This window comes from Paenarthrobacter nitroguajacolicus (assembly GCF_031455195.1).
Taxonomy (GTDB): domain Bacteria; phylum Actinomycetota; class Actinomycetes; order Actinomycetales; family Micrococcaceae; genus Arthrobacter; species Arthrobacter nitroguajacolicus_D.
On the sequence record NZ_JAVDSH010000007.1, the window covers coordinates 1 to 230,686 of the forward strand.

Annotated in this window: 196 protein-coding genes and 2 pseudogenes (1 of these 198 cut by a window edge); 105 read left to right on the plus strand and 93 right to left on the minus strand. The window is 60.5% G+C overall.

Annotation, left to right across the window (positions count from 1 at the left end; all coding sequences use genetic code 11):
• Nucleotides 1-1,745 precede the first annotated feature (1,745 nt).
• Both J2Y68_RS15085 and J2Y68_RS15090 read right to left on the minus strand, forming a co-directional pair.
• Entirely contained in the window at nucleotides 1,746-3,587 is a 1,842-nt protein-coding gene (locus J2Y68_RS15085; RefSeq protein WP_397335160.1) for a MarR family transcriptional regulator, read from the minus strand.
• Between the two features lie 210 nt (nucleotides 3,588-3,797).
• Nucleotides 3,798-4,028, minus strand: a complete 231-nt coding sequence (locus J2Y68_RS15090) for a hypothetical protein (RefSeq protein ID WP_309994586.1) — start codon at nucleotides 4,026-4,028, stop codon at nucleotides 3,798-3,800.
• 620 nt (nucleotides 4,029-4,648) lie between these two features.
• Here J2Y68_RS15090 and J2Y68_RS15095 point away from each other — a divergent pair.
• Genes J2Y68_RS15095 through J2Y68_RS15105 form a run of 3 tightly spaced genes read left to right on the plus strand, consistent with a single transcriptional unit; the run spans nucleotide 4,649 to nucleotide 6,462 of the window.
• Nucleotides 4,649-5,098, plus strand: a complete 450-nt coding sequence (locus J2Y68_RS15095) for a hypothetical protein (RefSeq protein WP_253469480.1) — start codon at nucleotides 4,649-4,651, stop codon at nucleotides 5,096-5,098.
• Nucleotides 5,095-5,541, plus strand: a complete 447-nt coding sequence (locus tag J2Y68_RS15100) for a hypothetical protein (protein ID WP_309994587.1) — start codon at nucleotides 5,095-5,097, stop codon at nucleotides 5,539-5,541. Before J2Y68_RS15095 ends, J2Y68_RS15100 begins: the two co-directional genes overlap by 4 nt.
• 6 nt (nucleotides 5,542-5,547) lie before the next feature.
• Entirely contained in the window at nucleotides 5,548-6,462 is a 915-nt protein-coding gene (locus J2Y68_RS15105) for a hypothetical protein (RefSeq protein WP_309994588.1), read from the plus strand.
• Here J2Y68_RS15105 and J2Y68_RS15110 read toward each other — a convergent pair.
• Together J2Y68_RS15110 and J2Y68_RS15115 are read right to left on the minus strand one after the other, a co-directional pair.
• On the minus strand, nucleotides 6,459-7,628 hold the full coding sequence (locus J2Y68_RS15110) for an alpha/beta hydrolase family protein (RefSeq protein ID WP_309994589.1): 1,170 nt from the start codon (nucleotides 7,626-7,628) through the stop codon (nucleotides 6,459-6,461). The genes J2Y68_RS15105 and J2Y68_RS15110 overlap by 4 nt on opposite strands.
• A gap of 169 nt (nucleotides 7,629-7,797) precedes the next feature.
• Nucleotides 7,798-8,133 (minus strand): winged helix-turn-helix domain-containing protein, encoded by a 336-nt coding sequence (locus J2Y68_RS15115; RefSeq protein ID WP_309994590.1) that lies wholly within the window; start codon nucleotides 8,131-8,133, stop codon nucleotides 7,798-7,800.
• A gap of 366 nt (nucleotides 8,134-8,499) precedes the next feature.
• Between J2Y68_RS15115 and J2Y68_RS15120 the strand changes: the two genes are divergently transcribed.
• From J2Y68_RS15120 to J2Y68_RS15165, 10 genes are read left to right on the plus strand one after another with little or no spacing between them, the layout of a single operon-like run.
• On the plus strand, nucleotides 8,500-9,573 hold the full coding sequence (locus J2Y68_RS15120) for a M23 family metallopeptidase (RefSeq protein WP_309994592.1): 1,074 nt from the start codon (nucleotides 8,500-8,502) through the stop codon (nucleotides 9,571-9,573).
• Nucleotides 9,573-10,106 (plus strand): hypothetical protein, encoded by a 534-nt coding sequence (locus tag J2Y68_RS15125; RefSeq protein ID WP_309994594.1) that lies wholly within the window; start codon nucleotides 9,573-9,575, stop codon nucleotides 10,104-10,106. Before J2Y68_RS15120 ends, J2Y68_RS15125 begins: the two co-directional genes overlap by 1 nt.
• Nucleotides 10,107-10,147: 41 nt before the next feature.
• Nucleotides 10,148-11,335 (plus strand): MinD/ParA family ATP-binding protein, encoded by a 1,188-nt coding sequence (locus J2Y68_RS15130; RefSeq protein WP_309994595.1) that lies wholly within the window; start codon nucleotides 10,148-10,150, stop codon nucleotides 11,333-11,335.
• A gap of 14 nt (nucleotides 11,336-11,349) precedes the next feature.
• Nucleotides 11,350-11,694 (plus strand): hypothetical protein, encoded by a 345-nt coding sequence (locus J2Y68_RS15135; protein WP_309994597.1) that lies wholly within the window; start codon nucleotides 11,350-11,352, stop codon nucleotides 11,692-11,694.
• Between the two features lie 3 nt (nucleotides 11,695-11,697).
• Nucleotides 11,698-12,480: a hypothetical protein gene (locus J2Y68_RS15140; RefSeq protein ID WP_309994598.1), complete on the plus strand. Its 783-nt coding sequence runs from the start codon at nucleotides 11,698-11,700 to the stop codon at nucleotides 12,478-12,480.
• Complete coding sequence (locus J2Y68_RS15145) at nucleotides 12,461-14,362, plus strand: hypothetical protein (RefSeq protein WP_309994600.1); 1,902 nt, start codon at nucleotides 12,461-12,463, stop codon at nucleotides 14,360-14,362. Before J2Y68_RS15140 ends, J2Y68_RS15145 begins: the two co-directional genes overlap by 20 nt.
• Before the next feature lie 24 nt (nucleotides 14,363-14,386).
• A complete protein-coding gene (locus J2Y68_RS15150) occupies nucleotides 14,387-15,949 on the plus strand; it encodes a hypothetical protein (RefSeq protein ID WP_309994601.1) in 1,563 nt (520 codons plus the stop codon).
• Nucleotides 15,946-17,583, plus strand: coding sequence for an ATP-binding protein (locus J2Y68_RS15155; RefSeq protein WP_309994603.1), 1,638 nt, complete (start codon nucleotides 15,946-15,948; stop codon nucleotides 17,581-17,583). Before J2Y68_RS15150 ends, J2Y68_RS15155 begins: the two co-directional genes overlap by 4 nt.
• A complete protein-coding gene (locus J2Y68_RS15160) occupies nucleotides 17,580-19,271 on the plus strand; it encodes a type IV secretory system conjugative DNA transfer family protein (RefSeq protein ID WP_309994604.1) in 1,692 nt (563 codons plus the stop codon). Before J2Y68_RS15155 ends, J2Y68_RS15160 begins: the two co-directional genes overlap by 4 nt.
• Nucleotides 19,268-19,912: a hypothetical protein gene (locus J2Y68_RS15165; RefSeq protein ID WP_309994606.1), complete on the plus strand. Its 645-nt coding sequence runs from the start codon at nucleotides 19,268-19,270 to the stop codon at nucleotides 19,910-19,912. The genes J2Y68_RS15160 and J2Y68_RS15165 overlap by 4 nt, the downstream gene beginning before the upstream one ends.
• Before the next feature lie 247 nt (nucleotides 19,913-20,159).
• Here the strand turns inward: J2Y68_RS15165 and J2Y68_RS15170 are convergent, their stop codons facing one another.
• From J2Y68_RS15170 to J2Y68_RS15190, 5 genes are all read right to left on the minus strand, one after another.
• Complete coding sequence (locus J2Y68_RS15170; protein WP_309994608.1) at nucleotides 20,160-21,011, minus strand: hypothetical protein; 852 nt, start codon at nucleotides 21,009-21,011, stop codon at nucleotides 20,160-20,162.
• 532 nt (nucleotides 21,012-21,543) lie between these two features.
• Nucleotides 21,544-22,326 (minus strand): DUF6602 domain-containing protein, encoded by a 783-nt coding sequence (locus J2Y68_RS15175; protein ID WP_309994610.1) that lies wholly within the window; start codon nucleotides 22,324-22,326, stop codon nucleotides 21,544-21,546.
• Nucleotides 22,327-22,362: 36 nt separating this feature from the next.
• Complete coding sequence (locus J2Y68_RS15180; protein ID WP_309994611.1) at nucleotides 22,363-24,156, minus strand: SAVED domain-containing protein; 1,794 nt, start codon at nucleotides 24,154-24,156, stop codon at nucleotides 22,363-22,365.
• A complete protein-coding gene (locus tag J2Y68_RS15185; RefSeq protein WP_309994613.1) occupies nucleotides 24,153-25,628 on the minus strand; it encodes a ThiF family adenylyltransferase in 1,476 nt (491 codons plus the stop codon). Before J2Y68_RS15185 ends, J2Y68_RS15180 begins: the two co-directional genes overlap by 4 nt.
• Entirely contained in the window at nucleotides 25,625-26,635 is a 1,011-nt protein-coding gene (locus J2Y68_RS15190; protein WP_309994614.1) for a nucleotidyltransferase, read from the minus strand. Before J2Y68_RS15190 ends, J2Y68_RS15185 begins: the two co-directional genes overlap by 4 nt.
• Before the next feature lie 401 nt (nucleotides 26,636-27,036).
• Here J2Y68_RS15190 and J2Y68_RS15195 point away from each other — a divergent pair, with 401 nt between their 5' ends.
• Nucleotides 27,037-27,594 carry a hypothetical protein gene (locus tag J2Y68_RS15195; protein WP_309994615.1) on the plus strand — a complete coding sequence of 186 codons (558 nt, stop codon included), beginning with the start codon at nucleotides 27,037-27,039 and terminating at the stop codon, nucleotides 27,592-27,594.
• 198 nt (nucleotides 27,595-27,792) lie between these two features.
• On the opposite strand, the gene J2Y68_RS15200 is transcribed toward J2Y68_RS15195, so the two are convergent.
• On the minus strand, nucleotides 27,793-28,839 hold the full coding sequence (locus tag J2Y68_RS15200) for a YhcG family protein (protein WP_397335209.1): 1,047 nt from the start codon (nucleotides 28,837-28,839) through the stop codon (nucleotides 27,793-27,795).
• 1,126 nt (nucleotides 28,840-29,965) lie between these two features.
• Nucleotides 29,966-31,444 carry a GntR family transcriptional regulator gene (locus tag J2Y68_RS15205; protein ID WP_209754682.1) on the minus strand — a complete coding sequence of 493 codons (1,479 nt, stop codon included), beginning with the start codon at nucleotides 31,442-31,444 and terminating at the stop codon, nucleotides 29,966-29,968.
• A 439-nt stretch (nucleotides 31,445-31,883) separates the two neighbouring features.
• On the opposite strand from J2Y68_RS15205, the gene J2Y68_RS15210 reads away from it, so the two are divergent.
• The 3 genes from J2Y68_RS15210 (at nucleotide 31,884) to J2Y68_RS15220 (ending at nucleotide 34,426) form a co-directional block, all read left to right on the plus strand.
• Nucleotides 31,884-32,369 (plus strand): flavin reductase family protein, encoded by a 486-nt coding sequence (locus J2Y68_RS15210; RefSeq protein WP_209754680.1) that lies wholly within the window; start codon nucleotides 31,884-31,886, stop codon nucleotides 32,367-32,369.
• 762 nt (nucleotides 32,370-33,131) lie between these two features.
• Nucleotides 33,132-33,452: an MFS transporter gene (locus tag J2Y68_RS15215; RefSeq protein ID WP_309994617.1), complete on the plus strand. Its 321-nt coding sequence runs from the start codon at nucleotides 33,132-33,134 to the stop codon at nucleotides 33,450-33,452.
• Nucleotides 33,401-34,426 carry an MFS transporter gene (locus J2Y68_RS15220; RefSeq protein ID WP_309994618.1) on the plus strand — a complete coding sequence of 342 codons (1,026 nt, stop codon included), beginning with the start codon at nucleotides 33,401-33,403 and terminating at the stop codon, nucleotides 34,424-34,426. Before J2Y68_RS15215 ends, J2Y68_RS15220 begins: the two co-directional genes overlap by 52 nt.
• Here J2Y68_RS15220 and J2Y68_RS15225 read toward each other — a convergent pair.
• The 5 genes and pseudogenes from J2Y68_RS15225 to J2Y68_RS15245 all read right to left on the minus strand — a co-directional run bounded on the left by J2Y68_RS15225 (nucleotide 34,406) and on the right by J2Y68_RS15245 (nucleotide 41,056).
• Nucleotides 34,406-35,047 (minus strand): FadR/GntR family transcriptional regulator, encoded by a 642-nt coding sequence (locus tag J2Y68_RS15225; RefSeq protein ID WP_209754674.1) that lies wholly within the window; start codon nucleotides 35,045-35,047, stop codon nucleotides 34,406-34,408. The genes J2Y68_RS15220 and J2Y68_RS15225 overlap by 21 nt on opposite strands.
• 158 nt (nucleotides 35,048-35,205) lie before the next feature.
• Nucleotides 35,206-36,528 (minus strand): aspartate aminotransferase family protein, encoded by a 1,323-nt coding sequence (locus J2Y68_RS15230; protein WP_309994620.1) that lies wholly within the window; start codon nucleotides 36,526-36,528, stop codon nucleotides 35,206-35,208.
• Between the two features lie 261 nt (nucleotides 36,529-36,789).
• Nucleotides 36,790-37,832, minus strand: a pseudogene (locus J2Y68_RS15235) (IS110 family RNA-guided transposase).
• A gap of 1,001 nt (nucleotides 37,833-38,833) precedes the next feature.
• Nucleotides 38,834-39,778: an aminotransferase class IV gene (locus J2Y68_RS15240; protein ID WP_209754666.1), complete on the minus strand. Its 945-nt coding sequence runs from the start codon at nucleotides 39,776-39,778 to the stop codon at nucleotides 38,834-38,836.
• Between the two features lie 159 nt (nucleotides 39,779-39,937).
• A complete protein-coding gene (locus J2Y68_RS15245; protein ID WP_209754664.1) occupies nucleotides 39,938-41,056 on the minus strand; it encodes an LLM class flavin-dependent oxidoreductase in 1,119 nt (372 codons plus the stop codon).
• A 191-nt stretch (nucleotides 41,057-41,247) separates the two neighbouring features.
• On the opposite strand from J2Y68_RS15245, the gene J2Y68_RS15250 reads away from it, so the two are divergent.
• On the plus strand, nucleotides 41,248-41,925 hold the full coding sequence (locus J2Y68_RS15250) for a GntR family transcriptional regulator (protein WP_309994621.1): 678 nt from the start codon (nucleotides 41,248-41,250) through the stop codon (nucleotides 41,923-41,925).
• Nucleotides 41,926-42,391: 466 nt separating this feature from the next.
• Here J2Y68_RS15250 and J2Y68_RS15255 read toward each other — a convergent pair whose 3' ends face one another.
• A complete protein-coding gene (locus J2Y68_RS15255) occupies nucleotides 42,392-43,057 on the minus strand; it encodes an integrase catalytic domain-containing protein (RefSeq protein ID WP_309994622.1) in 666 nt (221 codons plus the stop codon).
• A 369-nt stretch (nucleotides 43,058-43,426) separates the two neighbouring features.
• Here J2Y68_RS15255 and J2Y68_RS15260 point away from each other — a divergent pair, with 369 nt between their 5' ends.
• The 6 genes from J2Y68_RS15260 to J2Y68_RS22045 all read left to right on the plus strand — a co-directional run bounded on the left by J2Y68_RS15260 (nucleotide 43,427) and on the right by J2Y68_RS22045 (nucleotide 47,922).
• The gene (locus J2Y68_RS15260) at nucleotides 43,427-44,464 is read left to right on the plus strand and encodes an alcohol dehydrogenase catalytic domain-containing protein (protein WP_309994623.1); all 1,038 of its coding nucleotides are present in this window, start codon (nucleotides 43,427-43,429) and stop codon (nucleotides 44,462-44,464) included.
• A 70-nt stretch (nucleotides 44,465-44,534) separates the two neighbouring features.
• Nucleotides 44,535-44,873: a cupin domain-containing protein gene (locus J2Y68_RS15265; protein ID WP_209754657.1), complete on the plus strand. Its 339-nt coding sequence runs from the start codon at nucleotides 44,535-44,537 to the stop codon at nucleotides 44,871-44,873.
• A gap of 93 nt (nucleotides 44,874-44,966) precedes the next feature.
• Complete coding sequence (locus J2Y68_RS15270; protein ID WP_209754655.1) at nucleotides 44,967-46,439, plus strand: benzaldehyde dehydrogenase; 1,473 nt, start codon at nucleotides 44,967-44,969, stop codon at nucleotides 46,437-46,439.
• A gap of 213 nt (nucleotides 46,440-46,652) precedes the next feature.
• Complete coding sequence (locus J2Y68_RS22040) at nucleotides 46,653-46,877, plus strand: four-carbon acid sugar kinase family protein (protein ID WP_397335169.1); 225 nt, start codon at nucleotides 46,653-46,655, stop codon at nucleotides 46,875-46,877.
• Nucleotides 46,801-47,289 (plus strand): four-carbon acid sugar kinase family protein, encoded by a 489-nt coding sequence (locus tag J2Y68_RS15275; RefSeq protein WP_309994627.1) that lies wholly within the window; start codon nucleotides 46,801-46,803, stop codon nucleotides 47,287-47,289. The genes J2Y68_RS22040 and J2Y68_RS15275 overlap by 77 nt, the downstream gene beginning before the upstream one ends.
• A 111-nt stretch (nucleotides 47,290-47,400) precedes the next feature.
• On the plus strand, nucleotides 47,401-47,922 hold the full coding sequence (locus J2Y68_RS22045) for a nucleotide-binding domain containing protein (protein ID WP_397335170.1): 522 nt from the start codon (nucleotides 47,401-47,403) through the stop codon (nucleotides 47,920-47,922).
• 193 nt (nucleotides 47,923-48,115) lie between these two features.
• On the opposite strand, the gene J2Y68_RS15285 is transcribed toward J2Y68_RS22045, so the two are convergent.
• Complete coding sequence (locus J2Y68_RS15285) at nucleotides 48,116-49,186, minus strand: alcohol dehydrogenase catalytic domain-containing protein (protein WP_309994629.1); 1,071 nt, start codon at nucleotides 49,184-49,186, stop codon at nucleotides 48,116-48,118.
• 74 nt (nucleotides 49,187-49,260) lie between these two features.
• On the minus strand, nucleotides 49,261-50,742 hold the full coding sequence (locus J2Y68_RS15290) for an APC family permease (protein ID WP_209754646.1): 1,482 nt from the start codon (nucleotides 50,740-50,742) through the stop codon (nucleotides 49,261-49,263).
• Nucleotides 50,743-51,281: 539 nt separating this feature from the next.
• Here J2Y68_RS15290 and J2Y68_RS15295 point away from each other — a divergent pair.
• Nucleotides 51,282-51,887, plus strand: a complete 606-nt coding sequence (locus J2Y68_RS15295; RefSeq protein WP_309994631.1) for a hypothetical protein — start codon at nucleotides 51,282-51,284, stop codon at nucleotides 51,885-51,887.
• 217 nt (nucleotides 51,888-52,104) lie between these two features.
• Here the strand turns inward: J2Y68_RS15295 and J2Y68_RS15300 are convergent, their stop codons facing one another.
• Nucleotides 52,105-52,965: a hypothetical protein gene (locus tag J2Y68_RS15300; protein WP_309994633.1), complete on the minus strand. Its 861-nt coding sequence runs from the start codon at nucleotides 52,963-52,965 to the stop codon at nucleotides 52,105-52,107.
• Between the two features lie 543 nt (nucleotides 52,966-53,508).
• On the opposite strand from J2Y68_RS15300, the gene J2Y68_RS15305 reads away from it, so the two are divergent.
• Nucleotides 53,509-54,309, plus strand: a complete 801-nt coding sequence (locus J2Y68_RS15305) for a hypothetical protein (RefSeq protein ID WP_309994634.1) — start codon at nucleotides 53,509-53,511, stop codon at nucleotides 54,307-54,309.
• A 681-nt stretch (nucleotides 54,310-54,990) separates the two neighbouring features.
• Here J2Y68_RS15305 and J2Y68_RS15310 read toward each other — a convergent pair.
• From J2Y68_RS15310 to J2Y68_RS15320, 3 genes are all read right to left on the minus strand, one after another.
• The gene (locus J2Y68_RS15310) at nucleotides 54,991-55,833 is read right to left on the minus strand and encodes a carbohydrate ABC transporter permease (protein ID WP_309994635.1); all 843 of its coding nucleotides are present in this window, start codon (nucleotides 55,831-55,833) and stop codon (nucleotides 54,991-54,993) included.
• 2 nt (nucleotides 55,834-55,835) lie between these two features.
• Complete coding sequence (locus tag J2Y68_RS15315) at nucleotides 55,836-56,783, minus strand: carbohydrate ABC transporter permease (RefSeq protein WP_309994637.1); 948 nt, start codon at nucleotides 56,781-56,783, stop codon at nucleotides 55,836-55,838.
• 76 nt (nucleotides 56,784-56,859) lie between these two features.
• Nucleotides 56,860-58,158 (minus strand): ABC transporter substrate-binding protein, encoded by a 1,299-nt coding sequence (locus J2Y68_RS15320; protein WP_309994638.1) that lies wholly within the window; start codon nucleotides 58,156-58,158, stop codon nucleotides 56,860-56,862.
• A gap of 412 nt (nucleotides 58,159-58,570) precedes the next feature.
• On the opposite strand from J2Y68_RS15320, the gene J2Y68_RS15325 reads away from it, so the two are divergent.
• Nucleotides 58,571-60,775, plus strand: a complete 2,205-nt coding sequence (locus J2Y68_RS15325; RefSeq protein WP_309994639.1) for a cytochrome P450/oxidoreductase — start codon at nucleotides 58,571-58,573, stop codon at nucleotides 60,773-60,775.
• A gap of 233 nt (nucleotides 60,776-61,008) precedes the next feature.
• A complete protein-coding gene (locus J2Y68_RS15330) occupies nucleotides 61,009-64,368 on the plus strand; it encodes a glycosyl hydrolase (RefSeq protein WP_309994641.1) in 3,360 nt (1,119 codons plus the stop codon).
• Between the two features lie 69 nt (nucleotides 64,369-64,437).
• On the opposite strand, the gene J2Y68_RS15335 is transcribed toward J2Y68_RS15330, so the two are convergent.
• Nucleotides 64,438-65,913, minus strand: a complete 1,476-nt coding sequence (locus J2Y68_RS15335) for an MFS transporter (protein WP_309994643.1) — start codon at nucleotides 65,911-65,913, stop codon at nucleotides 64,438-64,440.
• Nucleotides 65,914-66,255: 342 nt separating this feature from the next.
• Here J2Y68_RS15335 and J2Y68_RS15340 point away from each other — a divergent pair, with 342 nt between their 5' ends.
• From J2Y68_RS15340 to J2Y68_RS15380, 9 genes are all read left to right on the plus strand, one after another.
• Nucleotides 66,256-67,458: a flavin reductase gene (locus J2Y68_RS15340; protein ID WP_309994644.1), complete on the plus strand. Its 1,203-nt coding sequence runs from the start codon at nucleotides 66,256-66,258 to the stop codon at nucleotides 67,456-67,458.
• Nucleotides 67,459-67,564: 106 nt separating this feature from the next.
• The gene (locus tag J2Y68_RS15345) at nucleotides 67,565-68,542 is read left to right on the plus strand and encodes a LysR family transcriptional regulator (protein ID WP_309994646.1); all 978 of its coding nucleotides are present in this window, start codon (nucleotides 67,565-67,567) and stop codon (nucleotides 68,540-68,542) included.
• Between the two features lie 46 nt (nucleotides 68,543-68,588).
• Complete coding sequence (locus J2Y68_RS15350) at nucleotides 68,589-69,725, plus strand: LLM class flavin-dependent oxidoreductase (protein ID WP_309994647.1); 1,137 nt, start codon at nucleotides 68,589-68,591, stop codon at nucleotides 69,723-69,725.
• Complete coding sequence (locus tag J2Y68_RS15355) at nucleotides 69,725-72,193, plus strand: beta-glucosidase (protein WP_309994649.1); 2,469 nt, start codon at nucleotides 69,725-69,727, stop codon at nucleotides 72,191-72,193. Before J2Y68_RS15350 ends, J2Y68_RS15355 begins: the two co-directional genes overlap by 1 nt.
• On the plus strand, nucleotides 72,190-72,843 hold the full coding sequence (locus tag J2Y68_RS15360) for a TetR/AcrR family transcriptional regulator (RefSeq protein WP_309994651.1): 654 nt from the start codon (nucleotides 72,190-72,192) through the stop codon (nucleotides 72,841-72,843). The genes J2Y68_RS15355 and J2Y68_RS15360 overlap by 4 nt, the downstream gene beginning before the upstream one ends.
• 116 nt (nucleotides 72,844-72,959) lie before the next feature.
• Entirely contained in the window at nucleotides 72,960-73,262 is a 303-nt protein-coding gene (locus J2Y68_RS15365) for a hypothetical protein (RefSeq protein WP_309994652.1), read from the plus strand.
• A gap of 143 nt (nucleotides 73,263-73,405) precedes the next feature.
• The gene (locus tag J2Y68_RS15370) at nucleotides 73,406-73,645 is read left to right on the plus strand and encodes a hypothetical protein (RefSeq protein ID WP_309994653.1); all 240 of its coding nucleotides are present in this window, start codon (nucleotides 73,406-73,408) and stop codon (nucleotides 73,643-73,645) included.
• The gene (locus J2Y68_RS15375; RefSeq protein WP_309994814.1) at nucleotides 73,606-73,710 is read left to right on the plus strand and encodes a hypothetical protein; all 105 of its coding nucleotides are present in this window, start codon (nucleotides 73,606-73,608) and stop codon (nucleotides 73,708-73,710) included. The genes J2Y68_RS15370 and J2Y68_RS15375 overlap by 40 nt, the downstream gene beginning before the upstream one ends.
• Nucleotides 73,711-74,178: 468 nt before the next feature.
• Nucleotides 74,179-74,307, plus strand: a complete 129-nt coding sequence (locus J2Y68_RS15380) for a nucleoside triphosphate pyrophosphohydrolase family protein (protein WP_309994654.1) — start codon at nucleotides 74,179-74,181, stop codon at nucleotides 74,305-74,307.
• 119 nt (nucleotides 74,308-74,426) lie between these two features.
• On the opposite strand, the gene J2Y68_RS15385 is transcribed toward J2Y68_RS15380, so the two are convergent.
• Nucleotides 74,427-75,407 carry an alpha/beta hydrolase gene (locus tag J2Y68_RS15385; RefSeq protein ID WP_309994655.1) on the minus strand — a complete coding sequence of 327 codons (981 nt, stop codon included), beginning with the start codon at nucleotides 75,405-75,407 and terminating at the stop codon, nucleotides 74,427-74,429.
• 690 nt (nucleotides 75,408-76,097) lie between these two features.
• The gene (locus J2Y68_RS15390; RefSeq protein ID WP_309994656.1) at nucleotides 76,098-76,661 is read right to left on the minus strand and encodes a GntR family transcriptional regulator; all 564 of its coding nucleotides are present in this window, start codon (nucleotides 76,659-76,661) and stop codon (nucleotides 76,098-76,100) included.
• A gap of 364 nt (nucleotides 76,662-77,025) precedes the next feature.
• Here J2Y68_RS15390 and J2Y68_RS15395 point away from each other — a divergent pair, with 364 nt between their 5' ends.
• From J2Y68_RS15395 to J2Y68_RS15405, 3 genes are read left to right on the plus strand one after another with little or no spacing between them, the layout of a single operon-like run.
• Nucleotides 77,026-78,213, plus strand: coding sequence for a 4-hydroxybenzoate 3-monooxygenase (locus tag J2Y68_RS15395; protein WP_309994657.1), 1,188 nt, complete (start codon nucleotides 77,026-77,028; stop codon nucleotides 78,211-78,213).
• Between the two features lie 52 nt (nucleotides 78,214-78,265).
• Nucleotides 78,266-79,279 (plus strand): aldo/keto reductase, encoded by a 1,014-nt coding sequence (locus J2Y68_RS15400; protein WP_309994658.1) that lies wholly within the window; start codon nucleotides 78,266-78,268, stop codon nucleotides 79,277-79,279.
• The gene (locus J2Y68_RS15405; protein WP_309994659.1) at nucleotides 79,276-80,070 is read left to right on the plus strand and encodes a hypothetical protein; all 795 of its coding nucleotides are present in this window, start codon (nucleotides 79,276-79,278) and stop codon (nucleotides 80,068-80,070) included. Before J2Y68_RS15400 ends, J2Y68_RS15405 begins: the two co-directional genes overlap by 4 nt.
• Before the next feature lie 15 nt (nucleotides 80,071-80,085).
• On the opposite strand, the gene J2Y68_RS15410 is transcribed toward J2Y68_RS15405, so the two are convergent.
• From J2Y68_RS15410 to J2Y68_RS15440, 7 genes are read right to left on the minus strand one after another with little or no spacing between them, the layout of a single operon-like run.
• Nucleotides 80,086-81,036, minus strand: a complete 951-nt coding sequence (locus J2Y68_RS15410) for a Gfo/Idh/MocA family oxidoreductase (RefSeq protein ID WP_309994660.1) — start codon at nucleotides 81,034-81,036, stop codon at nucleotides 80,086-80,088.
• Complete coding sequence (locus tag J2Y68_RS15415) at nucleotides 81,033-81,881, minus strand: class III extradiol dioxygenase subunit beta (RefSeq protein ID WP_309994661.1); 849 nt, start codon at nucleotides 81,879-81,881, stop codon at nucleotides 81,033-81,035. Before J2Y68_RS15415 ends, J2Y68_RS15410 begins: the two co-directional genes overlap by 4 nt.
• Nucleotides 81,881-82,279, minus strand: a complete 399-nt coding sequence (gene ligA, locus J2Y68_RS15420; RefSeq protein ID WP_309994664.1) for a protocatechuate 4,5-dioxygenase subunit alpha — start codon at nucleotides 82,277-82,279, stop codon at nucleotides 81,881-81,883. Before ligA ends, J2Y68_RS15415 begins: the two co-directional genes overlap by 1 nt.
• Before the next feature lies 1 nt (nucleotide 82,280).
• Nucleotides 82,281-83,174, minus strand: coding sequence for an amidohydrolase family protein (locus J2Y68_RS15425; protein WP_309994665.1), 894 nt, complete (start codon nucleotides 83,172-83,174; stop codon nucleotides 82,281-82,283).
• On the minus strand, nucleotides 83,171-84,184 hold the full coding sequence (locus J2Y68_RS15430) for an amidohydrolase family protein (RefSeq protein ID WP_309994666.1): 1,014 nt from the start codon (nucleotides 84,182-84,184) through the stop codon (nucleotides 83,171-83,173). Before J2Y68_RS15430 ends, J2Y68_RS15425 begins: the two co-directional genes overlap by 4 nt.
• Nucleotides 84,181-85,293, minus strand: coding sequence for a 4-oxalomesaconate tautomerase (locus J2Y68_RS15435; protein ID WP_309994667.1), 1,113 nt, complete (start codon nucleotides 85,291-85,293; stop codon nucleotides 84,181-84,183). Before J2Y68_RS15435 ends, J2Y68_RS15430 begins: the two co-directional genes overlap by 4 nt.
• Nucleotides 85,290-85,970: a 4-carboxy-4-hydroxy-2-oxoadipate aldolase/oxaloacetate decarboxylase gene (locus tag J2Y68_RS15440; protein WP_309994668.1), complete on the minus strand. Its 681-nt coding sequence runs from the start codon at nucleotides 85,968-85,970 to the stop codon at nucleotides 85,290-85,292. The genes J2Y68_RS15435 and J2Y68_RS15440 overlap by 4 nt, the downstream gene beginning before the upstream one ends.
• A gap of 722 nt (nucleotides 85,971-86,692) precedes the next feature.
• On the opposite strand from J2Y68_RS15440, the gene J2Y68_RS15445 reads away from it, so the two are divergent.
• The 4 genes from J2Y68_RS15445 to J2Y68_RS15460 all read left to right on the plus strand — a co-directional run bounded on the left by J2Y68_RS15445 (nucleotide 86,693) and on the right by J2Y68_RS15460 (nucleotide 92,908).
• Nucleotides 86,693-88,078, plus strand: a complete 1,386-nt coding sequence (locus tag J2Y68_RS15445; protein WP_309994669.1) for an MFS transporter — start codon at nucleotides 86,693-86,695, stop codon at nucleotides 88,076-88,078.
• A gap of 89 nt (nucleotides 88,079-88,167) precedes the next feature.
• Nucleotides 88,168-89,580 (plus strand): NAD(P)/FAD-dependent oxidoreductase, encoded by a 1,413-nt coding sequence (locus tag J2Y68_RS15450; RefSeq protein ID WP_309994671.1) that lies wholly within the window; start codon nucleotides 88,168-88,170, stop codon nucleotides 89,578-89,580.
• A gap of 67 nt (nucleotides 89,581-89,647) precedes the next feature.
• Complete coding sequence (locus tag J2Y68_RS15455; protein WP_309994673.1) at nucleotides 89,648-91,060, plus strand: NAD-dependent succinate-semialdehyde dehydrogenase; 1,413 nt, start codon at nucleotides 89,648-89,650, stop codon at nucleotides 91,058-91,060.
• Between the two features lie 306 nt (nucleotides 91,061-91,366).
• Complete coding sequence (locus J2Y68_RS15460) at nucleotides 91,367-92,908, plus strand: PucR family transcriptional regulator (RefSeq protein ID WP_309994674.1); 1,542 nt, start codon at nucleotides 91,367-91,369, stop codon at nucleotides 92,906-92,908.
• A gap of 119 nt (nucleotides 92,909-93,027) precedes the next feature.
• On the opposite strand, the gene J2Y68_RS15465 is transcribed toward J2Y68_RS15460, so the two are convergent.
• From J2Y68_RS15465 to J2Y68_RS15485, 5 genes are all read right to left on the minus strand, one after another.
• Entirely contained in the window at nucleotides 93,028-93,393 is a 366-nt protein-coding gene (locus J2Y68_RS15465; protein ID WP_309994676.1) for a cupin domain-containing protein, read from the minus strand.
• A gap of 107 nt (nucleotides 93,394-93,500) precedes the next feature.
• Nucleotides 93,501-94,889 carry a flavin reductase family protein gene (locus J2Y68_RS15470; protein ID WP_309994677.1) on the minus strand — a complete coding sequence of 463 codons (1,389 nt, stop codon included), beginning with the start codon at nucleotides 94,887-94,889 and terminating at the stop codon, nucleotides 93,501-93,503.
• Nucleotides 94,882-95,691: an MOSC domain-containing protein gene (locus tag J2Y68_RS15475; RefSeq protein ID WP_309994679.1), complete on the minus strand. Its 810-nt coding sequence runs from the start codon at nucleotides 95,689-95,691 to the stop codon at nucleotides 94,882-94,884. Before J2Y68_RS15475 ends, J2Y68_RS15470 begins: the two co-directional genes overlap by 8 nt.
• 35 nt (nucleotides 95,692-95,726) lie before the next feature.
• Nucleotides 95,727-97,160, minus strand: coding sequence for an amidase (locus J2Y68_RS15480; protein WP_309994681.1), 1,434 nt, complete (start codon nucleotides 97,158-97,160; stop codon nucleotides 95,727-95,729).
• Complete coding sequence (locus tag J2Y68_RS15485; protein ID WP_309994682.1) at nucleotides 97,157-97,630, minus strand: hotdog family protein; 474 nt, start codon at nucleotides 97,628-97,630, stop codon at nucleotides 97,157-97,159. Before J2Y68_RS15485 ends, J2Y68_RS15480 begins: the two co-directional genes overlap by 4 nt.
• A gap of 165 nt (nucleotides 97,631-97,795) precedes the next feature.
• On the opposite strand from J2Y68_RS15485, the gene J2Y68_RS15490 reads away from it, so the two are divergent.
• A complete protein-coding gene (locus tag J2Y68_RS15490; protein ID WP_309994683.1) occupies nucleotides 97,796-98,419 on the plus strand; it encodes a TetR/AcrR family transcriptional regulator in 624 nt (207 codons plus the stop codon).
• Between the two features lie 58 nt (nucleotides 98,420-98,477).
• On the opposite strand, the gene J2Y68_RS15495 is transcribed toward J2Y68_RS15490, so the two are convergent.
• A complete protein-coding gene (locus J2Y68_RS15495; protein ID WP_309994684.1) occupies nucleotides 98,478-100,613 on the minus strand; it encodes an acetate--CoA ligase family protein in 2,136 nt (711 codons plus the stop codon).
• 165 nt (nucleotides 100,614-100,778) lie between these two features.
• On the opposite strand from J2Y68_RS15495, the gene J2Y68_RS15500 reads away from it, so the two are divergent.
• The 6 genes from J2Y68_RS15500 to J2Y68_RS15525 all read left to right on the plus strand — a co-directional run bounded on the left by J2Y68_RS15500 (nucleotide 100,779) and on the right by J2Y68_RS15525 (nucleotide 106,939).
• Nucleotides 100,779-102,446: an ABC transporter substrate-binding protein gene (locus J2Y68_RS15500; protein ID WP_309994686.1), complete on the plus strand. Its 1,668-nt coding sequence runs from the start codon at nucleotides 100,779-100,781 to the stop codon at nucleotides 102,444-102,446.
• Entirely contained in the window at nucleotides 102,443-103,459 is a 1,017-nt protein-coding gene (locus tag J2Y68_RS15505; protein WP_309994687.1) for an ABC transporter permease, read from the plus strand. The genes J2Y68_RS15500 and J2Y68_RS15505 overlap by 4 nt, the downstream gene beginning before the upstream one ends.
• Nucleotides 103,456-104,310, plus strand: coding sequence for an ABC transporter permease (locus J2Y68_RS15510; protein WP_309994688.1), 855 nt, complete (start codon nucleotides 103,456-103,458; stop codon nucleotides 104,308-104,310). The genes J2Y68_RS15505 and J2Y68_RS15510 overlap by 4 nt, the downstream gene beginning before the upstream one ends.
• Nucleotides 104,307-105,317: an ABC transporter ATP-binding protein gene (locus tag J2Y68_RS15515; RefSeq protein ID WP_309994690.1), complete on the plus strand. Its 1,011-nt coding sequence runs from the start codon at nucleotides 104,307-104,309 to the stop codon at nucleotides 105,315-105,317. Before J2Y68_RS15510 ends, J2Y68_RS15515 begins: the two co-directional genes overlap by 4 nt.
• On the plus strand, nucleotides 105,314-106,168 hold the full coding sequence (locus J2Y68_RS15520; protein ID WP_309994691.1) for an ATP-binding cassette domain-containing protein: 855 nt from the start codon (nucleotides 105,314-105,316) through the stop codon (nucleotides 106,166-106,168). The genes J2Y68_RS15515 and J2Y68_RS15520 overlap by 4 nt, the downstream gene beginning before the upstream one ends.
• Before the next feature lie 138 nt (nucleotides 106,169-106,306).
• Entirely contained in the window at nucleotides 106,307-106,939 is a 633-nt protein-coding gene (locus J2Y68_RS15525; protein ID WP_309994692.1) for a dihydrodipicolinate synthase family protein, read from the plus strand.
• Between the two features lie 580 nt (nucleotides 106,940-107,519).
• Here the strand turns inward: J2Y68_RS15525 and J2Y68_RS15530 are convergent.
• Entirely contained in the window at nucleotides 107,520-108,521 is a 1,002-nt protein-coding gene (locus tag J2Y68_RS15530) for a LacI family DNA-binding transcriptional regulator (protein ID WP_209754616.1), read from the minus strand.
• A gap of 129 nt (nucleotides 108,522-108,650) precedes the next feature.
• On the opposite strand from J2Y68_RS15530, the gene J2Y68_RS15535 reads away from it, so the two are divergent.
• Genes J2Y68_RS15535 through J2Y68_RS15550 form a run of 4 tightly spaced genes read left to right on the plus strand, consistent with a single transcriptional unit; the run spans nucleotide 108,651 to nucleotide 116,256 of the window.
• On the plus strand, nucleotides 108,651-109,994 hold the full coding sequence (locus J2Y68_RS15535) for an MFS transporter (protein ID WP_309994694.1): 1,344 nt from the start codon (nucleotides 108,651-108,653) through the stop codon (nucleotides 109,992-109,994).
• A gap of 18 nt (nucleotides 109,995-110,012) precedes the next feature.
• Nucleotides 110,013-112,529, plus strand: coding sequence for a glycoside hydrolase family 78 protein (locus J2Y68_RS15540; protein ID WP_309994695.1), 2,517 nt, complete (start codon nucleotides 110,013-110,015; stop codon nucleotides 112,527-112,529).
• The gene (locus J2Y68_RS15545; protein WP_209754610.1) at nucleotides 112,526-114,811 is read left to right on the plus strand and encodes a glycoside hydrolase family 3 C-terminal domain-containing protein; all 2,286 of its coding nucleotides are present in this window, start codon (nucleotides 112,526-112,528) and stop codon (nucleotides 114,809-114,811) included. The genes J2Y68_RS15540 and J2Y68_RS15545 overlap by 4 nt, the downstream gene beginning before the upstream one ends.
• Nucleotides 114,812-114,819: 8 nt before the next feature.
• Nucleotides 114,820-116,256: an NAD-dependent epimerase/dehydratase family protein gene (locus J2Y68_RS15550; protein ID WP_309994697.1), complete on the plus strand. Its 1,437-nt coding sequence runs from the start codon at nucleotides 114,820-114,822 to the stop codon at nucleotides 116,254-116,256.
• A gap of 491 nt (nucleotides 116,257-116,747) precedes the next feature.
• Here J2Y68_RS15550 and J2Y68_RS15555 read toward each other — a convergent pair whose 3' ends face one another.
• The 4 genes from J2Y68_RS15555 to J2Y68_RS15570 all read right to left on the minus strand — a co-directional run bounded on the left by J2Y68_RS15555 (nucleotide 116,748) and on the right by J2Y68_RS15570 (nucleotide 121,359).
• On the minus strand, nucleotides 116,748-117,026 hold the full coding sequence (locus J2Y68_RS15555; protein ID WP_309994698.1) for an HPr family phosphocarrier protein: 279 nt from the start codon (nucleotides 117,024-117,026) through the stop codon (nucleotides 116,748-116,750).
• Between the two features lie 34 nt (nucleotides 117,027-117,060).
• A complete protein-coding gene (locus J2Y68_RS15560; RefSeq protein WP_209754599.1) occupies nucleotides 117,061-117,906 on the minus strand; it encodes a PRD domain-containing protein in 846 nt (281 codons plus the stop codon).
• Between the two features lie 95 nt (nucleotides 117,907-118,001).
• Nucleotides 118,002-119,426 (minus strand): glycoside hydrolase family 1 protein, encoded by a 1,425-nt coding sequence (locus J2Y68_RS15565; protein ID WP_309994699.1) that lies wholly within the window; start codon nucleotides 119,424-119,426, stop codon nucleotides 118,002-118,004.
• 52 nt (nucleotides 119,427-119,478) lie between these two features.
• Entirely contained in the window at nucleotides 119,479-121,359 is a 1,881-nt protein-coding gene (locus tag J2Y68_RS15570; protein WP_209754595.1) for a beta-glucoside-specific PTS transporter subunit IIABC, read from the minus strand.
• A 299-nt stretch (nucleotides 121,360-121,658) separates the two neighbouring features.
• On the opposite strand from J2Y68_RS15570, the gene mdlC reads away from it, so the two are divergent.
• The 7 genes from mdlC to J2Y68_RS15605 all read left to right on the plus strand — a co-directional run bounded on the left by mdlC (nucleotide 121,659) and on the right by J2Y68_RS15605 (nucleotide 131,627).
• Nucleotides 121,659-123,269: a benzoylformate decarboxylase gene (gene mdlC / locus J2Y68_RS15575; RefSeq protein ID WP_309994701.1), complete on the plus strand. Its 1,611-nt coding sequence runs from the start codon at nucleotides 121,659-121,661 to the stop codon at nucleotides 123,267-123,269.
• 58 nt (nucleotides 123,270-123,327) lie between these two features.
• Nucleotides 123,328-124,821, plus strand: a complete 1,494-nt coding sequence (locus J2Y68_RS15580; protein WP_309994702.1) for an aldehyde dehydrogenase family protein — start codon at nucleotides 123,328-123,330, stop codon at nucleotides 124,819-124,821.
• Nucleotides 124,822-124,854: 33 nt separating this feature from the next.
• Nucleotides 124,855-126,267, plus strand: a complete 1,413-nt coding sequence (locus J2Y68_RS15585; RefSeq protein WP_309994704.1) for an amidase family protein — start codon at nucleotides 124,855-124,857, stop codon at nucleotides 126,265-126,267.
• Between the two features lie 156 nt (nucleotides 126,268-126,423).
• Nucleotides 126,424-127,428 carry a lactate/malate family dehydrogenase gene (locus J2Y68_RS15590; RefSeq protein ID WP_309994706.1) on the plus strand — a complete coding sequence of 335 codons (1,005 nt, stop codon included), beginning with the start codon at nucleotides 126,424-126,426 and terminating at the stop codon, nucleotides 127,426-127,428.
• Between the two features lie 226 nt (nucleotides 127,429-127,654).
• A complete protein-coding gene (locus J2Y68_RS15595) occupies nucleotides 127,655-128,542 on the plus strand; it encodes a LysR family transcriptional regulator (protein ID WP_209754588.1) in 888 nt (295 codons plus the stop codon).
• A gap of 358 nt (nucleotides 128,543-128,900) precedes the next feature.
• Nucleotides 128,901-129,926 (plus strand): carbon-nitrogen hydrolase family protein, encoded by a 1,026-nt coding sequence (locus tag J2Y68_RS15600; RefSeq protein ID WP_309994708.1) that lies wholly within the window; start codon nucleotides 128,901-128,903, stop codon nucleotides 129,924-129,926.
• Nucleotides 129,927-130,280: 354 nt separating this feature from the next.
• On the plus strand, nucleotides 130,281-131,627 hold the full coding sequence (locus J2Y68_RS15605) for an MFS transporter (protein ID WP_309994709.1): 1,347 nt from the start codon (nucleotides 130,281-130,283) through the stop codon (nucleotides 131,625-131,627).
• Nucleotides 131,628-131,992: 365 nt separating this feature from the next.
• Here the strand turns inward: J2Y68_RS15605 and J2Y68_RS15610 are convergent, their stop codons facing one another.
• Both J2Y68_RS15610 and J2Y68_RS15615 read right to left on the minus strand, forming a co-directional pair.
• Nucleotides 131,993-132,742 (minus strand): SDR family NAD(P)-dependent oxidoreductase, encoded by a 750-nt coding sequence (locus J2Y68_RS15610; protein WP_309994710.1) that lies wholly within the window; start codon nucleotides 132,740-132,742, stop codon nucleotides 131,993-131,995.
• Entirely contained in the window at nucleotides 132,742-133,665 is a 924-nt protein-coding gene (locus J2Y68_RS15615) for a fumarylacetoacetate hydrolase family protein (RefSeq protein ID WP_309994712.1), read from the minus strand. The genes J2Y68_RS15610 and J2Y68_RS15615 overlap by 1 nt, the downstream gene beginning before the upstream one ends.
• Before the next feature lie 216 nt (nucleotides 133,666-133,881).
• Here J2Y68_RS15615 and J2Y68_RS15620 point away from each other — a divergent pair, with 216 nt between their 5' ends.
• The 3 genes from J2Y68_RS15620 (at nucleotide 133,882) to J2Y68_RS15630 (ending at nucleotide 136,655) form a co-directional block, all read left to right on the plus strand.
• Complete coding sequence (locus J2Y68_RS15620) at nucleotides 133,882-135,213, plus strand: L-fuconate dehydratase (protein ID WP_309994713.1); 1,332 nt, start codon at nucleotides 133,882-133,884, stop codon at nucleotides 135,211-135,213.
• A 168-nt stretch (nucleotides 135,214-135,381) separates the two neighbouring features.
• Nucleotides 135,382-135,705, plus strand: a complete 324-nt coding sequence (locus J2Y68_RS15625; RefSeq protein ID WP_309994714.1) for an L-rhamnose mutarotase — start codon at nucleotides 135,382-135,384, stop codon at nucleotides 135,703-135,705.
• Nucleotides 135,702-136,655, plus strand: a complete 954-nt coding sequence (locus J2Y68_RS15630; protein WP_309994716.1) for an aldo/keto reductase — start codon at nucleotides 135,702-135,704, stop codon at nucleotides 136,653-136,655. Before J2Y68_RS15625 ends, J2Y68_RS15630 begins: the two co-directional genes overlap by 4 nt.
• Before the next feature lie 729 nt (nucleotides 136,656-137,384).
• Here J2Y68_RS15630 and J2Y68_RS15635 read toward each other — a convergent pair.
• Both J2Y68_RS15635 and J2Y68_RS15640 read right to left on the minus strand, forming a co-directional pair.
• Nucleotides 137,385-139,913: an alginate lyase family protein gene (locus J2Y68_RS15635; protein ID WP_309994718.1), complete on the minus strand. Its 2,529-nt coding sequence runs from the start codon at nucleotides 139,911-139,913 to the stop codon at nucleotides 137,385-137,387.
• 807 nt (nucleotides 139,914-140,720) lie between these two features.
• Entirely contained in the window at nucleotides 140,721-142,259 is a 1,539-nt protein-coding gene (locus tag J2Y68_RS15640) for an alpha-L-fucosidase (protein WP_309994719.1), read from the minus strand.
• 186 nt (nucleotides 142,260-142,445) lie between these two features.
• Between J2Y68_RS15640 and J2Y68_RS15645 the strand changes: the two genes are divergently transcribed.
• From J2Y68_RS15645 to J2Y68_RS15695, 11 genes are all read left to right on the plus strand, one after another.
• Nucleotides 142,446-144,848, plus strand: a complete 2,403-nt coding sequence (locus J2Y68_RS15645) for a carbohydrate binding domain-containing protein (RefSeq protein WP_309994720.1) — start codon at nucleotides 142,446-142,448, stop codon at nucleotides 144,846-144,848.
• A gap of 151 nt (nucleotides 144,849-144,999) precedes the next feature.
• Complete coding sequence (locus J2Y68_RS15650; protein WP_309994722.1) at nucleotides 145,000-146,013, plus strand: LacI family DNA-binding transcriptional regulator; 1,014 nt, start codon at nucleotides 145,000-145,002, stop codon at nucleotides 146,011-146,013.
• A 533-nt stretch (nucleotides 146,014-146,546) separates the two neighbouring features.
• A complete protein-coding gene (locus J2Y68_RS15655; RefSeq protein WP_309994723.1) occupies nucleotides 146,547-147,779 on the plus strand; it encodes an ABC transporter substrate-binding protein in 1,233 nt (410 codons plus the stop codon).
• Between the two features lie 69 nt (nucleotides 147,780-147,848).
• On the plus strand, nucleotides 147,849-148,724 hold the full coding sequence (locus J2Y68_RS15660) for a carbohydrate ABC transporter permease (protein WP_309994724.1): 876 nt from the start codon (nucleotides 147,849-147,851) through the stop codon (nucleotides 148,722-148,724).
• A 121-nt stretch (nucleotides 148,725-148,845) separates the two neighbouring features.
• On the plus strand, nucleotides 148,846-149,637 hold the full coding sequence (locus tag J2Y68_RS15665; RefSeq protein WP_309994725.1) for a carbohydrate ABC transporter permease: 792 nt from the start codon (nucleotides 148,846-148,848) through the stop codon (nucleotides 149,635-149,637).
• A 2-nt stretch (nucleotides 149,638-149,639) separates the two neighbouring features.
• Nucleotides 149,640-150,599 (plus strand): glycoside hydrolase family 43 protein, encoded by a 960-nt coding sequence (locus J2Y68_RS15670; RefSeq protein ID WP_309994726.1) that lies wholly within the window; start codon nucleotides 149,640-149,642, stop codon nucleotides 150,597-150,599.
• 73 nt (nucleotides 150,600-150,672) lie between these two features.
• Entirely contained in the window at nucleotides 150,673-152,580 is a 1,908-nt protein-coding gene (locus J2Y68_RS15675) for a beta-L-arabinofuranosidase domain-containing protein (protein WP_309994727.1), read from the plus strand.
• On the plus strand, nucleotides 152,573-153,367 hold the full coding sequence (locus J2Y68_RS15680) for a ThuA domain-containing protein (protein WP_309994729.1): 795 nt from the start codon (nucleotides 152,573-152,575) through the stop codon (nucleotides 153,365-153,367). The genes J2Y68_RS15675 and J2Y68_RS15680 overlap by 8 nt, the downstream gene beginning before the upstream one ends.
• Nucleotides 153,364-154,629, plus strand: coding sequence for a Gfo/Idh/MocA family protein (locus J2Y68_RS15685; RefSeq protein WP_209754555.1), 1,266 nt, complete (start codon nucleotides 153,364-153,366; stop codon nucleotides 154,627-154,629). Before J2Y68_RS15680 ends, J2Y68_RS15685 begins: the two co-directional genes overlap by 4 nt.
• A gap of 80 nt (nucleotides 154,630-154,709) precedes the next feature.
• Entirely contained in the window at nucleotides 154,710-155,729 is a 1,020-nt protein-coding gene (locus J2Y68_RS15690; protein ID WP_209754553.1) for an acetylxylan esterase, read from the plus strand.
• 139 nt (nucleotides 155,730-155,868) lie between these two features.
• Nucleotides 155,869-156,072: a hypothetical protein gene (locus J2Y68_RS15695; RefSeq protein WP_309994730.1), complete on the plus strand. Its 204-nt coding sequence runs from the start codon at nucleotides 155,869-155,871 to the stop codon at nucleotides 156,070-156,072.
• Nucleotides 156,073-156,182: 110 nt separating this feature from the next.
• Here the strand turns inward: J2Y68_RS15695 and J2Y68_RS15700 are convergent, their stop codons facing one another.
• The 6 genes from J2Y68_RS15700 to J2Y68_RS15725 all read right to left on the minus strand — a co-directional run bounded on the left by J2Y68_RS15700 (nucleotide 156,183) and on the right by J2Y68_RS15725 (nucleotide 162,486).
• Nucleotides 156,183-156,770: a DUF1349 domain-containing protein gene (locus J2Y68_RS15700; RefSeq protein ID WP_209754549.1), complete on the minus strand. Its 588-nt coding sequence runs from the start codon at nucleotides 156,768-156,770 to the stop codon at nucleotides 156,183-156,185.
• A gap of 437 nt (nucleotides 156,771-157,207) precedes the next feature.
• Complete coding sequence (locus J2Y68_RS15705; RefSeq protein ID WP_209754547.1) at nucleotides 157,208-157,663, minus strand: cupin domain-containing protein; 456 nt, start codon at nucleotides 157,661-157,663, stop codon at nucleotides 157,208-157,210.
• The gene (locus J2Y68_RS15710) at nucleotides 157,660-158,427 is read right to left on the minus strand and encodes an alpha/beta hydrolase family protein (protein ID WP_209754545.1); all 768 of its coding nucleotides are present in this window, start codon (nucleotides 158,425-158,427) and stop codon (nucleotides 157,660-157,662) included. Before J2Y68_RS15710 ends, J2Y68_RS15705 begins: the two co-directional genes overlap by 4 nt.
• Nucleotides 158,427-159,449: a zinc-dependent alcohol dehydrogenase gene (locus J2Y68_RS15715; RefSeq protein WP_209754543.1), complete on the minus strand. Its 1,023-nt coding sequence runs from the start codon at nucleotides 159,447-159,449 to the stop codon at nucleotides 158,427-158,429. The genes J2Y68_RS15710 and J2Y68_RS15715 overlap by 1 nt, the downstream gene beginning before the upstream one ends.
• Entirely contained in the window at nucleotides 159,446-160,945 is a 1,500-nt protein-coding gene (locus J2Y68_RS15720) for an FAD-binding oxidoreductase (RefSeq protein ID WP_209754541.1), read from the minus strand. The genes J2Y68_RS15715 and J2Y68_RS15720 overlap by 4 nt, the downstream gene beginning before the upstream one ends.
• Nucleotides 160,946-161,130: 185 nt before the next feature.
• On the minus strand, nucleotides 161,131-162,486 hold the full coding sequence (locus J2Y68_RS15725; protein WP_309994733.1) for an MFS transporter: 1,356 nt from the start codon (nucleotides 162,484-162,486) through the stop codon (nucleotides 161,131-161,133).
• Nucleotides 162,487-163,318: 832 nt separating this feature from the next.
• Between J2Y68_RS15725 and J2Y68_RS15730 the strand changes: the two genes are divergently transcribed.
• The gene (locus J2Y68_RS15730) at nucleotides 163,319-164,197 is read left to right on the plus strand and encodes a PaaX family transcriptional regulator (protein ID WP_309994734.1); all 879 of its coding nucleotides are present in this window, start codon (nucleotides 163,319-163,321) and stop codon (nucleotides 164,195-164,197) included.
• A 134-nt stretch (nucleotides 164,198-164,331) separates the two neighbouring features.
• Here J2Y68_RS15730 and J2Y68_RS15735 read toward each other — a convergent pair whose 3' ends face one another.
• From J2Y68_RS15735 to J2Y68_RS15750, 4 genes are all read right to left on the minus strand, one after another.
• Nucleotides 164,332-165,834, minus strand: a complete 1,503-nt coding sequence (locus J2Y68_RS15735; RefSeq protein ID WP_209754536.1) for an aldehyde dehydrogenase family protein — start codon at nucleotides 165,832-165,834, stop codon at nucleotides 164,332-164,334.
• 49 nt (nucleotides 165,835-165,883) lie between these two features.
• Entirely contained in the window at nucleotides 165,884-167,485 is a 1,602-nt protein-coding gene (locus tag J2Y68_RS15740) for a GMC family oxidoreductase (protein ID WP_209754534.1), read from the minus strand.
• A 27-nt stretch (nucleotides 167,486-167,512) separates the two neighbouring features.
• Nucleotides 167,513-168,973, minus strand: coding sequence for an MFS transporter (locus J2Y68_RS15745; protein ID WP_309994735.1), 1,461 nt, complete (start codon nucleotides 168,971-168,973; stop codon nucleotides 167,513-167,515).
• Nucleotides 168,974-169,302: 329 nt separating this feature from the next.
• Nucleotides 169,303-170,082, minus strand: coding sequence for an SDR family NAD(P)-dependent oxidoreductase (locus J2Y68_RS15750; protein WP_309994736.1), 780 nt, complete (start codon nucleotides 170,080-170,082; stop codon nucleotides 169,303-169,305).
• An 80-nt stretch (nucleotides 170,083-170,162) separates the two neighbouring features.
• Here J2Y68_RS15750 and J2Y68_RS15755 point away from each other — a divergent pair, with 80 nt between their 5' ends.
• From J2Y68_RS15755 to J2Y68_RS15795, 9 genes are all read left to right on the plus strand, one after another.
• Entirely contained in the window at nucleotides 170,163-170,759 is a 597-nt protein-coding gene (locus tag J2Y68_RS15755) for a TetR/AcrR family transcriptional regulator (protein ID WP_309994737.1), read from the plus strand.
• A 1,111-nt stretch (nucleotides 170,760-171,870) separates the two neighbouring features.
• Complete coding sequence (locus tag J2Y68_RS15760; RefSeq protein WP_309994738.1) at nucleotides 171,871-172,842, plus strand: alpha/beta hydrolase fold domain-containing protein; 972 nt, start codon at nucleotides 171,871-171,873, stop codon at nucleotides 172,840-172,842.
• Between the two features lie 306 nt (nucleotides 172,843-173,148).
• A complete protein-coding gene (locus J2Y68_RS15765; protein ID WP_309994739.1) occupies nucleotides 173,149-175,629 on the plus strand; it encodes a glycoside hydrolase family 2 TIM barrel-domain containing protein in 2,481 nt (826 codons plus the stop codon).
• A gap of 78 nt (nucleotides 175,630-175,707) precedes the next feature.
• Nucleotides 175,708-177,054 carry an MFS transporter gene (locus J2Y68_RS15770; RefSeq protein ID WP_309994741.1) on the plus strand — a complete coding sequence of 449 codons (1,347 nt, stop codon included), beginning with the start codon at nucleotides 175,708-175,710 and terminating at the stop codon, nucleotides 177,052-177,054.
• Between the two features lie 69 nt (nucleotides 177,055-177,123).
• On the plus strand, nucleotides 177,124-179,391 hold the full coding sequence (locus tag J2Y68_RS15775; RefSeq protein ID WP_309994742.1) for a glycoside hydrolase family 3 C-terminal domain-containing protein: 2,268 nt from the start codon (nucleotides 177,124-177,126) through the stop codon (nucleotides 179,389-179,391).
• A 32-nt stretch (nucleotides 179,392-179,423) separates the two neighbouring features.
• Nucleotides 179,424-179,603 (plus strand): hypothetical protein, encoded by a 180-nt coding sequence (locus tag J2Y68_RS15780; RefSeq protein WP_209754522.1) that lies wholly within the window; start codon nucleotides 179,424-179,426, stop codon nucleotides 179,601-179,603.
• A 25-nt stretch (nucleotides 179,604-179,628) separates the two neighbouring features.
• Complete coding sequence (locus J2Y68_RS15785; protein ID WP_209754520.1) at nucleotides 179,629-180,852, plus strand: glycoside hydrolase family 1 protein; 1,224 nt, start codon at nucleotides 179,629-179,631, stop codon at nucleotides 180,850-180,852.
• Nucleotides 180,853-181,304: 452 nt separating this feature from the next.
• Complete coding sequence (locus J2Y68_RS15790; RefSeq protein WP_209754517.1) at nucleotides 181,305-182,258, plus strand: LacI family DNA-binding transcriptional regulator; 954 nt, start codon at nucleotides 181,305-181,307, stop codon at nucleotides 182,256-182,258.
• Nucleotides 182,259-183,325: 1,067 nt separating this feature from the next.
• On the plus strand, nucleotides 183,326-184,420 hold the full coding sequence (locus J2Y68_RS15795) for an ATP-binding protein (protein ID WP_309994744.1): 1,095 nt from the start codon (nucleotides 183,326-183,328) through the stop codon (nucleotides 184,418-184,420).
• 680 nt (nucleotides 184,421-185,100) lie between these two features.
• On the opposite strand, the gene mobF is transcribed toward J2Y68_RS15795, so the two are convergent.
• Nucleotides 185,101-189,705, minus strand: coding sequence for a MobF family relaxase (gene mobF, locus J2Y68_RS15805; RefSeq protein ID WP_309994815.1), 4,605 nt, complete (start codon nucleotides 189,703-189,705; stop codon nucleotides 185,101-185,103).
• A gap of 437 nt (nucleotides 189,706-190,142) precedes the next feature.
• On the opposite strand from mobF, the gene J2Y68_RS15810 reads away from it, so the two are divergent.
• A complete protein-coding gene (locus tag J2Y68_RS15810; protein WP_309994746.1) occupies nucleotides 190,143-190,556 on the plus strand; it encodes a hypothetical protein in 414 nt (137 codons plus the stop codon).
• Nucleotides 190,557-190,614: 58 nt separating this feature from the next.
• Here J2Y68_RS15810 and J2Y68_RS15815 read toward each other — a convergent pair whose 3' ends face one another.
• From J2Y68_RS15815 to J2Y68_RS15900, 18 genes are all read right to left on the minus strand, one after another.
• Nucleotides 190,615-191,100, minus strand: a complete 486-nt coding sequence (locus J2Y68_RS15815) for a hypothetical protein (RefSeq protein WP_309994747.1) — start codon at nucleotides 191,098-191,100, stop codon at nucleotides 190,615-190,617.
• Nucleotides 191,101-191,107: 7 nt separating this feature from the next.
• Nucleotides 191,108-191,368, minus strand: a complete 261-nt coding sequence (locus J2Y68_RS15820) for a chemotaxis protein (protein ID WP_309994749.1) — start codon at nucleotides 191,366-191,368, stop codon at nucleotides 191,108-191,110.
• Nucleotides 191,369-191,408: 40 nt separating this feature from the next.
• Nucleotides 191,409-191,999 carry a thermonuclease family protein gene (locus J2Y68_RS15825; protein ID WP_309994750.1) on the minus strand — a complete coding sequence of 197 codons (591 nt, stop codon included), beginning with the start codon at nucleotides 191,997-191,999 and terminating at the stop codon, nucleotides 191,409-191,411.
• Nucleotides 191,996-192,253, minus strand: a complete 258-nt coding sequence (locus J2Y68_RS15830) for a ParB family protein (protein WP_309994751.1) — start codon at nucleotides 192,251-192,253, stop codon at nucleotides 191,996-191,998. The genes J2Y68_RS15825 and J2Y68_RS15830 overlap by 4 nt, the downstream gene beginning before the upstream one ends.
• 5 nt (nucleotides 192,254-192,258) lie before the next feature.
• A complete protein-coding gene (locus tag J2Y68_RS15835) occupies nucleotides 192,259-193,116 on the minus strand; it encodes a single-stranded DNA-binding protein (RefSeq protein ID WP_309994752.1) in 858 nt (285 codons plus the stop codon).
• Between the two features lie 5 nt (nucleotides 193,117-193,121).
• Nucleotides 193,122-193,430: a hypothetical protein gene (locus J2Y68_RS15840; RefSeq protein WP_309994754.1), complete on the minus strand. Its 309-nt coding sequence runs from the start codon at nucleotides 193,428-193,430 to the stop codon at nucleotides 193,122-193,124.
• Nucleotides 193,427-193,711, minus strand: coding sequence for a glutaredoxin family protein (locus J2Y68_RS15845; RefSeq protein WP_309994755.1), 285 nt, complete (start codon nucleotides 193,709-193,711; stop codon nucleotides 193,427-193,429). Before J2Y68_RS15845 ends, J2Y68_RS15840 begins: the two co-directional genes overlap by 4 nt.
• A 462-nt stretch (nucleotides 193,712-194,173) precedes the next feature.
• On the minus strand, nucleotides 194,174-194,545 hold the full coding sequence (locus J2Y68_RS15850) for a hypothetical protein (protein ID WP_309994756.1): 372 nt from the start codon (nucleotides 194,543-194,545) through the stop codon (nucleotides 194,174-194,176).
• 250 nt (nucleotides 194,546-194,795) lie between these two features.
• A complete protein-coding gene (locus J2Y68_RS15855) occupies nucleotides 194,796-196,136 on the minus strand; it encodes a ParB/RepB/Spo0J family partition protein (RefSeq protein ID WP_309994757.1) in 1,341 nt (446 codons plus the stop codon).
• A gap of 588 nt (nucleotides 196,137-196,724) precedes the next feature.
• Nucleotides 196,725-197,117 carry a hypothetical protein gene (locus J2Y68_RS15860; RefSeq protein WP_309994759.1) on the minus strand — a complete coding sequence of 131 codons (393 nt, stop codon included), beginning with the start codon at nucleotides 197,115-197,117 and terminating at the stop codon, nucleotides 196,725-196,727.
• A 61-nt stretch (nucleotides 197,118-197,178) separates the two neighbouring features.
• Complete coding sequence (dprA, locus tag J2Y68_RS15865) at nucleotides 197,179-198,087, minus strand: DNA-processing protein DprA (protein ID WP_309994760.1); 909 nt, start codon at nucleotides 198,085-198,087, stop codon at nucleotides 197,179-197,181.
• A gap of 486 nt (nucleotides 198,088-198,573) precedes the next feature.
• Nucleotides 198,574-198,723, minus strand: a complete 150-nt coding sequence (locus J2Y68_RS15870; RefSeq protein ID WP_309994761.1) for a hypothetical protein — start codon at nucleotides 198,721-198,723, stop codon at nucleotides 198,574-198,576.
• A 182-nt stretch (nucleotides 198,724-198,905) separates the two neighbouring features.
• Complete coding sequence (locus J2Y68_RS15875; RefSeq protein ID WP_309994762.1) at nucleotides 198,906-199,889, minus strand: DUF4192 family protein; 984 nt, start codon at nucleotides 199,887-199,889, stop codon at nucleotides 198,906-198,908.
• A 78-nt stretch (nucleotides 199,890-199,967) separates the two neighbouring features.
• Entirely contained in the window at nucleotides 199,968-200,318 is a 351-nt protein-coding gene (locus J2Y68_RS15880) for a hypothetical protein (RefSeq protein ID WP_309994763.1), read from the minus strand.
• 591 nt (nucleotides 200,319-200,909) lie between these two features.
• A complete protein-coding gene (locus J2Y68_RS15885) occupies nucleotides 200,910-201,251 on the minus strand; it encodes a hypothetical protein (protein WP_309994764.1) in 342 nt (113 codons plus the stop codon).
• 582 nt (nucleotides 201,252-201,833) lie between these two features.
• On the minus strand, nucleotides 201,834-202,145 hold the full coding sequence (locus J2Y68_RS15890) for a hypothetical protein (protein WP_309994766.1): 312 nt from the start codon (nucleotides 202,143-202,145) through the stop codon (nucleotides 201,834-201,836).
• Between the two features lie 64 nt (nucleotides 202,146-202,209).
• Entirely contained in the window at nucleotides 202,210-202,485 is a 276-nt protein-coding gene (locus J2Y68_RS15895) for a hypothetical protein (RefSeq protein WP_309994767.1), read from the minus strand.
• Nucleotides 202,486-202,564: 79 nt separating this feature from the next.
• Entirely contained in the window at nucleotides 202,565-203,002 is a 438-nt protein-coding gene (locus J2Y68_RS15900; protein ID WP_309994768.1) for a hypothetical protein, read from the minus strand.
• 509 nt (nucleotides 203,003-203,511) lie between these two features.
• On the opposite strand from J2Y68_RS15900, the gene J2Y68_RS15905 reads away from it, so the two are divergent.
• From J2Y68_RS15905 to J2Y68_RS15945, 9 genes are all read left to right on the plus strand, one after another.
• Nucleotides 203,512-203,805, plus strand: coding sequence for a hypothetical protein (locus J2Y68_RS15905; protein ID WP_309994770.1), 294 nt, complete (start codon nucleotides 203,512-203,514; stop codon nucleotides 203,803-203,805).
• A 191-nt stretch (nucleotides 203,806-203,996) separates the two neighbouring features.
• Entirely contained in the window at nucleotides 203,997-204,197 is a 201-nt protein-coding gene (locus J2Y68_RS15910; RefSeq protein ID WP_309994771.1) for a hypothetical protein, read from the plus strand.
• 275 nt (nucleotides 204,198-204,472) lie between these two features.
• On the plus strand, nucleotides 204,473-204,667 hold the full coding sequence (locus J2Y68_RS15915; RefSeq protein ID WP_309994773.1) for a hypothetical protein: 195 nt from the start codon (nucleotides 204,473-204,475) through the stop codon (nucleotides 204,665-204,667).
• Between the two features lie 25 nt (nucleotides 204,668-204,692).
• A complete protein-coding gene (locus J2Y68_RS15920; RefSeq protein ID WP_309994774.1) occupies nucleotides 204,693-205,016 on the plus strand; it encodes a hypothetical protein in 324 nt (107 codons plus the stop codon).
• Nucleotides 205,017-205,073: 57 nt separating this feature from the next.
• Nucleotides 205,074-206,087, plus strand: a complete 1,014-nt coding sequence (locus J2Y68_RS15925; RefSeq protein WP_309994775.1) for an ATP-dependent DNA ligase — start codon at nucleotides 205,074-205,076, stop codon at nucleotides 206,085-206,087.
• Between the two features lie 177 nt (nucleotides 206,088-206,264).
• Nucleotides 206,265-206,696, plus strand: a complete 432-nt coding sequence (locus tag J2Y68_RS15930) for a LexA family protein (protein ID WP_309994777.1) — start codon at nucleotides 206,265-206,267, stop codon at nucleotides 206,694-206,696.
• The gene (locus tag J2Y68_RS15935; RefSeq protein WP_309994778.1) at nucleotides 206,689-207,987 is read left to right on the plus strand and encodes a Y-family DNA polymerase; all 1,299 of its coding nucleotides are present in this window, start codon (nucleotides 206,689-206,691) and stop codon (nucleotides 207,985-207,987) included. The genes J2Y68_RS15930 and J2Y68_RS15935 overlap by 8 nt, the downstream gene beginning before the upstream one ends.
• 29 nt (nucleotides 207,988-208,016) lie before the next feature.
• Nucleotides 208,017-208,331 (plus strand): hypothetical protein, encoded by a 315-nt coding sequence (locus J2Y68_RS15940; RefSeq protein ID WP_309994779.1) that lies wholly within the window; start codon nucleotides 208,017-208,019, stop codon nucleotides 208,329-208,331.
• On the plus strand, nucleotides 208,331-208,729 hold the full coding sequence (locus tag J2Y68_RS15945) for a hypothetical protein (protein ID WP_309994780.1): 399 nt from the start codon (nucleotides 208,331-208,333) through the stop codon (nucleotides 208,727-208,729). The genes J2Y68_RS15940 and J2Y68_RS15945 overlap by 1 nt, the downstream gene beginning before the upstream one ends.
• Nucleotides 208,730-208,778: 49 nt before the next feature.
• On the opposite strand, the gene J2Y68_RS15950 is transcribed toward J2Y68_RS15945, so the two are convergent.
• Nucleotides 208,779-209,072, minus strand: coding sequence for a hypothetical protein (locus J2Y68_RS15950; RefSeq protein ID WP_309994782.1), 294 nt, complete (start codon nucleotides 209,070-209,072; stop codon nucleotides 208,779-208,781).
• A 75-nt stretch (nucleotides 209,073-209,147) separates the two neighbouring features.
• Here J2Y68_RS15950 and J2Y68_RS15955 point away from each other — a divergent pair, with 75 nt between their 5' ends.
• On the plus strand, nucleotides 209,148-209,291 hold the full coding sequence (locus J2Y68_RS15955; RefSeq protein WP_309994783.1) for a hypothetical protein: 144 nt from the start codon (nucleotides 209,148-209,150) through the stop codon (nucleotides 209,289-209,291).
• Nucleotides 209,292-209,303: 12 nt separating this feature from the next.
• Nucleotides 209,304-210,140, plus strand: coding sequence for a helicase associated domain-containing protein (locus J2Y68_RS15960; RefSeq protein ID WP_309994785.1), 837 nt, complete (start codon nucleotides 209,304-209,306; stop codon nucleotides 210,138-210,140).
• A gap of 57 nt (nucleotides 210,141-210,197) precedes the next feature.
• Here the strand turns inward: J2Y68_RS15960 and J2Y68_RS15965 are convergent, their stop codons facing one another.
• The 9 genes from J2Y68_RS15965 to J2Y68_RS16005 form a co-directional block, all read right to left on the minus strand.
• On the minus strand, nucleotides 210,198-210,725 hold the full coding sequence (locus J2Y68_RS15965) for a hypothetical protein (RefSeq protein WP_172324910.1): 528 nt from the start codon (nucleotides 210,723-210,725) through the stop codon (nucleotides 210,198-210,200).
• Nucleotides 210,726-210,840: 115 nt separating this feature from the next.
• Nucleotides 210,841-211,098 carry a DUF2188 domain-containing protein gene (locus tag J2Y68_RS15970; protein ID WP_309994787.1) on the minus strand — a complete coding sequence of 86 codons (258 nt, stop codon included), beginning with the start codon at nucleotides 211,096-211,098 and terminating at the stop codon, nucleotides 210,841-210,843.
• Nucleotides 211,099-211,236: 138 nt separating this feature from the next.
• Nucleotides 211,237-211,941 carry an SOS response-associated peptidase gene (locus J2Y68_RS15975; RefSeq protein ID WP_309994788.1) on the minus strand — a complete coding sequence of 235 codons (705 nt, stop codon included), beginning with the start codon at nucleotides 211,939-211,941 and terminating at the stop codon, nucleotides 211,237-211,239.
• Between the two features lie 122 nt (nucleotides 211,942-212,063).
• Nucleotides 212,064-212,897 carry a hypothetical protein gene (locus J2Y68_RS15980; RefSeq protein WP_309994789.1) on the minus strand — a complete coding sequence of 278 codons (834 nt, stop codon included), beginning with the start codon at nucleotides 212,895-212,897 and terminating at the stop codon, nucleotides 212,064-212,066.
• 464 nt (nucleotides 212,898-213,361) lie between these two features.
• Entirely contained in the window at nucleotides 213,362-214,138 is a 777-nt protein-coding gene (locus tag J2Y68_RS15985) for a DUF4145 domain-containing protein (protein ID WP_309994790.1), read from the minus strand.
• Between the two features lie 212 nt (nucleotides 214,139-214,350).
• Complete coding sequence (locus tag J2Y68_RS15990; RefSeq protein WP_309994791.1) at nucleotides 214,351-214,623, minus strand: hypothetical protein; 273 nt, start codon at nucleotides 214,621-214,623, stop codon at nucleotides 214,351-214,353.
• Nucleotides 214,624-215,364: 741 nt separating this feature from the next.
• Entirely contained in the window at nucleotides 215,365-215,892 is a 528-nt protein-coding gene (locus J2Y68_RS15995) for a hypothetical protein (protein WP_309994792.1), read from the minus strand.
• Between the two features lie 389 nt (nucleotides 215,893-216,281).
• Nucleotides 216,282-216,791 carry a barstar family protein gene (locus tag J2Y68_RS16000; protein WP_309994793.1) on the minus strand — a complete coding sequence of 170 codons (510 nt, stop codon included), beginning with the start codon at nucleotides 216,789-216,791 and terminating at the stop codon, nucleotides 216,282-216,284.
• Nucleotides 216,792-216,801: 10 nt separating this feature from the next.
• The gene (locus J2Y68_RS16005) at nucleotides 216,802-218,535 is read right to left on the minus strand and encodes an IS30 family transposase (RefSeq protein WP_309994794.1); all 1,734 of its coding nucleotides are present in this window, start codon (nucleotides 218,533-218,535) and stop codon (nucleotides 216,802-216,804) included.
• A 443-nt stretch (nucleotides 218,536-218,978) separates the two neighbouring features.
• Here J2Y68_RS16005 and J2Y68_RS16010 point away from each other — a divergent pair, with 443 nt between their 5' ends.
• Nucleotides 218,979-219,110 (plus strand): hypothetical protein, encoded by a 132-nt coding sequence (locus tag J2Y68_RS16010; protein ID WP_309994795.1) that lies wholly within the window; start codon nucleotides 218,979-218,981, stop codon nucleotides 219,108-219,110.
• Nucleotides 219,111-219,691: 581 nt separating this feature from the next.
• Entirely contained in the window at nucleotides 219,692-220,867 is a 1,176-nt protein-coding gene (locus tag J2Y68_RS16015) for a DUF4062 domain-containing protein (RefSeq protein WP_309994796.1), read from the plus strand.
• 418 nt (nucleotides 220,868-221,285) lie between these two features.
• Here the strand turns inward: J2Y68_RS16015 and J2Y68_RS16020 are convergent, their stop codons facing one another.
• The gene (locus J2Y68_RS16020) at nucleotides 221,286-222,245 is read right to left on the minus strand and encodes a hypothetical protein (protein ID WP_309994797.1); all 960 of its coding nucleotides are present in this window, start codon (nucleotides 222,243-222,245) and stop codon (nucleotides 221,286-221,288) included.
• A 141-nt stretch (nucleotides 222,246-222,386) separates the two neighbouring features.
• Nucleotides 222,387-223,199 (minus strand): DUF6338 family protein, encoded by an 813-nt coding sequence (locus J2Y68_RS16025; RefSeq protein WP_309994798.1) that lies wholly within the window; start codon nucleotides 223,197-223,199, stop codon nucleotides 222,387-222,389.
• 959 nt (nucleotides 223,200-224,158) lie between these two features.
• On the opposite strand from J2Y68_RS16025, the gene J2Y68_RS16030 reads away from it, so the two are divergent.
• From J2Y68_RS16030 to J2Y68_RS16040, 3 genes are all read left to right on the plus strand, one after another.
• Nucleotides 224,159-224,455, plus strand: coding sequence for a hypothetical protein (locus J2Y68_RS16030; protein ID WP_309994799.1), 297 nt, complete (start codon nucleotides 224,159-224,161; stop codon nucleotides 224,453-224,455).
• A gap of 1,019 nt (nucleotides 224,456-225,474) precedes the next feature.
• Nucleotides 225,475-226,299 carry a hypothetical protein gene (locus J2Y68_RS16035; RefSeq protein ID WP_309994800.1) on the plus strand — a complete coding sequence of 275 codons (825 nt, stop codon included), beginning with the start codon at nucleotides 225,475-225,477 and terminating at the stop codon, nucleotides 226,297-226,299.
• A gap of 86 nt (nucleotides 226,300-226,385) precedes the next feature.
• On the plus strand, nucleotides 226,386-226,577 hold the full coding sequence (locus J2Y68_RS16040; RefSeq protein ID WP_309994801.1) for a hypothetical protein: 192 nt from the start codon (nucleotides 226,386-226,388) through the stop codon (nucleotides 226,575-226,577).
• Nucleotides 226,578-226,713: 136 nt separating this feature from the next.
• Here the strand turns inward: J2Y68_RS16040 and J2Y68_RS16045 are convergent, their stop codons facing one another.
• From J2Y68_RS16045 to J2Y68_RS16060, 4 genes and pseudogenes are all read right to left on the minus strand, one after another.
• Entirely contained in the window at nucleotides 226,714-227,343 is a 630-nt protein-coding gene (locus J2Y68_RS16045; RefSeq protein WP_309994802.1) for a GNAT family N-acetyltransferase, read from the minus strand.
• Between the two features lie 135 nt (nucleotides 227,344-227,478).
• Complete coding sequence (locus J2Y68_RS16050) at nucleotides 227,479-228,057, minus strand: recombinase family protein (RefSeq protein WP_309994803.1); 579 nt, start codon at nucleotides 228,055-228,057, stop codon at nucleotides 227,479-227,481.
• Nucleotides 228,058-228,182: 125 nt separating this feature from the next.
• Nucleotides 228,183-228,338: pseudogene (locus tag J2Y68_RS16055) on the minus strand (AAA family ATPase); the annotation flags it as partial.
• A 402-nt stretch (nucleotides 228,339-228,740) separates the two neighbouring features.
• Complete coding sequence (locus J2Y68_RS16060) at nucleotides 228,741-229,235, minus strand: Lrp/AsnC family transcriptional regulator (RefSeq protein ID WP_309994804.1); 495 nt, start codon at nucleotides 229,233-229,235, stop codon at nucleotides 228,741-228,743.
• A gap of 150 nt (nucleotides 229,236-229,385) precedes the next feature.
• Between J2Y68_RS16060 and hisC the strand changes: the two genes are divergently transcribed.
• Nucleotides 229,386-230,519 carry a histidinol-phosphate transaminase gene (gene hisC, locus J2Y68_RS16065; RefSeq protein ID WP_309994805.1) on the plus strand — a complete coding sequence of 378 codons (1,134 nt, stop codon included), beginning with the start codon at nucleotides 229,386-229,388 and terminating at the stop codon, nucleotides 230,517-230,519.
• A gap of 10 nt (nucleotides 230,520-230,529) precedes the next feature.
• On the plus strand, nucleotides 230,530-230,686 hold the beginning of the coding sequence (locus tag J2Y68_RS16070) for an amino acid permease (protein ID WP_309994806.1). The gene runs 1,271 nt beyond the window's last position; only the first 157 of its 1,428 coding nucleotides appear in the window; the start codon lies at nucleotides 230,530-230,532; the stop codon falls past the right edge of the window.

Consider the following 230,686-nt stretch of genomic DNA (forward strand, 5'->3'; position numbering starts at 1 on the left):
AGTATCAAACCGATATCAGATCGGGATCGCGGGACCTCCTCCCGTCGCCCCGAACTGGCCGACCTTGGTATAGAACAGCTAGCACTTTGAAAGTGCTATCAAAGCACTATCGAAAAGCTAGTAGTTCAGTACTCCTCCGATGGGCCCCACACCAAGGAAACACCAGGAAGAGCGGTATCAAACCAATACCAACGCGATAGCATTTCGATATCACTTTCGAACTACTATCAGGTTGGGGCCAGTAGTCGACGTGGCCAGGACCTCGTTCTGCACAAGCAAAGGTAGCGATGGGGGAGAGGGGCATGTACCTGCACCGACCTGATATCACTTCACTATTGAATTACCAAACTGCTACCCGGTGGTGGGCCTTCAGTCCACAACTCCCGTTGAAGGTCCAGAAGCGGGTCCACGGCCGGCAAGTACCCGGCTACACCGACCGAATAATTGCCCAACCCAAGACAGCCCTAAGAGCTGCTGCAGTATTCTGACGTCAGGATTTCCTGACATCATCTGAAGCAGACTCAAGCCGAAACCACGCCGGAACATAGAGGGGCGCAGACGTATGAACTGGGATATGCAGGATGGGATTCACGAAGGATGGCCAGGCGCCGTTGCTCCCGACGGACGCATCACAGGAGACATCAGAACGGGCAGCCCTTCGGTTCAAGGTATCTCGGGCAGTTTCCCACGACATCCAGTTCACGCTGACCAGGAGGTTATCTCAGATGACCGAGTTGTAGGCTGGCGTTCACTATGTGCCTGCGGCTGGTTCGGTCCCTTCTGGAAACGAGTTCCGACATCCTCGGAAGCTAGCCTTTCAAAGCGCCGTGCTTTTGTACCCCTTCTTGGTGTGGCAGTGCCATCCGTCACTGTTGAGGACACCATGCGCCTTGAGTGGACAGCCCATGCAATTCCCGCTTCTGCAATTTCCGAACTGCAGGCCGCATTCCGAGTGTTGAAGAACGCAGAGACACGCGTGAGCAGGGGAGTACAGTCAGCGCGATCTGCGGGCGTCTCATGGGCCCGAATCGGACACGCGCTAGAAGTCAGCAGACAATCAGCTCATGAGCGGTGGAAATCCTAACACCAGGCTCCTGAAAAACGGACCACGGCTAGAGCCATAGCTGTGCAGCGTGCCGAAACACGACGTACCTACTTGATACTGCCCAGTGTTCCTCTCCCTGCACATAAAAAGTCTGCGTGATTGTCGAGGGCAGCCAGCGTTCTTCCACTTCAGAGTCGCAAATGCCGGCTTCATCGACCTGCACCTGCAAGAACCGGTCCAGATAAGCGTGCCAGGCTCGGCCTTCGCGACGGTTACGGCAGATCTAGCAAAGGTAGTCATCAAGAACTCCTGGACAGTCGGCTAAAAACTGGAGGATGTCACTCGCGACCCTCCATGCGCAGACTTTCCAGCTCCACCCAAGCAATAGAGCACGCGCTGAGGCTACTGCCGGTGTCCGAGCAGTACCGGCGGGGTGGGGGAGTGCTTGCCCCTTCGGTGGCGTCATCGGCAACGCCGACTCAGTCACCCGTGGCCGGGAAGTCGTACGGATGACGGGTGCCTTACTTCTACGCCAGGTGAGTTCGCAGGTCAGCTACTCGTATTCCCGGAAACCTGGACCGAGCGATTCATAGCAGCATTCCAATATGGCTTATGGCGCTATCTATGGCATGAAACTTGACGACTACGATGCCTTAGGAAGCCCCGTCTTTCTCAGTTGCCAGGATCATCCGGCAGCTGCTTACACCCCTCTAGTGAAGGCCATATCAGCTAGGGTCCACTCATCAGGAGGCCCCTCGAAGGCTTCCCAAGGGTAATCATCTGTGGGGGAGAGGAGCTCCGCTACTGTGTTCACATTCTTTGAAAGCCACTCCCGCCACACTATTCGTTCAATGCGGTATCTCTGGAGTTGGGCAGCTACAGCTTCCACCACACCAAAGCATTCTGCGAGCTCCTGCAGGGAGGTCGTAGCTACGATCACCCAGGACCGGGCGCCATTCCTTGAGATCATGTTCCATGCTGCCAGGACCTCGAGGCTTTCGCCAACGGCGGTTCTGGACAATCTTGTCTGAGCGACCAATTCCGTCGTTGTGAGCCCTGGCGTGCTCTCCAAGGCTTCGTAAACGAACGCCGCCGGCAAACCCAGCTCCCTGAAAACCGGCCTGAGCGAGTGAATCTTTCCCTTACGCCAGGTTAGATCCTCTGCTGCTGAGCGAAGTCCTTCGGGGATCGTCAGCATGTAGAGATCACCCTTAGTTCCCCGGCCACGTTCTACCAACGTCACCAGCGGGTCATTCTCAGCACGCAAAGCCCGCAAGTGAGCGCCCACAGTTGTGTGATCCAGTCCAGTCGCCACGGCGATTGATCGATCACCAAACTCAACAAATCGAGACGCTGTCATGTGGGCGGCCGCGCCCAACGCTCTTAACACCATCCGACGTGCCAGGCCGCTGCGGGAGCTGGCGTATGCAGGCTCTCTCAGGAACAGGGCGTTTCTCCAGGAGCGCAGGTAACGATGCTCGCTGCTCGAATCTAGGTTCGAGGGTGTTCCTAGTAGGGGCTGTGTATTTGGCTGGCTTGTGGGGGATTTACGGGCATTGTTACTCCCCGTTCTTGAGCCATGGTTTTTCCGTAGGTAGTCGATCGCGTTGTTCCAGTCCCGCTTCAGGGAGGGGAGCCGGTGATGGGAGGCGTAGCGGGCGTAGAACGATGCGAGTCCGGGCCAGACACCCTGGAGGAACCGTCGTTGAACCTCGACAAGTTTCATTCCAGCGGCGGCCGCTGCGGTCAGGACTGCCTGACGGGCTTCCGAGTCCGAGGCGTACCGGTTCGCGTCGTACAGACCCGACAGCGCCATCTGCTGCATTGGCCTGGACATCCGTCCGATCGTCTGCGGTGCGTCCGGGTCTCCGTTTTCCCAGGAAAGCGGCTGTTCCAGCCTCAGGGCCCGTACACTGGCGATTTCATCGCTCAACTCTTGGCGTATTGAGTCCCAGACCCGAACCGTGTTTGGGCGTTTTGCAATGTCGTACGCCATGCTGAGGCTCATGGCGAGTACCTGGTGGCCGCCGCGCTTGTGGGGAGATCCTGGTGTGCGCATGCAACCGTGTAGAAGGTTTTGGTGTGGAGATTTATCCAATGTCCGGTATCGAGTGCCGAGTGCCTCGACAACGTCGCGTGCCTCGGAAAAGGAAACCCTTGTCGCCAGTGGTATGTAAACGTGCCGACCACCATTGGGGGAGTGATCTTCAATCCACCGGGCGCCACAGCTGTGCAGCCACGATTGGAGGGACTTCACGTCCGCATCCACCCAATCGATACCTGCAATAGAGGAGTCGAAGTCGAGGAAGATGGCCGAGCAGCTACCGTCTTTCCCGAAGATCCGGACCGCCGCAGGAAAAGTGGGTAGCGTCTCAGTCAGAGCGCGTTCGTGCTTTTGGGGATAGGTCTTACCGCCGTCTCGGGACAGGCGAACACGGGGTTGACCTGCGAGAAGAGGCGCTAGCGAGGCCCAAGCTTGCGCAGCATCAGCGGTCGGGGAATGGTCGCGAGACACGCCAGCGGGTACGACTGCTGGCAGCACGCGAGCGTGCTGTTGTACGATGAGAGCAATCCTTTCGAGGAGGTCCTGTCAGAGGGACAACAAAGGGCCGGCCCGCCAAGACCGGTTTTATAGCAAGACAAAGGTGAATCTGAAGAGATCAACCTTCACGACTTACAGTCTGAGCGCCGGGAAGCAATCCAGAATGTAAGTCACTAGCTTCGAAGGCCCGCCTAGTGCGGGCCTTCCTCGTTATGAGGCTAAGCGCCCAAGCGGGAACTCCTCCTGCTGGGGAACTGCGTGCAGCTTGGTATTGGCCAGGCGTTCTTCAACCAAATCTGACAGCCAGTCGCTTACGTACTGGTAGCCCTCTGCCTTTGCAATTTGGTCCATTGCATCCGCTTTAGGTGTTGCGATGCGGAATCCGACGAATTTGCGGTCGCCTTTGGAGCGTCTGCCTGCACGTGTAACTGGAGCCATCATCCCTGTCCTTTGAACTCGGCCGCGGAAGCCGCCGCTACTTCAATAGATTGGTCGAACCAAGTGCCACCTGGCCCTAAGTAGGCGGCTGCTATACAACCAACCTTCTCTGAAACTGAAACTACCATCGCGCGCCTTCCGGCAGTGGCATTGAAACAGAAACACCCTCCGGCGTGTTGAAACAGAAACAGGGTCGAATGGCGGAACCATCTGCATGGAGGTCTGCCATGACGCCACAGCGTCAGCGCGCCCGATTATGGACAACATGCGATATGGGCCCACATTGGGCGTGTCGCCGCGGAGCCCCTCGGACAGAAAAGGGGCTGAGCGTGGCATATCTAATTGCAAGCGTCCGCAAACGCATTGATAGGTCCATCTACGCATCACCCTAACCCGGCTTCAGACAGTTGCAGACGTTCACATCCCGCTGCATGTGGCGACTTGATTCCCCCAAGAAATCAAGTATGCGACAGCCTACCTACGGGCTTCGCACATGTACAACCCAGTTCTAACTCATGGCCTATACGCTACGAATGTCATCAGGTAAAATCTGATGTCGGCTGTCCGCCTGCTCTGTAGCGGTCGCATCATAAGCAGCTGACCTTGGCTGAAGGAGCTTTGAGATGGCAAATGGGGGTCGTAGCGTGTTTCTTACGCAACAGCAGAAGAAAGAGCGCCTGGCGGATCGCATGGGCATCCTGGTGGATATCTGGGAGTCCGACAACAACGCGGTGCTTACGTACAATCACGTCGAGGAAGCACTCTCTTCCAACGGGATCCATCTGTCGCGGACACGATGGTCATATTTAGTCAATGGCACGGGCAGCCTGGTGACCGATCAGGAACTGCTGAAGGGCATCGCAGAGTTCGTTTTTGGTGTGCCGGCCAGCTATCTCGTTGATCTCAACAGTGAAACTCCTCCCGAGGTAGAAGCGCGCATGGAGTTCCTTGTGCAGATGCGCAAGCTCAAGGTGAAGAACTTCGCTGCTAGAAACCTGGGCGCGACGTCACCGGAAACACTGAGGATGATCACGAGGATTATCGACTCGTCAATGAATGGCGAGGATGAATGACTCTCCCACCTGTTCAGGACAAGGTTCGGGAATTGTGCGGTGACGGCACGACGTCGATGAAGGAAGTCGTCGAACGCTTGACCGTGATCTGCGCCAAGCCGATCAATCTGATCGAGTACAACGAATCCTGGGGTTCCCTGACGGCATTCAAGGCCGAATTTGAAGATCGCATCAACGTCTATTTCCCCCCGCAGAAGTCCCAGCAGTACAAGCTCCACTGCATCTACCACGAGCTCGGACACATCTACCTGGAGAGCCTTCAGGTAGCCCTTGCCCTGCCGGATCTCTCCGGCGAGATGCTGAGAGAAACCGCGGACGCGATTAGTATCACCTGCCGGTCGGTTCCGAACCACCCTGTCGAGCGGTGGGTGGAGGACTTTGCATTCGAGATGTCCAAGAAGACGCGTTCACGCAGCTCGTCCGATCTTGATCCTTTCCTCTGATAAACCATGAAACTGTTGCTCTTCGCGCTGCTGAGCGCCCTATGCCTCCTTCGAATCCCCTCGGTGGTCAAGGTCGCGGAATCCCGCGCCTCGTGGGCGGCATCGATCTTCGGGCTCGCGGCACTCTATGTTCTGGGGACGGTTACCGCGCTGGAGGATATTGATCGCTATCTCGGTGGCATCAATGTGACGAACCTGCTCCAGGCCGTCTTCGCGCTCCTGGCAATCTTCTTCTTTAACGACAGTGTGCGGCGTCTGGCGAACGTACCCATAGTGAGATGGACCTACTACGCGCCGTTGCTGAGCATTCCCATCATGATTGCCAGCTTCACCCTAATTCAGGACAAAGCTCCAACGGCCGCGGACTTCATCGATACCCGCATGGACCAGCTCGCTACCGCCGCGTACAGCGGCATATACATGCTCGCGCTATTGTTCACCGTCCTCAGGATCATCTACATGCTTCGGCACAAAGCCAAGGGACTGTACGCCACATTCTCAGCGGGCCTGCTGGTGGTTGCGGTCGCCGTTTCGTGCCACATCACCTACGTGGTGCTGTTCTACTTCTCACCCTGGGACGCCCTCGCCCGGGACATCGGTGCCTGGTTTGACCGCCTTTTCTATGTAGGCCTTTCAGTGACCGCCGCAGGATGGCTGATTCTCTTCCTGTCGAAGCAGCTGCCCAGATTGCGTCTCTGGATGATCGATGCACTGTGGCTGACCGCTTTGAGGATGCGCGTCCGTGCCGATCGGTCACGAGTCAGTCCGGCCTGGGACCTCTTCAACGAAACGCTCGAAAACGGCGTTTACAAAAGCCTCATTGTTCTGCACAACTACGAGCGGGTGAACTTGACGGACTTCCCGGACTCTGTCCAAGGCAGGATCAGCCACATCGAAGCCAAGCTGGACGCTCGGACCTAGCTCTGTTCGGTCAAGATCGTCTTGCTGACCCACCTGGTCAGTTCGTTGGTGAAGGTAGAAGGCGAGGCGTTCCACTCCTGGGTGTGGTGAGCCTCGGGTAGTGATATCAAGGTGACGGTGGCCGGATTCGCGCGTTGGAACGCGACCGAGATCTCCCAGGGAACCTCTTGATCAGCGGTCGAGTGCAAGACCAGGGTCGGGACATCCACCCTGTTGGCTACGTCCACCCAATCGAGCGCATCGAAATCAATCGGTTCTTCCAGCCCGAGCATCCTCGCGAACAAGGGGGCGCCCAACAGGCGTATAACAAGGCCGGCACCAACCGCCGGCACCCGGGCCCGCACTGCTCCTGCTGTAATGGCTTTCCGCCAGCTGGTGACGGGACCTACCAGCACGAGCCCGACGATCCTGTCCCGGTGGGCGCTGCGCTCTGCCGTGAGCAGGGCCATGGTCCCACCCATGGACCAGCCGGAGAGGATGACGCGCTTGGCTCCCTGAGCAACGGCATAGGACACTGCACTTTCCACGTCACGCCATTCCGTTTGCCCCAGGTGACTCGATTCCGCCTGGGGCGGGCGGACCTCGACGTCACTGCGAAAAGTGGGAACCAGAGATGTCAAGCCTAAGGAGCTGAATGCATGGACGTCTCGGAACATGATCGAGCGGTCCGTCCAGCTGCCATGGATATGGATCACCCACACGTCCTGATTTGCGGCCTCAAATAGCCATGCCGGCGCCGCACCGTACTCGGTGGGGACATCCACCTCTTGATAATGACCGCGGACGGCAGCGGGCTCGAAGAAAACGTCGGGGGTCCAATCGACGATTGGGCCCAAACTTCCCGGCGTAGAGCTTGACTGATCGAGCAGCCTTTCTACGAAGTTTTGTTCCTCGTCGATCAGGGTAACCTCACCGACTCGCGTGTATTTGGCCGTCACGGAGTCGAACACGCCGAATTCACCTGGGGCTTTTGTGTAGTCGTCCAAATCAATGCGGACGCGACGTCCGCCGTCCACCATCTCTGCCCGGCGGTAGTCCTTTGGGCCTCGCTTGACGATTTTCCGAGCCATGACCACGGCGAACCCGGATAGCCCCGCGGCCGGCACAAGGAACGCCATGCAGCACAAGATGCGCCGTTTCGTCAGCATTGGGTCTTCGTCCTCCAAGGCGGATCAAGGGGAAATGGGACCCAGACATCGTAACGTCCCTTACTGCCTAATGACGTCGGAGATCATGCTCACTACAAGCGTTGCACATGTTCACTACAGGCATGTAACGTGCTTAGTGAAACAAGAAGGTATTGCTATTTGACAAGGCTTGTTATGACTGCGGCGTTCATCTACCGCGGAGGTAGTTGATATAGGCAGGAAGCATCTCGAACTCCACAGCATCAATGTTGGCTTCGTACTTCACGCGCTTGCCATGTCGTTGACCTGCAGGAAAGTCGGCCGTGACGGCACCGGAAGCTTCGAGGGCTTCCAGATGGTGCTGAAGACTGGGTCGAGTCAGCTTCCTGTTGTCGTCCAGGACAATCCCCTTGAGGATTTCGCCGGTGGTGCAGGGGCCGTTCTGATGCAGGTACCGCAGTATGGCCGCGTGGGCTCGATTTCCGAGAACTTCGATGGCTGCCTCAACCTCCTGCGGATGATTGGGCTGGATGAGGCGCGGCATGCGTCTATCTTGCCCGATTATTCGGATAGCTCTTAGTCGCAGATTCAAGTGTATCGCTAAATGATCAACTTTGAGCTACAGTCAAATTGTAGGCCTTATTCGAAAGAAGGAGGCGCAACGACCTTCTGAAGGAGATCCTGCCGAAGGTGGAAATGCGTCTCATGCTGACGATGTGACAAGCATCTTGGTTGGATCCAGAGAAGAATGGCACGCCAGCGTGGACTTGATTGTCAGTAGCTGGCAGTAGACAAGAAGCGATGCCCATGGGGGAGGGACAGGTTTTGAAGAACATGCTGCCGCTCGGTACACAGCGGCCCTTGAACGCGTCGCTGCCTAACTGCCGCAGGCACGTTCGGTGGTGAAACGATGACCGCCCGCAAAGTCATCACCGGCGCCTCGATCGTTGCGCTGCTGACCGTTGGCCTTGTCACTGTCGTCCTGGACGACAGCGATCCGGCGCAGGCAGCATCATCGTGTGCTGCACCTGCCAGTGTGGCTGCTGGTCCTGCCCCTGCCGGGGGAGTGGCCGGGTTTGATGCCGAACAGATGAAGAACGCCCAGGCGATCATGAACGCTGCCAAGTCCCTGAAGCTGCCGGTCGCGGCGCAGCTGATCGGGATCCAAACCGCAATCGGTGAATCTACACTCCGCGTCGTTGACTACGGTGACGGGGCAGGGCCGGACTCTCGTGGCTTGTTCCAGCAGCGCGACAACGGTGCGTGGGGATCGTATGCGGACCGGATGAACCCCACCATTTCGGCGACGAATTTCTTCAAAGCCCTCCAGCGTGTGGAGGGTTGGGAAACCCTCGAGCCGACCATCGCCATCCACCGGGCGCAACGGAACGCGGACCCGAACCACTACACGAAGTTCCGGGCACAGGCCACGGAAGTCTTCAAAGCCTTGGGTGGGGAGTCCGGCGCGGCGGTGGACCCGTCCGGCGTCTGCCCGGCTGAAGGCAACCAAGTCGTCGGGGACTTGGCCGGTAAGTGGGTCGCTCCCATGGAAGGGGCGATCAACAGCAGCGGTTACGGGCCCCGTGCGGCACCGCCCGGCACTGCCGGGGGAGTGCTGGCCAACTTCCACTACGGCATTGACTTCTTTCATCCCGGAGGGCCGGGAACGATCGTGGCCCTGACGGATATGAAGATCGTCAAGGTCCGCAATCTTGATGGCCTGTTCGGCACCGGCGTGACCGGTCAAACAGTGGATGGGAAGCTCACGATCGGCATGTACCACATGGCAGCCGGCTCGGTGAAGGTCAAGGAAGGCGACACCGTGGCCGCCGGAACGCCGTTGGGCACCGAAGGTGCAACGGGCAACGTCACCGGCCGCCACCTCCACATGGAGTTCTTCGCCGGTGCCTTGCCCAACCCTATGGTTCCGATCAATCCCACCATCGACCCGACTCCGATCATGAAAGAGAAAGGCATTCTCTGATGCGCAAGCACCTCGCACTTACAGCCGCCCTGGCCGCCGCGCTCTCGCTGAGTGCCTGCGCCGGAAACACAGTCACCGAACCGGCGGCCGATTCGACCCTCTCGGTGAACACCGGACAGGCCGGCCGGGAGAGCCACCAGGCCGGCGACGGCCACGACCATACAGCCGATGAGTACTACGGCGTCCCTGAAGTGACGTGGGATGCCGCCGCGGAGAAGTCGGTCAAGGACACCGCGGCCAAGGTCATGGGCTTGTTCGCCCGTCCCGATGTTCCGGAGACAACCTGGTTCGCTGATCTCGCCCCGCATCTCGCACCGGAATATGCCGAGGATGCGAAGTACATTGACCCGGCTCGGGTGCCCATCCGGAAGGTCACGGACGGGCCAGCGATCAGCCGGGATGCCGGCAACCCGATGACCGTCACCGCTTCGTTCTCCACGGATGCGGGCCGCTGGACGATGCTCCTGCATCGTCCCGGGCAGCAGCAGCCCTGGCTGGTCACAGCGATCTCCCCGCAAGACCCGACCTCATGAACCCAAAGACAGAACCTGAAATGAGCGAGAGGAACCATCCGATGAGCACGAACTGGCAAGGGAGCGAACGGAAGAGCCGCGCACCCATCAGCCTGACCGACACCGAACCCGATGCAATTGCAACGGATCCGGCCACGATCATCCACGCCGTACCTGATGCCGAACCGGCCTCAGTAGCAAAGGCTGAAACGCCTGTGGTGGAGGACCTGCACCGGGAGGCTCCGCTGGTCAGCGGCCGCCGTAGCGCCGCTGTGCTCCGAAAGGAGAACGTGAACGACCAGCTGCCGCCGGCCACCGGTTGGCAGGCATTCCTGCGGGCGGTCAGTTTCGGTCTAATCAGCCCGAAGGTGGGCGCGGCCGAGCTTGCGCGCCGGGCGGATCTGTCCGCGATCCAGAGGGTGTACTCCCGTCCGATGCAGATCATGGTCGCCCAGCCCCTGGGCGGGGTGGGCAAGACGATGTGCAGCGTCGGCCTGGGCTCCACGTTCGGGATCCACTCCGGCCAGCAGACACTGGTGTGGGACAACAACGAGATGATGGGCACCGCCGGCGTGCGGACCAACGCGAACGACTCGACCCGGACTGTCTGGGACTTGCTGAACGTCCTGGAGTCCTTCGAGACCGTCACCGCCCGCAAGGGTGAACTGTCCTACTACACCCGCCACCAGGGGAACAACCAGTTCTCCGTCCTGGTCGCGGACGAGGACGCGGACCGGATGAAATCCATTGGCGCCGACGAGTTCAACCGCATCCACACCGTGGTGAGCCGTTTCTACGACACCATCATTGTGGACACCGGGAACAACACCCGCTCAGCGAACTGGCTCGCCTCCATCGAGGTCACCGATCAGCTGGTGATCCCCACGACGCTCAAGCGCAACGCTGTCGTCTCCGCCCTGCGGATGATCGAACAGCTCGAATCCATGTCCGAGCGCACCGGCAACCCGCACTACAAAGACCTGGTGTCCAATGCTGTCGTCCTGGTCACCCAGGGCGGCGGAGCGAAAGTTTCCGCGGCCGAGCAGGCGGAGCTTCGCGAGAACCTTGCCTCCGCTGTCCGGGTCCTGATCGACATCCCGTACGACGGTGCGCTGGATACCGGCTCGATCATCGACTGGCAGCTCGTCGGTGACCCTGCCCGCCGCGCGTTCGAACGTGCATCCGCGGAAATCGCCGAAGGCCTCCTGGCCGTTGACCGCGCCACCTCCACCAAAACCACCAACCGATAAGGAACCCAATAATCATGTTCAAGACCATTGGCAACGAAATTAATATCCGGACCGCCGTTCCCACCATCGACAACCCGCTGGACGGCGTAACACCCAGCATCGATGTGTTCGGCGTGAAGTTCACCGGCGCGATCCAAATGATCCTTGGCGGTGTTTGGGCTCTTGCTCTGATTCTTCTGGCCGGGGCGTTCATTTGGAACCTCATGAAGTGGGGCATCGCCCGCAACCGCGGCCACTCCGACGACATCGAAGACGGCGCAGCAGGGGCCAAGAAGACCGGCATCGCCTTCGGCGCGGCAGCAGGAGCAAGTGTCATCATTGGCGGCATCCTGGCCCTGGCCACGGCTGCAGGAGCCTAACCCATGCGGAAGCACTGGAAACTCCTCACAGCTTTGGGGGCGGTGATCCTGGTTATCGCTGTTGCCGTTGTCCTGCTGAACCCACCGGCGCCGGCGGCCAAGCCGGATGACCCCAGCTCTCTGCAGGCGTCCGGGAAGTTCGGATTCCCCGTCTCCGGGATCAAGATCGGCGAAGGCGGCACCAAAACCGCCAGCGACGGCAAGACCATCATCGGCTACAACGGCAGCTGCGACTCAGCCGCCCAAGCAGCCGCCAACTACACACCCCTCGTCAAAGACGTAAATGTTGCGACTTGGGCACAGCAGAAAAAGACACTGGTGGAGGTTGGCAAGCAGGGGCCCTGGGTGGAGCGAGCCACCATCAACGGGGATCTGATGGCCAATGCCAAGGACCTTCCCCCGGGAGCTTTCGATGGTGGCTGGTACTCCCGCTCCGACGTAGCCGCGGGCGGCCTGTACCGGGTTGCCAGCTGTGATGCGAAAAAGAAGGCAGTGGTGCAAATCTTCAGTGGTGGCACGACCGCAGTAGTGAACAAGGCACCGAGTGCCTTCTTCCAAACAGTCACCTTCGAACTGAGTTGGGCAGGTGACTGGAAGGTCTACGACTTCGCCATCGTTCAGAGCGGACAGGATTTCAATGGTCGAGTCAAAGACGCTGGACCCACCAGTCTGGGGACCACTTACGACGACGAGACCGCCCCTGCTCTAAAGGATGAGTTGGTGAACGACTTCTTCGCCGATGTCAGCCGTGAGGGGTGGGTTGAGTATGCAAACGCTAAGCGCTAGCAGGACGGTCCGCCTGGTCGCGATCGTTCTGGCCCTGTTCCTCAGCTTCGGGATCATCACCGCCGGCCCTGCCCAAGCAGCGGAAGACGTAAGCAAGTCCGAAAAGCTGAACGCCGACCAACTCAAGCGCCTTGCTGGACTTCCCGCAGACCAGCGCGACAAGATCAGGGACCGGCTAAACCAGGAACTGGGTAAGTCGGCCTGCGCGGACATGCTTTTTTTCGGGGCAATGGGCGGCAGCGACTGTGAAAACGTTGCGGCCAAAGCGTTCGGCACCTTCCTGACCACGCCAGAAAAGGTGCTGGACTACGACACAAAACAGACCGTCCCGTTCTGTGCTGCTCTCCCCGGTGCTGGTGCACCGGCTACTGCCACCACTTGGTGCGCCGGAGGGGCTGCCTTCCAAAAGTTCCTCCCAATTGCTGGGGTGGTGATGCGTACGGTCATCTCCACGATGCCGGGCGGTCAGGTCGTCCTGGGCACGGTCGATACCGTGGCGTTCATTGCTAACGCTAAGGACGGGTTCGAGAAGTTCGCGAACACAGTGAAGGCAGAGGGTGTGAAGTCCACCAACGAGGTGTTGAACAACCTGTTGAAGGTCTCGGTGTTTGAGGTTGATGACGGTTTCCGGGCGACGTGGGCTGTGTTCGCCGGGATCGGGATCTTGATCATGGGGCTGGTGTATTTCAAGCTCTGGAAAGACGTTTCGAACGAAGAGATCGACATGGACTCCGCCCGAACATCGCTGCTCTGGTACGGGCCGTTGTCCATGGTCTTGGTACTGTTCGGGCCGGCTATCGGCTACGTGGTCAACGGCTGGATGAGCGGCCTCACTGAAGGGATCACGTTCTGGACTTCCAGCAGAGTCACGGACTTCGGGGTCGCCATTTCCCGGTTCGCGTCCTATGAATCCAGCGGCGCGTTCGGTCCCTTGGCGGCGGTCTTGCTGTTCGGCCTGCTGTTCATCGCTGCCTGGGCCATGCTCGGGTTGCTCGCGTTGCAGCCGTTGGCCCTGTACCTGCTGGGGTTGGGCATCGCCATGATGATCGGCTTCTTGATCCACCCGAAGTACCGCGAACGCGTGGGCAAGGTCGGCGCTCTGTGGCTCGGGATTTCCCTGTCAAAGCCGTTGCTGCTGCTTCTCATGGGAGCGGTGTTCAGCTATATCGCCTCACGTCCGGCGTTCGTCGGCGAAGGCGTGGACGATGGCATGGTGAACGCCACGTCGGTGTTCCTGGCCGCGGCCGCGATGTGCCTGTTGGCTTTCGCGCTGCCGATGCTTTACAAGTACGTCCCGATCCTGCCGTCATCCTCGACCAGCCTGGGTGAGGGCCGTCAGTCGATCGCCGCGCCGGCCATGGTCGCCGGCGCGGGCGCTGCGATCTCTTCCGCGATCAGGCAGCGCCGGACCGCGCAAGTACAGTCCGGCACCACCGGCGGACGTCCTCATGGCGGTGCGCCTGCCACGAACGGCCCCTCTTCAATGACAGCCCAATCAGAGGGCCATGGCAGCTCAGGACTGGGATCGAACGGTTCGGGAGTCTCAGGACGCCGCAGTGCGGCCTCCAAGGTTCCTACCGAGCAGGGCGCACCTGCGGGTCAGGACCGCCAAGGCGGTCAGGCGCAAGGCCAGGGACAGCCGGAGACCCGAACGATCGGGGAGCTGCAAAAGGCCGATCGTTCCGGAACCGGCGGAGCGAAGGCAGCACAGGCTTTGAAGACCGGGGCCGGGGCAGTTGGACGGGGATCGGCGAAGGTCGCAGCCGGTGGCGCGACGGCGTTCCTGCTGGCGGGCCGGGAAGCGGCGCGTCAGGCCTCCATGCGCGGGCAGCGCTCTGCCCGTTCGATGGCGCCGGATACCGACCACATCAGTGGCCGGTAAGAGAAGTACAAGGAGTAGGTAGTCATGGGAAGAATGGTTGTTGTTGGCGGTGAGGTCCAGAGCCGTGGCTTGTTCGGTGGGAACCGCACGGCACCGGAATGGATCGGCCTGTCAGTGGCCGTCGGTACCGCATTGTTGATCGTGCTCGCCGGTGGCAGCAATGTCGTGGCGTGGATCAGCGCCGTGGTGCTGGTTCTGGCAGGGGTCATCCTGACCACACCCAACAAGTTCTCCGGTCACCGCTCCCTGGGTGCTCTCTTCGTTGAACTCCGGCACAAGAAGGTCCGGGCCAAGAACAAGTCCCTGGTCTACGTTCCGGTCAAGGACCGTCCGCAAACACGGATGATCAAAGCCGGGAAGAAAGACCGGAAGCGTGCCGACGAGAACGGCATGATCGAGGTACCGATCCGGCATAAGGACAATGCCCCGCTCATGGTCGGCACCGTCCGCCATTTCGCTATCGACACCCCGGAAGGGCCGCTGGTCATCTTCCGGCACCAGGGCAAGGTCAAAAAGCCGTACTACACGGCCACGATGGAGGTCATGGGTTCGTCCTCCGGGATCCGGGAGGAATACCGGAAGGAATCAGGTCATGTCGCCCGGGGCCAGTACCTCGCCCGGTTGGCCCGCCGGCAATCCCTCGTCACCCATATCCAGACCCTCGCACGGGCCGTGCCGATGGATTCGGCCGACCACCTGCTGTGGGTCAAAAAGCGCGTCGCGCAGAATGTTCCGCGGATCCTGTTGGAGTCCTACGGTGACCTGTGCGAGACGACCCGTTCCCGGTCCGAACAGCACCGCACCTATGAGACGTTCCGGATCCCCGGCTCCGCTGCCCTGTACCGCCGCGCGGAAGCCTACGGGTCAGGGGACGACGGCATTGGTCAGGCGATATATCAGGAAATCCGCTCCGCCATGGCCCAGGCCTCAATGATGGGTTCGATCACGAACTCCCGGCCCCTTGGCCCACAGGCCATGGCCGCGCTCCTGCGTCACCTGCAGGACCCGGACTTCGACATCGACGACTACGACGGCGCCGACCTGATGGACTGCTGGCAGCACCTGGACGGCGCAACCTCTCCCATCTCCCTGGTAGTCAACGACCACTGGCACATCCGCACCGGCTACGTGCCGGCCTCGGCCTTCAGCCCCGCACCGATTCCGGTGGAAGCGCTGGAAGCGATCATCAGCGGCATCCAACCGGCCGTAGTGCACTCGGTGTCCATGGTCATGGAACTCGAAGATGCACGCAGCGCCCGCTCCAAAGCCCGGACGGATGCTGCCATGGACAGGGCCACGAGCAACAAGGTCAGCAAGTCCGGTGTCGTCACCGATGGCACCGAAGAAGTGTTGATGGGCGCCTCTCACCAGCGCCTCCTGGATCTGAAGCCCGGCTCCGGCCACCACGGCGCGGCCTACGGTCTGTATATCTCTTTCGCCGTGGAAGACGCGAACGAGATCCTGTCCACCACCGACATTGTTGAGGCAGCTGCCTCCGATGCCGGCATCGAGTTCATTGACTGGTTGGACCACCGCAACGACCTTGCCCTGATCACCACCATGCCGTTCACGAGGGGAATCCGATGAGCACCACGAACGACGTCAAGCGTTTCAGCCTGCCATGGGCTCTTGCCAGCAAATCCAAGCGGACCATCAGAGCGCAGGCCCGCGCCGGGAAGCTGGAGCTGGAAGCAGCTGCAGCCGATACCGCGGCCGAAGGTTTGCGCCGGAACAAGCCGTTGAGCAAGCGTGCGGTGAAGAAGGCTGAGAAGAAGGAAGCCAAGGACCGTGAGCTGGTCGAGGCCAAAGCGAACGCCAAGACCCGCTGGCATCACGAACGGAAATGGGCTTTCGCGTCGAAACTGGGCTTCTATGACCCGGCAGCCCCGGGTGTGGCGTCATCAACACGGCAGATGGAGTTCTCGCATATGGCGATTGCTTCCCCGCCGACGTCGCACCGCGGCCTGGTGTTCGGCGTCGATGCCGGGTCCGGGTGGATGATCGTCCATGACCCGTTCACCGCCTACGGTGACACCCTCGAATCCCCGAACGTCTGCTACATCGGTGACCTTGGCCAGGGGAAGTCCTCGGCCATGAAAACCTGGGGCGTGCTCCGACAGCTGATCCTCGGCCGCCGCGTCGTGGTGATCGATAAGAAGTACCAAAAGGACGTCGGCGGCGGCGAATACACCCCTCTTGCACGGAAGCTCGGCGTCGCTCCGGTACGGTTCAGCATCGGTGGCGGCGGATCCCGGATCAACATCCTCGATCCCCGTATCGCTGCCCGCCTGAACGAGGAAACCCACGACAGCGCCGAAGCGTTCCGCACCCCGGCCGGCCAGTCCATGCTGGTCCGTGCTGTCATGGAAGAAGCTCTCCGCCGGCCGATGACGCCCAAGGAGGGCAAAGCCGTCCGGATGGCCCACCGGCAGGCGTTGACGGACGCGAAGAAGGCGAGGGAAGTCGCGCACATCGGGCATGTCCTCAAAGCCCTCTACGCCCCCAATGAAGACGCCGCAAGGGCCACGAACCTGACAGTGGAAGAGCTGCGCGAATGGGGTCAGGATCCGGCCTTCGAGCTGGAACGCATGATCGAAGACGACCTCGCCGGCCTGATCGACGGAGAAACCAGCGCCGACATCCAGCTCAACGCAGGCCTGACCGTCTTTGACGTCTCGCTCCTGCCCGAAGACGGCCCGGCGCTGCCGATCGTCATGACGATCATCAACACCTGGCTGGCCAACACCCTCTACCGGCAGGAAGAAGCAGTCCCAACGGTCCTGCTAGTTGAAGAAGCCTGGCACACCGTCCAAGGCTCGGTGGCCACAGTGACCCGCCGCAACACCAAACTCTCCCGCGCCCTGTCCCTCTCGTGCCAGTTCGCGTTCCACCACATCTCCGACATCCCGGCAGACAGCCCCGCGATCTCCATGCTCAAGGAATGCGGCACGGTCCTTTTGTACAAGCAGCAAAAGAGCGCCGACGCTCTGGCTTGCGAGGAGATGTTCACCCTCCCCGTCGGGACGGCCGAAGTGATCACCAAACTGGTCAAGGGCACCTGCCTGTTCAAAATCGATCAGTACGACCCCTTCGAAGCCATTCACGTCCGCAGCCCCCTCGAGGTCGAACTGACCGACACGGACGGTGCCATGAAATCCACCTCCACCATCGCTTTCACCGAAGAATCCACCGTCGAAGCCATGGAGGTCATCCCGGCATGAGCAAACAAACCTCAACAGACACCCTGATGAAGATGGGACTCGCCGGTGTCGTTGTCGTGCTGGCGGGCCTCGCCTGGGTATCCGCATTCTTCGGTGAGATGCTGACACCCACGGGGATGCCCTGGACGAACTTCACGGAGTTGGTGGCCCGGTTCAAAGACGGCACCTTCGCATGGCCGCAAGCGGCAACGTACATACTGATCGTTCTCGCCCTGATCACTTTCCTGGGCATCGCGTTCCTGACCATCGTGCTCGGCGGCAGCAAGCCGAAAGATGACGGCCTGCCCCGGTATAAGGACCTCGAACCGCGGATGGGCAAGAAGGCGGCCTTGGCCAAAGCCCGGCAGTCACTTCACCTGCCCGAAGATGCGACCGAAGCGGACATCATCGTCCCCGCGTTCAAACTCGACGGCAAAGTCCTCTACGTCCAGCACGAAGACTCCATGTGGGTGTACGCGCCGCAGCGTTCAGGAAAGACGCTTTATATTGCTGTCGGAATCGTGTTGGATGCCCCGGGCCCGGTGCTGGCGACGTCCACGAAAAACGACCTGCTGATGTACACGGCGGTGTCGCGCAAGCGGCGTGGCCGCGCGCAGGTCTTTGATTTGCAGGACATTTCCGGTTGGCCTGACACGATCAGCTGGAGCCCTGTGGCCGGGTGTGAAGACCCTGACGAGGCCCTTGCCCGTGGCAAAGCCTGGGCCGGTGCCCAGCCGATGGGGAACGTGAAGAACGGGGACTGGTTCAACTCCAAGGCCGCCGCCATTCTTGGCCGGTTCCTGCACGCCGCGGCGCTCGATGGCGGCACCATCGAGGACGTCGTGCGCTGGTCCAACAACTTCGCGGATCCCGAACCTTTGGAAATCCTCCGCGAACATGGCGCACCGGCCGCGTTCGCAGAACGCCTGCAGGCGCTGACTTCCTCCCGTGCAGGCGAAACGGTGGACTCGATCCAGGAGACCCTTGCCGGGCTGCTGGAGCCTCTGTCCTCGCCTAAGGCCTTGAAGTTCCTCACCCCTGGTGGAGGCCAGGGCTTCAATGTTGACGACTTCCTGACCGGGGCAAATACCCTGTACCTGCTCACGGACGGGGAAGATTCCCCGGTCGCTCCACTGGTGACGATGTTCGCGGACCACGTCTTCCGTAAAGCCCAGAAGATCTCCCAGACCCGCGCCGGCGGCCGTTTGTGGCCGGTGTTCACGATGGTTCTGGATGAAGCACCCAACGTTGCAGCGTTCCCGAAAATGGCCGGCGCCCTTTCGGACTCCGGAGGCCGCGGCATCCGCATTATCGGGTTCAGCCAGTCATTCGCCCAGAACCGTGCCCGGTGGGGAGACGATGGGGCCAAAGCGATCCGCGGGACATCGTCCCTTCGCCTGTTTCTTCCCGGTCTGGAAGAATTGGCCGAACTCGAAACCATCGCCAAAGCCGCCGGACCGACCACGCATCAGCGTGTTTCCACATCGCGGGGCAAGGGCGGTTCGTCGAAGACGACCAGCGAAGAGGAACGCCCTGCTATCCGTGCCCACAAGATCCAGCAGCTGGACCAGGGCAAGGCCTTCATGCATTACACCAACGTCCGCCCGGCCGTCGTGGAACTGACCCCGTACTGGGAACGCGATGACGTTGAGCAGATCAAGAAGGACAAACAGGCCGCCGAGGCCCTGACCTGCCGGATCACCGCATGAGCGAAGACCCCTACGCACGCATCCCGTTGCCGGACGAGGAACCTGCACCGGAAGACGCCGGTGCAAGCAGCGAGGCCGGGGAACCCGGCATCGCCCCGGCCGGCGTTGACGGCGACGGCGTACTGCCCTCCGTCGAGGAACTGGTACTGGACCACGACGGCCAGCTAGGACAGCTGCGCGCAGACGTTGACGGACTAGCTGGATTGGTCGGGGATCTTCTCCAGAAGCCGCCCGCCGAGAAGCCTGCACCCTGGAACTGGAAGGAACTGAACGGCTCCGGCAGGGCAGCCCTTCTCACGGAACTGCGTCAATGGGTTGACTGGTACAACGGCCGCTACGGTGTCACGACCGATTCCAGGATCCTGGGGTGCTGGTACCGCCACGGGCCTGTGGTGGAGGAACTTATCGGCGTGTGGATCGCCTGGCGGGCCGCCTACTACGGCGACAAGACCCTGAACGATGCCCCGGCCTACTGGCACGAACGGATCCTATGGCCCGCCATCGCGCGCATTACCAAGAGCAACTGGGGTCTTTCCGCATGCATCCCCGCACACAAAGACCCCCGGCCCAAGTCTGAGCCTTCCACCGATGATGAGTTCACGTCGTTCATTTCCACCCTGGACGGCCGAGCGGGGACTTAAGTCCGCCCGACAGCGGGAAGATCTTCTCCGCCGGCCGCACCACCAACCACCGATACCCCCGATGACGAACCGCGCACGTGGAACTTCCCCGTTGTCTGCATTCGACCAGACTAAACTTAGGGACTCTTTTGCTTGGCCCGGATCCTCCTGTTTAGCTGGTGGAGTGGGAAGCTTAATGAACTAAAGGAAGCTAAGCCCGGGTATTGAAAATTCGGGTTTTTGTGCAGGCGGTCTGGGAGCTCGACTATCAGGAGGCATCTACTATTCGCATGTCAAAATAGATATATCCCGCATACTTATAGCCTGGTCTAATTGTTCCATCCAAAGCCTGGTAACCAATTTTCATCCCACTGGCCGAACGGAGTTGATCAAAGTTAAGTAGGTAACCACCGGTTCTTGAACTATTTGCGTTGTTGTAAAGACGAGAAGAGCCAGCTTCATACGACAACTTGAAGAGACGCTCGGAGTGTAGCGCAACACCATCCCAAATGCTGGCACTGTTGTCCGCTTTTAACGTCATCACTATTGTCGCACTAAGAGAAGGTTTTGTTTCGTAAGATAGTAGAGCCGTTGCACCCTGAATCCAAGAAGGAGACGAGGCGTCAAAGTTGTCCGCCGCGGAGTTTTCATAGAAGACTCTGAAAGTGAGCAAATCGCCAGGGGCTACCTTGACAGCATTTTTAAAGGAATGTCCTGCTACCTTTAGATCGCTATTTGGAATTACAGTAAAGAAATCGCGCTCATCACCATAATTGGGATTGTTCGTAATGCTGTTTAATACAGCGTACTGTGCCGGAGACTCGATGGTATACAGTTTCCGGCTTGGGCCCCAACCAGCGTCAGTAGAAGTGGGAGTCGGAATTGTCGCTTCAGGATTGGGTGGTATTGGCGAGGACCGAACTTCGGGCGCCCCGTCGAAAGTGATACCGAATACCTGCATAGCGTCCGACGTGACAGCTAGACCGCCGATCAAGATAGCAAGTGCAAATGACGGTATCCAAACGAAAGGGTGTCCTCGCACCACCTGAATCACGTGTTTTACACGTGACCCCCAAACAGGTCTACTATGCCGGCCGGAAGGCGGCGTTGGTACCGTCATGACTTTTCTTCCCTACATCGAACCGCCCTTGGTAGAAGGATAGCTCTCCCCGGGCCCTAGCCAGGCTTTATCCGGCGCAGTTCAAGCTGTGCCGTTGGTGAAAAGGGCCGAAGGTCGCCACTACGTCGCCGACCTAAGGGTACTGAGGCGACCCTGTAAAGGGCATGCGCTAACCCAAGCCCACATTAACTTGGTGTGGGAACGGGTCCGACGGGACAGGTAGCACTGCGAGGGGCCCTACCAGTATCAGAGAGCCAAGTCTGACGAACTGGAGGGGACAGAGGCTCGTACCCACACGACGCATCACCACGGAGTAACGCGGGGTAGTCAGCTCAGAAAGAGGCCGCCAAACAGCAAGATGAACGTGCCGCGGCGCAGGCCAGCCAAAAACAGCAAAACCAAGGCCGCGAACTTTAGCCCCATGCCTATCTTGCTGCGCTCAGCTTGAGGTATCCGTGGTGATCGGCTGCAGCCGTCGTGGTGATCGCTGGCTTTATGGTGCCTCCACGCCTGTGCGTCGATTCCCTACTGGTTAGTCTTGGCGAACATCGTCGATGTAGTGTCCGTATGCATCAAGGTCGAGTGCAAGTACCGTACCAAGCCGGGAGAGCCTCTTGTATAGGCGCATTGCGAACCATATGAGTTGCTGGTCTGATGGCGCGTAGATCAGTTCGTCGTCTACCCTTTCCACCGCGCCGTCTTTTACAGCTATGGCGAAGTCCAGCCGGTCTGTTATGCCGCCGCCGAGTAGGGCCTTACGAGCGGCTTTCCCTTGAATGTCCTTCCAAGTCGTGTCGGTGGCGAGGATCCCTCCGAGTATGGGCTTACTGGCTGGCTCCTGAGGTGGGTAAGTTCCTCCTGCATGACGGATACCTACTGACGTTCGATGCAGTTTTCGGACACTGGCGATCTTGTCCCGTGCATATTCAACGTAGCCCTTGCTCAGCTCCGGTTTGGCCTCGAATATCGCATAGATGCTTTCAACAGGGACAAATGTAAGGTCTCCTTGCTTGAAGAAGAGGGGTGAGTACTGTCGGTCATAGATGGCTACATCTATTTGCTGGCTTTGTTTACCAAATGAATCGATCGCGAAAACGCTGCCCACCCCGTACCGCTGGGGGAGGAAGTCGCTGAGCATGTGTATCCAGCGTTCTTCAGTGGCGTCACCTTTTGCGGTTGGATGGTTGGTGAACGTGGGCATGAGCCCGAGGCCTGAAAGCATGTGTTTTTGCTTGGCCGCAAAGGCCTTTCTCAGGTTAAACGAGGTGCTTTGGCAGGCTTCGGTTCCTAGGCTTTCCGTAGTTTGTTGGTCCATGGTGCACTTTCTGGCCTGGTCGCGGATTGCCAGGTCCTAGTCGTTTTTTGAATGGTCAGGGCCGAGCAGAACTTCGGCTATTGGGCCGCCAGCTCTCCCGGGGTCAAGGATTAGGGTCGGATGGTACCGAGGTCCTTCTTCGGCGTGGTCTTCCCATTCGTAAACCACTGTTCGGAGGGTGTTTAGAAGGCGGCCAATCAGCACGGCCATGGGGTAAGGGCCATGGAATGCCAGGTGGACCTCGGCGCGCCCGTTGGAGGCTGCGAGCTCTTTAATCTGCTGGGCGATGGAGGAGCTAAGCCGCCCGGCCTCACGAGCATCAATCCGACTTGTGGTTGAGGTCACTATTACTGCTTTGGAGAACGCTTGATCGGATGAGTTGAGCAGCCGGTCGAAGGCTGTGCGGTCTGCTGCCGGGGTGAGGGTTACAAAGACTGCGACCCTCTCGCGCGTATCCTCGGCTTGTCGCGTTGAGAGGTTGATATCTTCAATGCTGATGATGTTGTCAACTGGGTCGTCGGGACTTGCTCCCGAGCTCCAGGCGACGTTGGCCGTGTCTGTGGCTTCGACTCTTCCAAATTTGGTTTCAGGGAGTGCTGTTCCAAGCGCGAGTGCAATGGAGAGATGGGCGCCGCCAAGGATCCCCACGTGAGATGCCCGAGCTGCATATACGGCGTCACTGATGAGGGGGAGCGTCTTCTGAAAGAGTCGCAGTCCTTCGTGTGACGGAAGGCGGCCTTGGTCTCCTGCGCTGAGACGGATGTGTAGGTCCTCGTCATCCGCATCGATGGCATACGGTGTTGGCCGGCTTTGTATCCTGATGGTAAACGCTCGGTTGGTTGCTCGGAGCGTGGGCTTCCGTTGCTCGACCCGGTGCATGAGCAAATCCCGGGCGATTTCGAGTTCACCGGTTCCGTCAAGCATGTTGCTTTGCTTCTTGTCGGCGAGGATGCGCGCGGGCGAAAGGCGAAGGAGCCGATCGGGGGCGTCGTAGTCACAGGCGGAGGAACTGCCAGGCCGGGATACCGCGTTCGCGATGCTGAGGCTGAAGGCAGGGTTGTTATCGAGTTGGAGAAGCCGTGGAAGTTCACGCTCCCTGACGATCTCGCTATGAACGATATCGGGGGTTACGACGAGCACTGCCGCTGAGAGTCCTTGGGTCAGAGCTTGCTCGAGCCGGTCTGTGGTGGTGCCGGCCCGCAGATCACGATAGTCGCGCCACACCACGAGGCCGGTTGCTCTCAGTAAGTGTTCCAATCGTGCGGCCTGATGCGTACCGTCCGATTGGCGGTACGAGATGAAGACTGGCCCGTCGCCACGAACAGAAGTTTCAGGAAGGGGACCGAGTGGCTGGAACCTATGTTCGGGGGATATTACTTGGACTTGGCTGCTGCCGATACGGCCAAACCGTTGACGCCGCGCAATGACGCCGTGAAATGGTGCTGTGTCAGACGTGGCGCGTACGATCATCGCGACGGGTCCCTGGCTGGTCTTAGCGATTGCGCGTAGCGCATTGATATCAATTAGGCTCGGCCCGACAGAGGCTGGGTGGCTGTGCCATTCGCCGACGTATCCGACGAGGTCGTCTTTGGCACGGTCCTTGAGGAATTCTTTAAGGATTGCATTGGCTTTGACGTCATCGCGCACATAGCGGTTTGTTGACGCGAGGGCGCTGCTTACGGTCAATGCGTGAGTGACCACGATGGTGGCTGATTCGTGGTAGCCAAGAAGGATACCGCCCGCCTCGGTCGGCAGGTTTTTCGCTGATTCGGCGGAGATCGTTTGGCTCGCCTCAGGGCGTAGTTCGATGCGGGCCGGGTCCCGGGTCAATTGTTCTTCCTTTCCGGGACACGGATGAGGTCGCGTGCTTCTCCAGCGGGGTGGACGGCACGCTCCGTGAGCAGTCCGATGCTGTGTCTTACCGCTGCGGCTGCTGCCTCTACCACGGCGTGGGGCGGTGTGGGGGAGATCGGGCTTCCGCATCCAGCCTCAAACAGCATTGGGGCTTTAGTTCTTTCGTTAAATGCCGTTTCAAGTCGGGGGACGGAAGAAGCCCCATCAATAGGGGGCAAAATATCGACTCGATAGGCTGTGCCGTCATCGTGGAGTGAAGCCGAGAGGATGTGGGTGTCCAGGGACTCGGCCACAGTGTGCAGCAGGGCGGCCGTTGAGAAGTCGGCGGTGGCGTTCACAACCAGGTTGTGGCTGCTGATGAGACGCGCGGCTTTCGCAGGGTTAGTCAGGTCATTGTCGTCGACCTGGATGTCTTCATGAGTGATTTCGTTCCGTGCGACAAGGTAGCGTTTCACAGCCTCACCTTTCGATAAGCCCACGGCATCCGGTCCCACGAGATGTCGAACGATATTTCCCGGCAGGACCAGGTCTCCGTCCATGAACGTTAGGCGGCCGATTCCTGCGCGTGCCAACATGTCGGCAATGAAGGAGCCGAGGGCTCCCAACCCGATGATTGCAACGCTTTTATTGCTCAGTTCGCTACGGTGAACACCAGCGCGGGCGGTTCGGGCCGCAGAAGTATCTGCTGCAGATTTTAGACGCCGTGCCGCGATTTCACCGCTGACCGTGGGCCAAACTTCCAGCAGAATGGCACCATCTTGCTCGTCCCGTCGGTACCTTAACAGCACCACAGAGACTTCATGGCGCCTGATCCTTGCATCGAGCTTGTTTCCAGGCTGGACCAGGGCGCTGATGTCCGCCCAGGTCCGCGGCGGTATGTCGACTTCCCCGACGTCCGCTACGTATGCCGCGCGGTCATTGCCGAGATTCGCGCGCTTCTTCGGGAGTGCGCCCTTGCCTGCCCGCATGGTGTTGTTCTTGGCAGGGCGAAATCGAAAGGGGCCATCGCCCAACAAAGCAGGCTCTTCATAAAGGTAGGTCCTCGTGTCCTTTTCTGACGGGCGAAAGTACCGGTCCAGATCCAGATCAGGGCGGTCATCCGGCCAGCCAGTTGTTGCTTGCGAAAGCCAGTCTGCAACATGCTCGAGGAAGACTGGCGCTGCAGTCCACCAGAGCCCGTCGTGATCATCTTCGGCGATCAGGCAGAGGGCTCCGTCTAATTCGCGGTGCCACGACCATGGCACGGCATCCGGTAAGACGGGTGTCACTCTGGGCGGCTTGAAGGGAAACCGCGCAGGAAAGGAAATCAGGACTTGGGTTGAGTTCGTGGGCGCACCGGCCAGCCCTATCCACCCCTGCTGTGTCTCCTTGAAGCCGGCTCTGATGAGCCCTTCCTCAAACTGTTGACGGACGTGCGCTACGGCATCGGTATAAGAATCCAGACTCACCCAAAGGTCCTCGGTCCTGCTGGAACCGTTCGTGCTCCTGCCGAAATCGCGGTTGCGCGTTTGCTGCCGTCTTCGTTGAACCCTGGAGGCATTTTGAAAACAGTCTCGTCGTTGCCGTTCTTGCCGAACAGCTTTTGGAATGACAAGGCAGACTTGCCCATGTCCTCTTCCTCGAGCGCGGCACGGGCTGAAATAGCTGCATCGGCGAACCGCCGCCTCGCCGTCTCGAGTTCGTCCTCAGTGGCACGAATACTGATGGCCTTTCCCGGAAGCGTTGGGTCTTTAAGGCCGATACCGTACACAACGAAGTTGTTGATGATCTTGGCGACTTCTTCCAAGGCGGACACGTAGTACTCCGCGTGATCGGTTCCTGACACGAGACCGGACTTGAAAGCCTGATAGGTTGCCACCTCGATGAAGAATCCCCCAGGCTTTGCGCCACTGCGAAGCAGTGCTCGGCGGGTTTGGCGCAGCAATTTGACAGTGGGGACGTAGTAGCCGTTGTGGCCCGCATTCATTTCACTGGAGAGACTAGTCAAGCCTTCGGGGTTGGTTTGAACCCACTTGTCTTCCTCCCCTTTCTGAGGAATTTCCCACGTCGTTCCGTCCCAGTGCGGCCGCGCTGGCACAGCGTCCACGTCAAGGTCGTATTCCGGGAACGCAATCTTCAGGCTCCGGTCCTGACGCACCGTGCGACGTCGACCCTGAGCATCCACACCGAATTCAGCGTGAAGCACCTTAAAGAAGTGATCGAGGATGTCTTTGGATGTCACATCGCCCGGCAACTTTTGCATACGGACAAGCACGTCGACATCCTTGACGCGCTTGATGGACACGCTTCGTTTGTACGAGCCAATCAGGACAGGGTCGACGCCGTACTCAGCCAGCTTGGCGTCAGCACTCAGGGCTTGGCGTACGAGTTGATGAGCTTCCGGCGCATTTTCTTTGTCGTCACCCGGCTCGATTGAGCTCAACGCCTCTTTGAACTGCTGAATAAGGTGAGCCAAACGAGGCCCTCCGATCCTTGGTGTGGAAATGGAAATGGTTCGAGTCCTTCACTCGCGAAGTACCACTACTGATACTACATGTAGCAAAAAACTTCGTAGCAACCACAATATGTTGTGTTACATGTCTGTATTTTCTTCGATCATGCTGGCAACCCTTTCTCAAGAATCGTCTACCTTCAGCTCAAGATTTGCTCAAGAACTTGCGTCGCAGCTGATGTCTCCCAAGCACGCGAACTGATGAGCAAGTCAGACTCGGCCTGCATGGCGTGGCTGGCCTGTTGGAGACATCCCTGCCGGGGACGCAGCCAAACAGGCGCCGAGATCCGTTGGCCCTACAGCGATTAGACCCGCGCTGGATGGGGTTGCCGGATTGGCGGGGGCTTCGAATGTACGCTGGGGATATGGCCGATGGGGAACCTACCGCACAGACGAACAAGCCAAAGAACAAGGGCACCTGGAAGCGCAAAAGCCTGGCCAAGCGGCAGCGGGACGCCCGGGAATGGCTTGAACGCATCGTCCCGCCCGAACGGATCACCGACGACCGCGTGGACGAGCTGGCAGACGTTGTCGACAGGTACCGGCCCGGGACCAAGTATCAGCTCATTGCCGACGCCATGGTCAGAAACAATGAAGTTCCTACCATCGAGAAAGTCGCCGCACGCTACGAATCCCGCAAAAACGCCTGGCTGCGCCGCAACGCAAGAACCTCTTTCATGGAGCTTCCCCCGGCCGCTGTTGACCAGCTCACCGGGATGATCCGTGCCTCCTGGACACGTCGCGGCCATGGACCCACATGGTCAGAGATCCGCGCCGTGATGAACTGGGACCGCGCCCAAACCCGATACGCCCTTACCAGGCTCCGCGACGACGGCCTCATTTCTTTCACAACCGACAGCGGTTCCCTCACTCTGGCTGGCAAAGCTGTGCGTGGCACGACCGATGCCAGGAAGTCGGCGTAAACGCTGCCTAGTTGCCATACCTAGGGAGAATCAACCAGATTACGCGACACGATCCGCGGCAAAGCGACCCTGCAGCAGCTGATCCGCCGGCGCCGCATATCCCAGGCTTTCGGACCAATTGTCCAAAGCGCCCTGGACAATTGGCGCAGTGACCAGTGCCGGAGAACTGGATTCGTCGTTGAAGCCGCGATCTGAAACTTACTCGTCCGTGATTCCAGGGTCACCCACGGTTCCTTGCTCCAGTGCAGCGGTGATGGCTGCGGGGGAGGGGAGTGCTTCGCGTTCCTTGGCCGGGAGCGTTTCGTAGGTGTAAGAGGTGACGGCGATGGGCTGGGAGGAACCGTCCAGGGCGTAACGGACGGTTGGTTCGTGCTTCGACCCGCACACCAGGATCCCAACGGCGGGCGCCATGCCGGGAAACTTCACAAGGTCATTGACTGCGGCAACGTAGAAGTTCAATTGCCCTAGATGCTCTGGCCGGAACTTGCCGGCCTTTAGTTCCACAACCACGAACCGGTTTGTGGGCACGTGCACCAGCAGTAGGTCGATGTAGAAGTCCTCACCCTCGACGTCCAGATGATACTGGCGGCCATAGAACGCGAAGCCTCGGCCGAACTCAGCCAAGGTTTGGGTCATGCGTTGGGTCATGGCCTCTTCTATGGCCAGTTCCTCGGCCTCACTGGTCAGCCCGAGGAAGTCCAGAACCAACGGGTCTTTGGCGACGTTCTGGGCCAATTCGGCGCCATCGGCTGGAAGACGAGCCTCAAGGTTGTTTGGTGCGGCTCCTATCCTTCGGTGCAGGCCTGTGGCGATCTGGTGTTCGAGGACGGTGAGTTTCCAGTTCTGCTCAATGGCCATGCAGGCGTACCAGTCACGGACTTCTGGGTCCTTGAGCTTGAGCAGCTCGATGATGTGTCCCCAGGCCAACGCGCCGATCCGGTCCCGTGTGTCCGGATCAGTAAAGTCCCAAGTGGCCGCGAAGGAGCGCATGTAGAACAGATTGGATCGGGAGAACCCGCGCATATTGGGAAACGAAGCCTTCATGTCCGAGGCGAGGCGTTGCAGGATCTTCGAACCCCACGGTTCTTGGGCTTGGCGCTGAAGGATCGTAGCTCCGATGGCCCAGTACATTTCCACCATCGCCGTGCTGGCTGCTTGCTGGGCGCGCAGCTGAGCTGTTGTCACCAGTTCTTTCAATGAGGCCAGTGTTCCGCTGTATCCGTTGGGCAGCTCCGGTTCGATCATCGACACGCAACAACACTACCGGGAACCCTGAAAACGGCCGACAGCTCAATTGTCCAAACCACTTTGGACAATTGCGACGTTGACCAGCGACAGCGTCCGCTCGGGACTCAGACCGACGGCGGCTATGCTGCACGTTCCACTGGACGCCGGGGAACTTGTGTAACGGAGAGTCTCCCATGTCAGGCGACGGTTGGGCGAGCGATTGTGCAACGATGCAATAATCGCTGGTTTACTTTACATAAGGTCCGTTATCGGCCTTTCAATCAGGGGACTCGGCCCCGGGGAGTGGCAGCACTACGAGTTCTGTTGCCGCTTCGGCTGGTGTCGACGTTGGGGCTGGCGGGTCACTGCTGCGGACCACTGGGGGGCTTCCGTGACTGCTTCTTTTGTCTACTCTGGAACCGGGCGACCGCAAAGGGAATGCATTCCCCACCGTGGCAGGTTCCGCGCGTCGGCCGTTATGCGTACTTGATGGGCAGACAGCACATGAAGCGTTGATGGGCGGATGGGCGGCAAGCACAATGTTGGATCTTCAGATGCCTGAGGCATTCGCATCAGACTTCTCGAGCCGTGGAGCTTTCGCTGGGCGGACTGCTAGAAGTTCAACGACTTGTCTCCGAGATGATCAGCCAGTCCGGAACATCCTCAGAGCTGCTGGGTCCCGCGCGGAAGGTATTTCAGTCTGTCTCGAACTCCGGCCATGCACACGATGGTTCTTCCGCAATCGTTCTTCATTACCTCGGGGAGGAGGCTGCTGTTCAGCCGTCTGGAGAAGCCGCGCTGAAGTAGCGCTACCGCGAAGTGCTGCCCGGTGCCGGGTGGATGCCATTGCCACCAGCACCGGGCAACATCAGCGTTTGCTGGCATCACCCGATCCTGGCCATGAAAACGCAGCGTAGGCAAAGGGTCAGCAACTGCTGCATGCACTGGAAGGCTGCCGCGCACCTAACAGCCTGCAATTCCCGTCTTGTCTCGGCTGCTTCCGCCCTTGTCGAACCTCAGTGCGTAACAGACACAAAGCCTGGCCATCGCCGCTTTCGAACGCGACGTGGGGTTGTGGACCAAGTCGGACTTGGAGGGCGGGGCAGTCATGCTGAACTTCGATGCGGCCGCCTCCCGAGGTGAATCACTTAACCAATTGCGGAGCCGATTGCGGCGCTTTCAATACCTCATGCGGATCTTCGAAGCATAGCTGCCAAGGAACACCCGGAAGGGCAAACTGCCCGCCTTGTTGCGGAAGGTTCTGCAGTGTCGCACCAAGAAGGCTTCCAGCGTTGGTGGCAATTACCACACCGTTCTGATCCAGGATGCACGCACCGGCGGGCAAAGCAAGCAGCAGTGGCTCAAAGTCTTCCTGCAGCTGCTTTACCAAGACGTCGGCAGAAGCTACGCCGACCATACGGCCGTTCCGCCACACGCCTTTGCTGAAAGTGACTATGTACTCGTTTGAACCGCTCGCATCCACAAAAGCCCCTGTTGCTTGGACGAGGCCTTCCTCGGCTGGATCCGCCGGCCACCATGGCGCAGTCGCAAAATCGTAGTCCGTCCAGTCCACCGTGAGTCGCTGGACCGATTCCAGGCCCGACGATGCCGAACATCCGATTACTTCAGCTTCCCCAAAAAAGGAGGGGTCAGTGATGAATCCCAACGCAGATATGTCAGGGAAAGCTTGTATCAATCCTGTGCGTGCAACAGCGTAGACGCCTTGTAACTGCTCAGATCTACCGGGCTCAGACTCCCCAAGGGCAGAAAGGGCGGCTTCTTCAATCAACTGGATGGCCGCAGCGGCAGTCTTTCCGAGGTTGGCTGCAAGTACCTTGACCCCTGAAATAGCCCGATCGGTTGCAGCGTCGTCCATATCGGCGGCCGCTTGGCCTACCCCTTTTGAGATCCGAAGATCGATGAGCCTATTCATCTCCGTACGTACATGATCCTCTGCCAGCGCACGGGCAAGCCGGGCGTCCCCGTCAGCAATGGCCGCGACAATCGCCGCGTGCTCATTTGCGGCATTCAAGGACGCAGTCTCAGTTTGGCTGTGAGCCCAGATAAGAACCCCAACTTCAGCTTGCATGGCCATTTCTTCCCGCGTCAGTCGGACGGAGCGGGCCGCAGCCGCAACCTCCATATGAAAGCGGCTGTCTGCCCGCGCCAAATCCGTCGGTTTCCGTGCCACGCGAATTGCCTCACCCAGCGAGGCAAGGCGCTTGAGGGGAATCAGTTGGCGGCGTTCTGCAGCGGCGGCAGCCGCAGAGCCGGCCAGGAAGGCGCGATACTCGCGGATATCACGCAGATCGTCGAGGGAGTAAGTAGCCAACGCGGTTCGCTGCGCCTCCGTGAAATGCTCAGGATTTGCCCGGACGAAGCTGCCTCCTCCATGGCCACGCCGCGTCACGAGGAGCCCCCAGTGTCTTAACTGCGCCAACCCTGCCCGGAGGGTGATGGTCGAGACTCCCATAAGAGTCGAGAGTTCGCTTTCGCTTGGGAGCTGGAAACCATCCTCCAAGACACCGAGCTCTATGGCATGGCGAAGGCGCCGGGCAATCTCTTCGCTGCGTTCGCCCATGTCCAAAGGCGCGAAGGCCAACTGTTCTCTCCAAGTCACCATCACAAGCTACCCCTTGCCCCTGTCGTTCTCATTAGGATATCAGATGCGCCATTGACATTTAACCTCAAATGTATGTACTCTGGGGGAAATGATGAACCTAACAGAGTGATCCTCCATACGATTCACATGCGACGCGGTTGCACCAGCCTTATGAGAACTGAGGCTTCAACTGCCGAAGAGCAGATCCCAGCGATATGCCGAAATGAGAATCGTTCTGGGCCGTTACGAGAACCGGCCAAGTGTAGGCGAAGGCGGTTTCTTCCAGCTTCATCGTGAACGCCGGATGATTCAGCCCGGTTCAAGAGATTCGGCACCGCCGGTGCAGATTTCAGAAGTACGACAAGCCCAACTCGAAGGCTTGACCCTTAGGGGCCAGCGCCCTGGATGAAGAATTACACGAGAGGTGATTAACGTGAAAACCTTAGATCGGAAGGCCCCAATGGATCCGAAGACCTTGCGCACTGTCCTTGGTCATTACCCCTCGGGGGTAACAATTGTCACTGCGATGGATGAGTCCGTACCGGTGGGTTTTGCCTGCCAGTCTTTCCATGCTCTGTCCCTTGAGCCCCCGATGGTGGTCATCCTTGTAGGGAAGAGCTCGACCTCCTGGCCGCGCATCCGCTCGGCCGAGACGTTCGCAATCAATGTCCTGTCTAAAGGACAGGAAGCGCAGTGCCGCGCTTTTGCAGTGAGCGGAGCAGACAAATTCGCCAGCGTAGAGTGGGCGCCGAGCAGCTATGACGCACCGATCCTCGAAGGCAGCTCGGCATGGTTCGACTGCAAGCTCGAATCGGAATACGACGGCGGAGATCACCTGATCGTTACGGCACGGATTCTGGACATGGGCACAGCCGAGGAGCACACACCTCTCCTATTCCACCGGGGCACCTTCCGCACGCTGGCCCCTGAGGAAGTCGCATCATAGCGGGATGCCATAAAGCGGACCTTCCTGACGGTGTGGACCCTTTCACCGCGCATCGTCCCACACGGCTGGGTTCATACAACCCCCGGCAGGTTCCCACGGTGTCCTCTACGCCACCTACTGCAGATCAAACACAGCTCCGACTCTCCGAGCCGGACAAATAAACACTGTGTCTTTATTGCAAACAAATGTTCCAAGTATCGAAGATGTCGAATTACGTGGGTCGATGCAACACCCGAGGTCAGCTGGCTATCAGTAAATCACGAAGTGACTCGCCCGGAGTATTCCAGCCGAGTGAGAATGGGCCAAGAGTCCGGGCACTGACACATTTAATGAGGAAACTGAGTATGGAAAGACAGAGTTGTCGCTGCTACTTCCAATCCCGTGCTTTCAACACGATAATGGATAATATGTAAAGCTGTTGCCTTAGGCAACTAGCCGCTTGCGGGTGGCGCAAATGAGAAGCTCCGGCTTAGGGCAATGCCCAAGCCGGAGCTTCGTGTCTTTGTGCGTTTCCATTGCGGCCTAAGCTACCTCAACTTCATCGTCGTCGCCGACGCCCGCCCAAGCGATGTAGCCCGGGACTGGCTTGTTCTTGGGGTTGAGGTTCAAACTGTGGGCTTCGTACAGTTTCAGATAGTCCAACGGCGCCGTCTAGGTCTGTAATTCGTCCTCCGAGGAGCTGATGCGGCAACAGGAGAGCGCTGTCGTGGAGCGTAACGGGTGTTGCCTCGATGACTCGTTCGATGTCGCCTGCTTGTTCTGTTGCCGTACTTCACCTGCTACCTTGACCGATCCAATATCAGCTACGCAGCGCTGCGTATGAACGTCGATATCGGTTTGTCAGAGACCGCGTTCGGCGTGGGGGCGGGTATCTTCTTCATCGGCTACGTGCTCGTCCAGGTTCCGGCGAACCTGATGCTCACCAGGCTGGGCCCGCGGCGATGGATCGGCATCATCGCAGTGGTGTGGGGGATCATCGCCCTCTCGATGTTCACCGTGCAGGGGCAGGTGGAATTTACATCCTCCGGTTCGTGCTCGGTGCAACCGAGGCAGGCCTTTTCCCGGGCGTCTTGTTCTACCTGAGCCTGTGGTTCCCGGCCGTTCGACGTGGCCGCGTAACTGCGCTCTTGATCGTCGCCGGTTCGACCTCACCGCTCGTCGGAGCGCCGCTGTCAACGTGGCTCATGGAGCTCACGGACGGACATGCTGGCCTGCACGGCTGGCAGCTGATGTTCATCATCGAGGCCATCCCTGCGATCCTTCTCGGGATCTGGTGCTTCTTGCGTCTCCCGGAGAAGCCAGGAGCGGTAGCATGGCTTTCCAATGACGAGAGTCGCTGGCTACAAGGCCGACTCGACCAGGAAACGGCCGAGATCCTCGAGGCGAGCTCCGGGGCCAACCGCCTGCGCAGCGCTTTCTCCCCGATTGTGACCGGTCTGGGCCTTATTTACCTTGGGTTCGTGTTCGGGGAGTACGCCATCGGGTTCTTCCTGCCCTCGATCCTTGAGTTGCTCAACGTCGACTACAACCTGGGGTTGGGTGTCACGCAGATCGGGCTGCTCGGTGCGATCCCGTACCTGATCGCCGCTGTCGCTATTATCGGCTGGGGTCTCCTGTCGGACCGGCGCAATGAACGCGTCTGGCACACCGTCGTCCTCCCTGCCTTTGTTGGCGCCGCCGCTATCATCTGGGCCGTGTTCTCCGGAAATATGGTGTCCGCCATCATCGCGTTCAGCCTGACGACCGCAGGTGTTCTGGCAGTTGCCGGCGAAATACGTGACCGGTGTCGCCGCTGCGGCGGGCATCGCTCTGATCAATGCCATGGGCAACTTCGCGGGCTTCCTTGGCCCGTCGATCACGGGTGTGCTGAAGGATGCCACCCGTACGTACGCATCTGGCCTGTGGGTGCTGGCAGCGTTCCTCGTTCTGTCCGCCGCCGGCACGCTCCTCATTGGGCTCAACCTCAAGCGACGGGACCGAGCGCCCGCACCGGAAGCGGTCGAGTCCCGCTGATCACGACGCGGAGCGCCGGGAGTTCAGTCGTCGAGAAGTCGTGACAGGAGCTTCCGGTGCTCCGCATGCATGAGGTGGCTGGCCATGATGGCGGCCCGGTAGTCACCGTCGAGGATCCCGGCAGAGATCGCCTCGTGCTCGTCGAGCAGATGGGCGCCCATGGTGTTCGCGCGCGGGCTGAACTGGATACTGCGAAGGATTGACTCGTAGGCATCGTCGAACAGCTTTAGGAGGTGCTCTGAGCGCGCCGCCGCGACGATGGCTCGATGTAGGGCGACATCCGCCTCAATGGTGTTCGCGCCAGTGGCTACGGCGGCTCGTAGGTCGTCGAGCGCCGCGCGGACGGCTGTCATGCCCTCCTCATCAACGCCGGTCGATTCGGCTACGCTGAGTGCCCCGCTTTCCAGAACTTCGCGCATCCGGACGATGTCGATAAGCCCGTGGACGTCGAGTTCCTGCTCCTCTTCTCGGTGAGCGGTGGAGATCACGAAGGATCCCCGTCCCATCTGCGACTCGATGACTTCCATCGCCGCGAGCGTCCCGAGGGCTTCACGAATCACCGGCCGGCTCACGCCGAACTCGTCAGCGAGTACCCTCTCGGACGGCAGGCGGGTGCCGAGCGTGTACTCGCCGCGACGAATACGAGTGAGAAGCTCGTTGGCCACACGGCCACGCTGCGTGCCGCTGTGCTGATCGATCAGCTTGTCCCCCTGACGCTCGAATGAGTTCGGTGAAAGCCTATCGGATGCCTTTTCTATGCGAAGAGGCGGTTGCGCGTCATGGCCGAGTGGGCTGCGCGCAACCGCCTCAGCGGATGGGTTGCTCAGATCGCGGCGAGCACGTCCCGCAGCGCCTCGCGGTAGAAGTCGACGTCCGCTTCGGTCATCGGCGTCGAGAGGCACCCTGTTCCGCGCAGCATGAGGTTCACGCCACGGTTGAGCAGTCCGAGTCGCACCGCCGACCACAGAGCGTGGTCGGACTGCAGGTGACGGGCGAGCGAGTTCACCGGTTCGTGGTTGATGCTCACGTGGAACATGGACCCGAAACCGTTGATCTGCACGGTGCGACCAACCCGAGCGAACTCTTCGACAGACGCCTGGGCGAAGCCGTCGCGAAGGCTCTTGAGGCGGTCGTACTCCGCTTCGTCATATGCGCGGATCGCGGCAAGCCCTGCCTGAAGTGCCACCTGGCTCGCGGTGAAGGTACCGCTCTGCGGCATCGGTGCGTCCGCGTTCGTCAGCGCCGACATCAGCTCTTTGCGTCCGCCGAAGCCCGCCAGCGCGAAGCCGCCGCTGATGATCTTGCCGACGGTGACCAGGTCCGGCTTCACGCCGAAGATCTGCTGGGATGCGCCGTAGCTTGCCCGCAGTCCCTGGATCTCATCCAGCAGGACGAGTGCCCCGTGCGAATGTGCCTGCTCGAAGATGGAGTCAACGAAGTCATGAGTTGCGGTTACTAGACCGTTGTTGCCGAGGAACGGTTCGAACACGACGACCGCGATCTCGTCGCCCCACTGAGAGAAGGCGTTCGCAACTGCGGCCGGGTCGTTGTACACGGCGGTGATCGTCGACACGTCGTCGAGGCCAGCGGAGCTGGGCTGAGCTGGCCGGGCGGATCCCGGTGCCAGCGCGGTCGTGTTCCAGATGTCCTGGACAAGACCGGCCTCGGAGCCGTGGAAACCTCCCTCGAACTTCAGGACGCGCTTGCGACCAGTGAAGGCACGGGCAACGCGAATCGCGTACTGCAAAGCCTCCGAGCCGGTGGTAGTGAACCGGATGACCTCAAGGGTGGGGATGCGACAGCGGAGCTCGTTCGCAAGCTCTGCTTCTTCCACGCTCGGCGTGCCCAGGGCCTGACCCGTCTTCAATGCTGCCTCTGCGGCGTCGGCGGTGGCCTTGTGACCATGGCCGTGGATGAGGCTGGTGTAGTTGTTGATCAGATCGAGGTACTCGTTGCCGTCCAGGTCATGGAGTCGCGCCCCGACGCCGTGCGAGGCGTAGAACGGATATGGCGGGTACGCCATCGTTCCTCGGGACACTCCGCCGACGATGGTTCGGCCTGCCGCTTCGAATGCGGCACGCGACCGCGGCGTGCGCGCGATGTACCGCTCCCGCTCCCCAAGCACCAACGTCTCAATCGTATTCATAGGCTGCTCTCCTTGACTTCTTCAACTGGTCTTACCAGTATGACCAGTTTACTGCTGCACCACAAGCTTCGAGCGAGAACGGAAAGGACGAAGAAAGTGACCTACCTGTCAGACACCGAAGTCGGGTTCCCCGATGGGCCGGCCTGCGTCGCGGGCAGCGACGTGTTTGGCGACGGTGTGGTGCGAGCAGCCCGCGAGCTCCGCGGTGGCGCGCAACGACGCGGTCAGATTGTAGGCAGGAAGACTCTTCTATGCTCTGTGTCAAGCCATGATTGTCTGCAGCCTCCGATAGAGCTGGCGTGCGACATACCGTTTTAGGCAGCGCTGGATCTCACGTCGGTTCATCCCCTCGGAGGTCCGGCGCTCAGCATAGGCTCTGGTTCTCGGGTCGAACGTTCGCCGTGTTCTCGCGATGACGTCGAGTGCGCGATTCAGCTGGCGGTCGCCGTTGCGGTTGAGCCTGTGTCGTGTGGTGTTTCCGGAGGACGCGGGGATGGGGCAAGCGCCGACGAGGGCGGCGAAGGCGGTTTCGGAGCGGACCCTGCCGTGATGTGAGTAGGCTGCGAGGACCAGGGCCGCAGTCACCGTCCTACCCCGGCTTCGTTTTGCAGTCCAGGAGCGAGTTGCTGAACCAGTTCGCCCAGGAGCGCTTTGTTTTCCTTCAGCGAAGCGGTCGAGGCCAGTATTTCCTTGGCGAGTCGGCGGGCTTCGTTTCTTGCCACTGCGACTTGGATGGGGTCTGCGGCTCGCGGCCGCCAGGCGGCAACGATCTGCGCGTCCGACAGTGCACGCCGTGCATCAAGACCCAAGTCGGTCGTCCGGACCAGTGCGTTCAGCGCGTTGCGGTTGATGGTTCGTGCAGTGTCCAAGCGTCGCCTTGCGGCCAGGATTACTGTCAGTGCTTCGTGGGTTCCTTCGGCTTGCGGCCGGACAAGCCGGGCGGGGTCTAATGTGAGCGTAGCGCGGGCTGCAGCGGTGGCATCGATGGCGCCAGACTTGCCCCTGCTTCCCCGGGAGCCGCGCCGGGGCGGCCGGGCTTCAACCACGTTCAGTCCGCTGCTGGTGAGTGCCCTGGTCAGGGCGGCGCCGTAGGACTCCGCCTTCGATTGCGACGAGGACGGAACGCTCTGGCCCGCCAGCACGGTGTATCCACGCAACAGCTCTGTTGATGCCGGCTTCACTTGCCGGAAAGGTTTTGGTTTCCGCGATAGCTCCAGTTCTGGCCGCCATCAGGCGTAGGTGTGGGTGCGGGAGTGAGTATCCACTCCGACAATGAATTCGTAGGTTTCCGCCACCATTGTCATGCGGCTGGGCTCCTTCACGTAGTCGGTACCTGCGCGGTGCCAGTCCGGCTGGAGCTGCGTTGAGGCACTTCTCTAACGGGTCACGGAGTTCCCTACCTCGGGGAGCCCGGACAATCTTCTATCAGGCCATCAGCGCGGGCGGACCGGCGCAGGCCCCGTTCTGGGGTGGACGAGTCTTGCTAAAGGCACCAAACCACTTGAGGGTTCGGGCCAGAATTTCCATGAGTCACACCCCGGAGGGGCCTGCACCAGCCTCCCAGCCAGCACCAGACCTGCCAAGACCATTAGAGAATTTCCATGATTTCTCCGTCAGAACTCATACAGGGCCTCTTCCTGGTTCGCTTTTGATGCGCTTAGACACCGTCATCCAATCCCGGTGAGAGGCCCCCGCCGCGCATAAGGACGCGGTCGGTTCAGTAAGGAAATGAGCAGATCTCATGACCACCGGCGTGCTAGCTGCTTCATTGAGGCATTTGCTTGAAGTTACCGACCAAGGAGGGGCGGCACGCCGGGGTCTCCTAAGCCATCACCTCATAAGGGTTGGCCGGCGAAGCCGTAAGGGCAGGAGCCATCAAGGAAGCTGGAAGCAGAATGGCGCCCTGCTGCTACAGGGGCAAAATCATAAATACGACCGCAGCAGCGGCAACCAGGAAGGCAGCGCTTTTCGCCGATATGCCATGAACGGCAGGGGCTTCAGACAGCATGCCGCGCCCGCTCCTTTGATGCCGGTCAGCAACTCTCCCCATCCAGAAGAGCGCGCCCGCCAAAAGAAGCAGAATCAGCCCAAACCCAAAGCTAAAGTCCCTAGTCATTACCACCGCTTTTCATCCTAAGACTCCTGCCTCCTCCACCGCCGGGCCCGGAGGCTGGCAGCTCTGCGGTTAGCCGTTCATTTCTGTCATTTATCGATGACCCTCGCCGGACGGGAATCTCGCTTTCCATCCAATAAGGGATTACCGGAATTGTATGTAAGACAAGACTCGTTGTACCCCTGTCGATGGCTATCCCGCGTCGTGTGACGGTCTTCCAGCACCATAATCCGCAAAGTCGACATAGGGGACCTCGTCGGTGTAGGCCGCGTCGGTGTGCATGTCCCAGTACATGTCGCGGATAGACAGGGTCACGTCGCCAGGACGGCCGCTCCCGATCTCGTGATGGTCGACGTAGGTGATCGGGATGATGCCGCCGGCCGTGCTGGTGAGGAAGACCTCGTCAGCCGTCTGGAGCTCGCTGACAGCCAGCGTGTCGACCTTGGTCGGCAGGCCGATCTTCTCGGCGATCTCGAGGACGCTGCGGCGCGTGATCCCCTCCAGCACCCCGTACTCCGGGGTCCGCAGGGTGCCGTTGACCAACGCGAAGACGTTGTATCCGGGTCCTTCGGTGACGTTGCCGTCACCATCGAGCAGCAGCGCCTGGAGCGAGCCGCGGTCATAGGCCTCCAGCAGCGCACGCGTCATGTCGCCCCATTGGTGACTCTTGACCGTCGGGTCGAAGGCCTTGGTCGAGTTGCGCTCCGTGTTACGGGCCACGGAGACGCCGACGCCCTCCAGCTGCTGCTCAGGCGACACGATCCACACGTACGGCATCGCGTAGGCGTACATCCTGGGCACGAACTTGCGGACATCACGCTCACCGGGCGTGGGCACGCCTCGGGTGATGGTGAACCGGACGAACGACTCGCGCAGACCGGAGTGCGCCACCAGATCCATCAAGATTTGGCGGATCTCGTCCTTGGAGTGCGGAGGCTTGATCCGAAGGCGCTCACATCCGCGGAACAGCCGCTCGATGTGGTCGTCGAGCCTGAAGAAGCGGCCGTCCCAGACCCCGACGACGTCGTACGTGCAGTCCGCCCGCTCGAACCCGACATCGGCGAGCGGGATGCGAGCCTCCCCGATGGGCACGAGCTCGCCGTCGACGAACGCGGATCCCGACGATATGTTTGCCATCTTCTGTTGCTCCTTTTCTTTTCCGACCGGCCCCGAGGTAGGCCCTACGCGCCCACAGGACGTGAGAACTGCTGGATGACGGTCATGCAGACTGCGCTGGGCCGGGCGAGACCGCGGCAAACGCCACGGTTCACGCTTGGTCTCCGCCCGGCCGGCAGATCAGACGACCGACGTGGCCCGGGCTCCGACATCTGCGAGCCGAGGCATGACCTCGGTTCCGAGGAGCTCGAGGTTGCGCCGGTAGGGCTCCGGGTCGTTGAGGTACTCGTGTGCGAGCGACACGACCGAGCCGAAGCCGCCCACCTTTTCGTCCAGCTCCTTGACCTTGGCGACGACGGTGTCCGGCGAGCCGACTAGCCAGAAGTGGTCGACGAGCCAGTCCAGCGTCAGGTCGTCCATCGTCATCCCGGGGTCGAGGAACAGCTCCCCGAGGACCGCGCCGCCGCTCGTCTTGGCGGTCTTGAACACGGGCAGGATGTGATCTCGCCACGTCTGGCCGGCCTGGCCGTCGCGCACGAGGCGGCGTGCCTCTTCGTCGGTCTCAGCCACGAAGACGTCGCGGAGGATGCGCCAGCTGCGCCGGCTCGGCGTGAATCCCGCCTCGACGGATGCGGTGGAGTAGGTCTCCCAGTGAGCATTGAGGACGTCGACGCCCACCTGCTGGCTCATCGGGGTGAATCCACGCTGGGCGGCTTCGATGAAGGTGGGCGAGTTCGCCTGCATACCGGTGAGGAGCACCTCGGGCGGGGTGGAATCGAACGGAGTCAGGTGTGGGCCGCGCCACTGCTCGGTGTACTCGGGCATCTCGGCGTTCCAGTACTTGCCGTCGATGCGCCACGGCCCCTTGCGGTTCCAGACCGCGTCGATGATGTCCAGCGCTTCTGAGAACATCTCGGCGTTGTTGCCACCCGTGTCGAACAGCTGGGCGTCAGTCGGGAACGAACCGGGCGCGAAGCCGGCGATGTAGCGGCCATTCGTCATGTTGTGCAGCCATAGGAGCCGGCACGCTAGGTTGACCGGGTTGTGGTACGGCAACAGGTGCGCGGCGGCCCCGAGCTTGATGCGCTTGGTGCGCTGGGAGGCCGCCGCGATCATGATGTCGGGCGCGGGTGACGGCTCCACGCCGATCGTGTAGTGCTCCGCAAAGAAGATCTCGCTCAGTCCGTACTGGTCTGCCCACTCTGCCAGCTGGAGGTCCCAAGCGATCACCTCGCTGGCGGTACGGCGCCCCTCGCTGTAGTCGGGGCTGTACGGCGTGCAGAAGAGGCCGAAGTCCATCGGGATCCTTCCTTTCCTCGCTGTGCGAGTGGTTCGTCACCCTTGACGCTCATCGAGCGTCATCGAGTCAACGCGAATAAATTGTTCGTCAATTCAAACATCAGCAATGGGGGGTGTCAAGGGTGTGAAAGCAACGAAACCGCCCACCACGAAATCGTTGGACAACAGATCCACCGAGGTAAACTGTGGCCATGCCTCCATCCAAAGTCCTTCCGCCACCCCTGCCAGCAGTCCACCGCGTGTCCAGCGTTGACGCAGCAGCCGTGGTGCTTCGGGATCAGATCCTCGACGGACATCTGCGGCCAGGGTCTCCGCTCCGGGAGGCCGATCTGTCCTCGCAGCTGGGTATCAGCCGGCACACGCTGAGAGTGGCGCTGACGAACCTGGCCCACGAGGGCATCGTCAACCTCGAACCCAATCGCGGCGCCTTCGTCCGATCCCTCACCGCGGAGGACGTTCGCGACTGCTATCGCCTCCGGACCATCCTGGAGCTGCAGGCGGTGCGCGGACTGTCGGGGAACATCGCGGCGCTGGCGCCAGCACGCGAGGCCGTCGGCCGCCTGGTCGGAACACCGGTAGACGCGGCGTGGAGCGTGAGTCGCGAGGCCGACCTCACCTTCCACCGCACACTCGTCGACGGTCTGGGCAGCGCGAGGATCTCCCGCACCTACGACTCGCTACTGAACGAGCTGAGACTGTGCTTGCTCCTGGAGGATTTTCCGTCCAAGGACCAGCAGGCCAACGCCGGCCACCACCTCCGGATGCTCGAAGTCGTCGAGTCCGGTGATGTGGAGGCAGCCGTCGCACTGATGACCGAGCATCTCGAGGTGTCCTGCGAAGAGTCAATCGCCGCGCTCCGGACGTCATAGTCCCTCCTCGTCCGCCCAGACCACTCTCGCCGCCAGAGAGCAGTCGGGGACACACGTCGGGCGACGTGTCGACCGGCGCACCGCGTCGACGACGCATCCGATGCGCCTCTCCGTCATGGGCGAGCCAGCTCGTCGGCGCACCCCCGGGGAATCATGTCAAAATGCCTGCCTGGGTTGTTTCGTGGAATCATTTGGTTTTGCCCGGATGACGGGCTGGGGTCTGGAGGCCTGTTTAGCGGTCGTCAGCGTCAGAAGTTCGGCGCGGAGTGCCTGGATCTGACGCTGAATGGCGGCCGGGTTCAGTGGTTTGTTCTCCCGCCGTAGCCGTGTCTTCACGTCCCGGGCGACGGTGCCGGCGTCGGCAGCCGCTGGAGCGCCCATATCCGGTTCAACAGCTCCAGCTCGGCGGCGGTGTCGTAACGGTGGTAGCCGACGGTCTGGCGGACGATGTGCCAGTTCTTCTGCTCTACGTGGGCCCGTCATTCTTGTTCCCGGACCGGGACCGGGTGAACGTCAGGTTCTCCTGTTGGCACCAGATCAGCAGCTCCCAGTTGATGAACTCCGAGCCGTTATCGGAATCGATGCCCAGGATCGGGAACGGGAACGCGGCGGTCGCGTCTTTGATGGCGGCAAAGACCCAATTCTGGGCCTTGTTCCTGACCGATCTGGTTTCAGTCCAACCGGTGGCAATGCCGGTGATATCCAAGGTGAAACAGAATTCGCCCCTGATGTTGCCGCCTTCGTGGCCGACGAGATCGATCTCGACGAACCCCGGCACCGCGTCGTCCCACTGGGCCCAGGTCCGCATCGGGATGGAGTCCTTCAGCAGTGTTCCGGGCTTGGTGTGGGACCGGCCCCGAGGATCCAGTTTTTCCCGCTTCGCCTTGAGCCGGCGGTCAATCGTCGCCGGCGCTATCTGTAGCAGCAGCACCGCAGTGCCGTCGTCGATCTGCAGCTTGTTGAACCGGTGCAGGCGTGGCACCAGGTCCGGCAGGGCGGCCGCGAGCAGCCGTCCGGACGGGGTCCCCTGCACTGCCCAGCAGAACCGCAACGCCTCGATCACCGGCTCCCCGTAGAGCGGCGGCCGCGGCGCCCGGGGCCCGGCAGTTTTCAACACGAGCGCCAGCCGCAACGCCTTCCGGGCGTGGTCCCGGTGCCAGCCCGTCATCGCGCACAGAGCTCGTCCAAAACCTGCTTTTTCGCCGCCCGATCCGACCTGACATAGCGGGTGGCAATCGCCTTGGTGACGGCCCTGCGTTCACTCATCGAAAGCTCCATGGCTCACACTGCCGAAGCGGCGTACACCACTCCCGGCGGACACGCTGCCACGCGGGCATTCTCGAATGATTCCTCGAATACCGCTACGCGGGCATCTTTGATGAGTCAACGCGCACCCTTGACAACCCACTTTCTGGATGATTGTATTGTTGGACAATCAGTGCTTGAGCTCATCGTTGTGAGCGCGCGGATTGCACCGACACCACCGATCGAAAGGACTGGCATGAGAGCACACCGTCTGTACGGGCAGCGCGACCTGCGACTGGTATCGGAGTCCGAGCCAGATCTGCAAGCCGGCGAAGTGCGCCTGAAGGTGGCTTACTCGGGCATCTGCGGCACCGACGTGCACTACTACTACAACGACGACGACAAGCTGCCCAACCGCCCGCGTCACATCGGTCATGAGTTCGCCGGCACCGTCACGGAGGCTGCCGATGACGTCCAGTCAGTCGCCGTCGGGGATCGAGTGGCCGTCTTTCCGCTGATCGCCTGCGGCGAGTGCTCGGAATGCCTGGCTGAGCGTCCAGTTCACTGCGAACGCTACGACCGAAGCGTGTCGACCGTCGGATGCGGCTCGCTGATCGGAGGAATCGCTGAATCAGTCGTGATTCCCCAGTCCTTGGCATTCAAGCTTCCTGATGGACTCAGCCTTCTCGGCGGCTCCCTGCTGGAACCGTTGTCGGTGGCGGCCACTGCGGTACGTCGCTCGGGCATCGGGGCGGACGGGGTCGCCGTCGTCCTGGGTGCCGGCATGATCGGCATCGGAGCGATCCTGGCGCTGAAGGCCGGCGGGGTGCAGAACATCGTGGTTGCCGAGGTGTCAGACAAGCGGCGAGAGAATCTGCAGTCCATTCCGGGCCTGACGGTGGTCAACCCGGCCGTCGAGGACGTCCGCGACGTCGTGCACACGCTGAGCAACGGGGTGGGAGCCGACGTCGCCTACGAGTGTGCGGGGGTCCACCCGACGCTCGACATCGCGATGGATGTGGCCCGACTGCACGGACAGATCATCATCGTCGCGATGCAGCCCGTGCCCTATCCCGTCGACATGGTCGCGGTGTCCTTGCGAGAGCTTTCGATCGTCGGGCACAACTCCACGACGCGCCAAGACTTCGCGAAGACCGCTCACGTGCTCGAACAAGGGATCCTGCCGGTCGAGGACTGGGTGACCATTATCGACTTCGAGCGCGTTCTCGAAGAGGGCATCGACCCCTCCAAACGGGGCGAGCTCGTCAAGGCAGTCATCGAGGTCCCGCAGTAGGGATCACGGATTCAGCCCATCCAAACATCGCTTGCTCACTGCTGAACGGAGTCCCCCCAAAATGTCCACCATGATCGTTTCCAACGCCTTCGACGCGCACGGAGTCGAGCCTTCTAACATATCCAGCGAGGATGGTCGATCCGCGTCCTTCACCAAACCCGTGCTCGATGACGGGGTGACCCGGATGGGGATCTGGATTGCGGAGCCCGGAACATTCGTGCACGCGGGCAACCCCACCGGCGAGACCTTCGTCGTCCTGGAGGGCGAGGCGACCATCGACATCGATGGCGCAGGCAGCCACGAGCTGTTCTCCGGTCAGATCATCAACGTCCCCGCAGCCACGGCGTCGAGGATGACCGTCCGCAGCACGCTGAGGAAATTTGCCGTCACACGCAGCACCGGCAACTGACGTGAGCTCGATGCGGAACCGAATCTGCAAGCTCGTCGCCCGCCACGATGACGAGCACGCTCAGTTCACACTCCAAGAAAGGTCGAAAGACAGATGACTACTGCACAGCAAGGCCTGCTCGCCGCGGCTACATGGACCGGAAAGATCTACAGCAACGGCTGGCAGGCCGGTGCCACCGTCCTCCCGATCGTCGAACCTGCCACCGGCGACCAGCTCGGCGAGATGGGCGTGGCCGACGCGTCACAGGTAGCCCGTGCCGCGGAGTCGGCAGCGGCAGCACAGCCCTCTTGGGCGAAGACGCCCTACCACGAGCGAGCCGCAGTCCTGCGTCGCGCAGGCGAGCTCTGGCTGCAGCACGCGAGCGAGGTCCAGGAGTGGCTGATCAGGGAAGCCGGATCCATCGAGCCCAAGGCGGCGTTGGAGGTCCAGGTCGCTTCCCAGGAGTGCTTCGAGGCCGCCGGGCTGACGTCCGCGCCCTTGGGTGAGGTGCTCCCGACCGCTTCCGATCGGCTGTCCATGTCCCGCCGCGTCCCGGTGGGTGTCGTCGGTGTGATCTCGCCCTTCAACTTCCCTTTGGTGCTGTCGATCCGTTCAGTCGCACCCGCTCTGGCCCTCGGCAACGCGGTCATCCTAAAACCCGACCCGCGGACGGCTGTCTCCGGCGGTCTCAGCATCGCAAGGATCTTCGAGGAAGCTGGGCTGCCCGAAGGGCTGCTGCACGTTCTCCCGGGCGGGGTCGACACCGGCGAGGCCCTGGTGAGTGATCCACGGGTACCGGTCATCTCCTTCACCGGCTCCACCAGGGCCGGCCGCAGCATCGGTGAGATGTCAGCCCGTCATCTCAAGCGAAGCCACCTGGAGCTCGGCGGCAACTCGGCTCTGATCGTCCTCGACGACGCAGACCTCGAGGCTGCTGTCGGGCTCGGTGCCTGGGGCTCGTACCTGCATGCCGGACAGATCTGCATGACCACCGGACGCCACATCGTCCACGAAAGTCTGGTCGACGACTACGTCGCACGGCTCGCGGAGAAGGCCAACGCTCTGCCCGTCGGCGACCCGACCACGGGTCAGGTCGCACTGGGACCGATCATCGACGACGGACAACGCGACAAGATCCACCAGCTGGTGACCTCCACTGTGAACGCGGGCGCGCAGCTCGTGGCTGGAGGCACTTATGAGGGCCGCTTCTATCGCCCGACGGTGCTGTCCCAGGTGACCGAGGACATGCCCGCCTACCGGGAGGAAGTGTTCGGGCCCGTCGCTCCGGTGATCTCGTTCCGCTCGCTCGATGATGCTGTCCGGCTGGCGTCCGCCGGCGACTACGGGCTCAGCCTGGGGATCGCCACGAAGGATGCCGCCAGAGGACTTGAGCTCGCCGAACGGATTCCCACGGGAATCGTCCACGTGAACGACCAGACCGTCAACGATGAACCCGTGGCCCCATTCGGTGGTGTCGGTGCCTCGGGCACCGGAAGCCGCTTCGGCGGTGCCACCGCGAACATCGAGGCCTTCACCGAGACGCGGTGGATCACCATGCGGGCCAGCGCACCCGTCTATCCGTTCTAGTGCAACCTCTCGGATCTACCCGGACAGGAGACATGGTGCTCACCTCGCTCGATTCGTTGGTTGCCGGGCATCCGCCGGCTACCAAGGTCGTGGGGTAGTCCGCGCCGGGATACCCCACGACCGTGTCTTCGTGGTGCTGGACGACGACCCCACCGGAACGCAATCGGTGGCCGACGTGCCGGTGATCACTGACTGGAGCGTCGAGTCCCTGGCATGCGGCAACGGCGTCGCGCTGTCTACGTGTTGACGAATTCTCGCTCCGTGGATCCCGAAGAAGCTGAGCGCCGAAACCGCGAGATCGCTGAGAACGTCTACCGAGCGGCCGAAGACGTCGGTTGCGCGATCGAGTTCGTGTCGCGAGGTGACTCCACCCTGCGCGGCCACTCCCCCCTCGAGCCACACGTGCTCGCCCAGCAGGTCCCTCGGGCACACCGGTGAGTCGATCGATGGCATCGTCCTCGTTCCGGCCTTCCCCGAGGCTGGGAGAATCACCGTCGACGGTGTGCACTACGCAGGCTCGTCGTCCGACGGATTCACTCCGATCGGTGACACCGAGTTCGCGCGCGATGCGACCTTCGGATACCGCAGCTCGCTGCTGGCGCAGTGGGTCGAGGAGACGACCGACGGCAAGATCTCCGCGTCCTCGGTCCTGACCATCAACCGTGCAAACCTCCGGACGAGCCTGCCGTCCGTGGTCGCCACCTGCTACGAGCCGAGTCTGCGCAGCCGATCGCCGTCGATATCGTCCACGAGGCCGACATGCTGCGCCTTGCCGTGGCACTTCAGGAGGCCAGAGCCGGGGGAGGTCGCTACCTCTACCGCGTCGGCCCGCCCTTCGTCGGGGCGCTGATCGGCCAGGACCCTCCCCCACCTCTGCATGGGACCAAGCTGGACGCGCTGCACGGCAGTCACTCGTCGCGTGCGACCGCGCCGCTGAGGGCTCGTCGTCGTCGGGTCCCACGTGTCAGGCACGACGCGGCAGCTCGATGCTCTGCGCCGGCGACACCCACACGTCGAGCTGACGATCGAAGTCGATCGAGTACTCGGCGATCGGCGAGACAGCCATCTCAGCGCACTCATCGACGCCGCACTCGCAGCTCTTCTGCACGGGAACGTCGTCATCAGCACCTCGCGGCACGTGGTGACAGGTCAGGGTGCACGTGACTCGCTCGCGATCGCCCGCGCGGTGAGCGCCGCCATTGTCGAGCTGGTCGACCGCGTCGTGGCTGCCTGTGTTCCGCGATTCGTTCTGGCCAAGGGCGGAATCATGTCATCCGACGTCGCCATTCACGCCTTTGAAGATCGAGCGCGCGATCGTCCGCGGACCGCTGCTGCCAGGAATCGTCTCCCTGTGGGAGCCCGCGAGCGGCCCCGCCCACGGCGTTCCCTACATCGTCTTCGCCGGCAATGTCGGCGGGCCCGAGTCCCTTGCAGATGTCATCGAGAAGGGTCTCTGCGTGAGCTCTGCTCCGCCCCGTCCTAGGTGTACTCGGCCAGCAGGTTAGTTACATCTGCTGGCCGAGTACACCTAGAGCGGCTGAGCGGGCCACTGGCGGTTGTACTGGCCCCGGAGAGGTTGAGTGGACCCACACACCACCACGGCCATCTTGCCTGGGAGGGCGATCGAGATCCTCACACGTCAGATGTGAACCACGCTCGTGTCCGTAACGTGACTCTCAAGGGGCGATCTCCACGACTGCCTTGAAGAGCTGTCCCGTGCGAGACGGTTCCAGGCCGTCCTCGACGACACGGGCGAAGTCGATGGTCGTCACCCAGTCGTGGACAGGAAGCAGACCGCGCTCCAGCCAGTCCGCCGCCGACACGAAGCCGCGTTTGGTGGTGGCGTTGTGACCCACGACCGTGACCTCGTTGAGCGCAGCCCGGCTGGGGCTCAGAGGGAAGACGTGGTGGTGCAACGCGATCAGGACGATCCGGCTTCGTTTGCCGGCGACCTTCATGGCGAGGTCAAAGGCCTGCGGCGCACCCGAACACTCGAACACGAGATCCGCCCCCGCGCCCGCGCTCTGCTCGCGCACCGTTGCAGCGACGTCGTCCATGGTCGGGTCACAGACGGTCAGTCCCTCGACTCCCACGAGGTTCTGCCGCCGAGCCACAGATGTCTCGGACAGGACGATGGCCTTGACACCGTTGGCCTTGAGCGCCAGGACGACTCCGACGCCGACCAGCCCGCCGCCGGTGACGAGAGCGACCTGGTCGGGGGAAGGGGCTGATCGCTGCACCGCAGTAGCCGCCACCGACAGCGGCTCCAGCAGCGAGCCCTGCAGAAGACTCAGCCCGTCCGGGATCTTGATCGCCAGGCTCTGCGGGATCACCATGGACTGGGCAAGCCCACCGATCGGTGCTCCGAAGCCAACCGTCGACACGCCGCGGTCGAACCGCTCGCAGTTCACCGGATACTCGTCGACACACTGGCGGCACTCGCCGCAGGCGATCAACGGGAACACCGCGACTCGATCACCGACCTCGACGGCAGTGACGTCGTCGGCGATCTCGCTGACCGTGCCGACCGTCTCATGCCCCACGTAGAACGGTCGCCCCTTCACAGCTCCTTCACCCTCGTGGCCCAGTCGTGGAAGAGCGTCGTCATCTGCGTAGTAGGAGTGCACGTCCGACCCGCAGATGCCGGAGTAGGCCACGTTCAGCCGCACGTCACCCGGGCGGAGGTCGGGTTCGGGTTCCTCCTGGAGTCGAAGATCCATCTGTCCGTGCAGTCGGTGTGCCAGCATGCTGACTCCTTTGGTGTGTAGTGGATAGCTGCGCAGTCCCTTCAGCAGAGGCATGACGCGACGGATTGCCTGTGCTACTGACGTCCGATCAGGGCGTAGATGTCGGGACGCGTCTTCCGGAGCCTCACAGCGACAATCATCCCGAGAAGCAGGAGACCGAAGAACAGCGACAGGATGGCCACAACGGCCGGCCCGGCATTGCCGAAGAGCACGTCGAGGTTCAGGGTCGCGAACACGAGGGTGCCTGCAACCCCGACGAATCCGAGCGCCGGCGCGACCAGCCGGTGCCACAGCGTCGTTCCCTCTGGCTTGTGACGCAGCAGGTAGGCAGCCACGGCAATACAGGTGATGGCCACCATCAGCAGAAACGCGTAGCTGTACGAGCTCAGCAGCTGGACGAACAGGAAGCTGGCATCTGCCTTGAAGATGATGAACGGGAGGAGCGCCAGCACCGACGCCACCGAGACGGCCACGGATGCCTTGTACGGCGAGTGGTGCTTCTCGTGCACCTCGGCGAGGGCGCGAGGCAGGAGCATGTCGTTGCCGAGGTTGAAGACGTAGCGCGTCGCGACGTTGTGGGCCGCGAGAACCGATGCGAGCACGCTGTTCGCCAGCAGGACGAGGACGATGTCGTGACTCACTCCACCGAGGTAGCTCTGGATGGTGCCCAGCAAAGCGCCTGCCGGATCCTCGGAATACACGGCCACGGCGTCCTTGGTCCCCACCGCCTGGACCATGGCCCATGACGTGAAGCAGTACATCACCGCGGTGATCAGGATGAACAAGAACGTCGCACGGGGGATCGTCCGCTTCGGATCCCGGACCTCCTCGCGGTAGATCAACGTCGCCTCGAACCCGCCCATCGCCGAGACGCCCAGGAGCAGCGCGATCCCCAGCGACCCAGAAGCAATGATCGACGGATCGAAGGTGTCCGAGACATTGAGTCCCGACGATCCGCCCCTCACTACGACCACGAGGTTGTAGATGAAGATCACCGCCATCTCAGTGATGAGGACGACCGTGAGAACTCTCGAGGAGATGTTGATGCGCTGATAGCCCAAGAAGCTGACAACGGCGAGAACGCCGAACGCATACACCCACCAGCTGATCTCGGGTCCGCCGAAGACATCGGTCACCAACGCATTGGCTGAGTATCCGAAGAAAGTCGTCGCACCCAGCACCATTAGGAAGTAGCTGACCGTGGCCAGGAATGCAGTCCCCAGTCCGACCACCTTGCCCAGGCCGGCCGTGATGTAGAGGTAGAAACCGCCCGAGTTGGTCATGTACGGATTCATCTTGATGAGCCCGACTGCCACGAGCGCCATGACCAGCCCGCCGACGAGGAACAGGATCGGAGCCCCTGCACCGTTCCCGAATCCGATGGACACCGGCACCGTCGCCACGAAGGTTCCCAGCGGGGCGTTGAAGGCCATGACCGTGAACAGCAACCCGATGACACCCAAGGTGCCCCTGAGCCTGGACCGCGGGGCCGCGGCGTCCTGTTCATGCGATGCATCGACCGTGGAGCCGATGGGCGAGTCTGGTGGTGTATTCAAGATTTTCTCCGATCGAGATGTGGGACTGCGGGACGAACTCGAACCGCAGAGCTGGCCCTGGGGTCAGGGGAGCAACTGTGCGGAAGCTGGACTCACGTCGGCGGCACTGCGGCAGACGGGGGATGTAATCCAGGCTGTTCCTCTCAGCGACGAGACTTGCTGGTAACGGACGCAGGCTGACAACCCGGCTCGCACCGACCAACCTCCGCGCCCGCTTTCGGTAGGCCCGGTGTGAAATCTCAACGATTGTTCGTCAATTCAATCGTGACGCTCATCATATGTCAAGGGTCCTTAGTTGCTACAGTTCAAGATTTACACGCACGCCTGCATCAGCGTTACATGCGGAAAATGCAACGGTCAGGACGCGGTTTGCGACGTCGGACCTGATTCACGGTCCAGCCCTGCGAAGATCACCACTTAGCCATATCGCGCGCGTTCTCGACACGACACGGTTTTCGTTGGACAATTCGGACAACTGCTGAAGCCCTGCAGTTCACGAGAATTCCGCTCCTGCTCCCGAGCGAGAGATGAGGTGCCGAATGACCGATGGACGATGGCACTACGGGGTCGCCATGACGGCTGTTGCGCTGTTCGAAGACTCGCCCGATGGTCTGGTCGAGCTCGTGGCCGCTGGCGCGGGGCGTCCTGTCCTGGGCCTGGAAGTCGTCGAGGTGGGCGATCAAGTGGCCGTCGGGCAGGGCCAACCTGGTCACAGTCCTCGGAGCACGGGGAGCCAGGGCGATCGCCGCCATGAACCCGTCGTGTGCCGACGCCTCGGGTCTGCTCCTTCGCCGCGCGCTGCCGATGACCCCATCGTGGTCCGAGGTTGCGCCGAACTCGGGATCACGCTGCTGGCCATGGCGGACGACGCAGCACTCACCTCGGTCATCACCGCTGTCCGATCCACGATCGAGGTCGCGGCGACGCCGCTTCGGACTGGGCATGTCCAACGCGATGACGACCTCTTCAACCTGGCTGACCGCATCAGCGCCATGATCGAGGCACCTGTCACGATCGAGGATGCCCGCCTCACTGACCTGCGGCTTCTTCCCGGGCTGGCTGCGGACCTGGCCTGGCTTATTTGTGCGCGGGACATCGTCGAGTACGGGCGAGATGGCATGCTCGTATGGCAGCCTGATTGGTAAGACCCCTGACAGTACGGGCGGTGTTTGTTTTGGTTCTGCGTGGAGAAGCTTCGAGGCGATGCCGTTCTAGAGCCAAGGAATCCGCACACCCCTCCCCCAGCCTGACGGAACGTCCGTTATCGGCGTTCAAATCACGGGGGTAGAAGTAGACGAGATAGCTCGTCGCCGGCAGCGTCCGGCAACGACAGCAGCGTTGTCGAGGTCGTGTGCCTCCAGGTCAGTCCTGAACCGTCTGGCCGCCAAGAGCGGCGGGCATAAAGTTCTGAAGCTCGCGTAGATAAGTCTGATCCAACTGGTCCCTCACATCGATGAGTTTGCCCTCATAGTCGAAGCTCAGATCGATTTCTGTTCGTTCCGTGGCGCTTGCCATATCGATAACCGGTCGACCTTTAGTAGGTAGGTACTTCTCCGCAGGGGCAAACAATTCAGTCTGCAGTTCCTGCATTCTCTGGTGGGAGGGCACCAAGATGCCGTGCGATGCATCCTGGAACTTTGTGGGACTGTAAACGAGGTTGCTGGATATAGCTCCCAGCACGCCATGAAAGCCAGCATCATGGAGCACCTTGGAAACCCGGCCGCCAAAGTCCGGACTTGCAGTAATGATTACCAGCCATCCCACCTGAAGCACAAAACACCACCGCACAGGCGCTTTACAGTCTGCGTCCGACGCAAACCGCACGATGTCCATCTGAAAGGTGGGTAAGTAATCAAGGGTCCAGACGAAGTGGGTTGAAAAATCTTTGGGCTGCCCCGTGCCAGTTCGTCGAATTGCGTGGAGATGCTGCTCGGGGACTATCAGACGTGGGACCAGTTCACTGGATAAAGCACCTAGAACCACTGACCAATGCGCCAGCTTGAATAGGTCAGCCGGTGGTGGGAATCCTCCTCCGTTCATTATGGATCTGAACACGGGGCTGGCTGCTTGTTCGATGTGGTTCATCCAACCGTTGTTGCAAGCTGCGCAGAGGGATGAAACGTTGATCTCTCGAATATCACCGCCGTACAGTATGTCGCGGTAGACGCCGGGCATCTGAACGCTGGATGCGGCAAGACTTACCTTGCCGGTGCCCGTATTCACAGACTCACGGAAGCCTCTTTGGAAGAGGTGAGTCCTTGTGAGCGACTCGTCGGTACCGCAGAAAAAGCACTTCGCCATTTCGTCTCCCCAATAGACGGCAGCTGCCGGCAATCCCCTCGCTGAACTCACTCAACCCCGGCCAGCGTAACCGACTATTGCCCGCAAACTGACAGGGAAGACCTGACACATGTCATAGGCTGCACCCTATGACCGTGACATAGTGGGATGGCAGGACCGGAGACGGCTAGGTGCTTGTAGGGTTGTCCGGCTATATCGCATGCAAGTCGTCAGGTGACGGCAACTACATAGGGACCAAGTCTCACAACCGACGCTGACTCCCCCACCTGAGATATAGCGCGGATCCTGCGGGGCGAGAGCCTGCCGACGGCGACGTCGACTGACCAGCAGCGAAGTGTTGAGCAATATGCGTCCATTCTCATGCTGCACCAGCTCGATAACCAGCAGACACCGCTTCGCAGTTACTTCCTCGACAAGGTCAAAGACGGCCGGGAGTTGCTGAAATGAGCAGCCTCTTCGATTACCGTGCCTACGGACGTATTGCGGCGCTCACCGAACATCCTCCCGAAATACCAGGACCGTGTCTGGAACGAACTAACGGCCGGCTCTACTGTTCCCCTCGTTGCAAATGATGCCGGTCTAAGTGATGTCCAGACGTTCCTCACTGTTCTTAGGCGGCTCAGCACCTTGTATGACTGGAGAACAACCGAGGTATCGGGAACAGACCCGCTCATGCCGAGGAGAGCGGATTCCGATGGATGGGATCGTCGTCTGTATTACTGGGCGCTCCTTATGCGCGGGTGGGTACGAGGTGACCCGATCAGCCGCGTTATCTCCAGCTCAGTTGCCTACTACAGTCAACGTGGTTCAATCACCTACCGTGACTACTCCCGCGAGGAGAGCCTCGTAACCGAGCCTTTCGACAGGCATTCCGCGAAGCACATCAACCTCATTATCGAATGGCCTCTCAAAGATATTGAGGGAGGCCTACGGTTCCGCATCATGGGGTACCTGCAGAACTTCATTGACGTCAGTGTGATGGCGCTTGGAAGAGATGCATCGGGGATCAACGTGGCGACGCTCGTCAAGTACGGCACAACTGACCAGCGCGCGATTCAACTACAAGAGGTGGGCTTCGGTCGGGCTGTAGCGACGGAGCTTCTGGCGGACCATGCAGATGCACTGAGATTCTCTGATGAAGACGAGCTGGAAGAACTCGATCATGAATCGGTACTGGCGAGCACCACCCTGTCAGACGAGGCTCGCGCCGAAGTTGAGAACATCATGGTGAAGATGGATGTTGAGGTTGAAAGCGCGGAGAGATAAACGCTGCTCGACTTCACGATCTCCGGTTGCGATGACAGAACCCTGCAGAGGAACCAGTCCTCGGCCTGCCCCCAGCTTGACGGAAGATCGGTTGTCGGCGTTAAAAGCACGGGAGTAGAAGTAGCTGCCAGAACGCCCGTTCATTAACGAATCCGGCATTTCCGCAGGTCCTATCCCAACTGACCAGGGGCCCACAAAGGTGCTCGGAGGCCGGTCCATCATTTCTATCCAAATGTTCCGTGGTTCGGCGCGTGAACTTTGGTTCCGCGCCGAACCACGTTGGCCCAGGAGTCTGCTACCAGCTTCCTATTGCTCCTCGGATAGTGTGTTCGAGCCGTCGTTGACATGGGACCACGTCTTTTCTCATTCAAAGTAGGACTGTCCCAACGGCCACGGAAATAGTCAGTGTCTCCCGGCTCACCGTCTTCTCTCCACCTTTGGCCTCCCAACTGGTCTAGGCGCGCAGTGAGCGTCGTCCCGGTTCTCGAGGGCGAGCGGTGGCGCGAGCTCGCGACGCCGTCATCAATTTGGAGGGACTGAGTTGAAAGGGCGACTGCACTTTCGCCTAGTTGGTGCTCCCGGGGCCAGCCTCCCATCAATCGCATCCTCCTGGGACGCGCCTCGAATGAGCAGCTCGGGAAGCTATAGCTATTTGATGGACCTTCGGCCATTAGGTGAAGGTCAGCTCTTGATACCGCCGGCGTATCCCTGCATGAGTTTCTTTTGAGCAAACACGTAAAAGGCAAGCACGGGCGCCATGGCGATGAGGACCACCGCGAAGCTCAGATTCCATTGTGAAACTAGGCTGCCCACGTAGTTGTAAACAACTACTGGGAGTGTCATGTACGGCGAGCCGTTCAGGAATATCACTGCCGTGAAGAAATCGTTCCAGACTAGGAGGCCGCCAAGGATGGCAACGGTGCCCGTAGCTGGCGCCATCAGGGGGAAGATGACGCGTGAGAAAATTTGGAAACGGCTCGCGCCATCGATGGTGGCTGCCTCCTCATAATCCCTGGGGAGCCGTCGGAAAAAGCCGGAATAAATGAACACCGCAAGCGGCATGGCCATGGCCGTGTAGATGATGATCATGCCCCAGGGATTCCCAATCAGGCCGAGGTTGCGCGCACCGATGTACAGCGGGAGGACCCCGAGTTGGGTAGGTAGGACAATAGCGATTAAGAAGATCCTGAAGACGTTATTGGATAGTTTCCGGGTGCTTCGCGCGAACACATATGCTGCAACCGACGACAAGGCGATCAGTACCAGCACGGTCCCGGTTGTGATGAGAAGACTACTGGAAAGGCCTTGGTAGACGTTGCCGGACTGACTGCCCGTTGGTGAGAGCAATTGGATGAAATTATCGAAAGTAGGGGCCGACGGCGGGGCAAAGGCAGAGCTCGTGAGCACCTCCTCCGTGGTTTTGAGTGAGGTGCTGATCAGAATCCAAAATGGAAGCAACAGTATGATGCTGGCAATTACCACAAGGATTTCCCTGGCAAGCGACCACTTCGTATAGCGATGCATTTCTAGTCTCCAATTTTGGCGCGGTCGCGCACAATGAATTGCTGGATAAGCGCGAGGATCAGAATGAAAACGGTAAGGACAAGAGCCGCGGCGGCACCCAAACCGAACGCCCCGTAAACGAAGGTCTGGGAGTAGACCTGAGACGCGAGAGTCTGTGTGGCGTCCGCGGGGCCGCCGCCCGTCAACGTGAGGACCTGATCAAAGACCGACAACCCCTGAATCAGGGTTAGAACGGTCGCTATGGCCACCGACGGCTGGATGGTCGGCAAGACAATGCTTCGGAAAATCCGCCACACACCGGCACCATCCAAAGCTGCTGCTTCTTCCAGTTCCACCGGCACAGTGGCGAGACCGGCCAGATAAATGACCATAACAAAGCCGATGCTCTGCCAGACCATGACAGCCAGGATGCACCAGAGCGCCAGCGAGGGGTTGGCCAGCCAGTCCTGCTTCAGGTTTCCCAGCCCAACAGCGCCCAGAAACTGGTTGAGCGGCCCGTCAAAAGCAAAAATGAACTTCCAGACGAAGGAGACAGCCACCGAGCTGAGCACCACCGGCATGAAAATCAGTGCGCGCAATACGAAACGTGTCTTGAGCGTCCTGTTCAAGGCCAAGGCGAAAAGCAGACCAAGAGCATTGGTGAAAACCACGAACCCAGCCGCAAGAAACAGGGTATTTCGGACGGAGCCCACCAGCGTCGGATCCTGAAGAACCTGAATGAAGTTGTCGAAGCCAACGAAGTTGAAGTCACCCAGCCCCGTCCAGTCAGTGAATGCGAAGAAAGCTCCGAAGGCTGTTGCCATGTAGGTGACAACGAGCGTGAGGGCGACGGCCGGAAGTGCCCACCACCAGCGGCCGAAGCCGATCCCCGAGGGCCGGTGTGGGGGCGCTGGAGCGGCTTCGTTGTTGTCAGTCCCTGGCGGGATGATCCGGCCATTGGTAATAGTCACTGTCGTGGTTCCTTATTCGTTGCTGAAGGGAAGGCAGTGCCGGCCGGTAGTTGGTAAACCGGCCGGCACTCGTTCGTTAGTTGCCCCAGGCGGAGTCCATGTCCTTCAGGACATCTTCGGCCGATTTCTGTCCAGTGATCATGGCCGTAACACCCTTGCCGAGGCTGTCGTACACCTTGGCGGAGGGCCATTCGGTCTGTGCCAACGGGCGTACCTTGTCCTCCTTGTACAGGTTCGCGATGGGTTCGTAGCTAGCGGGGAGCGGGTAATCACTGGCGTTGACGGGAAGCGCTCCCAGTCCCTTAGCGACCATCTCGGCGCCTTCCTTTTCAGTGAAGTACTTCAGGAACTCTTTTACCAGCTTGGGGCTCTTCGTCTTTGCGTTACCGGAGAGGGCAAGCTCGGCTGTGGTGCCCAGGTACGTCTCGGGAGCATCAGGAGCAGGCATTGGAAGGACGACTGGGTTCACAGCTCCCTTGGACCCATCGGCGATGCTCTTGGCTGCTCCGCCGGGAGCAAAAAAGCCGAGGGCTTTACCCTGCCCGACCGAACTGATGAGCACATCAAAGCCCGCACCTGCCGCACCATCCTGGAAGCACCCTGAATCGAACATTTGCTTTACACCCTCGAGGGCTTGCTGCCAGCCTTTCTCTTGCGAAAAAGTGGTCTTGCCGGCGGCTCGGTCGTCATTCCACTTCGGATTTGGCCCGTACACCGTTGAGCTAGCAAGGGTCATCGCCAAAATCCCTGGGTTGCCCGGAACAGTGCCCGCAAGGGCGGTCAGGGAGACGCCCTTGTCACGGGCAACCTTGCACTGTTCCAGAACGTCGTCAAAGGTCGACGTGTTGTCCAGCTTCACGCCCAGTTCCTGAGCCTTGGCCTGATTGAAGATCAGGCCGGCGGGCATCGAAGCGAGCGGAACAGCGTAGAGCTTGTCCTCATATTGGAAGAGCTTCTCAATGCTGTCCGGCAGTGCCTTGTTGAGCTCTGGGTCATTGAGTTCCAGGAGCAGTCCAGCTTTGGCGAAACCAGTCATAGCACCTACCTGTCCTTGGCCGGAGAGGACACTTATGACATCGGTGGCGGTGCCACCCTGCAGTTGAGTGGTAACTGTCTGGGCAAGAGTTTCCGCCGGCAGCTTGACCAATTCGACTTTAACGCCGGGGTGAGCCTTCTCAAAGGCGGCCGTTGTATCCTGAATGAAGGTGTCGGCAGGATTGGTAGTGGAGAACGAAAAGCGAATCGTTTGCGGCTCGGCGCCCCCTGACTCGGTGGAGCTTGAACTGCCGGCGCAACCGGTTAATACGACGGAAGCTGCAACAGCGGTGGCAGCGGCGGATAGCCACCCACGGCGGTTAATCGAAAACTGTGACACGGGGTACCTTTCAGACATCTTTGTCGAGGGGCTGCCTCTTGGAAACGCTAAGCCCTCGTGGCTCCGGCAGTGGCCCGTAGCCAGCTACCTCTTATGGCTTCCAGTAGACCGAAGTTCCTCCACGCCGTCCACGCGACTTTGCTTATGGCCTCTATTGATGGGAGTGATGGTGCTCACTCCCGCACTCGATACCAAGCATCGGCCCTTTTGATGGTGGGATTGCGTGACCTCTTCCATCGAGGCCTATATGCTTGTGCTATTCAGGCGGGGTGAGGGCACGTGGCATGCAGGCCATGATGAATAATCCCCCCCGATGCTCAGAGCATCGGGCAAGCAGACGTAAACGCACACCGTTTCGTCCCGCCTGCACGCTCTCTTCCGGGCGGGACTTCCAAATCCTGTTGGAGATCCAATGACTGTTACCCAGCCCGCCGGCGTCGGCTGTCCCTTCCTCAATCCGCAGAAGCTCTTCGAAGACCTCGCAGGGGCGCGGACAGGCCAAGGATTGCCCCATTCGGACACATTCGAGGGACGGGTAGTGGGACGTTACGACGAAATTGTCCAAGCACTCCACGATCCGGAGACTTTTTCCTCCCAGCCGACCGTGGGGACTGTCCCATCGCCCTGGCGTGAGCAATTTGAGGGAAGGGTGCCCAGCAGGGGAACCCTGCTGGGCTTGGACAACCCGGATCATGACCGCCTACGGTCGAGCGTCAACAGTTTCTTTATGCCACGGAAGCTGGGCAGGTATGAGGGCTGGATCCGTGAACAGGCCCACCTCATGGTCGATGGTTTCGTTGAGGACGGCCGGACGGAGCTGAAGCTTTCTTTCGCTCTTCCGTTGCCGCTGAAGGTCATCGCGCACGTCGTGGGCCTTGACTCCCACCGGTCCGAATGGATAGGTGCAGCCCTTGGCTTCTTTATGGGTCCCCGCGACATCTATCACCCGGGCACCCCCGATGAGAAAGCACAGCTCCTTCTCGACCTGCACGACTACATCCTGGAGGTCATGGACGAGCGCAAGCACAACCGCCGGGACGACCTGATCAGCCACATATGGAATGAGCGGGAGTCAGGAGCCGTTGAAATGACCGACTTCGAAATGTTGTCAATGTTCCCGGGGCTGATGCTGGCAGGACACGAAACCTCGTCGAATCTGATCTGTATGGGACTCTCGCACCTCCTGGCCGACCCAAACCGCTACGCGGCCGCGCAGAAGGATGACACTTCACGAGCTGAAGCCCTCGAGGAACTGTTCCGCTACGAGTCAGCCATCACCGGTATGAAGAGGCTGGTGACTAGGGACGTCAGCCTCGGTGGCACACAGCTGAAGGCCGGCGAAACGGTCTTCCTCGCATACGCCGCCGGATCCCGTGACGCAACAAAGTTCAGCCATTCGGACGACATCGACTTTGACCGCGACTGGGCTGTGCCACATCTGGGATTTGGCCAGGGAATTCATGCGTGTTTAGGAGCGCCGCTCGCACGCCTCCTCCTCCGAATCGAACTGGAAGTCCTGCACGAGCGGCTTCCGGATCTCCGTCTCGGTGCGCCCTACGACGAGCTTGAGTACACAGTGGTCTCCGAAGGCCGCGGCATGGTTTCCCTGCCGCTCGAATGGACACCGGTGCGCGTCGCCGAGAGGGCCAGCGCCCCTGTTATTGACGCTCTTCATTCTGCTGCCATTCCTGTAACTGTCAGCGCCCGCCGCCTCGTGACCGAAAAAGTACTGGAGCTCACGTTGGAGACGAGCAGTCCTGATATTGTCCGCTGGGAGCCAGGGGCGCACCTTGACCTGGAGCTCCCGGATGGCTCCTTGCGGCAGTACTCGCTGTGCGGGCAAACGGCGTCCTCTGAACTGCGGATTGCTGTCTTGAAGGAAGACAGCGGCCGAGGTGGGTCCAAGCTTATCCATGACCAGGTCAAGGTCGGAGACAGGTTGAGCATCAGGGGACCTCGCAATCATTTCCGGCTGAAGCCTGCACAGTTCCTGCTGTTCGTCGCCGGTGGCATTGGAATCACTCCCCTGCTTCCCATGATTGAAGAAGCTGAGCGCCGCGGTACACCTTGGCGCCTGCTCTTTCTTGGTCGCGAACGGAAACTCATGCCCTATGTTGAGGATCTGGTGCAGCGACACCCGGCGAACGTCTATGTCTGGCCAAGCAGCGAACGCGGCCGTTACAACCTCGATGACATTTGGTCCAGGGTTCCCGCCGACGATGCGTTCGTGTATGCATGTGGGCCGAACGAACTTCTCGCAGGTTTGGAGGAATCCGCTGCGAGGCACGATGCGGAACTCCGGCTGGTGGTCGAGCGCTTCGCGGCGCAGAAGGTGGAGCACCTGCCGAACCGTCCCATCGAAGTGCAGATGTCCAGAACCGGGAAGACCGTCACGGTAGGGGTGGACGAGAACGTTCTGGACGTCCTGAACCGGGAGGGTGCCAGCATCTTGTCGACCTGCCGCGAAGGTACGTGCGGGACCTGTGAAGTCCGAGTGTTGGAGGGAGTTCCCGAGCACCGCGACTCGGTCCTGAGCCTTGAAGAGCGACTCGCTAACCAAACGATGATGACCTGCGTATCACGTTGCCGTGGCCGGCGTTTGGTGCTGGAGGCGTAAGCGCCGAAGGCAAGCCTCCACGCTTCGCGCTCAGAAGACCGCCGCGGTCCCACTTTGAACCATTTCCTTGGCGCATTCCAAATCATCGCCGATATGAGCTCTTCCATGAGCCCTCGTAGGAATAGTTTTCCCCTATGCTCACCATCACTACTCTGCATGGTCGTTTACTGCCTGAGTAACACCCGGAGTCCTAAGGTGAGACCAATGCCGCTGCCCTGCCTAAAGGACCACTAATGCCAGACCTGCCATTTGCTCACGACAGACAATCGAGCAAGGACCCCCTGCTGTTCCAGGAATTCGTCGATCCACCCGCAAGTGCGCGTCCCAGAGCTTGGTGGCACTGGATGGACGGCAACGTCGATGAGGCAGGGATAGTCAAAGACCTGGAATGGCTTGCCGCATCCGGAGTCGGCGGTGTGCAAGCGTTCAACGGTTCCATGGGAACTCCTGCCTATGTACCTGAAACAGTCGTCTTCCGTTCACCCGCCTGGCAATCAGCGATGAGGTGTGCCGCGGACACCGCCGACCGGCTGGGCCTGGAGCTGTCAGTCGCCACCTCTGCTGGGTGGAGTGCCACCGGAGGGCCGTGGGTCCGCCCTGCAGCGGGGATGAAGAAACTGGTCTGGAGCACGGCAAGGGTCAGCGCGACCGATCGGAGGCCCCTGGCGCTGCCCGTCCCGCCGTCCATATCCGGGCCATTCCAGGACGTCCCGTTCAGGGCCGTCCGTGGGACGGAAGTGGAGATACCCGATCACTATGAGGAAGTAGCCGTTGTGGCGCTTCCTCACCGTGAATGTCATCAACCGGTCCTGCCTGCAAGGCTTACCGCCAGCGGCCCGGTGTCGGGCGAACGCACTTTGGATTCACTGGCGGACGGTCGGTTCTGGCCCGCCATAGATCTGTCTGCAACCGCTTCTGCCGAGCGTGAAGATCCCGGATCAGGTTGGGTTCTGTTGGACTTCAATGAGCCTGTTGCTGTTGCTTCCATACGGGTCGGTCTGCCCGCCCGGCACGGCTTCGGTTCGTCGCCGGCTCCCCTGGCTTGGCTTGAAGCCAGCAACGACGGTACTACCTTCAGCACGGTCGTTGAGCTCCCCTCATCCCCTTCACCTGTCCGGTCGGCGGCTTTTCCCGCCGTGACGGCACGCTATTTCCGGCTTCTACTTCAGGACCGCGTCGGCTTCAGTTTCCCTTTCGCACCGGGTGTCAGACCTCTGAAGTTTTCGGACCCCGAGGGGCAGAACCTTCTTTTTCAGCTGTCCGGGCTCCAGCTCTTCCCGGGGCCGCGAGTCAACCGGGCAGAAGAGAAGGCCGGCTTTGCCCCCGTGCCTGACTTTTACGCCCTTGAGGGTGGCCCCTATGAGGCGGCGGCCGTCCAGCCTGAGGAGGTCATTGATCTTAGTGATCGGCTTCAACAGGACGGGACTCTGGACTGGGAGCCGCAGCAAGGTGACTGGACAGTCATTCGCTTCGGGTATTCCCTCACCGGGCACCTCAACGGACCGGCCCCTGTGGATGCCACCGGTCTGGAAGTGGACAAGCTTGACGGCGGTCTCGTCACTGACTACATCGAGCAGTACCTTGGCTTCTTTGACGAAGCGCTGGGGCAGGAACTCATCGGTTCCCAGGGGGTGACGGCCCTGCTGAGTGACAGTATCGAGTCCGGGCCGCAGAACTGGACCTCGGCGATGCGGGAGGAGTTCCGCAGCCGGCGCGGTTACGATCTTCTGCCGTGGCTGCCGACGGTCAGTGGTGTTCTAGTGGGCGGCGCCGAACGTAGCGACGCGTTCCTGTGGGATTTCCGCCGGACCATCGCGGAGCTTCTGGCCGAAAAGCACTACGGGACGCTTGCGCGAGTAGCTCACGCACGGGGAATGGGCTATTACGCCGAGGCGCTGGAGGATCACCGCCCGCAGCTGGGCGACGACCTTGAGATACGCTCGCACGCCGACGTGCCTATGGGGGCGATGTGGTGCTATGAACCGGAAAATGGGCCGCAACCAACATACGTTGCGGATCTGCAGGGCGCCTCCTCCGTAGCCAACATCTACGGAAAGGCGGCTGTGGGAGCTGAATCCATGAGCGCTTTCGGAAAGCCTTTCATGTTCACCCCCAGGAACCTTAAACCCGTCGTGGACATGGAATTTTCCCTGGGCGTCAACCTCGTGAACATCCATACGTCACCCCATCAGCCGGACGCTGCTCCCAAACCAGGTGTGACGCTCTCGCCCTATCTAGGCCAATCCTTCACCCGCAACGAGACCTGGGCGCACGCTGCCCGGCCATGGATTGACTACATCGCACGCTGCAGCCACCTGCTTCAGCAGGGAACGCACGCCGCCGACATCGCATACTTCTACGGTGAAGAAGCCCCGGTGACCGGTGTATTCGGTGATTCAGCTCCCGAGGTCCCTGAAGGATACGGGTTCGATTTCATAAATCTGGATGGACTGCTGAATCACATCACCGTGACGTCCGATGGTCATCTCCTTAGTGCCGGTGGGGTGAGCTACCGACTCCTGTACTTGGGCGGTACCAGCCACCGTATGACCCTGGCCGCAGTCCAGCGCATCACGGAACTGCTTGACGCCGGAGCAACAGTGGCAGGCTGGCGGCCGGAGAGCTCTCCGAGCGAAGGGGACGACAGGGAAGAATGGGCCGCCGCCGTCGATGCCCTCTGGAGCCGGCAACGGCCAGGCCTTCTGGACCTGGACGGTGTGTCCACAGCTGACGGGCTGGTGATTGGGTTGACGAGGATCAAAGTGCGTCCCGACTGGGTCCTGGGCACGGACGACGATTCGAATCTGGCGGTGATCCATCGCCGCCTTGACGAAGGTGAGCTGTACTTTGTCAGTAACCAGCTCGACCGGCCTGAGAAGATCCGTGCAGCATTCCGGGTAGAGGCCAAGACGGCAGAGCTATGGGATCCGGTCAGCGCCCGCCGCGAAACTGCTTCGATCATCACAGGGGAATCTGAAGCAACAGCGCTCGACATAGAACTTGATGCCTTTGGCTCCGTATTTGTCCTGCTCGGATACGACAGCTCCCATCAGACTCCTTGTCCTGAACAGCCGGATGTTCCTGAATGGGCAGAGGTTCCCGTGCATGGGCAGGAGCTGGACGGTCCTTGGCGGGTGGAGTTCGACGCCGATTCCCAGTCAGCCAATCCGCTCATCTTGGCCGCGGCGGAACCCTGGAGCGGCCCCCTCGCGCCGGACTACCCGTCCGGCGTTAAGCACTTTTCCGGAAAGGCTGTGTACAGCCACACTTTCGACCTGAAACTGACGAGCGGGTCCGGATTCCGGCTGGTTCTGGAAATCAGCGACGTTCACGACCTTGCAGAAGTGTGTCTTAACGGGCGGGACTTGGGTGTGCTCTGGACGCCACCCTTCAGGATGGATGTCACGGATGCGGCAAGAACCGGTCAGAACCTGCTGGAGATTGCGGTTACCAACTCCTGGGCTAACCGGCTCATTGGAGACGCCGCGGCTGGTGTGACGGCACGCCCGGGAGCCCACGTTTTCGAACCTGATGCCGACACGCTGCCCGCCGGGTTGCAGGGTCCGGTGCGGCTCGTGGCCTACCGGGAGTAGTTGTTCGAGATGGAATGCCTTGGGGAGCCGGCCGAAAGCTTGGCTCCCCAAGGCATTTCCGAGTGTCCCTTACTCGGCGTGTGTCGTCGTTTCCGAGAGGCGCTGCTCTGGCATGAAGACGGACAGCAGTACTCCCACAGCGAAGATGCCGGCTAGCACCGCGAAGATGGGCAGGAAGGCCCCGGAGTAGATGTCCGCGACGCCTGCCCGCAAAGCGTCGGGCAGCTGCTGGACGGAGTGGGGGTCGGTAAGGGTTGCCGCGGGAAGACCCAGGCTGTTGTTCGCTGTGGCTTGCGCGAGCGACGCTGCGAAAAGTCCGCCTAACACGGCTGTTCCTACAGTCACACCGAGTTCGCGTAGGTACCCCAGTGAAGCGGTGACTCCTCCGACCACCGAATGCGGCATGGCGTTCTGGGCAGCGACCACCGTTATCTGCATAAAACTGCCCACGGCCAAACCCAAAAGGGCGAGCAACACCCCGACTATGGGCAGGGGCGTGCCGGCTGGGAGTAACCGAAGACAGAGTGCGACTGCTGTGGCCAGGGCAGAACCGGCGAGCGGAAACATCTTATATCTTCCTGTGCGGGTGACGATCCAGCCGCTCAGGTTGCTGGAAAGCATCATTCCCAGCACCAGGGGCAGCAGGATCATTCCCGCCACGGAGGCTGACGTCGAGTAGGCCATTTGCACGTAGCTTGGCAAGTAGGCCACCACACTGAACAGGCCGGCGCCGATCACCAGACCCAGCCCCGCAGCGTTGACCACCGGCCAGCTTCTAAACATTCGCATTGGTATCAGTGCATGTTTCGAGCGTATCTCCACGACCACAAAGATAGCGCCGAATACGGCGGCAGCTACATACAGGCCAAGCACCATTCCGGTGGGAGCATTAGTTTCAGTAGAGAGCGCAACCGCAGTGACCAAAGTGCAGGTGAATGGGATCATCGTCATGATGCCGGCCCAGTCCATTCCCCCCGTTCCGCGGACGACGTGAAGCTTCCGCAGTGAAAATGCCATGGCCAGCGCAAGGAGACCCAATGGGAGATTGATCCAGAAAACCCAGCGCCAACCGACGGTATCGGTGATGGCGCCGCCCAGGAGGGGGCTGACAACTGTTGCTATGCCGAATACGGAGCCCAAGGGGCCCAGATACTTCGGTCGCTGCCGCGGTGGAACAAGATCGGCAATGATTGCGGCCGGCAAAACAGCCGTGCCGGCACCCCCGAGGCCTTGAAGTGCTCGATACAGGGAGAGCTGGAATATGTCCTGCGCAAAGCCGCAAAGCACGGACGCTCCAAGGAATATTGCCAGGGCGATCATCATCAGCGCCGGCCTGCCGAATCTGTCCCCAAGGCGCCCGTACACGGGCATGGCAACGGTCATGGCCAGCGCGTAGGCGGTGATGACCCAAGCCATGTGGTTCGCACCGTCCAATTCGCCCACCACTGTTGGTAGTGCCGTCGCCACAATGGTGTGATCCAATGCTCCCAGTAGGACTATGATCAGGAGCGCGGCGTAAACCCGGCCGATCCGGATCCCGGCCACAGCAGGATTCCCCGGCCTTTGTTGCTTTGGCGGCGACGCGGATGGTTCAGCTTCTGATGTGGTGGTTTTTGACAAGTTTGCACGGCGCACCGCAACCTCGTTCCGGGAATGCCAGTAGGACTGGCGGGACGCCAGCCAGGTGCGCGTCCGGGGGAATCTTCACCCCGACCGACGGGCCCTCCAAGGCCCCAGCGTCCATCCGAACTTATCATTGCCCCGTGCCGTGGACCGATGGCACCGTGCATTCGAATTCTCAATAGCCCGCATACTTTGGAACTATTTCCGTAGCCTCCTGTACGGCGCGTTTACTTGATGAAAACTCGACGAAAAGGAGAGCTTCCAATGGCACAGACCATTCCTGTTTCCACCGCTGAATCTCAAGAGACGAGCCCGGACAATCCGGCGTGGTTCCGTTATGTGCTCGGCCAGTACCCCACAGGGGTTACGCTCATCACGGCATCCCGGGATGACGAATCCGTTGGGATGGTGGTAGGTACGTTCAGTTCCGTGTCACTGGACCCGCCCTTGGTGGCTTTTATGCCCGATGTCCGCTCCACCAGCTGGCCCAAGATCCAGGAAGCCGGTTCTTTTTGCGCCAACGTCCTGACCGCCGGGCAGCAGGACGTCTGCCGTGCGTTTTCCCGCAAGGCTGAGGACCGGTTCAGCGCCAATGCCTGGTCGGAAACGCCGTCCGGCAGTGCGCAGCTGGAGGGAGCGGCTGCCTGGGTTGACTGCGACATCGAAAATGTGATCCGCGCCGGGGACCATGACATCGTCATTGGACGGGTCAAAGCCCTGGGGGTAGGCGAGTCGACAGATCTTCCGCTGCTATTCCTGCGCGGCGGCTACGGCTCCTTCAGCATTCCCTCAATCATCTCCCCCGCAACAGCCCTCACACGCCACGTCAAAGCTGCAGACGCTGCCCGGCCTGAAATCGAGGCACTTGCAGAGGAGCTCAAACTTGAGGTGCTGGTCAGCGGCGTAGTCGATGATTCAGTTGTCGTCCTGACTGCAGCGGGCATGGCCAGTTCCCCCATCGGCTCCCCGTCCCGGGTAGGCGTCTCTTTTGCCCTTGCCGCACCCCTGGCCCCCCTTCACGTGGCATGGGCCGGAGAAGCCGCCGAGTCGCGGTGGATTACCAACGCGGAAAACGTAGTGGGGCATGTTGCTCCGGAGGTTGCCCATGCTGAACTGCAACGCGTCCGTGAAACTGGATATGCCGTCTCCGTTGGTAGGGCGGCTGCGGCGGAGTTCGAGCGAATGGTTGCGGTGCCAAGCGACACCGCGGCCCCGGATCTTAGCGGCGTCCTCCCCAAACTGCTGGAACGGACCGCATCGACGGGCCCGGCGTCCATCGAGGACCCGGGGGGAGTGACATCGCTTCATGCCCCAGTCTTTGATCCAACCGGACAAGTAGCCGTAACCCTGACACTGAACGGTTTTTCCGGCTCTGAACCAGCTTCACGGCTCACTCAATGCAGGGACCGGCTCTTGGCAGCTGCCCAGGCGATCAGCGAGGAGATCGGAGGCCGGCCTCCACGGTAAGAAGCAAAGCCCGCTCTTGGCTCGTTGACGATGGCTGTGAGCTGCGCCATAATTAGTATCAATATTCTAATTCGGGTTTTGCTATCATCCTCAACGTGGAGAAGACATGGTCAATTTACTGACAGCCGACCTTAACCTGCTCGTCTCGCTCGATGCCCTGCTTGAGGAGCGGAATGTCACCCGCGCCGGTGCACGGATCGGAATCAGCCAGCCGGCCATGAGTTCATCACTGCAGCGATTGCGCAGACAGTTCGACGACGAGTTATTGACACGTGTGGGATCAGCCTATGAGCTGACGCCGCTGGCGAGGGTCCTCAAGGAGGACGTCTCTGAGATCCTGCGCCTCGTGGAACGAACCTTCGATGCCCAGGCCGTCTTCGATCCAGCGTCCTCGACCAGGAGTTTCCGGGTAATCACTTCGGATTATTGCCTCACGGTGCTAGCGGGAAAACTGATGTCGATGCTGCAGGAAGAGGCTCCCGGTGTTCAGGTGCACTTCGACGCTGTCACCCCTTTGGCCGTGGATCGAATCAAGGAGACGTTGCAGAACGCGGACCTGATGCTTATACCCAAGGGCCACTTCTCCGGGTTTCCGCACAACGAGCTGTTTACAGACAACTGGGTTTGCGTCACCGGTGCCGGTTCACCCGAGCGGAGGCTCACGGTGGAGGAAATGCGGCACGCCCGGTGGGCGAGGCTGTTCGGAGCAGAGGTCGACTCCACCCTCGCGGACCGCCGCGTCTATGACCTCCAACTGGGCGAAAAAACCGACATCATCGTTGATACCTTTTTGATGCTTCCGTTCGCTGTTGCGGGCACCGACCGGCTAGCCCTGGTCCAGGAACGCCTCGCCCGGCTGTTAGCGGACGTGGCAGGCGCACGCATCATGCAACTGCCCATCAACCTTCCCACCCTCGTCGAGTGCGCGTGGTGGCACCCGTCCAAGTCCGGGGATCCAGGACACCAGTGGTTCCGACGCCTGGTTGGCAGAGCTGCTGCCCAGATGGAACCTGCATTACCAGCTGAACCCTCATCCATACGCCTCACCGGGGACGAGGCCGCGGCCCAGCCGCAGGTGGCTTAGCACCCATCATCTTGTAACGAATAAACGACCAATTTCAGGAGTTTCCATGCATTTTTCCCTGTTTCTCACCTCCCGCTCCGGCAGCCCGGAGGAAGACCGCCCAGTGATGCAAGCGATGGTGGAGCACGCCATCGACGCCGAACAAAAAGGTTTCGATGCCGTGTTCCTGCCGGACCATCACTTCACCGGGTATGCTCCCCCCGCCAGCGACCCGTTCGTGTTCGCCGCTTACCTTGCCGGGAAACTGGACCGGATGCACTTCGGATTCTCCGTTCAGACACTGGCCCTGCACCACCCCGTCCGGTTCGCGGAGCGGCTGGCACTTCTGGATCAGCTGACGGACGGCAAGCTGCTGGTCGGAGTCGGCAGCGGAACCACCCCCGAAGAAATGATCGGCTTCGGGGTGAACTTCCAGGACAGTTCCCGGCTCGCTAACGAGAACCTCGAAATCGCCGAAAAACTATGGGCGAAGAAGCCCGGTGACGAGCCGGTTACCTTCGACAACGGCCACTACCGGGGATCAGTTGTGTCCCGTATTGTCCCTGCCCCCTACACCAAGCCCGAACCCCGCGTCATGTCGGTTGCAGCCCGGCCGTCCAGCGTGGAACGTGCCGCCAAGAAAGCGCAGCCGGCATTTATCCTCGCTTTCGCACCCCCCGTCATCGACAGCGGCAACGCCTTCGAGTTCGTGAAAAAGAACTTCTCCAACTACCGCAACGCACTCGAAGCGGCAGGCCATTCGGAGGAAGCTGTCAAGGCAGCACTGGAATGGACCACCCATTCCTACCAGCACGTACACATCGCCGAAACTGATGAACAGGCAGCCGAAGAAATGGACATCATCCTGGAGCAGTACCAGGAAGCAGTAGAACGTGAGCACGCAGCCAACAAGGCCGCTGAAACCATCAGCGGGGTGGACCTCCGCCCGACTCCGGATGCCCGCACTGAGGGGTACAAGGGAACATGGTGCCTGTACGGCAGCCCGGAAACCGTGGCAGCCGAACTCCAGAAGTACGCCGATCTCGGCATTGGCAACGTCCTTCTTGCCCTCATGGGCGGCCCGCTCACCGAAGAACGCCGCCGCTTCACGGAGCAATCGATGCGCCTCTTCTCAGAGCGTGTCCGGCCGCTGCTGGGCAGTTCCGAAACGGCCGGCGTGGCTGAGAAGGTCGCGGCACTGTGATGGCCGGCCCGCTTACCGGCGCTTCAGCGACAGAGGCGGTTGTAACAGGCCCGGATATCAGCGGCGCTGAACTTACGGGCGGCCGCACCGGCTGGAGCACCACGCCCAGCGACGAGGAAGGCGTAGAAGAAATGGTGTTGCTGGACGGCCCTCTGGGCATCGTCAGCAAGGCCATGGACGAGCGCGATACCTCGCTCATTATGCCATCCGGGACGGCCCTCGCCGCCACATGGGATCCGGAAATCATCACTGACGTGGGCCAGCTGATCGGCCAGCAGGGCGCGGAACGGGGCGTGTCCGCCATTTTGGGCCCGAACCTCAACCTTCCCCGCTCGCCACTCACCGGCCGGGGCTTCGAGATGTTCTCCGAGGACCCGTTCTTGACCGGCGTACTCGGGGCCGCCTGGGTGCAGGGCGTCCAGTCACAGGGCGTGGGATGCTGCGCCAAGCACGTGGTGGCCAATGATACCGAAACAGAACGACGCCGGATGAACTCCCGTGTTGATCCCGTCACCTTACGCGAGACCTACCTTCGACCGTTTGAAACGGCTGTGCGAACAGCGAATCCGTGGATGCTGATGATGGCGTACAACCGCGTGAACGGCATGCACTGCTCCCAGCATTCCGGGCTGATCGGCGTCCTCAAGGATGACTGGAAATACGACGGGGTGGTCGTTTCGGACTGGTACGGCGTCGACGATACGGTTGCTGCCGCCAATGCGGGGCTGGACCTGGAAATGCCTGGTCCGGCCCAGTACCTCGGTGCGCGCTTGGCCGACGCCGTCGCCGCCGGTGAAGTTCCCGAACGGCGGTTGCGTGACGCCGTCGAACGCGTCACTCGGCTGGCCGACAGGACCGGGCGGCGGACCGGCGCATCTGTTCCCGTTCCTGCCCGGCTCCGCACTCGGAGAGAACAACGTGATGTCCTCGGCAGGGCAGCAGCGGCATCCTTCGTGCTGCTCGAGAACCGGGACCGCGTGCTGCCCCTGTATCCGTCCCGGATCCGGACGCTGGCCGTGGTGGGCCCGAACGCTGCCAAGCCGTGTTTTCAGGGTGGCACGTTCGCTACGGTGCGGCCGGAAGGCGAACTGGTGACGCCTCTGGATGCCATCCGTGACGCCTTTGGTCCGGATGTGGAGGTGCGGTACGAGTCGGGCGCGGCGCTGTCCGATGCCCTTTCCCTGACAGAACTGGGCAGTATTGCCCCCGATGGCACGCCCGGGGCGCTGCTGGAGATTCTCTCTCCGGCCACGGCGGGCGGGGACGAAGTACTGTACAGCGAAGTCCGGCACGCATCGTCGTTCGTGTGGTTTGGTCCAGTACCAGGCGTGGGTGCCAACGCGCCCGGGCGCGCCCGCATCACGGCGCTGTTGCGTCTTGAGGCTCCAGCGCGGTGGGCGGTCGGCGCTGGCGGCACGGGGATCAGCTCGGTTACCGTTGACGGCAAACGTGTCCTGGAGGTTCCCGCGCCGGCGCCGGATGATGTCATGGGCGTCGTTGCCCGCGCAGACACCCAGCAGGTCACCCTCGACCTGCCCGCCGGCGAGGTGGAAGTGGTGGTTGAGATGGCCTTCCAGCCTGGCAGGGTCCAGGCCATCACGGCTGTCGCGGCGCCGGAGCAGCTGTCCGCTCCGCTGACTGATGCGCTGGCCCTCGCGGCCCTCGCGGACGCCGTCATTGTGGTGGTTGGTGACGAGCAAGGTTCTTCCCGCGAAAGCGCGGACCGCACGACGGCGGCTCTCGATCCCGCCTGCGACCGCCTGGTAGAGGCCGTCGCTGCGGTCAACACCGAAACGGTGGTGGTCGTCAACGCCTCCCGCGCGGTGCTGCTGCCCTGGGCGGACAACGTGAAGGCCCTCCTGATGTCCTGGTTCCCTGGCCAGGAATTCGGGCACGCACTCGCGGCTGTCCTCACCGGCAGCATTGCACCGTCGGGCCGGCTCCCAGTGTCCTTCCCTGCACGGAACGAGGACATCCCCGGCTGGGGACATGGGCTGGACACGGAATTGACCCTGGACTACGCAGCAAGCGAACCAATGGGCTACCGCCATTTCGAAACGTCCGGAAGGAGCCCACGCTATCCGTTCGGCTACGGCCTCGGGTATACGGAGTTCAGACTGGTGGACGCCGTGTTGGCGTCATCCATGCTTGGTCTTGGAGACAATGCTGCGGAGGTGGAAGGCGTGGCTGTCCACGTGACGCTCCGCAATACTGGTACGTCGCCGGGTCGCGACGTCGTCCAGCTCTACGGCAAGGCACCCGGCGAAACATGGTTCCGACTGATGGGTTTCACTGCACTCGATGTAGCCGCTGGTGCAAGCGCGGAGGCAAGGATTGCGGCGGACCCGCTCGGCTTCCGGCGCTGGGATACGGCGAAGTCCGCCTGGGTTGTCCCCACCGGGGAATGGGAGCTGCGGGTGGCAAGGAATGCCGCTGACGAGGGAATCCTCTGTAGGATCACCTTGTGACGCTTCCGGACACCAGGTCCCGTGAGCCTAAGCAGGCCAGGAGCCGCCAATCGTTTGAGAAGACGATCGAGGCGGCCCTGGCCCTGCTTCAGGAGCGGGGCAGCGACGAATTCACTCTGGCTGATGTCAGTGCCCGTTCCGGCGTATCCATCGGTTCCATTTATGCGCGCTTTCAGGGCAAGGATGAACTGATCCGGGTGGCCCACGGCCGGAAAATGGATGACATCGACGCCGTCTCAAACCACCTTTTCGCATCATTGTCCATCAGCCCGGGTGCAGGACTGGAGTTAGTGGTGCGGGCAGCTGTGGACTGGACAATAGAGGTCCTTCGCCGATACGCGGATATTCTCCGCCCGTTTATGCTGCGTGCTACCCAGGACGAAACGATCTCGAACCGGGGCGCTGCCTCGCATGCTGTCCTGGCAAGAAACTTCTCAGCCGTCTTGAACCAGTGGCCCGAAGGCTTCCTCCACGAGACCGACGTCGACTGGAGCTTCAATGTTGTTTACAGCGTTGTAGCGCGACGGCTGGGCCTGGGCAGCACCATGGAGGGCAGCGGAAACTTTGACTGGCAGGAGATAGCCGAGAAGCTGGCCGGCATGGTGGCTTCCTATCTTCTGGCTGGCCAGCAAGCGGCAACGCGCCCCTGACCCTGCGGGCATAACGAGCGGCGATACCGGCTATCCAAAAGCTCGTCTTCCGGACATTCTCCGACTCTCGGCATAGTGGGAACTACCACCGATGGCCGTTGATCTAAGGAGATCCCATGCATGTTCGCGTCAGCTCAGGGTCTGTGGCGCTTGATGAACCAGACGATTGCACCAGCTTCAAGGTGATGGTGTCGGCTGCGGCCAGGGACAGTCTCCCAAGGCTGCTTGAGTCGACGTCGGCAGGCAAGCTGGATGGCCAGGAAGTCATGGTTTCCGTGGCCTGGATCAAGGGCGAATGCGCCGGCAGGATCGGGATGGGCTGGAACTACCGCTTCGCGAACATGCTTGTGTTCGCCGCTGGAAAAGGCTGGCTGAGCAATGACGGGAGCCATGTGCGCGCCCATGTCGAAATGTTCTAGAAGGATCAGTCTGGAGTGGAGACAACGATAGGCCTCGGCGCGTGCGCCGGGGCCTTTTTGGCCGGGCGTCGGTGAACCCAGCACTCGTTTCAGGCGGCTATCGAAAATGATGATGCGCACACCACATCGCGTCTGATCTGCAAGTGGTGTTCCAAGACCCCGATGGCTCCCTGAACCCTGCGCCCACAGTCGGAAAGTCGTTGACCGAGCCCCTCGAAGCGGCTGCGGGGATAGATGCAGGTACAGCGCTGGGGATGACCCGGTCCCTTCTGGATAAGGTGCTGCTGCCGGAAGGTGCCGCCGACCGCATCCTCACGCATTCAGCGGCGGGCAGCGCCAGCGCATCGCAAACGCAAGGGCGTTGGCGATTAACCCGCGCCTGATCGTCTGCGACGAGGCCATCAGCACGCTGGACGTTGTCAGCCAGGCTCAGCTGCGGGAGCAATGACAAACGACAACACGGGCGACGACGGCCCAGGCCAAGGCTGCCCCGGAAGTCGGATGTCCGATCGTTCCGTGATGCCCTCACGCCGCCGAAGTGTGTTGGAACACGCATCCCATTGATGCCCCGTATGACGGACGGACCGTGGCCTGCCATGTCTTCGATCCAGTATCAGGCCACCCGCAAGCCGGCCAATGCAAGGGCCTCGTTACAGGCACCCTCGAACCAACCTCAGTCTAAGCAAACTTCCGAACCGGACAACTTATGCCCCTTCAAGAGATAGAAAATATTATGCCCAGTGCTACTCTCGACGAACTCCGTGGAGCCTTCAGGGAACTAACTGACATGTACGGATGGTCGCCCTTGCAGACGCCGCACAGTCTGACCCTGGCGCTTAGTGGCCGGGTGGGGGCAATCGCTTCCCTCCTGCAATTCACAAATGATCAATCGATTACTGACGAAAATAGATCCGAGATGCAAGCAGAACTGGCTGACTGCCTTGTTTACCTCATGGCACTGGCTGACGTGGCTCATGTCGATCTCATCGCTGCAGCCACCGAGCGTATCCACGCCGCCATCGAAGGCAGCTGCCCGGCAGTGTGACGGGCCCGACCGGCGCTGGACCCGGTAGAAGGAAGGCCGCGGTGCTTATGAGCACCGCGGCCTTCCTTCTGATGACAACGTTGAATTAGCGACTTCATTCCATTGAATCGGGCCTTCAGCTACAACAGGCGCCGCACCCATGCCTCCCGGGCAGCGCGCGTCTCCCGCGAAATTGCTGCCTCGGGCGCAAGCAGTTCGTAGCCATGGAAGCCCCCGGGCCAGACATGGAGTTCGGCCTGCCCTCCGCTTTTCCAGATCTTGCTGGCGAATGCCACTACTTCATCACGGAACGTTTCGGCTGAACCGACGTCTAAGAAGGTGGGAGGCAAACCGTTCAGATCACTTGCCCTGGCCGGCGCCGCGTATGGGGATACATCAGGTGTTCCCCTCCGGCTACCGAGCAGAGCAGCCCAGCCGACCTCGTTGCGCGCGCGATCCCAGGTGTCAATTCCCTCCATCTGCCATGCCGAGACCGTGTTGTTTCGATCATCCAGCATCGGCGCAGTCAGCATAAGCCCGAGCGGCATCCGGTGCCCATGGTCCCGTGCGAGCAGAATAAGGGACGCCGCCAGGCCGCCGCCGGCACTCTGCCCCAGGACAATGACACGATTGCCATCAACGCCCAGTTCTTCCGAATTTTCGAACGTCCACTTCAGGCCGGCGGCACAGTCCTCCACGGGCCCCGGGTAAGGCGTTTCGGGGGCGAGCCGGTACTCTACTGCCACAATGACCAAACCCAGAGCTTCCGCGAGATGCATGTAGCCGGGCATGCTTTGGCGGGCGGTGCCGCTGACCATGCCTCCCCCATGCACCAGATAAAGTGCTGGCCGAGGAGCCGCGGCCCCGGCGGGAGTGCAGATGACCACACTGATGTCTGCGCCCGTTCCGCCCGGGATAAACCGTTCCTCGATAATGAAAGCGCCGCCCTGCGACAGGACAGCGTCGGAGGGCGGTTCATAGCCTGGCGGCGGCTGACGTACGTCCTTAAGGGTCTCCAGAGCGAGAGTGGGAAACGGCGGCATGTTGGCCAGGACTGCAGCGCATTCCCGGTCAAGGGGCGGCGGCGGAACCACTTCTGTGGGCTGCTCGTAACCTGTCAAAACGGTCTCTCCTCTTTGTGCCTACGCTTGCGTATCAGTCTCTTACTGTCGCTGCCTCGGTCGTTTCGGTGAACGCTTCCGCGTCAGCAAAATAGTGTTAGGGAACCGGAATCAACCTATGGTGTTACTGGTTGTCCCCAAGCCCTGTATGGACGTCATCCGATCGGGGAGCCTTGCGGCACGACCTCACTGATGAATCCTGAGGCTGGCCACGTTCGTCCATCCAGCGTCATCATCTTTCCCCTCTCTGCCCCACTGCGGCCTGCTCGGCGTCCGGTAGCAGCCCCAGCAGTGCGGCATTGCCGGGCCTGCAGACAGTTGAACGTTGGTGGGGGGATACATGACATTCAACCTAACCAGCCGGGGCTGATGGCGGAAATAGAGATCTTCGATGCCCGGCATCGTCGTTTGCTATGGCCTGGTGGCGCCGTCGCCTCAGCTGGAGGCCGGACGGCTGTATTCATGCGGTGGATGGTCGTCATAGCGAAACTGCGCTTCCGCGGATACCGATTACTATGTGGGTTGGTTGTCGGGTCATGCCGCTGCTACTGTGCCGCGGCTATTAGGGATTCCCGTTCATGAGGGGAAGCACCGGAGGGAATTAGACGTCGTTCAAGGCGCTCGAGGGCGCTGTCAAGCGATTGGTCAATGAGTTCTGAGGCCCTGTCAGCGTCCCTGAGCCTGGTGGCGTCAACAATTGCCTGCTGTGAGGTACAGATCATCGTTGGCAGTGGCTTCTGCAGCGCCCATGACCTTGTAAGGCCGGCACTGCAACCACAACGTTTCTATGACGCTTGTCAGAAAGGGGTTACCGCCCGCGTTGTACAGTGTGCGGTGAATTACCTCGTCCTCATCCAGTGCGTCTGAGACCCTTTCCTCGGCTACCGCTTGAAGCATCCGGTCGCAGGCCGCCTGCATCTTGGTGAGGTCCGCGTCCGTGACCCTTCCCGCGCCTCGCCGCGCGACCTGCACTTCCAACAAGGTTCGGACCTGGTAGACATGGATCAATTCACTGACGCTGAATTTTCTGACCACTGCCCCCTTATGCGGAATGCGCGTGGCAAGGCCGGCTTCTTCCAGACGACGTATCGCCTCTCGAACGGGCATGACACTGGTGCCTACCATGGCCGCAACATCTCGCACCCTTAGAGGGAAGCCACCGGCCAGCTCTCCTGCCAGGATCCGGCTGCGCAGGACGTCGAAGACTTGGTCCGCAACCAAAGTGGGGGTGACAGTTAAATCTACTTGGGCCAAGGTGTGCTCCATCCGCTAAATAAAGGGTGAACGTTCGCGCTTTCAGAGGCCGCAGTCAGCTGAGCGGCCTTCGATGTCTGCGACTGGTGTACGTCGTGCCACCTCTACCGCTCCCGCTGAAAGAGCCATTCTTGGAGGCAGCGGCTTGCCTCAGGCAAGCGGGCCGAGAGGCGGCCGCAGGCAGGTTGCGAGCTCAGCGCTTGTCATTCTCATAGCTTTATGCGCCAGTCTTTCTGCCGTCCCGGGGCCGCATTTTCCGTTGAACGGAATCCTTGTAACGCCAATCACTCCTTGCGGGTCACACTGATTTCAGATTCATCCCGCTTTCGAGCAAGCCGGGGTCCGCAACGAAGCGAGGAAAACTATGGCACGTACACCGATTACCACCCAAGTTGCCATCATGGGCGGAGGCCCTGCCGGTCTCATGCTGTCGCATTTGCTGGCAAAGCAGGGTATCGAGTCCGTGGTGGTGGAAATCCGTAGCCGCAAGGAAATCCAGGAAACAGTCCGCGCTGGAATCCTGGAGCACGGCACCGTGAACCTGCTGGTGGATTCCGGCGTCTCGGACCGGGTGCTGCGCGAGGGCGACCGACACGACGGTATCGAGCTGCGGTTCAACGGCGAGAGCCACCGCATCAATTTCAAGGAGCTTGTGGGTGAATCGGTGTGGCTGTACCCGCAGACCGACGTCTTCATGGATCTCGCCGCTAAGCGGGAGGCCGACGGCGGCGACGTCCGGTACAGCGTCACGGACACCACTGTGCACGACTTCGAAGGTAAGCCGAAAGTCTGGTTCACCGACGCGGACGACCAGGAGTTCGAGATTCAGGCCGACTTCCTTGTGGGTGCCGATGGGTCGCGAAGCCACTGTCGCTTCCAGATCCCCGAGGCCAACCGCAAATGGTATTTTCACGAGTATCCGTTTGCATGGTTTGGAATTCTCGCTGAGGCACCGCGTAGTGCCGACGAACTCATCTACGCCAACTCCGAGAATGGTTTCGCGCTGATCAGTCAGCGCACTGAAACCGTTCAACGCATGTACTTCCAGTGCGACCCCAAAGAGAACGTGGCCGACTGGGACGACGAACGCATCTGGACCGAGTTCCGCAAGCGCGTCAACGGCAACGGGTTTGAGCTCAAGGAGGGACCCGTTCTGGAAAAGATGGTCCTGCCGTTCCGCAGCTTCGTGCACACCCCCATGCGTCACGGCAACCTTTTCCTCGCCGGCGATGCTGCGCACACGGTCCCGCCCACCGGCGCCAAGGGCCTCAACCTGGCCATCCACGACGTCAAGGTGCTGTTCGAAGGCCTGGATTCCTTCTACTCCAACGGTTCCACTGCGCTGTTGGATTCCTACAGCGACCGCGCCTTGGATCGCGTCTGGAACGCTCAGCACTTCTCGTACTGGATGACATCCATGCTGCACACGGTGCCTGGCGCCGACGACTTCGACCGTGCCCGCCAACTCGGTGAGCTTCACTCCGTGGTCACGTCCGAGCACGCCAAGGCCTATCTTGCGGAGTCGTACACCGGCTGGCCGACCTCGAGCTAGACCCTGAGCCGCGCACCAACATCCCTCTCTTGAAAGAAGCGGAAGTCTCCTTATGCGATATGTGAATCTTCGTGACCTTACCGTTTCAGCCCTCGGTCTTGGCTGTATGGGGATGTCGCACCTCTATACAGGTCACACCCAAAACGAGAGTGAATCGGTCCGGGTCATTCATAGGGCTATCGAATTGGGTGTAACCCATTTCGACAGTGCCGAACTTTACGGCCCCTTCAAGAACGAGGTTCTTCTCGGCAAGGCCTTAAAAGGCCGGCGCGACAAGGTCGTCCTCACCTCCAAATTCGGCCTGATATCCCATGTGGGCAGACCTGGTCCCCTGGACAGCTCAGCCGCCAATATTCGCAACGCCGTTGAAGGTTCGTTGAGTCGCCTGGATACCGACTACATCGACCTCTACTACCAGCACCGTGTCGACAAGAATGTGCCCATCGAAGAAGTCATAGGGACCCTGAGCGAGCTCATTATCGAAGGCAAGATCCGGCATATCGGCTTGTCGGAGGCAGGACAGGACACGATCCGGCGGGCCAACGCTGTCCACCCCATCACCGCGCTGCAGTCGGAGTACTCTCTGTGGACCCGGGATGGTGACGACGGGACCCTGGACGTGCTGCGTGAACTTGGTATCGGGTTTGTGCCTTACTCTCCGCTGGCGCGCGGGCTGCTGACCGGAACGATCCGTTCCCGTGGGCAGCTCGATGCCTCCGACTGGCGTCTAACCAACCCCCGTTTCGAGGATGGCGTGCTGGAACGCAACCTTCAGGTACTCCGTGAAGTGGAGGCCATTGCTGACGAGGTCAACGCTACCCCCTCCCAGGTCGCCCTTGCCTGGTTGATGGCAAAAGGGGAAGACTGGTCCCCGATCCCCGGTACGATCCGCATCTCCCATCTGGAAGAAGACCTCCAAGCCCTGGACGTCAAGCTCTCCGCCGAGCAAGTATCCGCGCTGGACAAGGTCACCCAGCCCGAAGGTGAACACCACACCGAAGCGCAGATGCAACTGTTCGATCGGAACAACTCCACTATGACGACATCCGGAATTTTAGGCAGATGAGCGTCCCTGCCAGAATTACCGTCCTCGGCCGCGGCGCGGCCGCCTTATCCTTGGCCCAGGGTTTTCTGCATTCCGGTGCCAAGGTCGTCCACTTGGAGACCGGTACACAACAGCACGGCACCACGGCCCTTTCGCCCGCACTCGATGAGGCAATGGGACAGGCAGACTTGGTTGTGGTCCAGGACTTTGGGAGGCTTCGGAGCAGCATCGCCGAAGGCGTTGTTCCGTTGCTCCGAGAAGGAGCGGTTTTCGCTGATTTGACTGCAGGAACGCCGGCTGCGAAGAAGAACCTCGCCGAATCTTGCGCCGAGGGCGTGTTTGTTGACGTGGCGGCGTTGAACGAGCACGCCCTCCCGATCGAGCCTCTCCGACTGGTTGTTGCCGGCCCAGGGGCCGGGAGATTTACCGAGATGCTCGCCGGTATGAACGTCAATGTCGAGTACGTATCAGATGTTCCGGGAGATGCTGCCAGCCGTGGATTGCTTAGTGATCTCTTGGCGAAGGGCTTGGCCGGTGTGGTCGTCGATTGTTTGTGGGCTGCCGAACGCATGGGACTGCAGGACTGGGGATACCGCGAGATTCTGGACTGGTTCGATACAGCTTCGGCGGAGACGGTCGCAGGACATGTTTCCCGGACCGCCTACCAGGTCAAACGCCAGGAACTGGAACTTCTGAATGTTGCCCAGATGCTTCGCGATAGTGAATACGACAGCCCGATGATTGCGGCCCTGCAGTTTAACTACGGCCGCATCCTGCATGGGACTCGGGTTCCTTTCAGCAGGAAACCCTAGCCCCAATGCGGGATGTTAAAATTCGAGCTGCCGTTGGAGAGCGTCGAGTACTTCGTAGCAGGGCAGCACCTTGGCGACGCTAGAGTTCGGCTCCCTCTGTTCCTGGATTGCTGCGACGAACTCTCGGTCTTGGAGTTCGATGCCGTTCATGGACACGGCGACACCTGAGACATAGATCGGGTTCTCTTTCCCATCCACCAGGTCGTCGTAGCGTGCGATGTAGGTTTCCGTGTCGCCGATGTACCGGAAAAACGTGCCGAGGGGGCCGTCGTTGTTGAACGAAAGCGAGAGCGTGCAGATCTTTCCCTTCTCGCTTTGGAGTTGGATGGACATGTCCATGGCGATACCCAGCTCGGGATGTTTAGGTCCTTGAACGGCGTTGGCCTTCACAACCTTCTCTCCGGTTTGATACTGGAACAGGTCAACTGTGTGGGCCGCATGGTGCCAAAGGAGATGGTCGGTCCAGGAACGCGGCTCACCGAGTGCGTTTGTGTTGGTTCGACGGAAGAAGTATGTCTGCACGTCCATCTGCTGGATTGAGAACTCTCCCGTCGTGATCTTATTGTGCACGAATTGGTGAGAAGGGTTGAACCGTCGTGTGTGCCCGGCCATGGCGATCAAACCTTCCTCCTGCTGCGCCCGGACTATGTCCTGGACTCCGGCGAGGGAGTCGGCCATGGGAATTTCGACCATGACGTGCTTGCCGGCTTTCAGGGCCTCCAACGTCTGGGCGTAGTGCATCTGTGTGGGCGTCGCGAGAATGACACCGTCAAGGTCCTCCTGCTGCAGCAGTTCCGTGTAATCGGTGAAGGCAGCTTTGGCCCCGTACTCGACGGCGACCTCCTTGGCTTTGTCCATCTTGCTGTGTGCCACGTACTGAATCCGGGCGTCGGGAATCTGGGCGAGGGCATCGAGGTGCTTCTTGCCGAAGGCCCCCAGCCCGACAACGGCGATATTGATGGTCATGCGTTCTCCTGTGGGGTGAGAATCAGGTGCCCAACGGAGGTGTTGGACGCTGGTACGTGGTTGAAGCGGTAGACCTCATCGACTTTGTCGCTCAAAGCCCCGCGCATGATGAGCCACATGATGAGCTCAACTCCTTCAGACCCTGCCTCGCGCATGTATTCGAGGTGTGGTTTGTACTGCAGAACCTCGGGCTGATTAATGAGGTCGTCCATGAATTTCTGGTCCCAAGGGAGATTGATCAGACCCGCACGGGCGCCTTGAATCTGATGGCTCATACCGCCAGTTCCCCAGACCTGTACGTTGAGATCCTCGTCGAATTCCTCCACGGCATGCCGGATGGCCTTGCCAATGGAAAGGCAGCGCTCACCGGAGGGTTGCGGATACATCACCACGTTCACCGCCAGAGGGATCACTTTGGTGGGCCAGTGGTCCGGGGTTCCGAACATGAGCGACATTGGCACCGTCAGACCGTGATCGACTTCGAGGACGTTCAGAACCGTCAGGTCAAAGTCGTCGAGGATGAGCGATGCTGCCAGGTGGGTGGCAAGCTCGGGGGCGCCCTCTACGGTGGGGACTGGGCGGGGTCCGTAGCCTTCATCGCAGATGTCGAAGGATTGAGCTACTCCCATGGCGAAGGTCGGCATGATTTCCATGCCAAAGTAGGACGCATGATCGTTGTAGACGATGATGGCCACGTCAGGGTTGTTGCTCTTGATCCAGTTCTTGGAGAACTCGTACCCATCGAACATGGGCTTCCAATAGTCTTCCTGGGAGCGGCCCATGTCGATGGCTGCGCCAACTGCCGGTACATGGCTGGTGGCGATTCCGGCTGAAATTTTGGCCATTATGCTTCGCCTCGTTCTTTCTTGGAGCGCCAGCCTTCGACGTTGCGCCCTCCGCCGACCATCATTGACTGGTATTGCTCCACGTTCATGTCTGTCATCGTGCTGACGGCCTGGACGTATGACTTTCCTTCAGCGGCGAATATTTTGGAGAGGAAGTAGACGTTGCCGCCGTGGTCGAGCATCTCTTGGAAGTCGCGGTCCAGGATTGCCTGTTTCTGCTCTTCGGTCATGTCCCATTCGTCAAGATATGTGCGTTCGTCGGCGAGGAACCTTTTCCGGTTGGCCTCCGATCGAAGGCTCATGCAGAACTGGTTCAGCTGGAAGCCATCACGTGCGCGCTTGAGGGTGAAAATGGTGGTGCCGGGGAGGTCGTTGAACTGTTCGAAATCGGGTTTCATGTCAGCTCCAGTAAAGGGTGTTGGGGTTGGTGACCAGTAGCTTTTCCTGCAGGTCCTGTGTGGTCGCGATGGAAGGGACGTAGTCCACGAGGATCCCGTCGTCGGGCATTTCGTTCCTCATGTTGGGGTGGGGCCAGTCGGTTCCCCAAAGGACCCGCAGGGGAAATTCCTCCACGATTGCCTTGGCGAAGGGGACCACGTCTGCGTAGTGTGGCGCACCCATGACGGTGATGCGGTCCGGGCAGCTGACCTTGGAGATGACGTTGGGGTTCTCGTGCATGAAGCGCAGGAACTGATCAAACTCGGGTCCTTCAACGGACTTGGTTACGTCAGGCCGACCCATGTGGTCGATCACGAGTGGGATGTGCAGGCTTGTGAAAAAATCCCACTTTTCCAGCAGGTCTGCCGGTTCGAAGTAGAGGACGAGGTGCCAGCCCAGGGGACGGATCTTGTCGATGATCTCGCGATAGTAGTTGTCCGGTTGAGGGTCGACCAAGCGCTTGACGTAGTTGAAGCGGACGCCGCGGACACCGAGTTCGTGCATTCTGCCCAGTTCGGCCTCGGTGATATCGGGTTTGATAGTCACCACGCCGCGGGCTTTGTCGTCGGAGTGTTTCAGAACGTCCAGAAGTGCGGAATTGTCCGACCCGTGGCATGTCGCCTGGACGACGACATTCTTTTTGAAGCCGAGGAAGTCCCGCAGGGCAAACAGTTGTTCCCGGCTGGCGTCGCAGGGAGTGTATTTTCTCTCCGGGGCGAAGGGGAAGGTGTTACCCGGCCCGAAGACATGGCAGTGCGCATCCACCGCACCGTCCGGGACCTGGAACCTTGGTTTGCTTGGGTTCGGGTCCCAGTCGAGCCATGTGACGTCTTTGACGAAAGCGTGGGTGCTCATACCGTCACCAGCTTCTGATCCAAGCGGGGGAAAACATCCCGGGCGTTTCCTGCGTAAATCCGTTGGCGGTCTTGCCTGGGGATGTTGGCGGCTTCAATGTAGCGCCTGGTGTCGTCGAAGTATTGTCCAGTTGTCGGGTCCAGGCCCCGCACCGCGCCGATCATTTCCGAGCCGAACAAGATGTTTTTGTTCTCGATGACGTCCAGGAGCAGGTCAATGCCTGGCTGATGGTAGACGCAGGTGTCGAAGAAGACGTTGTTCATGACGTGCTCCTCCAGGGCGGGGCGTTTGAGCATGTCGGCGAGGCCGCGGTAGCGTCCCCAGTGGTAGGGGACTGCGCCGCCTCCGTGCGGGATGATGAACTTCAGCGTAGGGAAATCGGTGAACAGGTCACCTTGTATGAGCTGCATGAAAGCTGTGGTGTCGGCGTTCATATAATGTGCGCCAGTGGCGTGGAAGTTCGGGTTGCAGGATGCCGAGACGTGAATCATGGCCGGAACGTCGAGCTCGCCCATCTTCTCGTATAGGGGGTACCAGTACTTATCCGTCAGCGGCGCCGAGGTCCATCTACCCCCGCTTGGGTCCGGATTGAGGTTGCACCCGATGAAGCCAAGCTCGTTGACACAGCGGTCGAGTTCCTTGATGGAGGCAGTGAGGGCGGCACCGGGTGATTGGGGAAGCTGACCGACACCTATGAACCTGTCGGGGAAAAGGTCAACGACGCGCTTGATGAGGTTGTTGCACGCCGTCGTCCACTCCTCGCTGATTCTTTGGTCCCCTTCATGATGGCCCATAGCGGAAGCACGGGGCGAGAAGACCGTCAGGTCGATGCCGCGCTCGGTGATCAAGCGCAGCTGGTTCGCCTCAATGGATTCGACAATGACCTCGTCCGGGATGGACGGATACAAGGGACTGGGCTGGCCGGCGGCGTAGGCGGCCAGCTGGTCAATTCTCCACTGGTTGTGCAGCTGCGGCACGGTCGTGTAGTGGCCGTGGCAGTCAATAATCATGAGTGCTCCCAAGATGATTTTTGGACAAAGACGGAGCCCGACATCAACATTCGCGCCGTACGAACCAGAGCGGACTTGGAGACCACTGGACGCCCTGACGAACTGTCGACGTCCATCTCCACGGAGAATGAGCCGGTAGGGTGTTCGACATCTATCTGGCAGTTTCTACTGGTGGCTTGGCCGGAGATCTCCGTGCCTGCAACTTCCGCAGCTACGCTTCCATTGAGCACGCAGGCGGTGGCCACCGTGACGGCTCCGAGCACGCCGATCGACTCGTGGACCCGATGCGGGATGAAAGTGCGCGTGCTAAGTGCCCCGCCGTTTCTCGCCGGAGCCAACAGGCTCAACTTGGGCACCGTCTTATTGGTGACATCTCCGAGGTTCATCAGGACTCCGGCCACCAGACGAATTTCCTCGAGACGCTTGCTGAGCGTAGTGTCCGATTCAAGCTCCCCGGGTGTCTCGTAGCCTGAGATGCCGAAGTCCGCGGCCCTCAGGCATACGACGGGCATGCCGTTGTCGATGCAAGTGACCTGAACGCCATCAATGACGTCGGCGACGTTGCCGGTCGGCAGCAGCGATCCGCAGCTGGAGCCTGCGACGTCTTCAAAGTTGATCGTGATGGGCGCGTGGGTTCCAGGGACTCCATCGATCCGAGCTTCGCCACTGTAGTTGACTACACCGCCGGGAGTCTGGACGTACGCGGTTGCCTTGGCATCGGTGTTTACCATGTGGATAGCGACAGGTGTGAGCCCGTCCACGGCAGGCACCAATCCCTTCTCGAGGGCGAAAGGACCGACCCCGGCAAGGATGTTACCGCAGTTCTGCTGGTCGCTGACTTCGGCGCGGTCGGGCCAGACCTGCAAGAACAGGTAGTCCACGTCGATGCCGGGCCGTTTCGATTTGCTCACGACAGCGACCTTTGACGTCAGAGGATGTCCTCCGCCCATGCCGTCAATTTCACGGGCGTCAGGTGAGCCCAACGCGGCCAGCAAAAAAGTATCCCGGGCGCTAGAGTCGGAGGGCAGATCTTCGGCCAGGAAATAGAGGCCCTTAGAGGTACCGCCCCGCATGACGGAGCACGCTACTGCCTGCTGGGTGCTGGTCATCCCTGGTAGTCCTCATAGGTGAGGCCCTTGGCCGCAAGACGGTCCCGCATGTCGTAAATATCAAGACCAAGTTCGCCAGCCTTCAGGCGCGCACGCTTGTTGGCTTCGTTGGCTTCCCTTTCCTGAGCCTTTGCGAGAACTGCCTTTGCATCTTCCCGGCGAGCCACGCAGACACCGTCGCTATCGGCCACAATGACATCGCCGGGCCGGACCAGCTGGTTTGCAATCACAACGGGAACTTGGACGTTGCCAACGGTTTCCTTGACCGTGCCTTGGGCCCCGATCGTCTTTGCCCAGACGGGGAAACCCATCTCCGTGAGAGCTGCAACATCCCGCACTCCGGCGTCAATGACCAGGCCCCGCACACCATAGGCCAGCAGGCTTTCGGCCAGTAGGTCGCCAAGGTAGCCGTCCTCGCTCGCGCTTGTCGGCGTAACGACCAGTATGTCGCCAGGCTGTGCCTGCTCTACGGCAACGTGGATTGACCAGTTGTCACCAGGGGCGACTTCGCACGTCAATGCGTTCCCGGCAATTTTTGCGGGGAAGATGGGCCGAAGCCGGACATCCAACAGGCCGATCCTGCCCTGCGCCTCGTGAACCGTCGCCACGCCCAACTCCGCCAGACCATCGACAATATCGAGCGGAGTGCGAGAAACGCCTCTAACGACTCTTGCCATGATTGTCCTTCTTCCTAAACGTGAGTGATTGACTGCCAGGCCGCGAGCTAATACTCGCTCTGGCGCCGGGAGCGATGGCTCGGCACCCAGAAGACCCGGACGCCCTCGCCAGAAGCCGGCATGAGCGATCCTTGACCGATGAACCGTGGATGACGAATCGGTCCTACGTCCTCCTCGGATTGCACCATCTGCCACCAGCCCGTCGCCGGGCAGTGCTCACCCGTGAGAACACCGCCGCAAGGCAGCGCGGGCGCCGTCATTACATGTAAAACCGTCACAGGGACCTCCATTGGTCGGCTGGGGATCACCACACTAGAGGGCCGGACCACTGATCGGCTCTGTACATTTGTCCTAGCCCGTGGCCCCCATCTGCCATGCCTCACAAGCCGTCGGCAGCCCGCGCCAACTAACCCTTTTACCCCTGCAGCCACGGCGTGGCGGAACAATGCGCGAACCTTTTTATTTATAAAGCTCTATACATAACGCTGGAAAACCCGTACCTTTTTCTAAAGGCTCTATTGGACCGGCCGACACCCAACGGTCCCAGGGCGGGCAGGGCGGCGGGGTGACAGCAGCGAGCGGAACACCGGCTCCACGTCTGCGACCTACACGCAGGTTCGGTTGGAAGCTGAGCAAGCACAAGCCTCTTATCGAAACCGTGCACACCCAGTGCTAAGCCGGAGTCCGCGAAAGCAAACCCAAAACAAGAAAGCAAAGAATCCATGCGAAGGAACAACGGGATGGCCTGGGGCTACGGCCTCGGCTCCATGATGCGGGTGGGGGAAAATCTCTTTGCCTTCTACTTCATTTATTATCTGTCGACCGTCGTCGGCGTGGATCCCGCAACCGCCGGCGCCATCAGCGGCACAGCGCTGCTGGCAGGAGCTCTCTGCAGCCCCGTGCTCGGGCACCTGTCCGACCGCAGCAGGTCCCGGTACGGCCGGCGGCGGCCCTTCATGATCGTTACGGCACTGCCGGCGATGGGCCTCCTGGTACTGCTTTTCACCAGCGTCGACCTTGGCGAAGCTACAGGCGCCTATTATCTCGTCGTCGCGCTTCTGTTCTCCGTGACGTATTACGCCTTCCTGGTGCCGTACGACGCACTCGGCGCAAATCTAACAACGGACTACAACCAGCGCACCACTGTCCGCAGCATTTGTACCGCCATCCTGTACATCTCTGTGCTGGTTGGCGGCACGCTGGTCGTCCAAGTGCAAGCCATGCTCGAACCGGCCCTGACCACGCCCATTGCCTGGACCGCTGCCGTGATTCTCTGCTGCGCCCTGCCCGGGGGAGGATTCGGAATTCTCGCGTGGCGGATGACTCGGGGGCGCGAAACCGGCCTTCTTGGAAGTCAGGTTCAATCTGCTGGTTCGATCCGCTCCGCTGTGGTCATTCTGAAACTCCGGCCGGTCTGGTCCGTTTTGGTGTGGGGACTTGCCTACTTCTTCGGCAACGCCTTGATTGGAGGAACCCTGATCTATCTCGGCGTGTATGTCCTCAAGTTGCCAGAGCATGTTGCTTCAACACTGTTTATTGTTTCGACGGCTTCCACACTCGTGGCGGTCATTCCAGGGAACTACCTCGCAAAGAAACTGGGGAAACGTGCAACCATCATGCTTGGCATGAGCGTCTTCGCCGTGACCAGTATCATCATGTATTTCCTCAGATTTGACGGGTACGTCGCAGGCGCCACAATCACCGCCGCGTTTGGAATCTGCAACGCTTTCGCCCTGAGCTGCAGCTACGCGATGATCTACGACCTCCGTGAAGTGACCGAGATCCGACTCGGCCACGACAAGACCGCTGTCATTCTCGGTTGGTTCAGTCTGGTCATCGGCTTGGCAGGTGCGCTTGGCGCAACAACAATCGGCACAGTTCTGCACGCCGTTGCATTCGATCCTTCAGCCACTCCGTCCGCCGACGTAATCGGAGCCATCGTCTCGATGCAGACATGGGTTCCATGCTCGGCCCTTGCACTATCAGCAGTTGCATTGCTCTTCTGGAACGTCGACGCTCTGACTCACGCCAAACTAGCCGACGAAATCCAGAGGATAAAGAACACCGCGGTGCTCACAGAGCCAGAAATCGAATCCCTAAATCGATGACCACCCCACAATCCGGCCACAGCTTAAGAAGTCAACCTCGCAATAGACGTCGGGACAGGCCGCCCAGGACACAGGAGAAGAAACAGTTCATGTCAGGACCAACCTATAGTCGAACAGTCAAAGCACCCCTGACTAAGATCAGAGAATCATTGGCAGGGGCCATGACGCAATCATTTTGGCTCGATCATCCTGACAAGCCTGCTCCCCTACCCCCGCTGGCAACCCATGAACACTCCGAACTGGTCGTTGTGGGAGGTGGCTATTCAGGGCTATGGACTGCCCTGCTCGCCAAGGAAGCTGCCCCTTCCCGCTCGGTTATCCTTCTCGAAGCACATGAGATGGGTTGGGCGGCCAGCGGCCGGAACGGTGGATTTGTGGAAGCTACTCTCACCCACGGTGAAGCAAACGGCCAAAGACACTTCCCCTCGGACCTTGAGGTACTTGACGCACTCGGCCAGGAGAACTTTGACCAGCTGATCAAAACGGTTGCAAAATACTCCATAGACGCCGACCTCGAGCAGTCAGGAATGTTGACGGTCGCAACAGACGAATATCAGCTTCCAGAGTTCACTGACAGCCGGATCGGTGAGCAGCTATACGACCAAAAATCCATCAAACAATTGGTCAACTCCCCGGTGTTCCTGGCTGGCCGCCTTGAGCACAAAGGTGTTGCGCTAGTGAACCCGGCCAAGCTTGCCTGGGGACTCCGACGAGTCTGCCTGGAACTGGGAGTCCGGATATTCGAGAACACTCGCGCCACCCGACTCAAAGACCAAGGCAAGACGGTGCGAGTAGAAACACCGGATGGATCGGTTTCAGCACGAAGGGTTGCTCTGGCGACAAATGCCTTCCCCTCGCTGCTGCAACGCACACGGGCGTTGACGGTCCCCATCTACGACTACGCGCTGATGACCGAGCCTTTAACGGATCACCAGCTGGAGTCTTCCGGGTGGGTCGACCGATTTGGTATCACCGACTCCGCACGGCAATTCCACTACTACCGGAAAACGCGCGACAACCGGATTCTCTTTGGCGGCTATGACGCCGTCTACCACAGAGGAGGCAAAATCCGGCCTGAGTACGACCATCGGCCTGAAACCTTTGAGCTGCTTGCGGACCACTTCTTCACCACGTTCCCCCAGCTTGATGTCAGGTTCACGCATGCTTGGGGCGGCGTGATCGATATGTGCACACGTCTGACCGCATTCCAAGGTAAAGCCTGGGCCGGGAAAGTGGCTTATAGTGCGGGGTTCACTGGACTAGGCGTAGCTTCGACGCGCTTTGGCGCCCAAGTGATGCTGGATCTGCTTGCTGGGGAGAACACCCAACGAACCCGGATGAAGGCTGTCGTCACAAAGCCTGTCCCGATCCCGCCCGAGCCTTTCGCGAACCCTCTGATTCAAATGATGCGAGGTGCCATCCAACGGTCCGATGCCAACAATGGCAGGGACGGGCTGCTCATAAAGACCGCGGAGACCTTCGGCGTGGGATTTGACTCCTGACAAACACATCGATGTGTATAGCCAGCCTGCTTTTAAGCACCCCGAGGACCCTACAGATTGGATAGTTATGCTTCAGATACCTTCAGGCAACCACCCCTCCCAGCCTTCATATCGCGTTCTCAACCCTGCGACGGGCGAGATCCTCGAAACCTTTTCCATGGCCACTGATGCAGAAGTTCACCACGCAATAGTCGCCGCTGACGAAGCCTTCCGGTCATGGCGGGAAACGCCCATTGATGAGCGATCCAAAGTCGTGAACCGTATCGGGGAGCTCTTTGCTGAAAGAACTGAGGAGCTCGCTGCAATCATCACCTCGGAGATGGGCAAACCAATCGATGAGGCACGAGACGAAGTTGCATTCTGCGTCGACATATTCAACTACTTCGCTACCGAGGGACCTACCTTGGCATCCGACCAAGAGATCAAGTCCTACTCTGGCGGTCGCGCCATCATACAGAAACGCCCGGTGGGGCCACTGCTCGGAATCATGCCTTGGAATTATCCGTACTACCAGGTGGCACGCTTCGCGGCGCCAAACCTCGTGCTGGGCAACACCGTGATTCTGAAACACGCAGAGTCCTGCCCGCGCTCCGCGTTGGCCATCCAAAAGATCATGGACGAAGCAGGTCTCCCCCACGGTGCTTACGTGAACGTCTTCGCTACTCACTCGCAAGTGGCTGAAATCATCGCCGATCCTCGCATTCAAGGAGTCTCCGTAACAGGTTCAGAGCGTGCTGGCGCCGCCATCGGAGAACTTGCCGGGAAGAACCTGAAGAAAGCCGTCCTTGAACTTGGCGGCTCCGACCCATACGTCATCCTGGATGCGGACGATATTGACCAGGCCGCGGAAAACGCTTGGGCCAGAAGAATGGAGAACACCGGTCAGGCTTGTAACTCCAACAAGCGGTTAATCGTCATGGCGGACATCTACGAACCTTTCGTCGCCAAGCTGAAAGAGCTCGCCCAAGCCCTTCGTCCCGGAAACCCCGCGATGCCCGAGTCTGGTACGTATGCCCCGCTGTCCTCCAAAGCCGCTGCAGATGGCGTCTGCGCGCTGGTGAATGACGCCGTCGATAAGGGAGCCACCCTTCACGCCGGAGGGCACGTTCTGGACGATGGAAGCGCATACTTCGCCCCCGCTGTCCTTACCGGTGTCACCCCGAACATGCGCGCTTACAGCGAAGAGATTTTCGGCCCGGTGGCTGTGGTGTACAAAGTTGCCAGCGACCAAGAAGCCATTGAACTCGCCAACGACTCCGCATACGGCCTAGGAGGAGCGGTGTTCAGCACAGATACGGAGCGAGCACGGAAACTTGCTGAGCGCTTGGATGTGGGTATGTCCAGTGTCAACGTACACTCGGCCGAACGGGCCGAGCTTCCCTTCGGCGGGGTAAAACGTTCGGGTTTCGGCCGTGAGCTTGGGCCTTTGGGCATGGACGAATTCGTGAATAAACGACTTCTCTACATCGCTGACCAGTAACTGGGATGTTCCAACACATGACCTGCCCAGCCTGGACAACTGCGTCCAGTCCGGGCAGGCCATGTCGCTTAGAGAACGGTTGCCAGGGCATCGTCGTAGATCCCCAAGTGCTTGGCGTACCTCTTCGTTTGTTTCGACGGCCGCCTAACAACGTCATTTCAGTTGCCGGCAAGGAACGGCAGCATCGCCAAGGATCAGGACGACGAAAACTACCCCTCCATCATTCGCTCGACCAGACGCCGACGTCCCTCGACAGTTGTACCCATATCCAGAATTGGCCCTACTCTTTGCCAAGGAGTCCCGTAGGTGGCCCTGACCTTGAAATCCATCCTCAACAACAGAGCGTTTAATCTCAGCCTGGTTACTCCCGATGTGACGGAGGAAATCCTGGCAACGCCCGTAATTTGGGTGCACAGCTCGGACTTGGAGGATCCTACCCCCTTCCTCGACAGGGGCCAGTTGCTGCTGACCGATGGTACCCAGTTTCCCGTCGCTGATTCAGCTGAAGCCCTTTTCAGCGAGTACGTGGAACGCCTGGTACGCCATGGAATCAGCGGCTTAGGCTTCGCTACCCAGGTGATACATGGTGCCCTGCCCCAAGGACTCGTAGCGGCGTGCAGGCGGCACGGGCTGCCGTTGTTCGAGGTGCCAGACCGTACGCCTTTCATTGCCATCATCAGATTTGTCGCAGATTGGTTGTCGAAGGAACAGCACGCCAGGTCCGAATGGTCCCTGCAGGCACACCGGGCGATTGCCCGAGCCGCTCTTCGGCCCGATGGTCTCAGGTCGATCATGGCCGAGCTGGAGCGCCAGATTCAGGGTTGGGTTGCGCTCTTTGATGCCGCAGGCAACCACATCCTTATGCCCAACAACCGGCCTATCCCCTCCTCGCTGCTGCCCGGGGTTGCCGAAGCCGTAAGGAAATCACTTGAGCTAGGCAGCAGGTCAGCTCAGCATCTACAAGTCCACGATGAACAGATCGCCCTGCAGACATTGGGTCGGCGGCATCGCCTGCGCGGGGTGCTGGTACTTGGATCGATCGAGCCGCTCAACCCGGCACGCACGGACATCATCAACAGCGTCATAGCAATGGCCAGCCTGGCGCTTGAGCAGACTCGAAACCATGATGCCGCACGTCGCCTTCTTCGTTCGGGCGTTTTCGAGCAAATGCTCGCAGGGAGTATGGACGTCGCTGAACGGACCGCGCGACAGGTTTGGGGCAAGCTCCCCTCCGACCCCCTGCTGGTCAACACTGTTCAGCCCACGGGACACGGCCAAAACCTGATGGAAGCGCTTGAGCTTCTGGCAGACGACCACCGCGGGGGCGTGTTCTACGCACAGCGCAACGAAGTCATTGTGGTCCTGACGGGGAAAGCGCTGCAACCGAAGGTTGCGCAACTCTTAGACAGATACGATGCGATCACAGGGGTTTCCAGCGAGAGAAAAATCGCCGACCTGCAAAGAGGGCTGAAAGAGGCAGAGCAATCTCTTCAGCGAGCAGTGGAGCTGGGCCTCCCGGTGATGACTTTTGAAGACATTTCGAAGGGCGGCATGTTAGGCCTTCTCCGGACGGAAGAGGCTGACACAATCTCGAGGCATCTCCTCGATCCTCTCATTCGTCATGACGAATCCGAACTGACAGAGCTTCTTCCAGCAGTGTCGGTGTGGCTGCGGAACAACTGTGTCTGGGATCGTACGGCGAAGGAGTTGGGTATCCACAGACACACTCTGAGGAATCGAGTGGATGCTGCAGGATCCGTGTTGGGTCTGAACCTGGACAACCTGCGCGAGCGGATGGAACTATACGTAGCTATTGAACTACTAGGCAATTCCTATGGCCAGGGCTGAAAGGAGAACAGAGGGCCTCCGATACACTGGATAGTACGTATGGGAGGCCACGAGAAGAATCCCTGGACCCTGATCGATCAGAGCCATCCCAGAAATGTCCGGTCGTGATCGATTCGACTTTACCGGGGTATGAGATAAACCTTCCGTAGTGGTTCATCCACGAACCAGGTAGTGACCATGCCAGCGGTAAGGCGGACGATTGTTCCCGAGCGCAGGGGAATGGACTCGTCTTCCCGTTCCTCGTGGTGCACCAGCATGACCGCACTGCCTGCGGTTACCAAGAAGACTTCATCAATTTCAATGTCACGCATACCGCCTGCAGTCAGCTCCCAAACGCCTATGCTTACGCCCGCGTATGGAGCCAGTTCATAGGATCCGGTTTCCGGTGAACCTTCAGCAATGGCCGCTAGAGGTACCGGCTCATACTGGAGGGTCAGCCTGTTGACGTCAAGCGCAAAAGTCGGGGCCGAAGTCTGTTCCGTCATGTATAAAGTCCTGTTCTTTTCGATTGTTCAAGATCAATGATTCTCAGCACCGCGCACGATCGGGCAACACCTGGCCCGCTTAACACACTGGCGGGCGTTCTGCCGTCTTAGCCCTGCACCAACGCCGGCTCCCCCAGCGGAGCTGCCATACACGCCAAGACCCAGCCGGCTTCCGACTTCTGCGTGCCCAGCACTTCTGCAGACTGTGGGCCGGCGGACCCCTTCGTAACCCGGACGGCACACGTGCCACAGCTGCCAGCAAGGCATGAGTAGGGAAGGTCTGCTCCGCTCCTGAGCCCCGCCGCCAGAAGCGTCTCCCCCGGCCTGGCGTCAACGAGATATGGGGCGCCTCCCAGCTCTATTGCAACTGTTCCACCGGGCCTGGGTGGAAGATCCAAGGGCGTGTGATTTTGGAAAGTTTCCTGGTGAATGGAGGCCTCATTAATGCCCACAGCCAGACACGCTGCAACGGCTTCGTTCAGGACGCTGGTGGGTCCACAGAGATAGGCGCCGATGATACCGGCCCCGGGCACCTTGTCCACGACTCCTTTGAGCTCGCAGATAAATCGGTCGCGATCCGGACGCCCCACTGAATCAGGACCCCGGGTCGGCAACACAACGAGGTGGAAGCGCGAAATTGAAGTCAGTTCCGCGAAGACAGTCGGAAGCATGATGTCGTTGGCTCGACGCTCGACCACGATCATGAATACCCTGCACGAGATATCTCGGTCTAGAGCCTCTGCCGCCAACGCAACCAGCGGGGTTACGCCGCTGCCCACACCAATAAGGACCAGCGAGCCACCAGAGTGCGAAGTATCGCTGAAAGTTAGCGCGCCATTGGGCGGGGCCACAAGCATCTGGTCGCCTGGATTCAGCCCGGACACGAGTGTTTTCGAAACGCTGCCCTTGGCATGGGCTCGCACTCCGATGACAAGTTGCTGTGTATTTTCCGTCCATTTCGGCGTCCGGCACAATGAATAGGAGCGCCGGAGAGGGATCCCTGCCACTTCGGTGTGCAGGGTGATGTACTGCCCTGCTCTGCCCGTAAAACGTTTTACCTCCTCGGATGGAAGACTGAAAGTGATTTCCGCGGCTTCGCGGCCGGACGGCACAATCGAATCAACTCTGAGCGAGGCAGGAATACCTGCGAGTTTTTCACCATTTTGGTCGAACAGAAATCCAGCCTGAAGAATTCTGTCCAATGACGTCTTGGCCAACATGGCGATGGCTACGTCCGACGATACGGCCGCTTCTTGAAGGGCCGAGCCATAAGAGCGGAATGTCAGGTTCTCTGCGCTAAAAGCAGCACTGGGCGTTTCTGAACCTGCTGATGACTCCTTGGATCTGGGCGCGCCGAGACGGGCGTATCTCCCCCAACCGCAAGCCTGGCGGTGCAACTCCGAGGAAAGAGCCCTAGACGTATTCCCCGAGTGATCGAGGGAGAGAGTCATCGCCATTGAGCCAAGCTTCAGGGCGGCGCTAATCAGTTCATTCATTGGTGGCTGTTCCTGTCAGCAAGACCTGGTCGCCAGCCTTGATTTGGCCTGGCGTTTGAACGGTGGCGTAGATTCCCAGATTTCCCTGTCGACTAGAGAACACATGGTCCCGCAACCCAACGGAGGGTTCCAGTCCCGGCTGTGCCGTATCCAAGAGGCTGCAGCGCTCTGTCTGCTGGTCGCACAGAACCTCGACCATGCCCAGGCGGATTGTTTGACCCAGAAGTTCGTCTTCCCGGAAGGGCTCGGGCCCCAGGTCGAGAACAATATTTGGGCGGACACGTCTCTCGTCCGCTGTATAGCCGAACCGGCGAACCCATGCCAGCGTGGCAGTACTGACCACATGCAGCGTTTTCGGCGTGTCACCAAAATTGGATGATGCCGAATAGTCGAGTTCGAATCCGTAGTCGAAGAAGTCAAGGCCCGGCGATTGTGAGCTTCTTTCTTCCCAGGACCTGATCTGCAACGCGCGCCCTATCCATGCCGACATTGATTCGTGCGCTGACAATGCTGGTATCGAACACCCATTGGGCAGGATGATGTCCACGCCGTCCAAGGAAATGGGGTCCTTCAACGGCAGGGTTGCCTGTGCGTAGAGCAGCTGGGGTGCGCTGCGCAGGGTAAGGATTTGGCCGGTCTCTTCATCAAATATCGCCAGGAGTCTGTCGCCCTCCATCCCGTTGCCGTCGATCATCGCGAGTGCGAGTTGCTGGCCGGCCATGGACTTGACGGGGTACCGCCAGAGCGCGTCGACGGTACCGATTGTTTCTTGAGCGCCCTCAAAATACGTTGGCGGGTGCATGCCTGTTCCTGTCTGCTGTCGTTCGTCCCGTCCAGCTAGAGGTTGGGGTGCTGTTGTTTCCATGGGCTTGCCGATTCGTAGGCTGCTGCAGCTTCCAGTACAGAGAGATCGTTCAAATGCGGTCCAATGATCTGCAGTCCCACGGGCAGCCCCTCGGCGGAGAATCCGCAGGGAACACTTATCGCTGGAAGCCCTGCGTGGCTGGGAGGCTCCGTCATGCGATGGAAATCGATGGCAGGTCTGCGAACTGATTTTCCGTTGATCATGGTGGGACCGGCTTCGGGGCCAGGATGAGGGAAGGACGTCACAGGCATTGACGGGGTTACCAGTACGTCGTAATGGTCAAAAACATCAGCAAATGCCGAAGAAATGCGTCCCCGGATTTCATGAGCAGTATGGAAATAGTCCCTCGCTGTTTGCTCCAGCCCCAGCGAGGCAATGTCCCAAGTGATGGGATGGACATTTTCACGCGTAACTTTTCCGCTGGTGATATCGTCGCCGAACGCTGCAGCGAAAGAAGGGGACCAGAAGTGTTCAAAATAGTCCACTGGGTCTGGAAGGACCAACTGTACTTCTTCAACCACGGCACCCTGGGACCGCATTTGGTCCAAGGCCTGCTCGACTGCTTTGCGCACCTCGTGGTCAACGTTGGCCGTCCCGAAGTCAGGGCTGTAGGCAATCCGTTTGCCTGCGAGGGTGGACCCGCTGGACAACAGCTTAAAGTAATCCTCAGTTGGCGCAGGGAGGGAAAGAGGGTCCCTGTTATCGGGTCCCGCGACGACGGATAGTGAAAGCGCGGCGTCCAGTACCGACCGTGTTAAGGGCCCGTCAGTTCCCACCGATTCCCACGGTGAGGCGACAGGGAACCGTCCGCGTGAGGCTTTGAAGCCAACGACTCCACAGCAAGCGGCCGGTACGCGAATTGATCCCCCACCGTCAGAACCCCAACCAATCGGTGCTATTCCAGCCGCCACCGCGGCAGCTGCGCCACCGCTGGACCCACCAGAGGTGTGGGTTGCCTTCCAAGGGTTGCTTGTGATGCCCGTGAGTTTGCTTTCGGTAATGCCGAGCATTCCGAATTCCGGAGTGGTGGTTTTCCCGACGAGCACCGCGCCAGCGGCTTTAAGGCGAGCCCATGTCAGTGAATCCTTGGCGGGTATGTGCTCACTGTACTCAACAGAGCCGTAGGTCGTCCTGACCCCCGCCGTGTCCGCCAGATCCTTCACGGTGACCGGTACTCCATGTAATGCTCCCAGCGACTCGGCAGGCGTGGACATAAGTTCCTGTCCGGCCTCTTCCGCTCTCTTGAGTGCCAGTTCGGCCGTCACTGTTACGAATGCATTGATCTTAGGGTTCGCACTCTCAAGCTGCTCCAAGACGGCACGCGTGGCCTCCATGGGAGATACTTTCCGAGCGCGGATGAGCGAAGCCAGCTCCCAGGCGTCCAGCCAACAGAGCTCGGTCGTCATGCCGACTCCTTCGTCCTGGTCCACAGAACGCGCCACTCTGCCGTAGCGCCCGGCTTTGCCCGCCCTTCGACTTCCAAGACACAGTTGATCAGCAACAGAAAGCCGTCACCCCGGGGCTCGGCGGAGAGCACCTCGCCACGGACCCGGATGGAATCGTCCGTGGTTATTGGGCTTACGAACCGGACTTTGTCCAGACCATAGTTCCACCCCGCCCACAGGGGATCCTCCACAAAGAGTACGGCGTTGACCAAGTGGTCCAAGAGGGAAAGGACATGAAAACCCTCGACCAGGCCGCTTGGGTAGAAATCGGCATCCATTGCGTTGGCGTTGATATCCGTGTAGCTGGCAACATCGAAGTGGTGGAGCCGGTCCTGTTCTACAGAGAACCACCCGCCGACGAACTCATCGCCGACGATGCTCGTCAAGTTATCCCACGTCGTCGACACGACCTTTGTTTCACTGGTTTTCATGCTTCTCCTGAGCGCGGGTGCGCATGGGTAGGAATTTTTTATATAGCAAGCACGATACAACGCGCGTTATACAATGGCAATGGAAAGTTCACGATTGGGCCATGTCAGACCTTGTTGCCGGAAAACGCAGCAGCGTCGCCTGGCAAGGAATAGGGAGAGTCGAGCATGCCACGACAAGTCGATCCAATTGAGCGTCGCCGCCAAATCACTTCTGCGGCGATCAATATTCTTGCTACCGGTGGCGCGTCGGCCCTGACTCTAAAGAGTCTCGCCGAAGAGCTCGGAGGATCCATCACCCTGGTCACACACTTCTTCGCTTCGCGCGAAGATATCTTCACGGCCGTGGTCGATGACCTTGCAGAGAGCTATGATTCGGAGCTGCAGGCTCTCGAGGCCGGCGCCGACGCCGCCGGACGATTGAAGATACTCTTGGAGTGGATGGTGCCGCTTTCCCCCCAGGATGTGGACCAGGAATCGGGCCGCATAGCACTGATCTCCCAGCGCCACACACATCAGGGGATAGACCATTTCTTTGAAGTCATGGAGAATCGCGTTCGCGGCCTGCTGTCGTCACATCTTGAGCCGGTCGTGCCGGAGCGCGACGTGCCGCAACTTGTCGACTATCTCCGTGCTCTGACCAACGGATTGGCACTTTCCGCCGTTGAACACCCGGAAATTTGGACAAAGGAACGCGTTCTGGGGGTAATACACAGATCCATCGAGGCCCTTGGCCTGGAGGAAACGGCCGCCGAACTACAGGGAGCCGGGGCTGCAAGCCCTGCTTTATGAGCGGATTTCGGGGGCAACGCAGGTTCGACCGGTATTGCCCCCGAAAAGCATTCGCCGCCTACGCTTGACTTCGCCCCACAAGGAGGCAGTCGACCAGCCTTACCCGTCCGGTTGCTGGTTCGATGAGAACCGGGTTGAGGTCGGCCTCGGCCAGGTCCTCCCCGAGGTCCGAAGCCAGCCACGAAAGACGTGAGACGAGATCGGCGAAGGGCTCTGTGGTTGTCGGGGGCAACAGGTTCCGGTATCCGGAGAGGACTTTGCCCAGCCGGGTAGTCTCAATCATTCCGGCTGCCTTCGCCGCATCGAACGGCGCGTGGGAGCGTGCGGTGTCTTCCAAGATTTCCACCAAGGTTCCGCCCATCCCCAAACCAACGGTCTGGCCGATGCGCGCATCACTCACGAACCCCGCAAATGCCTCGATGGCGGCGTCAATCTGCTCCTGAATCTCGAAACCCTGGATGTTCGCCAGAGGGGCGTTCCGGGCGATATTTTCCTGAATTCGTCTTCCCGCGGCTCTTAGTTCTTCGTCGTTTTGGATACCGAGAACCACACCGCCTATGTCGGAACGGTGGGCGATATCCCGGGATTCGACTTTTAGGACCACGGGGTACCCGTGGGCTACTGCCCAGGCCGCAGCCTCGTCGATGGTTTCGACGACGCTGCTGGCTACCATCCTGATTCCATACGCCGCCAGTATCCCCCGGGAGAAATCGGCGCTGAGTCCTTGGGACTGCGACCGGATCTCGGCAGCGAACCGCTCCACTTCATCTGGGGCCGGCAGGACGGCCGGACGCCCCGAGTTCTCGGAGGGTCGGTTCTTGGAGGCGGCGCGCAGAGCTACGAAAGCGTTCCTCATTCCTCGTAGGACTGGCAGGCTGCCGCCAACCCACTCGCGGGCAGATTGATGAATGCTCATCGACGAACTGGAGGCTATTACAACCGGAAAGTCGGGGTTGGCCCTGCTGATCTCCGCGGCGGCCCGATAATATTCTTCTTCGTACGCGATCTCAACGCTGCTCAGGCTTTCTTGGGCGTCGAGGACCACAACCAAGGCATCAATTGAAGGATCGGCTACGACCGCTGCCAGAGACTGGCGGTAGTCGTCATCCGTAGCCGACACCGATCCTCCGGCGTCAAGAGGATTATGGATCAAAACTCCAGGAAGGTGTTCGGCAAGTGTTGAACGCACCTCCGAGTTGAAAGCCGGAAGATCAACGCCAACCTGTTCGGCGAGGTCAGCTGCCAAAGCTGCTTGGCCGCCGGATATTGTAATGACGCCGATTCCAGTTCCCGCTACCCGACGCTCCCTGAGATCGGAGAGGCATTCGAGGGTGGTTGCCAACTCGTCGTAGTCGCCGACCAAGGGTACGTCAAGATGCTCGAAGTAGGCATCATACGCTTCGCTGCTTGAGAGGATGGCACCTGTGTGGGCAGTAGTCGCTTGGGCACCCTTGACGGTTCGACCGACTTTCAGAGCAACGAGGGGCTTCCCCGCGTCCCTGACCTTGGACACCGCCCGGCTAAATGCTGCAGTATCGGGGATGGATTCGACGACAACGCCAATGACCTTCGTGTCCGGGTCGGTGGCCAGCCATGAGATGTAGTCGGCAGTTGTTGCCGAGACCTCATTGCCGGTCGAAATGACTTTCGAGAACCCTGCCGAGCTCGTTGAGCGTGCAACGAAGATCGCGGCCGAACCCGACTGCGATACCAGCGAGATGTCCCCTACGGGCAAGTCCATCAATATGCCTTCGTCAATCCACAGCGGGGTGGCGGCCGAGACATCTATGATTCCCATGCAGTTGGGGCCATGAATAAACATGCCCGTGCTGTTTGCCAGCTCCACAACGGCGTTCTGGTCATCAGCCGACAGGCCCACAGAAGGAACCACGGCCGCAGGGCAGCCCTGATCAGCCAGCTCCCTCAAGGTCGTCACCACTGCTGAGGCGGGAAGGGCCAGCACGGCAACGTCCACATGAGGCAGCTCCGCGATGGAACTCACAGACTGCAGTCCTTCGATAACCGAACCCGACGGATTGATGACATGAATCTTGCCAGCAAAATCTGCTTGTTGAAGATTCCTGATGATTTGATTGCCAGCTCCATCCGGGCGGCGAGACGAAGCCCCGATGACGGCGACGCTGCCGGGGGCAAACAGGGACCCAATGCCGGTCTTGACCTGTGTGAGGGTCATGCATCCTCCATATTGTAGTGATTGTTATATAAACAGTGACACACAAAATTCATACAGACCAGCCCCTCGAGTCAAGGCTTCCCGCCACCCCTTGACTTATGTAGCGCATGTTATATATTCATCTTTACGTAACCCCCGTCACACTAACTTCTGCGCAGGAGCACCATGACTACACGACCGAGATCCGTGCGTCTCAACAAACAAGCCGCCCTTCGGGTCGCAGCGGTCTCACTGGCGGCTTCCTCGCTGCTACTGACCTCATGTTCCCCATCTCCCACCGGAACCAGCACTTCAAGCGCGCCGGCACCCGAACTTAAGTCCAAGACCGTCGATGCCAAAGGCGACGTCGACTCCTTTGTCTGGAACCTGCCCACGGGTGAACCGGACACGCTCGATCCTGCCAATGCAGCTACTTATGGTGGCGGCACGGTGGTTGGCAACCTTTGCGATCCACTACTTCGTGTCGACGCCGACTACAACCTCACACCCAACTTGGTTGACTTTCGTCAGGAAAGCCCCCTGAAACTTGTCTACGAGGTGAAGGCCGAGGCAAAATTCTGGGATGGCTCTCCCGTGACGGCGGCGGATATTGCCTATAGCCTCAACCGGGCAAAGGACCCGTCAAAGATCGTTAGCTTCATCTTCGCCAAGGTCGCCTCCATTGACGTAACAGGCGAAAAGGAAGTGACAGTAACTTTCTCCTCTCCCGACGAGCTGTTCAACTACGAGATGTCAACGATCGCTGGCATGATCGTCAAGAAGGACGCCGCTGAGGCGGGCGGTGCTGCCTTCGGCACGTCGTCGGGCACACTAATGTGCAGCGGCCCCTTCAAGCTTGATGAGTGGAAGTCCGGCGACAGCATCTCAGCATCACGGAACGATGCCTATTGGAACCCCAAATACAGGGCCCACGCAGCAAAAGTTCGTTTCACTTTCGTCACAGACACAACGTCGCTGACCCAAGCCCTAAACTCAGGAGAAATCGACGGGTCTTACGAGCTTCCAGCGACCTCCATCCCCGCCCTTCAAAACTCCAGTGCCGGTAAATTGCACTTCGGGCCTTCCACGCAGTCCGTGAGCCTGGACGTGGCAACCCCTGAAGGACCACTGCAGAACGTGTCGTTGCGTGAGGCTTTGCAAAGCATCGTGGATCGCAAGGCACTGGCAGACGTCGTCTACCATGGTTCAGCAACCCCTCTCTACACCAAGCTGACTCCCACGACATGGCCAAATGGCTCCAAGGACATTTACCAGCCGGCCTACGACACGTTTGAGCAGCAGAGGTCGCTGAATCTCGACCGTGCTAAAGAGCTCGTTGCAAAGTCCGGATACAAGGGCGAAGAAATCGTCCTGGCGGTCCAGGCAGGGAACGAAACACTGGGACGTATCGCCCAGCTAGTCCAGCAGCAGGCCAAGCAAGCCGGCATCACCGTTACCATCAAGTCGATGCAACCTCTGGAATACTCCCAGGCCCAATACGATGCCGCGAAACGGCAAGGCCTGGACCTCCTTTTGAACACATCGTTTAACGGCGTGCAGGATCCGCTTGAGCCGCTCGGCTTTGTTTACCTTCCTGGCGCCTTTTACAACTACGTGAACTTCGATGATCCAACGGTCACTCAGCTTTTGACTCAGGCCCAAGGCACCTTTGACGAGCAGGAACGATCTAAACTAGTGGTCCAGGCCCAGGAGCGGTACGAAGCCGCCTCCGCCAGCATTCCGCTGCTGAGCACCAACACCGTGATCTTCATGAACAACAGGCTCACGGGTGCGGTTACTTCCTTCGCGTACTGGGCCATGCCCTCCATGGCCATGATCGGCGCAGCAGGGTGAGTCCAACGCTAGGTACCGAACTGCAACCGCAGGCTGTCGCCCGGAGGAAGTCCAGCTTTCTTCCGGGCCTCGGCCGGCCGCTCCAATTGATTTTCCGCTGGCTTCTCGGACCGATCGTCACGGTTCTGCTGACGTCAATGCTGATCTTTGCTGCAATTTCGCTGGCCCCCGGCGACCCGATCGCTCAGGTGTTGGGCAGCCGTTCAACCCCCGAGCAGCGCGAAGCCATGAGCCAAACGCTAGGTCTTGATGACCCTCTTCCCGTCCGCTACTGGAATTGGCTTTCGGACGCGCTCCACGGCGATCTTGGGCTATCACTGACTTACCGCCAGAACGTGACCGACCTGCTGGAGCCCAGAGTCGGCACAACACTCACGTTGGTTCTTTTGGCTACAATATTCATCCTTGTCACCGGCATCGTTCTTGGTGCTCTGGGCGGCGGGATAGCACGACTACGGCCAGTGGTCAGCTTCCTCTCCGGGTTGGGGATCGCCATCCCAGGATTCGTAGCAGCCTCGGCTCTGATTAGTCTCTTCGCTGTCAAGCTTGGATGGTTTCCCACGTACGGGGCAGGCTCGGGGTTTGTTGACCAGGTCTGGCACCTGATCCTTCCTGCTGTTGCACTGTCCATCGGTTGGGCGGCGTATGTCGCCCAAATTACAGCAACCGCAGTAAAGGAAGAATCAGCACGGGAACATGTTGAGACAGCCAGAGGGCGAGGGATCCCAGGTTTTACCGTTTTCCGTAGACACGTCCTCCGTAACGCGGCCATTCCAATACTGACTGTTTCAGGTCTAACCGTTGCAGGGTTGGTGGCGGGCTCAGTTGTGGTCGAAACCGCCTTCTCCATTGACGGGATTGGCTCGTTGCTAGTCAAAAGCGTATCGACCAAAGACTACTCGGTAGTCACTGCGATAGCAGTGCTGATCGTTGTGGTTTTCGTGCTGATGACTACGGTAATCGACATCGTCCAGGCCGCCATCGATCCCCAAATGAAGGGAGGCAGGAAGTGACTGCTCTTTCAGTGACAAAGAAGGCATCCGGGCTGAGCGTCCGCAGAAACACCGATCCGATCTTGGTCCTATTGGCCTGCGCAGGACTGTTTCTCTTGCTGTTGGCGATTACAGGACCCTATTTGGCCCCCTATCCCCCGGAGCAGACTGACATCCTGGCTGCCAGTCAGGGCGCCAGTACGGCGCACGCACTAGGAACTGATTCTCTTGGCAGGGACATCCTTTCGAGGTTGCTGACCGGCGCTAGGCTCAGCTTCATTGGCCCGCTGATCATCGTGACAATCAGTACTGTCTGCGGCACGGCCCTGGCCATCGCTGCTGCATGGAAAGGTGGTTGGCTGGATCAGGTCATCGATAAGTCCCTGAACATCCTTTTCGCCATTCCGGGTGTACTGGTCGCAGTTCTTGCCGCCGCTATTTTCGGGGCGGGCTTCTGGGCGCCCATATGCGCTCTTAGCATCGTCTACATCCCGTTCGTTGCCAAAGTGGTTCGCAGCTACGCGCTCAGGGAACGCAAGCGTCCCTACATTGAGGCTTACCAGTTGGCAGGGTTAAGCCCCTGGCGCATCTGTACCCGCCATATCTTGGGCAATGTAATGCCGATTGTCCTCGCCCAAGCCACCCTCGGCTTAGGCTCAGCGCTCATGGATTTCGGCGCCATCAACTTTCTCGGTCTGGGAGTACAGCCACCGGCCTCCGAATGGGGCTTGATGGTCAGCGATGGAAGGTCCGAAATTCTCAACGGAGCCTTTCAACAGAGCCTTTCGGCTGGGACTATGATCGTAATCTCGGTCGTCATTTTCAATCTCCTCGGAGAGAGGCTGACGGCCCGAATCGGAGCAGCACTATGAGTATCACGGATCAGGAGTCCCTGCTGGAGATCAAGAATCTTCAGGTGGATCTCCCCGGCCCTCGCAAAGGGACCCGCAAAACCATCATCCAGGACGTGTCACTGAGCATCAGAGCCGGCGAGGCAGTCGGTTTAGTCGGGGAATCAGGGTCCGGGAAATCCATGACAACCAAAGCCATCATGCGCCTTCTGCCCAAAGGAGCAGAAACCCGGGGGACCTTGAATTACAAGGGCCGCCAAATTTTGACGATGAGCAGCAAGGAATTGCTGAATTACAGGTCCCACGAGGTCTCGAAAATCTACCAGGACTCTCGTTCGCACATGAACCCCCTTCTAACTATCGGCGATTTTCTCGTCGAGGGCGTCGTATCCTCAGGAGCCATGACACGCGAGGCTGCGATGACAAAGTCAGCTCAGCTCATGGAGGAGGTCGGGATCATGAGCCCGCAGGCCCGGCTCGCGCAGTATCCTCACCAACTTTCGGGTGGCCAGCTTCAGCGGATAATGATCGTCATGGCTTTACTGCCCAACCCAGGACTTATCCTTGCCGACGAGCCAACTGCGGCCCTGGATATGACGGTGCAGTCGGAAGTCATGGCGATACTGAATGAACAATTGCACAGCCGTAACATGGGGATGCTCTTCATTACCCATGATCTAGACCTTGCCGCTGCGGTCACAGATACTCTGGCAGTCATGTACGCGGGCGTGATCGTTGAGCAGGGACCCACTCAAGCCCTCTATGACGCCCCAAGGCACCCTTACACCGCAGGCCTGCTTGCCTCACGTCCGAGCCCGACTGAGGTCAAGAAGCTCGTAGCGATACCAGGCCAGCCCATTTCGGCTTCAGAATCCGGCCAAGGCTGTGTGTTCGAAAAGAGATGCGCTTTCAGTGTCGAGAGGTGCCGCCTGGAGAGGCCGGCATTGCGCAACATTGACGGCCAGATGGTGGCATGCCACCGTGCAGAGGAAATCGTGGATCGTTTACCCGCAGGGAGGGCCGCATGATGGAACCCTTGCTGCAAGCCATCAACCTCAGCAAAGACTTTCCCGTATCTGGCCCTCGGGGACGCAAGCACGAATTTCGCGCGCTGGACAACGTCAATTTTTCACTGGCAAAAGGAGAGTCGCTGGGCATCGTTGGAGAATCCGGTTCCGGGAAGTCAACAACTGCCAGAATCGTAGCTGGACTCGAAACCGCTTCCAGTGGCCTTCTCTACCTGCAGGGCGCTCCTCTGGTCGCCCCGAGAACGGCAAAAGACCGCCGGCAGCGAGCACGCAGAATCCAAATGGTCTTTCAGGACCCCTTCGGCTCCCTGAACCCCCGCCAGAAAATCGCAGCTGGCATAGACGAGCTGTTGACCCTACATTTCGACAAATCGCATGCATGGCGGCAGCAAAGAACGGCCGAACTGTTGGAGAAAGTAGGACTTACGCCAAGCAACGGCACCTCATACCCGCGGAACCTTTCGGGAGGACAACGTCAAAGGGTATCCATAGCCCGGGCACTGGCCTTAGAGCCCGAGCTGCTCATCTTAGATGAAGCTGTTTCAGCTCTGGACGTCAGCATTCAAGCCCAAGTCCTGAATCTGTTGACCGATCTCAGGGCCGACCTTGGTATCTCTTATCTGTTCATTTCTCACGATCTGGCAGTGGTCAGGCAGGTCTCCGACAGTTGCTTGGTCATGAGCCAAGGGGCCGTTGTCGAATACGGGGCTACCGAAAGCGTCCTGGATTCACCGAAAGAACCCTACACACAGCAACTTCTTGCGGCGCTGCCCACGCATGGTTGGACACCGCGGAGACGTGTCCCGTTTGCGACGCACACACCTGGTCTTGAAAATTCCTCAGCGGTTTAGAGCTAGTAAAACAGCCTTAACCGCAGCTCGCCGCGGCCAGTCGCTGACTGAACCAAAGGGGCGGTGGAGGAACCCAAGAGTTCCCTTGCGGAAGGGCCTCAGCAGGCAAGTGCGCGCCGAGAAGGCGTCTCTCGACCCATGCTTTCCTTCATCGCTCACAAGGCCGCGGCTGCAGACGGCGCCAAGCGGTTTGCCGCCATCACCCCCTACTTCCTGACAGCTTCCCCTGCCGCCGTGGCCAGCTACTACCAGGAACTCCGTGACGCCGTTACGGACGGTGAACTATATGGGTACTTCTTCCCAGAGGTTGCCGGAACCGATGTTGCCCCCGAAGACCTCAAGGGCCTGATTGCCGTGGGCTTGGACGGCATCAAGGTCTCGGGTGGCGCTTCGGCCAGGGTGAGTCACTACCTGGCTGAGGCGCCGGAGGGCTTCAAGCTGTGGTCCGGCAACGACGCGGACCTCCCCAACATCCTTGCATCCGGCGGCCGGGGCACCGTCTCCGGCGTCTCCGCAGTGTGCCCGGAACCGTGGGCTGCCTACCGCACCGCGCATGCAGAGGGCAACGACGAGAAGGTCGCACAGGCACAGAAAGCCATCGAGCTTCTGGTCCCCGTCCTCGGCCCCAATATCGCCAACCTCAAGTACGGCATCGGTCTCCGGGGCTTTACGGGCGGTTCCACTCGAATGAGCATCGACGCGCCCTCTGCCGCCATACGGGACCTGATCAGCAGCGTGATCGACGACGCCAACAACATCCTCACTTCATAAGCCCTAGCTTTCGAGATCACTCGGAAAAGCGACAAAAGAAGAAAGCAACGCCCGGCAGGAACCTCTGCCGGGCGTTAGACATATAAGATCTGCTGAATCGAGCCCGGCTAAAGTACTGAAGTACTTAGTCGCCGTGAGTTTCCCTACCGTCTGAACTACGCACAACCTGATGTTGGCTGACGTGTGAAGACTTGCCCGTCAGTGGAGTTCCGGTGTGGTTCTCACACACCTGACGAACCGCAGGAGGTGACATCGCCCGCCCCTTCGCTGAGCGACTTGCATCAAGACCCGACGCTTCGGGCTATTTTTGATAGATCCCAGGCTGCCGCAGCCCAGTTTCCTGTCCTTCAACTGTCAGAGTGGGATCTGAGAACATCATGAGCCGCCGTCAACAATACGGAAAATTCGCGCTACTCTCAGGCCAGCCCGCGACCGCAAGTTGCCCGCGCTCCCCCACCCTGCCCAACGCTCCTCCAGCGCGAGGCGACCTTCAAGACACCTCAACGGGCAAGGCGTGCGGGAATCCTCACATGGCTCCTGCTTCCTGACATTACCCGATAGCTATTTAACCGAATATCCGTTATCGGCGTCGGACCAACAGTGCGGCTGATTCCCGAGGAACGATCCGCGCGGTATTGGTGGGCACATCGGGCAGCGGGTGTCCTTCTGCGTGATGCAGGGCGATCCCAGCCGTATAGAGACCCAGCTGTTCCATATCGACGCCGACACTGGAGATTGGGGGAAGGAACCGGGCGGCCAGTGGGGAGTCGTCATGGCCGATGACGGAGAGCTCTTCTGGAACACGTATACCTTTTCGCGCCGCCGCCGAGATGACGTCCGCCGCGGTTTCGTCGTTGTACGCGACGATGCCCGTCACGCCTGCTTCATGCCAGGCGGTGACGGCGGACGCTGAGGCGGGGTCCTGATAATCGACCTGCCTGACGACGGGGGCTGGAACGCCTGTCTCGCTGCAAACCTGCTCGACGAGATGAAGCCGGGCTGCAACAAACTCTTCCAGCCGCGGGTCGGCGGGGTGAGCGAAACCAAGCTGCTTGTGGCCGAGCCCCAGAAGGTATTGGGCCTGAAGCTTTGGTCCTGAGGTGAAGTCGGAGGAGGGCTGCGCGGTCGCGCGGTCCGGAATGATGTTCCGGATGCCTAGGGACTTCATGTCAGCCAAGTCCTCGTCCGAGAACTGTCCGTAGCCAATGACGACGGCAGGCTCAAGAATGGCCCAGAGGGGCGTGGCAGTGCTGTCGGCAAGCGGCGTGTAGGTGACCAGGGTGTAGCCGTGGCTGGCAAGCTCATGGGTCAGGACTTCAAGATTCGTGCGCAGGCTGTGCGCCAAGGGCCAGTCAGGCAGGACAAGCAGGACGATCTTATTCCTCCCACTTCGAAGCGCCCGTGCGGCATGGTGCGGCTTGTAATTCAACTCCTGGGACGCGGCCAAAACACGTTTCCGGGTGGCTTCGGAGATTGTTTGCCCCTTGGTCCGGTTCATTACGAAGCCGACCGTGGCGGGTGAAACTCCCGCTTCCCTGGCCACGTCAGCCGCCGTCACCCGGCGTCCCGTCGCTGTAGTCAACCCGCACTCCCTTGAATCGTTACAAAATACTCTTGCCATCCGCGCTAGCGCCTTGCTAGCATCTTACCCACCGCTACTAGCACGTACTAGTGGTGTTCCTCACCAAGACATTTAGACAACGGAGTCCTCATGAGTACTCGCGACGACAAGCCCAACGAGGTTGTCCCGCCTACTGCTTTTCCCCTTGCCACCTCCGTCACGGATGTGGCCGATGATCGGCCTGAGACCACGAAGCCGGACTTGCCGAAGGTCTCCGCCCGCTACATCTGGTTTATGGTTCTGGCGCAATTTGGAGTCTTCGTAGCCTTCATCACCCCGCTTGCCATTTCGTTGTCCATCCGGGTCCAGGAGCTGGCCCCGGGCCACGAGGAATACCTGGGGTACATCACAGGCGCGGGTGCCTTCGCCGTGATGCTCACAGCACCCTTAGCGGGAGTGCTAAGCGACCGTACCCGCACGAAGATTGGCCGCCGCCGTCCTTGGATGATCGGCGGCACGATCCTTGGTGTCATCTCGCTGTTCGTGATGGGGCTTGCCCCTGACGTCCTCATCCTGGGCCTCGGCTGGATCCTTGCCCAGCTGGGCTGGGGGCAGGTGCTCGCAAACCTGCAGATCTCCACGGCAGACCGGCTCCCGGAGTCTCAGCGCGGCAAGGTGGCCGGGCTAGCCGGCTTCGCGACGCAGATAGCACCCGTCTTCGGCCTCGTCATCGCCGGAGGTTTCGCACAGCGAAGCGTCCTGCTCTTCCTGGTCCCCGGACTGGTGGGAGTGATTCTCGTAGCACTGTTTGTCCTCCTCGTGCACGAAGACGACAGCCGGGCACTGACCTTTGCCGAGAAACTCAGCATCAAGGCAATTGCGAAGAAATACGTATACAACCCCAAGCACTACCCGGACTACTCGTGGAACTGGGCGGGCCGCTTCCTCTTCTACTTCGGGCTTACCCTCAACACCACGTTCACGGCGTTCTTCTTCGCTTCCAAGCTCGGCGTTGAAGTCAGCGAGGTAGCCCCACTCATCGCCACCATCGGCGGCACCGGCATCCTCGCCACAACTCTCGGTGCCATCGGCGGCGGATTCCTCTCTGACCGCCTTCGCCGCCGCCGCTTGTTCGTCCTGACCGCCGCCGTCATCTTCGCTGCCGGCGCAATACTCATGGCGTTTGCCCCTGACGTGCCGCTGCTCATCGCCGGTTCCCTGCTTACCTCAGTCGGCATCGGAGCATTCTCGGCAGTTGACCAGGCCCTGCTCCTTGACGTCCTGCCCGAAAGGGACACCGACGCCGGCAGGTTCATGAGCATCACCGGCTTCGCGACCTCGATCCCCCAAGCCTTAGCCCCGATCATCGCACCGCTTTTCCTGGCCGTAGGCGCAACCGGCACTGACAAGAACTACGAACTCCTCTACATCGTCGCTGGCGTCGTCACGATCCTGGGCGGCCTGTCCGTGCTCCGCATCAAATCAGTCCGCTAGAACTGCAGAAAGAAACACATGAGCCACTTCTTCCCGTGGACCGCCAGGTTCATCGCCCCGGCAGCACCCGCCGATCAGTCCGAACACCCCCAGCCGGCACCCCTTTTCCGCCGCGACTTCAACTCCGCCAATATCCGGCGGGCCACGTTGCACGTGACGGCGCTCGGCCTTGTTGAGGCATACCTTAATGGGCAACGCGTGGGCGACGAAGTCCTCGCACCAGGCTGGACCACCTACCGCCACCGGCTGAACTACAGCAGCCACGACGTCACGGAACTTATCACCGAAGGCGCCAACACCTTGGGTGCGATGGTCGGGGAAGGATGGGCGCGAGGTCGGCTTGGTTGGGAAGGCGCAGGACCAACCAAAAACATCTTCGCTGACCGTCCAGGCTTGTTCATGCAGCTTGACCTCGACTACGGGGACCACCGCGAAAGCATTGGCACCGACGAAGAGTTCCGCACCTCCCCCGGCCCCGTCCTCTTCGAGAGCATCTACGATGGCGAACACTACGACGCGCGGCTGGAGCAAGTCGGCTGGTCCGCCCCTGGTTTTGATGCCTCCACGTGGGCATCGGTGGAAGTCATTGACTGGGACCTGACGACCCTCGAAACCCCCACGAAGGAACCTGTCCGCCGCATCGAGGAAATCCCGGTCCAACGGCTCCTCACCACGCCCTCGGGGAAGACCATCGCCGACTTCGGGCAGAACCTGGTCGGCTGGATCCGCCTGAGCGTTGAAGGCGACGCCGGTACCACTGTGACCCTCCGCCATGCAGAAGTCCTCGACAACGGCGAGCTTGGCGTCCGCCCGCTGCGCACAGCCAAAGCAACAGACGAATACACCCTGCGCGGCAACGGACCCGAACTATGGGAACCGCGCTTCACCTTCCATGGGTTCCGTTACACCGAAATTGAGGGCTACCCCGGAGAACTGACCATGGACAAGCTCACCGCCGTCGTCGTTCACACCGACATGGCGCGCACGGGATGGTTCGAAACCTCCAACCCCCTGCTGAACCAGCTCCACAACAACACCGTGTGGTCCATGAAAGGCAACTTCGTCAGCCTGCCCACCGACTGCCCCCAGCGGGATGAACGCCTTGGCTGGACCGGTGACATCAACGTCTTCGGCCCAACAGCGGCGTACCTGTACGACGTCCGAGGCGTCCTCGGGTCCTGGCTTCGCGACCTTGCCTTGGAACAGAAGCACAAAGGTTACGTGCCCATGGTCGTCCCGGACTTCCAGACCCATGCCGCACCGATGACCACCGCTGTCTGGTCCGACGTCGCCGTCCTGCTGCCCTGGACTCTCTATCAGGCCTATGGGGACCAACAGATCCTCGAAGACGCCTACACCTCCATGGTCGAATTCACCGACCAAGTCGCAGGGCTGCTGAACCCCGACGGGCTGTGGGACTCGGGGTTCCAATTCGGCGATTGGCTCGACCCCGACGCACCCCCGGAAAACCCGTCAGGCGGCAAAACCGAGTCACATCTCGTGGCAGCCGCGTACTTCTGCCGCGTCACGGAAGTGATGGCAAAAACGGCGGCCATCCTTGGCAACAGCGAGGACGGAGAACGGTTTTCCCGTGTCGCAGCAAAGGTCAAGCAGGCCTTCCAGGACGAGTATGTCACCCCGGCCGGCAGGCTGGCCAACAACTCTGCCACCGCCTACGCCCTGGCCATCACCTTCGATATCCTCAACGCCGGACAGAAGGAACGCGCCGGGGAAATGCTGGCCAAGCTGGTGACTCAGGCCAAGCACACCATTTCCACCGGATTCGTTGGCACCCCGGTCCTCTGCGACGCGCTCACGCAGACAGGGCATCTGGACGACGCCTACAAGCTCCTACTAAACACTGAATGCCCGTCGTTCCTGTACCCGGTCACCATGGATGCCACCACTATCTGGGAACGCTGGGATTCCATGAGACCGGACGGCACCATTAACCCCGGCGGGATGACCTCGTTCAACCACTATGCCCTCGGAGCAGTAGCTGACTGGATGCACCGCACGGTAGCCGGCCTCGCACCCGCCGAACCCGGCTACAAACGCATCACTGTGGCCCCCAAGCCAGGCGGGGATCTCACCAGCGCCTCGGCCCGTCACCTCACCCCGTTCGGTGAAGCCGCCGTGTCCTGGCGCATTGTCGACGGGACCGTAACCCTTGACGTCAAGGTCCCGGAGGGTACGACCGCCCACGTTGTCCTGCCGGTGCACCCGGAAAACCTGGAAGTAGAAGTAGGACACGGGAGCCATAGCTGGAGCTACGAGCTTCCGGCAGGACACAATGAAACGCCGGAATACAGTCTGGACACCACCTTCGGCGTTCTCGCCCAGGACAAGGAACTGTGGGAAAGCTTCACCGCAACCTTCTCATCCTTCTTCCCCGGCGTCCCTTTGGATGCCAACAACCCCGACGCGAAAAACATCAGCATCAGGGACATGCTCGGCATGATCCCCATGAGCCCCGCCGGACTCGCCGAAGCACTCGAAAACGTCCTGACAACAAAGAACGAGGTACCCGCATGATTGCCCCCGCCCCCAGCTCAGAGAAAAACGAAGTAGTCACCAAAGTCGTCAAAGACCTCAGGCTGGAAGACAAAACAGCCCTCCTGTCCGGCCGTGACTTCTGGTCCACAGCTGAGGTAAACGGCGTGCCCTCAATGGTCCTCACCGACGGACCCCACGGCGTCCGGCGCCAGGCCGGTGAAGCTGACAACCTGGGAATCCATGGAAGTTTGCCCGCCACGTGCTTTCCTCCCGGGACGGCGCTCGGATCAAGCTGGGACCAAGAGCTTGCAGAGGAGGTCGGGCAGGCGCTGGGCCGTGAAGCCCGCCACTTGGGTGTGAATGTCCTCCTCGGACCTGCGGTTAACATCAAGCGATCTCCGCTCTGCGGGCGGAACTTCGAGTATTTCTCCGAAGACCCGCTGATCAGCGGCGTGCTGGGTGCTGCCTGGGTTCGCGGCGTCCAAAGCCAGGGCGTCGGAACGTCCGTCAAGCACTTTGCTGCCAATAACCAGGAGACCGACCGTATGCGGATCAGCTCCGACGTGGACGAACGGACGCTGCGTGAAATCTACTTTCCCGCGTTCGAACGGGTGGTCCAGGAGAGCAAGCCGACCGCCGTGATGTGCTCTTACAACCGAATCAACGGCACCTACGCCTCGGAAAACACATGGCTCCTCACCGATGTCCTCCGGAAAGAATGGGGCTTCACCGGGGCCGTCCTATCCGACTGGGGTGCCGTGAGCAACCGGGTCGCGGCCCTGAAGGCAGGTCTTGATCTGGAGATGCCCGGCTCCGACGGCACCACCACTGCCGAAATCATCAGCGCGGTCAAAGATGGCAGCCTCGACACCTCATTCGTTGACGCCAGCGCCATCAGGGTCGCGGCGCTGCAGCAATTGACAGCATTCGAAGGCGGCGACACCTCAGCCTTCGATGTCGATGCCCACCACGCCCTGGCCCGGCGGGCGGCCGGGGGATCGATCGTCCTCCTGCGCAACGAAAATGGCACGCTTCCGCTCCAGCCCGGCACCCGTGTGGCCGTCCTCGGTGAGTTCGCCGAAAAACCGCGCTATCAGGGCGGAGGAAGCTCCCACATCAACCCCACACGCATCGATATTCCCCTCGAGGAGCTGCGCAAAAATTTGGGCGAGGACCACGTACATTACGCACCCGGCTACGGCGTCACCGGTACGGAAGCCTCCTCTCTCCTGCTGGAAGAAGCCACGGATTTGGCCCGCCGAGCCGACGTCAGCATCGTCTTCGTCGGCCTGGACGAGAAGGAAGAATCCGAAGGATTCGACCGCACCAACCTCGACCTTCCCGCCGACCACGTAGCCCTCATAGAGGCCGTCGCAGCCGTCAGTAACCGCACCGTTGTTGTCCTGTCCAACGGTGGAGTGGTCACACTGGAACCTTGGCACGATGACGTTGACGCCATTCTTGAGGGCTGGGCTCTAGGCCAGGCCGGCGGTGGAGCACTCGCCGACGTGCTCACTGGGCGCACTAATCCATCCGGCCGGCTCGCCGAAACCATCCCATTCCGGCTCAACGACACCGCCTCCTTCATCAACTTCCCCGGCGAGGCAGGCCACGTGCGCTACGGTGAAGGCGCCCTGGTCGGTTACCGGTACCACGAGACAGTCGACGTCCCAGCCCGGTATCCCTTTGGGCATGGCCTCAGCTACACCACTTTTACTTACTCTGACCTCAGCGTGGACGTGCCCGGCACTGACCATGCCACAGTCCACCTCACTGTAACGAATGCTGGTGACCGTGCAGGCGCGGACGTCGTCCAGATCTATGTGGCAGCACCCAAGGGGCCGGTCCGGAAACCCCTTCGCGAACTGCGTGCCTTCCAAAAGGTCACGCTGGAACCGGGCGAGTCGCGGACGCTCGCCTTCGAACTGGACCGCCGCGCCTTCGCCCACTACGACATCACAGACAGCCGCTGGGCCGTCACCCCGGGCGAGTACTCGATAGAACTGGGACGCAGCTCCCACGACATCGCAGCCCGCAGCGCAATTAGCCTTGAAGGAGACGCGGGCCGAACCGCCCCTCTGAGCCTCACCTCAACTGTCGAGGAATGGTTCACCCACCCGGTGGCCGGTCCCCTGCTTATCGAGGGCATGACTGCTTCGATGACGGAAGAGCAGCGCGAGGCTGCCGAGGCCATGCAGGACGGGCTGAAGATGGTGTACTCCATGCCCATGGACCAGTTCGCCAAGTTCCCCGGCGTCACCATCCCCCAGGAAGCCTTGGAACAGCTGATCCACGCTACCAGGGAGGCTCCGGTCGGATGAGGCAGGGAGTGAAAAAGAAGATTTTCCTTACCGGTGCCACCGGGAATTGGGGACAGTACATCCTGCGTGAATTCGCCCAGCGCGCAGACCGCTTTGACGTCACCGCCCTGGTCCTTCCCACCGCCAAAGATACGGCAATCATCCGCAATTTTGAGGGGATGGAGAACCTCAGAGTTGTCTATGGCGACGTCACGGACTACCCCACCGTGTTGTCCTGCGTCACCGGTGCCGACTACGTCCTGCACACCGGCGCCGTCGTCTCGCCGTTTGCTGACGACCACCCGGAGCTGGCACATAAAGTAAACGTCGGCGGCGCCAGGAACGTTATCAAAGCAGTTAAAAGCCAGCCGGATCCAGACAAGGTCCGGCTGGTCACCATCGGCACCGTCGCCCAAAGCGGTGACCGGAACCCGCCCAACCACTGGGGACGCGTCGGTGACCCTCTTCGTGTATCCCACTACGACGAATACGGTCAAAGCAAGGTCATCGCGGAGCGGGAACTTATCGACTCCGGACTCAAAAACTTCGTTTCTCTGCGCCAGACCGGCATCTTCCACCCAGGCATCCTGGAAATCCGGGACCCCATCATGACCCACACTCCCTTGGCCGGGGTCTTGGAATGGGTCTCTGTTGAGGATGCATCGCGCCTGCTCGCCAACATCTGCGAAGACGGCGTCCCGCAAGAGTTTTGGGGAGGCATTTACAACATTGGAGGCGGCGAATCATGGCGCCTGACCAACTGGGACCTCCAGACCAGCATGACCGCCGCCATGGGCGTCAAAGACGCCCGTAAATGGTACGACCGGAACTGGTTCGCGACCGGGAACTTCCACGGGTTCTGGTACACCGACTCTGACGTGCTGGAATCCCTCGTCCCCTTCCGTAAAGACACATTCCAGGAAGCACTGCACAGGGCCGTGGCAGCGGCACCGGCCGGGGTCCGGCTCGCCGGAAAGATCCCTGCGCCGCTGATCAAGCACCTCGTGATGAAACCGCTCACCAAAAAACCGCGCGGCACGATGGCCTGGATCGAAGCCAACGACACCGCCAAGATCGATGCCTACTTCGGCTCCAGACAGGAATGGGAAAACATCGGAGACTGGTCCACCTTCTGGCCGCCCCGGCCCGACAAAGAACCACAGTTCCTGGACCACGGCTACGACGAAAACAAGGACCCGACCGACTGGACACTCGCGGACATGAAGGAAGCAGCGGAATTCCGTGGCGGCACACTAACCTCCACTTTCAAGACCACAGGCGACATCTCAAAGCCCCTGCCTTGGGAATGTGCAGCAGGGCATTCCTTCCACGGTAGCCCCCGGCTCATCCTCACAGCCGGCCACTGGTGCCCTGAATGCGTCAAAAACCCCGCCGACTACCCGAATCAGGCAGCGGCAAACAGGTTCCTAGCTCAACTCGAGCCCAAGGTTCCAGCAAACGCCTAAACCACTATTTTGGGGTGCCCGCAACCCGGCCCTAGGGCAAAAGGCGGGCACCCCAAACAGTCTTTCCTACTACCCGTGAGCTAGGGCATGCCCGAATCTGCGCTACCGGCAAGCGTGCATATTCGATTTCGGACAAACTCGTGCTTTCTGAGTCGCGTGTAGTCCAACTAGGCACAGCGCAACCTGACACATTCGGCCACGCCGAAGGGTTGCCGAGCATCGTGGCTGAATTGTCGGTGCGGTTGGTACTTTGCATCCATCAGCAACATCCGACCAAGGTGAATGGGAATGCCAGGTACCAAAAGGACGGCCCAAGGGACGACGCCACACCCACCACCAGGCCAACGATGAAGGCGAAGCTGCCTGCTCCCGGCAGTCCCCGAGGTAAGCGGACCCGGTAGTTCCGACAGCACAGCTGATGTTTGCCCAGATCAGCTTTGAAGACGTGTCTTCAATGAGTCGTTTTCGCACTCGTTCCTGGCCGCGAGATCTCAGGCGTCGTGGTTGGTCTGGAGCAGCCGAACCAGGTGGTCCAAGGCCTGCTCCGAACCCGTAGTTGTACTGCGGAGGACGACGCGGTCGCCGTGCTCCAGTCCGAGGCTCATGAGGGAAAGGACGGAGCTGGCATCCATGGAATCGCCGGCTGGTTCTTCTTCGCGTCCAATAGTGATGTCCAGGTCTTCGTATGCGGCGGCCGCTTTCACGAAGACGGTGGCCGGGCGGGCGTGCAGCCCAGAGGTACTGGCGATGATGGCAGTTCGTTCAGGCATTATTGGCTTCCGTTCGCAGATAGTGGTGGGGTGGTCAGGGCACGCGGAGATCTTCGACCATCCGAGCGACGTGGAGGGTCAGGTAGGTTACTTCATCTTCGGTCAGGGGTTCGCCGAGTCGTAGTTCGAGGACTGTTTGGAGCTTGAGGGCATTAGCGAAGGCCTCAGGATAGGACTCACGGATTGCCTTGCTCAGCGTGCTCGCACCGTCGTCCAACTGTCGGCTTGATTGAGCTCGGACAAAAAAGTAGCGCAGGTGGGTGATGAAACGGGCTGCATTGACTGTGTCACGGTCAAAGGGGCGGTCGTATGCTTTTTCCAGGACCTCGAAAAGCTGTGTGAACACTCCTGTCATTTGATAGGTAAGAGACAGGTCTCCGGTAGCGAACCCAGCATTAACCAGGTGTAGTGCGATAGGCACGGCTTCAGCCTCAGGCAGTGTCTGCTCAATGCGGGAATTCACGAAATCTAGGACGTAGAGAGCTATCCGCAGCTCATCGGGGTAGAGATGGGCCACCTCAGCGCGCAGAGGGTATTCAAGGTCAATGCCCTGACGCATGCGTTTGATGGCGAAACTCAGGTGGTCGGCAAGAGCCACTACGATGGTCGAGCTGACAGGGCTGGGCAGATCTCTCCTGGCTAGCTGCAGCGCTTCATCGGCGAGAAGGAGGTGCTCGGGGGGAATGGCTGCGACCAAGGCTCCGAAATTATCAGCGTCCCGTCCATCCTGCGGTACGAATACTCGGACGATTTTGGTCTGATCCACAGCGCTGCCGGGTTTGGCTTGGTACCCCAGGCCTCGCCCTGTGACAATGACCTCTTCATGGTTAGTGCCGCGCGCGAGGACAACGTTGTTATTGAAGACACGCAAGATTTCCACATCCGCCTCCTTTCGTCGTCGACGAAACGGCCGCGGCAACAGAGAATTCCTCTCTTCTCCCGCACACCGGGCCTGCGTGCCGGCCGCTCTGGCTTTTAGCCATGAGGGGTTGAGCTAATCTTCAGGCTCGCGCCGTTGGTGGCGATGATTTCCTTGTACCAACCGAAGGACTTCTTTGGGTATCGCACGAGGGAACCGGTCCCATCGTCGTTTCGGTCCACATAGATGAAGCCATAGCGCTTGCTCATCTGCGCAGTGGAGGCACTGACCAGGTCGATGCAGCCCCAGGCGGTGTAGCCCATCAGCTGGACGCCATCCTGTACAGCCTCCCGGGCCTGCACCAGATGATCGTTCAAATAGGCAATCCGGTAGTCATCATTGACGGTCTTAACGCCATCGGCTTCCACAAGCTCGTCCTTGGCACCCACACCGTTCTCAACGATGAACAGCGGCTTTTGCCAGCGTTCCCAGTAGTCATTGAGCACCACGCGCAGTCCCTGTGGGTCGATCTGCCAACCCCACTCCGAGGCCTGCAGGGTGGGGTTTGGCACACCGCCCATGAGGTTGCCCGGGCCCTTGACTTGCTTGGCGGGGTCTGCCGTCTCACAGATGCTCATGTAGTAGCTGAATGAGACGAAGTCCACCGTGTTTTTCAGGTCCTCACGGTCCTGGACGGTGATGTCCAAGTCGATGCCGTTGTCCCGGAAGTATCGCAACAGGTAGCCGGGGTATTCGCCGCGGCAGTGGATGTCACCGAAGGCATAGCTGTCATGGGCCGTATACATTGCGGCCACGACGTCGGCGGGATCCGGGCTCAAGGGGTACGTGGGAAGTGCAAGGATCATGCAACCTACCTGCGCGTCCGGCATCAGTTCGTGGGCAAGCCGGGTGGCTCGGGCGGAGGCCACCAGCTCGTGGTGGATGGCCTGATACAGGTCCTGTTTCGTGAGTTGTTCCTTCGGCGCCGGAATGCCGCCGGACAGGAACGGCTCATGAAGCACCGAGTTGATTTCATTGAACGTCAGCCAGTACTTCACCCGGCTGCCGAAGTACTCAAAGAGCGTGCGGCAGTAGCGCTCGTAGAATCCGATCAGGTCCCGGTTGGTCCAGCCGTTGTACTTCCGCGCCAGGTGGAGAGGAGTCTCATAGTGGCTGATGGTTACCAGCGGCTCGATGCCATACTTGTCCAGCTCATCAAGAATCCGCGAGTAGTAGGCAAGGCCTTCGGCATTGGGCGCTTCCTCGTCACCGTGGGGGAAGATCCGGCTCCAGGCGATGGAGAACCGGAAAACCTTGAAGCCCATGTCGGCGAAGAGGGCGATGTCCTCCTCGTAGCGGTGGTAGAAATCGATCGCTACCTGTTTGAGGTTCTCCGGCGTTGGTCCCTCAGTAGGGGTCTCCGTAATGCCCTTGGGCATCACGTCCTGGATCGATAGTCCTTTGCCGCCCTCGTTGTAGGCGCCTTCGATCTGGTTGGCGGCGGTAGCGCCGCCCCACAGAAATCCTTCGGGAAAGGTCATGCTCACAGTTTGTTCCTTGTTCAGTCGGGCTGGATGGGGGATCGGGCGGGGCTTAGAACTGGACGGAAATCACGGCGTCACCGTTGGCAAGGGTCCCTTCGGTCACGGGGTTCACGCTGGCCAGCTGGGCCGTGTTGGTGACCATCACCAAGGTCGTGATGTCGTAGCCGGCCTCGGCAACGGTCTCCAAGTCGACGACAGCGAGCAGATCGCCAACCTGGACCCGCTGGCCGCGCGCCGCTTTGGCTTCAAACCCGCGGCCTTGCATCTGGACGGTGTCTATGCCGATGTGGACAAGGACCTCGACGCCGTTGTCGGACTTGATGCCAAAGGCGTGGCCGGTTTTCATGGCGGCCTTGATCGTGCCTGTGATTGGTGAGTAGATCCGACCATCCACGGGGATGATACCCAGGCCCTTGCCCATGGCACCAGAGGCAAACACCTTGTCTTGAACGTCCTTCAGTGCCACGACCCGGCCGGTGACGGGAGCCAGCACCTGGACGGTGCCAGTCATCGTCGGCGCGGAAACAAGGTCAGTCTCGGGTACAGAGTCGCCGGCATCCGGCGCTGCCACCGACTCAACCTCACGCGGGCCGAAGAAGAAGGTCAGACCGAACCCGATCGCGACGGCGGCACCTGTTCCTACCAGCAGGAGGAAGACGTTGCCCACGGTAGTAAATGCCGGCAGTCCCAGCAATGAGGGGAACACGAAGGAGGTTGCACCGCTGCCACCGGCCGCTACAACCGCACCGCCCACGACTCCCCCGGCGATGCCGAAGTAGAACGGCCTTTTCAGGGGAAGATTGACGCCGTAGATGCCAGGTTCAGTGATGCCTGCAAGGAAACCAGATAGTGCAGCGGGACCTGCCACAGCACGGCGGGCCTTGTTACGGGTCCGGAAGGCCACGGCGAGGGTGGCAGCGGCTTGGGCGAGTACGGCCGGCAGCAGCGGCCCGAACAGGAGAGAGTGGCCCTCGGTGGCGATTTCGTTCAGCATTCCAGGAAGGAAGCCCCAGTGCAGGCCGAAGAGGACGAAGACTTGCCAGAAGCCGCCCATAATGGCTCCGGCAAGCCAAGGCGCGACAGTGAAGGCCGTGCTGATGCCGGTTGAGAGACCCTGTGCCACGTAGGTGGTGATCGGGCCCACTGTGATAAGAACCAGCGGCACCATCACCAGCAGGGTCAGCAGCGGCGTAGTGAAGTTCCGGATGGCTGATGGAAGTGCCCGGCTGAGGAAGCGTTCAAGGTAGCACTGGAGCCAGATCGCCACGATGATGGGGATAACAGAACCGCTGTAGTTCATCATCACCACCGGAATGCCCGCGAAGTTGACGGGCCCTGGCTGTGCGGCCAGAGCGACGATGCTCGGATAAACGAGTGCACCGGCTATGGCCATCGATGTGAATTGGTTGGCTTTGAATCTTCTTGCTGCCGTCACCGCCAGGAAGAGCGGAAGGAAGTAGAACAGTGCGTCCGCCGTGGCGGCCAGGATCACATTGGTCTGGGACGCGGGATCCAGTAACCCAATTTGGGTAGCCAGGCTCAAAAACGCCTTGAGCAGTCCAGCGGCCGCCAGCGGCCAGATGACAGGTGAAAAAATCGAGGAAATCAGGTCAATGAAGCGGCTCAAAAGATTGCCCTTCGATACCGGTTCGTCATCGACGCCAGCATCTTCGGTGAGCTTGGTCATTTTGCCGAGTTCAGCGTAGACGGTGGGAACGTTATCTCCGATGACTACCTGGTACTGGCCGCCAGCTTTCATCACGGTGATCACACCTGACAGTTTTTCGACAGCAGCAGTGTTTGCCTTTGCCTCGTCCCGCAGCTTGAGCCGGAGCCGGGTAGCGCAGTGAGCAACGCTGACGATGTTCTTCTCGCCGCCCACCCCCTGCAGAATCTCTCCGGCCAGGGACCGGTAGTCCACACTTGTCATGTCAGACCTCTCATCAATTTTGGGCACAAAAAAAGACCCAAGACGCACATAAGTGCTTCTCAGGTCTTGCCTCGTAGCCGAGTAACAATCCTCTCGGCAAAATTGCCGCTGAGACGGAAGCATACGTGTTGCCCCAGTCACAAGCAACCCCCCGACGAGACTCACGAACAGTGCTCGCGAACGGAGGATCTGCTGCTCCTCCCGGTTTTCGTCCACCAGATCACCAAATAGAGAATATCTATTTGTAGAAGTAAAAATATTTAGTGGATCAATTATCAGTGTTTGGATATGGTCGAATTATGCAGAATGACGAACTTCCCGTGACCACGGTCAAGCAGGCGAGCTATGAGCTGCTCCGGGCCAATGGTTTGACCACCATTTTCGGCAACCCTGGTTCCAACGAGCTGCCATTCCTTGGGGCTATGCCCGAAGACTTCCGTTACGTCCTTGGCCTTCATGAGGGCGTGGTCATGGGCATTGCCGATGGATACGCCCAAGCATCGGGGAAGGCCGCTTTCGTCAACCTTCACGCTGCCTCGGGTACGGGCAATGCCATGGGCGCGCTCACGAATGCGTGGTACTCGCATACACCTCTGGTCATCTCGGCTGGACAACAGGTCAGACCGTCGATAGGCATGGAATCCATGCTTTCCAACGTGGACGCGACGACGTTGCCCCGTCCGTTGGTCAAGTTCAGCTCGGAACCTGCCTGCGCCGCGGACGTCCCCCGATCCCTCAGCCATGCCATCCACGCCGCCACGCAGGATCCCAAGGGGCCGGTGTACATCTCAGTGCCTTACGACGATTGGGACGCAGATGCGGGGGAAGTAAGCGTCAACCTAGTCGGCCGGAGCGTTCACACAGCAGGGACACCGTCGCGCCGACAGCTCGAACCTTTCATCGACGCTTTGGCCTCAGCGGCCAACCCCGTGTTGGTTCTAGGACCAGACATCGATGCTGCACGCGCCAATCACAAGGCCGTTGCCTTGGCCGACAAGCTCAAAATGCCGGTCTGGGTAGCGCCCTCGGCACCCCGATGCCCCTTCCCGACCAACCACCCCGGCTTCCGCGGGGTGCTCCCTGCCTCGATTTCCAGAATCTCTGACTTGTTCAAGGATCATGACGTTGTCCTGGTCGTGGGCGCCCCCGTGTTCCGCTACCACCAGTTTGAACCCGGCGAGTTCCTCCCGGCGGAGACAACCCTGCTGCACATCACCTGCGACCCGGGCGAAGCAGCCAGGGCGCCCATGGGCACGGCCTTGGTAGCAGACATGTCCGAAGCACTCCACGCCCTCACTGAGGGTCTACCGGAGTCAAACCGGGCCGTGCCTGCACCCCGGATTATCGCTCCCCCGCCTGCGGCCGATGGTACGGCTCTCGCGCCCGAGGCGGTCTTTGAAGTGATCAACGAAGTTGCTCCCCGGGACGCCGTCTACGTCAATGAAGCGACGTCCACGGTTGGGGCGTTGTGGGACAGGCTCGAAATGACCCATCCTGGAAGCTACTACTTTCCGGCGTCGGGCGGACTGGGCTTCGGCATGCCGGCGGCCGTAGGCGTCCAATTGGCCAACCCGAACCGCCGCGTGATCGGCATCATCGGAGACGGCTCGGCAAACTACGGGATCACCGCCCTGTGGACAGCCGCCCAGGAGAACATCCCTGTCGTCTTCCTGATCCTCAACAACGGGACCTACGGCGCACTTCAAGCCTTTGCAACCAAGCTAAACGCCGAAAACGTGCCAGGCCTCTCTGTTCCCGGGATTGACTTCTGCGCTCTGGCAGGCGGATATGGCGTCCAGGCCTCCAAGGTCACTGACCTTGCCAACCTCAAGGAAAAACTAACGGCAGCGCTCGAAGCCGAGCAACCGACACTCATCGAAATCATGACAACAACCATCAGCCCCTTCTGATCTGTTCCCGGCGACACTGACGATCCCGGACCGATCAACGATCACCAAGGATAAAGAAATGACCATTCAGCTCGAAAACACCGCTGACTTGCTCGCCGGATGGATTCCCAACCGGCAATTCATCGGCGGTACATGGCGCGAGGGACGTTCTGAGCGCACCCTCACCCTCACCAACCCCTACAACCAGCAGATCCTCGGCGGAGTACGCCAGGCAACCATCGAGGATCTCAACGACGCCTACACAGCTGCCGCCGCGGCTCAAAAGGAATGGGCGGCCCAGCCCCCGGCCACCCGCCAAGGCATTCTCCTCCGCGCGGCTGCAATCCTGCAGGAACGCCATGACGAGATCGTCTCCTGGCTTGTAGCTGAGTCAGGCAGCACTGTGCTGAAGGCCAACATCGAGGTTGGGGCGGCCCGTGCCATCACCTTGGAAGCGGCATCGTTCCCTTACCGGGTGCACGGACGGATCCTGGAGTCGGATGTCCTCGGCAAAGAAAATCGCGTTTACCGGGTGCCCTTGGGAGTTGTCGGGGTCATCAGCCCTTGGAACTTTCCCCTCCATCTTTCCCAACGGTCCGTAGCCCCCGCGCTGGCCCTAGGAAACGCCGTTGTACTCAAACCTGCCAGCGACACGGCACTCACTGGCGGGCTGCTGATCGGCAAAATCTTCGAAGAAGCCGGACTCCCAGCCGGCGTACTAAACGTTGTGATCGGGGCAGGCAGTGAAATCGGCGACGCCTTCGTTGAACACGAAATACCTGCGCTCATTTCCTTCACCGGTTCCACACCCGTCGGACAGAACGTCGGACGCATCGCCGCCAGCGGTAAACACCTCAAGCACGTCGCCCTGGAACTGGGCGGAAACAGTCCCTTCGTGGTGCTCGCGGACGCCGACCTCGACCAAGCAGTCCGAGCCGCAGCAATGGGCAAGTTCCTCCATCAAGGCCAAATCTGCATGGCCATCAACAGGATCATCGTCGAAGACTCGGTCTATGACGAGTTCGTTACCCGTTTCACGGAGCACGTACGAACGCTGAACTTCGGTGACCCCGCAGACCCCCGGACCTTCATCGGGCCGGTCATCAACAGCCAGCAACTCGAAGGGCTGAAAAAGAAGATCCACCTCGCCACTGAAGAAGGAGCCCGGAAAGTCCTCGGCTCGGAGGTCATCGGCCAAGTCATACCGCCACACATCTTCTCCGAGGTCACCCCGGATATGGAACTGGCCCGCGAAGAAATTTTCGGCCCACTGGTCGGCATTCTTCGCGCCCAGAACGAAGCCCACGCACTGGAGATGGCCAACGACAGCCACTACGGACTGGCCAGTGCGGTATTCACAGGCAGCACTGAACGGGGAGTCAAATTCGCCCAAGGCATCCGGGCGGGCATGACCCACGTCAACGACATCCCCGTCAACGATGAACCTCATACCGCATTCGGTGGCGAAAAGAACTCCGGGCTCGGACGGTTCAACGGCGAATGGGGCATCCAGGAATTCACCACGGACCACTGGATCAGCATCCAGCACACACCCCGCCAGTACCCCGTCTAGAAAACCGCGACGACGGAACGGAGGTAAACCTCGATGTCCTTCATAAAGGCAGCTGAGACCCAGCACCGGGCACAGCCTGAAGGCCGCGACCTCACAGCCTTGGCCACCGCCGCTGCAGTGGCCGGAGGGTCGTTGGAACCGCGCCGGCACCTCAGGGAGCTGCAGCAACTATCCGGGCAGCTGGCGGGATACGATGCTGTGATCCCCCCCTTGCCGGCACTGCCTTCGACCATGCTGCCCGGTCATCTAAACGGAGTCCCGGTCATGGTGAAGGACAATATCGACGTCGCCGGAGCCCCCACGACCGCGGGCACACCCGCCTTGGCAAACAACATCGCCGAACGAAACGCTCCCCTCATCGATCGGCTCACCCGTGCAGGGGCGGTCATCACAGGAAAGAACGTGATGCACGAACTCGCATTGGGAGCGACGTCGGACAATCCAGTCCATGGGTTCCCGAAAAACCCGTGGGACCCGGGCAGGATCTGTGGTGGGAGCAGCGGCGGAACAGCCGCCGCCGTCGCACTGGGCCTGGCTCCAGTTGGAATCGGGACGGACACCGGCGGATCGGTACGCATGCCGGCAGCACTGTGCGGGTTGTTTGGCTTCCGACCCTCTCCAGGGCGGTACCCTGACGGCGGGATACTATCCCTCACCCCTACCAGGGATACTGCAGGCCCGATGACCCGAACCCTTCAGGACCTTCTTCTCGTCGATTCCGTACTCGCTTCGCGGCCCGCCGTCAGCGCCCACATAGACCAATCCGTAAGGATCGGCATCAGCCCGTGCCACAGAGTTGACCTACACCCGGACGTGGCGGAAAAATACCGACAAGTCCAAGCAGCGCTGGCGGCAAACGGAGCCCGGTTCGTCGACGTCGACATCGACAGCATCGTCAAAGATGCAGCCGAGATCGCCACAGTCATCCTGTGGGGGGAAGCGGCAGATGGCCTCGAACACTACCTCCGCACCCACAATGGGCCGACATTGCAGGAACTGGTTCAAACCATCGCCAGCGTCGACGTCAGGCAACTTCTGGTGGCGGGGCTGAGTTCCGTTGACCGGGCCGAATACCAGGCCGCACTCCAGACACGGCAGCGCCTCCGCGAAGAGCTACAGCGGCGGTTGGATGCCTTCAATGTGAAGGCCCTGATGTTCCCCACGGTCCCCGTCGTGGCACCTTTGGCCGAACAGTCTGAGTGGATGGAACTGAACGGAAAAGTCGTTCCCACGTTTCCCACTCTTATCCGGCACTCGGACTTGGGTGGCATCCTCGGGTTACCCGGCATTTCCGTCCCGGTTGGCACGGGAACGCTTTCGCACCTGCCGGTGGGAATGGAGTTCTCATCCCTGTCCGGTACCGACAACGATCTTCTGGCCCTCGTAGCAGCAATCGAACCAGGGATCGCACAGGTCACACCGCCCAGCAAAATCCCCATGTCGTGATCCGTACGAACTGAATAGAGTCACCAGCGGCCATGTGCCTTAGGGGGGCACACTAACGCTGCCGCAAGCACTCCCTCGTACACCCCAGCTCCACCCGCATCCCCGGCCGCCCTCACAGCCCGGCCATCCGTCCTTCGACCCAAAGAGGAAAGCACTATGACTGAAGAGAATAGCGGCGAGACGCCCGTACACAGTCCCACCTGGCCCGGCAGCGTTGCCGTCATCGGGGCCGCCGGCCTGATCGGCGCCGGCGTCGTCGAACGCCTTGCCATGGAAGCTGTCACCGACACGGTCTACATGACCGATTTACGGGACAACGTCCTGCATGCGCACGCCATCGATATCGCCGAAGCGCAGATTCTCGGCGGGAATACCCGCACCAAGCTCGTCGTGGGACCACCCGCAGACGGGACCCCTGTTGACCTCGTTATCGTGGCAGCGTCAGCGCCTGAAAGTCCTGATGGTGACCGCCGGGACTTTCTTCGCGCCAATCTCAAGCTATTGAGGCTCCTCCTGCCAGACATACAACGCCTGGCAGGAGAGCATGGCGCAGTTATGCTGCTCTCCAATCCGGTCGATGTCCTTGCCGAGGCACTCAGACAACTCTCCGGAATCAGCCCCGATCAACTCTCCGGAATCAGCCCCGATCGCATTCTCGGTTACAGCCTGAACGATTCCATCCGCTTCCGAGCAGCAGTCGCCAGAGAACTTGGCGTATCGCCGGAACGCGTTGCCGGCCTGGTCCTGGGGGAACACGGCGACGGGCAGGTCCCGCTGTTCAGCGGCCTCACCCTCGACGGCGAAACCCTGAACCTTGACTCGGACCAGCAGACCCGGGTCACTACGGACATCACCGGCTGGTTCTCCAGATGGTCAGCCCTCAAGCCCGGCCGCAGCAGCGGCTGGACGACACCCCTTGGCGTCGTCCAGGCGGTAAAAGCCATGGCTACCGGAGAAATTCACCCGGCTACCATCTGGACCGGCAGTGTCGACAGCCTGCCCGACAGCTTTATATCTCTCCCGACACGACTGGAGCAAGGTCGGATGGTCCCGGCGCTGGGCCCGATCTCGGAAGCTGAAAAAGAGGGACTGACGGAGGCCGCCAAATCCGTCACAGCGGCGGCAGCACGGGCAGTTCAAGACTTCCCCGGCACCCAATAGCCAGCGAACAGTTCACTTATATTGAATGAGGCCTCCGATAGCAAACGGCTAGCTTCTCCCCGCAGAGCCCTCGAAGTAAATACTCGCCGGGGAGAAGCCCACCCCAACGCCGTCAGCTGAGAACCAACCCGCAGAAGGACTGCGCTGAACGGCCGGGTCACCACGGGCTCGATTCACCACCTCGATGATCACACTGAGGTAGATTGAGACACTTTATAATGAGCGCATGACAGGAATGGATCTCAACCTCCTCCGGGCTTTCATGACGATCTACGAAACCGGGAGCCTGACCCGCGCAGCTGCGACGTTGTCCGTCACGCAGCCCTCGGTCAGCTACGCCTTGGGGAGATTACGAAAGCAATTGGGCGATCCCTTGTTCATTCGCTCAGCTGAAGGGATGACGCCGACGAGGCGGGCAACGGAGCTCTTTGCCACTATCAAGCCCGCAATTGAGGTCATTGACTCAACGGTGGAAACCGGAAGAACTTTTGAGCCCGCCTCTACACGGCGGGAGTTTCGACTATGCCTGAGCGACCTCGGAGAACTCACTTTCCTCCCACGCATTCTTCGTGCTTTCGGGAGCGCAGCACCCAATGCGACGCTGGAAATCATTCCCATGCAGATCGATTCAGTGTCTGATTGGCTAATGCGCGGCGAAATCGATGCAGCAGTTGCCAGCGTGCCCATCGAAGGCGCCGAACACCGCGAGATTCTCTACGAGGAGCGATACGTTTGCGTGCTGCCTCAAAGTTACACAGGCTCATCGGCAACATTGACCCTGAAGGAATTCGCCGCCCTGCCCCACATCGCTATTGATAGGTCTTCCGGACACTACCAAGCCGACCGGTTGCTCGAATCAATGCAAATCAAACGGCGCGTGGTGCTCCGTCTCCACCATTTCTCCGTACTGCCTCAAATAGTGGCTGGCAGTGATTATGCCGCCATCGTGCCCCTGCGCGTCGCTGAACTTTTCGCCACCCAGCAGCCCGTGACATTCCGCGAACTTCCTTTCCAGATGCCGGCGTTCAACGTCTCCCTCTACTGGAACGGCGCCCCGCCCGTGTCTCCTGCCCGCGCCTGGTTCCGCGAAACAATCGCGGAGGCATTGAAGTAACCGTATTGGGCTGAAACCAGAGCCTGTGGTTCTCTACATGGGTCATACCCGAGGGATGAGTTTCTCGCCTTATTACCTACCCCGGAATGTTCACCCCGCGCGGTCCCCGCCAGGAGGAGAAGATGAACGCTCTGCTGGCCGGGGATACGTGTGGCCTTTCCTCAGCTGCACAACGGAACGTTGTCTCTGGCTGAAGAAGCAAATGACCTTCTAAATCCGTATAGAGATTCTCTATGGAGGTCCCAAAAAACATTTAGTCGCTTGATTCGCACGCTCCCGCTAGAGTCAAGTCATAGCGATTCTTCCCGCCGCTGGAAACGTTCGGGAGGAGTGCTTTCCCCACTACCAGGAGAAAAAAATGAGCATCCGCTTAGCCGCTGTTCAAGCCGAGCCGGTGTGGCTGGATTCGGAAGCGACCGTGGTCAAAACCATCGCTCTGATTGCCGAAGCGGCTGCCGGCGGAGCCGATCTCCTGGCATTTCCAGAGACCTGGATACCGGGTTACCCCGTATTTTTGTGGAGTTATCCGGTCTACCTCCAGAAGGACTTTGTAGCCCGGTACTATGCGAACTCACTCACCGTAAGCGGCGAACAGATGCTTCGCATCAGGAATGCCTGCGCCGAACACGCGATCACCATTGTTCTCGGGTTCAGCGAGAGGTCGGGCAGTTCTCTCTATATGGCCCAATCCATGATCGGCCCCGATGGCGGGATTCTGTTGCACCGCCGCAAGCTCAAACCAACCCATGTCGAACGAACCTTGTTTGGTGAAAGCGACGGTAGCGGAATCAAAGTCGTCGACACGGCATTGGGCCGGGTGGGTGCGTTGAACTGTGCCGAGCATCTGCAACCCCTGACGAAATATGCGATGTACTCGCAAAACGAACAAATTCATGTCGCTTCTTGGCCTTGCCTCGGAATCTTGGGCAGTGAGCCGGCGCTTAGCCCGGGGTCGATCATGGCCGCTTCCCAAACTTATGCCTTGGAGGGCGGCTCCTTCGTCATCACCTCATCGCAAATCATGAGCGATGAGGGCGCCAAGACCTTCCCTGACGCCAATGGCGGTCCGACTCCGGTGTACACAGGCGGCGGCGGTTTCGCCCGTGTCTACGGGCCCGACTCGAAATTGCTGACCGAAGAACTGCCGCCAACCGAGGAAGGCATCGTCTATGCAGATATAGATCTTTCCACAATCGACCTGGCCAAAAACACCCTCGATCCTGTCGGCCACTATGCACGACCCGATGTCCTTCGTCTGGTATTCAACTCCTCACCTGGGAGACCGGTAAGTACCGAAGGCCTCGCAAACAACTACGGCGAACAGGAATTTCCGCCTCCTGGTAACCAAAGCCTGACAGGGACCGAACTTCCGGCGCATGAGTAAGGTCGCCGGACTCCCGGCCGGCATGGCGTCCGTCCGCATCTCCTGACGACCAACCCACACAGCAAGACTGCTTGCCGGTCCCGGGCATGCCCATAGCCATTCGGCCCTAGCCAACACAGCGTCCGAGAAGTCTCCGACCTGACCACTCTCTTCGGCACCGTCGAACGTTCACCTGGCTCCCCCTGACTAAGCCCTCCCCGAATCCCGCCCCACTTGCCTTGGGCAGCTCAATCTCGTCCCCGCCAAACGCCGACGACGATCCCCCGGCTCTGATCAACGTCAGAGTCGCACCCCCAGCAATCCACCCATATCGCTGAGCTACGCCTATTTCCCATCAAAACCAGAAAGCCCCTCATGAAAACACCATCAATTTCCGGGCACACGCCCCCTACCCGGGCGCAGCTACGAAACGTCCGCCTGGCCAGTGGCATCGGATCCACCATCGAGTGGTACCTGTCTTTCGCATACATTTCAGCGGCAGGCTTGATATTCAGCCAGCAGTTTTTCGGTGCCTTGGGCCCGAACGCGCTTATCGTCTCTCTCGGATCCGTAGCTGCCAGCTTCATTGCCAGCCCCTTGGGCGGCGTCATCGCGGGTCACTTCGGTGACCGATACGGGCGAAAAGCCACATTGATCGGGACCCTCTGCGTCATGGGTATCGCCAGCCTCGGGATGGGAGTGCTGCCCACCTATGAACAAATCGGCATGACGGCACCCGTACTGCTTGTCATCCTCCGATTTATTCAGGGCCTCAGCACAGGCGGAGAATGGGGAGGAGCAGCCCTCATGGCCGTCGAGTATGCCCCGGAAAAGAAGCGCGGCTTCTACGGCGTGTTCTCCCAAATCGGAACTCCGGCAGGCTTTGTGCTGGCAACGGGTAGTTTCTTCCTTGTCCAGGCACTCACCACACCAGAACAGTTCACCACCTTTGGCTGGCGCATCCCCTTTTTCATCAGCGTCGCCCTTGTGCTCGTAGGCATCAAGATCAGGACCTCAATCGAGGAAACACCCGCCTTCGCCGAGGTAAAAAGGGCAAACACCGAAGCCCGGATACCGCTGAAAGAGGCCTTCAAAGGCTACACAGTCCACATGACCCTGGCAGCGGGGGCATTCATGGCCAACATCCTCGCTGGTCTACTACTCATCGGATACTTCCTGCCCTACACCACCTCGGGCCTCGGCATGGAAGCCGGCCCCGTACTGCTCATTTTGATGATCGCGTCCCTGATCTGGATCGGCAGCACCCTATGGGGCGGAGTTCTGGCCGACCGATTCGGTGCCCGAAAAGCCATGATGGGCGGCTACATTCTCCTCGCAATTTGGGCCGTTCCAATGTTCCTGCTGATCGATTCACGGTCCCTGGCGGCCTTCGCACTCGCCGTATTCGTCCTCGCCATCGGGCTTGGGGTATCGTACGGGCCACAAAGCTCACTCTTCGCCGCACTCTTCCCGCCCAGAATTCGTTACACAGCGGCGTCACTACCGTACGCCGTCGGTGGCATACTCGGCGGCGGCTTCGCACCTGCAATCGCCGAAGGGCTGCACCAGGCCACAGGAACATCAATGGCAATCTCGGCGTACATAATCGTCTTCATGGCCGCCTCCATCGCCTGCCTTGTAGCAATCAAACCACGACACTTGCAAGGATTCGCCACCCCACACGAGACCGTCGCGCCTGCACAACCTGCAAACGTCGAGTGAACTGTTGCTGCCTGGCCGAGTACGACCAGGCAGCAACATCGTTCGCGCCACCGGCTTGATCCTCAGCATCCAGTACTTCGGTGCGATCGGCCCCAGCGCACCCATCATGTTCTTCGACTCGGTAGCGGCCAGCTTCATCACCAATCCCGTGGACGGCATCATCGCCGATCACTTGACCCGCAGCAATTCGCTCCTCGACCTGGCCCAACAGGACAAATGTCCTACCCGAACTGGTGGCGTCAAGCCGCTGTCCACCAGATCTATCCCCGCAGGCACAGACGAGCCTGAGTGCACCGCACGAGGTCGGAGCCGACTTCCGTCCATCAACGCGAATGTGGACACCTGTTGCGTGTCGCCTGACGAAACTAGGTGGCTAATCGGAGACGAAGCCCCTGCATCCCGCCGTCCACAGCCAGGGAAGTGCCGGTCGTGGAACCCGACAGGGGGCTGGCAAGGTACGCGACGGCGCCCGCAACCTCGGCGGCGTCCACCATACGGCCCTGCGGCTGGCGGGCGTTAAGTGCGGCACGTTCAGCCTCGGGGTCCGCTGCCGAGTCCAGGAGGCGGCCCACCCACGGCGTATCCACAGTTCCCGGGCTCACGCAGTTCACGCGAATGCCCTCGCGGACGTGGTCAGCCGCCATCGCCAGCGTGAGCGACAACACCGCGCCTTTTGACGCGGAATACAGTGCTCGCTGCGGCAGCCCAGCTGTAGCCGCGATGGAGCATGTGTTCACGATCGCCGCGGCAGGCGATTTCCGCAAGTGCGGGAGGCTGGCGCGGCTCACACGCACGATTCCCAGCACGTTAACGTCGAAGACCCGGTGCCATTCGGCGTCGTCGTTGGTCGTGACATCCCCTTGCGCGCCGATACCGGCATTGTTGATAACTACATCCAATCTCCCCAAATGCCGGACGGCCGCGTCAATGGCGGTCCGTACTGAGTCGTCGTCGACAACGTTGCACTCGATACCGAAGTGCGCAGACCCGGCAGGGTCAAGGTCCAGCACGGCAACCTTCGCCCCGCCCGCGGCAAGGCGGTCAGCAATGGCGGCGCCGATGCCGGACGCGCCCCCCGTTACGATGGCTGCAATGCCCTCGAACTCGTCGGTCATCAGAGATCCTTTCCAGCGCCGACCGAGACGGATGCCGCGGGCGCGGAGCCTTCGGCGGCCGCCCGGTAGAATTCCTGGCGTTGGCGCCCAAGCCCTTCAATCTCGAGTTCGACCACGTCGCCTGGCTGGATGTAGGGGAAGCGGCCGGACAGCGCCACACCCTCGGGAGTACCTGTAAGGATGATGTCGCCCGGTTCCAGGAGCATGTACTGGCTGACATGGTGTACCAAAGTGGCAGCATCGAAGATCAGGTCGGCGGTGTTTGAATCCTGCCGAGGCTCGTCGTTGACCCACGAGCGCAACCGCAGCGCCCCGCCATCGACCTCGTCCGCCGGAACCAGCCAAGGTCCCAGCGGAGTAGACGACGGCAGCGACTTGCCTTTGGTCCACTGGCCCGCGGCGCCCGATATCTGGTACTCCCGCTCGGAGAGATCGTTCGCCACGAGGTAACCTGCGATGCACTCCACGGCATCCGCCACCGAGGAAAGATATGACGCTTCCTTGCCGACCACGATGCCGAGCTCCACCTCCCAGTCGTACTTCTCTGACGACGGCGGGATGGGGGCGGCATCGAACGGACCCGCCACAGTGTTGGATGGCTTGAGGAACACGACAGGGATTTGTGGCGGGGCTGAACCGGACTCGGCTGCGTGCGCGGCATAGTTCATGCCAATGCAGACCAGCGATCCAGGGCGTGCGACCGGCGCTCCCAGGCGAAGGCCTTTGGCGGAAATGGCGGGAAGTTCGCCGGATTCCAAGGCTTTGCGGGCACGGGAAATGCCGCCGCTCGCGAGGAAACCTCCGTCTATATCCTCGGTCAGCGCGGCCACGCTGAAGTACTGATCGACGCCGTCGGCGTCCTTTACGATGACTGCCGGTTGTTCGTATCCGGCCGGTCCCAAGCGGGCAAACTTCACGGGCATTCTCCCCTTCGAGGTATTGCTTTAACATCCGAGGTTTAAGGCGCGTATCTGCCTAGTTAAAGGTGCCTTTGTGCCTTATTGTACGGAATGTCGAGCCGTTGACAAGGAATACATCGGATGTTTAGGTTGATTCAGACCTCAACTCATATGGCCACGGTGGCTCCCTCCCGACGAAGGGTGAAGCGGAAGCAAGGCCTAAGCAAGGCAAGGAGCAGCATGAGCATTATCACTGCGGTGGATACGTTCGATGTCCGCTTTCCCACATCCCAAGGGCTGGACGGGTCGGACGCCATGAACCCGGATCCCGACTACTCGGCCGCTTATCTCATCATCCGCACGAATGCCGGGGACGGCCACGAAGGCCATGGCTTTGTCTTCACGATCGGCCGCGGCAATGAAGTGGAGACTGCGGCCATTGAAGCGCTGCGGCTTCACATTCTGGGCCGGGAAGCCGAGGAACTCCTCGGCGATATGGGGGCCACATGGAAGTTGCTGGTCCACGATTCCCAGCTGCGCTGGCTTGGACCGGAAAAGGGCGTGATGCACATGGCGATCGGCGCCGTGATCAATGCGTTGTGGGACCTTAAGGCCAAGCGTGAGGGGCTTCCCCTGTGGGACCTGCTGTCCCGCATGAGCCCGGAAGAACTCGTATCCCTGGTCGACTTCCGGTACATTACGGACGCCCTGACTCCGGAGGAAGCGTTGGATATCCTGCGCCGCGCGGCACCGGACAGGGGAGAGCGCCGGGCCCGGCTTCTCACCGAGGGCTACCCGGCATACACGACAACGCCGGGCTGGCTCGGATACAGTGACGAGAAACTTGCTCGACTGGCCAAGGAAGCCGTGGCCGAAGGATTCACGCAAATCAAGCTGAAAGTGGGCGCCTCCCTGGAGGATGATATCCGCCGCGTCCGGATCGCCCGGGAGACATTGGGCCCGGATATCAAGATCGCCGTGGACGCCAACCAACGCTGGGATGTTGCCGAAGCGATCGAATGGGTGGGCCACTTGGCGCCCTATGACATCGCCTGGATCGAGGAGCCCACCAGCCCTGATGACATCCTGGGTCACGCCGCTATCGCGAAGGCGCTGGCACCTATTCCCGTAGCTACCGGGGAGCACGTCCAGAACCGCGTGGTCTTCAAACAGTTGCTCCAGGCCGGGGCGGTTGACGTTGTGCAGATCGATGCCGCAAGGGTGGCAGGGGTCAATGAGAATATCGCCATCTTGCTCCTCGCAGCGAACTACGGAGTCCGCGTCTGTCCGCATGCAGGCGGTGTAGGACTATGCGAAGCCGTGCAGCACCTTTCGATGTTCGACTTCGTGGCGGTCTCCGGAACCAAGGACAACAGAATGATCGAGTTCGTCGACCACCTCCACGAGCACTTCGTCACTCCGGTTCACGTCCACGACGGCAGCTACTGGCCGCCATCCGCCCTTGGCGCCGGCAATGAAATGCTCAGCCAGGCCCTGACCCATTACAGCTTTCCCGACGGCGCAGCCTGGACCGCGACCCCATCAGCGCTCGTCAACCTCACCTCATCGTGAACATTGCCACGTGCGGCCTCAGCCGCCGCCAGCCTCGGCAGCCTAGCTACTTACAAAGCTCGATCAGGAGTCACCAATGATCCCGCACGCACCTTGGTTTACGGAGGCCCGGCTCGGCATGGTCGCGGTGCCCGTTTGTCGAACCCTTCCTGAAGCCCGGGGTGTAGCATGATCGAAACCATCGCCCTGCACACCCGCCTCAAGCCCGGCGCGGTCGAGGAATACGAGGTGGCGCACGCGAATATCCCCGCGGAGCTGGTGGCCGCATTGCGGGACGCTGGAGTTCTGAACTGGCGGATCTGGCGGAGCGGCGAGGACCTGTTCCACCTTGTGGAAGTCCGGGACTATAAGGCCATGCGGCACGCGCTGGCTGAGAACCCGAGCAACGTTGTCTGGCAAGAACGGATGTCCACCCTGCTGGCCGTGGAGGATGACTACTCGGGTGACGACCGGGGCATCCCCAAGGTGTGGGAACTGTGGGAACGGCCATGAGCCAAGTCTCTTTCGATCGGCTCGGTTTCGGGGCCGCCGGCATTGGAAACCTCTACAGTGTCGTGGACGACGTCGTCGCCCAAGCAACCGTCGAGTCTGCCTGGGCCGGCGGCATCCGGTACTTCGATACTGCGCCGCATTACGGCCTCGGTCTCTCGGAACGCAGGCTTGGCCTCGCCCTTCGCGGCAAGCCACGGGACGAATTCCTGGTGTCCACCAAGGTCGGCCGGCTCCTCGCACCTGCTGACAACATGGAGAGCGCGCGGGATGACGAAGGCTTCGATGTCCCGGCAGACTTCCGGCGGGTCTGGGACCCCACGGAGGCAGGCGTCCGGCGAAGCCTGGAGGACTCACTTGATCGTCTCGGCCTGGACCGCGTGGACATCCTCTACCTTCACGACCCCGACGCCTACGACTTGGAAGCCGGCATAACCCAGGCGCTTCCCGCGATGGAGAAGCTGCGCGCCGAAGGCCTGGTCAAGGCAATCGGAGTCGGTTCCAACTCCAGCGGTGCCCTCGTGAAATGTGTGCAGCGATCCGAGCTCGACCTGGTGATGCTGGCCGGACGCTACACCCTGCTTGAACAACCCGCCCAAGAGCATCTCCTTCCAGCCTGCATCGAGCGCGGGGTGGGCGTCGTGAACGTGGGCGTCTACAACTCAGGTCTCCTCGCCCGCACCACGATCAGCGACGACGCTCACTACAACTACGCGCCCGCGCCCAAGGAGATCCTGGACCATGCACGCCAGCTCGCGGCATGCTCCGCCGAATACGGCGTGGAACTGCCAACAGCTGCGCTCCAGTTCAGTCTCCTGCACCCTGCGGTCCGCACTGTTCTGGTCGGCGCCTCAAACCCGGCCCAGATAACGCAAAACATTGCCAGGATGAACCAGCCCGTTCCGGCGGAATTGTGGCAAGAGCTACGACTCAGGTCGCTGGTGCCGGCGTGACCTTCCGGGGGCGGCCATCTGCATTCTGGAACCTCGAAGCCGGTGGATACGGCTGGCTCGGGCTTCAGCACGGGCCGCTCCACCGTAGCTTTTCCCCGGAGGAGGCCAGGCAAGAGCTGACCACCTCCGGAGTGGACCGGCCATCATAGTCCAAGCCGACGACACAGTGGCGGATACTCTCCTGCACTGATGTGGATCCCGTGGGCTTCGTGACGCCGGTAGGGACGAGTAGCAGGTCGTTACGGGCCCGACACGAAGCATTGTTGGATGATTGCCAGTTATTGGCTCACACATGCTCGCTCAGATCGGCTAACACTCGCGAAGGTACCGAAATGCCCGCCGCGCCAAGGGACAAACCACGAGTCCGCTTCAGAGATGACGCTCAAAGCAGCACCGCTTCCGAAGGGCCATCTCGATAGGCAGAAACCTGGCATCCAGAAAAGCGCGGACATCGCCGGGTAGGGAGTCTGTAGATCGACCGCCTAAAGAACCGGTCCAGATTCTCTTCGGTTTGTCCTGCCGGGACACCGTTTACTGCCGTTCGCCCTTCGGGAACGCGTTCTCGGCGTTTCGTATAAGCATCAGAACGTCAGGCCACTGTGGAGAAGCTACAAGCTTGGTTGCATCTTGAGCGAAGCCGCTGCCTAAAGGCAGCTCGACGGACTAAACACCTTCCGCTACGACGCCCGCAGAGGCTCACTTGGTAGCCCCGTTAATCGAGTATCGAGTTCACCGCGGCTTGGAAACGAGCAACCCGAATTCGCCAAGATCCGTAAAGTCAACGTCACCAGTGTTGGCTGTGACGTTGAGCCGGTAGTAACGATAGAAGTTGGGATTCGGAATCGTGTAGGTCTTGAGCTCCAAGCGTCGGCCAAAGCCCTGGTTGCTTTGAGTGTCGAGCGTTGTCCAGGTCGAGCCGTCGTAGGAACCCTGGAATTGCCAGTCCTTAGGATCGCGGAGGACCAGCCCGTTGGTGCTGCTGACGGTATAGCTTTGGACCCGCTCCGTGTGGCCGAGGTCGTACTGAAGCCAGCCGGTTGTGCCCTTGTAGAACCATCCCGACCCCGTGTTCTGGTCGAAGGCCCTCATGGCGCCGCTCGTGTTCCCGCTGTCGGTTGCGATGCCACCAGTGGCGACGTTCACCATCGGATGAAATGGTGTGGCGCTGTCCGCCTGCGAACTACCGCTCGTTCCAGCGGAGTTAGTCGCCGTGACGGTGTAGTAGTAGGTCGTGCCATTGCTCACTGACTTGTCCGTGTAGCTGCTGCCTGTGATGCCCGACGCGATCGTCTCGGAGGGGCCCCCGCTGAACTTGGAGCGGTTAACGGTGTAACCGGTGGCCCCGAAGGACGCCTGCCAGCGCAGCGGCACGGCGCCATCGCCCGGCGAGGCCAGCAGCATGGCGGGTGCCTCTGGGATGACGCTTGGCGCACCACCGTCGCCGCCGGTGATCTGCACGTTGCTGAAGGTGGAGCTGTTCAGAGTGCCATTGGCGACCGAGGCGACCAGCAGGCCGACATAGATCGTGTCGGGAACAGGGCCGTCGATGCGGCCGACGTCCGTGGCAGCCCAATTTGTCCCGTCCGGAGAAACGTAGCCGGTGATGATGTTCCCTATGCGCTCGAGCTTCACCCAGTACGAGGCCGTTGAGCTGGCAATGGCCATGGCTTTGGTCCCATAGTTCGAGCCGCCATACACGGCGAGTTTCTGCATGTTCTGTTTGGCCTGGCCGTTGCTCGCAACGGCCATCCACGCGCGGGGAGCGCCTTGTTCCAGACTTGTACGCATCATCACGCCCGCCACGGCAGCCGGATGGGTGTTCTCGACCGACTCGACTTTAGCGATGATGGCGGAGTTGCCTGTGATGGCCTTGTAGGTGAAGTGGCTAGCGTCTTGTGTGCCCCAGAAGATATCGTTACCCGCTCCCTGAACAGTCCATTTGCCGTTGGCGTATGTGGCCGTGCCAGCCGGTGCGGCGCCCCCAATGTCAGCACTGCTGAACCCCGAGGTGATCGAGGTGGTCGAAGGAATGGGCAGGGGCGGCGGCGGTGTCGCCTTCGAGGTGTCAGAGTCCTTGAGGAACATGAAACTGGTGCCGCCCACGGGCATCCAGAGGCGTCTTTGCGCGATGAAGGGTGCCTGGAGACCCTTGCGGAGAACGTAGGCGCTATAAAGCTGAGTGAGCGCCACGCTCCCGCCGTTGGCGCCGTCCCAGCCGCGATTGGTGATGTCGGAGGTGTAGTAGCGGTCGGTGGTGCCAAAAGGAAGGGCTGTCGTCGGGATGAGCTCATTTACCCTCGCGAAATACTCACCCGCTGCCAGCAGGCGGTTGTCGAAGTCGGAATAGATGTCAATGCCTTGGGTCCAGAGCGCCTCGGCCAGCATGGTCAGTGACGCGAGCTGCCCATAGGCGTGCCCCTGGTCGCGGAGGGAGTCGCCGAGCATGCCGATGTCATTAGAATTTCGCAGCCCGATATGGGCCAGTGTGCGCGTCTGATAGACGACCTTGTCCAACGTCTCGTTGTCGTCGTTGTAGATCGCCATCAGTCCGAGGGCAACGAGAGACAAAGCGCCCTTGTTGGCGGCCCCGAACGAGTTTTCGCCATAGGGATTTGCTGCTGGCATCAGGACGTTCTTGAAGTACTTCTTGACCGTCGCCGTGTCGGCCTCCGTCCAGCCCGGGTAGGTGCTGCGCAGGATTTCCGCACCGCCCACGAACTGGAAAGCGTAATCGCCCAGATCAAGCATCGACTCGCGACCGGAGAACTCCGTCTGGGTGGTGGCCCATCCAAGCAGCAACTTGCGCGCATTCACCGCGTATCGCTCATCCCGGGTGAAATACCACATCTCCGAAAGTTCCGAGATCGCAACCATGTCGGTGCGCCACGCAAAGAGATTTTCGTCGGGGGCGCGGCTCACCTTCACGAAAGGGCCACCACGCCCTGCATAGCTGAGCCTGGACGTGGGACTGTTCGCCAGTTGATTGAAGGCAGATTTCCACGGCTCCTTGCCCTGATCGACGTTCGCCTTGACCGTCTGAAGATCCGAGAGGGTGAGCCCAGCACCTGGATGCTTGATAACGGGGACCTCCGGGGTGCCCCCCGTGACTACGGGGACTGCCGGGGTGCCGCCCCCAACATCGGAAATCCCCGGAGCAGCTCCCGTCGCGGCATTTCCCGAATTTCCGCCACAATAACCTGTGAGCATGATCGCGCTCAACACGAGCGAGGCAGCAGCAAAATAGGTTTTATCAAACATGGGAACCTTCCTTAGTCCGTACACGAATAAGTAGCGGAGCCGGCACGGGCCACCAGCTTTCCTCAAGGGTTGGTGCCATTGATTGGCCCGCGAACGGGGATTGAAAGGCTTTTCGGCCAGGGCTTTAGTCGAGGTTCCAGATTTCCTTTGAGCGTGAGCCGCTGTTCGCCGTCGGGTGTTGTGTCCAGGCGTGGTTGCGGGTTGGCGTGAGTGTCCACCGCTGCCGCGTCTTTGAGTCCTGCGCCGATAGCCGCGGATGCTTCCGAGAATGACATTGCTTCGTAGACCTCGAAGTAGGCCTAGTGGTGTTCGCCGACGGGGAAGATGCTGTCGTTACGGATGCCCGCATGGGTGAGCCCGAGCTCTACCTCGACCAAGCGCCCCGGCGAAGCCGTAGGTATTCCTCCTGGTTTGAGTTTGGTCGATCGATTCTTTGGACCAATTGAAGATGCGACGTTATCCACCAGCAGCAATCGGCATTGACCAGTCACCTCCGTATAGGAGCCGGTCCGCTCTGAACGCTTCCACCGCGGTGGCAACGATTCTGCCCACGGAAAATGTGGAGGTCGCTTCCGCAGAGCCCGACGTAGGCTGGTTCCGGATTGGCATCGTTGAGGGGCGAATGTGCGTTCGTCAGTGTATGTGACGGCTTGCATGCCTTGATTCTCCTGAAATCAATTCAGAGCCGCGGCGAGGATTCCCAGCGCCTCCGAGAGGCGTGTAGTTCGTCTCGTTCGGCCAGCCGGAGTCGGCTCAGCGAGCAGCTCGCCGTGGCTGTCCTGTGGTTGCCCGGCATGGAAATCCTCCTCATCCGTGCAAGAAGTCGTGACGGAGTGGCCGAGCCTCCTCTTCGAGGTAGAGCCGAACGACCGGACCCGCCGCGGTCTGGGATTGGGCCGGCAACGTCACGTCAAGCGACTCAGCGGATCGCTGCCAAGCGACGTCTTCGGCAGAACCGAGGACCCGAACCTCCCGGATTCCTCGGGTAAGGAGTCCGGCGCCGCTTCCAAACGATCGGATGCGGGCTGTGCCGTCTTGCGGATGTGCAAGCAAAGTCGCGTAGATGTAGTCGCCGGTGACGTCGGTTCGTGTGGTGAAGCGAACATCCGCCGCCGTGTACGCGGGCGAGGAGCTGTCAACGAATGAGCCGACCGTGACCGCGGTCGGACCCTCGCCGGGAATCGTCCAGGGTCGGCTGCCGTAGATCGCTTCGCCGTTTCGGGTCAGCCACTCCCCTATGGTCTTGAGGAGCCTACGTTCATCTTCCGGGATAGTGCCATCTGGCTTGGGTCCAACGTTCAGGAGAAGCACGCCGTTTTTTGAGACGGTGTCAGCCAGCTCGGCAATTAGCTCGTGCGCTTGCTTGTACTCCTGTCCTTCGACCCAGCTCCACGAAGTTCGCGACACCGACGTGTCGTTTTGCCAGACGTCGTCGCGGATGCCGCCCATGGTCCCGCGTTCAATGTCGTAGACAGCGCTCCCCGGCGTGAATGAGTTCCACTTGAAATTGATGACGACCTCACGACCCCACTCGGCTGCGCGGTTGTAGTAGTACGCGGCAAAGCGACGCAAATAGGGTTCGAAAGCCGGTGACTCGATCCACCAATCGAAGTAGAAGATCTGTGGCCGGTACTTATCAACGATCTCGACGCATCGCAGGAGCCAGTCCTCAAGGAATCGCTCATTCGGTGCGATTTCTTCACGCTGGGCCGGACCGTAGAAGTCCGCGTAGGCGGAGTCTCGAACGTCGGAGTCGAACCGGCTGCCTCCGTTCATGAAGAACCAGTGCTCTGCGCGATGACTTGACGCGCCGACAACCATCCACGCATGACCCACTGCGTCGCCGAGCTTACGGAAGATGTCCTGGCGTGGGCCCATGTTCGTCACGCTCCACCGCGAACGATCGGTGTTGTATAGGGCGAATCCGTCGTGGTGCTCGGCGACCGGCACCACGAACTGGGCGCCAGCCTCCTTGAACAGCGCGGCCCAGTCATCGGGCTGAAACTTTTCCATCGTGAAGCTTGGGATGAAGTCCTTGTACCCGAACGCATTCTGCGGACCGTAGGTCTCGACGTGGTGTTCGAATGCCTCCGTCCCTTCGAGGTACATGGAGCGGGAATACCACTCGTCGCCAAAAGCGGGGACGGAGAACACCCCCCAGTGGAGGAAGATCCCGAACTTGCCGTCGTGGTACCACAGCGGTGCTCGATAATTCTGCAGTGACTCCCACGTGGCGTCGTGGGGCCCGGCGTCGATGACCTGCTTCACGCTGGCCAAAGCGGCGGTGTTGTCAGAGACCTCGACCGGAACGGGGAGCTCGTCGGGGTTGATCAAGGGCAACGTCATTGTGGATCCTTCTCGGGAGCGTCAGTGAAATCGGGGTCGTTAGACCAGGCCGACCTAGATGGAGGGTTGACAGCATAGGGCATTCTGCACCACAGTGTACCCTAACTTGGAGCGTTCCAAGGATGCCTGTTCAAAGGAGAATGGAATGGAAATCCCATGTTAAAAAGTCCGAACCGTCCCCGAGCCATGCTTTCCCTCCTCGCCGCCGTGCTCCTCACGGTGGCGGCACAAAGCACCGCCACGATGGCAAACGCCGCAGGATCAGACCACTTCGTCGACTGCTCGGCCAGCACGAACGGCTTGGGGACCCAAGCGAGTCCGTGGAATTCCCTGGCACCAGTGAACTCTCTGCTGTTCGGCCCCGGCGAACGCGTCCTGTTCAAGGCCGGAACGACCTGCGTTGGTCAGCTCACACCCTCCGGGTCGGGATCGGCAGGAAGCCCCGCCGTCATCACGAGCTATGGAGCGGGCGCCAAGCCGGTCATCGACGGCAACGGGGTGGTGGGCGCGGTGGTCAAGCTCCTCAACGTCCAGCAGTGGCAACTCTCGGGGCTCGAGGTCCGCAACGCCGCCGAATCCCCCGCGTTCAGGACCGGAGTGCTGGTCGAGAACTCATCAGGGACGACGCTCTCAGGCATCTCCATCACTAACATGACCGTTCGCAACATCTCGGGATGGTCAGGCGGCTGGTACTCGTCAAACGCGGGAATCGCCATCCAAACCGACATAAGCACATCCGTTTCCACCTGGAACGACATCACGATCGCCAACAATACCCTTGACCATGTCGACCGCATCGCCATCGCTGTCACACCACAGGACAACCGTCGTGGTACCGGACTGACGACGAACGTCCGCATCCTGAACAACAACATCCGGTACTCGGGCGGTGACGACATCCTGGTCGTCAACGGCGACGGAGCGCTCATCGACGGCAACGACGCGGCGTACGGCGGGCCCAAAGCGACAACCGGATGCCCGCCTGCGGGTCAGATTTGCAATACGGCTGCGGCGTCGATCTGGGTGGCTGGCAGCAACGACACGACGATTCAGAACAATACGGTGGCCTGCACTATCAACCAGCAAGATGGCCAGGCGTTTGACGTCGATTGGGGTAACCACAACACGACCATCCAGTACAACTACTCGCGCAACAACTCTGGCGGCCTTCTCCTGATGATGCAGCAGATCGGGAGCGAAGCACCTAGCGACGGAACGGTCGTCCGCTACAACATAAGCGAAGACGACACGAACACGGCCGGTTGCCCGATCGTTAGTAACTTCAATCGAGCGCACAACGTGTTCGACTTTCCTGGTGCCATTCCCAACCGGAGTGACTCGGCTTCGCCCCTTCCGGACATCTACAACAACACAATCTACATCTCGTCCGGACGGCCGACATCGGTGGTCGGAACGCGGACCGGCAATACGCAGTCCGGTTCCTACAAGTTCCGGAACAACCTGGTGCTGAACTTCGGCTCCAAGGGCTACCTTCAGACGACGGGTTCGGTCTTCGCCAACAACCTCCTTTATGGGCCGCGTAACAACAATGAGCCGACAGCCGGGACAATCTACTCGTCGCCCCAGTTAGTCGGTCCGCTCCAATCCGCGACCCAAGCCTCCGGGGGCGCGACGGCATATCAGCCCCGGGAATCGTCGCCGACATTGGGCACCGGTGTGCCTATCGCCTCCAACGGCGGCCGGGATTTCCCTGGTAAGCCCATTTCGGCGGTTCCCAGTATCGGTGCGTATGAGAACGCCACCACGAACTTGGTTCGAAATGGCAGCTTTGATTCGGGCGAACTCACACCGTGGAGTCTCAGTGGGGCAGGATCATCGCTGACCACGAGTACCGCGTCCAACGGCACTTCGGCCTTGCAGACGGGCAATGCCAATAGCGGAGTCGAAAATACTGTTAGCGGGCTCACTCCGTCAACCACGTACCTCCTCTCGGCGCGGGTCAAGGTCGGCGTCGCCGGTGAGCAGCTCGCAATCGGAGTCAAGAACTTTGGCGGGTCGGAGAACTACAGCAAGTCAACTGACACGGATTGGGCGCTCAACACCGTGGCGTTCACCACGGGACCCACCAACACGACGGCGACGATCTACTGCTACAAGAACGATGGCACCGGGCAGGGTTACTGTGACGACTTCAGCATCGTTAAGCTCACCAACCCAGGAAACCTCGTCACCAACGGAGGGTTCGAGACCGGTTCTCCAACACCGTGGACACCGTCCTCGTCTGTCCCCGTCAACGTGACGGCGTCAGCTGCCCACAGCGGGTCGTTCGGGCTTGTGACCGGGCCAGCGAATAGCGGGGTGCAACAGACGATCAACGGGCTCCAGCCAGGGAGGACTTACGTCCTCACAGGATGGCTTCACGCGATATCTGGCGAAGAGGTTGCTCTCGGCGTCAAGTCGTTCGGCGCTGCCGAGTCATTCCGCACCGTGGCAGGGGCGACATATGCTCCCGCGACGGTGGTGTTCACCACGGGTACTGCCAGCACGCAGGCTACCGTCTATTGCTACAAGAACGCGGGAACGGCCGCGGGGGCATGCGATGACCTCGCGCTGAAGGAACTGGGCTAGCAACCATTGCGACCTGTGGCTGTGTTGGCAAATCGCCGACACAGCCACGCCGCGCCATTGCTCTCGGTGCGCTATTGTATTTGGTACGCTCCAAATCGGCCGCGGACCGATGGATCTTCAGGCGCGGCAAGGTACGGATCTAAGGACGGGAATGGGCCGGCAAGTAACACTAGAAGATGTCGCCGCCGAGGCGAACGTCTCCAAGAGCAGCGTTTCAAATGTGATCCGAAACCATCCAAACGTTCGGGAGTCGATGCGCCAGCGTGTCAACGCGGCCATCGAGAAACTCGGCTACCGGCCCCAAGCCATTGGTCAAAATCTCGTCTCGGGGCGGACCGGTCTCGTGAGTCTCGCGATCCCCAATTTTGCCCAGCCCTACTTCGCCGAGTTGGCACGGGCCGCGGTAGCCGCAGCCGACGACGCCGGCATGCGACTGATCGTTCAGCAGACCGACAATCTCTTGGAGCGTGAACGAGAAGCTGCGGACTCATGGAATCTGGGAGCCGCGGATGGCCTCATATTCAGCCCCTCGGTGATCGACGACGAAGAGATCGAGGCGAGGCGCGGCCGGGCCCCGCTCGTGCTGTTAGGTGAGCGATCGAAGTTGTCCTCCGTCGATCGCGTCGGTATCGACTCCGTGGCGATCTCACACGCCGCCACCAAGCACCTGCTGGATCAAGGCCGGTCGCGACTGGTGATGATTGGCGACAAGACATTCGGCGACCCGTTCGTCGTATCAGAACGCGAAGCCGGTTTCCACCTGGCATTGGAGGAAGCCGGCCTGCACGAAGCCGGACCCGTCACGGCGGTTCGGGATTGGACTCGCGAAGACGGAGCCCGCTCAATCGAAGAGCTCATCGACGCCAACGTCGAGTTTGACGGGGTTTTCTGCGCGAACGACCTGCTCGCACTAGGCGCGATGTCGGCGCTTCGGCGACGCAATCTGAAGGTCCCGGAGGACGTCGCAGTGATCGGAATCGACGACATCGAAGACGGCCAGTTTGCTTCACCGACGCTGTCGACGATGTTCATCGACAAAGAGTGGATGGCGCATGAGGCGATCCGGCTGCTTGCCAAGCAACTCACCGACCCGGACTCGATCCCTGAACAACTCAGCGTTCCGTTCCGGCTCGTAGCGCGAGAATCAACCGCTTCTCCACGCTGACCCCGGGGAATCACGTCAAGATTCCAGCTTGTGCAGAGTGCATAGTCATTCTATTTGACCTTGATGGCAGGCTGGCTTTGGTTCGCGTTTCCGCTGCGCCAAAACCAGGAGATCAGCGCTTATAGCCGTGATCTGGACGAGTTCAAGGGCCCTCCCGAAGCCGCCTCGCTAGCATCCCGCGGGATGCTATCGGTCCAGGGCGAGTTAAACGGAGTCGCAGACCGGTGGCAGGACGGCCACGGCCCTGCTTGCGCTCATTGAACGGGGTAAACGCTAAGGCGGCGGGGCACCACACGGCGGATACGCCGCCAGGGCGCTTTTTTAGGGGATTGCCCAAGACGGTTCCCTAGGCTTATCTGAGGAGTCGAGGCGCCCGCTTGACAAATCTATCTGGCGAGATCATCCTGTAGATGCGCCCATTTGGAGCGTTACAAATTCTCAATGGAGAGGACACCATGAATAACAGCACCCGACCTGATCGCAGGGACGTTGCTCCTTCAGGAAGCACAAGAGGACGTCATGGACGCCTGGTCGTGGGAGCTGTTGTCGCCCTGTCCGCGCTCCTGATGACGGGCTGCGCATCGACCGGCACAAGCGGAACCGGCGACAAGACTGTCCTGAAGGTGTACGGCTGGAAGGGCGGCGACGCCGAGCCAGCCAACGTGAAAGAGATCAATGCCGCGTTCGAGAAGGCGAACCCGGATATTTCGCTCCAGTACGAATTTATCCCGTCAGCTGCATACCCTCAGCGTGTGCAGTCGGAACTTCTCGCTGGAAACACCGCAGACGTCATCATGACAGACTCTGCCAAGGTCCAGGACTGGGGATCCTCTGGATACCTCGAGGATCTGTCTTCGCAGCCCTGGGTGGGGGATGTGCGCAAGGAGATCAAGCCGTTCGTTGAGAACGACAGTAAGACCTATGCGATGCCGATGGAGGTGATTGGCATTTCCCTCTTCGCCAACAACGCCCTGCTGCAGAAGGCAGGAATCACGTCGCCACCGGCGACGTGGCCCGAGTTCGAGACGGCCCTCCAGAAGGCGAAAGACGCCGGCATCACTCCACTTTCTTTGCCCAACAAGGGCGGGTGGACGGGAGACGCAGCGATCAACGCCATTGCCGCCTCCCTCGTCTACAAAGACCATCCGACATTCGACGCGGATTTCGTTCAAGGGAAGGCGTCCTTCTCTGCTTGGAAGTCCTCGCTGCAGCAACTGATGGACCTGCAGTCTAAGGGGTTCGTTGACTTCAAGAGCGAACTCGGCGTTGATGAGTGGAGCACGGGGATTTCGGACTTCCAAGCAGGCAAGAGCGCGTTCTATGTGCAGGGCGCGTGGAACCAGTCATCGTTCACGAAGGCAGGACTGGACAGCTCGTTCATTCCGTGGCCGGCGACCAGCAATGCCGATTCGAATGCCAACCTTTTCGTCGGGACTATGTTCAGCGTCAATGCCAAGTCAAAGGCCAAGTCGCCGGCAGAGAAGTATGTCCAGTTCTGGTCTGAGAGCAAGAACGCCTCGCCGTACCTGGAGGCCGAGAACGCAGTCTCGCCGTTCACCAGCGGTGAGAGCCCGTCCGGGCCGGCGACGAAGACCTTCACTGCGGCGGTAAACGAGGGAAGGTTCCGCATTCTGCCTTCCAATACGTGGGCCGATGCCGCAGGCGAGAAGACTCTGCAGGAACAGATCCAAGCCCTCTGGCTTGGTCAGCAAAGCATCGATCAGACGGTCAAGAACCTCGACGAAAAGCTCAAACCCACGAAGTAGACAACGACAGCAGGGGCCGAGTGGCATCCGGCTCGACCCCTGCTGTTCAGTTCGATTGAAGGAAGTTCGATGATCCACCGCAGACCGCTCTTAGCCGTCGCCTTCATGGCCCCGGCCCTGGCGACGTACCTCGCCATAATTGTGTACCCGCTGGTGCAAGGACTCGTATTGAGCGCCACGGACAGCAAAATCGGAAATGCCGGCGACTTCGTCGGCACGGCCAACTACGTCACCATGGCTAGCGACAGCGGCGTTATACGGGCACTGGGAGTCACTGTGGCATATGCGGTCGTAGTGGTCATCGCGCAGAATGGGATCGGTCTGGTCCTGGCCAGGGCTCTGTTCATGCGCCCGCGCGTCCGCCAACTTGGCAGCACAATCATTCTCGTTCCCACTCTCATGTCGGCCGTGATGGCCGCGTTCGTCTGGAACTCGCTTCTCGCGCCAGACGGAGCTGTCAACTCCCTCCTTAAATCGCTCGGTTTAGGCACGCTGACGCACGTGTGGCTCGGCGATCCATCAACGGCACTCTGGGCGATCGCGCTAGTCAACATTTGGATGTTTTCAGGCTATTCGGCCGCCATCTTTTTAGCCGGGTACATGAACCTCCCGACCGAACTCCTCGACGCATCGAGCATGGACGGAGCGGCAGGCTGGCGCAGATTCGTTTCGGTCGAATGGCCGCTTCTAGCCCCGGCCACAACCGTAAGCGTCACCCTTTCCCTGCTCGGGTCGCTCAAAGTTTTCGAACTCCCCTTCGTGATGACGAACGGTGGACCAGCCGGTTCGACCACGACCCTCACCATGCTGATCTTCCAAAAGATCTTCGGAGGACAGGGAAGTTTCGCCTATGGCACGACCATCGCCGTCCTCCTCCTGGTTGTCGTCGTGCTCTTTGCCGGAGTGACCCAATCCCTTCTTCGACGTCGCGAGGAGCGAATCTAAGATGCACAACACAACGATCACCACACCCCCGACAGCACGGACATCACCAACAGCATTCCGAGCGGAACGTCGGGCTGGTGCACAAGGAGTGCGGCGCAGACCTGTATCGCTGGTCGGCGATGTGATCCTGACCGTAGCCGTCGTCCTGATCTTCGCCCCGTTCGCCTACACAGTCGTGACATCGTTGCGCCCTCCCTCCGACGTGATCAACGACCCGCTTGGCTGGCCGACGAGTCTGACGATCGACAACATCACGAACGCCTATTCGAAGATGAACTACGCCCAAGGGGTGCTCAGCTCGGCCGTCGTCCTGGCCGGCGCGTTGATCTTGACCATAGTCGTCGGAGCGCTTGCCGCGTACCCGCTTGCACGTATCACCCGATCGTGGACGAGCTGGGTGTACCGCCTCTTCCTTGCGGGCTCGACAGTGCCGATCTTTGTGTTAATCGCCCCGCTGTACCTCTTGCTTCGAGACGTTGGCCTTCTGAACAGCTACGCGGGAATCATTCTCGCCTACACAGCCATCAACCTTCCGGTCGCGATCTTCTTCTACACATCATTCTTCCGACAGATTCCAATCGAGCTGGAGGAAGCGGCCGCGATCGACGGATCGGGACCCGTGCGCACGTTCTTCGTTGTGCTTTTCCCTCTCCTCCGACCCGTCACTGCGACCCTTGCCACATTCCTGACTCTCAGCGTCTGGAATGACCTGCTCATTCCGCTGGTCTTCGTGCAGGATCCATCAATAAAAACGGTGATGGTGAATGCCTACTCCCTTGTTGGCAGTTACACCCTGGACCCGAGCTTGCTCTTCCCCGCCGCGTTGCTCGGCGTCGCGCCCCTACTCATCGTGTTTGCCTTCTTGCAGCGGCAAATCGTCAGCGGACTCACGATGGGTGCCGTGAAGTCTTGACAATGGCGAACAACACCTCACAACAGGCAACCGCTCTTCGAACCACCAACCCACACCGCGCCACGATTAAACGGTCCGAGTTGGGCATCCGAGACCCGTACATCGTGGAGTACGAGGACCGCTACCTGCTCTTCGGGACGACGGATCCGAGCCCCTGGCACGGGCCGGGGGCCGGGTTCGACCGTTACGAGAGCGACGACCTCGAACTGTGGAGTGGCCCCTTCCCTGCCTTTCGCCCGGGTCCTGGATTCTGGGGCGAAACCCAATTTTGGGCGCCAGAAGTGCATTTCTACAATGACGCCTGGTGGATGTTTGCGACCTTCGCAGACCGCGTTGGCCGCCGCGGCACCCAGGTGCTGTCAGCAGCAGCCCCAGATGGGCTGTTCCAACCCTGGAGTGACGGACCTGTCACACCGAGTGGTTGGATGTGTCTTGATGGCACCTTGTACCAGGACCCGTCCGGTGCGCCATGGCTGGTTTTCTGCCACGAATGGCTTCAGGCAGGGGATGGCGCGATTTATGCGCAGCGTCTAAGTGATGACTTGCGGACCTCGCGTGGGGCTCCGGTTCTGCTGTTCACTGCCTCGCAGGCGCCCTGGACGCGACCCTTTCGCAACGAGGAAACGGGTTACGACGACCTCGCGTTCATCACTGATGGTCCCTTCGTGATCCACGATGACGCGGGGCTTGCACTCCTCTGGTCCAGCGGCGGCGAAGGAGGCTATTCAGTCGGCGTGGCCCGCAGCTCCACCGGTCTCATAACGGGACCTTGGGTGCACGAACCGCAACCCCTCGTTGGATCTGATGGCGGACATGCAATGCTGCTCACTACACGAAATAATCGCTTTCTCGTATTTCACCAGCCCAATGAACTCACCTTTGAAAGGCTTACGATCCGACGCGTGGCTGAAACCAACGGGATCTACCGGGTCCCAGCTCCAAATAGCGATAATTCCAGCTAAACAAAACAATCGCCTCGCTGCGTAGCCGGGCGACCTTTCCCTAGTGTCCGTTTTGACCTGATCGGGAGATCTTGTGAATCAGAGAATTTCGGCTGGCTTCGTTGGGCCTCGTGATGCCGAACTACTTGAGGGTCCCGCTCTGTCCAGAGCACGCGTGAATCGCGAATATTTGATGAGTCTCACCGCTGAGAACTTACTTCGCCCCTATCGCATGGAGGCGGGGTTGTGGCGATACTCCGGCTCTGTAGGGACAACTGTCGGAGAAACTGCAGCCGACGGTCCCGAAAACTGGCACTGGGGATGGGAATCGCCCACGAGTGACCTTCGCGGACATATCCTCGGTCACTGGTTGTCGGCTGCAGCCTACTTATCAACACACGACGAGGAAGTACGAGCGCGAGCAAACCACATTGTCAAAGAGCTGGTCAGATGCCAAGAGGCGAATGGCGGTCAGTGGGTGGCTGGGATTCCGCGCGGATTTATGGACCGGGTTGTGCAGGGTCAGGAGGTGTGGGCACCCCAATATACGGTTCACAAGATCCTCATGGGGCTGTGGGACATGTACGCGATCGGAGGCAACGCCACAGCGCTGAAGCTCCTCACGCACTTCGCTGATTGGTTCGTGCAGTGGACGGGTCATTTGAGTCGCGAGCAGCTTGACGATGTTCTGGATGTAGAGACTGGGGGGATGCTGGAGATTTGGGCGAATCTTTACGGCGAAACGGGCGAGAATAAATACTCAGTTTTGATGAGCCGCTACAACCGGCCACGCTTCTTCGATCGCCTGCTCAGCGGTGAGGACGTGCTAACCAACAGGCACGCCAATACGCAAATCCCCGAAATACTGGGCGCTGCCAGAGCATGGGAGGTTACGGGAGACCGTCGCTGGCGTGACATCGTCGAAGCGTTTTGGTTTCAGGCCGTTACTTCGCGTGGCACTTACTGTACGGGTGGGTCTACATCTGGAGAGGTCTGGCAACCTTCGAAGATCGTGCTTTCCCGTTTGCACCGTGTGCAGGAGCATTGCACTGTTTACAACATGATGCGTTTGGCGCAAATCTTGTATAGCTGGACGGGCGAAAAGCAATATGCGGACTACTGGGAACGCAACCTCGTTAACGGAATCTTTGCGCAGCAAAATCACCAGACAGGAATGGTGACGTACTTTCTTTCCCTCGCCCCTGGCAGTGAGAAACAATGGGGTTCGCGCACCAACGACTTCTGGTGCTGCCACGGCACCCTCCTGCAAGCGCACTCTCACCACGCGACGGCCTCCGTGCAGCGGGACGAGGACGGTCTTCGCATCAGCCAATACATACCCTCAGACACGCATTGGGACGAGATCGCCGGCGCAAGCGTTGCCATTCGGATTCAGCAGGATCCTCTTGACGGTGTGGTGTTCGGACAAACTGAGACCCCGCGGGGTCTAAACGCTATCCAACGTCTGGAGCCGGATCTGCCGGCCGAGCGCCCCGACCGAATGGTCTTCGATATCGAGGTGCGTCCAGACCAAAGGACGCGATTCACCTTGCGACTACGAATACCAGATTGGGTCCGTGCCTCAATTCGCGTGTATTGCAACGGGAATGAGCTTGCTTACGTCGAGGAAGAAGGGTGGGTTCTCATCGATCGCGACTGGTCGGCGGGAGATCTCGTACGCGTCGAATTCCCGACCCAGGTTCGCGCCATCCCTGCTCCCGAGACCCCTGGCGTGGTGTCCTTCGAAGACGGACCTTACGTTCTCGCTGGACTGACCTCACGGCGCGTGCCTGTCAAACGGGCACGCGGCGGGGACGCCACCACTATTCTCGCGCCGGATGAGACCAGGACGCACCACTGGTGGAATGCAGGCACGTACCGCACCATCCGCACCCCGGATATACAATTCGTACCTCTTTTCGACGTAACTGAAGGCGAGTACACCGTCTACTTTCCCGTGGAGTCCGGCGATGACAGAAGTACAAGGAGCTTCAATGAGTAAAAGTGCCCCGATCAGGGTCACCGTCTGGAACGAAAACCGGCATGAGCAGGAACACGAGCACGTGGTAAAACTCTATCCCCGGGGCATTCACGGCGCAGTGAAGGAGGGTCTCGAGGAGAACCTGACTGCCGCCGTCGACGTCCGCACCGCCACCCTGGACGAGCCAGAGCACGGCCTTACCGAGGAGGTCTTGGGCAGCACGGACGTCCTGACCTGGTGGGGGCACATGGCCCACGGCGACGCCGACGACGAGGTCGTGGAACGCGTGCACCGCCATGTGCTCTCGGGAATGGGGCTGATCGTGCTCCACTCAGGTCACTTGTCCAAGACCTTTACCAAGCTCATGGGCACCACTTGCACCCTGCGCTGGCGCAGCGCGCAGGACCGCGAGCTCGTGTGGACCGTGGACCCCACGCACGCCATCGCCAGGGGCGTTCCGCACCCCATCATCATTGATGGGCAGGAAATGTACTGCGAATTCTTCGACATCCCCGCACCGGAGGAACTGGTCTTCATCAGCTCGTTCAGCGGCGGCGAAGTCTTCCGTTCCGGCTGCACCTTCCGCCGCGGACACGGCAAGATCTTCTACTTCAGCCCCGGCGACCAGGACTTTCCGGTGTACCACCACAAGGACATCCGCCAGGTCATCTCCAACGCCGTCCAATGGGCACTCACCGACCGGCCGCGCCGGGAACTTCCGGAACTGCTTCAACACGGCACCGATGAGTTCTACAAAGACGCCGGCTGCAAGGACACCACCGCGGTCTACGAGGAAACGACCGCATGAGCAGGCCGTTCGCAACAATAGGCGACAACGGCACACCCCTGAAAGTGCTGCTGGTCGGCGCCGGCGCCATGGGACACGCCTGGCTGGGGGCGGTGGAGGCCTCGCCGCTCGTGGAGCTCTGCGGCATCGTTGACCTTAACCTGGAAGCCGCACGTGCCAGCGCCGCCTCTATCGACAAACCTAACCTTCCTGTGGGGAAGGGAACCGCGCAACTGGCCTCCGACATCGGCGCCCAGGCGGTCACCAACGTCACCGTTCCGGCCGCCCACCATCCCGTGTCCACCGAGGCGCTCATCGCCGGACTTCCGGTGCTGGGCGAAAAGCCGGCGGCCTCCACCGTGGCTCAGGGCCTGAGCCTGGTCGCTGCCGCCGAACTCACCGGCCAGCTTTTTATGGTCAGCCAGTCCCGCCGTTACAATCGCGACCTGTTCGCGGCTAAGGCTCTCGCCGGCGGCCTCGGCCGGCTGGGCATCCTGTCCGCCGATTTCTTCAAGGCACCTCATTTCGGCGGATTCCGCGACCAAATGGACCATCCGCTATTGCTGGACATGGCCATCCACCAGTTCGACATGGCGCGCTTCCTCCTGAACGCGGACCCCGTCTCCGTATTCTGCGAGAAATACAACCCTGCCTGGAGCTGGTACCGGGGCGACGCGGCAGCCGTAGCGTCCTTCGAAATGTCCGGCGGTGAGCGGTTCGTATTAAACGGAAGCTGGTGCAGCCCCGGGCAAGAAACCTCCTGGAAAGCAGCCTGGCGGCTCGGCGGCGAAAATGGAACTTTACTGTGGGGCGGTGATACTCCCCCGACCGTGAGCCCATCCTCCCCCGACTCCCCCGCCGCAGACCATGCTGGTCGGGTAGATGCCGGCGTTCACCTGGACGCCGCGGTGGTGAAGGACCCGGGCTCGAACGTCCACGGATCCCTGCGCGAGTTCGTTTCAGCGGTCCGGACAGGGACTGCGCCCATGGGCCAGGTTCATGCGAACATCCTCAGCCTGGCCATGGTGGAAGCCGCCATCGAAAGCTCAGCCACCGGCAGGCGGGTGCAGATCGACGCACTCCTGGAGCGTTCCTATGAAGAGGCCGTCCGGGACGAGAAACGCCAGGACGTGGCCGCCGTCCTCCGCTGCAGCCGCCCTCGGACCGGCCCTTGGCACGGAAGTGCCCAGCCCGATCCACTCAGAAACGTAACTGGTTCGGTACAAAGCTATGCCGGAAAGCCACCATATCCGTTCAGGTACTGGTGCGTAACGCAGGCCTAGGCGCCTCCATGCAAAGTAATCTAATCCGAAGCCGACTGCTAACAAAGCCAGACCCTCCCGAAACAACAGGATCGGACGCGATGCCACTTTTTGACCTCCCGTTGCCCCAGCTCCGCAGCTATACCTCCGACGTGACGATGCCCGAAGACCTCCGCGAGTTCTGGGATGCCACGATCGGGGATGCCAGGGCCTACCCCTTGAATGCCAGGTTTGAGCCCGTGGAGAACTACCTTGCTGTAATCGATACCTTTGACGTGACCTTCGCAGGATACGGTGGGGAAGCCATCAAGGGCTGGCTGCACCTCCCTGCCACCAGAATCTCAGGTTCACGGCTGCCGGTGGTAGTCCAATACGTCGGCTACTCCGGCGGGCGGGGACTGGCGAACCAGGAAACAGGGTGGGCACAGGCGGGCTACGCCCATTTCATCATGGACACCCGTGGCCAGGGCTACGGGTCCGCGGTGGGTGAGACTGATGATCCCCATCCCTCGGCTGGCGGCGTGGGTTATGCCGGCTTCATGACCCGGGGCGTCGGCAGCCGCGAAGATTACTACTATCGGCGGGTGTACACGGATGCCTTCCGGGCGGTAGAGGCTGCCCAATCCCACCCTGAGGTGGATTCGGCACAAGTCGTCCTCGCCGGTGGAAGCCAAGGCGGCGGCATTGCGGTAGCTATCTCCGGCCTGGTGGCCGGCCGACTCGACGGCGTCGTGGCCGCGCTGCCCGACGTCCCGTTCCTGCAGGATTTTCCGCGCGGCATCGACATCACCCCACGTGGCCCGTACCCGGAAATCGCCGCCTTCCTAGCACGTCACCGGGACCGGTATGAGCAAGTACTTGACGTTCTACGCTATTTCGACGGCGTCAACCTCGGACGTTGGGCTACAGCGCCGGCGCTGTACTCGGCAGGGCAAAGTGACGACGTCTGCCCGCCCTCAACTGTCTTCGCCAGCTTCAACGCGTACGGCTCGGGCGCTTTTGATTCGTCCATTCCCGGCCCAACTAAGGCGATTGAGGTGTATAGATTCAACAACCATGAGGGAGGGCAGGAACACCACTGGATAAAGCAGGCGCTATTTCTCCGCCAACTCCTAGTCTAACTCTCAGTTCTAATCGACCGAAAACACTAAACTGCTGCTGAGTGGGTTTGTACATTTGCGACGACAATCCTCATCACGACCCCCACGTGCTGTCAATGCTCCGATCTCTGCGCTTCGTGGGTACTTCGACGTTGCCCTCGTGTCGACAACCTTGGCGATCATCGGCTACCGCTACATCCATAAGTTCTCCCACATCGTTGCGGCCCTCAGCGCCAGCGTGTTCGGTATCCGGCTTGTCCCCATTATCACCTCGAACATCGGCGCGGTCGTCAAACGAACGTCTTCGACGGTGCCGCATTCGTCCTCGGGGTTCCCTATCGGCCGAGTTCCAAGGCGGGTCTGAGAAAACAACGCCCCTGACGGTCCTATGTCGTAGCCTGACGAAAAGTTGGTTATCGGCGCTCGAGGGAGCAGCAGAGATGGACGCGAACGTGCGGGTTCGGGCCGGGATGTTTAGCTGTCAGGGTGCAAGCTCGCGTCCGCGGCACTCGTTCGCCAGGACGTGAAGTGCACGGTGAGGTTTTCGCGCGAAGGGGCACAGCAAAACGGCCCGGCGGTGACAACAGCTTCCGGATCAAGCGGCGCTACTCGCACGAGGCGCCATGGCTGGTTGTCAGCCCGAGCCCGGACTGTGAGGGCGTCGCCGGACCTGCTGGCACGGACAGTGACAAGCCGGCCGTCCCAACCGGGAACCGGAGACAAGGACCAGTCAGACACGCCACGCGTCACCACCGCGCCGAGGCTTTCCACGCCGTCGCTCCACTCGATACCGGCCTTGATCCATGTGGCGTCATCGACACGGACGAAGATGCCTGCCTGGTCGAACTGCGCCGAGAAATCAAGATGGAAGGAGACCTCAACGGCAGTTTCCTGCTCGAAAGATGTCAGGAGGGCGTGTTCGGTGTCGTGAATGAATCCGTACGAAGTGATGCGCCAGGCATCACTTTTCTCGATGGCTGTCACCCGCATCCCATCTTCGGCAAAATCCACATGCGCGGGTTCCGTCGTCCAGGTCCCCTCAGTCCAGGCAATATCAGTCATGCGTCAATTCCTTACTCGGGGGTATAGATCCCGTTGCTGCCGTCATTTAGTCATCCAGACCATTCTTATCCCAGCATATCGAGACAGCCTCCAGGAATGGCTAATTGGCATCCTTGCCGCCCGCAGCCCGTATCGTTTGTTTTGGCCGTAGTGCAGGACTCAGGTTTTGCTGGCCTTAGATTGCCGTCCGAATGTTTCTGGCCTGAGACTACTCGTGGTTTTGCGTCGGCTGCCGGCCATCTGGAGTGTCTCTGTTTCGTTGAGAGTCTTCTCAAGTGGCTGGGCCTTGCCGAACAGCATCAGCATTTTTCCCGTCATTTTAGCGATGTTGCTTGTCGTAGTTGTTGTGCGAGAGCACTGATGCGGAGGCGATGACCCGACAGGAAAGAAGCAACCTCCTTTTAGAACATGTTCCTCAACACCCATGCTTTTGCTGCTTACGAGGCCGGGTAACGAAGGCCGAACTCTTCCCGAAGGTTAGCCAAATTCTCCTGAAAGTCGTGGTGCTTTATGTCGAGGGAGTACGCCTTGCGGAAGTAGTTCTCTTGCCCTGCGGGTGTAAATATTGACTGATATCTGGTGTTTTCCGGTCCAGGGTTCCAGAAGCGTTGGGCGGCGCCTCGGGGGATGAAAATGTAGCTCCCGGCAGGTGCGTTGTATCTTTTGCCGTCCACTTCCACTATCAGTCGACCTTCGAGAACTTGAATTGCTTCGTCCTCCCGATCATGGATATGCAGTGGAGCCGCTAAAGCGTCGGTGGGTTGTTCTGCTTCGACGACTGAGTATGCTCCGGCGGTCTCGTGACCCGTGATTCGGATTAGGACACGCGCCCCTAAGTGGTTGGTAAGCGCTTCGCCCTCTCCGGGTCCGAGGATCTTTGTGATCCCCGTCATGTTAAGTGTTTGCATTGGCCGGCGGGCGGAAGGGAAGATAAGCCGGCGGTTACGTCGTTTAGCCACTCCATTGCTTTTGGCCAATATGAATGACCGGGCTGCAGGACGAACATGTGGTCGCCCTCCTGAACTTCCCGGAGTTCGACGCTGTCCCCTACTCTGGTGGCTCGGGAGACGTATGCCTGGCTGTGGCTCAAAGGGACCCGGGCATCATCTGATCCGTGAACGACCAATTGGGGAGCACCGATCGGTGCCTGTTCCAAGGGCGATGCTTCTTTGAAGACTTCCTTGGTAAGACCAACGTGTTTGAGGAAGGCCGGAGTCGCTCCCTCTCCCAGTCCTTCAGCAGCGCATCGGGCGACATCTGTTATCGGGGCCAGCGCAACGACAGCAGCCAGTCGCGCTGTCTTGGCCGCGAGCAGGGCCAGGTGTCCCCCAGCGGAATGTCCAATGATCGCAATAGATGACGGGTTTACTTGCGAGACCTCGGAGGTCAGGCTCTGAATGGCTGCCAGGACGTCGTCTAATGTCTCAGGCCAGCCCCCGCCGTCGCCATCGATCCTTCGGTATTCTACGTTCCAAACCAGGTGTCCTCGCTGATGCAGATCGGCGGCCAGCTCATCCATTAGGTGCAGGCCGTGCTTGGCTCGCCACCAGCCACCATGGAGCAGTACGACTGCACTGTCCGGCGAACGGTTCTCGGGAAACCAGGCTTCGACAAACTGAGAAGGATGCTTGCCGTAGTGAATGACTTGTTTCGTCATTACCACGCCCCATAGAGGACACTGCGAACCACTGTTGCGGGGTTTTGAGCCGTGTGCGCAAACGCCTTCGCCCCTTGCGACCATGGGAACTGGTCGGTGATGACTGATGCCGGATCGACGACGCCCTCCTCGACCAAACGCACCGCCTCGGAGTACATACCAGGGCCTCCTTTGATTCCCAGCACTGACAGCTCTTTGAGTAAGATACTCGCCGGCGAAGGGGAATGCGGTCCCCGGCCCACGATGGCAACGACAGAACCCGGGGTTGCTACGCGTTCTGCGAGGTCCACCCCCTCTCCGGCCGCGGATGTCTCGATGACTAGTATCGGCCCGGCCTGAAGTGACTCGATGTCCTCAGCTTCCGCAGGATCGAACATCTTCACTCCCAGGGAGCTACCCAGATGCCGGCGTCGTTTCTGAGGTTCGAAAACAACGCAGTCCCATCCAAGGAACTGGGATACCTGCGCCTGGAGGATGCCCAAAGGGCCGCCGCCAATGATGGCCGCAACCCCTTGGTCGGTCATAAAGGGCTCCACGCGGCGAAGGGTGTGAAGGGCGACAGCGACGGGCTCGAGAACGGTGGCGGCCAGATCCGATACGGCGTCCGGCAGCGGAATGAGTTGAACCGCCGGAAGCTGTACATATTCGGCGGCCAAGCCGGGGCCGAGCATACCGAGGTACCCGCCGTCCGCGCAGAGCTGCACTTTGCCTCGCCGGCACATCGTGCACTGCCCGCATCGGACGACGGGGTCAACGGCAACGCGTTGGCCCTCTTCGAGATCGACTCCGGGCCCTACGGAGTGGATGATTCCGGCTCCGTCATGCCCTGTTACCCATGGATACGTGGATCCCCGACCGGAGTAAATGTGCAGGTCTGTGCCGCACAAGCCCAGAGCCACCATGCGGATGACGACTTGGCCGGGGCCGGGCTGACGTAGGTCCGGTCGAAGCACCGTCTTCATCTCATACGGTGCTGTCAGCTCTAGAACATGGCCGCCGAGGCTGATGGCTGTGGCGCTCATGAGATGCCGTACTTGCCCGGTGCGATGGTTCCCATGGGATCCAGTGCTGCCTTGATTTGATGCGTGACCTGCTGCAGTACCGGCAGGCGGGACATGGCCCGTTCCTGCCAGTCGGTCGGGGTTCGTCCGATGGGGTAGCCGATCTGGTCGTATGCCTCGACCAGAGCCGCATAGGCGGAGTTCATGCGGGCTACCTCATCAGGGTCCTGGCGGTTGAAGATGATCAGGTGCAGGCCGCGTGCGGCCCTGGTGCTGCAAACGAACTCGACGAAGTACTCAAACCCGTGCTCGGCGAGGATGCGGCGTGAAGTTTGATGCTGAAGCTCAGCAGCTTCGCCGATCATAGGAGTAGCGGGAAGGAACCAGGTGGCGCCACCGCCGGGGCGCCAGTTGAGCATGTCGACTTCACTTGCGGTGGGTTCACCACTGTAGGTGTCAAGGTGGATCTTGTAGATGGGGTTATCCAGCATTTCCTTGTGAGAGATGTAGGTGGCCTTACCTGATGCCTCGAAAACGGCGCGGATCTTATCGAGCGTGGGCTGCAGCGCCCCCACTGAAGGTCCATACAGGGCACCCGACACGAGCCACGCCCCCGTGCCGTGCTTTTCCTGGAGCTCCCGGCGGATGTCGTCCGGCAGCGGCACCTGACCGTTCGTGCGGTCATAAGGGTATGTATCCTCGGTAGCGAACCCGTAACCGCCGGAGGTCACCTTGATCAGAGTGGGAACCACCGAGTTGAGCTTCAACGGGCGCACCAATTCAAAGATCTCCGAAAGGTCCTCGTCTCCCGCGAAGGAGAAAGCAAATCCCAAGATGGTCGCTGGACGTGGCATCAGCCAGACGGCAGTCTGTGTGACTATGCCGAAGTTTGACTGGGTAAAGATGCCGTCCAAGAGAGGTCCGAAGCCGGACTTGTTGGTAAACCGGGTGTTGGCATTCGGAAGGGCCCCGTCTCCGGTGTTGAATATTTCCCCGTTGGGCAGAACTATTTCCATCCCGCACAGCGTGCCGAAGTGATCGAAGTGAGGGGTGTAGCCGGCACCGCGGTCAACGGCATTGCCGATAATGCTGCCATCGGGCGGACCAGAGGTGCCGCTGATCATGAACTTGTCGCCAAGCTCGGCCATTTTTGCCCGTAGCTGTCGGAAAGTCACTCCCGGTTCGATAACGGCATAGCCGAGCCGTTCATCAACTTCCAGGATGCGATTCATCCTTTTGCCCAGATGCATGATCACCTGGCCCCCTCGGACCGGAGAGAACTCCCCCATGCCCCAGTTATGACCGGTGCTTGTCGGCCACAGAGACACTCCATGCTCGGCAGCCAGACGGACAATAGTGGAGACGTCGGCGGTGGAAGAAGGAAAAACTATCCCGTCGGTTTGACGGTCTCCTCCCGGGAGTCGGTTGCTGCTGTATGAGGCGCGGCCAGCATCCGAAACATCCACGGCTTCTGGGCCAAGGACCTGGGAGACGGCCTCGAAGAACTTTTCTGACATTAGAACAAACTCCTGTTTGAAGGTTTAAAGTGGTTGTTTTCAGCGGAGAAGACGATCCGAATAGAACGGATCGATCCTTCCAAAGGGGTGTTTGGGCCTCGGCGCTCCGGATAACTTTCCTGTGGCAGGAAAAGCCACCCGGTGGGTTGCAGCAGGGATACGAGGGGACGAAAGGACCGAGATATTCAGACTGTTCCGCGTCGCGCCGGCTCGTCCCGTCCCGGGGACTCGACCTTCCCAGACCCCCTTGGCACGGCGAAGATCACTAACGCCCCAATCACGGCAAAAGCTGCAAACATGTAGAAATTCACTTGCCAGCCCAAAGCCAGACTGACGATAAAACCACCGATGATGGGTCCGGTGATGGCACCGATGCGGCCCACGCCCAATGACCAGCTCAATGCTGTGGCGCTGAGGGATTGCGGGTAGTGAGTAGCGCAGTAACCGGCCACAAGGATTTGGGTTCCGACGGAGCCGAGTCCGGCAAAGGCAACGATGACGAGCAGCAGGGCCAACGGCAGTTGCAGGCTGAGCATCAGAATTGCGATGCAAGCCAGAGCGAATGAAGTGATGACCACCCGTTTGATGCCGATCCGGTCCGCCACCACGGATGCGCTGATGGAACCGACGATTGCTCCCGCGTTAAGAACGAGCAGGAAGCTCAGCGCATCGCCAAGGTTGAAGCCTGCCTGTCGCATGATCTGGGGTAGCCAGGTGTTCAAGCCGTAGACGAGAAGTAGACCGCAGAAATTCGCCAGGGCGAACAAAATCGTCGACAGCCGCCACTTCCGCGTGAAGATTGTCCTGATACTCGAGTTTTGCGTTGTCGCGCCACCGGTCTTGTCTTCGGACGTCACGATGTCCGAGTACACCAGCCCGTACTGGGCTGCAACGGCTTCCGACTCCTGGAAGCGCCCCTTGCGGGCAAGGTGTGCCACGGATTCTGGCATAAACTTCCAAACAACCGGAAGCAACGTTACGAGCGGCAGCGCGCCGATGGCATACATCCAGCGGAAATCCATGTGAGGTAGAAGGTTGATTGCCAGCAGGGAAGCCAGGACTCCACCCACCGAGTACCCGCTGAACATTACGGCGTTGGCTATTTGACGCCGATCCTTCCGCGCGTATTCCACGGTCAGGGCGATACACGTCGGCACTACTCCCCCGAGTCCGAGGCCTGTGAGGAACCGGAGGGCGGCGAAAGCTTCGACCGTCGGCGCCAGCGCGGTGAGCAACATGCATAGCGAGAACCAGGAAATGCTAGCCAGCATGATTTTTCGCCTGCCCACCCTGTCCGTCAGAACTCCGACGGACAGGGTGCCAATGAGCATGCCAACGAGCGCAAGACTGCCGATCAGCCCGGCCTGGGCGGGTGACACTGCCCACTGTTCGTACTTGAGGATTGTAGGGACGGTGGAGCCAAAGACGACAAGATCGTAGCCATCAAAGACGATCGTCGCGAAACAGAGCAACAAAACGGATCGGCCGTTTCGTCTGGGTACAGCGAGAAGGCGTTGTTGATCAGAAAGGGGCTGCGTCATTAGCTGTCTCTTCTTTCCAGATGCCAGGGGAGGCTGTGGCTTGAATCACAAGATTGGACACAGAGTGTCACACTTTTATGGCGATAGTAAATAAGCCGACATACTTTTCTGAACATCCCCGCCCGGAGAACCCCGCTGCCGCCTGCGGACGGGCAGAGGCCGGGTTTGTTACGACAGCAAGAATGGGAGGTGCCGTTTCGGGAAACCGCTGCCCTGTAATCCTGAAGGGGCTGCCGGAGCGGACGCAGGTGCCTAAGAAGATGCGTTCGATCAGGTACGGTCTTTGGCAGACGCTGGTCTTCCTTCCGATGCGGATAAAGAGTCGCGGACTGAATCCCGCCCGCCTAAAGCCGGTGCCTAGGATTTGCCGGGGAAACATGGGCTCCCCGGGGATCGTTGCGGCCACGTTCCCGATGTTTCACGAAGGTGGTCGACGATGTGTCCCGGCATTGACCTAACCCAGGTTAAAAACCCACCGGCTTGCTGCCTCTGCCACTGGTTCCACGGTCACCCTAAAGCCGATCTTCGAGCGGTTTTCGCAGTCGCACATCCCCGAGGAAACTCATGGGTAGTGCCCAGTTGCCGGCTGAATGCTTCCGGCGATACCCGGACGCTGACGCCGGCACAACGCCCAGCTCTGCAACCGAAAGGGGGCGGACTGGGCGGACTGACTGTGCTCATCGAGATGACCTGGCGCTTGCCGGCGTCGACGGCTGCGCGGGCGGGCCCGACATTCTCGTGAGAAGCTAATGGCCCGGCTGCGTGATGTTCGGCATGCGGCCGCTGTAGCCTATGACTGTGATGGTGAACCGAGAAGTGATTGGGGCCGCGAATGCCGCAAGGCAGTGATGTCGCCGACGTTGCTCCGATGCCACGTCATCAGCACTTGATCGTCACTGTTTATGGGCTCTACGCCCGCAATCAGGGGGGCACCTTTGCGGTGGCGGATCTTATCCGCCTCCTGGGTGAATTGGGTATGGAGTCCGCTGGCGTTCGCTCGGCGGTTTCGAGGCTGAAGAAGCGGGGAGTTCTCGTCAGCGTAAAGCGCGGCGGCGCGGCGGCGTACAAGCTGTCGCCCGAACTGGAAGATGTCTTCACGGCGGGCGATGAACGGATTTTCTCACCCCGCCGGGCCAAGAAAGATGACGGATGGCTTTTGGCCTCCTTCTCCGTTCCTGAAGCCCGGCGCCACCTCCGCCACAAGCTGCGGACGATCCTGACGCGGGTTGGCTGCGGCCAGGTATCCCCGGGGTTATGGATTGCCCCCGGCGCCCTGGCAAATGAGGTGGAACTGCAGGTTCGGCGCGCGGGCCTTATGAGCTACGTCGATTTATTCAGGGCAACGCACCTCACCGAAAGTCAGATCAACGAAAAGGTAGGGCAATGGTGGGATCTTCCCTCCCTTGAGGCGCTCTATACGGACTTTTTGGTGCGTCACGAGCCTGTGCTGCAGCGATGGCTTCAGCGTGCGGGTGAAGATGATGATTCTCCTGCCCTGTTGCGGCAGGCCTTCGCCGACTACATTCCCATGGTCACTGCTTGGAGACGCCTGCCCTACATGGACCCGGGTCTTCCCGAGGATTATCTGCCAGAAAGGTGGCATGGCCTTGCCGCCCAGCAGCTTTTCACCCAGCTGCACGAACTGTTGGGGCCTTGCGCTCACGAATATGCGATGTCCATCGTTGGAGCTTCCCAGCCAGTTGCGAGCTGACGCCAGAGTGCCCTCCAGGCCAACGGTCCTGATGGAGCGGCACCAGTCGTGCTCCTTACGCCGAACTGCGCGGTTTTTAGTCCAAGGAGGCCAGCCACTTCACCTCTGGGCTTTCCCCGGCCCTGAAGTAGTACTTAGCTGCGGCTCGGAATGCCGATTGACTTCAGCTCCATGTACTCGCGGAATCCCTCTTCTCCGTTTCTACGACCAATGCCGCTTTGGCGGTAGCCGCCCAAGGGTGTTGACACATCAAAATATGCGCCGCCGTTGACAGAAATGTTGCCGGCCCGGAGACGGCGCGCAACAGCCAATGCTCGTTCATCTGAGGCGCTACTAACTTCACCAGCCAAGCCGTAAATAGTGGCGTTGGCAATCTCGACGGCCTCGTCCTCGGTATCGTACGGAATAACGCACAGCACCGGACCGAAGATCTCCTCGTGGGCAACGGCCGAGTGGGGATCGACATCGACAAGGACGGTCGGCTCCACGTAGTACCCGGCCAGGCCTTCGATGGCGTGACCGCCGGTCAGCAGGCGGGCGCCGGAGGCGACACCGGATTCGATCGCGGACAGGATGACGTCGCGCTGCTTGGCGCTGGCTTGTGGGCCCTGGATGACTGAAGGGTCCCACACGTCACCGACGATGACGTTGTCGAAGACGGCTTTGAGGATGGGCAAGGCCTCCCGGTAGCGGCTTCGTGGGACCAGCAGACGTGTTGAATACGTACAACCTTGACCGGCGTGCGCACACATGACAGCAGCTGCCGGCAGTACCTCCGTTAAGTCGGCGTCATCGAGCACAATGTGGGCTGATTTGCCGCCGAGCTCGAGAAATGTCTTTTTAATGGTCGGTGCCCCAGAAGCCAGGACCCTTCGGCCGGTCGAGGTTGAGCCCGTGAAGGTAACCATGTCAATGCGCGGATCGGAGGTCAGCATCTCAGTGACTTCAACGGTATTCGTGGTGACTACATTGAAGATGCCGGTCGGAATGTCGGTCCGCTCGGCCGCGAGGCGGCCGAGTTCCAGACCGCTCCAAGGAGTTAGTGAGGCTGGCTTCAGAATTACTGCATTACCGGCGGCCAGCGCGGGAACTGACTCGGAGACGTTGAGGTACAGCGGGTAATTCCACGGAGTGATTGCGGCAACGACACCGATGGGTTCGTAGTGAATCCGGCGCCGGGAGAGGGCGCCGCGGGAAGTGGTTGGTGACCATTCCTGTTCATAGGCGAATTCGCGGGCCATTTTTGCCCAGAACGCAAGCTCTTCCAGCGGCTGCTCCAACTGTACGCTGTACGTCAGGGCGATAGGGGAGCCTGTCTCTGTTACGACGATCCGTCGAAGCCGCTCCTTTTCCTCTACCAGTGCGTCGCGCAACTGCAGGATGCACTTACTCCGGAAGTCCGGGTCGTTCGCCCAGATTCCCTCGTCAAAGGCCCTCCGCGCGCCCCTAATTGCGCGTTCCATGTCCTCTTCGGTGGCATTTCCGGCGTAACCGGCGCTTTCACCCGTGCTGGGGTCGATGTTTTCGAAAAGGCCGCCGTCACTTGCTTCGACCAGCTGCCCGTCAATGAACAAGCGGCGCTCCCCTTCAAGGGGACCGGAAGCCTGAGTGACGTAATTGTCTTGGGGCGTTGTCATGCGTTTCCCTCTTTCCCTTGGTGGTTTTATGTTGTTGCGCGCCTGATGTTCAGGCGTCGTCTCGGATAAGTTCGGCTGCGCGCCAAGCCATGGCCATGGCTGGTCCGTTGAGATTTCCCGAGATCATCGCGGGCATAACTGAAACGTCGACGACGCGAAGGTTGCGGACGCCGCGCACGCGCAGCCGGGAGTCGACGGCGTCGGTTTCGTTTGGTCCCATCGCTACTGCACCACAGGCGTGGTAGCCCGTACCGCCGTTCAGGAATGCGGATCTGATGATGGAGTCATCATCCTCAACAGCTGACCCCGGGACGGTCTCAGCGCTGGCAAACTCGGCGATCGGAGACTCTTTGACGAGGGCGCGCATCTTGCGGAAAAGTGCGATTGATGTTGATCGGTCGTGTTCAGTGGACAGGTAGTTGGGAATGATCCGGGGGGTGGCCCGTGGATCCTTGGAGGTGATGTGCACCGACCCCTGGCTGGTGGGCCGCAGGGCAAAACCCAGCAGGGAAAACCCTGGGCGGTTCTCGATACTGGAACCAGTCGAACCTGCACCTGAGGAGTAAGGAGTAAGGAGGACCTGCGCGTCTGGGCGTGCCAGTTCCGGTGTGGTCTTGAAGAAGGTCAGAATGTCGTAGGCGGGTGTGGAAATCGGTCCTTTCCGAGTGAGCATCCATTCGAGCCCGCTGCGTCCCTGTCTGAGCGGGGAGGACAGCTTCTTGTTGTAGCCGATGTTCTTGTTCAGGCGGACTTGGAGCGGCAGGCAGCGGTGTTCACGTACACCCTCACCAATCGTGTCGCTTTCTACGCGAACGTCGATGCCGGCGGCGTTGAGTACGTCTCGCCGCCCTATTCCGGAAAGTTCGAGCAGTTGGGGTGTGGCGATCGAACCCATGCTGAGGATGACTTCGCGTTTGGCGCTGAAGGATACGGCGGGCTCCCCCGCGAACGCTGTTACTCCCGTGACCGTCTCACCGCTAAAGGTCAACCCGGAGACGGTGGTGTTGGTCCGGAGGGTAAGGTTTGGCCGTTTCAATGCTGGCCCGAGGAAGGCCTTGGCCGCGCTCACGCGGATTCCGTTGCGGATTGTGGCCGGAGCGTACCCGATGCGTTCAGCATCGGAGGCGTTGAGGTCCTGGACCGTTTCAATGCCCAGTCCTCCTGCGGACCGCATCAGGGCTTCTCCGACTGTTTCGACGTCCTTTCGGACGCCGACTTGCAAGGGGCCACCTGCGCCGCGCATATCGGATTTGCCCAAGGAATGATCTTCCATGCTTTTGAACACGCGGAGCATTTGGTCCCAGCCCCAGCCGGGGTTGCCTAGTTCTTCGAGACCGTCGTAGTCGGCCTGAGATCCCCGATTATAGATCATTCCGTTGACCGAACTGGAACCACCGAGGACCTTTCCGCGGGCCCAGTACTCGACTTGGCCGTTGGGTCCGAAGGGCTCAGTAGGGTAAAACCAGGTGTACTTGGGGTTGCTCAGGGTGAAGGCAATTCCCTTGGGGATGGAGATCATAGGGTGAGAGTCCGCCCCACCTGCCTCCAAGAGGAGAACAGTAATTTTGGGGTCCTCCGTCAACCGGTTGGCGAGGACGCATCCCGCGGACCCCGCTCCCACGATGATGTAGTCATAGGTGCCTTTGTTCACAATTCAACTCCCGTGTTGCCTTGAGGTTTACATGGATACTGCCGGTTGTTCGTTGTGGTGCTGGGGGTCCTGGTCCCGCTCGGGCTCGAGGTTCCTGGGTATGGCAAGGGCGATCACGGCGGCTACCAAGGCCACGGCGCACCCGATGTACAACCCGGTCCTGAATCCATCAGCTGTGGGCACCAGATGCGACCCGGAATGCGTCGTCATTTGGGCGAGGACGACACCAATGACCGCGCCGGAGACGGACGTGCCGATGGAGAGCATCAAGGCGTTGAAGCTGTTCGCCGAACCTGTTTCGGTACCGGGGACGGCCCCCATGATGAGGGCAGGCAAGGCGCCATATGCAAAGCCGAGCCCGATGCCGCCGATAACATTAGCGACCACCAAGCCCCAGAGAATATCCATCAAGAACACTGAGACGGCGTAGCTGGAAGACGTAATGAGGGCGCCCACAATCAGCGTCGTCTTCGGTCCCCTGCTTGCGCTGAGTTTTGCTCCCAGCGGCGAAACCAGCATCATCGCCAGGCCTGCCGGTGCCATCCAAAAACCCATCTGCAGCATCGACTGTCCCAGGCCGTAGCCCGTCTCAGTAGGCAGCTGGAGGACCTGGGGAAGGATCAGCGAACGGGCATACATTGCGAAGCCCAGCAGAATTGATGCGACGTTAGTCAGTAGCACAGCCCGACGGATAGTCACGCGCAGGTCCACCAGGGCATCACGGGTGCGCAACTCCCAACAGCCCCAAAGCCCGAATAGAAATACTGCACCGCCCACGAGGCCGATGACCGCGGGACTAAGCCAGCCCCAGTCCCCGCCCTTGGACACGGCCAGAAGCAGGCAGATCAAGGCCGAACTAAGACCGAGTGCCCCCGGGAAGTCGAACTTTCCGGGGTTCTCTGGGACGGGAAGGTCCGGAGCCACCTTCCAGATCAGTAGCAGGCTCAGCAGGCTCACCGCCGCGGTGGCCCAGAAGAGAATGCGCCAGTCAGTGAACTGGACAACCGCAGCGGAAATCGGGAGGCCGAGGGCTCCGCCAATGCCCAGTGATGAACTAACCAGAGCAATTGCTCCGCGCAGTTGAGCCGGTGGAAGCAGGTCCTTCAGGAAGCTGATACCCAGCGGGACCATGCCTGCGGCCAAGCCCTGCAGGGCCCGGCCCGCAATCATGGGGACCACGGAGTCAGCCATGGCGCAAAGGGCCGATCCGAGGATGAGCGGAACGAATGACCCCATGATGACCAGGCGTTTACCGAACATGTCCCCCAGCCGCCCTGCGACAGGAGTGACTACGGCTGACGCCAGGAGAGTCACGGTGATCACCCAGGACGTGTTGGAAGGGGTAGTGGCGAATATTCTCGGCAGCTCGACCAATAGAGGTACCACCAACGTGTGCGTCATCGAGGCAACGATCCCGGCAAACGCCAGTACTGCCACCACCGACCCGGTCCTGACATGGGATGAGTTGAGTGCACTGCTTTCCGTCATCAGCATCTCCTAAGAAGGGTGGTTTCCATTGGTGCTAAGGGGAGCCCCTGCCGCAGGTATAAGGGCCACCCTTTACTGACAGCCTCATCAGGTTCAATACCTTTGATCCTCGGCCGAAGTGGACTACTCAAAAAAGAGCCTGTGGCTTTCTGTACTCGCCCGGCGGGGCCTTCATCGACACTAGATCCCCGTAGTGTTGCGCATTTCAGACATCACGTATCGTCGGGCAACTGGGTGCCGAGTCCGGCGAGAACGCGTCGAAGCCCTTTAGCCCGCGGAGGCGCGGACTCCCGGGGCGCTTGCATCAAAGAGCCGCTGCCGCTCGGCGGCTAGATCGCCGACCAGCCGCCGTCAGAGGCCAGAACCGCGCCGTTAAGGTTGGTGCCGTCGTCGCTGAGCAGGAAAGTGATAGAGGCGGCCAACTGCGAGGCGTTGGCGGGCGTGGGGACATTGGCCTCCATGAGGGGGACGAGTCGCTCGGTGGCCAGCTGGGAGGCAAAGGTTGCCTCGATGCCAGTGAATGTGGGCCCGGGAGCGACGGTATTGAACCGAAGACCCTTCGGGCCGTACATGACGGCGGAGTTCCTGGTCAGACCAACAACGGCATGTTTGGAGGCGGTGTACGCAGCACCAGCAGCCGAGCCGCGGATGCCAGCCTCTGAGGAAACGTTGACTACGGACCCCGTCCCGGCTTCCAGCATCAGCGGCACCACTGCACGGGTAAGGCGCATCAGGGCCGTGACATTGATACGGAAAACGCGATCCCAGAGCTCATCGTCCACCTCGTGGATTGGTGCGAAGTCATCCATGATCCCGGCGACGTTGGCCAAGGCGTCAATGCGTCCGCCGGCGGCAGAAACCACGGCGGCAACAGTTTCCTCAGTGGAGATGTCGCCGGCCACTGGCACCAGGGCAAGGCTTTTGTTCTCTTCGACAAGAACATCGAGGCGTCCCTTGCTGATGTCGGCGGCGATAACCCTGCCTCCCTCCTTGGCGATGCGCAGGGCGGTGGCCTGCCCGATACCGGATGCTGCACCCGTTACGACGACGGTTTTTCCCGCAAAGCGGCCGTTAGTGATGGTTTCCTGCCATATGGCTTCGTTGCCCATGATGTCCTCCCAGATGCCAAATAGTGTTCAAACAACTATATGGCACTCTGTGTCATTATGGAAGGGTGGATACTGATGAGATGCTTTCGAATGATTCGATCACCATCAAACGCTCTCCTGGGCGGCCGGTGACTATCGATCCCGAGGCGGTCGCCGCCCTTGCCCTCAGAATTTTTGCCGAGCGGGGGTATGAGCAGACCTCAATGGAGGATATTGCGCGCGAGGCCCACGTCGGACGAAAGACCCTGTATCGCCATTTCGCGAACAAAGCGGACCTGGTGTGGGGCGGTATGGGGCCAGTGATAGAAGCATCTGCCGCCGCGTTCGATTCAGCCCCTGCAGAGCCCTTGCCCGCAAACGCGATTCTGGATGGACTCCGGGAAGCGGTGCTGGCCGGTATTGCCGCCATCCCGGACCTCGCCGTGACCCGCGGAAGGCTCCGATTGATCGCCGAACACCCGGAGCTGCTCAGTCGGAGCCAGGAATATTTGGGGACCCGTCATGAGCAGACCCGCTCCTACCTCACTGCCCGTGGCATTCCTGAAGACACCGCCAGGTATCTGTGTGCCGCTCTTAGCGGCGCATTGTTCGAAGCCTGGCTGCAATGGGCTGCTCATGATGACTCCGACCCCGCCCCCTACCTTCGGCGGGCTCTTGCCGTCCTCCGGCTGGGCTAATTTAGGTCTTCTTTCCCGAGGCGGATGACGCACGCTCCGGTAGCGCCAGAAAGGCCCTGGCCTTTCCATTTGCTCCTTCGGCGACTTGGATAGGTGAGTGTTGATTCTTTATACGCCGCACTGCAAATGGAGCCATTGTCGACGTTTGAACGAGGCCTGCGAGCACTTTCAACTTCATAGCAACGGTGGAAAGCGGGACGGTCCAGCCACTCCTCATGGCCTAACGCGCCGCTCAAATGCGGCAGGAATTTCGCGAGTTCCGGGTCGTATTCGGGGTGGCCTCATGCGGACGATTCCGGACACCTCCGTGGGGCCGGCAGGTGCGGCTGCACCAGTTGTCGGACGATGGATGGTTGCATCTTTCATTCCCATAACCGCGTGATTGATGGCCTCTGGGAGCGGTGAGGGGTCTTACCTGACTTCCTCCATACCTTGCGACGGGCGATGCTCTTGAATGACTGGTCCATATTCTTACATTTCAATTGACACGGGCTCGCTGGTCAGATCCTGAGGCAATGCCCCGGGTGGGATCTCCGGCGCTGAATGCCACATGAGTTGCGGGGCCATTGGCGCCTTAGCGGCGTCAAGGGCGCGAAACGCGGCCATAGGGTCCGAAGACGTATCCTCCGGATGCTCCCAAGGCCGCCCTAAAGATACCCCCATCCCCGACCGAACTAGGGGATATGTTTATTGCCTTCCACCTGGCAATCGCACCTTCTGGGGACTCGCGAACAGGTCCACGCCCACTCCGGGGGCGTGGAGTCGAGGGCCGTGATGAAGCAGGGACGGGGCGGCAAGGTCTCCCAACCGCCGGCGCCGCTTGCTGACGCCGAGGGGCTGCAGTGTCCCGTCATACCGCTGGTGCATGGTGCGACGCAGCCGGTCAAGAATTGATTTATGTAGTACTGCACTTCGTCTATTTCCTCTGGAGTAATCCATTCCACTGATCGCCTAGAGGGCAAGTCTTCGTGGTTATTGACGCGCGTCACCGGTTCGTGGTTAGATCGGTGACGCGCGTCACTAGCGGATGTGCGGAGGGCGGTGAGAACGCTTGTCGTCACCTGATAGTTCATGATCATGATCGACCAACCAAGAGGAGATACGTTTCACGATGACAACAGAATTCCCTGCTCCAACCACCATCAGCCTTGAGGCCCAGAAGATACTGGCCACGGTCGCCGCAAGGCCGCCACAGCCTGATCCTGCGCCTGCTGACCTCGATGTCTGGCGCGCCTTGGCGGCGGCCGCCGAATCATCAGACCCTGTCTTCGTCGAGACCATGGCGCGAGCGACCACTGGTGCCGTGACATCAGACGTTGCAGTAGCTGTAGAAGCCGGCGAGATCCATGGGGCGAAGTTCTTTGCGGCTGAGCCGTCGGGCATCGCAACCGACGACGAGCGGGCCCTTCTCTACATCCACGGAGGAGGTTTCCTTTGGGGCGGCGGGCCCACTGCGCGCCGCTCCACCGAGCTTATCGCCGGCAACATCGGCGTGCGTACCTGGGGCATGGACTATCGGCAACTCCCGGAGAACCCGTTCCCGGCTGGGTTGGATGACTGCCTGATGGTATACCGTGAACTGCTGAAGACCCATAGGCCGGAGATGATCGCCGTCGCCGGACAGTCCGGGGGCGCAAGTCTCGCAGCAGCCCTTCTCCTTCGAGCCCGAGACGAGGGTCTGCCATTGCCGGGCGCCGCCTGCCTCATTTCTCCTTGCGTCGATTTCACGCAGGCCGGCGACACGTACACCACCCTCGGCTTTGCCCTCCCCAACGGATGGGACCCAACGAACACGCTCGATCTCTATCGCGGCGAAACACCACTCGAGCACCCTTACATCTCACCTCTGTTCGGCACGTTCACCGCAGACTTCCCGCCTGTCATGCTGACCTCCGGGACGCGAGACTTCCTCCTATCGGATACCGTGCGGTTGCACCGCAAACTCCTCCAGGCCGGCGTCCGCGCCGAACTGCATGTCTGGGAAGGCGCCTTGCACGGAATGTTCATGGGACAGGCTCCCGAGGACCGAGAGCAGATCGAGCAGGCACGCCGATTCCTTGAAGCCTGCTGGGCAGCAGCATGACCGCCGCGATAAAACACGACCTGCAACAGCGGGGATCGCAACACCTGCACACCTAGGGCCAATGGGCAAGTGATAAGCCAGCAAAGATTGAACGACGACACTCGAAGCGGCGGGAACCAATCATGCATCGTGAATGAATCTTGGCACGAAAGGTCGGCCACACCGGCATTACCCCAGGCGCATGGAGCTCCCGCAATTACGAACAAAGTTCTTTTTTAGTCAGCTATTGACGCGCGTCACCAACGCGTGATTCCATCGTTGGTGACGCGCGTCACCGATGAACGCTATATTTTTCTAGGAGTGCTAATGGCCAGGAAACCATTCAATGAAGGATGGTCTGTCCGGACGAGGGTCAGTGCTTTCGCTGAACTGGGCGGAGCAAGCGAACAGTGGGTTGATGTGGTGCTTCCGCATGATGCGCTGATCTCGAAGAGCAGAAGCAGTGATGCTCCCGCCGGGGCGGCTGGCGCGTATTTTCCCAGCGGTGCTTTCGAATACCGCAGGAAGCTCGATGTCTATGGGGCTGATCGCGGCAAGGTGTTCATTCTCGAGTTCGACGGCGTCTACCGGGATGCGATGGTGTATGTCAATGGTGCTCTGGCCGGCCAGGACGCATATGGCTACTCGCGCTTTACGGTGCGTATCGACCCGTATCTCCGGTTCGGTACCGCGAACGAGGTCCGGGTGGTCTGCAGGGCTCACCGGGACAGCCGCTGGTACACCGGTGCCGGCATCTACCGGGACGTGCACCTGATTGTTAAGGAACCCATTCACATCGGCGTAGACGGTGTCCGTGTCACCACTGCTGACATCGACAGCGAACGCGCGATGGTAGAGGTGACTGCAACCATCACCAATACCACCGCCGTCACCACCACGGTCAACCTGGCCACGTCGGTCAATGAAGAAGGCATCGCCGAGGACGCCAGCGACGAGTCCCCTGTCACACTGCTTCCAGGCACCTCGGCTGTGGTGCGCCATCGGCTGATGGTCGAGGATCCGGCCTTGTGGGGACTCGATTCGCCGTCCCTGTACACCTGTTTCCTGCAGTTGCGCGACGCTGGCAAGGTCATCGACAGAGAAGCCGTCACGTTCGGGATCCGTCGGATCCAGGTCGACGCCAGGCGAGGGTTGCGCCTGAATGGTGAGACCGTGAAACTGCGCGGGGCCTGCGTTCATCACGACAATGGACCTTTGGGTGCGGCGAGCATAGCCGCGGCCGAGGAGCGCCGGGTCCTGGTGCTGAAGGAAGCCGGGTTCAACGCCATCAGAAGCTCGCACAACCCCGCGAGCTCCGCACTCCTGGACGCCTGTGACCGGCTCGGGATGCTCGTCATCGACGAAGCTTTTGACGTTTGGACCTCCGGTAAGTCCGATTATGACTACGCCACTGATTTCGCGCAGTGGTGGGAGCGCGATCTTGAGGCCCTGGTGGCCAAGGACATTAACCACCCCAGCGTGATCATGTACTCCATCGGCAACGAGATTCCGGAAACCGGAACACCTGATGGCGGGGTGTGGAGCCGCCGGCTTGCCGAAAAACTGCGGTCGCTGGATGCGACCCGGCCCATCACCAACGGCATCAACGGTTTTGTCTCGAGTCTGGACCTGGTCCTGGCTGGCATGAAGCAGCATCAGGGCGCAACTGCCGACACCGGCGCGGGGGTGAACGGGATGATGACCCAGGTCGGGGACATGATGAACCAAATCTCGGCATCCGAAATGGTCAGCGAACGGACCGCCGAATCCTTTTCCGTGCTCGACGTGGCAGGAATGAACTACGGTGACGGGCGCTACTTGCTGGATAAAGCACTCTTTCCGAACCGCGTCATTGCCGGCACGGAGACTTTTCCAGGGCAGATCGCCAAAAACTGGGACCTCGTCAAAACCAACAATCATGTCATTGGCGACTTCGCCTGGACCGGGTGGGACTACCTGGGAGAAGCCGGTTTGGGCTCAGTGGGATACGCCGACGGCGATACCAGTGCAGCCGCAACCGTCGCAAAGCCCTACCCATGGCTTACCGCGTGGACAGGCGACATCGACATCACCGGTGAACGCCGCCCTGCCTCCTACTACCGCGAAATTGTCTTCGGACTCCGGTCAACGCCATACATCGCGGTCCACCGCCCGCAGTTTCATGGACGCACACCACTCATGACGCCCTGGTCCTGGAGTGATGCGATCAGCAGCTGGACCTGGGAGGGATTCGAGGGAGAGCCGATCCAGCTGGAAGTCTACTCGGACAGCGACGACGTAGAACTGCTCCTCAACGGGGTGCCTGTCGGACGATCCACGGTAGGAGAAAAGCTGGCCTTCCGTGCCGACTTCGAGATCATCTATACCCCCGGCGACCTGACCGCTGTCGCTTATAAGGACGGTCATGAACATTCCCGCGTGCAACTATCCACAGCACGCGACCAGTTGCATCTTGACGTGACCTCCGACGTCGACCTCCTCACGGCTGACACCGGGGACCTCGCCTTCGTACGAATAGCACTCACGGACGAAAACGGCATTGTTCACAACGGCCGAGACCGGAAAGTCGCCGTAACTGTGGATGGACCCGCGACCCTCCAGGGCCTCGGCAGCGCCAACCCCGCTACCGACGAACCCTTCACAGCAGACTCGCACACCACCTTCGACGGCCGAGCCCTGGCCATCATCCGCCCAACCGGGCAGGGCCCTGTCACCGTCACCGTGACAGCCTCCGGCTGCGAACCGGCCACCGTCACCATCGGTGCCAACGCAACCAAAGAAACGGGAGAACGACACCTCGTCTCCTAGCACTAACACCCCCGCTCCACCTGTTTCCTTTCACCTCAGTCCCCCAACATCTGTACACCAAGACAACGGAGTCCAGCCTTGAAAAACAACAGCAATCTTCCGCCAGCCACCGCCACCATCGGGGGCACATCAGCCCAGGTGGGCGAAGAACAAGTCCTGCTTGCTCCTCCTCCCACCGCGGAAAAGGACCTGCCCAAGGTCAGCGCCAAGTACATTTGGCTGTTGCTGCTGGGCATGTTCGGAACCTACATCGCCCTCGTCACACCCATAGCCCTCTCCCTGGCCATCAAAATCAAAGCAATCGCACCAGATCACGAGGAGTACCTGGGGTTCGTCATCGGCGCCGCCGCCGTCGTCTCGCTGGTCTCCGGTCCCATCACCGGGGTCCTCAGTGACCGCACACGAAGCCGCTTCGGGCGCCGCCGCCCCTGGCTCGTAGCCGGCTCCCTTGTCGGTACCCTGGGACTGCTCATTATCGCCCTCGCACCGGACGTGCCCATGGTTGCGTTAGGTTGGATCGTCACGACGCTGGGCTGGAACACCGTCATCGGAAACTTCACCAACTCGCAGGCAGACCTCCTGCCGGAGTCCCAGCGCGGAAAAGTCGGCGGCCTGGTCGGCTTCGTCACCATGGCGGCACCAGTGACCGGCTCCATCCTCGCCGGCACCTTTGCCAAAGACACCTTCTTGCTCTTTATGATCCCCGCAGTGCTTGGCTTGGTCCTAACCGCTTTGTTCACCTTCGTCATCCGTGAGGACGACAGCCGCACCCGCACCTTCGAGGACAGCCTGAACCTGCGCGTGATCCTGTCCAAGTTCGTGTACAACCCCCGAGCGTACCCCGACTTTTCGTGGAACTGGCTCGGACGATTCCTCTTCTACTTTGGCCTCACTCTGAGTTCAACCTTCACCGCGTTCTACTTCGCACAGCGGCTCGGGGTTCAGATCACCGAAATCGGCACCATTGTGGCAATCGGCGGGATGGTCGGTATCGTCACGATGATTATCGGCTCCATCGGAGGCGGCTTCCTTTCCGACAAGATGCGCAGGCGCAAGCTCTTCGTGATCAGCGCCGGTTTCATGTTCTCCGCAGGTGCACTTGTCATGGCATTCGGGGACAACATGCCCATGCTTCTCATTGGCCTAGCCATCTCAAACCTGGGCCTTGGCATCTTCTCCGCCGTTGATCAGGCCCTGGTCCTGGACGTACTGCCCGAGCGGGACACCGACGCCGGACGGTTCGTGGGCATCAACGGACTCGCCAACTCCCTGGCGCAGTCAGCCGCTCCGCTCATTGCACCGCTTTTCCTGGGCATTGGTGTAGCCGCTGGAGGAGACAAAAACTACTCCCTGCTCTACCTGCTGGCCGGTGCCTTCACGATCCTCGGCGGCGTCGTCGTCCTGAAGGTCAAAGCCGTCCGCTGATCCCACGGTCCGAAAGGGAGCGCAGCTGACAGGCGTGCAACCGGGCCACCCCTACTAAAGAGGAATTCCATGCAGAAGATCGACGTCAGCCAGCTGACGCTGCAGCAAAAAGCGTCCTTGTTGACCGGAGATACCTTCTGGTCAACCACTACCATCGCCGAACATCACATTGATGGCGTGACCATGGCCGACGGACCGCACGGCGTCCGTCGACAGAAGCATGGGACAGACCACCTCGGGCTGCACCACAGTGAGCCCGCAACGTGTTTTCCGCCTGCTGTCGGAATCGGGTGCAGCTGGAGCGAGGACGTCGCCGCACGCGCCGGCGCCGCCCTGGCCAAAGAATCACAGGCGCTGGGCGTGGACGTGCTCCTCGGCCCGGGCGTGAACATCAAGCGCTCACCTCTAGGAGGCAGGAACTTCGAGTACTACTCGGAGGACCCGCTGTTGTCCGGCGTGCTGGGCAGCGCCTACGTCAAAGCTCTTCAGGCGCACGGGGTGGGAGCATCCGTGAAGCATTTCGCGGCCAACGATCAGGAGACCGAGCGCATGGTCATCAGCTCCGATGTCGACGAACGCACACTCCGTGAAGTGCACCTCTCCGCCTTCGAACGCGTCGTGACCGAAGCGCAACCGGCAACAGTTATGTGCTCGTACAACAAGATCAACGGCATCCATGCCTCAGAAAACCGCTGGCTCCTCACTGATGTATTGCGCGGCGAATGGGGATTCAACGGCGTCGTGGTGTCCGACTGGGGCGCCGTCCGCACACGGCCGGCGGCACTGAACGCCGGCCTGGATCTGGCAATGCCCGGACCGGGGCAGTACGCCACCGAAGCGCTCATCAAGGCCGTCCAAAACGGGAGCGTGGACGAGTCAGCGATCGACCAGGCAGTGGAACGGGTTCTGGGCCTCGCCACCTACAGCGAACCCCGCATCAACGGGGCCGGCGCGACCGAGTTCGATACCGCCGCACACCATGAACTGGCGCGTGAGCTCGCGGCCGAGTGCGCCGTCCTGCTCAAAAACCAGAACGGCGTACTGCCGCTGAAACAGGGAACATCCCTTCTGGTCATCGGAGAGTTTGCCACAAACCCCAGGTACCAAGGCGGGGGCAGCTCACACGTCAACGCCACCCGCGTCGACATACCCCTGGAAGAACTGAAGGCCGCAGCCGCCGTCTCCGGTGGCAGCGTCCACTATTCTCAGGGCTTTTCTGTCCAGTCGGGAGCGAACGATGCTGAACTCCGTGCCTACGCCGTCGCGGCGGCCCCCACCGCGGACGTCGCTGTCATTTTCGCCGGGAACCCCGAAGAGGAGGAATCCGAAGGGTTCGACCGGACGCGGCTGGAACTCGCCGCTGTGCAGGTCGAACTCATCCGGGCTGTCGCGGCCGCCGCCCCCCGCACCGTCGTTGTCTTGGCGAACGGGGGCATTGTCTCCCTTGAAGATTGGCATGACCACGTTGACGGCATCCTGGAAGGTTTCCTGCTCGGCCAGGGCGGCGGTAAAGCGATCGCTGACCTGCTGTTCGGCGTGAGGAGTCCCTCCGGACGCCTGGCCGAAACGATTCCGTTCCGGCTGCAGGACACCCCCACCTACCTGTCCTTCCCAGGCGAGCAGGGTCACGTCCGCTACACCGAAGGCGTCATGGTCGGCTACCGCCACTACGAATCGGTGCAGTGCCCCGTCCGGTACCCTTTCGGGCACGGGCTAAGTTATTCCACCTTCGAAACCTCGGACCTGCGGGCCAGAGCGCGCGGCCATGACCAAATCGCTGTCAGCGCGACGGTCACCAACACCGGGAAGATCCCGGCAAAACACGTCGTACAGGTCTACCTTTCAACCGACGCGGGGCCGGTCCTGCGCCCGGAACGGGTTCTGGCCGCTTTCACCAAGGTCCTCCTTCAACCGGGCGAAACCCGGGAGGTCCAGTTCATACTGGACCGCAGGACCCTGCGGTACTGGGACGTGATCCTTGATCGGTGGGTTGTCGCTCAGGGCACCTACACCGTGCAGGTATCCGAGAATGCCTCACACGTCCTGCTTGAACAGAAGGTGGCACTTGACGGTGACGATCTGCCATGCCTCCTGTCACTGCAGTCCGACGTCGCGGAGTGGCTCGCCCATCCCACGGCGGGTCCGGCACTGGCGAACGAGCTCAACCCCATCATGGCCGCGTCCGGGCAACAGCTCGATGATGACAGCGACGGCACCCGCATGGTGCTCTCCATGCCTATGAACCAGATCCTGAGCATCCTCGGCGGCGCCATTGACGGCGATTGGCTTGTCTCTCTGCTTGAGCAGCCCGCTGATGCCCGTTCCTCCCCCGCATAGCCCCCTGCGCGACCCACCGAAAGCACCCACCCATGACTTACATTCTCGTCCGGGCCGCCCGTAGCCCTCTGGACACCGCCGACCGTTTTCGGGCCCGGCAGACCCTCGGCGATCACCGGATGGTCTGCCGTGAAGCAACTGACCCCTCGATCGGGTGCTGTCGCGACCGCCGCTTCCTCTTCGGTCCCGTAAACGCCCTCCCCGGCGCCTGATCTAACCTGCATCGAAAGGACACCAATGACAACGTTTGGCCCGGATTTCCTCTGGGGCGCTTCGACGGCGCCGCATCAGATCGAGGGAAACAACACTAACAGTGACTGGTGGGGCCGCGAAGGGCTCTTCCCCGGTATGGAGCTCAGCGGTGACGCGAACGACAGCTACCATCGTTATCGGGAGGACATGACCCTCCTCGCAGAGGCGGGCTTGAACTCTTACCGGTTCGGTATCGAGTGGGCGCGCATCGAACCCCGGCCCGGAGTGTTCTCCCCTGCACTGTTGGCTCATTACCGTCACATGATTGACACCGCCCTGGAGCTGGGCATCAAGCCGGTCATCACCCTCCACCACTTCAGCTCCCCGCGCTGGTTCGCAGAGCAAGGCGGTTGGAGTGCCCCCACTGCACCCGAACTCTTCTCACGGTACGTGGAGGCGGTTTCGTCCATTCTGGGCGACGTCGGGCACGTCATCACCATAAATGAACCCAACATGCTCGCCATGATGCTGAACATGGAAGCAGCAGCCAGCCGTGGCGAACTGGACATCTGGCAGAGTCCCACTGTCGAAAACCAGGGTGAGAACGAATATAAACAACCTCCGCTGCCCGTTCCTTTGCCGGAAGACGGGAAGTACGTCATCGAAGCCCACCACCTGACGCGCGAAGTGCTGCACCAGCGCACCGGCGCCCAAGTTGGCTGGAGCGTCGCAAACCAGTCATTCACTGCAGCACCAGGGGGAGAAGAACGCCTCCGTCAGGTCCGATGGAACTTTGAAGACCTTTACCTTGAGGCCGCGAAAGGTGATGACTTCGTCGGTGTGCAGTCATACACCTCCCAGCAGGTCGACGCCAATGGCTTGGTGCCGCATCCGCCCCATCCGGACAACACCATGATCGGTACCGCATACCGGCCGGACGCCCTTGCAATGGCGGTAAGGCACGCCGCCCACGTGGCAAACGTGCCGATCCTCGTTACCGAGAACGGTATCGCCACCCCTGATGACACAAGGCGCATCGCCTATACCCGCGAGGCCCTGCAGCATCTGGCCACGGCCATGGAAGATGGTGCCGACGTCCGCGGCTACCTGCACTGGTCATTGCTGGACAACTATGAATGGGGCCATTGGGAACCGAAATTCGGCCTCATCGCCGTGGACCGGACCACGTTTGAACGCAAGCCCAAAGAAAGCCTCGGATGGCTCGGAAACACCGCCCGCTCCAACGGTACGACGCTCACCGAGAACTGACAGGCGCTGGGGAACCACATGAAAACAACCACAGACATCACCAGTACTGGAAAGGGCGCCATGCACGGCCTCGAAGGCAAAGTCATCGTGTTGACCCGTCAGGCGGCATCGCTCCAAGCACAGCAGGGTCCCTTGGCAAGGGTGGGACAGCGGTCGTCGTGGAGGTTCCCCTCTGTATCCACGGCGCCTACTGAACAGTGGGGGGTGGAGAGGCGGCAGGTCGTTCCATGGACCGTGTCGCGGGAGATTTCGGCGTCCGGACATGGGGTCTCGGTTTCCGGCAGGTACCCGGCCACCCCTTCCCTGCCCGGCTGGACGACCGCTTTGCTGCGTATCGACAACTATTCGAAATCACCCCGGCGGAAAATACTGACTATATTGGCCAATCAGCATGCCGGTCCTGACGTCGAAGCTATGATAATTACACCTCTAGCAACGGAAGGCGGGCGCTCGTGATCCCCACCAGCCAGGATGTCGCCAACCGTGCCGGGGTGGCTCGTTCCACCGTCAGCATGATCCTTAACGGGAAAAAAACCTTCTCCCGAGAGACACGGGAGCGTGTTGCCAAAGCTGTGGCTGAGCTAGGCTACGAGCCATCGTCAGCAGGACGTACACTGGCCCGCGGAGCCAGCGACATCGTGATCGCGTTGATTCCTGACACGACCTTCGGACGCAACCTTCAAGACATCTATGGCCTGCTCACGGATGAACTGGCTTTACGAGGTCTGACACTTGTCCTGCGCCTATCGAGCCGTACCGATGCTGATTTTGACAGGCTCGTCGTCGGGCTGAAACCACGTGCGGTCCTGACGTTGGCTCCCCTTTCCGAGGGACAGCGCGCTCTGCTTGAACGCCGGGGCGTTGAGCTTTTGGAGACCGACGAATCCGGCGGCCACGACGTTAACGCGCAAATCGGAAGACTACAAGCGCGATACCTGATCGAACGCGGTTATCAACAGCTGGCCTACGCGCACCTGCGGGACGCGCGCAGCGACCCGTTCGGCGGTCCCCGCGAACGCACCTTCAGGGAAGAATGTCTTAGGCAGGGCTTAGATGAACCCCGCGTTTTGCATCTCGATATCACACCCGTTGACGCCCGAAAGGCGCTGGAAGAGTTGGAGCGTCCCGGATTTGCGGTGGCCTGCTACAACGACGACGTCGCCACCGCACTTTTGCATGCTGCCCACGAGAAAAGCTGGAACATCCCGGAAGACATCGCTCTGATCGGGATGGACAACACCCCAATGTCGCAGTTAACCATCCCCCCGCTGACCACGATGGGATACGACCCCACCCAGGTCAGCCAGCTCTCGATGCAGTCCCTGCTTAACCGTTTGGATGAGCAGCAGACGCACCAACCCATTCCCGAGCTTCGCATCGACATCATCGAGCGGTCAACGGCCTAGGCCACCAGCCCAGAATCGCCACCTGCTGCCAGATCTCATCGTCCTGGCCCCGTCTCGGGCACGCACGCGCCAAACCTGTCTATTGTGCAGCCTTGTATCTCTTCGGGCGATGGCGCCGCAGTGGTTCGGCAGCTGCAGACACTCGACGCCATTTACGGGAGCTGCGGGTTGCAGACCCGCCCGTGAAAAGGTCCCCCACCCAGGCTTGCGTGGGCACTCAAGAGCAACATAAGCAGAAACTCAGGAACATCATGGACATAAGCCGTCGGCAAACAGAAACGCCGGGCATGCTGGAAGTACATGCCAAACATGCCTCCGAAGTAGACGATGCCCTCACTAAAGCAATCGACGTCGTCAAGATCGCCGCCACGGAATACAAAATAGGGATTCTTGTATCGCGCATCGACGCTGGTAGGTACATTGTGCGGGCACATCCTGCCGTACCCTTCGGGCTGGTCCGACAACAGCACGAATCTCTGGACGGACGGCGGAGTGGGTCAGCGGGTGATTGATGTAGAGGACGCAGTGCAATCACCAGAACTGGTGGTGGTTCGGGCGTTTGCTTTGAACGCTCCCGATCTGGGAACGGAAACCCGAAACGCCACACAACGTGTAGGCGTCAGATGGCCAGTCTGTCTGCCATCCCGGCAAACATGCTGAGCAGCGGAGTATGGTTTTTCCTCAGCGTTCCGTCCGAGAGCTGACTCACATTGGTTCCGGTCTCGAGATGGAAGAGCTGGGTATGGCCTCACTTACTGTTTCAGCCTTCCTAAAAGATTCCTTATCGGCCCAGGCGACATATGGGTGCTTATCGGCGTTGGAGTGGGGCGAGTAAAAGACAATCGCTAATCCGTCCCGCACTGTTTCGGGTTTTTAGCAGGCTGGTCCCGGGTAGTCGGTCAGCGGCCAGCGCCAATGTCATGCACGGCGGTGGAGCCGCTGGGCAGCCCGGGTCTGGTCCCCGGGGCATGGATCACCGGACGACGATCGAGTCTCGGGTTGGTGGCCTTGGAGGAGTAGACTCACAGGGACTCACAAGACTCACAAGGACTCACAAGGATTCTGCGATGATGAACCCGTTCCGCCCTACAGCCGGCGCCACTCCCCCTGAACTCATTGGCCGTGAGGGGATGCTCGATGAGTTTGAGTACGGTCTGCAGCTCGGTTCCGGGGCGCCCGGATTGCTGACCATCATCACAGGCGCCCGCGGCATCGGCAAGACCGCGCTGCTCAGTGCGGCCCAGGGTGCGGCCGCCCGGCACGGGTGGGTTGTGGTTCCAGAGACGGCCACACCGGGGTTTGTCGGACGGATCGGCGAGACCATGCGGCTGCACCTGGATGAACTGGGATCCGGCCCCACCGGTCGCAGGATCACAGCGTTGGGCGTGGCAGGTTTCACCGTGACCACCCAGCTGCCGCCCGAGCGGCAGGTTGACTGGAGACGGTTGGGAAACCAGCTGCTGAACGTTCTCGCGGAGAAAAAGACGGGGCTGCTCTTCACCGTTGACGAAATCCACTCGGCAGACCGTGCAGAACTGTCCCAGCTTGCAGCCGATGTTCAGCACTTCATCCGTGACGGGCTTCCGATAGGACTGATCTTCGCGGGGCTGCCGGCGGCAGTTTCGGACCTGCTCAACGAGGGTGTGGCAACGTTCCTGCGACGGGCAGAGCGCATCGACCTGCACGCCGCGGCCATTGCTGAGGTCGAACGTTCCTACGCCAGCACTTTCCGTGAGGCCGGCATCAGCATCGGTAGTGACTTGGTCCGGTACGCGGCTGAGGCGACCGGAGGGTACCCGTTCCTGATCCAGCTCATCGGCTACCAGCTGTGGCGACAAGCCGAAATCAACAACATGGCACTGGAAAAGACGAACATTGACCAAGCCATCAATGCCGCCACCCGCCGCCACGAGGCGACAGTCATTGAGGCGGCCCTCTCCACCACGTCGGACAAAGACAAAGACTTTCTTCGTGCCATGGCCGAAGACGACGGCCCTGTCGTCGCCGGCGATATCGGAAAACGGCTCAACGCCAAGAGCAACGTCGTGGCCAACTACCGGGCACGTCTCATCGCAGCAGGACTTATAGAAGCCCCCGCATACGGCAAGGTCGACTTCGCCATCCCCGGCCTGCGCGAGTACCTCCGCAAAACAAACGCCTAATATCCGCATCCCCTCGATGATTCCCCGAACGAAGACAGCGACGAAGACTCGCCTTTTACAGAACTTTGCGCAGCAAGCGGCCGCGTATAGTCGCGGAGTGCTTCCTGTTGCCATTCGGATTCCTTGTTCATAGCCATGTCCACGAACACGTTGCGTGACCGTTCACAGCGCGGCGGGCAGGATTCAGGGCGGTCGGCCCGGAGTACTCTGCCCAGCCAAATCTCTGGGGTACGCCGATGATGTGCCGATGGAAGCGAGGCTGCCGGAGACCCATAGGGGTTTAGCTTTCACACTCGGTGCAGTAGGCGTGCCCGTTGCTTTCCCAGGCCAGCTGGGACCTGTGCCGGAGGTGAATTCGTCCGCGGCCTGAGGGAATACTTGGACGACGAGTCAGCCTGTGGCACTATTGGGATTCCTCTATCACTTCCATCCTTCCGGTGTACTGATCGGACTCATGCGCCCCGGTTCGCGTGCTCGACTCCTGACGTTTCCACCCACCGCTCCGCCGTAGGGAACGTCCGCTTTGGGTCGGCGGCAAGGCCGCGTGACGGTTGGAGGCCTCGAACGTCGAGGAAACCATCCTTCGGATGCTTTCTGGGGTTCGAGGTATTCGGGATCGCGGTGCTTTTGTATCTCCATGCTCTCCCTTTGGCGCTTACCGAACTGCCCGGGCGTCCTGTCTACAGGCGTGGGCCTCGGGGGCCTTGTTCGGGCCCGGTGCCCGGACCTGGCTGGTCCCGGCGACGACGTTCTTCGGCGGCTTTGGCTTCTGCTTGTTCCTGGCGGAGCCTTTCGACCGCGGAAGGGGTGCCGCTGGTCTGCGCTGCTCGGCGTGCAGCGAGCTTCTGGCCGAAGTCCGGGCTGGCCTTCTTGGCCTGTTCCTTCTCTTGTTCGCGGCGGGCCTTGAGCTGGTCCAGGGCTTCCTGGACCGCTTCCGGGTTCCGTGCTTCGGATTCATTGCCGTGGCGCTCCGCCCGGTTCTGGCGGACCTTGCGGGCGAGTTCGGCCAGCCGTTCGGCGCGTTCCTGCGCCGGGCTCAGGTGCGCTTCCGCCCCGCGTACCTGCTGCAGGTGATCCACGACTTCTTCTGCCGGCGTCGGGGTTTCCTTCACGACGGCCTCGACGTGGGCGGCTTCGGCCATGAGCGATGCGTCATCCTGCGACAGGGGCTCCTTGGCTGTCTGGGCCGTGTACTTGTGCATGGCAGTGACCCGCGCAGTCAGTTCCGACCCGAGACCCTTGTCCTGGTGGTCCGCGGGCACGGGTGCAATTTCGCTGACCGGGATCCGGTACATGTCCCGGTAGGTGGAGATCTCCACGGCGAGCTGCCGCCACTGTTCCTGTCGTGCAGGATCGGACGGCACCGGTCCAAGGGCAGCTGCCCAGGTTGGAGGTTCAGCCGCGAGCTGGGCACCAAGCCGAGTGACTTCGGTGGCCATGATCTCCCGGCGCGCGGCAAGTTCCTTCCGCCACAGAGCCGGGGTGTCGTCATGGGTTGCGACGTCGGCAGGTGCCATCCATGCCGGCAACCTGTCAGCTGCTGGTTCCTTTCCGACGGGCGCGGGCAGTTGACGGCGCAGTTCAATTTCAGCGCGGATCCTGCGGTGGACCTGGGCCGCTGCTTCAACCTTGGGCGCGGTTTCGTCCCGGCGGTAGTTGCTCACTGCGCCACGTTCGTAGGCTTCATCGGCCCGGGCCTCCGGGTGCATCAGTTCGCGGAGGGATTGTTCCTTGTGCAGGGACGATGCCAGCCATTGTGCTTTGCGCGCGGCCGCGGGGTCGTTGATGGTTGTGTCAGTGCGTCCTTGCTGCTGTGCTGTGCGCAGGCGTGTGGCCAGGTCGTCGTCGCTGAGGTGGCCGTGCAGGCGCCGCTGCCAGGGCGTGTCTTTTCGTTCTGCCATCCAGTTCCGGGCAAGGTCTTTCCGGTCCGGAGTCCCTGCACCTGGTGTGCGCGCCGCTTCGGCCTTGGCGCGCATCAGCTGACCAACTGCGCGACGGTCGAGCCGTTCCAGCGCCTCGTCAGTGATTGATTCCAGGGGCCGGCGGCCGGGATCTGCCGCGCGTGAACGCCACCGGTCAAGGCGGTCCTCAACCCGCCATGCCAGAACCGCGGTGGGATCCTCGGCCGCGCCGAAGTCTTCCTCGTTCACGCTGTCTTTGAGCAAGGTGGCGAGGTTGAAACCTTCGTTCTCGGCTGCGCGCAGGTGGGTGGAGACTGCTCCCCAGGCGGTGGACTTCGTGAACGTTCCCGCTACGCCTTCGCCAAGTTCGCGGCGGGCGATGTTCGCCATGCGCAGTTCGTTGGCTTGGACGTCAATGTCCTTGTATTGCTCGGACATTTCCGGCAGCGACCGGGCTTGGGCGCGGGCGGCGTCCATCTGTTCGTGCGCGGTGAGGTTACCGTCATGGTTGGCGGCCACTGCGCTCAGTACGTCCTCCATGGTTTCTCCCTCGCCCACGGTGCCGTAGAGCTTGTTGGAGTATCGGCCGCGGGAAGCGGCCACATAGGCCAGGGCGCGGGACAGTCCAGAGCTGATCAGGGCGTGCACGGTGTCGCACGTGACGCCCTGGGTGCGGTGGATGGTTGCCGCGTATCCGAGCATCGTGTTCCCGCGTACGTAGTCTGCGGGGAGAGTGATGGTGCCTTGGTGGCTGTGGTGGCGGACGGTCAAGGAACCGTCCTCGTGGGCACCGGTAACATTCCACACGTCGTTGTTTTTGACGAAGTCCTTGCCCTTGTTGGTGGACAAGCGTCGGTTGTTCTTACGGGTCACGATGATGTCCCCGGCGCGGGCGGTCAGCCCGTCGCGGAGCATGGCTGCCGGGGTCGTGGAGTCCAGTTCTCCGGTGGCGGTCCGGTATGCCTGGGCACGGGCGTTCAGTTCCGTGACGGTGGCATTGTCGAAGGCCATCATGATGGAGTGTTTGCCGGCGTTGGTGTCTTTCTGCCATGCCTCGAAGACCTGGGAGGTCATGGTTTCGGCGTCACCACCGACGACGCGGCGGTTCTCCCGGTAGAAGGTCCACGGGTCATCGGCCCGGTTCAGCGGAGGCTCACGGAGGGCCAGAGTGGCTTCTGCTTCTGCCTCGTTCGGGGTGCCATCTGCGTTCCGGAACCGGTGCAGGTCTTCCAGGTGTACGGCACCGACGGTGTTCTTCAACAGCCGCAGCGCGCCGCCTGAGCCCACAGCTGAGAGCTGCTGGTCATCACCGAGTGCGCGCACGACAGCGCCGTGCTGTTCTGCGATGGTGACAGCGGAGGCGAACAGCTCTGTACCTACCATGCCGGCCTCGTCGATGATGATGACGTCGCCGGTTTGGGGGGTGGTCTTCTCGTCATTGGCTCCTGTTCTGTGGGCGATAACGAAGGAGTCGATGGTGGTTGCCGTGGCGCCCAGTTCGGTTCCCATCACGGCAGCGGCCACGGCTGTGGGGGCAAGGCCGAACACCCGCCCGCCAGCTTCCCGAATGGTGTCAGCTGCAAGCTTGAGCGCTGTGGTTTTGCCGGCACCGGCCGGACCAACACCGACCAGCAGCAGCCGGTCGCTGCACGCAAACTCTTTGGCCATGCCCAGCTGCCCGGCGTCAAAGGTCTTCTCCTGGCGTGCCAGCGCAGCGTCGAATGAATCGACTGTCGCGGCAGGAATGACAACGCTCTGCGCGGCCGTCAGCAACCGGTCTTCGCTGTGGAGGATCCCCGCCGAGGTGTACAGGGTGGAGTGCGGTTTGCCGTACTTGGACGCACCGTTGGATAGACGCAGGGCGTCGATGTCAGGGGTAGGTGTTTCGGGTGTGATGCGCAGTGAGAACTGGTCAGTTGCGCGCGCCACGACCTGCTCCAGGAGCGTAGCGGGGATGGGCATTTCACCGAGCCGGGAACCCAGTCGCCTGGTTGCTTCGGCCCTGATGTGGTGGTCTCCCCAGACGCCACGGCTGCGTTCCAGACGTTCAATGACGCCCTGCGCTTCGATGGCAGGATCTAGCTCGTCAGCGTGAGCAACCATCCACAAGGGCCGGTCCTTCTCGGCCTGTTCCCGTGCGTCATGCCTGTGTGCGCGTGCCTGCTCAACAGCCTCCGGACCGGTAACAACGCCGGGCAAGGCACCCAGCTCCGTCGTCCATTCTTCAACGAGAACGGACAGTTGCCGGGCTTCCTTCTTCGCCGGACGGGTGTCCAAGGTGGCCTGTTGGGCGAGGGTAATCAGTTGCTTCTTATTCGGTGCGTAGCCGTGCTTTTCGATGAACTCTTTTGTCAGTTCATCAATCACGGGCTTGATGCCTTCCCGTCGTGAGGAGGCCGCTTCGATGGCCGCGACATCGACACCGGCGATCTCAATGACCGGTCGGTCGCCGTTGACTTTGCGTTCGCTCAGACCGACCCCAAGGCGGGCGCAGATCTTCTCCATGACCACTCTGTTGTACATTTCCGAAGCTGCAACATTGAACTGGTACAGCAGCCGTCCGTCGAGGCTGGACCATTTGCCGTCGGCACCAAGAACCTTGTTGGAAACCACGATGTGATCGTGCAGCTGGGGATCCCCGGTGCGGGAGTCGTAGTGACGGAACTTGGTGTAGATCAGGCCGCCGTCCACGTCTTCCTGGCGGACTCCGTTGCGGCCTCGGCGGGTGAAGGTAGCTTCCTTTTCGAGGTAGCCCATGGTCTCTTCGATGGCCTCATTGTGGGCCGCTTCGATTTGTTTGCGGGCGTCGTCTCCGCCGATGGCCCATAGGACCGAAGCTGATTTTGCCGGGGCAAATACGAGATCGTATCCGGCGACAGTTTGGGTTGCCGGCTTGGTTTGGGCTGTGATGAACCTGCCCAACTCTTCCTTGTCCGAAGGGTTTCGGCCGTTGAGCTCGCGGAAGTACTTGGCCCCTTCCTTCGTGCGGATCAGGCGTCGGTTGTCCGCATCAGGCTCACGGTGGTTCATCCGCTTGTAGTCACCGGTGGCACGGCTGATACGCGCCTGAAGCTCATTGTCTTTCTGATTGGCCTGACGGTACTTCTGGCCCAGGGAGACATCCGCTTTCGGGTCTTCCTTCAGCATTTCTGCGGCGTTGGGGTGCAATCCGTTCCCGAAGAGTGCCGCCATTTGAGCTTCGGTAACTTCCCCGGAAACCCCCAAATGGTGCACACCGGCCCCGCCCCATTGCCCCGGCGGGTTGCCGTCCACGGTGTAGTAATCACCCAGTTCACGGCCCTTCGCGCGCAGCTCATCACCACTGGCGACCTCACGTGTGTAGTACGTGTATCCGTCGCCGGCACTGAGCTTGTGCACGGTCATCACGAAACCCAGCATACCCGCGAAACGGCCCCACATTTCGATGATGCATGAGGTGTGACAGATATTGCTCTTTTTTGGTCTGTGGAATTGGCTGATGGGAGCTTGCGAGCGGGGCTCAATGGAACAGGACGAAAAGGGGTAAGATCGGGCCATCAAGGTTTTGATGCGGTTCTGCACATGAGAATGGGCGGTGGGTAACATGCTTTTCGTTATCCACGGTTCGTTTCGATTGTGTAGAACCGCTGCCCGGGTTATTCACAGGTGGGCAACGGAGAGAGCGAGGTTTCTCTCGGAGGGTCCACGTGTGGGAAAGTCGGGCATGGCCAGCCCGAGTGCAAGCGAGGCCCGATGCGGCGCAAGCCGCCTGCTTGGCACCAGGCATCGCGCTAGCCGTTAGGTTTGGTACACGGACAGTCCAAAGGGGAGGGACCCACACCATGGCAACACCACGAAAGTCTGCTCAGCAGCTGGCGGCCCGCGAGAAGGCGATGGCCAAGGCCAGGGAGATGACCGAGCGGCACGAGAAGCTGATCGAACTGGCAGCGGAGTTCTTCCAGCAACAAGAGCAAGCCGAGCTTGTTCGCGCCGAAGCGAGGAAGAAGGCTGACGCCCTGTTGGCCAAAGCCGAAGCCGACGCCCGCAGCGCCGTCCGCGGTGCGGCGACGACGGTTCGTGCCATGCTCGATTCCGGTGAGCCCAAGTCCTCCGTGGCTGCCCGCCTTGGACTGAGCGGAGCTGAATTGAAGCGCATGCTCGACCTCATCTCTGACGATAACCTGGTTTCCCCTGCAAGCGATGAGTCGGAGGAACGCGATTCTTCCCACGCTGACGATCAGGACGTTGCTGCCTGATCAACGACAGCACCTAAGCGTGAAAGCCCCCGGCACTTCTGCCGGGGGCTTTCGATGTTTAGAAGAGCGTTGGTGCGTCTGGATCCGCTCCAGCGAGCAGTGCCCGGATGCGTTCCTCGCGTTCCCATCCATGCGCGCGGACTTCGTCCCTCAGTGCCCTGGAACGTTCCGCGAACTGTCGTCGGGCGAGTCCCCTCCACTGGAAGCCTGTGCCGTTCGTGTCGCGGCCTTTGGCCTGACGGTCGAGCATGTTGGTCCTGGCATCCCCGACGCTTAGGTGGGTGTCCGTTCCGGTTGTTGCCCTGACGCAGATCGGTATGTCGCAATGGTGCATCAGCGGCCCGAAGCCGTCCAGATCGGCACCGTAAGCCAGGTGGAAAGCGAAGCGGTGCGGACGGATCGCCTGGGTGCGTCCGTCGCTGTTGAGAGTGAAACGTCCATAGCCATCATCGGCAACGGCCCGGACCCAGAGCCAGCAGTCATTCTCCCGAGGTCCCTTGCTGACCTTGGCCCAGAATCTTGCTGCATCTTTTGATTGGTTCATGGTCGGTCTACCAGCGCCGCCAGCGGTGTTCCAGCCGGTTCGCAGCGATGAAGAAAGCGACCATGAACAGGGCCGGTGGCACTGCCTGAAGCAAGCTCTGCCCGAGCCAGGACACGATGGCGGTGATCAGGGCGATCACGCCGGCTGCCTTGCAGAGGAAGATCAGAATGCCCTGGCCGGCGGCTACCGGGTGGGTGAGTGCATAGATGACCCAGCCGCCCAGGGCGACCGCGGCAAACGCTGCGAAGAAGATCAAGACAACAGCCACGGTGTGCTCCTGACGACTGGTTGATGGGTGGTCGGTGGTCTCAGCAGTTCCATCGGCCTGCCTTGCTCTTTCTGGCTTGATCGGCGGCTGCAGTGAAGTCCTCGCTGTAGGCGAAGGATTTGCCGTAGCCGGTTGCTTCGGCGTGACCTTGCTCAACGATGGATTTGTTGACTAGGGTGCCGTCTGGCGTCCAGAGGTAGGCAAGAAGACGGTCGTACTTGTCGCGCACCCTTTGGGCGGGGTCCGCTGAAAGAAAGACCTGTTGCCCGTCCAGGAGCGAGTGCAGGTAGGTGGATGCTTCCGGTCCGCCGCACTCCACCGGGGCGTCTTCCTTGACGTTTTCCGGGGCGTTGATGCCCACCAGCCTGACGCGGGTGTTGGTGCCGTTGCAGCTGATCCGGATCGTGTCCCCATCGACAACCTTCTCCACGGTGTACGGGCCGCTGGCTATGACCTGAAGTGCCGGCGGGCGCGCTGCCGTGCCCGTCGCTTCGCAGGGGACTTCCTGCAGCGGCGCCTGGTTGCCGGCGGGAGCGACCTGCGGTCCACCTTGGGGAGTGCAACCGGTCAGGGCAAGAACGGTCAGGAAGCCCCTGATCAGGAGCCGGCCCCTGTGTTGAGTGTTGGTCATGGGTGGTCTTCCTTTGCTGCTGTTTCGGCGCGGGTGCGTCGCCCGGGGCGGAGTTCGCCGGCTTCAACACCCGGCCATTTCCGGCCGTTGTTGTACTTGCGCTGCAGTCGTCGCAGTTCCCTCCGCGCGGCTGCTTCAACGAAGTCCGAAATGGACACGTATCCTTCAAGCTTCCCGACGGCTTGGACCGCTGCGCGGATCTGCTGCAGGTCCGCTTCAGTGAAGTAGGGACCCTTCTTCTCACTCGGCTTCATGGGTTTTAGAACGGGGGTTCGGTGTCGGGGCCGTTGCCCCAGGAATCGGCGCTGGCTGACGAGTTCGCGGCCCATGGGTCGTCCTGCTGGACAGGTCGACCGCTGCTGTTCTGGTTGCCGAAGCCTCCGCCGTTTCCTGCGCCCTGGTTGTTGTTGCGCTGGGTGCGGTTCACTTTCGCGTTGGCGTAACGCAGTGAGGGGCCGATCTCGTCTACCTCGAGTTCGATGACGGTGCGCTTCTCGCCTTCTTTGGTTTCGTAGGACCGGGCCTTTAGCCGGCCGGAGACGATGACGCGTGTGCCTTTGGTCAGGGACTCGGCGACGTTCTCAGCTGCTTCCCGCCACACGCTGGCGCGGAGGAAGAGTGTCTCTCCGTCCTTCCACTCGTTGGACTGGCGGTCGAAGGTCCTGGGCGTCGAGGCGATCGTGAAGTTCGCTACCGCGGATCCCGATGGGGTGAACCGCAGCTCTGGGTCTGATGTCAGGTTTCCGATGACGGTAATGGTGGTTTCGCCGGCCATGATGGTTCCTTTTCCTCGTGTGCTGGTGGTGTTCTCGGTGTGTGTGCTGGTTTCGTTCTGAGGTTCGGTCCCACCCGGTTCATCGTGGGTGAGGTCGTTGGGTTGGTGCTGGTCTGCGGTGTGTTCGTCCCAGAGACCGCCCTCGCCTATCGGGGCCCTGCTGATCGCGGCAAGGTAGCGGTCATCCTCGACGCTGAGGGGGATGCCGTAGTAGCCGGCGAAAGGTTCCTCCTTGGCGTCGGGGTAGATCCTGCCGCTGGGGTTGGTGTCCCGGAACAGGTCCACCTCCAACGGGACCCGTGGGCTGATCTTGAACCCGTCTACAGGGTGCGGGGTGGTCACGGTCCTCACCCTGCTTGGTGGTTCATGCCGTCATCGCTCTGGGCGAGTTCGACGGTGCGGACGCTCAGCCGGGCGGTGAGCTGCTCTTCAAGGAGATCGCGGTTGCTGACCTCGTACCTGCTTTCGTTTTCCTCGTCGTAGAAGACGGTTGAGGCGCCATGGAAGCGTTCCTCGGCCGGGGTTGCCGGGGAGTTCAGGAACGCAAGCCCGTACGCGGCAGCCTGTACTTCGGGATCGGTGCGCAGTTCTGCGGGAACACCCTGTTCGTCCAGGATCATGGTGATGGTCTCGGCGGTGATGGGTGTGGCGTTCATGATGCCTCCTGGTGGTTTGCGGTGGTGTGGGTCATGGCGGCATGGACGAGCTTGTCGCGGCGTAACCCGGACCAGTGGTCCTGGTCATCGGAGTTGTTCACGATGACGGGTGCCTGGGAGTAGCCGAGCTCTTGGGTGATGTATTCCAGCGCTGCCGGCACTTCGGTGATGTCCACGGGCGTGTAAGTGATGCCTTTGGAGTCGAAGTACTCCATGGTGCGGTCGCAGTTCGGGCAACCGGGCTTGGTGTAGACCGTGTAATCGGTGATTGAGGAAGTCATTTTCAGTCCTGCGTTTCGTATCAGTTTTGGTTAGGTTCGTCTGGCTGACTTGCTACTACTATTCTAGTGCTTATCCACTCGGATTTAAAGGGGTTTGGCCCCTATTTCTAGGGGTTTTTGGTCCGTTTCTGGTAGTGATTTTCGGGTGCTTTGGGCGTCTGGTGAGTTTGGGAAGATTGCGGGTAGTAGTCCGACGTGACTCCCCCGGCTTCTTTGATTGCTGCCCTGGACGTTGGGGTTCTGTGCCCGTGTCAGGTTGGCCCGGATTCCCCAATGTGTGGTCCCGGCTGAAAGGACTGTTCCCCGGCGGGTGGTGGGTCGGCGGCGGGTGGTTTGACCCATGGGGATGGTGCCCGGTTTTGAGTGTTAAACAAAGCAGGACCGGCGCGGGCCGGTCCTGCTTTGTTCCTCTCGGCAAAAAGGAAATCTGTGGTTCAGTCTACAAGACTGAAGTCTTGCGCGTCAGGGCGTGGTTCGTGGGTGTGTTGCTCGGTGCCGGCGCAGGAGAAGGTATGTGCCCAGGGCGAGGATCGCTCCGATCGCTGCGCCGAGGATCAGGCCGGTGATGCTGCGCGTGCTGTTCAGCAGGATCAGGGGCAGGGAGATGGCGGTGATGAAGCCGAGGTCGAATGGAAGGGTGTCGGGATCGATGTCCTCCATCCTGGAGTGGGCGATCCCCCACTCGATGGCGAGGTAGATCATGGAGATGACCATGAAGATCAAAGCCCCCATCATCACGTGGTCAAGGACTGGGAGCAGGCCAGGGAAGATCTCGGCGAGCGTGACCCCTGGGGGTGTCTGCGTGTTCATGGTGACTCCTGTCTGTGCTGCCATGGGATGAGCTTAGCGGTGGCCTCTGACAAAGATTTCCTAACCAATAGTGAAGAAGTTCTAGTGAACGTGACGGCGCGGCACTTTGTTTGCGTGTGCCTGGTGGCGCTGAATGGCGGTCCGCCGCTGGTGATTGGCTGCTGTGGTTCGCCCTGGGCGGCGGACCGCCCGACGTTTGGGAGGTTCCCGGCCCTGCTCGTGGTGAGTGGCCGGGGGCCTTGCCGGGCGGTGGGGGTTCCGCCCGGCAAGGGGTCTAGGCGGCTTCGGGTTCGTCCGCGCTTTCCGTGGTTTCCTCGGTCTTGGGGTCGGTGAGGATGATCTTTTCAACGTCACTGGCTTCGTATCCCCATGCCGTGAGCTGGGCGAGGTAGTAGCGGGTGTTGCTGTGGCGGCTCCGCCAGCTCGTGCGGTCGATGTTTGCCTCGTACGCGGTGATCATCATGGCGAGGGTGACCGTTTCGGGTTTGGTGGTGGGCTTGTCCACGTAGGCTGCGAACTCGCCATACCCGGTGCCGGTGCCCAGCAGTTCGGCGGTGAGTTCGGTCTTGTTCAAGGCCTTGGTCAGGATGTAGCTGGCGTGGGCAATGGTGTGGGCGATGAACTTCTGCGCGTTCTTTGGCAGGGCCTTGCGTGCCAGCAGGTTTTTGACGAACTCCCTGCGTACCACCTCGGCCGAGTCCATGGCTTTGTTGTTTTCGATGACCTCCCGGCGTGCGGCCTTTTCCTCGTCGGTCATACCTCCTGCCGGGGCCTTGCCGTCCTTCCGCAGCCCACGGGCCTTCCAGTCAGCCACGGCGAACTGTGTCACCAACCCGCCGTATCCGATGCCGATGTACACCGCGTCGGCGTCCGTCTCACTGAGGCGTTCGCCCTCGGCGGTGGTCAGTGCGGAGATCAGGGCGACGGGTCCCTTGTAGTCGTAGTAGCCGGGATCTTGTTCCAACACGGTCAGGCCTTTGGCGGCAGCCTCGGAGCAGGCTTCGGCGAGCAGGGCGTTGTTCCTGCGCTCGTCGCGGAGCCGCTGCGCCCGGTGGGCGAAGTTCCCGGGGTTCTCAGTGGCGAGGCGTTCGAGCGTGGCCACCGCGTCGGCATCGTCCGCGAATTCCTCGATCACGGCGGACTGTTCCAGCGTCAGGCCTTGATCCAGTGCCTGGGCAGCGGTGGCGTTCGCTTTGACCTTCAGCGCGGTTTCCACCAACGCTTTCTTGGCTCCCATCTTCCGGGCTATGACGTTGGCGCTCACTCCCAGCAGTGCCATCTGGTGGAACGCTTCGGCCCGGTCGCCGTCGGTGAGTGCGCTGCGGTGGTCGTTCTCCACTACCTGCGTGGCGAGGCGTTCCGCTTCCTCGGGGCTGGCACCGACGAGCACGGGAATGGTCGCCGCTCCTGCCTCAACGGCTCCAAGGGTTCGGCGCTGTCCCATCAGGACGTGCACGGTTCCGTCCTCGGTCCGGTGGGCGACGACGGGCACCAGCACGCCGTGTTCTTTGATGCTGGCTACGAACTCCTTGGTGAGTCCGGCTTCCTTCCGGACGTTGGTGTCCACCGTCAGGGTGGTGGGGTCCAGCAGTTCGAGCGTGGGTGTTGCGTTCATGGTGTTGCTCCTTCTTTTGCCGAGAAAGGTGGTGGGTGGGGCGGCTTAGGTGACCGGCCAGCTCCCCTCTCCCCCCGTTGTTTTTTGGCTGCTGGCGAAGCTTGCGGAGCTGTGGCCGACGGAGGCCTGTCTACCCTTGGGCAAGGTGTGGGAAATTCCCGGAGGAAATAAGCGACGCAGGAGCGCCGTAGGGACATTTCCTGCACCGCAGGCCCCGGAGCTTGCGGAGGGGCTAGACGGGGTGGAGCGGACACATAGAATCCGAAGGACAGCAGCCAAAAAACGTCGTAGACACAACAGGACCGGGCACGGCGGAGCTCTGCGACGTCGGGACCGGGCCCAACAGCCGGCCATGGAGCGAAGCGGAGTGGACGCCCAAAAGGAGTGCGAGCCCCGCGAGCATGCTTTCCCTGGTCCACGGGGGATTCGCCCAGGTCACCCCCCCCCCCCGCCAAGGCTTGCCGCACGCACCAGGTGAGCAACGCCGGCCCCGTTGCGTGAACGGCGGTCCGCCGCCGGCAACCACCCACAAAAGCCGGCCACCTGCGGCGGACCGCCCGCCCACACGAGGCGAACGGCCCACCCGGCTTACGTTGCGGTGTCGGTCGGGCGGGTGTTGAAACGGCGGAAGTTCGCGGCGATTTCTTGGGCGATATCAGCCATCGGTGTTCCCGGCGTGATGGTCTTCTCTTCATCGGCGGAGAACTCCACCGGTTCGCCGTCGTCGTCGTAGTGGTCCGGGCCGTAGTAGAGCTCAGCGGTGGTGAACCTGGATTCCAGGGGGTTCTTCCAGCTGAATGATCCGGGGCCAACCGTGAAGGTGTGGCTGCCTTCGCTCTGAAGGAACAAGGTGGCGGTGCCTCCGCCGGTTTGTTCGACGTGAAGTTCCAGGCCTTCCTTTTTCATCGCGTCCACCAGTTCACGCGCGGGAAACCATGGGTTCTCTTCGGCGTCCTGTCCGGTTTCGGGGCTTTCAGTCATGGTTCGGTCTCCTTTACGAATGGGGCGGTGGCCGGGACGGGCGTCCCGGCCACCGGTGGGTCTAGCTGGCGAGTAGTTCGGCCAGTTCTGCGGCGTCGGAAACCAAGGCCGCCGTGCCTTCCTTCAGGAGCCTGTGGCAGCCTGCCGAGTTCGCACTGTGCACGCTTCCGGGTACTGCCGCCACATGCCGGGCAATGGTTTCGGCGTGGTGCGCGGCGTTCAGTGCGCCGGAACGCCACCGGGCTTCGACAACACAGGTGACCCCGGCGAGGGCGGCAATGATGCGGTTCCGTTGCAAAAAGCGGTAACGCGTAGGCGCGTTTCCCGGGGGCTGCTCGGAGACGACCAAACCGTTGGCCCGGATCGCGGCCGCGAGGTCGGCGTTGCCGGACGGGTAAACCCGGTCAAGGCCTCCGGCTGCCACCGCGATGGTCGCCGGTCCGGTGCCGGTAAAGCCAGCAAGCGCGCCACGGTGGGCGTGCGCGTCGATGCCGTAGGCCAGGCCGGAGACAATGCAGATTCCACGCCGTGCCAGTCCATGGGCCATCTCACCGGTGACAGCTGCGCCGTAGCTGGTGGAATCTCGGGAACCGGTCAACGCGGCCGCGCGCTGTACCGCGGGGATCCCCTGGGCGATGTTCCCGACGTACCAAAGCCCATACGGGGCATCAGGCAGATCATCGAGGCCGACGGGCCAGTGTTCATCCCCGGGGATAAGGAAACCTCCGCCCAGTCGTTCGATGGTGGCCAGATCCCTTTCTGCGTCCACGTCAGGGATCCGCTGCGCCCAGCGGCGCAGCCCTTCATTCAATTCCTCGTCGCCGATGTGGCGGAAGGTGTGGGGCGGTTGAGCGCCGGTGGCTACCCTCAGGGCCGCGTAGGCGCCCAAGGCGTGGACAAGCGCCCGGCCTGTGGAGTCCTGGGAATCGAACAGGCGAGTCAGGGCGGCGCGTGCAATGCGGTCGTTCATGGTGTTGCTCCTTCTTTTGCCGAGAAAGGTGGTGGGTGGGGCGACCGATGGTGACCGGCCAGCTTCCCCTCTCCCCCCGTTGTTTTTTGGTTGCTGGCAAGCTTGCTTGCTCGGCGGCCAGCGGAGCCCTGTCTACCCGCAGGGCAAGGGGTGGGAAATTCCCGGAGGAAATAAGCGACGCAGGAGCGCCGGAGGGAAATTCCTGCACCGCAGGCCCCGACTGCTTTTGGAGGGGCTAGACGGGGTGGAGTGGACGCCTACAATCCGGAGGACAGCAACCAGAAAACGTCGTAGACACACAGGTGATGACGGGCAGGAGCTCTGCGACGGACCGGCAGCACCCAACAGCCGGCCACGGAGCGAAGCGGAGTGGACGCCCGTTCTGGTCTTTAAAGCCGAAGAGCCGGCTCCCTGGTGGGGCCGGCTCTTCATATGTTCCTCGGCAAAAAGGAAATCTGTGGTGCAGCGTCATTGCTGCAGGGAGTGCTAGAAGTCGTGGTGTTCCTGGGGGTGGGTGAAGTCCACTGGTCCCAAGGGTTCATTGGCGGTGAGCAGCTGCAGCTCGATGACGTCTTCGAGGACGCTCGCCCCTGGTGTGGGTTTGTCGTCCTCGGTCAGGATGTATTCGGTTCCCATGCTGGATCTCCTGGTGCAGTGTTCTCGTTGGAGTTCACTGTAGCCGCGGATCCTTGGCGTTGGCTGGTTGCCGCTGCGCCCGCGCCAGCGTCATGGCGGCCGGGGGAGCGCCAGCGGAGGAGGCCGCCCCGCTACCCGAGAGGCCGGGCGGGACCGTTGCTGATCCTGCCCGGCCGTACCGGTTAGCTGGTGGGGCGCTTGTAGGCGGTTTCTTGGTTCTTGGCCACCTCTGCGATGTAGACACTGCTGATCAGGTCGTACAGCTGTTCCGCGAACTGGTAGCCGTGTACGTCCTCGACGGCCAGTTTCAGGTAACGCGCGGCGTGCTTTCCCGAGCCTTTGAGCCATTGCAGCCACCCCATGAGGGTCAGCATGGGTGCGCGCTGGCCTTCGGGGACGGCCTTCATCAGTTCGAACGCAATGGTTTCGGCGTGGTCCACGCGCTTCCAGTCCGGGCGTCCGTTGAACTTGCCCAAAATGATGTCAAGGATGACGCCGTTGTTCGTGGTGATGGTGTCGGCCATGAGGAAGTCCCTGATGTACTTGTCTTGGAACCATGCCGCCAGTTTCCGCGCGGTCTCGTGGTCCGGCATGCCGTCGGCGTCCAGTGCGGTGCCCCATTCGCGGCGTGCTTCCTCAACTGATTCTTCCGTGCGGACGGGCACCTGTACCGGCTCAACCCATTTGCCCAGCAATGCCGGGTTGTAGACGTCCACGGCCGCCGCGCTTCCCATGAAGGTCAAGGTGGCGTTGGCGTTGCTGTCGGTGATCTGCTCCAGCGGGTTCCGTTCCGTGCTGCCGTACGCCGCCCAGTGGGTGCTGGTAACGAGGTAGACCTTGCGGACGGGCATCCGCGCCGTGGCCAGTTCGTTGCCCAGGGCAGCGACGTGGGCGGCGTAGGGGAACCGGGCATCGGTGCTGGTTTCGTCGGTGTAGACGATGAGGTAGCAGGCCGTGGCGTTCTCATCCTGTGCCGCGAGGCTGGTCACGGTCTGGGCGAAGCCCAGCGGGGCCGCGTCCATGGGGGCGTCCACGCGCAGCGTGGCGCCTAGTGCTCCGGCTGTGGCCGTGAGCACGACGAAGGATTCGGTGGGGGTTCCTCCGAGCAGGTGCGGGACGTAGGCGCGCAGGTCAGCGGGGCTGGTGAGGGTGAGTTTTTCAGTCATGATGTGTGTCCTTCTTTTGCCGAGAAAGTGAGTGGTTGGGGTGGCCGGGAACGTCGGGTTCCCGGCCACCGTGGGCGGTTAGGCCGCTGGCTGGTTCAGGCGGGTATCGAAGAGTGCTTCGGCCCTGCGAAACAGGTAGTCCGGCACGTCGGTGTCGTGGTTCAGCCCTACCCTGCCCAGGAACATGGCGTTCCCGGTTACCGGCAGGTCAAGGCCGGTTTCGTGGAGCAGCTGCACCGCACGGACGTTTGAGGGTCCGGTGGTTTGCGTTTCCGCGTTCAGGTAGACCTGCCAGTCGCCACGGGCGATGCATTCCAGTCCGCCGCCGACGATGATCTGAAGGCTCGTGTGCCGGGCGTCAACGCGTTGCACGGTGACGCTTTCGCTCAGCCGCGCCGGGACGTACAGCGCGATCAGGTGGTTAAGCATGTTGCTCCTTCTTTTGCCGAGAAAGGTGGTGGGTGGGGCGGCTTAGGTGACCGGCCAGCTCCCCTCTCCCCCCGTTGTTTTTTGGCTGCTGGCGAAGCTTGCGGAGCTGTGGCCGACGGAGGCCTGTCTACCCTTGGGCAAGGTGTGGGAAATTCCCGGAGGAAATAAGCGACGCAGGAGCGCCGTAGGGACATTTCCTGCACCGCAGGCCCCGGAGCTTGCGGAGGGGCTAGACGGGGTGGAGCGGACACATAGAATCCGAAGGACAGCAGCCAAAAAACGTCGTAGACACAACAGGACCGGGCACGGCGGAGCTCTGCGACGTCGGGACCGGGCCCAACAGCCGGCCATGGAGCGAAGCGGAGTGGACGCCCAAAAGGAGTGCGAGCCCTGCGAGCATGCTTTCCCTGGTCCACGGGGGATTCGCCCAGGTCACCCCCCCCCCGCCAAGGCTTGCCGCACGCACCAGGTGAGCAACGCCGGCCCCGTTGCGTGAACGGCGGTCCGCCGCCGGCAACCACCCGCCCAGGCCAACAACCTGCGGCGGACCGCCCGCGGTGGCCGGCCCCGGAAGGCCGGCCACCCACGGGTCTACTCGGTGCGGTCGTGGAGCGGGATGGCTCCGTACTGTCCGGCTGCGCGTCGGAATCGTGTGTCGCTGCTGAAGATGAATGTGCCGCCGAACATGTACCACGGGGCGGGTTCGTCGTCTGGGGCGACCGGTTCGGCGTGGGTCACGGTTTCGCGGTGGAAGTTTTCGTTTTTGACGAGCCGGACGGCGGGCCGTTCCTCGGTGGCTTCGAAAACGGGGTCGATGCCCTCGCCGATGACGGTTACCTCCATGACGCGGGCGGAGATGCCCTGATTGGAGAAGTCCGTGCCCAGGGCGTCGCGGTAGATCAGGGCGGTGATGCCTTTGGGTGCTGCGTTCATGGTGTTGCTCCTTCTTTTGCCGAGAAAGGTGGTGGGTGGGGCGACCGATGGTGACCGGCCAGCTTCCCCTCTCCCCCCGTTGTTTTTTGGTTGCTGGCAAGCTTGCTTGCTCGGCGGCCAGCGGAGCCCTGTCTACCCGCAGGGCAAGGGGTGGGAAATTCCCGGAGGAAATAAGCGACGCAGGAGCGCCGGAGGGAAATTCCTGCACCGCAGGCCCCGACTGCTTTTGGAGGGGCTAGACGGGGTGGAGTGGACGCCTACAATCCGGAGGACAGCAACCAGAAAACGTCGTAGACACACAGGTGATGACGGGCAGGAGCTCTGCGACGGACCGGCAGCACCCAACAGCCGGCCACGGAGCTTGCGGAGTGGACGCCCAAAGGGGTGCGAGCCCTGCGAGCATGCTCCTGCCCTGGCCCCCCGGATCCGCCCAGGTCAACCCCGGCCCGGGCTTGCCGCACGCACCAGGTGAGTTGCGCCGGCCCTGCGCGGAAACGGCGGTCCGTCGCCGGGCAACCACGCGCCCAGGCCGGCCACCTGCGGCGGACCGCCCGACCACACAAGGCGAACGGCCCACGTTGCCTATGTGGCGCTGTCGATCATTGCCAAGATCGCGCGGGTGATTTCCTCGGTCTGCCGCTGTAGGTGCTTGATTTCCTCATCGGCGGGTGCCGCTTCGATCTTCTCCAGCTGGACCTGCCACGTGTCCAGCGCAGCGAGCAGTTCGGGCGTGAACGTTGAATCCGGCCTATCCCGCAAACCGAAGTAGTGGAAGGCATCGGCCATGGCTGGATAGCCGATCCTTTGGGCGGTCTCAGCTGCTTTGTCGCGTTGGCCCGCTTCGTGGTGGGCTTCGTAGTCAAAATCGCCGTCTGCGTCCCAGAAGTCCGTCATGGTGCTGTCTCCTGATTCCCCGGGACCGTCCGCCCTCACTGGGCGGACGGTCCAACGGCTGGTGTTAGTGGAAGGTTGGGCGGTGTTCTGCGGCGAACAGGACGGCTATAGTTTCGTTGTGCCAGTCCAGGGCCGCGTATTGCCGGGTGGTGTCCAGTTCGGCGGGGTTCACGTGCGCCTCGGCGTTGACGGCTTCGGCCATGCCGCGGATGTGCGCGGCGAGGTCTTCGGCACCTGTGGCGCTGTAGGCCACGGGGGACTTCTCCACGATTGCGGCGAGGGTTTCGAGGAAGACGACGGCTTGGGCCGGGCTGTTGGCGATGCTGCGCTTTTCGGTCATTGTCCTTGGTCCTTTGCTGGTGGTGGGTTTGGTGCCTTGCCGGGCGGTGGGGGTCCGCCCGGCAAGGAGTCGAGGGCTGTTAGGCGGCGGCTGCTGTTTGGAACGTGGGCGGGATGCGGTAGCGGCTGGGTAGCTCTGCGGCGGCTTCGGGCAGGTCTTCCGGGCCGTGGGCTTGCCCGTTCTTCCAGTGGGAAAAGGCCTCTTCGGTGATCGCGTCCCAGTACCGGGCCTTGGTCCGGTAGAACGTCGTTTTCACGTCTCCTTCGCAGTAGGTGGCCATGCCGAACAGGTTGCCGATCCCGTCAGCGGTGCGGGTTCCGGCGACCATGACGTAGGGCCACTGGCCCAGGTCCCAGCCGTCAGATCCCCAGCTGGGGATCACGACCCAGCCGTGTTCTCCGATGAGTTCCATCCAGTCGTAACCGCCGTTCATGTGGTAATCACCCAACACGGTGACGCCGTGGATGGTTTCGCCGGTGTCCTCGGTGGTGATCGTCTGGACGCTGATTGCGTTCATGGTGTTGCTCCTTCTTTTGCCGAGAAAGGTGGTGGGTGGGGCGGCTTAGGTGACCGGCCAGCTTCCCCTCTCCCCCGTTGTTTTTTGGCTGCTGGCGAAGCTTGCGGAGCTGTGGCCGACGGAGGCCTGTCTACCCTTGGGCAAGGTGTGGGAAATTCCCGGAGGAAATAAGCGACGCAGGAGCGCCGTAGGGACATTTCCTGCACCGCAGGCCCCGGAGCTTGCGGAGGGGCTAGACGGGGTGGAGCGGACACATAGAATCCGAAGGACAGCAGCCAAAAAACGTCGTAGACACAACAGGACCGGGCACGGCGGAGCTCTGCGACGTCGGGACCGGGCCCAACAGCCGGCCATGGAGCGAAGCGGAGTGGACGCCCAAAAGGAGTGCGAGCCCCGCGAGCATGCTCCTCCCTCCGTCTTGTCAGGCTGGGTTGGTACGGTGAACCTGTCCCGCCTGGTTTCCCCCAATCCCAGGCGGGACACTTATGTCAGAAGGAGAGGTGGGGGCTGTGGGACTGCGAAACATTCTGAGCTGGCGCAGGAAAGCAGCGGAGCCGTCCGTGGCTGTGCCGGCGGTTGAGGAACGCAAGCCGCTGACGGCTGCTGATTCGGCCGATCTGGAGGCCGCTTGGGAAGAACTGCGCCAGACTGACGCGGCGTCCAAGGTGACGTCGTTCCGTGCCTGTAGCCGCGACGGGCGCTCGTGGGCCGAAGACCCGGAGGCAGTGCGGGCGATCGCGGCGACCATCGGGCGCATCATGAATGAGACGGCGGACGGTCCGAAGGACGATCCTGCCCGGTAGGGCGGGCCGCCGTGTGGCAGCCCGCCCCCTCATCCGGTCTAGCTTTCGTCTCCCTCTGGGGCCTTGGAGTTGGCGCGGTACGCCATGATCGAAGCTCCCAGTGCTGTGAGCGAGAGAACGAAGTTCACGATGGTCAGTGGATCCATGAGGTTTCCTTATCGGTGAGTAGGACTTAGTCTGAGAAGGAGCCGGTGGCCGCAACCGAAGCGGTCACGACCACCGGGTTACGTAGCTACACCTACTTCCTTGCTTTACGCTTACGCTTCCGAGTTGCAGCTCGGGAGCGTTTGCCCTTTAAGCGCGCGTTCCGCATGGAGAGTAAAGCGATGACAGCTGTCATCAAGCTCACGACCGAAGTCGCGAGCTTGATCGCTTCGTCGATGCTCATGTAGCCACCTCCTTCCTGCCCCGCCGTGCGAGGCCCCCACGTCGCAGCCGGTCGAGGGTGGGCCGTCAACCCCGAAGAGTGACCGGGGAATCCCGCGAAATAAGGGAGCGCAGCGACCGCGTGGGAGGGCCCGGTTGCGTGGGTTGACGGGTCGGGCCCCCGGACGGCTACGATCAGTGGCCTTGTACGGAGAACAACCCAGCCCCATGTAAGGCAAAAAGAAGCTTTTGCAGCCCGGAGCGCCAGCGAAGGTCAGTTCTGGTCCTTTAGGCTGAGGCCATGGACAAGAAGAGAGCAGCGCTGAACTGGGCGTTTTTGGGGACTGGGTTCCTTGTATACGGGCTCTACTGTTCCCTGACCACGGGCGGGACCTGGTATCTCATCGCGTCCGCCGCAATCCTGGTCGCTTCCGGCGCGGTCTGCCTCGGAAGCGCGGTTCAGATTATGCGACGGCCGGTCCAGCAGCGCTACTAGACACAGCAACACTCAAAGGAGCAACATGCTTGGTTTCAAAGTGAACGTCCAGAAAGACGACAAGACGGCCGAGTTGGAGATCCAGGGCTTCACGGATCAGGAGACGGCCGAGGGCTTCGCGAACGCAGTTCAAGAGACCCTGCTGGTCTGCAAGGACGAGAACGAGGAGATCACCGGGTTCGAAGTTGGCCGCCCCGGTCCCATGGAACCCCGCGAGGGTGCTCCCGAAGCGGATATCGAAGACTTCATCGATCAGATCACCATGTCCGTCATGAGCCCTAAACCAGCGAACCTGGTCACAGGCGAGTCCCCCGTGCGGTTCGCTGTTGAGCACCCCGTGGAGTTGTAGCCGGGCGCCACTCCTAGGGGCGGGCCGCACGTAGCGGCAACACCAGGACGGGATCCCATGAGCGAGTCCATTCCGCGGGCGCTGCAACCACCGGTTGCTGTTGCCCTGGCGAAGCTCGTCAGGACGTTCCCCGGCCCCGCTGCCCTCCCGGGCGGGATCTGGGCGGAACCCAAATGGGATGGCTACCGGGCAATCGTCCTCAATGACTCCGACAGGGTGAGCCTTTGGAGTCGGCAAGGCAAGGAACTCTCCCGCATCTTTCCTGAGCTGTGCGAAGGTGTGCGCGCCCAGGTCCCGCCCGGCGTGGTCCTGGACGGTGAAGCGGTCATCTGGAACGGGGACCGGCTGGACTTCGAGGCGCTGCAGCGCCGCATGGTCAGTTCCAGGGCTGCGCTGCCGGCCTTGGTCCATGAACTGCCGGCGTCCTTCGCGGCCTTTGACGTGCTGGCGGTTGCCGGGCAGGACGTCCGGGGTGTGCCGTTCACCGGCCGCCGGCAGCTGCTCGAGGAACTGGCGAGGGACTGGACCGCCCCCTTGAACCTCTCCCCCACCACCACCGACATGGAACTGGCGAAGACCTGGTTGAAAGACCTGCCCCACACAGGGGTTGAAGGGCTGGTTTTCAAGGGAGGATCGCAGCCATATGATGGCTCGCGTTCCTGGTTGAAACTGAAGACAAAAAACACGTTCGATGCAGTCTGCGCGGCCGTCATCGGCCCGATCACCCAGCCGCAGGCCATCATCGCCGGCCTGCCGATCGATGGGCAGCTGCGGATCGTGGGACGGTCCACAGTCCTCACCACGCGGGCAGGGCGGGAGCTGGGCCGCCGGCTCAGCCCGGCAGAGCCCGGGCATCCCTGGCCGGAAGAAATCAGCGAGATCTCGCTGAACAGATTCAGCAAAGACAAAGGCCCGGTTCACCTGACATTGGTGGAGCCCGTTGTGGTCGAGATATCGGCCGACGTCGCGTGGACCGGGAAATCGTTCCGTCACCCGATTTCCCTGCTTCGGGTACGTCCGGAGTTTGACCCATCCGAGGTCGAACTTCCGTCGCCTCTTCAAAACCGTTAGCGAATCCTTCCCGCGGTGGACGGGGTGTGCACACTGGCGGGCAGGTGGAGCCCTCCGCACAGCTCAAAGCTGTCCCCATTGTGTGCAAGCCGTCCATGCCGCCCCGGGGTCGGCTTATTTCGTCTGACCGCTGGAGTACAGTTATTACTCGAACATAGTTTCGAATAAAGGTGTGTTGTGGGCGTGATAGTTGGCCCCCGTGTGATAGATGCGGGACTGTCCTTAGTGACGGTGCTGGTGGCACCGGTAGCGGTGGCCGCCGGCTATCCCTCGCCCGCCCAGGATTACTTCGACGGCCGGATCGATCTCAACGCGCACCTGGTCAAGGACGTGACCAGCACGTTCATCGTCCGGGTCACCGGCCAGTCCATGGAGCAGGCCGGCATCAGCGATGGCGATGAGCTGGTGGTGAACAGGGCGCTGGAGCCGAAGGACGGTTCCGTGGTTGTGGCGATCCTGGACGGTGAGCTGACGATCAAGAGGTTGAGGATCACGCCGTCAGGGGTGATCCTGCAGGCCGACAACCCGCGGTTTCCGGACATTGAGGTTCCGGCGCTGGCCGAACTCTCGGTGTGGGGCGTTGTTGAGCGGTGTTTGCATTATGTCTAAGCCCGCGGTGATGCGCCGGATGCAGGAGATCGCGCACGTGGACGTGAACTGCTTTTACGCCTCGGCCGAGCGGGCGTTCAACCCGGCGTTGGAGGGCAAGCCCATCATTGTGCTTTCCAACAATGACGGCTGCGCCGTGACCCGCTCCCCGGAAGCGAAACGCCTGGGTATTGCCATGGGCGATCCGTGGTTCAAGCTCCGGCCCCGGGCCAAGGAATGGGGTCTGGTGGCTTTGTCGAGCAACTACGAGTTGTACGGGGACATCTCCGCCCGGGTCATGGAGCTGTTGGGCCGCTACTCGGCCTGGTTGGAGGTGTACTCCATCGATGAGGCGTTCCTGGGCGTCAAAGGTGAACCGGACGAGCTGCTGGCCCTGGGCCGGGAGATGAAGGCCGCGTGCCGGCGGAACGTCGGCGTGCCGGTCTGCGTCGGGATCGCACCCACGAAGACCCTTGCCAAGCTGTGCAACAAGTGGGCCAAAAACAACCCAGCTTTCAACGGTGTCTGCCGGTGGGAGTCAGTGCCGGCCGTCCAGCGCGAAGCGCTGATGGCCAAGCTGTCCGTGATCGAAATCTGGGGCGTGGCCACCAGGCTCACCAAGCGCCTGAACGCGATGGGGATCTTCACTATCGCTGACCTTGCCGGTGCTAACCCGGTTGCTATCCGGGACAAGTTCTCCATCGTCATGATGCGCACCGTCCTGGAACTGCAAGGCACCCCGTGTATCCCGATGGAAGAGGAACGGATCGGCCGGGACCAGCTGATTTTCTCCCGGTCCTTCGCCACACCGATCACCACAACGGCAGGGTTGCGGCAGGTCATGAGCGTCTACGCGCAAATGGCCTCCGCACGCCTGGCCAAACACGACCTGCAAGCCAAGGTGCTGACAGCCTTCGCGGCGACGTCGCACTTCAACCCCAACGAGAAGTCCTTCCCCTCGGTCTGCCTGGCGCTGCCGATGCCGACTGCGGATCCGGTGTTGCTGACGAAGGCAGCCCACGCGCTGCTCCCCCAGGTCCATGAGGGCGTGAAGTACGTCCGGGCCGGGGTCATGGTCACCGACCTGCGCCCGTCCGGGAACCAGAAACCCTTGGAGCTGTTCGAGAACCCGCACGAAGAACGCGGCATCGGGATCCTGCTGGAAGACGTGGCCAAGCGGTACGGCCGCGGATCCATCGGGCTCGGCCATGCCGGGATCAAAGGCGGGCCGGACTGGTCCATGAAACGCGACATGCTCTCCCCCAGGTACACCACCCACTGGGACGAACTCCCCCTCGTCAAGGCCGCCTGACCGGCGCCCAGCAAGAAAGGAAACCACAAATGACCCTTGCGCCCGAATCCCCCTCGACCGTCCACGACATCGAGGTCCGGTTCAGCCCCGACGGCACACCGTTGGCGATCCGCCACGACGGCCGGATCTGGATGGTTGACCCCGACGTCCACACCGCTCACTGGTTCACCAGGGACGCATGGTGGGAAACCCGGAACCGGGCCGCCGTCGGCACCGGCGATGTCGTCAGCGTCGAACACTGGCAAGTCCAAGCCAAACTACCGTCCCTTAACGCCGAACTGCGCACGTTCACGCTGCGGCGGGAACCCATGGCCACCGCGTGGCAACTCGAATCCATCAGCTAGTGCCGGCTGACCTGTACCATTCCCCTGTTCCTGAACAGCTGTGGGAACGGATCCGCAACGAGTTCCACCTCCCGAGCCTGGATCAAGTCCGGGAACGGTTCTCCGCCATGCAGGAGGATCCCGAACCGGTCATACGGGAACTGGTTAGGGTCTTCCTGGACGGTGGGACGTATTGCCCTGGTTACCAGTTCCGCCCGGACCTGACCTTGGAGCCGGTGGTGGTGAAACTGTTCGAACGAGCCATGGAGCTGCGGATCCCCCACAATTATTTCGCACTGTGGATGATGGTCCCTTCCCCTGCTCTGCAGGGGAAGTGGCCCGTGGATCTCCGCCGCAACAACAAGGCATCAGCCCTGCTCGTGGAGCTCGACCGGACCTTTGCAGGCAGAGCGGCCTAATCGATATGGGGACGCCCGAAATAACAGCGGCCAGCAGAGCCTTCTGCGTCTATCTGCCCCAGCGTGGGGTTGCTGCGCGGGCCTTCAGGGCACAGCACAGCGCGTACCAGGACAGGCCGGTCAGGCTCATACTTCCGGCTGACAGGCACGGCGAAGCTATGTTGTCCGTCGGCAGGGACTGGCCGGTCACCATCAGAACGGCCGAGACCAGAATCAGAACACATGCGGCACTGGTCCACTGGCGGAATGACCACCGGTGAAGTCGCGCGCCCGAACCATCGTGCCACCACAGCCGCGCGTGTTCTTTTAACGAAGCGGCCGCGATCAGCGGGTTGGTTTCCATACGCTCATCCTTGCATTCACCTCTGACATTTCGAGCCTCGCGGCCCCACCAGGTGACGAGGCCTAGGATATGGGAGTGAAAGTGACCCTGACCGTAGAGGCCGGCGACGGCGAACTCAGCCACGTCGAAGCCGAAGGTGAGACGTATGAGAAGGCCAAAGCGGCCGCCGAAGCGCTGATCCCGGAAGGCTCCAAAACCATTGCCATCCGCACCGACTAGCAAGCGCACCGCATGAGTTCAGAGACACGAACGGCAGTTGAGTCAGCTCAGCTGATAGCGGCGTTTTACAAGGACAAGGGGTACCTGCCCACTCGGCACACTCCTGCTTCAGGGGAGCACAAACGCCTGGCGTCAGCTCTCGAGAGGCTGCGCCGGCTCGAAGCCGGCGGGACCCTCCCTGAAGACGCAGCCCGGATCCTGTACAGGGCCCATCCGCACTGGATGGACCGGTCCGAACAAGCCACCGAGCGCTGGCGACGTACAGCGGAGGACTTCATCTCATGGGTACAGGGGAACGGCAGGTTCCCGAGCCAAACCGCCGAAGACGCCTCGGAACGGTTCCTGGGCAGGTGGCTGGTCCGGCAGCGTGAAGATGCGCGCCGGGAACGGTTCCCGGCCCGGGTCCGCGAGCTCGATGACCGGCTGCCTGAATGGCGTGAGACCTTTACATATCAGGACAGGCACTCGTACATCGAGTCAGCCCAGCTCATCGCCGCCTACGTCCAGCGACACGGCACGCTGCCGGCCCCGGATGGAGAAAGCAGCGAAACAGCACGCCTGGCAAGAGTTTTGCTCGTCCTGCGGAACCAAAAAAGGCGTGGCCTGCTCGCCAAGGAAGCCGTCCAGGCGCTCGATGCTGCGTTCCCGGGTGGCTGGACGGGATCGCTCTCAACGTCGAACGGCACTGGCAAAAAAGGGCCGCTGAGTTCATCGAGTGGGTGCAGGACAACGACAGACGCCCGCACCGTAACGCCGCTGACCCCGCCGAACGTGCCCTCGCGGCATGGGTCGCAAGGCAAAGAATGCACGCAAAGCAGGGCCAATACCCGGCCCGGATCAAGGAGCTGAACAAACGCATGCCCGGCTGGGACCGAACACCCTAACTCCGGAAGCGGCAGGGCAGGGCTATTTATCGGCCCAGCGCTCGTGTGCGGCTTGGCGGCTGATCCCAGCCGCCCGGCCAATATCCGTCCAGGAAGCGCCGGCTGCTTTCGCGGCCGCGACGGTCTTATCCAAGCGGTGCCCGGCCTGGCGGTGCTCCCTCGCAGCGGCCTCCACACCAAGGATCGCTTCAGACGGGGCGATGTGGGCAAGCCATTCCTCGTGAACAGCATCTTCCACGAGGCTAGAGACGAAGGCTGCTTCCCCTGGTGCAAGGTATTCCCTGCGCGCCTCAAAATCAGCTTCTGCAGGTGTGAGAACTCGTTGCCATAATTCTCCGCGCCAGCCGCATTCGCAGGCTCCGCGCCAGTTCATGATCTTGTCGTCAGGAATGAGGTCCTGGTCGGGCGCGAAGTCCCCTCCTGATGGATAGTCCCCAGTGATCCCAAGGAACAGCATTCCCTCCCTGGTCGAAGTCGACGAGAGCCTGCCGTCCGGCGCAACCGACGCTACCCAGCCCTCGTGCTTGTAGTCGTTCGAGATCCAGCCCATGGCGTCATGCCTTCCTGTCAGGGTTCCCTGACAGAAGTCTCTCAGGGGCCTCTGACAATAACCAGAGCCACGGAAAAAGCAGAGCATGCCGGGGAAGGTTCGGGCCTGCCGGGGTTTAGTGTTTGGTGTCCTTGGCTGGTGACTCGTTCTTGGATCCCGAGTCGCTGTCGCTGAACTTTCCGTCCTTGTTCTGGATCCGCACTTCGCCGTGTCCCCGGCCGGTGTTCTCCACGATTTCCTTGGCCCGTTTCTCAGCGGCCTTCTTCGTGGGTTCATGGGCGGAGACGCGTTTGGCGTCTTCCTTCTTGACGTCCCAGCCGCCGCGATCGCTGTTGGGGACTACGTACCGGTCGTTGTCGTTGCCTTTGGCCATTTGGATCCGCTCCTTACCGACGTAAACTGATTTTGAGCCCAGCCTAACGGCCAATGGATGCACTGCCCCTTTATATGTGCCCGCTGAGTGGCAATCGTGACGGGAAAATTGAAAGATTTTTCTGGCGGTCGGGGTCCGTCACTCCGCGGGTTCAATCAGCTCGGGTCCGTTGTTCCGGACACTGTTGACGCGGGTGCTGACAATCCGCGGGGTCAGGGTCGGTTCCGGCAAGGAATCCAGCAGGTGTTGGACGTCGGCTTTGTCGGTCAGGTCCGGGTCGAGCCATTCCGCAAAGCGGTCCTGCGGAATGATGACCGGAGAGCGATCGTGCACGTGTCCCAAAGCGTCCTGGGTCGTTGTGGTCAGGACTGTGCAAGTCAGCAGCCACCGTTCAGGATCGTCCTCCGGGAGCTCAGGATCGGGCCAGAACTCATACAGGCCGGCAAAGCCCAGCAACGGTTCCTTCTCCGAGAACAAATAGTTCGGGATCTTCTTCCCGTCCTCGGTCTTCTGCCATTCGTAGTAGCCCTCGGCCGGAACAATAGCTCTGCGCTTGACCGCGGCCGACCGGAAGGACGGCTTCTCCAGAATGCTCTCGCTGCGCGCGTTGATTAGCTTCGAGCCGATCTTGGCGTCCTTCGCCCACGACGGCACGAGCCCCCATTTGGCGATCAGGAGGCGCCGATCGAAGGTTCCGTCGTCCAGGCGCTCGGCCACTATCGCCACGTTCTGGGTCGGGGCGACGTTCCAGCTCGGCCCCGGAGGGCTGCCTTCAACTTCCTTGGCATCAAAGTGGCTCAGAAGATCGCTTGTTGCCTTGGACATCACGTATCTGCCGCACATGAGCCCATTCTGCCCCACAGAACCGGTCAAAGACGGGGATTTTGGCACCGTCCCGTGCCGCCGCCACCACTGGCTCCTGGGCCGGCAGGCATACCGTAACGGCTTGCCTGCCGGGATCAACGCTAGCCAGCGGACTCAGTCCGTGCCAGTTCAGGGTTTCGGGCTAGTTCTACCAAGCCCTCGGCGTAGTCTTCGACCGCGATGCAGATCATCTTCAGACGATTGTCGAGCGACCCCCATGGTCGTGAGGGTTTGCCCGTAACGGGGTGCGGGGCGGCTTCGATGTCATGGACATCGATATCGAACTCGAACTGCAGATCAAGCATCCTCGGTGTCAGCTCGTCGTCTCCAAGCCTGGTGAAAGTGACCACGATGCCATCGTCGTTGAGCGGACCATCGTTAATCTTGAGGTCGCGAATGGTGTCTTTGTCGTAAGTTCCGTTGACTTGCTCCGGCCTCATCGCGAGTTCGTGGGCGGCGCGGTGCCGGTCGATGCGCGCAAGATCGTGCAGGATGCGAAGGCAATTCCACCCGGGGTTCTCCGCCTGGAAGGGTTGAATTCGATGAAGGGCTTCGATGAGATGCGGAGACAGATGCTGTAGCCGTTTCTTGTTAGCGGTCCATTCCTTGGGTGAAAGCGCGATGGGCCACTGAAGTTGCGAAGCTCCTGGCGGTGGGTTCGTCCCGGAGTCGATGATCGCCACAGCGTATAGGCAGTTATCCAAGCCGGCGCGCAGGTTTTGAAGTGCCTCACCCAACAGGATGGAAAGTTGGTCGGGGATGGGTTCACGGCGTTCAATTCGAATTGCCCCGAGGCCTTGTGCATCGATGTCGACTCGGATCCGGGATGGCCGGCTTCCGAGGTACGCATCGAGGAGTTGGGCGAACTCTTTGATATTGGCCTGGGCACGACTGATTCTGGCCTGCGACAGTGACAGTTCACGCAGTGGCTTCACGATGTAGATGCTCCCGGTTGGAATTCGAAGTTGGCCCGGTCCCAGGTCCCGGCATGAGACACAACGTTACCGTGCAGGCGAAACGCGCATCCGTCCCACTTGGAACTGGGACACTGCGGTCGTCGAAGGCGGTCCAGTCACGATGCTCGGTCTTCGACCGACTCCGGACCTCGCGCCTTCTGCCTTCCCCGGCGGCCCCATGCCGGTTTCGGTTGAGGTGATCGATGCTTCGGGAGAGCCCGTAGGCGAGCTGCTCGTCTGGGTGGACGCAGGCCATCTGAGTGCACTGGAATTTGCATGGTGGACGGACCAACCGCCGGGTCGGCTTCCTCATCCGAGCCAGCTGAAGGTTAGCCAGAAATGAGTGTCCGTGAACCTCCGAAGGTCCATTCTCTAGCAAGCATCCTCGGAGGACGCACTAGAATAAACCTCGCCAGGGATACCGCGAGAGGCCGGCTTCCTGATCACTTTGCGTATATTTGGCCTTTGGCTTCATTCACGGCCCGCACGCGCTCTTTAAGTTCCGGGGCCACTATCAGTTCATTGAATGCAGCTTCAAAAAACTCCAAACCGTCGACAACGGCACGGACACTGAGCGGTTCCCCTTCGTGAGATCCTGAGTTCCCGATCCACTTGATGGCGAGAAGCTGTTCCCCCACTTCATGGTTCCCTGTTTCTGTCTTCCAGAGCTCAATACGCTTGTGAAGATTAATGCGTCTGGTGTTCTCGTCGTATGCAGGTATCCCCCAGTTGGTGAGGAACAGCTCTATCGAGGCGCGAAGCACTGTCGCGGCAGAGCTAGGATCAACGAAGATGATTGGGGCGGCCCGGTCGATGGCATTGCGCACACTCCATGGCACCGCTTCTGGCAGCGAGAGTAGAGGCAGCGGTGGGTTGAAATAGTCAACTTTGTAGAACTCTGCATAGGGGATTCCTTGATACTCGCTTCCTGAGCTCGAAGTGGCGTAGTCGACTCGGAACTTCCCAACTCCGATTACCGTCTGCTTGCATTCTCGGTTATCGCAATGCCCGATCACGTGCATCGTCCCGGTGATCCATTCGGGCTCCCACCCCTCGCAATCCATGTCTTTCATGGATTGCTCGTTCCGGGCCGTTTCAGGCTTTTCCCATGAAACATATCCTTCTCCGCAAGTTCGGCAATGCGGGCGCGGCCAAGGCCTGCCCTGCTCAATCTCTTCATCGAATCTTTGAACGACCCGGAGGTGGGTGTTGACCATCATCTCTTCCCTGTTAACGGTTACACGGTCAGTAACCCCGTCGAAGACAGCATATTTCGTGGAAGAGAAGTTCTAGCCAAGGCATGGAAAGACGAGGATTGCGCTCATGGGAGCGCTAGGCGTGCGTCCGTAAGCCGATCCCTTAGCGGGCGCCGTCCCCTGATTTTTTGCACCGGCCGCCATGCCGGCGGGAATTTTGACGGAACGAGCCCTATTCAAGGCCGGGAGTAGAGGACTCTCCCCGTCGAGGCGTCTCGGATTTGGGTGACCTTGTCGGTAAAGAAGAAATCGATCGGCTGGCCGGCCACGAACGGGCTTGCGTTAGTTGTTATATGCGCGAATTCATCGCCAAGGTCGTATCCCCAAGCGATGTTGAACACCGTGAAAGTGTCCCCGTCCTGTACGTCCACCAAGGTTCCGATGCCATCACGAGCATTCAAAAGATCGACTAAATCCGTGTCTCGGGGCTCAGGGTGTGACACTTCCATGAAAGCCAGACTATCGGCGGCACGCCCCGAGCTGTCTAGGCACATACCGAATAGCCGACCATGTCCGATAAAGGATCCCTTAGCGGACCCTCGAAACCCCCTGGCTGGCAGGACGAAGTCATCTAAGGAACCACTTCTAGTCTGAGAGGTCCTCTCCTTCGGCCTCATGCTGGTGCCCAAGGGCCTTACCTAGCGGCGTTAGCCGCAACCAAAAGCCCTCACCCATTGGTCGCCATTCCAGAGCGTCAAGTGCCAGCTCTGACCGAATCACCCATATTTCTGACGGCAGCGCCCAATCCTCAAAACCCGTCTCCCCAAGCTCTCCAGGCACCATGAGCCCCTCCGAATAAACGGAGTGAAGGACGTCCAGAACTACCTGTTTCGTAAGGGAGTTAATTGCGCCTCTTGTGCCCCACCACACGCCGCCATGCAATGAAACCCAGTCGGCCAGGCCCGACACGAGCAACTTACGAATGACTTCGTCTTTGCTCACCACGGCACGCCTTCCGCTAGTCACGTCCGACCTGATTCGATTGCCGGGAAGATATCAATCGATAGTTCGCTGGTCCTGACTTAGGACTTTCATAGGGGCCTTGAGCCATCAGATACGAATTGTGTAGCTCAACGTCCATAAACGCAGCTTAGTCGCAGCATGGCGGAGGTGGCGTGACGCCCGGTGGAGGATCCTGCAACGGGACAGCGGAGCTAAACCCACGGTGTTTCTGTTGGGTATCTTGCGGTTCAAGCGATTCGCCGGCGAACATCCTTGAGAGACCTGACGCCTTCGTGACGAAGGATCCTAACCGTCATGAAGACAATAAGAGCATGCACAAGGACCAAGCTAAGCGTGGCGCCATATTCGCTGAGGAACACCGCCATCATCGCGATGGACATCAAAGAGTAAACAATGGCAGCAACCAGCGGTCCTGGGCTCATCGTCCTTAGCCCGCGTAGATTCCAGATTCCAATGAAGAGGCCCGCAATAGACAACATACTGAATCCCACGATCACAGCGACAAAGCTGGCGATCCATCCGGCAGGTATCTGTGTTCCCCTGGCCTGATAGTCCAGGAGTTGCCCATTGATCTGAAGCGTATTCACGACAGCTATCCACGCCGTGAACAGTCCTAACATCAAATCGATGAAGCCCAGGCAGTAACGCCGAAACCTCGTCGCTCCATCAGGGACAGCGTGCAGTTCCGATGTTAGAAAATCGGGCAGCGCTCCGGCATCTGATTCGTTGGTCTGCGGCTGCAGTTCGTTGCCCAATCGCGCTCCCTCTCGTACGCCGGAAGCGTCCGCTTTCCATCCGGAAGTGTATCCCGCCCAGCTACACTGCGCTCCTCGGGAAACTGGCGTACTACAACCGCGCCCGTAAGCCGGTCCCTCACCGGCCGTCGCTACCTTGCGCCAAACGCCCCCGCGGTTCAGGACTACTGGATTCCCGTATGACCCGCCCGAAAAAATGTCCGGTGAAGGTGCGGCGGATTCGCGTGGTCGACGCAACACTGACTTCTAATTGGGGCAGCTTGCCGTCCCTCATTGACATTAGCGACGTATGAAGAAACTGTGTAACGACGCTCTTGGTGGAGTGCACCAGCTAGAAGCGTCGTTTCGAACCCAGAGCTCCCGAAGGGGTCGGTTGCTGAGCTTCTGAATCACTCCCTGTGATTCCATGTGACTGAGGTGCCCCCGACCGGAGGGACTTCGATCTGACGATCGTCGCTGTGCACGAGACACATCATTCGGTTGCCGAATAGGGCCGCGTAGGCGGCCTGCTTGGCAAAGATGTCCAAGAGAAGATGGGCTGTTCTTGTATCTCTCTTGGCGAATTTGTCGTAGCCATCAACCACGATCACTAAACCTGTATCTGCGTCTGTCCAGCCGTAGGACTGTGTTGCTACGTCATTTAGGCAGTCGTTAAGGGCATGGAGGTTACGCCCGTAATACTCGGGAAAGTCCAGTGCTTCAGCCATGTCCCGATGCATGTCACGGCTAGATTGCCACAAGGCGGCGTCGAGGTAGATCACCTTGTAACTGCGCTGACCTAGCCATGAGATTGCCTCGTCTAGTATCGTCCGCTGGCCAAACAGACTGATGAACCCATTCTGAATGAGAAGAAAGTCGAGGGGATGATTCAGCTCGTCAGCCTGGTCCCATGTCGCCATAGGCATCACTCTAGTCCGGGCTGATCCGGTACTCGGCCCGGAGGGCCGTTGCTGGGTTCAAGTAGTTCAGACTCTTCCGCGGCCTGGTGTTGAGCTCGTCGCAGACTTTCTTGACGTGCTCGTCTGTGTGCACCGAGAGATCCGTGCCTTTCGGAAAGTATTGGCGGGCCAAGCCGTTGAAGTTTTCGTTGGCTCCGCGCTGCCAAGGGCTGGATCTTTCGGCGAAGTAGATCCGCAGTCCAGTAGCAGCCGACAATTCCTGGTGACGGGCCATTTCCACGCCCTGATCCCAAGTCAATGTCCGCTTCAGGTGAGAGGGCATTGTTGAGAAGGCCGCGATGATCGCTTGGTTGGTCTGCACAGCGGTGTGTCCGTTTGGGAGGTTGATGATGATTCCGTAATGGGTCTTGCGTTCTCGTAGGGTAACCATCGCCGAGGCTGAGCCGACGCCCACGATGAGATCACCCTCCCAGTGGCCGGCCTCCGCTTTGGTCTCGACCTCGGCTGGTCGTTCGCTGATCATGGTCATGTTCTGCACGACGGATCCGTGCCCGGGTCCGGTTCTCCACCGGTGTTTGCGGATCTTCCGCCCCGTGCGCAGCCGTGGCTTGCCGTCCGTTCTTAGTCCGCCATGGTCGCCGAACAATAGTGCTTGATAGATGGTCTCCGGGCAGAGCCGCAGGGCTGGTTCGCCGGGAAATTCCAGGGGTAACCACCCGCAGATCTGTTCCGGGGACCAGTGACTGGTTAGCTTTGCTTGGACCAGTACGTGCAGGCGTGTATTAGCTTGCAACTTCCGCTTCCGTGGTCGACGCCGCTGGTTGCGCGCATTGTGATCGGCTACATGGGGTAAGTATCGCCCATGGTGATCACGGTGCCGGTCGAACTCGCGTTTGATGGTCGACGCGTGCCTGCCTAACTCCCTGCCGATTTGCCGTAGAGAGCATCCCATGCGGAGCAGGTCTGCCATGTGAAGCCTTTCGCGCCGACACAAATATCTGCCCGACGGAGGTTTGAGGCTGGCTCGTGGTTGTTCTGCCCTGCGGTTCCGAAGCCTTGTTCCGATAACCCTGCTCACGCCCAACATCCTGCAGGCGGCAGCATTGGATGCACCGGAGCCCACCAATTCCCAATATCGTGTCTCCCGTAAAGCGCGCCGCTTTTGCGCTGGTAACAAGGGAACTGTTAAGCGCTCTGCAACGATCCGCGCAGTGCGGATCGCGTCCCACTCGGCCTTCTGCAGGCGTGCTTTCTCGGCTTCCAGCTCCTTCCGACGCTGGGCCTCCCACCTGACGGAGGTCCCCGGTGAGAGCCATAAAGCATTTACAACCTCCGCCAAGGGAAGCCGGCTTCGCAAAACAACGAAACGACGATAGACCCACCGGTAACCGGTCGAATGCTTCACGCCTGCTGATGCGGCAGCAGCCCCTACACTCACGCCAGCCGAATATGAGGCCCAGAACGCTTCCTCAACTGCTGCGTCGACTTGAAAGTGATGGCGCCCAGCACCTCTCAGGAAGCGTTCATTCCATTTCTCGGCATTGCGTGAGGTGAACCCAAGTTCGATCTGGGCTGCTGCGTGGTCGAAGCCTTTGCTACGGAATCGGAGGTACTCATCACGCAACCACCGATAACCGGTCTCCTTACCTATCCCGGCCACCCGTACTGACTCTCTGAAACTCCTGCCTTCCTTGATAGGAGCAAGAAACCTAACACCGGTAGGCGAATCGAACAGTTGATACATCGAAGGAACTCCCTGGATTGGGTGTTGCTTTGATCAACAGAATCCGAGGTGCCCTAAACGCTACACAGCTTCCTGTCCCACATCCTTAGAAGTGGGACACCTCCACTGGGAGACTCCCCTGCACAACCAAATCCGCGAGATCCCGCGAAACGTAACCGTCCCGTATGTAGTCCCAAAAGTCGTGCAACAAATCTCCGTTACGGAGACAACTTTCGGTACGGTGCAGTGGGCGAGGTGCCTATGACGAACCAGGTCATCGACCGGGCCGCGTTTTCTGCTGGCATAATTCAAGAATGGTGATTGAGAGTTCCGGGGACTGGGTCCTCGAGCCAGTAGGACGGCCAGGGGAGCACTTCTGGCTACTTACCAACGAAACAGGCGAAGACGCTAGGCATGTCCATGCGGGCATAGACAATCGCGATGCTCTTCATGTGGAGGCGCGAATGGAAGACCTGGATGACCTGTCATTCAGCTGGAAGAACTCCCCCGGCGAACGAGTGCGGGTGGGCTGGGCATCCAGTAAGGCTCCTCGACTCCTCACGTACGTGCCGTTCCCGGAGTCACGCCAAGCCTAGGACGCGGCGCTGCAGCCAGCGTTGCCGAGGGAGGTTGTTCGCGCTGTTTCGGTACGAGCTGCACCACTAATAGAGTCTGATCTGAAGTGGTCAGAATTTGCCTACTCTTCTGCTATCGGGCGGATGTTTGAAGCACGCCGGTTGGCATCTTCGAGTCGTAGGCTCAGTTCTGCGTGTCGCCGCTTAAGAGAGGACGCTTTCGCTTGGGCCCGCAGTAGCTGGACCCTGTTGACGCCCGCCCGAGGAATCATCAACAGCAGAACTAGCACTGCGTACCGTTTCTTCACGAACGGGCCAAGGATGTCAAAGACAGCGGTGCCGGAAGCTGGCTGGAGGAGAAGCTTGAAAAAACGCAGGCGCTTGGCGCTGTTCATTCTGACAGGTTGTAGATAGGAATCCAATCCCACTGAACGAGCGTATTCCTGGGGATCTTTATCTTCGCTGCGCGCTGCTGAGCGCAGCTGATATGGATAGTGGAAGTCTGAGCTCTTGAGCTCTTTGTGGTGCCACTTTAGGAGAGACTCCCCCGGATCAAAACCGGCAGACCGTCCTGCAAGGCTCCGCTGGATACAATCGTGCCTATGAGTGTAGAGAAGCGTGAGCAGGTTTTCATCAGTTCCACATTCAAGGACTTGGTGGAGGAGCGCCGCGCCGTCCTTCAAACACTTCTCGAGGCAGACTGCATCCCTGCTGGCATGGAGTTATTCCCAGCCTCCGATGACGAGAAGTTCGACCTCATCAAGCGGGTTATCGACCTCTGCGACTACTACGTGGTCATCATCGGCGGACGCTACGGAAGCGTTGATGCCCAGGAGCAGCTTTCGTATACGGAGATGGAGTTCGCTTACGCCGTGAAGACAAAGAAGCCGGTACTCGGTTTTCTGCACGGCGACCCTGGAAAGCTTCCAGGTGAAAAGCTCGACCTAGATGCTGATCTTAGGAAGAAGCTGGATGCGTTTAGGGCAAAAGTCGAACAGAAAATGGTGAAGTATTGGCATGAACCCCGTGATCTGCCCGGCCAGGTTGCGTTGGCGATCATGCAGATCCGGAAAACACATCCGGCCGAAGGTTGGATTCGGGCTGGTCAAGCAATGACCCCCGAAGTGAAAGCCGAACTTGCAGAGCTGCGAGCACGGGTCCGTGAGCTCACTGCCGAACTGGAGGCCGACAATAAGCACCGCGGCAACGCCCTTGATCCTTCCGAACTAGTCCAGGGGGAGGAAGTAGCTGAACTTCAGTGCATCGTGGAATTTCACTGGAAGGACACCCTCGACAGCGGCAAGGCCTTCAACTCGAACCGGACAAGGGCCAGCTGGGTGGTTTCACCCACGTGGAATGAAGTTCTCAAGCACCTTGGACCCGAACTGATGGACGAGGCCGCCGAGGGGCCAATGAGAAAGAGCCTATCCGCGCTGTGCCTCAAGCTGTCGCGTAAAGACCTGATCAAGACAGACTCCCAAGAGCTCGATAGAGCAGAGGAAGAAGGCGACAGCGAGGGCGGGGACGATCGGGTTGGGAATATCTACGCAGCACCTGTCACCACCGACAGCTTCAACGACGTTAAGGTCCATTTGAATGCTTTGGGATTGATTGAACAAGGTACCAAGCGACGTCCAGGCAGTGACACCAACACATACTGGAAGCTCACCGACCGTGGCCAAGAGCAGCTGCTCATGCTTCGTGCCAAGCGCCGCACAGTACTGACGGAACTCGAAACGACGGCAGAGAGCGATGACCTTGAACAGGTACCCGTCTGAGGTCTACTGACCTCAGACGAGCGTGTGTGTCACTGTCGCGCCAGACATACTCCCCTCATCGGGAGAACCGAAGGCCATCGGCCTGGTTATCTCTGATATCCGGAGCGGTGGTCTTTTTGTTGTCTCGGAGCAGAGGTCTCTGGTCGGTTCGCCGCTTCGGCGGCGCGCTGTTGGCGCAGCTGCTCCAAGGCTGCTTTGACCTTCTGGGATCCTTCAGGCTTCACGATGGTCTGCGCTGCTTGAGTGATGGCCTCTTCCGTGCGCGGTTTCACTGGTGCACCTGGTTGGCGTGACTGTCTCAGGTAGGCGTACCCTGCCGCGCCCAGGCCAGTGCTCTGTCCGTGAGGCCAAAACCGTGCATTCCCCCCCAATGCGTCCCGTCCTATCTGTCGGAAACCTAAAGCCTACCGGCAGTCCATCATGCCTTTTCGACGTCTTCTTCGGCATAGCGCCGTAGTTGCTCAACGCCATCGGCTTCAGTCCGAGCCAGACCCAGCTCGTCTTCGACCATGAACTCCGGCCTTAATCGCCCCTCTTGCCGCCCAGCCTCAACCTTCCAAGCTTTACCGTCTGGGACAAGCCTTCCCATAACTTGTCCTGTGGAGGCCCATGCGACATTGCGCGACCCGTCGCCCATATTGATGCTGGTGATCAGTTCGCCGTACGAGACATCTCCGAAGGACCCTTTTGGGACTCCTTTGAGTGGCTGCCCGGTGGGGGGTACCCGGTAGAAATCGCAACGAGGATATCCATCTTTGTCTTTCGAAAGAACCCTGAAGTTGATGCCGTATAGGTGCCCCTTATCGGTTACGCGGCCGCTGAAATCGTAAGGCTCGTCGGGGTTGGCGCCGGGGATGGTCGGACCATCCTTCTCCGATATTTGAATCTCATCCGCCGGTGCGCTGATGTAGATCTTTTTCATTGGCCCCTTGCCGCTAATGCCCGAGAAATCCGTGAGGGAGAACCAGTCGCCGTCTAGGGGAGAGTCCGGCAGGTAACAAATGTTGAACGCGGTGGGCGTGGCATTTCGCTTAGCTACCTCTTCCAGAGCTTCCTGCCTTCCCCTGCTCACGAGAGCGTCCTGTCTCGGCTTGTCGTAGAACCGGATGCCAGATATCCAGGTAGCCAGCCTTTTCACCAGATTCAGGCCTCTGACCATCAACCCTCGCGTCTGCGGGACGATCAGAAGAACGATTACGACTACGACCACACCTAACGGCGCTACGTCCCGCCAAAAGGCAGGATTCTGGGGGCCGGAAATTGTCCCTGTCCAGATTGCTACGAAGTAAGCAATGACTGCAGCACCTATGAGTGTGCCCACTAGGCCGCCTATTGCGCCGGCAAGGGAGTTTTCGACGATCCTGTTCTTCTTGTTCACTTTGGAATCCTAGCCCCCACCGCCCAGGACAATGGATCGCATGCCGTGGTGAACGATGATGCGGGAAGTGACGAATCCTCCAGCCAACCTGAGTTTCAGCGCTAGCATCGGGGTCTGTCGCCCGATGCTAGAGCCGTGGTCCTACCCCTGAGTGTGCCGCTGCGCCCGCTCGTTCGGTAAAACCCTGGGAATCGTTCCTCTACGCCGCGCGCTTGATCTGCTCCACGGCTTCTTCGAACGTTTCCGGTCAGGCTGTTCGGGCACGGGTTCTTCCGGTTCCTCGTAGCCCACGGTGAGATAGTCCACTTCCGGCGCTTGAATCACAACCGTTCCGTGCGGCTCAAGCCTATGAACATTTTCACCGTCAGCCATCCGATACCAGATCTCGCCAGTAAGGGTGAAGGCTCTGTCCGGTGTTTCGTCGCCGTTCCTGCTGAATGACTTCAAAGCACCCTGAATCCACGCGCCACTTTTCAGCTGTACCCCTACTATCACTTTGTGGCCCGGCATCATCTCGAATGCCGTGTTCCAAGCTGATTGGCCGCGCTCTATGGTCTCTGGCGTCTTCTTCCTCATTTTCAACCACTTGCCCCGGCACCACTTCACAAAACGGGATGCGGATTCACTACCGAAGAAGGTGCCAAACGACACTGCCAAGGCAAGGTCTATGAGGGTGACGCCAAAAAACACCTGCGAGTCCTGCCGAAAGAGCACGCCTGGCTCGATGAAAAACTGACGCAGTGTACTTCGTGCTGGTTCAAAGAAGAAGGCCGCAATGTAATGAAGGATGAACACTGCCACGAGAGACGCAGCGCTGGCTATAACGACCGCGGCTGTCTCTCGGAAAGCAGAACGTTTAACCACCGAACCGTGGCCTTCGTACCTCCAGATAAACGCTATACCCGGCAACAAAAGGCATACATACAGCAACGCGGCGACGGGCTCGGTGGGCACCCTTACTCCTTAACGAGAATCCCGGCCGCGATAATGGGGGCAGTACACGACGACAAGGAGCATGACATGGCAGACAACAAATCTAGCAACCCCGCCTCGTCCGGCCGTAGCCGGACAACTAAGTTGGCGGAAGGGCAAAAACCCGCCAGCTACTCAGTTCCGCCTGCAAGCATGAAGCCCGGGTCCCCGCCCGCAGCTCCGAAGAAATAGCGCAAGAAGAATCTGGGCCATCAGGGTGAGCCAGTTGTAGCCCACCGTAGATGCAGAAGGCCGGCAAGGAATCTCCCTGCCGGCCTCGCTTGCCTTTGTGCTCATATCCCGGCACCGCAGGGCCCGGAGTTCACGGAGGGTCAGCAGCTTGAGCCGGAGCGGAACTGTATGATCCGCCAGGACAGCCACAAAAACGTCGTAGACACAAAGGACCGGGCACGGCGGAGCTCTGCGACGTCGGGACCAGGCCCAAAAGCCGGACACGGAGCTTGCGGAGTGGACGCCCGATTCTTCCCTGGTTGAAGCGCAGCGGAAACCAGGGCCCTCATTTGGGTATTGCTGAGCGGCTTGCCGGCCAGTCCCTTGTTATGGTGGGCCAAGGTCCCGCCGGATTTGTCCCCCATCTGCCGGCAGGACTGTTTTCGGTCCTGGACTGTTGCGCTCTGCAGATGCGGTTAACGGGCGGAAGGCCGGCACCAGATCTGAACTGGTGCCGGCCTTCCTTGTTTTCCCTCAGCAAAAGGAAATCTGCGTGTGAGTCTACCCAGTTACCCGCGGCACCGGTGTCTTAGAGGCGCTTGGTGCGTGGTGGCGGTCCGCCGCCGCTGCGCCACGGAGCTGTGCTCTTGCCGAGGCCCAGCAGCGTGACAGCGCTATCTCCCAGCTGTGGGCATCCGGCGATATCGTTTCCTTCTCAAAAGTGCCGGCAACTGAGCTTCATCACGCGGTGGTGATCTCGACCGGAAACCGTGGAAGACGCTCTCGGGACGTACTACGGTCAGGGATGGCTTGTGCTGGTCCACAGCTCATGGACAAATGAGAACCTTATCCGCGCAGGTCAAGCCCTTGGAAACCTCAACCCAGATGAGCTTCTGACGATCGGGGAAGGCATCGATCACAACGGCCGCCGAGTCCTCCGGGTCACACTCATGAGAGAAAGCCCGGAACACCTCTCCGTAATCCAGGACTACCCACTGGGAATGATCCAACCAACCTTCTGGATCGAGAGCGACTCACCCAAGAAGTCCACCCACGCCGACCAGTAGTGCACTGCGTCACCCCTTGTCACTCGCTGTTCTGTGTTGACGCCCTCTTCCGCCGGGGCCACACTAGGCCATGGACCCCGAGTTGCTACCTTAACGGACGATGAGTTCGCCGATCACCGAAACCGCCCATGCCGCAATGGCAGGAAGTAGTCCTGCACACTGTATTCCAAATGCCCAGTTATGAAGGACACGAGTGTTGGAACACTCCGGTGTATTCGAAACCCTGAGAACGGCTGTCTTGCTCGTGTAGAAAGGTGGGCATAATGAACCTACTGATTTCTTCGTCGCCTCGTTCGACATGGATCACTGTGCCCGATGCTGGTACTGCCGCGGCGGTTCGTTCTATCCTGTCCGACTCTTGCTGGGAGGTGTGTCGAGATGGCGTTGCCGATCCGTTGACTTTGGACGTAGGCATTGGTGTAGAAGCGATGGAAGCAGGCGATCGACTGATTGGGGCCGGGTACAGATTCAACTGGCACCCTCACCAACATCCCTTGAATCGACGGGGTGCTGCCTGGGGAATCCCAGTCGAAGCGGATGCCTGATCTGCGGCCTTCGGATATGAGACCTTCCGTGAACTCCTTGGCTTTCGCCGCGACAGTGGGCCACCGCCCGGTGGACCTACGCGAGGCACGGGACCCGGCGCCGCTACTGAGGGCACTGGAACAGCTCCGTGTCGATGTGGCGGCCTAAAATTATGGGTGTGAAATTTACCTGACCCTGGAGGCCGGCGACGGCCACGTCGGCTACGTCGAGGCCGAAGGCGAAACGTATCAGGACGCCAAGACTGCGGCGGAAGCCCTGATTCCCGAAGGCTCTAAAGCCATAGCGATCCGTACCTCCTGACAGAGTTTGAGGCGTTGCCGACCGTTACCCTCATTCTGGGCTACGAGTCGGCCCTGAACAGAAGAGAGCCTGTACCCCTGGCTGGGGTACGGGCTCTCTCGTGCGCCACCTCGTTCGGAAAGGCGGAAGGGACTAACTGAGGTGGAAGTTCGCCTGTGTGTACTCTTGGCTTTGTGAAAGGCGACAAGCGAATCCGCAGGTGGCTCTCCGTTTGGGGGACTACGATTTTAGCCGGCATTGGGGCCATAGCTGCCGTCGGCGGACCTTTCTGGGGTAACTTCCGAACGGAAGAATCCGAACGCTGGATCGCTTTCGGTGTTGGCGCGCTCGGAGCTTTAGTAGCGCTTGGGATTCCGATCGGCGAAAAGGTCAAGCTCCATCGGCGGATCTCAAGACTGGAGAGTGAAGCTAAGACCGCATATGTGCGGGCTCGGGCAGACTTACAGTACACGCTGAATCTCCTTCTGGATCCCCTGTTGAGGAAACTAGGACGGCTGGCTAGAACGCGACCTGGTTCCAGGGAAAGAGAGTCCGCAGCGGTCGAATTGAAGGTTCGCGCCCTCCACTTCCTAATGAGGGTGACAAATCCAGAAGAGACAGGGCTTCGGGCAACCTTTTTTCGTTGTGAAGGTACCGGCCAGGATCTTCGTCTCGTTGCGGACGAAAGCACAGGCACGGAAACGAGAGAGCACTTTGATTCCTCAACAGTTGAAGGAAGGCGTGCTCTGCGAGTCGTCACGGAAAGGCTCACCGACTGGTCGGAGAACATTGCCAACGAACCCGAGGACCGTATCGACAAGGACCGCCACCACGGCTACGCGACGTTCGCCTCAGCCTCGGCCTACGACGGGGTAGAGAAAATTGGGTTGGTGACCGTCGATGGCCAGAAACCGGGGGACATCGCAAAGGTCGACCAGTTTGTGGTCCAAACCGTCGGAACAATCATTGCCATCTCCGACGCGCTGCGAAGGAACAAGAGGCGGGAGCCCAACGTTTAATTACTACAGTGAGGTGAGTCACAAGGTGCCATTGCTTTAGCAGGGTGGCAGAGTAGTCTTATCATCCAACCGGCGAGAGGAGGAAGATGGCTGAGAAACGACTCGAGTACCGCCCGGATGAGGTGACCATCGAGGACGAGAGAGCGTACTTCCTGAATGCATGGCAGCACACCCTCCAAGAGGTCCGAGAAGAAGTTGAGAAGGAACTCTCCGCTGAAGCTGATCCGGCGCCACGAGAACAGAAACACCGCCGCCACCGTTGGCTTGTGGCTTCGTAACAGAGGCCCAGGTCACTGGCAGGAAAAAGGTGAGTCGAAGGAAGCCCCAAGGTACATAGCCTCGGGGCTTCTCCTTGACCGGTCCCATCTCCGCATAGATGGCATCGGCTCCTACGAGGAATCTGCGTGATCCGGTTCACGGCCCAGGATTCCCTTCCTCAGTACCCGCGCAGGTTCTTTCTGAGTCGAGCGTCGGACGTTGAATTGCCCAGGCCCGATAGCCCATCCCCCGCTGGATACCCAAGTCTTTATTCCTATAGGCGCTGATTCTGACCCTATAGATTTTCGCGCCGATTGACCTGGCGTATTTTTCATTGAGCGCCCTGGCGGCAAGGTTGTCGTCCTGTGTAGCAAGCACAATGTCCCTCTCAGGCTCATATGCAGCTGCTGCGGTCATCAGCGCGATTCCTACCCCTCGTCGCTGCGCCCCTGGAGCGACCGCAACTACTTGCAAGAACATCGGGTCCGAAGCCTTTGAGCCTTTGGTTGAGATGCAGAAACCGACGTGGACCCCGTCGATCTCGGCGATCAGGACCCGTTCATCGTTGATTGTGGAAGCATTTTCTCGCACACTGCGGACAGAAATGGGAGAACAGACGATTTGTAGGTCTTTCAGTCGGCGGCCGTCCGGGGCTGTTGCACTGGCTAGCCGAATCGAAAGTGCAGAGGAGGGCAGACGCCCCAACTGGCTTGTCCAGTTCGAGAATGCGGGGTCCTCGCTAATCCTGAAGTTCGGTTCGAAAGCCTCGTAGTCGCTCTCGCTCAATCTGGAAGACACGTTTAGGGGCTGCTTTCTGTAGCAGATAAATGGGAACTGAACTCCAGACCGTTTGGGTCGTCATGAGGTTGGACTCCATGTTCCGGATGTTGCTTTGGATGATCTCATGTGGGCTTCTGCGGCTCAGGATTCCATACTCAGGTACCGGTAGACAGTAGCCCGGCTGACGCCAATGATCTTTCCGATATCCGTAGGCTTGAGACCTCGGGCTTTGAGTTCATGCGCCCTCACGACCTTCTCATGCTCAGTTGTGACCTCACGCCGGCCTGCCTTTCGACCGTTCGCCGCGGCCACGGCCATGCCGGCCTTTGTGCGCTCCGACAGCTGGTCCCGCTCGAGCTGCGCGAAAGCAGAAATGATAGTCACCATCGCTTGGGCCATCGCTCCCCCAACCTCACTGGCCGGATCAGTGGCGATGCCATCCCTCAGAGAACGGAACTTGATGCCGCGGGATTTGAAGTCATCCAGGAGCTCGAGCAGGTGTCGGGTGCTGCGTCCCAGCCGGTCCAGCTTCCACACCACGACTTCATCCCCTGGGCCGAGACGATCCAGCATCCTGTCCAACTCTGGACGACTCACCCTGGTCCCGCTGATCCCCTGGTCTTTATAGATCCGCTCACACCCAGCCGCTTCCAGTTCCCGGATCTGCAGATCCGTGTTTTGGTCAGCCAAGTTAACGCGGGCGTATCCAAGCCGTGCCATCACTTCTCCGTCTAGCTAAAGGTATTTCAAGGACAATGTTGAGAATACCTCCGTGAGACCCTTTGTTGGGACAAGGGTGTGGAGTTTGCCGATAAATGGCGGTGTTTTTTGATCGGTAAGTGTCGTTAGTTGCCTATCACGAGGACGCTGGCGGCTGCTTCTATGACGTCGTCTGTGATGGTTTCGAGTTAATTGATTTTCAGGACGCGGGTGATCTGGGGGAAGAGTCGCTCGAGGAGTCGGAAGTTGCCGCGGGTGATTCGTTCGATTGCTGCGATGGCTAGACGTCGCGTTTCCAGTCATGTCCGCCTACTTAACCAGCGAAGCCTGCTAATCCAGCAACTCGCGACCCGCCTTGACAACCCGACGGCTTGCGCTTCGCCAAAGAATTTCTGGATCGTCGAACGGATAGCTAACCGAGCGGGGTCCAGCAGTCTTAGCGCCGCGCTGGTACTGACGTGGAGGTCACTATCCTTCTAAACCTCCCGGAGCAATCCGTGCGACAAGGTTCCCACCTTGCGCGCACGTCGATCCTACGCATGCACCACGGCCGACGCGCTAACGCTCTTCCAAGAGTGTCCTCCGAGCAGTAAGCCGAGCACCGTCGAAGGCCTTGGTCTGAGATCGTTTCCGCGACTACCGATGGTCCGCGCAGCCGCTGTCGGATGAAGGTTGGTTCCCACCTACTGGTCGTCGCTACCGACCTGGCTGAAGAGGGGCAGCACGCGGTTTTGGAAGTGGGTTTGCAGCACAATGGCGCTGCGGGTCCTGGTGACGGCTCCCGTTCGGGAAATAGAGTCAAGGACGCGCTGGAGGTCGTCGTTTGATTTGGCCACGATTCTGATCAGGACGTCCTGATCCCCTGAGACGGTGTACATCTCGACAATCTCGGGGATCACTTCCAGTGCCGCTCCTACCGACACGTGGCCGACGTTTTGGGAGATCTCGACGGAGACGAAGGCCATCACCGGGTATCCGAACTTGGCAGGATTGAGTGTCGGGGCGATCTGTTCGATGACGCCTGTCTTCTTCAGTTTGTCCAGTCGGCCCTGGACTGTGGGCCGCGCTACTGCGAGTTGCCTGGATGCTGCCAGGACCCCAATGTCCGAGTCCGCGGAGAAGAGTTCCACGATCTTCACGTCCAGCTCATCGATTTTCATGGTCAAGATGCCTTTCACCAGTTGAGCTTACAGAATGTAAGTAGATTCTAACTTTCATGGTGGACATTTATACATAAAAGATAGGTTTTACCTGACCAGTTGTCAGGAGTGTTGCGAGCTGGGAATGTGTGAGTCACCCCACATTGCTCAGCGAAGGAAATCACCCCTATGACACACGCTCTGCCCCAAGGATCGACTGCGGAACGAGTGACGTTGCGCTCAGCCCTGCGTGACCTTCCTGCCTATAAGCCAGGGAAGTCGGCAGCTGTTGCCGGCACTGTTCAGTACAAGCTGTCCTCGAATGAAAACCCGTACCCGCCGCTGCCTTCGGTAAGGGAATCGGTCGCAGAGGCGGCGGCTGGCATCAACCTCTACCCGGACATGGCCTGCGAGACGATTACCGAAGCGGTGGCCCGGCGCTGGGGTGTTTCCCCCGCCTCGGTCAGCTTTGGCGCCGGGTCTGTGGAGGTCGCCTCGCAGATCATTCGTGCCGTCGCCGGCGAGGGCGACGAGGTCATCTTTGCCTGGCGCTCCTTCGAGGCTTACCCAATCCTGACCGCGCTGGCTGGTGCGAAGGCAGTCCACGTGCCCCTGACCCAGGACGAGCGTCATGACCTTCCGGCAATGGCAGCAGCCGTCAATGAACACACCCGGGTCATCTTCGTCTGCACCCCCAATAACCCGACCGGCACTTCTGTCACCGCTGATGAGCTGCATGACTTTATGGCAGCAGTGCCGAAGGATGTCCTGGTCGTTATCGATGAAGCCTACGTGCATTTCAACGTTGACCCGGCAGCGGCCCAAGGCATTGATTTCTTCCGGGCCTACGCGAACGTCGTCATCCTGCACACATTCTCCAAGGCCTACGGACTTGCCGGGCTGCGAATCGGCTACGCCATCGCCCCTGACTACGTCTCGGCCGCGCTCCGCGCAGTGGCCATCCCGTTCGGCGTCTCCGCCCTCGCCCAGAAAGCCGCGCTGGCCAGCCTCGCAGCTGAGGAAGAAATTGAAGCCCGCATCTCCTCGCTGGTCACCGAACGGGACAAACTACAGCGCGGACTCGTCGAGATCGGCTGGGACGTCTGCCCCTCCGAGGCCAATTTCGTCTGGCTGCGCATCGGTGCCACGACCCGGGAAATCGAAGACATATTCACCCACGCTGGCGTCATCGTCCGGGCCTACCCCGGCGACGGCATCAGGATCAGCGTTGGCGCCCCCGAAGCAAACGATCAGGCCATCCACGCGGCCAGGGACGCCTTCAATCACTTCACCACCACCTCAGCCCTTGCCCAAGAAATCTAGGAGAAGACGCATGAATCCCATCACCACCGGCTCCCCGGAAGCGATCGCCGCGTCAACCGGAACAGTCCGGGGCCTCAAACCACGTCAGCTGACCATGATGGGCCTGGGCGGCGCCATCGGTGCAGGGCTGTTCCTTGGCAGCGGCAAAGGCGTCGCTGCCGCCGGGC

What these genes read in the sequence shown, in the direction of transcription:
- J2Y68_RS15090 (WP_309994586.1), bottom strand. Translation starts at nt 4,028, where the DNA reads ATGATGGCTCCAGTTACACGTGCAGGCAGACGCTCCAAAGGCGACCGC.
- J2Y68_RS15095 (WP_253469480.1), top strand. Translation starts at nt 4,649, where the DNA reads ATGGCAAATGGGGGTCGTAGCGTGTTTCTTACGCAACAGCAGAAGAAA.
- J2Y68_RS15100 (WP_309994587.1), top strand. Translation starts at nt 5,095, where the DNA reads ATGACTCTCCCACCTGTTCAGGACAAGGTTCGGGAATTGTGCGGTGAC.
- J2Y68_RS15105 (WP_309994588.1), top strand. Translation starts at nt 5,548, where the DNA reads ATGAAACTGTTGCTCTTCGCGCTGCTGAGCGCCCTATGCCTCCTTCGA.
- J2Y68_RS15115 (WP_309994590.1), bottom strand. Translation starts at nt 8,133, where the DNA reads ATGCCGCGCCTCATCCAGCCCAATCATCCGCAGGAGGTTGAGGCAGCC.
- J2Y68_RS15120 (WP_309994592.1), top strand. Translation starts at nt 8,500, where the DNA reads ATGACCGCCCGCAAAGTCATCACCGGCGCCTCGATCGTTGCGCTGCTG.
- J2Y68_RS15125 (WP_309994594.1), top strand. Translation starts at nt 9,573, where the DNA reads ATGCGCAAGCACCTCGCACTTACAGCCGCCCTGGCCGCCGCGCTCTCG.
- J2Y68_RS15130 (WP_309994595.1), top strand. Translation starts at nt 10,148, where the DNA reads ATGAGCACGAACTGGCAAGGGAGCGAACGGAAGAGCCGCGCACCCATC.
- J2Y68_RS15135 (WP_309994597.1), top strand. Translation starts at nt 11,350, where the DNA reads ATGTTCAAGACCATTGGCAACGAAATTAATATCCGGACCGCCGTTCCC.
- J2Y68_RS15140 (WP_309994598.1), top strand. Translation starts at nt 11,698, where the DNA reads ATGCGGAAGCACTGGAAACTCCTCACAGCTTTGGGGGCGGTGATCCTG.
- J2Y68_RS15145 (WP_309994600.1), top strand. Translation starts at nt 12,461, where the DNA reads ATGCAAACGCTAAGCGCTAGCAGGACGGTCCGCCTGGTCGCGATCGTT.
- J2Y68_RS15150 (WP_309994601.1), top strand. Translation starts at nt 14,387, where the DNA reads ATGGGAAGAATGGTTGTTGTTGGCGGTGAGGTCCAGAGCCGTGGCTTG.
- J2Y68_RS15155 (WP_309994603.1), top strand. Translation starts at nt 15,946, where the DNA reads ATGAGCACCACGAACGACGTCAAGCGTTTCAGCCTGCCATGGGCTCTT.
- J2Y68_RS15160 (WP_309994604.1), top strand. Translation starts at nt 17,580, where the DNA reads ATGAGCAAACAAACCTCAACAGACACCCTGATGAAGATGGGACTCGCC.
- J2Y68_RS15165 (WP_309994606.1), top strand. Translation starts at nt 19,268, where the DNA reads ATGAGCGAAGACCCCTACGCACGCATCCCGTTGCCGGACGAGGAACCT.
- J2Y68_RS15170 (WP_309994608.1), bottom strand. Translation starts at nt 21,011, where the DNA reads ATGACGGTACCAACGCCGCCTTCCGGCCGGCATAGTAGACCTGTTTGG.
- J2Y68_RS15175 (WP_309994610.1), bottom strand. Translation starts at nt 22,326, where the DNA reads ATGGACCAACAAACTACGGAAAGCCTAGGAACCGAAGCCTGCCAAAGC.
- J2Y68_RS15195 (WP_309994615.1), top strand. Translation starts at nt 27,037, where the DNA reads ATGGCCGATGGGGAACCTACCGCACAGACGAACAAGCCAAAGAACAAG.
- J2Y68_RS15200 (WP_397335209.1), bottom strand. Translation starts at nt 28,839, where the DNA reads ATGATCGAACCGGAGCTGCCCAACGGATACAGCGGAACACTGGCCTCA.
- J2Y68_RS15205 (WP_209754682.1), bottom strand. Translation starts at nt 31,444, where the DNA reads ATGGTGACTTGGAGAGAACAGTTGGCCTTCGCGCCTTTGGACATGGGC.
- J2Y68_RS15210 (WP_209754680.1), top strand. Translation starts at nt 31,884, where the DNA reads ATGGATCCGAAGACCTTGCGCACTGTCCTTGGTCATTACCCCTCGGGG.
- J2Y68_RS15230 (WP_309994620.1), bottom strand. Translation starts at nt 36,528, where the DNA reads ATGAATACGATTGAGACGTTGGTGCTTGGGGAGCGGGAGCGGTACATC.
- J2Y68_RS15240 (WP_209754666.1), bottom strand. Translation starts at nt 39,778, where the DNA reads ATGGCAAACATATCGTCGGGATCCGCGTTCGTCGACGGCGAGCTCGTG.
- J2Y68_RS15245 (WP_209754664.1), bottom strand. Translation starts at nt 41,056, where the DNA reads ATGGACTTCGGCCTCTTCTGCACGCCGTACAGCCCCGACTACAGCGAG.
- J2Y68_RS15250 (WP_309994621.1), top strand. Translation starts at nt 41,248, where the DNA reads ATGCCTCCATCCAAAGTCCTTCCGCCACCCCTGCCAGCAGTCCACCGC.
- J2Y68_RS15260 (WP_309994623.1), top strand. Translation starts at nt 43,427, where the DNA reads ATGAGAGCACACCGTCTGTACGGGCAGCGCGACCTGCGACTGGTATCG.
- J2Y68_RS15265 (WP_209754657.1), top strand. Translation starts at nt 44,535, where the DNA reads ATGATCGTTTCCAACGCCTTCGACGCGCACGGAGTCGAGCCTTCTAAC.
- J2Y68_RS15270 (WP_209754655.1), top strand. Translation starts at nt 44,967, where the DNA reads ATGACTACTGCACAGCAAGGCCTGCTCGCCGCGGCTACATGGACCGGA.
- J2Y68_RS22040 (WP_397335169.1), top strand. Translation starts at nt 46,653, where the DNA reads ATGCGGCAACGGCGTCGCGCTGTCTACGTGTTGACGAATTCTCGCTCC.
- J2Y68_RS15285 (WP_309994629.1), bottom strand. Translation starts at nt 49,186, where the DNA reads ATGCTGGCACACCGACTGCACGGACAGATGGATCTTCGACTCCAGGAG.
- J2Y68_RS15295 (WP_309994631.1), top strand. Translation starts at nt 51,282, where the DNA reads ATGACCGATGGACGATGGCACTACGGGGTCGCCATGACGGCTGTTGCG.
- J2Y68_RS15310 (WP_309994635.1), bottom strand. Translation starts at nt 55,833, where the DNA reads ATGCATCGCTATACGAAGTGGTCGCTTGCCAGGGAAATCCTTGTGGTA.
- J2Y68_RS15325 (WP_309994639.1), top strand. Translation starts at nt 58,571, where the DNA reads ATGACTGTTACCCAGCCCGCCGGCGTCGGCTGTCCCTTCCTCAATCCG.
- J2Y68_RS15330 (WP_309994641.1), top strand. Translation starts at nt 61,009, where the DNA reads ATGCCAGACCTGCCATTTGCTCACGACAGACAATCGAGCAAGGACCCC.
- J2Y68_RS15340 (WP_309994644.1), top strand. Translation starts at nt 66,256, where the DNA reads ATGGCACAGACCATTCCTGTTTCCACCGCTGAATCTCAAGAGACGAGC.
- J2Y68_RS15345 (WP_309994646.1), top strand. Translation starts at nt 67,565, where the DNA reads ATGGTCAATTTACTGACAGCCGACCTTAACCTGCTCGTCTCGCTCGAT.
- J2Y68_RS15350 (WP_309994647.1), top strand. Translation starts at nt 68,589, where the DNA reads ATGCATTTTTCCCTGTTTCTCACCTCCCGCTCCGGCAGCCCGGAGGAA.
- J2Y68_RS15355 (WP_309994649.1), top strand. Translation starts at nt 69,725, where the DNA reads ATGGCCGGCCCGCTTACCGGCGCTTCAGCGACAGAGGCGGTTGTAACA.
- J2Y68_RS15365 (WP_309994652.1), top strand. Translation starts at nt 72,960, where the DNA reads ATGCATGTTCGCGTCAGCTCAGGGTCTGTGGCGCTTGATGAACCAGAC.
- J2Y68_RS15380 (WP_309994654.1), top strand. Translation starts at nt 74,179, where the DNA reads ATGCAAGCAGAACTGGCTGACTGCCTTGTTTACCTCATGGCACTGGCT.
- J2Y68_RS15395 (WP_309994657.1), top strand. Translation starts at nt 77,026, where the DNA reads ATGGCACGTACACCGATTACCACCCAAGTTGCCATCATGGGCGGAGGC.
- J2Y68_RS15400 (WP_309994658.1), top strand. Translation starts at nt 78,266, where the DNA reads ATGCGATATGTGAATCTTCGTGACCTTACCGTTTCAGCCCTCGGTCTT.
- J2Y68_RS15405 (WP_309994659.1), top strand. Translation starts at nt 79,276, where the DNA reads ATGAGCGTCCCTGCCAGAATTACCGTCCTCGGCCGCGGCGCGGCCGCC.
- J2Y68_RS15410 (WP_309994660.1), bottom strand. Translation starts at nt 81,036, where the DNA reads ATGACCATCAATATCGCCGTTGTCGGGCTGGGGGCCTTCGGCAAGAAG.
- J2Y68_RS15415 (WP_309994661.1), bottom strand. Translation starts at nt 81,881, where the DNA reads ATGGCCAAAATTTCAGCCGGAATCGCCACCAGCCATGTACCGGCAGTT.
- ligA (WP_309994664.1), bottom strand. Translation starts at nt 82,279, where the DNA reads ATGAAACCCGATTTCGAACAGTTCAACGACCTCCCCGGCACCACCATT.
- J2Y68_RS15425 (WP_309994665.1), bottom strand. Translation starts at nt 83,174, where the DNA reads ATGAGCACCCACGCTTTCGTCAAAGACGTCACATGGCTCGACTGGGAC.
- J2Y68_RS15430 (WP_309994666.1), bottom strand. Translation starts at nt 84,184, where the DNA reads ATGATTATTGACTGCCACGGCCACTACACGACCGTGCCGCAGCTGCAC.
- J2Y68_RS15435 (WP_309994667.1), bottom strand. Translation starts at nt 85,293, where the DNA reads ATGACCAGCACCCAGCAGGCAGTAGCGTGCTCCGTCATGCGGGGCGGT.
- J2Y68_RS15440 (WP_309994668.1), bottom strand. Translation starts at nt 85,970, where the DNA reads ATGGCAAGAGTCGTTAGAGGCGTTTCTCGCACTCCGCTCGATATTGTC.
- J2Y68_RS15445 (WP_309994669.1), top strand. Translation starts at nt 86,693, where the DNA reads ATGCGAAGGAACAACGGGATGGCCTGGGGCTACGGCCTCGGCTCCATG.
- J2Y68_RS15450 (WP_309994671.1), top strand. Translation starts at nt 88,168, where the DNA reads ATGTCAGGACCAACCTATAGTCGAACAGTCAAAGCACCCCTGACTAAG.
- J2Y68_RS15455 (WP_309994673.1), top strand. Translation starts at nt 89,648, where the DNA reads ATGCTTCAGATACCTTCAGGCAACCACCCCTCCCAGCCTTCATATCGC.
- J2Y68_RS15465 (WP_309994676.1), bottom strand. Translation starts at nt 93,393, where the DNA reads ATGACGGAACAGACTTCGGCCCCGACTTTTGCGCTTGACGTCAACAGG.
- J2Y68_RS15470 (WP_309994677.1), bottom strand. Translation starts at nt 94,889, where the DNA reads ATGAATGAACTGATTAGCGCCGCCCTGAAGCTTGGCTCAATGGCGATG.
- J2Y68_RS15475 (WP_309994679.1), bottom strand. Translation starts at nt 95,691, where the DNA reads ATGCACCCGCCAACGTATTTTGAGGGCGCTCAAGAAACAATCGGTACC.
- J2Y68_RS15480 (WP_309994681.1), bottom strand. Translation starts at nt 97,160, where the DNA reads ATGACGACCGAGCTCTGTTGGCTGGACGCCTGGGAGCTGGCTTCGCTC.
- J2Y68_RS15485 (WP_309994682.1), bottom strand. Translation starts at nt 97,630, where the DNA reads ATGAAAACCAGTGAAACAAAGGTCGTGTCGACGACGTGGGATAACTTG.
- J2Y68_RS15490 (WP_309994683.1), top strand. Translation starts at nt 97,796, where the DNA reads ATGCCACGACAAGTCGATCCAATTGAGCGTCGCCGCCAAATCACTTCT.
- J2Y68_RS15495 (WP_309994684.1), bottom strand. Translation starts at nt 100,613, where the DNA reads ATGACCCTCACACAGGTCAAGACCGGCATTGGGTCCCTGTTTGCCCCC.
- J2Y68_RS15500 (WP_309994686.1), top strand. Translation starts at nt 100,779, where the DNA reads ATGACTACACGACCGAGATCCGTGCGTCTCAACAAACAAGCCGCCCTT.
- J2Y68_RS15515 (WP_309994690.1), top strand. Translation starts at nt 104,307, where the DNA reads ATGAGTATCACGGATCAGGAGTCCCTGCTGGAGATCAAGAATCTTCAG.
- J2Y68_RS15520 (WP_309994691.1), top strand. Translation starts at nt 105,314, where the DNA reads ATGATGGAACCCTTGCTGCAAGCCATCAACCTCAGCAAAGACTTTCCC.
- J2Y68_RS15525 (WP_309994692.1), top strand. Translation starts at nt 106,307, where the DNA reads ATGCTTTCCTTCATCGCTCACAAGGCCGCGGCTGCAGACGGCGCCAAG.
- J2Y68_RS15535 (WP_309994694.1), top strand. Translation starts at nt 108,651, where the DNA reads ATGAGTACTCGCGACGACAAGCCCAACGAGGTTGTCCCGCCTACTGCT.
- J2Y68_RS15540 (WP_309994695.1), top strand. Translation starts at nt 110,013, where the DNA reads ATGAGCCACTTCTTCCCGTGGACCGCCAGGTTCATCGCCCCGGCAGCA.
- J2Y68_RS15545 (WP_209754610.1), top strand. Translation starts at nt 112,526, where the DNA reads ATGATTGCCCCCGCCCCCAGCTCAGAGAAAAACGAAGTAGTCACCAAA.
- J2Y68_RS15555 (WP_309994698.1), bottom strand. Translation starts at nt 117,026, where the DNA reads ATGCCTGAACGAACTGCCATCATCGCCAGTACCTCTGGGCTGCACGCC.
- J2Y68_RS15565 (WP_309994699.1), bottom strand. Translation starts at nt 119,426, where the DNA reads ATGACCTTTCCCGAAGGATTTCTGTGGGGCGGCGCTACCGCCGCCAAC.
- J2Y68_RS15570 (WP_209754595.1), bottom strand. Translation starts at nt 121,359, where the DNA reads ATGACAAGTGTGGACTACCGGTCCCTGGCCGGAGAGATTCTGCAGGGG.
- mdlC (WP_309994701.1), top strand. Translation starts at nt 121,659, where the DNA reads ATGCAGAATGACGAACTTCCCGTGACCACGGTCAAGCAGGCGAGCTAT.
- J2Y68_RS15580 (WP_309994702.1), top strand. Translation starts at nt 123,328, where the DNA reads ATGACCATTCAGCTCGAAAACACCGCTGACTTGCTCGCCGGATGGATT.
- J2Y68_RS15585 (WP_309994704.1), top strand. Translation starts at nt 124,855, where the DNA reads ATGTCCTTCATAAAGGCAGCTGAGACCCAGCACCGGGCACAGCCTGAA.
- J2Y68_RS15590 (WP_309994706.1), top strand. Translation starts at nt 126,424, where the DNA reads ATGACTGAAGAGAATAGCGGCGAGACGCCCGTACACAGTCCCACCTGG.
- J2Y68_RS15595 (WP_209754588.1), top strand. Translation starts at nt 127,655, where the DNA reads ATGACAGGAATGGATCTCAACCTCCTCCGGGCTTTCATGACGATCTAC.
- J2Y68_RS15600 (WP_309994708.1), top strand. Translation starts at nt 128,901, where the DNA reads ATGAGCATCCGCTTAGCCGCTGTTCAAGCCGAGCCGGTGTGGCTGGAT.
- J2Y68_RS15605 (WP_309994709.1), top strand. Translation starts at nt 130,281, where the DNA reads ATGAAAACACCATCAATTTCCGGGCACACGCCCCCTACCCGGGCGCAG.
- J2Y68_RS15610 (WP_309994710.1), bottom strand. Translation starts at nt 132,742, where the DNA reads ATGACCGACGAGTTCGAGGGCATTGCAGCCATCGTAACGGGGGGCGCG.
- J2Y68_RS15615 (WP_309994712.1), bottom strand. Translation starts at nt 133,665, where the DNA reads ATGCCCGTGAAGTTTGCCCGCTTGGGACCGGCCGGATACGAACAACCG.
- J2Y68_RS15620 (WP_309994713.1), top strand. Translation starts at nt 133,882, where the DNA reads ATGAGCATTATCACTGCGGTGGATACGTTCGATGTCCGCTTTCCCACA.
- J2Y68_RS15625 (WP_309994714.1), top strand. Translation starts at nt 135,382, where the DNA reads ATGATCGAAACCATCGCCCTGCACACCCGCCTCAAGCCCGGCGCGGTC.
- J2Y68_RS15630 (WP_309994716.1), top strand. Translation starts at nt 135,702, where the DNA reads ATGAGCCAAGTCTCTTTCGATCGGCTCGGTTTCGGGGCCGCCGGCATT.
- J2Y68_RS15635 (WP_309994718.1), bottom strand. Translation starts at nt 139,913, where the DNA reads ATGTTTGATAAAACCTATTTTGCTGCTGCCTCGCTCGTGTTGAGCGCG.
- J2Y68_RS15640 (WP_309994719.1), bottom strand. Translation starts at nt 142,259, where the DNA reads ATGACGTTGCCCTTGATCAACCCCGACGAGCTCCCCGTTCCGGTCGAG.
- J2Y68_RS15645 (WP_309994720.1), top strand. Translation starts at nt 142,446, where the DNA reads ATGCTTTCCCTCCTCGCCGCCGTGCTCCTCACGGTGGCGGCACAAAGC.
- J2Y68_RS15650 (WP_309994722.1), top strand. Translation starts at nt 145,000, where the DNA reads ATGGGCCGGCAAGTAACACTAGAAGATGTCGCCGCCGAGGCGAACGTC.
- J2Y68_RS15660 (WP_309994724.1), top strand. Translation starts at nt 147,849, where the DNA reads ATGATCCACCGCAGACCGCTCTTAGCCGTCGCCTTCATGGCCCCGGCC.
- J2Y68_RS15670 (WP_309994726.1), top strand. Translation starts at nt 149,640, where the DNA reads ATGGCGAACAACACCTCACAACAGGCAACCGCTCTTCGAACCACCAAC.
- J2Y68_RS15680 (WP_309994729.1), top strand. Translation starts at nt 152,573, where the DNA reads ATGAGTAAAAGTGCCCCGATCAGGGTCACCGTCTGGAACGAAAACCGG.
- J2Y68_RS15685 (WP_209754555.1), top strand. Translation starts at nt 153,364, where the DNA reads ATGAGCAGGCCGTTCGCAACAATAGGCGACAACGGCACACCCCTGAAA.
- J2Y68_RS15690 (WP_209754553.1), top strand. Translation starts at nt 154,710, where the DNA reads ATGCCACTTTTTGACCTCCCGTTGCCCCAGCTCCGCAGCTATACCTCC.
- J2Y68_RS15700 (WP_209754549.1), bottom strand. Translation starts at nt 156,770, where the DNA reads ATGACTGATATTGCCTGGACTGAGGGGACCTGGACGACGGAACCCGCG.
- J2Y68_RS15705 (WP_209754547.1), bottom strand. Translation starts at nt 157,663, where the DNA reads ATGACGGGGATCACAAAGATCCTCGGACCCGGAGAGGGCGAAGCGCTT.
- J2Y68_RS15710 (WP_209754545.1), bottom strand. Translation starts at nt 158,427, where the DNA reads ATGACGAAACAAGTCATTCACTACGGCAAGCATCCTTCTCAGTTTGTC.
- J2Y68_RS15715 (WP_209754543.1), bottom strand. Translation starts at nt 159,449, where the DNA reads ATGAGCGCCACAGCCATCAGCCTCGGCGGCCATGTTCTAGAGCTGACA.
- J2Y68_RS15720 (WP_209754541.1), bottom strand. Translation starts at nt 160,945, where the DNA reads ATGTCAGAAAAGTTCTTCGAGGCCGTCTCCCAGGTCCTTGGCCCAGAA.
- J2Y68_RS15725 (WP_309994733.1), bottom strand. Translation starts at nt 162,486, where the DNA reads ATGACGCAGCCCCTTTCTGATCAACAACGCCTTCTCGCTGTACCCAGA.
- J2Y68_RS15730 (WP_309994734.1), top strand. Translation starts at nt 163,319, where the DNA reads ATGCCGCAAGGCAGTGATGTCGCCGACGTTGCTCCGATGCCACGTCAT.
- J2Y68_RS15735 (WP_209754536.1), bottom strand. Translation starts at nt 165,834, where the DNA reads ATGACAACGCCCCAAGACAATTACGTCACTCAGGCTTCCGGTCCCCTT.
- J2Y68_RS15745 (WP_309994735.1), bottom strand. Translation starts at nt 168,973, where the DNA reads ATGACGGAAAGCAGTGCACTCAACTCATCCCATGTCAGGACCGGGTCG.
- J2Y68_RS15750 (WP_309994736.1), bottom strand. Translation starts at nt 170,082, where the DNA reads ATGGGCAACGAAGCCATATGGCAGGAAACCATCACTAACGGCCGCTTT.
- J2Y68_RS15755 (WP_309994737.1), top strand. Translation starts at nt 170,163, where the DNA reads ATGCTTTCGAATGATTCGATCACCATCAAACGCTCTCCTGGGCGGCCG.
- J2Y68_RS15760 (WP_309994738.1), top strand. Translation starts at nt 171,871, where the DNA reads ATGACAACAGAATTCCCTGCTCCAACCACCATCAGCCTTGAGGCCCAG.
- J2Y68_RS15765 (WP_309994739.1), top strand. Translation starts at nt 173,149, where the DNA reads ATGGCCAGGAAACCATTCAATGAAGGATGGTCTGTCCGGACGAGGGTC.
- J2Y68_RS15775 (WP_309994742.1), top strand. Translation starts at nt 177,124, where the DNA reads ATGCAGAAGATCGACGTCAGCCAGCTGACGCTGCAGCAAAAAGCGTCC.
- J2Y68_RS15780 (WP_209754522.1), top strand. Translation starts at nt 179,424, where the DNA reads ATGACTTACATTCTCGTCCGGGCCGCCCGTAGCCCTCTGGACACCGCC.
- J2Y68_RS15785 (WP_209754520.1), top strand. Translation starts at nt 179,629, where the DNA reads ATGACAACGTTTGGCCCGGATTTCCTCTGGGGCGCTTCGACGGCGCCG.
- J2Y68_RS15795 (WP_309994744.1), top strand. Translation starts at nt 183,326, where the DNA reads ATGATGAACCCGTTCCGCCCTACAGCCGGCGCCACTCCCCCTGAACTC.
- mobF (WP_309994815.1), bottom strand. Translation starts at nt 189,705, where the DNA reads ATGACCGTGCACAAGCTCAGTGCCGGCGACGGATACACGTACTACACA.
- J2Y68_RS15810 (WP_309994746.1), top strand. Translation starts at nt 190,143, where the DNA reads ATGGCAACACCACGAAAGTCTGCTCAGCAGCTGGCGGCCCGCGAGAAG.
- J2Y68_RS15815 (WP_309994747.1), bottom strand. Translation starts at nt 191,100, where the DNA reads ATGAACCAATCAAAAGATGCAGCAAGATTCTGGGCCAAGGTCAGCAAG.
- J2Y68_RS15825 (WP_309994750.1), bottom strand. Translation starts at nt 191,999, where the DNA reads ATGACCAACACTCAACACAGGGGCCGGCTCCTGATCAGGGGCTTCCTG.
- J2Y68_RS15830 (WP_309994751.1), bottom strand. Translation starts at nt 192,253, where the DNA reads ATGAAGCCGAGTGAGAAGAAGGGTCCCTACTTCACTGAAGCGGACCTG.
- J2Y68_RS15840 (WP_309994754.1), bottom strand. Translation starts at nt 193,430, where the DNA reads ATGAACGCCACACCCATCACCGCCGAGACCATCACCATGATCCTGGAC.
- J2Y68_RS15845 (WP_309994755.1), bottom strand. Translation starts at nt 193,711, where the DNA reads ATGACTTCCTCAATCACCGATTACACGGTCTACACCAAGCCCGGTTGC.
- J2Y68_RS15850 (WP_309994756.1), bottom strand. Translation starts at nt 194,545, where the DNA reads ATGGCAGCACAGACAGGAGTCACCATGAACACGCAGACACCCCCAGGG.
- J2Y68_RS15855 (WP_309994757.1), bottom strand. Translation starts at nt 196,136, where the DNA reads ATGAACGCAACACCCACGCTCGAACTGCTGGACCCCACCACCCTGACG.
- J2Y68_RS15860 (WP_309994759.1), bottom strand. Translation starts at nt 197,117, where the DNA reads ATGACTGAAAGCCCCGAAACCGGACAGGACGCCGAAGAGAACCCATGG.
- dprA (WP_309994760.1), bottom strand. Translation starts at nt 198,087, where the DNA reads ATGAACGACCGCATTGCACGCGCCGCCCTGACTCGCCTGTTCGATTCC.
- J2Y68_RS15870 (WP_309994761.1), bottom strand. Translation starts at nt 198,723, where the DNA reads ATGGGAACCGAATACATCCTGACCGAGGACGACAAACCCACACCAGGG.
- J2Y68_RS15875 (WP_309994762.1), bottom strand. Translation starts at nt 199,889, where the DNA reads ATGACTGAAAAACTCACCCTCACCAGCCCCGCTGACCTGCGCGCCTAC.
- J2Y68_RS15880 (WP_309994763.1), bottom strand. Translation starts at nt 200,318, where the DNA reads ATGCTTAACCACCTGATCGCGCTGTACGTCCCGGCGCGGCTGAGCGAA.
- J2Y68_RS15885 (WP_309994764.1), bottom strand. Translation starts at nt 201,251, where the DNA reads ATGAACGCAGCACCCAAAGGCATCACCGCCCTGATCTACCGCGACGCC.
- J2Y68_RS15890 (WP_309994766.1), bottom strand. Translation starts at nt 202,145, where the DNA reads ATGACGGACTTCTGGGACGCAGACGGCGATTTTGACTACGAAGCCCAC.
- J2Y68_RS15895 (WP_309994767.1), bottom strand. Translation starts at nt 202,485, where the DNA reads ATGACCGAAAAGCGCAGCATCGCCAACAGCCCGGCCCAAGCCGTCGTC.
- J2Y68_RS15900 (WP_309994768.1), bottom strand. Translation starts at nt 203,002, where the DNA reads ATGAACGCAATCAGCGTCCAGACGATCACCACCGAGGACACCGGCGAA.
- J2Y68_RS15915 (WP_309994773.1), top strand. Translation starts at nt 204,473, where the DNA reads ATGGACAAGAAGAGAGCAGCGCTGAACTGGGCGTTTTTGGGGACTGGG.
- J2Y68_RS15920 (WP_309994774.1), top strand. Translation starts at nt 204,693, where the DNA reads ATGCTTGGTTTCAAAGTGAACGTCCAGAAAGACGACAAGACGGCCGAG.
- J2Y68_RS15925 (WP_309994775.1), top strand. Translation starts at nt 205,074, where the DNA reads ATGAGCGAGTCCATTCCGCGGGCGCTGCAACCACCGGTTGCTGTTGCC.
- J2Y68_RS15935 (WP_309994778.1), top strand. Translation starts at nt 206,689, where the DNA reads ATGTCTAAGCCCGCGGTGATGCGCCGGATGCAGGAGATCGCGCACGTG.
- J2Y68_RS15940 (WP_309994779.1), top strand. Translation starts at nt 208,017, where the DNA reads ATGACCCTTGCGCCCGAATCCCCCTCGACCGTCCACGACATCGAGGTC.
- J2Y68_RS15950 (WP_309994782.1), bottom strand. Translation starts at nt 209,072, where the DNA reads ATGGAAACCAACCCGCTGATCGCGGCCGCTTCGTTAAAAGAACACGCG.
- J2Y68_RS15960 (WP_309994785.1), top strand. Translation starts at nt 209,304, where the DNA reads ATGAGTTCAGAGACACGAACGGCAGTTGAGTCAGCTCAGCTGATAGCG.
- J2Y68_RS15965 (WP_172324910.1), bottom strand. Translation starts at nt 210,725, where the DNA reads ATGGGCTGGATCTCGAACGACTACAAGCACGAGGGCTGGGTAGCGTCG.
- J2Y68_RS15970 (WP_309994787.1), bottom strand. Translation starts at nt 211,098, where the DNA reads ATGGCCAAAGGCAACGACAACGACCGGTACGTAGTCCCCAACAGCGAT.
- J2Y68_RS15975 (WP_309994788.1), bottom strand. Translation starts at nt 211,941, where the DNA reads ATGTGCGGCAGATACGTGATGTCCAAGGCAACAAGCGATCTTCTGAGC.
- J2Y68_RS15985 (WP_309994790.1), bottom strand. Translation starts at nt 214,138, where the DNA reads ATGATGGTCAACACCCACCTCCGGGTCGTTCAAAGATTCGATGAAGAG.
- J2Y68_RS15990 (WP_309994791.1), bottom strand. Translation starts at nt 214,623, where the DNA reads ATGGAAGTGTCACACCCTGAGCCCCGAGACACGGATTTAGTCGATCTT.
- J2Y68_RS16000 (WP_309994793.1), bottom strand. Translation starts at nt 216,791, where the DNA reads ATGGCGACATGGGACCAGGCTGACGAGCTGAATCATCCCCTCGACTTT.
- J2Y68_RS16005 (WP_309994794.1), bottom strand. Translation starts at nt 218,535, where the DNA reads ATGTATCAACTGTTCGATTCGCCTACCGGTGTTAGGTTTCTTGCTCCT.
- J2Y68_RS16010 (WP_309994795.1), top strand. Translation starts at nt 218,979, where the DNA reads ATGGAAGACCTGGATGACCTGTCATTCAGCTGGAAGAACTCCCCCGGC.
- J2Y68_RS16015 (WP_309994796.1), top strand. Translation starts at nt 219,692, where the DNA reads ATGAGTGTAGAGAAGCGTGAGCAGGTTTTCATCAGTTCCACATTCAAG.
- J2Y68_RS16040 (WP_309994801.1), top strand. Translation starts at nt 226,386, where the DNA reads ATGGCTGAGAAACGACTCGAGTACCGCCCGGATGAGGTGACCATCGAG.
- J2Y68_RS16050 (WP_309994803.1), bottom strand. Translation starts at nt 228,057, where the DNA reads ATGGCACGGCTTGGATACGCCCGCGTTAACTTGGCTGACCAAAACACG.
- hisC (WP_309994805.1), top strand. Translation starts at nt 229,386, where the DNA reads ATGACACACGCTCTGCCCCAAGGATCGACTGCGGAACGAGTGACGTTG.